We start from the raw sequence: 230,686 nt of genomic DNA, 5'->3' as shown, positions 1-230,686 counted from the left end.
GATAATAGATACTCCATCTTACGGCTGCCGGCTGTCGTCCGAGGGCTTCCAGTAAATCATGCTTGGACATGAAATATTCGTAAACCAATATCAGTACGAGTGCGCTTCCTGCCACAATGCTGTTGTGGTCCGGCATTCCGATGTTCATTTCCTTCCAACTGTAATGTACGCCGAAGGAGAGGTGGCTGATGTAGTGGAACGCTTCGGCCATAGAACTTGCCCGGAAGAATATCAGAGATACGGCAAAAAGTAGGTAGGTCCTTACGACGGATAATGTGGCATATAAGCGGCTTCCCAATTGGGCTTTCAGTCTGCGGTGAAATGCTGTGGTCTTCATCTCGTAGAAGATGATGACACCTTGAATTAGTCCGTAGACAGCGAAGTTCCATCCGGCACCATGCCAGATACCCAGTCCCGTGAAGGTCAGCGCCAGACTTAGAAATACGCCCCATTGTCCCCATCCACGCAGGCTCGAGGACAACGGGAGGTACAGATAGTCGCGTACCCAGAATGAAAGCGACATGTGCCATCGGCGCCAGAAGTCGGCAGTGGTCTGTGCAATGAACGGCCGGTTGAAGTTTGGGCTGAGCTTGAATCCCAGCATGCGCGCTCCTCCCAATGCGATGTCGGTATATCCGGAGAAGTCGGCATACAGCTCTATCGGATATAGGAGGCATGCCATCAGCAATTGCACGCCCGAGGCTGTGTATACCGACCCGAAGACACCGTCTATGTATGGGGCGATGGAGTCGGCCAGTATCAGTTTCTTTATTAGTCCCACGACAATCAATCTCATTCCGTAGACCATGGATGTATAGTCCGTAGCTTTGCAGGACTTCAGTTGGGGGAGCATGTCACTTGCTCTTTCTATGGGACCGGAAAGGAACTTCATGAAGAAGAGCATGTATATCATGAAGTCGGGCAGGCTCTTTTCCGGTTCTTCTTCTTGCCAGTAGATTTCTGTCAGGTACGAAATGGCCTGGAAAGTATAGAAAGAGATTCCCAGTGGAAAGAGAATGTGGCAGTCTGTAAGCCGGTCGGCATACCGGAATGCCAACCAGCTTACAACCAAAAAACACACACCTGAAAAATAAATTCCCTTCATGCCGCTTTCCCGCTTGGCCTGTCCTATCCATTTGCCAAAGTAGAAGGTGGCAAGCGTGAGGATGAGGGCCGTTATCAGAAAAGCGAGGTGGTAGAAGCCTATGAAGAGGCAGCTGGCTGTCAGTAAGGTCGCTTTTCTGAATCGTGAAGGAAGCGTATGGTATAGAATGAAAGTACACGCAAACAGTACGACGAAGTTCAGGGATATGAATGACATTTCTTAGTTGGTTTTGGTTAAAATGGCATGGCAGATGTCTCCCACGTTTTTGAGTTTTACAATATCTCTGAAGGTGAAGCGTACATTGAATTTCTTCTCTATCTTGTTTATCAGTTGCATGTTGGTCAGTGAATCCCATCCTTCTACATCCTGGGCGGTGGTTTCATTGTCAAGTACGATGTTCTCTCTTTTCAGTACCTCTCGAAAGATGAGGCTCATTTCATTCAAAATAGTCTGTGTATCCATTGTCAAGTTTAAATTAGTTCTTGTATTTTCTTTCTGTCTGTTTTGCTACTGGTGTTCAGCGGAAACTGTTCCAGACAATGCATATGCTTGGGAATCATGTAGTAGGGAAGCCTGCTACACAGATATTCCTCTATCTGCTGTTTGTCGAGCTGTTTCTTCTCTACGACGAGATGCAGTTCGCACTGGTTGTCGTTGTCGTATTTGGGAATGACGACTACACGGCATTCACCGTTGAAAAAGTTTTTTGCCACATGTTCAATCTCGCTCAGCTCAATGCGAAACCCTTGTATCTTTATCTGTGAGTCTTTTCGTCCGCAATAAATGATGTCGCCGTCGGCGTCCATTTGGCAGAGGTCTCCTGTCTTATAGTATACTTTTCCATTGGCGGTCTCTACGAGGCATTCCCCGTTTTTTTCGGGAGCATTCCAGTAGCCGCCCATCACTTGATTGCCGCTAATCCATAGTTCACCGGTTTCTCCGGTAGGCAGCGGACGGCCGTCTGCATCCATAATCAGGGCATCGATGCCTTCGAAAGGCTTTCCGATGGCGACCATGCCGTTGTGATGCTTGCAGGAGGTGACGGGTATCCGGTAGGCAGTGCAGTAGATGGTTCCCTCTGTCGGTCCGTATAGGTTTATGAAAGAGGCATTGGGGACACATTTTCTGAAAGCATCCAACAGCTCCGCGTCAGAAGCCTCGGCAGTAACCACTAGATATCTAAGTGCGGGGAGGTGTATCTCCGGAAAATAGGGACGTAGCAGCTGGAGCAGTGAAGGGGCCACGGCAGCGAAGGTCAGGTCGTATTTTTCCAGAGTTTCAATTACGTTGATGTATTTCACGCCTTCCGGAGAAACGGTGTATATGCAAGCACCCAGCGTCAGCGGATATAGAAAGGATACGATGGAAACGTCAAAAGTGAGTTCGAACATCTGCAGCATCCGGTCGTTCTCGTCCAGTTGCCAGCCGAGGCGGTGGTAGGAGGTATAGAAAGCATTCAGGTTACGGCGGGAGATGGGTACTCCTTTGGGTTCGCCCGTGCTTCCGGAGGTAAAGATGATGTAGGCATTTTCCTCTTCTGCCGTATGGAGGATGTCTTCTGCGGCATGGAACGTGGCGGAGTTCTCTGCCTGCTCTATTTCGGAGGTACATATCAGTTCCAGATTCCGGGTGTCGAGGTTCAAGACATGGATATTCTCGGTATGCAGCACGAGGCGAATGCCTGCCGAGTCGGCAATTCTGTCGTTCCTATGTTTGGGGTAGAAAGGATGGAGGATGACGTATGTCTTTCCGCAAATCAGTGCAGATAGTATGGATGCGTATGTTTCCAGTCTGTTTTCTGCGACGATGCCGATAATTTTGTCTTCTCTGTCCTTGAATAGGGAGGATATTTTCTGTACGCAAGTTGCCAGCTCTCCATAAGTGCAGGCCGTGTCTTCGATGACGAATGCCGGTCGGTCGGCATATTTGCCGAAGGCTTTCATGATGTCGCCAATCAAGTCATTTGGATACTTTTTCATTTAGTCCGTTATGTTATAGTTCAGTTTTTGCGGAAGCGATGTTTGTCCGTCGTTCATTAAAGACAGTGGTTTCCCGCAATCTCCCTACCGGGAAATCCTTAAGATTTCTAAAAAAGGAGGGATACTGTTCGGAATAAAAGAAACAGAGGGGGCAAATACATACTCACCACAGGATAGCACGGATTAACACTGCTAAAAGCTCTTTATTATCAGAACTCCTAAGGCAATCTGTGTTAATCCGTGTTATTCTGTGGTGAGTATGATATACTCTTCGGGCAAAATGGGTTTGCGAACAAAGTCCTTATTTTGCCCAGAACAGTTTGTGGTAGTAAGTGTCTTCGGCTGACACCTCTTTATAGTAGGGATTGTAGTTGACTTCCGTATTCGGGTATCTCCAGCGGTTCGGCACATTTGTGATGGTACCGGCCACTTCGGGGAAGGCCAGGCCGGACGGATAGCCGGTACGTCGGATATCACTCCATGCCTCACGACTGGCTAGGAAACCGAAATGCAGCCACTTTTGGGTAATGATGGCATCCATCTTGTCTGTATATTTCGTGCTGTTCCATTTGGCAGCGGCGAAAGAGGCGGTTTCTTCGGCGGTAGGGGCATCATACCGGCGTGCGTTTTCACCCGTACTTACCGAATCGTAATAGTAGTAAAGCGTGATGGACTGGCTGACAGCCTTTTTGAACTCTTCTTCCGCTTTCGCTTCATTCTTTGCCACTCCATACCCCATTTCATAGGCTTCCGCTTTCAGGAAATGGATTTCGGGTGAGGCCATTATCAGCATGTCGAATTTGTCGTTTTCCCAAAAGAAACCTTTCTGCGTGATTTGTGAGAAACCGGTGTTGCTGGTATTGACTTCGTCTTGTGCCTGCGAGTTGTAATATTCCGTCAGCTCATCTGCCACGGTAAGGTCTGTACCCAGATAACGGTGCTCGTCCAATTGACCGGTGTTTTGGTTGGTAATCTTCACGGGATTGAAGTTGAGCAGGATGCGCGGGTCGTCTTCTCCTTTCACATAAACGCCGCTCAGTGGGTCATTGCTGGTCATATCATAGTTGCCATGGCCCAGCATGCGGTCGATGATGGCGCCCGAAGCAAGTCGGTTGGTTACCCAGTCACCCAGTCCGTGGCCTGCGGTGAAGTTCAGTTGCCCAGACTTCTGGTTGACAATGAGAATGTTGTTTTCTTGTTCCTCTATCAACGGATAGGCTGACGGATTTTCCAGGATTTCCTTGATGGCGGTACGGCCTTCCGCCTGCAAGTCTCCTTGCGCGGCTACGCGCATGGCAAGGCGCAGTCGCAAGGAGTTTGCATAACGTTCCCATTTGTCCATGTCCCCGTTGTTGATAAAGTCTTGTGTATTGAAGTTCCTCGGTGTGGGGATGGAACGGAACCGTGGAGCAATTTCTTTGAGCTCATCAAGAATGGTTTTATAAATATCCTCGGCCTTGTCATAATGAGCATACGATTTACCTACATCGTTGGTAAGCGGCAGCGTACAAGCTTCCGAGAAAGGCATATCCCCGAAAACGTCCACTGTGGCGGCAAAGAAATCGTACAACTGTACTTTGGCGGCAAGATAGAATGCCTCGTCCTGGGCTTGTTCTGCCGAGCTTTCTTCCTCGTAGAGAGATTCCAGCTTACGGAACTGGGCCAGTGCCGAATACACATTGTCCCACTGTCCGTCAATAGCGGGTATATAGCCGGGGGTATACATATCCGTAGTGTTGGAGTAGCCGAAGGTTTGTGCATACTTGCCCGTAAACTGTGAATCGAATCCGAAGAACCGGTTGTATTCGTAAACATCATAGTCCTTTACTTTTTGGAAGACTCCTACCATCAGATTACTGATGGTGACTTGGGTTACTTTGGAGGGGTCTTCGTATTTGCTGTCGAAGTCATAATCCGTACAGCTTGATGTTGTCAAGAGGAATGCTCCCAATGAAACAAGAGATAATATCTTTGTCTTTTTCATACTCTTTGTTGTTTTTTGGATGGTTGTTTTGTCAGAAACTTGCACGAAGTGAAACACCGAAACTGCGGGTAGCTGTGGTAGAACTTCCCACGGTAGCCTGGTTGGCCCAGGATGTTCCGACGGACGACTCCGCATCGTAGTTTTTCAGTGCTTTGTAGAAGTAGAAGAGGTTACGTCCGAAGACCGACACACTCAGCCGGCCCAGTCCCAGTTTGGAAATCATCTTTTCGGGAAACTGGTAGCCGATGGTCAATTCACGCAGTTTGACATAAGAATTGTCGAATACCGAATGGCGGTATGTCAGCTGTTCGGCCTCCGTTCCCCAATTATAGGTGGTGTTGTAGTAATAGCCTGCCGGAATGATACGTGTGTTTCTTTCGCCAGTGGAGGCCACTACACCCGGAAGGATGATGCCGTCGTGGTAGATTATCTCTCCGTTGGGGCCGGCACCCGTGGAAGGGTCTACTTGTACCGGAATTCCGCTGGAATTGTTGTCGCCCGGATAGTAATAGGATAGTCCGCCGTGTTCCGTATCACGGTACTTCAGGGATTCGGGTGTCAGACCCACTGCGGTGGCATATTGGTTCATTTCGTTGATGACATCCCCTCCGATGCGGAAGTCGATACTGAAATCGAGGAATACATTCTTGTAGGAGAAAGAGTTGAATAGACCTCCTACGCCTGCCGGATTGATGTTGCCGACTTTCTGCAATTCGGTTTGGTTGAGGTAAAGACCTTTATCGGAAACGAGGTACTCACCGTTTTCGTTCACTTGGGGAACCTGTGCATAGATGTCACCCATTGGCTGGCCTTCCACAGCTTGTATTTTTATTCCGCTGCCTCCGGAGTTGAGTATTTCCAGATAGGGCACTCCATCGGCCAGTTTCACTACTTTGTTCTTATATACACCATAGTTGGCTGTCAGGTCCCAGCGGAAATCTCTGGTCAGTATGGGAGTGGCACTGATTGATATATCCCAGCCGTGGTTGGCTACCTCGCCCACATTCATCAACACATTCTTTACGCCTGATGTGGAAGGTTGCGGCGTGGAGAGTATCTGGTCCTTTACACGGTTGTTGTAGTAGGATATATCTATACCCAACCGGTTATTTAAAAACTTGCTTTCCAGACCTATCTCGTATTCGTATTTCTTTTCCGGACGGATATCTGCATTCCCCCATGAAGAGGGAATGGTGTTCCAGGTGAATCCGTTGTCCGAACCTTGCTCGTAGACGATATTGGCGGTATAGGTTTCAGGAGCATTTCCTACGATACCGTATGAGAGGCGCAGTTTTCCATAGTTCCACCATGACGGCATGTGGAAGGCTTGGGTGAAGAGAAAACTCAGATTAGCGGAAGGATAGAAAAAACTCTGGTCTTTTAGGGTAGACGATCGTTCCTGGCGTCCGGTCAGTTCAAGGAATAGATAGTTGTCCCATCCCAGGCTCAGTGTACCCATATATCCGGTTTTCAGTAGTTCCATACGTTGCAGGGTACTGCTTGGCGTGTAGCGGCTGGCATTGAGGTCGAACCAGTTTTCCGTGACAAGCCCGCCATTGGTGGAGACCCTCATATTGTTCATATTTTCGTAGCGTCCGGTCCAGCCTACGGTGGCGGCAATGTCGAAGCGGTTGATATTATAGTTGAAGTTCAACATAACATCTCCATAAACAATGTCGTAACGGCGGTTGATGGACTGGAAGCTGCCGTTGGGGTCGTATAGGGAATTGGGTTGTTCGCTTTCATATTTCAGTGTTTGCTTCACATCTGTGATATCAGTTGAAACCTGGGCACGCAGACTCAGCCAGTTGGTTATCTGCCAGGTGGGGCGAATCATACCGATGAGCCGGTTCTCTGTCTCGTCGCTATGGTGATGGTACATATTCCACAGCATGTTGTTCACTCCGGTGGCGTAACTGGGGTCGTAGGCCCATGATTCCTCAGGAGTCAGCGTGGCGTTTCCTCCGACAAAGGTATTACGGTATCCCAGACTGGTGACGTAGCTTTGTTTCAGATAGGGAATGTCCAGGAAGGTGGAGAACATGTTGCCGAAACCGCTGTATAGGTTGAGCGAGGTTTGCGGGCGGTCTTCTACATTCTGTACGATGTAGTTAAGGGAGTATTCCAGTTTCAGCGGTTTTGCCAGTTGATACGAACCGGTCAGCTTGAAGTTGTGTTTGGTGAAGCTTCCGGTCAGGGCATTGGGAATCTCGTCCATGAATGTGTAGGAGAAGCGGTTGCTGGTGGTTTCCGTCCCTTGTGAGATGGCGAGATTGTAAGTCTGGGTCCAGCCGGTGCGAAACAACTCTTTCCACGGGTTGTCGGTCAGTGCCTGGTAGGGGCGCATCTTCCCGTCCCAGTAAAGTACCTCGCTGCCGTCGTATTTCGGGCCGAAGGACAAGGTGGTGGAACGGAGGCTTTTGTAGCTTTGTCCGTTTAGGGTTCTCTGATAGAAGCCTCCCGTCTGTTTCTCATAATCGCTGTATGCGGTGTTGTAGGTTCCCGGCCCGTATACGGTCTGTACTTTTGGCAGATAAGCCGGTAAGTTTGCCATGACTTGGGCATTGAAGTCCACCGTCAGCTTGCCGCTTTTGGCGCGCTTGCTAGTGATGACTACCGCACCGTTTGCAGCCTCCGAGCCGTAGAGAGCTGTGGCGGAAGCTCCTTTCAGAATACTGAGGCTCTCGATGTCCTCTGGGTTGATGTCTACCAGACCATTGGAACGGATTTGTCCGTCGTTGCCAAATTCGGCGAAGTCCGTGCTTTTACCCGTGCCGCCGTTGCGGATGGGTACACCGTCCAGAATGATGAGTGGCTGGTTATTTCCAGTGATGGAAGTCAGTCCGCGTACGTTGATGGAGACAGCTCCGGCAGAACCGCCTTGTGTCTGTGTGATGCGGACTCCCGGTGCTTTACCGTACATGGCAGAGGCAAAGTTGGGTGCTCCTGCCTTTACCAATTCGTCTGCACTGATGGTACTGATGGCATAGCCGACACGTTTCGTGTCTTTTTTGATACCCATTGCCGTTACTACGACTTCTTTCAGTTGCTGGGTATCTTCGCTGAGTGTAATCTTCAGGTCGCCTTGCTTTTTTCGTTTTGCCAGGTTTATCTCCCGGGTAGCATAGCCCATGTAAGCGATAGAGAGTGTTGCATCTGCAGGAACGGTCAGTGTGAAGTTGCCGTCCACATCGGTAATGACGCCGTTGTTGGTGCCTTTCTGTATGACGCTGGCACCGATAAGCGGTTCTCCCGTTACATCTCTTACAATGCCTGTAATGGTTCGGTACTCTTGTGCAAAGGCTGTTCCGGTGAAAAGAAATGTTAATAACCAACTTGCAATAATCAAACTTTTTTGGAAGTGCGACGCTGAATGTGGAATGTCACACCGTTTTCTCATCCTGATTTTCATACTACTGAAAAATAATTGATTTATCTTATTATAAATGTTACGTCCTTTCGGCGGATATTTTAGCAAGAGGTATGCCAAACGAAAGGCAGACTATCCTTTTAAGAATGAATGATATTGATAATCAATTGCTTATTTTCTATCGGGAAAAAGGAAAGTTCGGGTGTTTGTGGTGTGGAGATGTGGAAAAAATCCACAGTAGGTATTCTACAATTTCCCTCTCTTCCTTTGAAGTCTTGTTGTCGACCCTTATTGGTAGCCTTGTTCATCGGAGGTATGCTCTATCACTACAATAAAATCTGGTGCAGTTGCAGTGGTTGCATTTTCTTTTCAGGGTGGGAGTGTTTTTGACCTTTATCCGGGAAGGATTACTCGAACGAAAGAGCTATCAGCCTGCGGTTTGTGAGATTGATATTAAGCCAGTATAAATCAGAGAATCACTTTCAAAATGTGACTACTATGGTTACTGTGGCAAATATAGTTATTCTTGATGGAAGAACTGCATGTTTGGCGTAATAAGTATCTATGTTTGGGAGAGAAAGGATAGGGAGGTACTCTTACTTTTAGGAAATTAATATCATGTTTGCACCTTATTTGTTTCGTGCAAACATGATATTAATAAATCTTAGTGGTTTATTTTACTTCCCACGTATCATTCGTCATCAATAACTCCTCGAAGTTGTGATACTTCTTCTTGGCAGACACCTCTTCGATTTGTTCATGAACAGCATCGTCGTAAGTAGGAGCTTCCACATCGCGGATAACACCGAGTGCAATCGGGAAGTCGGGACCTTCCATCAGGGCAAGCTTCAGTTGCAGGGTGTTGTCCATGCAGTGGGCATCGTGGATGAGGATATCCTTCTCTGTAATGCCGTTCTCACCGAGTTTCACGACTTTTAGACCAAAGCCTTCCTGCATCAGTCCGTATTCGTTGTTCTCGCCGAAGAGCATCGGTTCGCCGTGTTTCAAGTAGATGGCATTCTTGGCGCGGTCTTCCTTTTTGGCTACGGAGTCATGCGTACCGTTATTGAAGATAACGCAGTTTTGCAGAATCTCGCAAACGGAAGCCCCTTTGTGAGCCATGGCTGCCTTCAATATTTCCACTGTCCCCGGAGCATCGGTAGCTACCGCGCGGGCAAAGAAACGGCCGCGGGCACCGAAGCAAAGCTCTGCCGGGTGGAATGGATCTTCTACCGTACCATAGGGAGACGACTTGCTGACGAAACCACGTGGAGAGGTCGGAGAATATTGACCTTTGGTCAGACCGTAGATGCGGTTGTTCAGCAGAATCATGTTCAGGTCGATGTTACGGCGTACGGCGTGGATGAAGTGGTTACCGCCGATGGCCAGACCGTCACCGTCGCCGGAGATTTGCCATACCGTCAGGTTGGGATTGGCAACCTTGGCACCTGTAGAGATGGCGGCAGCACGTCCGTGGATGGTCTGCATCGCATACGTATTCATGTAATAGGGCAGACGGCTGGAGCAGCCGATACCTGAGATGACGGCATTCTCCCAAGGAGCTTTGCCGATTTCTGCCATTGCTTTGTGCAGTGAAGCCAGAAAGAAGTGGTCACCACAACCCGGACACCAACGGGGTTGTCCTTTTTTATAGTCTTTTGCTGTATATTCGCACATAATCTTTTTTAATTGAGTTGATAATTGATAGTTGATAATTGGTGGCTGGTCATTGATAATCCGCATATTACGCATGGTTATTATCAATTGTCAACTGTCAATTATCAATTAATTTATTGAACGCTGCGACCAGCTCGGCAACGACGAACGGTTGTCCTTTGACTTCGTTGAACTGGTACGGGGTGAAGTTGTCTATCTTCATACGTAGATAACCTGCAAATTGTCCGAGATTCTGTTCGGCAACTACCACCTTCTTGTACTTCTTCAGAACGGTTTCCGTGTTCTTAGGGAGCGGATTCAGATAAGTGAAGTGGGCGAGGGCAACCTTCTTGCCTGCCTTGTTCATCTCTTCCATGGCCGAATACAAGTGGCCGTATGTACCGCCGAAACCGACAATCAGCAAATCGGCATCATCTGCACAGCCTTGCACTTCTACATCAGGTACGGGGATTTTGGCAACCTTCTCGGCACGCAGGTGGCACATCAAGTCATGGTTTTCGGGATCGGTGGAGATGGCACCGGTATTGCTGTCTTTCTCCAGACCGCCGAGGATGTGCATATAGCCTTCTTGTCCGGGGATGGCCCAATAGCGGACACCTGTTTCGGGATTGCGTTTGTACGGAGTATAGTTGTCCTTCATTTCGGAAGTCACGTAGGGAGGGGTGATGGCGGGATAGTCTGCCAGTTTGGGCAGCTTCCAGGCGCCGGAGCCATTGGCAACAAAGCCGTCGGTCAGCAATACGACCGGGGTCATGTGCTCCAGTGCAATTTTGCTTGCCATGTAGGCTGCGTCGAAACAGCTTGTGGGTGAAGAGGCGGCGATGACGGGCATTGGGCTTTCACCGTTGCGGCCGAACAATGCCTGCAACAAGTCTGTCTGCTCTGACTTGGTGGGCAGACCGGTAGAAGGACCGCCACGTTGCACGTCGAGCACAACCAGCGGAAGTTCTGTAATGACTGCCAGGTTCATAGCTTCCGATTTCAGGCAGACACCGGGACCGGAAGTGGAGGTCACAGCCAGCGCACCTGCAAAAGCGGCGCCGATAGAAGTGGCGCAACCGGAAATCTCGTCTTCGCATTGCACGGTCATCACGCCCAGAGACTTGTGCTTGGAGAGTTCGTGCAGTACATCGGTTGCCGGAGTAATGGGATAGGAGCCGAGGAACAGCTTCAAGCCAGCCTTTTCAGCTGCGGCGATGAAACCGTAAGCAGTTGCTTTGTTCCCCGTGATATCCATGTATCTGCCGGGAACGGTAGTCTTACTTTCAATCTTATATGTATGGGCTACGGAAGCATGGGTGTTGTGTCCGTAGTCATATCCTGCATGGATGACCTTGATATTTGCCCCGGCAATTTCGGGCTTTTTGGCGAATTTCTCGCGGATGAAATCTTCGGCTATTTTCAGATCGCGGTTGAACAGCCAGCATACCAGGCCTACTGCAAACATATTGCGGCATTTCAGCATGGACTTGTTGTCCATTCCGGTGTCGGCAAGGCAGTCTTTCACCATCTTCGAGATGGGGGCGGCGATGACATCCTGCTTAATACCCATTTCCTCTATCGGATTATCGGTCTTGAAAGCGGCCTTTTCCAAGTCTGACTTCTGGAAAGCATCTGTATCGATGATGATACAAGCAGTGGATTTAGCAAACTTATATTGGGTTTTCAGTGCGGCGGCGTTCATCGCTACCAATACGTCGCATTTGTCACCTGGGGTATAGACTTTCTCTGCACCGATATGTACCTGAAAACCGGAAACACCGGTGAGTGAGCCTTGCGGGGCGCGGATATCTGCCGGATAGTCGGGGAATGTACTGATATCATTGCCCACGGTAGCCGAAACTGTTGAAAAGATGTTGCCGGCGAGCTGCATACCATCGCCGGAATCTCCGGAGAAGCGGACTACCACTTGCTCCAGTTCTTTGACCATCATGTCGTTTGCCATAACTTACGAATTACTATAGATTATTTGAGGATTACTATTCCGTTTACATAGGCAGCAAATTTCGGAAAGTTAATCGGATTAACAAAACTTTTTTCGGAAAATCGGCAGAATACATTATCTTTGCATCCGTAATCAGCTTGCGTCGTGTAAAAATAGTGTAGAAGTTCTATAAATATTCTACATATTCCGCTGATTATCAGTTGAGGCTCTGTAGTTCAACGGATAGAACAAGAATTTCCTAAATTTTAGATAGGGGTTCGATTCCCCTCGGAGCTACTTTTCAAGCCCGTCTCCATTAAGGTGGCGGGCTTTTTGTTGCTTGTTGAATTCGGCTATTATTTCTTCCTTTTTTGTTTTTCTACGAAAAAACAAGAAATCAATCGTTCTGTGTTGAGTTGAAAAATATGGGATTTAAAATTGCGTGATTCTTGTCGTTACTTTTCGGAACTGCTCTTTATAACCGGCTAGGTTATAGCAAACCGGAATGGTACTGTTGCCGACACGGTATATGCCGAATTTGAAGTAATATCCTTCTTCGTCATTGCGGCCAATCAGTATCTCCTCATTGTTTACGATATGTTCTTTCACTTCCTTTTCTGATTGACGGTAGGACATGGTTACGTCAAGAAGTCCGGGTTTAAGAATGGTTTCTTTTTCTTTTCCATATTCGGTCCAGTCTATATTTACCTGAAAAGTTATCCAGCAATCTTTGGGGAAATTCTCGAATGGCATTTTATATGCTATTGTCGAGGTTTTGAAGGTAGAGGTGACTGGATGCATGATTTCTGCCTTGTCAGGATTGGCATTACAGCGGTCGGTCTTGTCCGTCAGCCATTTGCGGTCCGAATTGGCTTTGATGTAGAAATAACCTTGTGAAAAGCCGAAGGCAAGCGGGGGATAACCGCCTTGTTCTATCAGCCAACCGTTCGGTTTCCCTGCTCTGTAGAGGGTATCTCCTTGGGCGTTGATTTTGATAATTTTATCATATGCCGTATTTTTCTTGAAAATCATTCGCCTCTCCAGTTCCAGAAACTCCTTGGTACTGAGTCTCATTACTTTGCCATCAGGGTCGGACACAAGTGTACGGCTTGGCATGCCGTGCCATTGGGCAAAGATGGTAGATACGTTTTTGTCAAGGGTATGTGGAATGTAAACAGAGAATGTGTAGCTCATGGATGAACCTTGCGGGCAACTTCCCTTGCCATAATGATAGACGGTCTTCATCTTTTGAGCATTGGGATATTCATCTGCCGGATAGTTTTTGAAATCGTCGGATACGGCATAGCAATAGCATAGTTCGGCGCGACCTTTGGTTTCTCCTTTAGAGTAGCCTTCCAGAGTGTTGTCATCTTGTTTCAGCTCAAAACGGTAAGAAGGCTGTCCTTGAAAGGGACGGGAGTAGTCCAGTTGTATGGCATGGGACTTATTGGTACCTACGGCCACCCAACAGCCGTCGACAATCTGTCGGATACGAGCAGAGTCGGCCTGTACATTCACACGTTCCTTGATGGGAGTTAATTCCGGCCATTCCATTATTTCGGGCAAACCTTTTCTTGATTTCACTCCATAGAAGTTGGATTGGGATTTGTTTTTTGCCCGGATAAGGCGTAGTTTGCATTTTGTTGATTTGTCAGGGGCCAGCGTTACGCTTTCTCCGGTTTTCAGGTCCAGTTCATAGGTCTCATTACCCAGCGGTTTGATGGAGACGGTACGTCCTGCAGATAGCTGATGGACGGCATCCCATCCGGATAACTGTATACGGCAAGGTTGTCCTTTTTCACTGGTCAGGCTGACCCATTCGGTTCTTCCGTCTTGGCGTTGAGCCGAGACGGTAAATCCTCCTTCCGCCCTGAGGGCATGGAAAGCACAATCTTTCCAATGGTCTGGCACAGCCGGGAAGATACGTATAGTCTCATCCCAGCTTTGTATAAGCAGCTCAGTAAGGGAGGCCGCAGCACTTAATGGGGTTTCTATTACCGGATTCTTGCCTTGACTTTCCACATAGAATGTATTGGGTAGCAGAATGCTGATTCCGATTGGTTTGTTGATGAAATGTGCCAAGCGTTCGTAAGCCTTGTTACCGTTACCCAAATAGGCATATAGAGAAGCTGCTCCGGTATAGGAATATCCTGCTAATCCTTTCCCATCTTCTAAAGACAACCAGTGTTCGATGGATTTCTCCAGGAGTTTACGGTTCTCTGGTACATCGGGATGTAAAAGTCGGAAAGGGTAGAAGGCCAATAGGTGCGAATAATGGCGGTGGGACTTCTCCAGCGGTTTGTTGGCGGCAATCATCAGACCGTTTTCATTGGTGGGATATGGAGCCAGTCGTGTCAGGATTTCTTTCCAGCGTGCATAGTCGGGATGAGTGCTTGAAGTTCTGTCATGACATGCTATCAATGTTTGGAGCAACCAGCTCAGTGAAGCTAATCCGTAATTGCTGTCATTGTATTTTTGGAACCCTTCATATTCGGGAGACTCAATATGGGTGAGATGCCATGTGTTTTCTTTATAACACAGTATTTTATCGAATACGGCAAATGCGTCCAGTGCTTTTGGAACTACTTGTTGTTTGATATCTTGCCAGTCAGCACCGGCATATCGCAGGTACATATAATAGTTTTGCAATGCCCAGGTGTAGTCACCTATCTTGCATGGTTCAATAGAACGGACAAGTGAAGGAAACACTTCATCCATCAGTCGCTGGAAGTTTTTGCCTTGTTCCATCCTATTGGCTGGTCCTATGGGCATATAAGTCAGTTGTATATTTAGGTTCCACCAGAAACTGGGCCATGGGCTCAGTTTGAAGAAAGTGCCCATTACGTCCATTGCCGGGCCATCCGGATGAGAACAAGTGGCAAGTTTGTACATCTGTATGAAATAAAAGTTCTCCAGTTTTTTGTCCGGAATGGAAAGGAAAGAACGTTCGTGGTAGGCGTTCCACCATTGGCGTGTCTTTTGTTTCAATAATTTAGTACCTGTAATCTGTGCTGCTTCTACGGTTTTGATGGCTTTGGCAAGAGAAAGGGATGAAGCCGGTACTTCATTGGCTGTAGATATGTACAATACGGAGCGTGATTTTCCGTCCGGCACTTCTTTCCAGTAGGTTGCATAGTCTCCTCCTGCCAACAAGGATTGTACCCAACTACCTTCTTTGTCTTTTTGGTTGACGACAGGTACGGGGTTGTCCTTGTATTTCAATTTTTCCTTCAAATGGGGAAATACTCTTATGCGGGGAGAGCATGGATTCCCGGGAATCCCCTTCCAACGGTAAGGGATTCCGGAGGAAACTTCCACGATATTCACTTCTTCGGGTTGGGGAGTATAGGCGTGGAAAGTCAAGTCACCTTTGTCAGTTTTTAGGTGTCCGGTCAGTTCGGCATTGTAAATGTCGAGATAAAAAGTGCCTGAAAGTATCTTCCCTTCAGGGAATAATAACATTTTACCGATATCAAGCCTGCAAAAATCCACCATTTTATCTGCCTCTTCCGTGCCGATGGAGGTTTTTCGGTAGGGAGCTTTCCTATGATCTGTGACATCGGGACGTCCCAGATGGAAAACTAATGCATTGAGTGTGGAATCGGCATATACCATCATGCCGACCAATCCATTACCTAAAAAAGCACCTTCATTCCATTGCATGGGTAATTGTTCCCATATCAAGGCATGTTGGCGCATATACTTTTCCATGTCCGGAGACGAAGTTCCGGACATGGAAGTACATATGAAAAACAATAAAATTACGATTTTGATTGTAGTACGCATAAATTTCTTCTTTTAGTTGGGTAGGGGTATCATTGCCCTACGGCCGTAGTTAAGTTTCAAACCTTTTTTATAAGCTTCAGGACCATGCAAGTCTTGGATATCCATTTCGCCCAAGTTCACGAGAATCCCCCGTGCCATGAGTCCGGCATCTTCGTTTTCAAGGCGTGGCAGGGTTTCTGCGGCTTCTCTCAGTTCCGGCAGGAAAGGACGGATACAGTCACGCATATCAGGATCTAAAGATAAGCATTCTAGTGAAGAGTACCCTATTTTTCTGTATTTTTCTTCTGTGGGAATAATTAGGCGGGCAACGCTTTCTTGACTTTTACCCAGATAGGCTGCGGCATAGGCGGCTTCGGAAGCGATGTAGGGATTACTGTCTTGGAGGAGTGCCAACAAGGCTTGCGGACAAGAAGATATTTGCTTTTCTCTGGCAAGTTTGGCATATCCTACTACTCCCCAGAATCTCATTTCGGATAGCGGATTGGTAATTGCTTCTTCTAACATGGGCAGAGAGGCGGTGGTTGCTGTTCCAGCTGTTTCAACAAGAGTATAAAGTTCGTTCAGAGGATATTTCTCCTTGCGCACTTTGTCGTAAAGAATATGACCGGTGCGTGAAGTGGGAAGGAAGAACCCCAAATCACCGGTGACACGAATATGGTCAGATAGTGCTTGGCGCATTTTGGACAAGATTTCTGCATATTCGGGAGTACCGGATAAGTCGTGCAGTTCATCCGGATCTTTTTCAAGGTCAAACAGCATTTCTGCCGGATGGGCTTCGAAAGTCAGTTTCCAGTTAGGGTTGGTATTATGCCCTTCCAATACTAGTTTATCCCATGCTTTGTTGGAAGGCATTCCCCATTGATAATAATTGCGCAGGGCAAACTGACGATAGGGGATATAACTACGGATATATTTGAAACGCCCATCGGTAACGGCGCGTACCGGCATGAAATGATGCAATTGATTGGCTGCTAATGCAAATTGCATCTGGCGTTTTTCTTTGTTTGCAAACTTGCCGTAAAGTGCTTTGCCCTGCATCTGTTTGGGTGGTTTTACCCCTGCAAGACTAAGTACGGTAGGCCCTAAATCCGTGAAGTTGACCAAGCTGTACTCTTTGCCTGAAGCCTGCTTGGCCAGGTGTTGCCATTTGGGCGGGAAATAGACAATCAGAGGTACTTTTAGACCGCTTTCGTACAAATATCCTTTACCACGGGGTATACAACCGCCGTGGTCACTGAAGAAAAATATAATTGTATTTTCATCCAAGCCTTTCTCTTTTAGGTCTTTCAGGAAGAATCCCAGCCAGGTATCCACGTCTTGTACTGCTTCTAAATGACCGGCATAGTCGGAACGTACTTCCGGCAAGTCGGGAACATAAGCAGGCAATGAAAGCAGTGCCGGGTATATGCCTTCCCGTGTGTAATCTCTGCGTCCGTCTGTATGGAAAGTTCGGATGCGTCCCATGTGTGAGGTTACCGTGTTGAATACAGCGAAAAAGGGTTGGTTCTTTTTTCGTTTGGGACTATTGTATGAGGCTTTGTTGCTACATTCGTCCCAACATATTTTATTGTCAGTGGTAGAGTTGTAGTGTGTCTTGCTGTTGTTTGTACAGTAATATCCGGCTTCGCGTAATTTCTGTGGAAAGAAGATGTCAGCAGGTGTATCGTAGGGCACAGGATGGATGTCCATGCCGTAAGTGCTTGAATAGCATCCGGTAATCAGTGAAGAACGGGCAGCCGAGCTCTGGGGAGCTACGGACCATGCGTTCATAAACTGTATGCCGCGGGCGGCAAGGCTGTCCGCATTGGGAGTATGTACTCCTCTGTTGCCGTAGCAACCGAATTCGTATGCACTAGTATCTTCAAAGGTGAGCCAAAGAATATTGGGCTTTTCGTTTTTTGTGTCTGCCGCCTTTGTCTGTGTGGAATACAATCCGCAGAAGGCAGTACACATTAATAAAGGTAGGTGTCTCATAAGGCATTAAGAATTAAGAACATTTGTTTCCCGCAGCTAAAGTAGTCCGTTTGTGTTTAACCGAGACTTCCTTATGTTTAAAAGTGTACCAATATTGTTTTGGCAAGTGAGTTTTCAACAATATTAGCATTGATTCAACAATATTACAAGAGGTTTAAACGCCCATTGGCATGATATTGAATAAAAAGAGAGTGAAATACTGATAACAAAGGACTAACTTTGAGCATTAAAATCTAACCATGAAAGAGATATGAAAAACATGTTGTTTATGATGGTGCTGTTTTGTGTATCATCTTTGGCAGGACAAGCACGGAATGTAAATGCGAACTCTTTTGATGATTCATTGCGTAGTGAAGCGGATAAGCTGTTGACGGAATGGATGGATGCTTTTCTGGCTTATCAGTACACTTGTTCCGATTCCGCACTTGATGGAGGAGTCTTGTGCCCTGCATGTGCCCGTATGCATGGACGTATAGGTGATGCCGTACTTCCTTTGATGTATTTGGCAGAAAAGACCGGGAACCAAAAATATTTGCTCGGAGCCAAGCGCTTGATGGCGTGGATGGAGAATGTACACCGTCCGGACGGGTCATGGATGAACGATGTACATGTATCGGATTGGAACGGTACGACGGTATTTGCAGCGATTGCTCTTTATGAAGCTTTGCATTATCACGGACATCTATTGGATGATTCAACCCATCATCATTGGAAACAGCGATTGGTAGAGGCTGGTGAGTTTATGATGAACAATCCTTTCATTTATAGCCGAAGGCGAGAAGGCATGAGAAATATGAATGTAAACTATTCTGCTTCGGCAACCTATGCACTATACGCTATCGGTGAGATGTGCAATCGGCCTGAATTTAAGAAGGAAGCCGGAGAGATAGCTCGCGGATTAAAAGAATATTTTACCGCGAATGACTGTTTCTTGTATGGCGAGGGACCTAATATCGCCTCAGAAACTCTAAACGGTTGCCGTCCGGTAGATTTGCTTTATAATGTAGAAGAATCACTGCCTAATATGGCATATTATGCAGTGATGGCAAACGACATGGAACTATTTTCGCTTGTGGAACGTTCTATGGAAACTCATCTTGAGTTTATGTTACCCGATGGCGCTTGGGACAACAGTTGGGGAACACGAAGCTTTAAATGGACTTATTGGGGCGGGCGTACCAGTGATGGCTTTATGGGAGGTTATTATCTGATGGCTGCTGCCCGTCATCCGGAATGTCTGGAAGCCATTCGCCGCAATATCCGTTTATTGAGTAAGGCTACTCATGGTGGACTTCTTTATGGAGGAATGCATTATTTTGCATCCGGTGTTTCTCCTTGTATTCATCATACATTTGGGCATGCCAAGGCGTTGGCTTCTTTTTTGGAACTGCCTCCTGTGAAAATGACTTCTTTGGAAAAGCTTCCCCGTGACTCCGTTTACGGAGTGAAGCATTTTAAGGATATTCGTACGTGGCTTTTATCCCAAGGAGATTGGCGTGCCACATTTACCGGATATGATGCCGAATATAAAGTGAAAGGGACTCATCCAATGGGAGGTGCCCTTTCGTTGTTGTGGCATGCTCAGGCAGGACCTATATTTGCTGCGACTATGAACCAGTATAAACTGATTGAAGCTCCCAATATGCAGGACAATGTCCGTAAATATCTGATGGGAGGTACCCCCCGGGTTGAATTGACTCAGGATGGAGTTGCATATAGTAATCTGGACGATTTGAATACGGACATTACTTGTTTTATAGAAAACGGGTTCTGCCGATTCAATGTAAATTCTCATTTGGTTGATATCAATCAACAGTCTCCAAAGCAGGGAGAAGTACTGGTAGAGGTGAACTATGCATTTTCAGAACAAGGAGTGAGCATAAGCGTGGAACGTTGCAATGACTCGGCTTACCTTGTGTTGCCAGTTATCGCGTCGCCCAAAGAAGAGGTGAGGATAAGTACGCGAGAAGCTTCCATAAAAAAAAATAAGGGGATATTGTACATCACTTGCGAAGCAGGATATATAGATGTAGCACCGACAGATAGTGATGGACGAATCTTTAATCCGGTTCCAGGATTCTCTTTTGTACCTTTGCGAATAATACCGGAAAGTATTGGCAAGAAAATACAGATTAATATTTACTTTTGCTAATGTATTTTATTTATTTGCCTCATAATAGATTACAAACATGAAAATACAGCAATATTTGTTAGTGCTTTTAGAAGTATTATTCCCCTACATGTTGAATGCCGATATCACTGAAGATATTCACTTTTCCCATATTGGTTTGGAGGAAGGATTGTCGCATAGTACGATTTTTGCGATTAATCAGGATAAGGGAGGGAATTTATGGTTTGCGACGTATGATGGTGTGAATAAATATGATGGTTACAACTTTACTGTATATCGCCATCAATATACCCATCCCAATAGTATTGCCAGCGATATATCCCGTTGCATCACAATGGATGATTCAGACCGGATTTGGATAGGAACTCGTGAGGGGTTGTCTCTTTACAATCATTATAAAGATGAATTTTCCAATTATTATTATAAGAGAAATGGCTTGAACGTAGCTGTGACCAGTATTATCCCGATAAAAAAAGATTGGTTGATGTTGGGTACTGCCGAAGGCATTCTGCTTTTTGATGTAAAGAAAGAGTGTTTCCTTTCGGATACATTATCCTCTTCTTTGCATGGATTGCAGCCGGCAGCTTTGGTACGTCAGGATGATTGTATCTATATAGGTACTGAGGAAGGTGTATATATTTATACTTTGTCAAACGGTATTTTGGAGAAACTGGTGGATATGCCTGCCGGCATCCGGGTTCATGCCATTCTGTGCCAGATGTTTAATAGAATATGGCTGGCTACGGAGGGAGATGGACTTTATCTGTACGACATGAAGACAAAGGAGCTGAAGAATTATCGTTATGAAGATGGGAAATCAGGATTGAACTCAAACTATGTGCGTTCTTTAGCACTGGATACAGAGAATCGCCTATGGGTGGGAACCTATGGTGGATTGAATATCTACAAGGAGGGATCAGACTGTTTCTCGTCCATTAAAAGCTCTGAGATTCAGGAAGGAAGTTTATCGCAGAATTCGGTCCGGAGTATTTTCAGAGATTCGCAGGGTGGCATGTGGCTGGGTACTTACTGGGGAGGGCTGAATTATTATCATCCTTTGTGTAACCGTTTCCAGCGTATCAAACATGTCCCGTTCTTGAACTCACTCAGTAATAATGTGGTCAGTTGCATTGTTGAGGATAACAAGCATAATTTGTGGATTGGCACGAGCGATGGCGGTTTGAATTACTATGATAATGCCTCTCAGCTATATAAGAATTATCTATTCAATTCGGGCAATCTGGATGTACCTTTCAAGGATATCAAGACGGTGTATGTAGATGAGGTACAAGATAGAATATATGTGGGGGCACATGCCGGAGGAATGATGGTTTTGCATCGTAAATCCGGTTACATAGAATATTATAATCGTCACAATAGCAATTTGCCGAGCAATAATATCTATTCTATCATTTCAGACGGGTATGGGGGGCTTTGGGTGGCATCGCTGGAATATTTATTGCATTTTGATATAGATAAACGCAACTTTACGATTGTTGATGTAGATGAGGACGGGCACAAATTGCAGCAATACAATCGCTTGTTGTTTTGTGACTCAAAGAAACGTATATGGGCTGGGGGAGAAATGGGAATTTCTGTTTTTAACCAGGTAGGTACCTCTTTGCTCCCTAATACGGATTTTCAGATAGCTTCTGTGTTGAAGCAAGCGTTTGTGAATTGTTTTTATGAAACATCTTCCGGATATCTGTGGATTGGAACACGTAACGGATTGTTTGCTTTGAAAGAGAGTGATAAGCAGTTCCTGCAATATACCACAGAAAACGGTCTGCCGAGTAATGTTATTTATGGAATTCTGGAAGATGCTTACGGGCGTTTATGGATAAGTACGAATCAAGGGTTGAGTTGCCTGAATCCGGAGAGTGGGAAGTTTCGTAATTTCACGATTATGGACGGATTACAAGGCAACCAGTTTAATGCTGGGGCTTATTGTCGAAAAGACAATGGCTACATGTTGTTTGGTGGAGTCAACGGCATTACTTCATTCCGTCCTGAAACGTTGATTGATAATCCTTATGCTCCCAAACCTGTAATCAATAAATTATTTGTTCATAATAAGGAGGTATTACCGGATGATGAAACCGGAATCTTAAAGGAAAGTATTACATACGTGAATCGTATAACTTTATCTTCATCTCAGAATTCATTCGCCATTTCTTTTGTCGTTTCCAATTATATAGCGGGTAAACATAATACATTTACCTACAAACTGGAGGGATATGATAATGTATGGTATAAGCAGAATGATATCAGCCTTGTTTCTTACTCCAATTTACCGGCAGGGGATTACACTTTTTGTATAAAAGCAGCAAACAATGATGGTAAATGGAATGAGGAACCCGCCATACTTCATATACATATATTGCCGGTTTGGTATTCTACTTGGTGGGCGCTTTCCTTGTTTGCTTTGTCGTTTGCTTTGTTGGTGTTCGGTATCGTACGCTTCTTCTGGCTACGCAAGAGTATGCAGGCTGAAATACGAATGGAACGGCTTGATAAAGAAAAGCGGGAAGAGATAAGCCAGATGAAAATCCGTTTTTATGTTAATATCTCGCACGAGTTACGGACTCCGTTGACTTTGATTGTTGCGCCCTTGCAGGAATTACTTGATCGTATCAGTGGGCATTGGGAGCATGAACGGTTGCTTTATGTGCAGCGGAATACCAACCGTCTCTTGCATTTGGTTAATCAGTTAATGGATTTCCGGCGTGCTGAGTTAGGGATATTTGAACTCAGGGCTGTGTATTCCAATGCTTATAAGCGGATATTGAACTGTTTTATGAATTATGAAAGTTTGTCTAAAAGGAAGGATATAGACTATAACTTCTATACAGAGTTGCAAGATAAAAATGTTCTTTTCGATGAGAACTATCTGGATTTAATTGCAAATAATCTGCTTTCGAATGCCTTTAAATATACCGAAGTCGGCGAAAGTATCACTGTGAAACTTTACATAGAAGGTGACAATCTTGTCTTGCAAGTGATAGATACAGGCATTGGCATCCCATTGGAGAAGCAGGAAAAGATTTTTGAACGTTTTTATCAGGTGGAAAATGGACGTGCAGGGAGTGGTATCGGGCTCTCATTGGTTCAACGTCTGGTGGAATTACATCATGGGCGGATTATTCTACAGAGTGAAGTTGGTAAAGGTTCTACTTTTACGATTTATCTGCCGCAGGATGAATCCGTATATACGCAAGAAGAGTTGCTTGGAGGAAGTGGGAATGAAGGAGAACAACGTGTATATTCCACCAATGCAAATGACATTTATATCGGTGATGACGAAAAGTTGGGGGAAGAGGATAGTACGGATGAAGTAAACGGTAAACGTGGTACTATCTTGGTCGTAGAGGACAATAGGGAACTGAGACGGTACTTGGTGAACGGTCTGTCTGCGCTGTTTGATATGTTGGAAACGGAGAATGGGCAAAAAGCGCTGGATATTCTGAAAGACAAGGATGTAGATTTGATTATAACAGATGTCATGATGCCTATAATGGATGGCGTTAGGTTATGCAAGTTAGTGAAACAGAATCTACGTACTTGCCATATTCCGGTTTATATGTTGTCTGCCAAAGTAGATATCAAGTATCAGTTGGAAGGTTTACAGGTAGGAGCCGATGATTACATTGCCAAACCGTTCTCTATGGAAGTGTTGAGAACCAAGATTCTGAATATGCTGCGTACACGTTATCGTATATTCGAGCGATATTCCAATATGACGGAAATAAAACCGGAAAAGCTTACGAACAATACGATGGATGAGGAACTGTTGCGGAAGGCTATTGCTGTTGTTGAGAAAAATATGGATAATGTGGAATTTTCTACAGAACAGTTCGCGCGTGAGATGAATATGAGCCGTTCGAATCTTCATTTGAAATTAAAGGCGATAACGGGAAAATCTGCTATTGATTTTATACATAAGATACGGTTTAACCGAGCATGTCAGTTATTGAAAGAAGGAAAGTATACCGTTTCAGAAATCAGTTTTATGGTGGGCTATAACACTCCTTCTTATTTTGCGGCACGTTTCAAGAAGTATATCGGTTGTTTGCCTACAGAATATGGAAAGAAATGATATTAGTTACTTGGTTATGAAGGCATGTGTAATTGGGGCGTTAATAATTATCTCATGTTTATCAGTTTCGTGTGGGCAAACCTCTTTATGCCAGCTATCTGTATTTAAGAACAGTAGCATCCTTAGCGGAAGGGATACTGTAGAAATGTTTACATTGGTAAATGCGAACGGAATGTCTGTTCAAGTGACGAATTATGCCGCTTCGCTGACGGACGTCTTTGTTCCTGACAGACAAGGGCGTTTTGAACACGTGGTTTTAGGATTTGACAGTCTGGAATGTTATCTGGGAAGACATCCAAAATTGGGAGCTACGGTAGGAAGATTTGCCAATAGAATTAAAAATGCGGAATTCTGTTTGAATGGGCAGACTTATCACCTGGAAAAGAATAATAATGGGCATTCTATCCATGGTGGAACAAACGGCTTTAGTCATCGGATCTTTAAAACGGATACATTTTATGTTGTAAAAGATACAGCTATTGTGGTTTTTAAATATAGCAGTATTCATCTGGAAGAAGGATTTCCCGGTAATCTGGAACTTTCAATGGCTTACAAACTGACTAATCATAATGAGATTGTTCTGGAATATACAGCTACTACGGATAAGCCTACGGTAGTTAATTTTACAAATCATAGTTATTTTAATCTAACAGGTTGCACCAGAAACGTGTTGAATCATATTTATAGGATTTATGCGGATTCCATAACTCCTACAGATTCCATGGGTATCCCTACCGGAGAGTTAATGCCTGTGGTGGGTACTGTATATGATTATACTTCTCCACAATCGGTGGAAAAAAGAGTACAGAAAATGGGAAAAGGATATGATGTGAATTATAGACTGGATAAATACCCAGGTTCGTTAGAGTTGGCAGCTATCGTAGTGGAACCTATATCCGGTAGAGTGTTGAAAGCATACACTACTGAACCGGGAATGCAATTTTATATTCCAAATTCAAATATGGATTATCTTATTGGTCATGGTGAAAAGAAATATGGCAGATATTATGGATTTTGTCTTGAAATGCAGCATTTCCCCGATGCTCCCAATAATCCTCAATTTCCTGCTACAAGTTTGTTGCCGGGAGAAATATATCGGCAGGTCACTATTTATAAATTTGAAACAATATCAGAATAATATATTTAATCAACTAAAGTTTACTAATTATGAAAAAGAAAACATGGAAAAGATGTGTATGTATGATTGGAGTAGTTCTTTTTGCGGTAACGGGTTTGAATGCCAATAATAGAGTGCCTGATAGTCCTATTAAGAAAACAAGAAGCAATACTTTTATTATAGAGAAAGAAAAAGCGTGGGAGCCGGCAGGTGAAGGTGTGGCCAGACAGATTATGGGCTATGATGGGCAAGTAATGTTGGTTAAAGTCAAATTTGAGAAAGGGGCTATAGGAACTCCTCACACGCATTACCACACGCAAACGACTTATGTGGCAAGTGGTAAATTTGAGTTTACAGTGGGTGATGAAAAGAAGATTGTAGAAGTGGGAGACGGTATTTATATTGAACCGGATATTTTGCACGGCTGCGTTTGTCTGGAACCCGGGGTTTTGATTGACTGTTTTGCTCCGATGCGAGCTGATTTTTTGAAATAAGCCTTGAAAAGATGCTTTGTACAATTTGTTTTTCGTGTAATACAAGTTGATAAAGCTACTGTTTAATCGGTTGATTTCCCTTTTGTGGTAATCTGTGAAGTTGTTTTTGCACAAAAATAGTGTGTAGTGAACAATATTAGTATGGAAAAAGTGTAAAAGTAAAAGCAACAAAAACAATACTTTTGCACTTTTTTTAGTGCTTGTCGTATGTTTGTCATCAGAAAAATTCTAAAGTTAAACCTTAGATTATTTATTATGTACAAATTAAAAGAATTGTTTTTAATGTTTATCCTCGCTTTTGTCAGTTTGGTTGCATACGCACAAAGTTTGACAGTAACCGGTAAGGTGATTGATAGTGAAGGATATGAAGTGATTGGAGGTAGTGTAACTATTAAAGGTGTTGCCGGTGTTGGAACAGTTACCGACGTAAATGGTAACTATACTCTGAAAGTGAATGATGCATCCAAAGATGTATTGGTTTTCTCGTATGTAGGTATGACTCCGCAAGAAGTGAAAGTCAATAACCGAAGTGTAATCAATGTGACTCTACAGGCTGATGCCGTATTACTGGAAGACGTTGTGGTAATTGGTTATGCAGCCGTTCCTCGTAGAGATTTGACCGGTTCGGTAACCTCTGTTAGCAGCAAAGAACTTTCTAAAGTGCCAGTAAGTGATGTTACACAAGCCTTGACCGGACGCATGGCAGGTGTGATGGTGCAGCAGAGTGAAGGTACTCCGGGTGCTTCCATTTCCGTGCGTGTGCGTGGAGGTATCTCTATCACACAAAGTAACGAACCTCTTTACATTATCGACGGCTTTCCCAGTGAAGACGGTATGTCTACCCTCGACCCCGCTGAAATTGAAACCATTGACGTGTTGAAGGATGCTTCGGCCACTGCCATCTATGGTGCTCGTGGTGCCAATGGTGTAGTTGTAATCACTACGAAGAATGGTAGTAAATCAGGTGGCAAGGCTACAGTGACTTTTGACAGTTATGTCGGTGTCAAAAAGATTGCAAACAAATTGGATGTACTTAATGCCGGTGAATTTGCCAGATTGGATTACGAACGTACATTGTGGAGAATGGGTACAGGAGATTCCGGTGCGGATGGTATGACCAAATGGGAAGAGAGATACGGTAAGTTCAGCGATCTCGCTTCCATATATAATGGTCGCAAGGGTATCGACTGGCAAGATGAAACCTTGGGTCGTAATGCTATTACTCAAAACTATCGTGTAGGTGTATCCGGAAAGACGGAGAAGATGAATTACAGTCTGGCTTACTCATACTACAACGAAGAAGGTGCTATGGTATACAGCGGTAGTAAAAAGCATAACATCTCATTCAACATGAATCATGAGATAAACAAATGGTTAACGGTAAATTCACGTATCAGTTACGACCAGATGCGTGTGGAAGGCATGGGTACATCAGAAGGTGGTGACCGCTTCAACAAGATGCAGCACATCTTGCAGTATCGTCCTACAGTAGGTATTATGGGGGTAGATGAAGATTTATTATACGGCGAAGATCCTCTGTTGGCAGATGATAATGGCAACGTTATGCAGAATCCGCTGATTTCGGCAGCAGAAGAGCTCAACGATAGGGAATGGCGTACTTTCCAGGCCAATGGTGGCGCTACCATTAAGCTGCTGAAAGGACTATCTTTCCGTAGTACGGTAGGTATGCGCTATCAGACTCGTCGTAATGATGTATTCTATGGTGATGAATCTATTACAGGTAAGCGTTCCAGTATTCAAGGTTCAATTACTAATTTGGAAAATAGCAGTTTTCAGACTTCCAATGTTTTGACCTATTCTTGGAAAAACAAAATTCATGACTTTACAGTCATTGCCGGACATGAATATGTGGAAAGATGGTCACGCAGCTTTTCTGCAAGTGCCAGTCAGTTCCCGAATGATGAAATAGGTTTGGGAGACCTCTCACTGGGTGTTCCGGGTGTTCCCACTTCCAGTGAAAACTACGATGACAAACTGCTTTCCTTCTTTGGACGTATAAACTACAACCTGATGGATAAATATCTTTTTACTGCTTCGGTCCGTGCTGACGGTTCTTCCAAGTTCGGTAAGAACAACAAGTGGGGGTATTTTCCGGCTTTCTCGGCTGCATGGCGTTTAGGCGAAGAAGAATTTATCAAGGATTTGGGAATCTTCTCCGACTTAAAATTCCGCATCGGTTATGGGCTTGCGGGTAACAATCGTATTGGCAGTTATCAAAGTCTTGCTCTTATGAATTCTGTTACTGCTGCCAATGGCAACGGTGCACAAGCTGGCTATGCTTCCCGTCAGGTGCCGAATCCCGATTTGAAATGGGAGGCAAATAAGACATTCAACATAGGAATTGATTTTGGTTTCTTGAACCAGCGTATCACATTCTCGCCGGAATTCTACATCAATCGCAGTAGCAACCTGCTGCTGAACGCCAAACTGCCTAACTCTTCCGGTTATACTAGTATGGTTATCAATGCAGGCGAAACTCAAAATTCGGGTGTGGATTTGACTATCAATACGGCAAATATCGTATCCAAAGATTTTACTTGGAACACTTCGGTTACTTTCTCCCACAACAAGAACAAGGTTAAGAAACTGACAGGTGAAGATGTACAGTTGTATCTGGCCAACTTTGGTTATAGCGGTGCGGGGGCATCCCATCAGATTGGAGTAAATCAACCGTTGGGACAATTCTACGGTTATGTGACTGACGGATTGTATCAGGTGGAAGACTTTAATTACGATGCTGCAACCAAAACTTATACATTGAAGGACGGTGTACCTTATCATGGCGACAAGAAGAATATCCAACCAGGTTACTGGAAATTTAAGAACGTGGACGGTAGTGAAGACAACCAAATTACTGAAAGCGATAAGACCATTATTGGTAATGCCTTGCCTGATTTCTATGGCGGTATCAACAATACTTTCAATTGGAAGGATTTCGACTTGAGCATCTTCTTTACTTACAGCTATGGTGCGGAAGTATTGAATGCTACCAAATTGACCAATACCAAGACTGCCCTTACTAATAAAAACGTTCTGTCGGTAGCCGATGAGGCTCATCGTTGGGTGACTATTAATGCCAATGGTGAACTGATTACGAATCCTGAAGAACTGGCAGCAGTGAACCGGGGAAAAACAATCGCTCATTTCGGTGATAACGGTTCCAACAACACCTACATTCATTCTTGGGCCATTGAAGATGCTTCTTATTTGAAATTGAGTAATATCACTTTAGGGTATACTTTCCCCAAGAAAGTGATAAATAAAATCGGCCTGACCAAATTGCGTTTGTATGCAACGGGCAATAATTTGTTTACATGGACTCCTTATACCGGTTTCGATCCGGAAGTATCTACCATGAGTAGCGCATTGACTCCCGGTGTCGATTTCGGTGCTTACCCCAGAAGCCGCTCTTTCGTATTTGGTGTGAACGTAGCATTTTAATTAGAATTAAAAAAGGGAATAATAAGATGAAAAACAAAATGATATATGCGCTTGGCGCAATGATGCTTGTAGGGGTTACTTCTTGTGACCTGACTGAAAAGCCCAGCTCATTCTACGAGAAAGATACTTATTTCGTGACAGAAGGAAAAGCCCAGATGGCTGTAGTCGGAATCTATGACTGTCTTGAAACTACAGACTATTATGGACAAAATATCATGCCGTTCTTTGGGTCGGACGATATGTTCATGGTGCGTGGAACCGGTTCGGACGGAACTCGCCGTGACATATCCCACTATCTGTACAATGCTTCTAATACTTGGATTGCCAGTGTATGGAGATGTGCTTACCAAGCTCTCGACCGTGCCAATGTGGCTATTGCCAGCATTGAGGCCATGTCGGGTTTCGCAGAAAACAGAAACCTGCAGGAAATTGACGGGCAAGCTCGATTCCTCCGTGCCTACATAGCTTTCGACCTGGTGAAATTCTTTGGTGATGTACCGTTCAGCACGGAATATACGAATGGTTTTGCTAATACATCCAAACCTCGTACCGACCGTGAGCTGATTTATGACCAAATCATCGAAGATTTGAACTATGCAAAAACATATTTGAAATCAGGTCGTGAAGTGGCTTCTTCTGAAATACCTTGTAGCGGTGCTGCCCGTACTTTACTGATGCGTGTCTATTTGCAACGCGCTGGTTATAGCCTGAACCGTTCATCGCGTCAATTGACCCGTCCGGATGATACTGCCCGAAAGGGATATTTTGAAGCGGTGATTAAAGAATGGGAAGCTCTAAAGGCTGAAGGCTATCATGATTTTTATGCAGGTGGTTATGAGCAACTGTTTAAGAACTATTCTCAGCTGATATTGGACAATCAGGAATCTCTTTGGGAAATTGCTTTCGAACCCAACCAAGGTTTGAAGGACAATGCCGGTGTGTGGGCAACTTACAACGGGCCACTTGTAGATGCTCCGGGAAGTTATCCCGGCACAAGCAGTTATATGGGACGTGCCAATGCTTTCTTTGTGGTATTACCATATTGGAAGTCTTTCTATGAGTCAAATGAGGATGGAAGCATAAAGGATATACGTCGTGACGTGAATTTCGTGGACTATGCTATCAAGTGGAATAAAAATAAAGAAACTCAGGAAAAATCGCATACTTCTGCCGATATCAACAAAAATCTGAACAGATATCCGGGCAAATGGCGCAGAGAATGGATGGCTCCGGGTTTTGTGGATCCCAACAATACAGGCGTCAATTATGCTCCGTTGCGTTATGCCGATGCTGTTCTGATGGCAGCTGAAGCTTATAACGAAATCGGCAACACAACCGAAGCATGGAAATTATTGAATGACGTCCGTGTACGTGCCGGTGCTACTCCTATAAGTACAGCCAATTATTCAAGCTTGTTGAAGGCTCCGAAATTGTATGATTTGCCATTTATTCCGGATGGTGATGATGCCGGCAGATTCCGTACAGCATTGTATTGGGAACGTGCTTTTGAACTTTGCTACGAGGGTCAACGTAAATATGATCTATTGCGCTGGGGTATTCTGGAAGCATCTTTAAAAGCTGCTCAGAACTATATGGAATCATGGATTCCGGGACCAGATGAATATATAACGGATGCTGCACGTAAAGATTGGAATCCGGTGAAATGGGCTAAGTCCAATTACGTAGCAGGCCACAATTTTACCACAGGCAAGCATGAACTTTACCCCATTCCATTGGCCGAAATCCAATCGAACGCGGCTTTGAATGGAGAAAACAATCCGGGATTTGAGTAATTTCATTTTCTGGGTATGAACTGACAATGGATGGAGAAAGTATAAACATCTTACTGTTTCTCCATCCTTGTATGTAAGGATGATAATTTGAGCAGATATAACCTATAGAATATGCATATATTTATGAAGAAATTTTTATTATTTTGTTACGCAGTTGCTACATTGCAGGGATTCTCTGGCTGTTCACCCAGTCAACCAAAGGAAGATTACGGCTGGTTGAAAAACGCGATAGACACTTCTGTGCAACAACTGGAAGAAACAGTGGCGGATGTAGGGGATTCAGTCTTGTTGCCCCGTTCCATCTGGACGGGATACGATATGGATTTTCTCTGTAGCCAGTTACAAAGAGAGCCTGTAACTTTTAAAGACTCCTTGCGGATGAAACCTGTGAAAGATGCCTTGGGAAGCCGTAGATATTGCAGTTCCATCTATGATTGGACAAGCGGTTTTTTCCCCGGAAACTTGTGGTACGCATATCAGTTGACTGGTATAGAAGACTTGAAAAAAGATGCGGTGAAATTTACGAATTACCTATATCCGTTGAAAGATTATAAAGGTACACACGATATCGGATTCATGGTGAATTGCAGTTATGGTAATGCGCACCGTCTGTCTCCTGCCGACACTATCCGTCAGATATTGGTACAGACTGCTGATAATTTGTGCGGTCGTTTCGACTCGAACATAGGCTGTATCCGTTCCTGGGATTTTGGGAAGTGGAATTTCCCTGTGATTATTGATAATATGATGAATCTGGACTTATTGTTTTACGTCAATCATCTTACGAATGATTCCAAGTATAAAGAAGTCGCATTGAGACATGCTGAGACAACAATGAAAAACCACTTTAGAAACGATCATTCGTCCTACCATGTAGTAAGCTACAATAGCGATGGCAGCGTAGAAATGAAATGTACGCATCAGGGGAAAAATGATGATTCCTCATGGGCGCGCGGACAAGCTTGGGGAGTATATGGATATACATCCTGTTATCGTGAGTCGAAAGATGCAGCCTTCTTACAGCAAGCCCAAAATATCGCGGCATTAATCATGGAACGTGTAAAGACTGACGATGCGATTCCTTTGTGGGACTACGATGCCCCGAACACACCGGAGACGCCTCGTGATGCATCTGCCGCCTCTATCACAGCTTCTGCCCTGATAGAGCTCAGTACTCTTGTAGAGGACGGACAAGTCTATTTTGATTACGCCGAGAAACTGCTCAAGTCTCTCTCTTCCGATGCTTACTTGGCAAAAGTCGGCACCAACCAGGGATTTATTCTGATGCACTCTACAGGTTCATTGCCTAATGGTTCTGAAATTGATACACCTATCAATTATGCCGATTATTATTATCTGGAGGCTTTAGTCCGATATATGCAAGTAAAAGGAATTGATTATAAATCGCTATAAACGAAATTAATATACCATGAAGATAACAAAGTATATTCTTAGCTTTATTTTTCTGTTGGTTGTATTATGTGCGGAAGCACAGCAGTTGCGGAAGGAAGCTTTCGGCTTGCTGAATCTGGATTATCCGGGATTGGAGAAAGTGAAAGCCGCATATGACCGACAACAATGGGACGAGGCAGCCAAAGCCTTATTGGACTATTATCGCCAACGTACTGGCATAGGACACCCTGATATCGATATGCAGAATATCAAGATTTCCAAGGAAGAACAGAAATGGGCGGATGATGCCTTGGAACATACGTTTTTTGTGCATAAAGGCTATCAGCCTTCTTATAATTACGGCAAAGATATCAACTGGCAATATTGGCCGGTACAGGACAATGAGTTGCGTTGGCAATTGCATCGCCACAAATGGTTCACCCCAATGGGTAAGGCATATCGAATCTCTGGAGACGAGAAATATGCCAAAGAATGGGCATACCAATATATGGATTGGATTAAAAAGAATCCTCTGACAGAGGTAGAGAAAGAAGAATACGAACTGGTCAGCGCAGGCGAGGTAAAGGGAAATGCGGAAAATGTACGTTTTGCATGGCGTCCTCTGGAGGTGAGCAACCGTTTACAGGATCAAACGCTGCAATTTCTGTTGTTCGTTTCTTCGAAGGCCTTCACGCCGGAGTTCTTGACTGAATTTCTGATTAATTATCACCGGCATGCACTGCATATTCTTGGCAATTACTCGGATCAGGGTAACCACTTGTTGTTTGAAGCTCAGCGAATGGTGTATGCAGGTGCGTTTTTCCCCGAATTTAAGGAAGCAGGCGAATGGCGAAAAAGTGGGATAAGCATTTTGAACCGCGAAATTAAAAAACAAGTCTATCCGGATGGCGGTCAATATGAATTGGACCCACATTATCATCTGGCGGCAATCAACATTTTCTGCAAGGCTTTGCGCATGGCGGATGTTAATGGCTTCCGTCAAGAATTTCCCACCGGATACGTGAATACGGTCAAGAGTATGATTGAATTTTATGCCAACATTTGTTTTCCGGATTACAGCAATCCCTGTTTCAGTGATGCCAAGTTGGGAGACCGTCCGGCAGAAATCCGTAATTATCAGGATTGGCTCAAGCTATTTCCTGATTGTGAGTGGATTCGTTATTATGCCACAGAAGGTCGTGAAGGCACTCCCTTGCCCAACCTTTCTCACGGTGCGCTGACTTCCGGTTTCTTTACTTTCAGAAACGGCTGGAAACAGGATGCTACCGTAATGGTTGTAAAGGCCGGTCCCAAAGGGGAATGGCACTGCCAGCCGGACAATGGAACTTTTGAGTTTTGGTTCAATGGCCGGAATCTCTTCCCGGATAGTGGCTCCTACGTCTATGCCGGTGATGATAAAGTAATGAAACTTCGTAATTGGTTCCGCCGGACAAGTTCTCACAACACGTTGACATTGGATGGGAAAAACCTGCAAACAACCCAGTCTGTCACCAAACTATGGAAGCCCGAAGGCAATGAGCAGATTCTGGTGACTGAGAATCCGCATTATGATGGTTTGAAACACAGACGTTCTGTTTTCTTTGTAGACCAATCTTATTTTGTAATTGTAGATGAAGCCGTGGGAAACGCCCAAGGAGTAGTGAATCTGAACTACCATTTGTGTGAAGGTACTGTAAATATAGACAGAAAGAATAATATGCTGACTACAGTTTATGACGGCCCAAGCAACGTGAAACTGCAATGCTTTGCCGAGAAGAAAATTTCAATGAAAGAAAAAGAAGGCTGGCGTTCAACTGCCTATCGTTTACGAGTACCCCGTACAACTGTATCTTTTGATATAGATAAAAAGGATTCGGACGCTGTACGTTACATAACTATTCTTTATCCGTCGAAAAATACAGCTTCCTTCCCTATATTCAAAGCTAAGTTCCTGAACAAGGCATTTGACGAAAATGGGGTGAAAATAGAAATATCTGTTGGCGGAAAGAAACGTCAATTGGAATATAAACTATAATAACCCGTTGGCGGAATTAATTCATTACCGCTGCGGAATGACTGCAATGATACTTTAATGGTTTGTTGTAATATATTGAAGGTATGAATCTGCTTTGTAATATTTTGATTATCAGTACCTATTGGATGCATTGCATTCAGTATACGATTGAACCCTATTCAGTATACGACTGAATGGCATTCAATATACGACTGAATTAGGTTCAGTATACTGCTATTTCTTGCATCTGTATTATTTGTAAGGAATGCAGATTGCTGTTCCGTACCTTATTGCAGTTCACAATCGTCCGGATTTTCTTAAATTCCGCCAACGGGTTATAAAAGATTTTTATAATGAATCGTTTATCATACATATTTCTGCCTTTGACTGCCATCGGAATGTCCGCTTGCAGTTCCGGCAAAGAGGAAGTGAAACGTCCGAATATCATCTTTATGATGACGGACGACCATACTACGCAAGCTATGTCATGTTACGGTGGACGTTTCCTTCAGACTCCCAACATGGATAGGATTGCCAATGAAGGTGTTCGTATGGACAATTGTTATGCGGTCAATGCTTTATCCGGCCCGTCAAGAGCTTGTATCCTGACGGGCAAATTCAGCCACATCAATGGATTCACAGACAATGCCAGCACTTTCGATGGTAACCAACAGACCTTCCCTAAATTGTTGCAGGCCGCCGGTTACCAGACTTCAATTGTCGGCAAATGGCATCTGATTACCGAGCCTCAGGGATTTGACTATTGGTGTATCCTGACCGGACAACATGAACAGGGGGATTATTACAATCCCGATTTCAACGAGAACGGAAAGCAGATTGTAGAGCAGGGCTATACAACTGACGTTATTACAGACAAGGCTATCGAATATCTGGAACACAGAGACAAAAGCAAGCCTTTCTGCATGATGTATCACCAGAAAGCCCCTCACCGTAACTGGATGCCCGCTCCTCGTCATTTGGGAATGTTCAACAATACCGTGTTTCCCGAACCTGCCACGCTTTTCGATACATACGAAGGCAGAGGCTCTGCTGCTATAGAACAGGATATGTCCATCGAGCATACATTGACCAATGACTGGGATCTGAAACTACTGACCCGTGAAGAAATGCTGAAAGATACGACCAATCGCCTCTATCAAGTCTACAAGCGTATGCCGGCTGATGTACAAGATAAGTGGGATTCGGTATACGCCCAGCGTATTTCAGAATACCGTAGCGGCAACTTAAGAGGGAAAGAACTGATCAGTTGGAAGTACCAGCAATATATGCGCGATTACTTGGCAACTATTGTAGCTGTGGACGAAAATATAGGAAGGTTGCTCGGCTATCTGGAGAAAAACGGTGAATTGGACAATACAATCATAATCTATACTTCGGACCAGGGTTTCTTTCTGGGCGAACATGGCTGGTTCGACAAGCGCTTTATGTATGAAGAATGCCAGCGCATGCCATTGGTTATCCGTTATCCGAAGGCCATCAAGGCGGGGAGTGTATCGAGCGCTATTGCCATGAATGTGGATTTTGCTCCTACCCTGCTGGATTTTGCCGGAGTAGATATACCAGCAGATATTCAGGGACAGTCTCTCAGGACCATTCTGGAGAATGGGGGGAAAACACCGGCTGACTGGAGAAAAGCCGCCTATTATCACTATTATGAGTATCCGGCAGAGCACTCGGTTAAAAGGCATTACGGCATTCGTACCGCTGACTTCAAGCTGATTCACTTCTATAACGATGTGGACGAATGGGAAATGTATGACTTGAAGAATGACCCGAGTGAACTGAACAGTGTGTTTGGTAAACCGGAGTATGCCGACAAACAAGCGGAACTCATTTCATTGCTGAAAAAGATTCAAAAACAGTATAAGGATGATGACCCCGATGAAAAGGTCAAAGAGTTATTCAAAGGTGACAGACGATTGATGAAAAACAGATAATCTAAATTTAAATTATGGACAGAAGAAATTTTTTAAAGCATACCGGTTGGTCTTTTATCGGGCTGGCCGCTTCCGGTAGCCTATTGTCTGCATGTCAGCAAGGAACTGCCGCAGGAAAGAAAGTCATGCCCTCTGCCAGTAATCTGAAATATTTCTGGGGAGACTTGCATAATCATTGTAACATAACCTACGGTCATGGCGACATGCGTTCTGCGTTCGAGGCCGCCAAAGAACAACTGGATTTTGTATCTGTCACTCCTCATGCCATGTGGCCGGATATTCCCGGTGCCGATGATCCCCGTCTGAAGTGGGTGATTGATTATCATACGGGTGCCTTCAAGCGTTTGCGGGAGGGAGGTTATGAGAAATATGTCACCATGACCAATGAATACAATAAGGAAGGAGAATTCCTGACTTTTGTTGGTTATGAGGCGCACAGTATGGAACATGGTGACCATGTGGCTCTGAATTATGATTTGGACGCACCGCTGGTGGAATGTACTTCCATTGAAGACTGGAAACGGAAAGCTCGCGGACATAAGGTATTCATAACTCCGCATCACATGGGATATCAGACTGGCTATCGCGGATACAACTGGAACTTCTTTACGGAAGGAGACCAGACCCCGTTTGTAGAGATGTATTCGCGCCATGGACTGGCAGAAAGCGATCAGGGAGATTACAGTTATCTGCATGACATGGGTCCTCGCCAATGGGAAGGTACTATTCAATGCGGATTGGAGCAAGGTAAAAAATTCGGTATTATGGGTTCGACCGACCAACATGCAGGTTATCCGGGAAGTTACGGTGACGGTCGCATAGGTATCCTTGCGGAATCATTGAGCCGTGATAAAATCTGGGATGCCATGAAGAACCGTCATGTATGCTGTGCCACCGGTGATAAAATCAATATAGATTTTCGTTTGAATGATGCGTTCCCGGGCGATGTCGTACGGGGAAACAGTCGCCGCATTTATCTGAATGTGGAGGGAGGTAGCTGTATTGATTATATTGACATCGTTAAGAACAGAAAGTGTATTGCTCGTTTAAGCGGTCCGTTGTTGCCCGAGATGCCGGAAGGAGATATGGTACGCTGCAAGGTAAAAGTTGATTTCGGTTGGAACCGCGAAGAGCAGTATGTGCATTGGCAAGGAAAGCTGTCCATAAATAAAGGAACTATCAATGCTGTGGAACCTTGCTTCCGTGGCGCCGCTTTCACTTCTCCGCAACCGGGAGAATCTGAGTTTGAGACAAAAGTTAACCGTATTGTGTCTGTTACAAGTAAGGATGCAGAGTTGGATATGTACAGTTCCAAAAACCCCAATACCACGACTCCTGCCACGCAAGCTGTCATTCTGGATGTGACTATGCCTAAAGATGGCGTGATTACAGCCGAATTCAATGGCAAGAAATTTGAGCATTCGTTGGGTGAACTTTTGGAAGGTTCCCGTTCACATTTCATGATAGGGTGGCTCAGTGAGGCTATTCTCTTCAACCGTGCAATGCCGGAAAGTTGCTTTACGGTTGAGCATTATATGGAGGATACCCAACCCGAAAGAGATACGGACTATTACTATGTCAGGGTTCGCCAGCGTGACCAGCAATGGGCATGGAGTTCTCCTATATGGGTAGAAAGAACATAATGTTTCCTTATTTGATATAATAAACTATGGAATATGCAATTGGCATTGATTTAGGTGGTACATCTATAAAATATGCTTTGGTGGATAAAGCGGGTAATTCTTTCTTTGAGGGAAAATTACCCTCTTTTGCTTCTGTTTCAGCTGCAAAAGTAATAGAGCAGTTGATAAAAGCTGTCATGTTGTTAAAAGATGAAGCTGCCAAACAAAACTGGACAGTATTGGGCATTGGGCTTGGTACACCCGGAATTGTAGATGAGACGAACCGTATCGTATTGGGAGGTGCAGAAAATATTATCGGTTGGGAAAACATAGATGTGGCTTCTCTTTTGGAAGAACAGATGAAACTACCGGTAGTCGTTGGAAATGACGCCAACCTGATGGGGTTGGGGGAAGCGAAATATGGTGCAGGGAGGGGGTGTACCCACGTGGTGTTTCTGACAGTGGGAACCGGCATCGGTGGAGCCGTCATCATTGATGGCAAATTATTCAACGGCTATGCCAATCGGGGTACGGAGCTGGGACACGTGCCATTGATTGCTAACGGTGAACGTTGTGCCTGCGGAGCGATCGGCTGCCTGGAGCATTATGCCTCGACTTCTGCTTTGGTAAGGCATTTCAGCACGTTGGCTAAAGAGCGGAATCTGAGTTTTGATATGGAAATAAACGGAGAACTAATAGTCCGCCTGTATCATGAAAATTTTCCGATGGCTGTTGAATGCATGAGTGAACACTTTTACTATTTGGGAAGAGGAATTGCCGGATTTGTCAATATATTCAGCCCTCAACGGATTGTATTGGGAGGAGGGGTTACAGAATCCGGTATTTTCTATTTAGAGAAAATAAGGGAAGTGGTTCGAGAGCATGTTATAGCCGATTGTGCCTTAAATACAGAAATTGTAGCCGCATCATTGGGTAATAAAGCCGGATTTATCGGAGCGGCATCATTAATCTTAAAATGAACGATATATCATGAAAAGTAACAAGAAATGGAGTATGCTGACATTAATCATGATGTTTTGGTTTACTATTTCATTCATTACGAATATTCTCGGGCCGTTAATCCCCGACATTATCCATAACTTTGAACTGAAGGATCTGGCAATGGCAGGGTTTATTCCGACCTCTTTTTTCTTGGCCTATGCCATCATGTCGATACCGGCAGGTATATTAATAGATAAATATGGAGAAAAGCCGGTGCTATTTACCGGCTTCCTAATGCCATTTATAGGTACTACCTTGTTTGCATGTTTCCCTTTTTACCTGATACTGCTTCTGTCTTCTTTCATCATTGGTTTGGGAATGGCCATGTTGCAAACTGTAATCAACCCTTTGCAACGTGTTGTCGGCGGAGAGGAGAATTATGCGTTTATAGCAGAGTTGGCACAGTTTGTATTCGGAGTAGCCTCTTTTATCAGTCCCTTGGTTTACACTTGGCTGATACATGCACTGGAACCGGAAGTTTATCAGCAGGGACAGAACTTTTTGCTGGATATTCTGGCAAAAGTTACTCCGGTTACTCTTCCCTGGGTTTCTCTGTATTGGGTATTTACAGCACTGTTGTTGGCTATGCTGCTCGTTGTGTCATTCGTTCATTTTCCGCGCATTGAATTGAAAGATGATGAACGCAGTGGTTCCTCCTCTTCCTATAAAAAATTGTTCCGTCAAAAATACGTATGGCTTTTCTTTTTGGGAATCTTCTGTTATGTCAGTACAGAACAGGGTGTCTCTATTTTTATGAGTACCTTCTTGGAACAGTATCATGGCATTGATCCAAGAACTGTCGGTGCACAAAGTATCAGTTATTTCTGGGGTTCGATGACCGTCGGTTGCCTATTTGGTATGTTCTTGCTGAAGCTGATAGACAGTAAACGTCTCCTACAAATATCAGGACTGCTTTCCATGAGTTTACTCTTGATCGCATTGTTCGGTTCTGCAAAAGTTGCGGTATGTGCATTTCCGGCAATCGGTTTCTGCATTTCAATGATGTACTCCATCGTATTCTCACTGGCTCTGAACACAGTAGCCCAGAATCACGGTTCTTTTGCCGGTATTCTTTGCTCCGGAATTGTGGGAGGCGCAGGAGGTCCGCTGTTTGTCAGTCTGCTATCCGATACCACTTCATTACGCATAGGAATGCTCCTTATCTTGGTTTTCATGGGATATATTACGTTTATCGGTTTTTGGGCACATCCACTGGTCAACAATAAGACAGTCAGCCTGAAAGAACTGGTTGGTTTCAAAAACAAAAATAAAATACTGAAATGAGAAAGATATTATTAGGCTTACCCGCCTTTTGCCTATTGATGGCATGTGGCAGTTCCGAGCAATCTGCTGTCATAACAGTTTCCGACGAGACATTGATGCACGAAGTTCGTGCAACTCCCTCTCCTGCGAATGGTGCTTGCGTTAAGATGAATCCGCCGCGCTTTATGTGGCCGGATAAATTCCCGCATTTAGGTCCGGTATTGGATGGAGTTCCGGGACAAGTGGATGAAAAACCGAAAGTAGTCTATCGGATTCGTATTTCTCAGGACAAGAACTTTCAAAAGGAAGTGTTGATTGGGGAACGCGCCTGGGCTTTTTTCAATCCTTTCCAGTGCCTGGCTCAGGGAAAATGGTACTGGCAATATGCTTACGTCACTCCTGGAGGTAAAGAAGAATGGTCACCGGTTTATCAATTCCATATAGGTAAAGATACACCGGAATTTAATCCGCCCACATTGGAGAAAGTCTTGGCAAAATATACGTCTCACCACCCACGCGTATTATTGGATGCGGATGATTGGGAGGAAATTATAACGAAGAATAAAAATAATCCGGAAGCTCAGGCCTATATGGACAAAGCTTCCCGGTGCATTTCTCATCCGTTGAAGCATCTTCAGGAAGAGATAGATACAACAAATGTAGTTACATTAACCAATGTAGTACAGCGTGAGTCAGCCCTTATCCGCGAGAGCCGTAAGATTGTGGATAGAGAAGAAGCCAATGTGGAAGCATTGGTACGCGCCTATCTGCTGACGAAAGACAAGAAGTATTATCGTGAAGGCATCAACCGGTTGAGTGAAATCCTTTCCTGGCAAACAAGCAAATACTTTGCAGGTGACTTCAATCTATCCACTTTGCTCTCTATGAGCACATCGGCGTACGACGGGTTCTACAACCTGTTGTCTCCGTCAGAAAAACAGTTATTATTAGATAATATCCGGAATATCGGGAATAAATTCTATAATGAATACGTTAATCATCTGGAGAACCGTATTGCAGACAATCATGTATGGCAAATGACTTTCCGCATTCTTACAATGGCGGCCTTTGCCACAGTTGGTGAGATTCCGGAAGCATCCGTGTGGGCAGATTATTGCTATAATGAATGGATCTCCCGTCTTCCGGGACTGAATAAGGATGGTGCTTGGCATAATGGAGATTCATATTTTCATGTAAATATACGCACACTGATAGAGGTACCGGCCTTTTTCTCCCGTATATCCGGTTTCAATTTCTTTGCCGATCCGTGGTATAACAACAATGCTTTATATGTCATTTACCAGCAACCTCCCTTTTCCAAATCCGGAGGACATGGCAATTCGCATGAGGGACAGCGCACTCCGAATGGAGGTCGCGTAGGATATGCAGATGCGCTGGCACGCGAATGTAACAATCCGTGGGCGGCAGCTTATGTACACGAAATTATGCAGGAAGACCCTGATATTCTGTCGAAAGCTTTTGAAGCCAAACCGGCGGACTTGACCTGGTATCGTTGTACGACAAAAAAGGAGAGGCCTGCTTATAGTAGCAAGCTGTTGGAGCTGCCTCAGTCCAAAGTTTTCAGCCAGACAGGCACTGCACTGATGAACACAGACATAGGACATCACACCAACAATGCCATGCTCTCTTTCCGTAGCAGCCCCTATGGTGCCACTTCCCATGCTTTAGCTAATCAAAACGCCTTCAATACTTTCTTTGGTGGAAAGGCAATTTTCTATAGCAGTGGACATCGTACCGGCTTTACAGATGACCATTGCATGTATGCTTATCGGAATACTCGCGCCCATAATTCCATATTGGTGAATGGTATGGGACAAAAGATTGGAACGGAAGGTTATGGATGGATTCCTCGCTATTATGAAGGAGAAGAAATCTCCTACGTTGTAGGTGATGCTTCTAACGCTTATGGAAAAGTGGTTTCTCCGTTGTGGCTGGAACGTGGGCGCTTGTCTGGTACTCAGTATACACCGGAGAAAGGTTGGGATGAGAATAAACTGGATTTTTTTCGAAGACATATTGTTCAGCTGGGACGTTCGGGTTTGTTCGTTGTTTATGACGAACTGGTTGGTAAAGAACCGGTAGAATGGAATTATCTGCTGCATACGGTAGAACTGCCCATGGAAGTCGCTGAAGAGAAAGACGGATTGCGCATCTTAGGAAAGAACAAGGCAGACGGAGTATCTATAGCTCATCTGTTCTCCTCACAGAAAATGACTTATGCGCAAACAGACACCTTTTTTGTGGCTGCTGTTGATTGGAAAAAACGACTTGGCAAAACTCTCTCCAATCATTATCATTTTACAGCAACGACAGCTTCTTGCAGCAAAATCTGTTTTCTCAATGTGATTGATGTACATGGAAACAACCGTGCCGATGCTGTAATTAATCGTGAAAGGAACCGCATAACAGTAGAAGAATGGGTTATCGAATGTAATCTGGAAGGTGAAGGTAATGCGTTCTTGTATATAGAGAATAAACAGAACGGTGTTTCGCTGGACTTCAATTATGACTCAAACAAAGGTGCTACGACCATCATAGATCGGGTAGACGGAAAGAAAGTAGAAAAAAGGCTGGTTGATGCCTTACCGGAACTTGAAATATGATATCACTTTAAAACAAAATTGAATTATTGAAATAATATGGTAAAAGAAAATTCAATGAAGTATTTGGCTTGTTTTTCGTTGTTATGCTCTTCTATGGCTTCTGCCATCGAACGTCCTAACATCATCTACATCTTCACCGATCAGCAAACGGCCAGCGCCATGAGCTGTGCCGGAAATCCGGATCTGCACACTCCCAACCTTGACCGTTTGGCAGCGGCCGGTATACTATTTAATAACGCTTATTGTACAGCTCCACTCAGTGGCCCCTCACGTGGAGCTATGTTTACAGGGTACTATCCGGATGCAGTAGGGCTGTCTGTCAACGGATCACCGATGCCCGACTCTCTTAAGGCACAAACACTGGGCACTTTAATAAAGAATGCCGGTTATGATTGTGCCTATGGCGGTAAATGGCATCTTCCTTTACTCGAAGTTCCAGACAAAGAATATGGCTTCGACAATATATATAAACATAGTGATGATGGGCTGGCAGAAGCTTGTGCCGAATATCTCTCGCGCAAACATAAAAAGCCGTTTTTTTTGGTGGCTTCCTATGACAACCCACATAATATCTGCGAATATGCACGTCGTCAGAACTTCCCTTATGGAAATATTGATATACCTGATATACGGGATTGTCCGGGATTGCCTGCCAATTTTGCCAAAAACCCGTATGATGCTGACGTCATTGAAAGTGAAAGAATCAATAACTACAATGTATATCCAACCGCTGGTTTTACCCCCGAAGACTGGCGTATGTACCGATATACTTATTATCGCTTGGTAGAAAAAGTAGATAGAGAAATAGGAAAGATTATTGATGCCATCGATCGGAATAATCTTTGGGAAAATACAGTGGTAATCTTTTCCAGCGATCACGGCGATGGTATAGGTGCCCATCGTTGGAACCAGAAGTCTGCTTTATATGAGGAGATTATCAATATCCCTCTTATTGTAACGCTGCCAGGCAAGAAGAATGCAGGCAAAGTGTTACCCCAGCTTATTAGTAACGGTGTAGATTTCTTTGCCTCCGTGTGTGACTGGGCAGGTGCCAAAATGCCGAAGGGAGCAGCAGGAAAGTCTTTCCGGAAAATTGCAGAGGAAGGAAATCCGCAAGCTTTACATCAAGAATATATCATCACCGAAACACGGTTTGACGGTAGCAAGACGAGGGGCTGGGTAGTACGTAGCGAACGTTATAAATATGTGCTTTACGATAAAGGAAGATATCGCGAACAGCTGTTTGATATGCAAAATGACAGAGGGGAAATGAGAAACCTGATAATGGAAAACTCATATGGCCAGAAACTGCAAGAATTACGCGATATTCTTGAGAAATGGATGAGCATCTATAACGTACGTCCAAGTCGCCCGAAACTGCATGATGTCCCTGGGAAAACACTTAAAAATGTTCATAAGTAACGTTTGTCTGATGGCTTAATCACAAGGAGGAGTCGAAATGACCAATCAGTTTTATGCCTAGCTGGCATTGTTTAGGTCTCGTGTTTCTCATTCTGATATGAAGCTTGATTAAGAGATCTTTTCAGTGAAAGGTACCGGGCCCTATCAATCTCAACTTGGCAAATGTAACCCTTCGCTTGGCCATGCTGAAGTTTACAATTATGCTTCAAGTTTTAGAATTGAATATCATCGCTTGTATTGAATAGGTGTTAAGTAACTTCTGTTTATAGAATTTTCAAAGCCACCAGGCTCGAAGGCCGTTTCGGTACACAAAAACAGTATTACTCACTATCGAAAATTAAAGTACGGAACAGGAAAACAGAAATCCTATAGAGGAAGTTGTTAGGCTTCTTCCAAACGGATAAGATTTTAGCTCAGAGAGAGAAAATACAATAAAATGGCATATGAGATGGTAGGAGCAAATCATCTGCATATGCCATCTTACTTTTTTATGACATTTACTGAATATCCCTAATTAAGGGGCTATCTATTTTCGAATAGCCCCTTAATTAGGGATATTATTATAGTAAAATCCTTTTATTCTGAAACTTCATTAAGTTCACTGCTCTTTTTGCCTTTTATCAGTATGTAAGCGATAGGAGATGCAACGAACAGAGAAGACATTGTTCCGAATACAACACCCAGAATCATAGCGAATGCGAAGCTGCGGATGGAATCACCGCCGAGGATGAAGATACACAGCAACACAATCAAGGTACTTAGTGAAGTATTGATAGTACGTGCCAAAGTTGTATTCAGTGAGTCATTGAACAATTGGAACTTGTCGCGCTTCGGATAGAGACCGAAGAATTCACGTACACGGTCGAAGATTACCACCTTGTCATTGATAGAGTAACCGATAGCTGTCAGGATGGCACCGATAAAGGTCTGGTCGATTTCCAGAGAGAACGGCATCCAGCCCCAACAGATAGAGTAGGCACCCAGGATGATGATGGTATCACAAGCCAATGCGGCTACTGAACCGATACTGTATGCAATATTGCGGAAACGAATCAATATATAGACACCGATGGCAATCAATGCAAGCACAACAGACCAGATAGCGGAGACCTTGATGTCGTCTGCGATACTCGGACCTACCTTCTGAGAACTGATGATACTGCCGCCCGTATGGTTTTCGCGGTCAATGAAGGTTTCCAACGTAATGTTTTGAGTCAATACAGGTTTCAGGGTTTCATACAGGTATGCTTCGATCTCAGAGTCGATATTGTTACCTTCTTCTTCAATGCGGTAGTTCGTGCTGATACGTACAGTCTTGCCGTCTGTACCGATAGCGATAACGCTGACATTGGCATCGCCGAACTTGCTGGAGATAAGTTCACGAATCTGTTCCGGTTCCACTTTGTTCTCAAACTGTACCTTGAAGTTACGTCCACCGGTGAAGTCGATGCTCTGGCTCAGTCCACGGGTAGCGAGGAAAGCGATGCATACAACTACGGCAGCTCCGGTGATGGTCAACCACAGCTTGTTTCTGCCCATGAAGTCGAAGTGTACGTTCGCCATTAGGTTCTTGGAAATCTTGGAAGAGAATGTCAGGTTCAGCAATTTGTCTTTGCCCATGAAATAATCATAGAACAGACGTGTCATGAACACGGCAGTAAAGAACGAAATCAAGATACCGATAATCAGTGTAGTGGCAAAACCGCGGATAGGACCTGTACCGAAGTTGAACAGGATGATACCGGTGATGATAGACGTCAAGTTGGAGTCGAAGATAGCAGAGAAGGCGTTGGAGTAACCGTCAGCCAATGCTTTCTTCACACCCTTGCCTGCACGGAGTTCTTCTTTGGTACGCTCGTAAATCAATACGTTGGCATCCACAGCCATACCCAGCGCCAACACCATACCGGCAATACCGGACATCGTCAATGCTGCCTGGAAAGAAGAAAGGATACCCAACGTGAAGAACAAGTTCAGCACCAAAGCACCATTGGCAACCATACCCGGAATGAATCCGTACATAGAGCACATGTAAACCATCAGCAGAATCAATGCTACGATGAATGACATGATACCGGCATTGATGGAAGCTTGTCCCAGTGAAGGACCTACGATATCTTCTTGTACGATGTGCGCAGGAGCTGGCATCTTACCTGATCTTAACACGTTTGCCAAGTCTTTTGCTTGTTCCGGAGTAAAGTGACCGGTAATCTGTGAGTTACCACCAGTGATTTCATTGTTTACGTTCGGTGCGGAGTAAACGTAACCGTCCAGCACGATAGCGATGCTCTTGCCGATATTCTGCTTGGTGAGCTGAGCCCAACGGCGTGCACCGTCAGTGTTCATGGACATACTTACGGCAGGTTTACCGTAATGGTCGTATTCGTCTTTGGCGCTAACCACTACATCACCTTCCAGAGGCGCCTTGCCGTTACGTTCTGTAGAACGGATGGCATAAAGTTCGAAAGTCTGAGCTTTCGGATCATATTCATAAGGAGATACTCCCCATTTCAGACGCAAGTCTTTCGGCATTTCGGCCTGAACTTCCGGCATGGAAAGGTATCTGTTGATTTCAGCTGTATCCTTGTAGTTGGCATAGGCTACAACAGGACCTTGTCCGCTGGGGTTGACTTGCAAGATTGCGAACAGCGGGTGTTCTTTCTTTATTTGTGCAAGGTCAGCGGTTTGTGTCTTGTTTTCACCCTTTAAAGCAGCGGCAAGACTGTCGGCTGTGCTGGTAGCTTGGGCTACGGCAGGAGCTTCGGTAGCTGCGCTGTCTGCCTCTTCTGCCGGAGTTTCGCTTGCAACGATGGCACGCAACTTGGTGTCGGCAGCTTGCAGATAGGGAGTAACGTCTTTTGCTGTGTATGTTTCCCAGAATTCCAGATTGGCAGAACCTTGTAATAATTTTCTTACACGTTCAGGCTCTTTGATACCCGGAAGTTCTACCATGATACGGCCCATTTTGTCTTCCAAACTCTGGATATTGGGCTGAACTACACCGAAACGGTCGATACGGGTACGAAGTACATTGTAGGAGTTGTCAACAGCTGCCTTTACTTCTTCGCGCAATACTTTCTCAACTTCCGCGTCGGTAGATTTCTGAGTTACCTTGTCTTTTAATTGTTGGGTTGCGAACAGCTGTGACAGCGGAGCACCCGGAGCAAGCTTGTGATACTCTCTGACGAATAGGGTGATCACGTCATCCTGGCTTGTGGTAGCTTGCTTGGCGGCAGTGGCCAATGCTTGGTTGAATGCTTCGTCAGTCTTGTTGTCAGCCAATACTTTGATGACATCGGGTACGGAAACTTCAAGGATGACGTTCATACCACCCTTCAAGTCCAAACCTAAACTGATTTCCATCTCACGACATTGTTTCAGCGTCCAATTGCCGAAATACACTTTCTCATTAGCCAGAGAATCGAGGTAGTCCTGCTCTACTTTCACATCGCCTTTTGCAAACTCTTTGGCCTTACTTGTGTAATGGCGAGTTACAAAAGAGAAGGAGAGATAGAACACACACACCAGTGTGAGCAATATCGCAAAAACCCTTACAAATCCTTTGTTTTGCATGTTACTTTTAGTTTATTATGATTACTTTTTAATTAAATTCTGTTGCATACAAGGCTGCAAATATAGCTTTTTTTTCACAAATCTTACTTCATACCGCGATTTTTTAACATCGGGTCTAATTGAGGCTCAGTTCCTCTGAAGTTTTTATAGAGAGTCATCGGGTCTTCGCTGTCTCCTTTCTCCAGAACATTCTGGCGGAAGAGGTCGGCTGTCTGCTTGTCGAAGATACCGTGTTCCTTGAAAGCTTCGAAGGCATCGTTGTCCAGAACATTGGCCCAGAGATAGCTGTAGTAGCCTGCAGCATAACCGCCGATGATGTGGTTGAAGTATGTGGTACGGTAGCGGGGAGCTATTTCCGGAATCAGCCCCAGTTGGTCCATCGCTTCTTTTTCGTATGCAACGACATCAAGACCTTCGGTATCAGTCAGGTTATGCAGGTTCATGTCGAGGATGGCGGCGGCCAGCAATTCGGTAGTCATGAAACCCTGGTTGAATGTTTTCTGGTTCAGTATCTTTTCAATCAGGCTGTCGGGAATGACTTCGCCGGTCTTGTAATGCTTGGCATACATTTTCAACACTTCGGGTTCGGTAGCCCAATGCTCGTTGATTTGAGAGGGGAGTTCCACGAAGTCGCGTACGACATTGGTGCCTGAAGTACCTTTATACTGGCATTGGGTCAATAATCCGTGCAGGGCATGGCCGAATTCATGGAACAAAGTTTCCACTTCGTCGATGGTCAGCAGGGAAGGAGTGTCGCCTACGGGCTTGGTGAAGCTGCATACGTTGCATACCAATGGACGTATGCTGCCTTGTTGTTCGCGGTAATTGCTCATCCAGGCACCACCGCTTTTGCCGGGACGGGGAAAGTAATCTACATAGAAGATTCCTACTTGTGAGCCGTCTGCGGCTTTCACTTCAAACACTTCTACATCGGGATGATAGACGGGGATACCTTCGAGCTTTGTCAGCGTGATGCCATAGAGCTTATTGGCAACGGCAAAGGCGCCTTCACGTACGTTTTCCAGTTTGAAGTAGGGCTTAATCTCTTCTTCTTCGAGGTTATATTTCTCTTTACGGAGTTTTTCGGTGTAGTACCACCAATCCCATGCTTCCAGTTTCTCTCCTTTGCCTTCCTTGTCCATCAGCTTTTGCAGTTCGGCTGCTTCGGCTTTTGCTTTGGGGAGTGCATAACTCCACAAGTTGTTGAGGAAGTCCATCACGGCGGTGGAATTCTTTGCCATTGTATTGTCCAATACAAAGTTGGAGTAACAGTCGAAACCCAGCAGTTGCGCCTTTTCAAGTCTCAGGCGTACGATGTCGGTAATGATTTTCTTGTTGTCGTTCTTGTCATTGTTATTGCCGCGGTTGATGTAGGCCTTGTACATCTGTTCGCGTAGCGGCCGGTTAGCAGAGTATTGAAGGAAAGGCAGGCGGCTTGCATTATGGAGGGTAAACAGCCATTTGCCTTCCTGTCCGGTGGCACGGGCTTCAGCCATGGCGCTTTCGCGGAACCATTGGGGAAGTCCGGCGAGGTCTTCCTCTTTTCCTACATAAAGCTTGAAGTCGTTGTTTTCGTTCAGGATGTTGTTGCTGAACGTGATTCCGAGTGTGGAAAGCTGCTTGTTGATCTCACGCAGACGGGCTTGTTTGTCGGCCGGAAGATTGGCGCCGGAACGGATAAATTTCTTATGGGTTTTTTCCAGCAGCCTTTGTTGTTCGCGGGTCAGGCCGAGAGCATCTTTCTGGCTGTAGACAGCATCCACTTTCTTGAAAAGCTCCTGGTTGAGGGAGATGTTGTCTTCGTGTTCGGCCAATGTCGGAGCCAGTTTCATGGAAAGGGCTGTCAGTTCATCGGTAGTTTCGGCCTCCGTCAGGTTGAAAAATACACCGCCTACACGGTCCAGGGTGGGAGAGCTGTTGTCGAGGGCAACAATGACATTTTCGAAAGTAGGGGCTTCCGTATTGTCAATGATGGCTTGGATATTGGCGTTCTGCTCTTCTATACCTTTCTGGAATGCGGGTTCATAGTGCTCCAACTTGATTTTATCGAATGGAGGCACGCCATTGGGTGTTTGAAACTCAGTAAGGAACGGATTGCTTTCCGTCTGGGTGGCACAGGAGTACATCATACAACTTGCTGCTAAAATTAGAATACATTTTTTGAACATTGTTTTCTAAGTATTAAATGTTTAAGTATTAATTTTCAATATCTCTTAGTGATATAGCACCATATCGGATAGTGGTCTGACTCTTTGATGGAGCGGTCTACTGTACAATTGTAGGCTCTCAGGTTCTTGCTTGTCAGTATGTTGTCTATCCGGAAATAGAATCTGTTCTGGTTGTAGGAGATGCCCAGCCCCCGTCCTGATTGGGTGAATGCGTCGTCCAAATCCTGGGCGATGGTGCGGTGGGTATAGGAGATGGGGGTATCGTTGAAATCGCCGCATACAATAATGTAAGGATGCGGTGAAGCGGTTATTTCATGTGCAATAGTGTCAGCTTGCGGGGCACGGATGGCCGATGCTTCTGCCAGCTTGCGTATGAGCAGGCGTGCGCCGCTTTTCACTTTTTCCTTTTCGGGAGATTTCAGCATGTCTTCGTACACGACTTTATCGGCTTTGGTCAGCTTGTTGGACTCCAGATGATTGTTGATGAGGGTAACCGTGTCTTCCCCAATCTTGATTTCATAGAGTACCGAACCGTTGTATTCGCTGGGATAATCCAATATGCGTGACGAGAGAATCGGAAATTTAGAGTAACATGCTATCTTGTTGGTATGTCCCTTTCCGCTACCCACTGTGTTGATGCGGTGGTATGGATATGCCTTGAGTTCCCGCTCTACGTCTTTTTGCGAAAGATGCTTTGAGGATTGTACTGTGGAATATTCCTGCAGACAGAGGATATCGGCGCCACTTTCCTTCAAATAGGTCAATATCGGGTTTTTGCCATCTTGTTTGGCGGCACCGTCAAATCCCATAATGTTGTAGGAGAGCAGTTTGATACTTGTTTCCGGTAAGTGGTCTGTATGGAAGTTGATGGGCAGATAGGTGCGTATCTGCGAATAGCAGAGCAACATCCCTATTAGGGGCAGCAAAGCCGACCTATAGCGCTGGATGACCAGCCAAAAAATGAGGAAGCCGGCATTTATCATCAGGAACACGGGAAATGTCAGCCCCAGGCACGATTGCACCGGATGTGTGACCGGCTGGATGTGCGGACTATAGGCGGTGAACAGTAATAGGCCCGTAAATAAGGCATTGACCGCTAAAATCAGAAGAGCGACAAAATTACCGAGATGCTTCATTATAATAGTTGAAAATTGAAAGGTGAAAACTGAAAATAAGAGTGGCGGTTATATTCTCATTTTTCATTTTCCGTTTTCCATTGGTTTAACGTTTACTCGCGTCGAACAAGCTTTTCTTTTCCTCTGTAGTAAGGCTTTCGTATCCCGATTTCTTTAATTTGTCGAGAATGCGGTCTATCTCGTCGGATTGGGCTTTTTTCCGTGCGTTGTAATCATAATCTTTTTGTTTGCCAGTACCGTAGTGTACTTTCATTTTCGGCTTTCTGGGTTTGAAGCTGACGATGGAAACTAAGGTATCCAGACATTTGTTTATCCATGAGGTCAGGTCACTACCTTTGCTGAGGCTGGCGGCAAACCATACCCCTGCCAGCGCACCTCCTAAATGTGCGATGTGTCCACCGGCATTGCTGGAGGTGATGAACAGTAAATCGGTGCCTATAACGATGAGTGCCAGGTATTTCAGCCGGATGGTTCCGAACAGCAGTAGCCGTATCGGATAGTTGGGCTCGCGATAGGCGGTGGCGGCTACAATGGCAAGTACAGAGGCAGAAGCGCCCAGCATGAAAGAATAGTCTGTCATGGGACGGAAATACGGGAAAATGTTATAGGCGGCCATATAGAGCAGACCGCCGCAAATTCCTCCCAGAATGTATACACCCCGGAGATGCTTTGCAGAGAAGAAACTCAGGAACAGTGCACCGAACCAGTAAAGCCACAGCATATTGAAAAGAATGTGCATGAATCCTGCATGCATGAACATATATGTCAGTAGTGACCATGGTTGCAGGATGAAGCGTAGGACTGATGCCGGCAGTTCCAACCATTCGAATACGCCTGCTATGCTCCGGTTGAACAACTGGAACATGACTTCGGTTAGCGTAGTAAGTATGAATACCGCTACATTGATGTAAATCAGTTGGATATAAATGTTCCCCCTACGGAAGGTTTCTTTCAAATCAGTTATAATAGTAGCCATTTCCTCTGTTCTTTTTTCTCCAGTACATAATTAGGATAAAGCCGAATACCATACCACCCAGATGTGCGAAGTGAGCCACATTGTCTCCTGCACTGTTTGCAAATCCGGCATAAAGTTCAATCAAGGCATATCCGATAACAAAATATTTGGCCTTGATGGGAACCGGTAGCGGGAAGATGAACATTTGCTGGTTGGGGAACAACATGCCGAATGCCAGCAGAATGGCGTATACTGCTCCCGAAGCTCCCACGGTAGTCATCATATTGAGATATTCCTCCATCGGGATGATGGCCATGCCGGTATTTACGCTGTCATAGGCGGAAAGTACTGTCTCATAATGAATATACTGTACCACCTCCTGGATAATTCCGGCTCCTATACCGCACACCAGATAGTAGAACAGAAATCGTTTTGGCCCCCATACCTGCTCTAAAATACGTCCGAACATCCATACGGCAAACATGTTGAAAAATATGTGCGCGAATCCAGCGTGCATGAACATATATGTTATCAATTGTGCTGCATTGAAATCTTCGGCAAGAAAAAAATGCAATCCCAGATATTGGGCGAGGTCGATGCCGTAGCTTTGGGCGACGATGGTACCCAGAAACATCAGCACATTAATGATTAAAAGGTTCTTGGTTACAGTAGGTATAGTATTCATAATCTGTTGTTTCAATTCATTTTACAGTTCAAAAACAGTTGCCTGTTTTTGCTTTCTCCGGCAAAAATACGAATAAATTCTGTTCTATAACAGAAAAAGCAGATTCTATTCCTTCTTTTTCGTTGTTTTCCAATATTTTTTTAATGTTTTTATTTGATATTCAGAAATATTGCTCTATTTTTGTGGAGGTTTGTGATGAAAAGTAAAAATATCTTTTGTGTAACATATTAATTAATTTTAAGCATTATGAATAAGGCGGAACTTATTAGCGCTATGGCAGCGGAGTCTGGTTTGTCAAAGACTGATTCAAAGAAAGCATTGGATGCATTTATCGCATCAGTCACTAAGGCAATGAAGGCCGGTGATAAAGTATCATTGGTTGGTTTTGGAACTTTCAGTGTGGTGGAAAGAGGAGCGCGTATGGGTATCAACCCCTCTACTAAAAAGCCTATCGAGATTGCTGCAAAGAAAGTTGTTAAATTCAAACCAGGTACGGAATTGACAGCTGAATAAGAACAGTATACTCAACATACAAAGAGGGGACGTTTTACAAAGAGCGTCCCCTCTTTGTATGTTGAATATCTTGTGAGGCCATAAAAACAAGCCTGCTTGTTTTGTACTGATTTCGGTTTACGCTATCTTTGCACGCAGGAAAATACATTTGAATCATGAATATAGAACAGAAACTGGTATCGTCCGTCATCGGCGGACTGAAAGCGCTTTACGGACAGGATGTTCCTGCCGCACAAGTGCAGTTGCAGAAAACCAAGAAAGAATTTGAGGGACACCTCACGCTGGTTGTATTCCCTTTCCTCCGTATGTCCAAGAAAGGACCGGAGCAGACGGCCCAGGAAATTGGTGAATACTTGCAGGCAAACGAGCCTTCGGTTGCAGCATTTAATGTCATCAAGGGCTTCCTGAACCTGACCATTGCCTCCTCTGCGTGGATAGAATTGTTGAATGGCATTCATGCGGACAAGCAGTACGGTATCGTGGCTGCTACTGACAACTCTCCATTGGTGATGATTGAGTATTCTTCTCCCAACACCAACAAACCGCTTCATTTGGGCCATGTACGCAATAATCTTTTGGGAAATGCGCTGGCTAATATAGTGGCTGCCAACGGTAATAAGGTAGTAAAGACAAATATTGTCAATGACCGTGGAATTCATATCTGCAAGTCCATGTTGGCATGGCAGAAGTACGGGAATGGTGAAACTCCCGAATCATCCGGCAAGAAGGGAGACCACTTGATTGGCGATTACTATGTTTCCTTCGACAAGCATTATAAAGCGGAAGTGAAAGAACTGATGGCCAAGTTCCAAAGCGAAGGCATGAATGAGGAAGAAGCCAAAGCCAAGGCGGAAGCTGAATCTCCTTTGATGAAGGAGGCTCGTGAAATGCTGGTAAAGTGGGAGGCCAATGACCCGGAAGTACGTGCGCTCTGGAAGAAGATGAACGACTGGGTGTATGCAGGTTTTGACGAGACTTACCGTATGATGGGTGTAACTTTTGATAAGATATATTACGAATCAAACACGTACCTCGAAGGTAAGGAGAAGGTAATGGAGGGCCTGGAGAAAGGCTTCTTCTACCGGAAAGAAGATGGCTCTGTATGGGCGGACCTCACGGGGGAGGGGCTGGACCACAAGCTGCTGCTGCGTGCGGACGGTACATCCGTCTACATGACGCAGGATATAGGTACTGCCAAACTCCGTTTTGCAGATTATCCCATCGACAAGATGATTTATGTGGTAGGCAACGAACAGAATTACCATTTCCAGGTATTGTCCATCCTGCTCGACAAACTGGGCTTCGAATGGGGTAAAGGGTTGGTGCACTTCTCTTACGGTATGGTGGAACTTCCCGAGGGCAAGATGAAGAGCCGCGAAGGTACCGTGGTTGATGCTGACGACCTGATGGCGGAGATGATTGATACAGCCAAAGAAACCAGCAATGAACTGGGTAAGCTGGATGGTCTGACAAAGGAAGAGGCAGACAATATCGCCCGTATCGTTGGTCTGGGTGCCTTAAAGTACTTCATCCTGAAAGTGGATGCCCGCAAGAACATGACATTCAATCCAAAAGAGTCCATCGACTTTAATGGTAATACGGGGCCGTTCATCCAATATACTTATGCACGTATCCAGTCTGTTCTCCGCAAGGCAAAAGAGGCAGGTATCGAAATTCCTGCCCAGTTGCCTGCCGGCATTGAACTGAGTGAGAAGGAAGAGGGGCTGATACAGATGGTTGCCGACTTTGCCGCTATTGTGAAGCAGGCAGGTGAGGACTACAGTCCGTCCATCATTGCAAACTATACGTATGACCTTGTGAAGGAATATAATCAGTTCTACCATGACTTCAGCATTTTGCGTGAGGAGAACGAAGCAGTGAAGGTATTCCGCCTTGCATTGTCCGAGAATGTAGCCAAGGTGGTACGCTTAGGTATGGGCTTATTGGGAATTGAGGTACCTGACAGAATGTAAGCACCGCACTATAATAAAGAATAAGCCCGAAGATACTTCTTCGGGCTTATTCTTTATATACTTGTGATAGAAATTTGTTTTGTGGCGTACATTGTAATTTTCTTCATTATAGTAGTCAAGATAGATAAGTGTTTATTTGATGGAAGTGACGGAAGGACCTCCTCCTCCAGTGGGGAAACCATAAATATCGTAAATTGCTACTATATCAATATAACTAAGGTTGTTTCTTTGTGCATTAAATGTCGAACCATCTTTCTTGGTCATTGTAGGCTTCGAGTAATCAATAGCAAAAGAATTATAAGAAGGATATAGCATTATAGATTTATAATCAAATAGTACATCAGGAATGTACTTAATCACGGCGTGACTTTCTTCCCATATCTTGAAATTACTTTTTTTATCAGACTGAATATTGTCCCAATTTATATTAATATATTCGTCTCTGTCGCGTCGTTGCTGCTCATGAATTAATCCAAGTGCATGTCCTATTTCGTGTAAAGCAGTACCTTTATTACTGTCATATTTGCTAATGCTAAGAATTTGTTCTCCACCTCTCATTCCGACTGATGAATAATTACCATCTCCATTGATGAACTTGATGTAATTTTTTTGAGATGTTCTTTCTGTGAATGTGATGATTTTAGAAGTTGATTGTTTCCATTCATCCATGGCTTGTTGAATATGTTCTTTAGTCGTTTTTGATATTGCAGAGTCAAATTTGTAATAAACAATCCCATTGGGCCATTTAAAGTCTGGATTATTAACGATTCCGCCTCTGGTCTGAGTAGGATTATTAAAAGAATTAAACATCTTTTCGGATATTATCATATCTCCTCCCCAAATAATTAAATCATTATACCTTTCGAATGATATTCCATTTTGCAAAGTCACAGTTTCTTTAGTCTTATTAGGAAATGCTTCTTCTAAATTAATTACATCAATAGGAATTGTATTTAAAGAAGAGGTTTCTTCTTTTAGCTCATTTGTACAAGCTAATAAAGAAAGTAAAAAAATACAGTTTGAAAAAATGATTTTCTTTTTCATGATTTTCGTTTTTTAATGAAGTATGGTATGTTAGTTTACTACTCTACTTTCATTTTTGAAATTGTATTTAATAATTTGTATTCAAATGAAGGAGCGTCTACAATGTATTCTGGCTTTTCAATTTTTGTTTTTAATAGGCTTAACTTATATTCGTATCCTTCTTGGTATGTAAATTCTTTAATTGCATTTAGAGAAAGTAATACTATTTCATTACTGTTTTCCTCTAATAATTGCATTTTTTTGTTTTCATTAAGCGTAATAGGGTCTACTGTATTTACAGTTTTTGAAAGTATAGTGGCAATAACTAAACTTTCTTGTAGCTTATCATTTTCGCATTGTACAAAAATACAATATGCTATGTATATTAATAGTGTGAGTAAGATTTTCTTCATTTCAAATTTAATTAGAGATGTAGATAATTGGGCGTTTTTGAGTTCTCGTTTATTGTTTTTTTAATTCAAACTATTTTCATGTTTGATTCTATTAGTAGATTTCAAAATAGCCGTAATATTCCTCTTTTCCGTCATTCAACTCTAAAATATAAATTCCTTCTTTTGCACCTCCTATAGAAAAAGCATAGGATTGCTGGGAAGAGAGAGAAATGAACTCTGAAGAAATGATGTTTCCTTTTTCGTCTTTGACGGTCACTTGAAGTTCCTTTATGGAGACATCGGATTGTAGATAGATGGTATTGCCTTCGTGGTTGGCCGTTGGTTCTGTGACTAAAGAACGCGTTTGGGCGTTTTTTTGCTTTCTCTCTAAATATATTTTCGTCTTAGCTGAACATAATCCTATGTAAAGAAGGCAAGAACAAATAATAATAAGCAAACGTTTCATAATTTGATGTATTTGAGTTTTAGTTTGCGAATTTATGGGATTTCAATTTGTTTCTCATTTAAGAACTGTGCGGTTTTTGTGCGGTTCTTGTTTTGACGTGCTATTTTGTGCGATTTTTGTGTGTATAACTGTACCTTTTTATATAGGCATCTATAACGACTGAATAATTTTGTCCCATTGTTCCGGTTTGCCAACTTCCCCGTGTGTCTTTTCATACAGCTTTTTGCGGGCAGAGACAATGGCTGATTTAGTTCTTCTGGTAAGCTGTGCGATACCTGTTACGTTGATTCCTATTTTGAGTAATAGGCAGATTTTCATTTCAATGTCGCTTACGGGGTAGATGGCTTGCAGGCGTGCTGTGAAATCTTTATAGCAACGATCCACTTTGATGCGTAGCATTTCCCAGTCTTGGGCATCAATAGGTTTATTGTCGTTAGCGGCATCTTTGAATTTGCAGTAAATATCGGATTGGCGAAAGGCTATTTCGGCTAAGGATTGTTCTTTTTGGTCTGCTTCTATTTTGCAGTTCATGTGAAGTATCTGCTCTTTTTGTGCCAAGAGCAGCTTTTGCATAGCATTGTTGCTCTGATTGGTTGTTTGCAAATCTTTTTCCAATAGCGCTATTTTGTGCTTATTGTCTTCAATGTATTGTGTACTTCTTTGGTACTGCTCCTCTTTTTGCCGTTTCAGCTCTTTCAAGCTATTCTCCAAACGGGCTTTCTTTTGTTTGTTTGTGTAAAAATAAATAAGGAAGACAAGCACCAGAATACTTAATGTCAAGAGTGAAGATAATATCCAGAACTGTTGGCGGGTACTTTGGTTTTTTAATCGGTTACTTTCTTTTTCATGTAGTTGATAATTGTAAAGTGACTGCATTTTACGGATACTTTCGCTGTCTGTAATGTTTTTGATGGAATCGGTCAATTCATTGTAGTGCTGGAGGTGATATAAAATGGAAGAGCAATTGGAATCTCTTTCTGAGATTTTTGCTAATCCCCAATGAGCGGCTTGTAGGGCATAGATATTATCACTCTTCAGCATGATATTATAGTAGTGCTGTGCAGAATCAAATTTCCCCATTTCGTGATATGAAGCTGCAACGGTTGCATATTGCGCTGTTTCTTGTGGTGGTGTAGAAAGTATGACCGTTTGCAATATGGCTTTGGCTGAATCGTATTGCTTTAGTTGGATATATAGATCAATGAAGCGATAGTGCATCATGGTTATTGATTCTTTATCTTTGTTCTTCTCGGCTTGTGCTAGTGCAAGTGTATAATAGTGTAAAATACTGTCTTGCTTATCGAAAGCCATCCAAGTTGTCCCTATATTGCAGAGGTTGACAATTATACTTCTTTCATCTTTGGTCAATGCACTATACCGATAAGCTTTTTTGTATGTTTTCATCGCCTCTTCATATACTCCCTGATAAAGGAACAATTCTCCCATTTGACTATAAATCACTTTCTGCAATCGGTAATCCGTACTTCCTTCCAACAGTTCTGCTGCTTTCTGATAGTAGTCTAATGCTTGTGGGGCATCTCCTAAGTCGGCATATACTCGCCCGGCATAGTAATATGCTTCGGGTAAATGCGTTTTGTCTTTTTTATCTTCATAATAATGCAGAACTTCCAGGATGAGGCTGTCAGAGGTATGTGTAATATAGGCTTTGTCTCTGGCCTTTATGTTCAGTAGTTGGTAATATATCTGTGTGGCTTTGGGTTCTGTAGTGATACTGTCACGGAGTTGTTCCAGCAATAGGCAGGCACTGTCCGGATTACTATATACCAATTTATCTGCCACTTGCATAGTATGAGGATATGGTTTGTTGTTGCAGGCATAGAGGCATAGCAGCAGGAGTGCCGATAAAAGGTTGATTTGCTTCATGGTATATTGTCTTTTTTGCATCTTGACGGTTGAGTTTTACTTATCCATCTTGCATGCACGGCGAATATATGCAATATTTAACGAAGACACAAGGCTTTTTTACAAAAACTGGCTAAAGGAGTGTTTTCCTCCATTTTATGTAGATAAATCTTTTCCCTCATTTTATGTGGGTAAAATAAGAAGTTGATAATCAGTGCAACTCCACTGCAAAACTACTGCACGCCTTTTGCAGCGCCACTGCAACACTATTGCAGTGACACTGCATAAGATATGCAGTGATGTTGCAGTGGCACTATTGGCTTTCTTTATCCGCATCATCCGTGCCTGAAGAATCGGGCATGCAGAGATGACAAATACCGTGAAAACTCTGGTTGTACAAAAAAGTATTTAGGTACTCTGAACCTTGGGCTTCTTTCGGATTGTCCGAAACTCTTCCGATATGAAAGGAAGAGTAAATCGGCTTCATCCTATTTCGTCTTGCTCGTTTTGGCAGTTGCTTTGGCGGTTGTTTTCGTAGTTTTCGTTGCTTTCACCGCCTTTGCAGTCCGCTTAGACTTGCCCGTATCCTTGTCGCTTTGCAGTTTCACAATTTCCAGACAAGCCTGAAGGTTCAGGTCTTGAGGGATGATGTCTTTAGGAATCTTGTAGTTGCTGCCTTTATAAGCGATGTAAGGGCCATAGCGTCCATTCAGGATTTCCAGTTCCGGTTCTTCCTCAAACTTCTTGATATGTTTCTGGGCTTCTGCTTCTTGTTTCTTTTGCAAAAGTTCAATAGCTTCTTCCAGCGTAACAGTCATCGGGTCCATTGTCTTGGGTAATGAGGCATACAAGCCGTTGTTCTGGATATAAGGTCCGAAACGTCCCGCACCTACGACTACATTCTTGCCTTCGTACTCTCCGAGAGTACGGGGAAGTTTGAACAGCTCCAGCGCTTCTTCCAGCGTAATGGTCTCGATGGACATTTCTTTTTTTACCTGGGCGAAACGGGGCTTTTCCTCATCTTCGGCAGTACCTATCTGTGCTACTGGGCCGAAACGTCCGATTTTTACAGACACTTGTTTTCCGCTGACGGGGTCTGTTCCTAGAATCCGTTCGCCTGCCTTGTGGGCGGTTTTCGCGGCAAGCGTGTTCTCCACCGAAGGATGGAATTTCTTATAGAATGTTTTCAGAATGGCGGTCCATTGCTTGTCACCTTCGGCTATTTCGTCGAATTGCTTTTCGACGCTCGCTGTGAAGTTGTAGTCAAGGATGTCCGGGAAGTACTCTATCAGGAAGTCATTGACCACAATACCGGTGTCTGTCGGCATCAGTTTTGACTTTTCGGCTCCGGTGATTTCTGTATGGTTGTTGTCCGTTATTTCATTACCCTGCAGGTTAAGCACATTGTAGGTGCGTTCTTCACCTGCTTTTTCTCCTTTTATCACGTATTCGCGTTGCTGGATGGTGGAAATGGTAGGAGCATAGGTAGACGGACGTCCGATACCCAGTTCCTCCAATTTGCGCACAAGGCTTGCTTCCGTGTAGCGGGGAGGGTGTTGGGTGAAACGTTCGGTAGCAGTGATACCTTCATGTTCGAGCTTCTGTCCTTTTTTCAGAGGGGGCAGTAGGCGTGCCTCATCTTCCTGGGTTTCTACGTCATCATCGTATGATTCGCGGTAGACACGGAGGAAACCGTCGAATTTCACCACTTCGCCGGTTGCAGTGAAAGTCTCCGTCTCGTTGCTGATAGCAATGGTTACGGTTGTCTTTTCCACTTCGGCATCTGCCATCTGCGAGGCGATGGTACGTTTCCAGATGAGGTCGTACAGCTTTCTTTCCTGCGGGGTACCTTCTATCTTGGCATTCTCCATATAGGTGGGGCGGATAGCTTCGTGGGCTTCTTGCGCTCCTTTGGTCTTGGTGGCGAAGTGGCGGTTGTGTACGTAACGTTCGCCCATCAGGTTGGAGATGGTTTCACGGCTGGCGTTGACGGCAAGTTCGGAAAGGTTGACGGAGTCGGTACGCATGTAGGTTATCAATCCGGATTCGTACAGACGTTGCGCCACCATCATGGTCTGTGCCACGGTGAATCCCAGTTTGCGGGCAGCCTCCTGCTGCAAGGTAGAGGTGGTGAACGGGGCGGCGGGAGTTTTCTTCAGCGGACGGGTAGTGATGTCGCTGATGGTAAACGTAGCTGCTTTACAGCTCTCCAGCAATTTCCGGGCTTCTGCCTTTGTCTTGAGCCGGTGCGCCAGTTCGGCTTTCATTTCCACTGTTTTGCCGTCAGTGTCCGGAACGAGGAATACGGCGGTAACACGGTAGGATGCTTCGGTTTGGAATGCATGTATCTCGCGTTCGCGCTCTACAATGAGACGGACGGCTACGGACTGTACACGGCCTGCAGAAAGGGCAGGTTTCACTTTCTTCCACAATACCGGTGAAAGTTCAAAACCTACGATACGGTCCAGGATACGTCGGGCTTGCTGGGCATCGACCAGGTTGATGTCAATGTCACGGGGATTTTCTATCGCTTTCAGGATGGCACCTTTGGTGATTTCATGGAAGACGATACGTCTGGTGTGTTCCGGTTTCAGTTTCAGCACTTCGTACAAGTGCCATGCGATGGCTTCCCCTTCGCGGTCCTCATCGGAAGCCAGCCATACGGTTTCTGCCTGCTCGGCTTCTTCTTTCAACTGGGTTACGAGTTTCTTTTTATCCGCCGGTATCTCGTAATGCGGTTTGAAGTCTTTGTCTACGTCAATACTGAATTCTTTTTTCTTCAAATCACGTATATGGCCGTAGCTGGAAAGGACTTTGAAATCTTTTCCAAGGAATTTCTCGATGGTTTTTGCTTTCGCCGGAGACTCGACTATGACAAGGTTTTTCTGCATAAATTTCTGTTTTTTAGTGACTCCCGCCACTGAATTCGCCCGCAAAAGTAGGAAAAAAAGATTCTTCCCACCTTATAATATAAGGAGAATTTAGCAAAAATGACCTTTTTTGTTCAAATTAGAGCTTCGGCTTGTGCTACCTCTATTAAAAGAGGAAGCTTACTCCACCTAAGAAACTGAGACCTTCTGAAGGGTATCCCCAGTAGTACTGGTAATCTTTGTTCAGCAAGTTGTTCACGCGCGCATACACGGAGATTCCTTTGAAGAGTTCGTAGCTGCCGTTTAGATAGAGATTGCTGACGGGGTCTGCCTTGTTGCCCTCCACGCCTTGGCGTGAGATGTGCTGATAGCCGATGCCGACAAGCAGTGGGGAGATGGGGCGTACCTTGAGATTGAGATTGCCTTCTACGGCCGGTTTGAAACTTACTACGACATCAGAACCGTCTGAGTCCGTTGTCCAATGGCGATAGACGGCATTGGCGGCGAGATAGAAAACATCCTTGTAGTTGTAGCTCAGGTCGGCTCCGGCATAGAGGTTCTTGGTGTCTTCTGTGAGGAAAACATTGCTTATCCCGTCGGACTTGACAGTCGGAGTGTCAATCAGGTCGTTTTTCAAATCTTGATACCCGCCGTATAGGTTGAACCACAATCCGCTGACCGGACTTGCCTTGAAGCCGATGGCTGCGTTGAGCTGTTCGTAGGTATTGTCAAGCTGCTGGTTTGTAATGCCATAAGGCGTAATGGTTTCCAGACGGCGGAAATCGTTCTGTAGCCGTCCTCCCTTACCTTGTGCGTAGAGGATGTAGCTGTCCGAGAAGATGTATTGTATTTCTACGTCGGGAGCGGCGCGGAACTTCTTGCCGAAGCCGAAAGCCAGGTCGACGTGTGCGCCGAGACGTATTTTCCAGTCGTCATTCTGAAAGAGATAGTATGGATTGAAGTCTACGTCGGTGTGATTCTCGAAACGTCCGTCGCTGTAGAATGTATTGTCCATGGCAAAAGCCATGCCGATGGTCTGCTCATCGGAGATGGAACCGGTGACATCGGCTTTGGTACGCACGATATTTTCTTTGATATTGCTCACCATGAGGTCGTGTTGGCGCTGGTAGACCAACAAACTGGTTTCGGCACGGAATTGGAGAGGCATATCGTCGCTCGTGGAACTTACCCCGAAATGTACATCACCCGAAACGAATTTCTGCTTGTTGCTGACGAAGTCGGGCAGGAAGTTGAAATTGCTTTGGTTGAACTTTCCGGCAATATTCAAATCGACTTTGCTGAAGGCATGTACATAATCCATGGCAGCATGGGTACGGTAGTAGAATGAATTCCACTTCCCGCCATTATCCGGCAAGTCCAGTTTGCCATCCATGCCATCCATTGTGAATGTCAGGTTGAGGCGGTCTTTGGGGGATAAAGAGAAGAGGTAGTTGGCGCGTACATCGAGGTTACCGTAGTTACCGTATCCCAAGCGTACATATCCGGGCAGCGCTTTCGCCTGCGTCTCTTTTCCGGTATAGGCTTGCATGATACCTGCCGGGATATGGGTTGCCGGCATCAGGGTGGCGTCATATTCCACCGCCTTTTTGCTGACGGTAGGAGGTTCCACCCTGGGAAGCACGTTCACTTTGGAGGCGTCCATGATGTCCGGATTATATTCTTGTTCCACGACTACCGTACGGTTCATGGTGGTGTCTTGGGGTTGTGTCTGGGCTTGTGCTCCCAAAGAGAGGGAGACAAGCATAGTTCCTGCGAGGATATATTGTTTCTTTTTCATAATGTGCTATATTTCTTACTTCAATTTCTCCAGTCTTTCGTTAATCATGCTTGCTATATCGTCGTCGGCCTGGTAGTTCTGCTGCAGGCTCAATAGGTATTGGCGTGCATCGAGCTTCTTGTCCATGGCTACATATACATCAGACAGAAGGATGAAACTGCGTGCCAGCCAGTAGGCATGCGGTGTGCTCTGGTCGATGAAATTAAGGATTTCCTTTTCTGCAGAGGCATAATTACCGGCATTGTACCATTGTAATGCCACCAGATATTTGGCTTCGGCTCCATAAAGGGTACGGGTGTCTTTGGCCAGCAGCTGAAGGTCATCCATTGCCTTCTTGTCGGCTTTCTGGTTGAGGTATGCCTTGGCACGGTAGTACAACGCCTCGTTCCGGAGCTCCGGAGACAGCTTGGCTTCGGCAAGCAAGGCTGTGGCGGCGTTGATGACTTCCGCATCATCATGCATCAGTGCTCCACAGCGCAGTACACCGATAGCGCCAAGCTGGCGGCGCTCTGCCGTGGTGGCTTTGGCCTGCAATTTCTTGTAGTCGGCCAATGCCAGGTCATATTGCTGGCGGTTGAACAGAATTTCTCCATGCATCAGCAAAGCCTCTTCAGAATATGGGTTATCGGGGTATTCCAGCAGTTTTCCGGCATGTTCCAATACCGCCTCGTCATCTTTCTGCTCTTTGCCTATGACGCAGAGGTAGTAGTGTGCATTCAGGCTGAAAGCGCCTCCCGGATAACTTTGCAGATAGCGGGTGAAGCTCTCTTTGGCAGGTGCGGCTTCGCCTTTCATATATACTTTTTCGGCAGCGATGTAAGTCAGCGAGTCTTGCTCACTGGGTTCGAAGCGGATTTCTCCCGGCATTTGGGCGGCAAGGGCGGCAAACTCATCCACGCGGTTGGCATCTACGTAGATGGACTTTAAGTCGCGCATGGCAAGGCGGGCTTCCTCGCTTCCGGGATATTGGGTGACTACATGTTTGTAGGCTTCTATGGCACGGTCATAGTCGTCGTTCTGGTAGTAAAGCAGGCCGATTTCTGCAGCTGCTTTACGGCTGACGGGACTCTCGGGATACTTGCCGAGCAATTCGCGGAAGGCGGTGATAGCTTGGGGGCTGTTGTTGCTCTGTACGTAGGAGCGCCCTTTTTCGTAAAGGGCATTGATGGCATAAGGCGAATTGGGATATTTGACGGCAAGGCGGTCCAGTAAAGTAACCTTTCCGGAATAGTCTTTTTGCAGGCCGGCTACAAGGGCCAGCTGATAGTAGGAGTAGTCGCCGGCAGGTGTTCCCAGGCTTTCTGCTTTTGTATAGTATTGCTTGGCTTCGTCGAAGCGGCGGACGTGCAGGTTGCAGTCACCGATACGGTTGTAGGCATCTGCCAATGCGGTCGGATTTTCACCTTTCTCCAGTTGGACAAAGTTGCGGAAACGGTTCTCTGCCGTCGAATAGTCTTTCTGGTGGAAAGCGATGTAGCCCAGGTTATAGTAGGCAAGGGCGAACATCTCCGTATCCCTCTGCCGGGTGAGTGACAGATATTCGTTGAAATTGCGGGCGGCTTCTCTCATCCGGTTCAGGCGGTAATAAGACTCGCCGAGCCAGTAGAGGGCGTCTGCCTTGGTCTGGAGGTTGTATTGCCCCAACGTGACGCTTTGGTTGAAGTAACCGATGGCTTGTTCGAACTGCGTGTTGGCAAAAGACTGGGTCCCGAGTTGGAACAGAATCTTTTGTTTGGCTTCCAGAATGGCTTTGCTGGGATGGGAGATACGGTCGATGGACTTGAGTGCGGCATCATAGCTGCGTGTATTCATGTATACTTCCACCAGGTAGTTGCTGACTTTCTCGGCATAAGGAGAGTTTGGAAATTCGTTCAGGAATTTCTCAAAGACGGTCACCGATTCGCCGAAAGCGGAATAGGAGGTCTCGTGAATGCATAAGGCGTAGTTATAGGCGGCTTGTTCCTTGATTTTCGGGTCGGCATTGGAAGCGGCAGCCTGCTCGAAGGCCATACGTGCCTTGGTCTTGTCGGCCAGTTGCAGGTAAGCCAGTCCCATGTGCAGGTAGGCATTTTGGGAGAGAGCGTCGTTCTCGGTAGTCACTTCGCCAAGGATGGCAGGAACTTGGGAATACACGCCGCATTGATAATAGGACATACCCAGCATGTAGAGGGCATCTCTTCTATGAGTGGCAGATTCGGCATTGTGCTCCAGGTATTGCTCGAAGGACTTTATGGCTTCGTGATATTTCCCGAAATGGTATTCGGCTGTACCGAGGATGCGGTTCAGCTCCGCCGTGTGCGTGTAGCTCAGACCGTCGGGGTGGGCCGACAAAGCATTTTGCGCTACAATTTCTGCCTTGTCGTACTGTTTCTTCAACAAGTAGATTTCGGCGATGTAATAGGGGACCAGGTTCTTGTACTTGGCATTGTCCTGCAGAGGCAGGAAACCGCTGAGCGCTTCGTCATACCGTCCTTGGGTATATCGGATATAAGAGATGTAGTAAGCACAGTCCGCTGAATATTTCCTGCTGGTACTGCGCAGGGTCTCGAACCAGATGGCTGCTTCCTTTACATTGCCCGTCTTCAGATAGCAGGTGGCAAGGCGGTAGGTCATGTCGTCACGCTCCTCGGTACCCAGAAGGTCGAGGCGGGCGGAGTTGAACATGGCGAGGGCATCGTCATAATTGCCTTCGAAGAAATAGGAGGAGGCGATTAATGCATAGATGCGGTTGGCATGGGGAGTATCAGGATATTCGTCCAGAAAGGCGCGGAGCAGGTCTATGCTTTTGGGGTCTCTGAGCTCGTATGCGGCGCATACGAGCATGTATTCCGCTTCTTGCCGCTCGCCGGTATCGGGCAGAGGCTTGCCGTCTGCATTCATCTGGCGTACATAGGCTTGCAACGGGGAGATGGCGGCAGCATAGGCCTTTTGCTGGAACAGCGTTTGTCCTTCCTGGTAGAGTCGCTTGGGAGAAGTACTCTTCTCGCTTGTTTGTGCTGAGGCGAGTAAAGGTGCGCAACAGAGTGCTGTGCACAATATTCGGGAGATTTTATGTTTCATCTTCTTTTGTTAGAATAGGTATTTTACAAAAATACGGGTTTTAACCCGGAAATGTTACACTTGTTTGGCTTTTTTAGGATATATACCATAATAGGAACGAATAATCATTCACTTTTGTTCTTCCGTATGTCTTCCAGGAAGATACCCACTCCTTTGCGGATGGAGCCGAGTCCGAACTCTTCCGTACGGATATCTTTTAAGGGGAGGAAGAAGAGGTCTGCCGCGTCGTCCATCGCCTCGAAGTGCAAGGTGTCCTCCACCGTACAACGGAAAAACATATCCAGCGTGTGTACGGGGAAGCCGGAATAGATGTAAATATTGGGTAGGGAGAAGAGATATTCGGCCTTTGCCACCTTCATGCCGGTTTCTTCTCTTACTTCGCGGGCAACGCCTTCCTCACCGGTCTCGGTCATGTCGATGAAGCCTCCGGGGAGGTCCAGCGTCCCTTTGGCAGGCTCTTTGGCGCGGCGGCACACCAACAGCTCGTCGCGCTCGTTCAGTATCAAGGCGACGGTGGCGGAAGAGGGGTTGAAGTAGTAGACGAAACCGCAGTCGGCGCACTGCTTCGACTTCTCGTTATGAACTTCGAAATGGGCTGAACCGCATTTCGGACAATATTTGAATTGCGAAAGTGGATGTTCCATGATATTTTAGCCTTTGTCCGGGGGACAAAGATAATGGAAACCAGGTGTAGAATGAAAGGAACAGAGTGAATTTTTCGTATCTTTGGCGACTATAAAACCATATCGGATGAAAGATTTTGCTGCCATTGATTTTGAAACGGCCAACGAACAGCGTACCAGCGTTTGTAGTGTAGGAGTGGTTATCGTACGTGATGGAGAGATTGTGGACCATTATTATAGCCTCATCCGTCCCGAACCGGAGTATTACACTTATTGGAATACCCGCGTGCATGGTCTGACGTTGGCAGATACCCAGGATGCTCCTATCTTTCCCGTTGTGTGGCAGGAAATAGCTCCACGCATTGAAGGCTTGCCATTGGTAGCGCACAACAAGGCCTTTGATGAAAGCTGCCTGAAAGCTGTTTTCCGTACTTACTGCATGGATTATCCGGATTATGAGTTTTATTGTACTTTGCAGGCATCACGTCGTGCTATAAAGGGATTGCCTAACTATCAGTTGCATACAGTGGCTGTTTGCTGTGGCTATCAGTTGGAACATCATCATCATGCGTTGGCTGATGCTGAGGCTTGTGCATGGATAGCGAAACAGGTCATATAAATAAACAGAGGAGACTTGTCATGAAGCCTCCTCTGTGGAATTGTTTGTTTCCTTGATAAAACTCTATCAGTTTATCCTAATGGATTTTCACCTTGGTCACCATCATTGCCGCCGCCTCCGCTTTCGTTTCCTCCGGGATTTTCTTCATTGTCCGGCACGATTTCAGAGCCGGTTACCAATCGTGTGATACCCGATTGTTTCATCATGTTCTTCAAACGTTGTCCCGGCACGAAAATCAGTTTCTGGCGGTAAACGACATCAGCCGTTACAGACTTTGCATCCTCCTGGCTTTTGCCGTTCAATCCCGGTCGGAGGCTTCCGAAGTCTCCCAGCCGTACGGTTGCACCGATGCTGGCATAGGTGCAGAGTGCGTCAATCATACCGTCCAATACGGCTTTTACGATACCTCTTGGCACCATCCCTTGACTGGTCACCTGGTCGCATAATCTATCAAAATCAATATTTGCTACGGAATAAGAAGCAGCTACATACTTCTCGGTTTTGGTACCAATGCCTACCATTCTCTTTTTTACTACATAACGAAATGCCATAATGTTTTTTGTTTTTAATGGTTGTTACTTGCGGTTTCGTTCACTCGTCAGTTAGCGAGACCTATTTCTTTGTGACCACGGTGCGAAGTTACAACACTTAAAAACGGCATGGTGCTTTAACGGGACTGAACGACTTTTTTTAACGTTGTATTTAGCCATTTGACGACATGGAAAGTCCTATGCTATAACCTATTGCCTATATTTAAAAAAAATGAGTGATTACATAAAATAATAATTTTGTGATTCTCCATCTGTAATCAAGTACAATCCATTGTCTGTAAACTTGATGACTTTGGGCTTGAATGTGAGTTTCTTCAATGCCTCTGCCAAATTGGATGGAATGTTTTTGTAATATACTCCGTTTTTGCAGCAAGCTATCATCCCGTAATTGGTAATATAGGCATAGTAAACCTCTTCGTATAGTTCTTCGGCTTTCAGTATGAAATTTTTGATGGTTTCATTTGAATAGCTGTAATGCTTGTCCGTGATAACTACCCATTCTCCTCTATCATTGAAGCAGGCCGAAAGAATATTGTCGTCTCTTAAATCTCCTGTACGATATTGTTCCAGTTTTTTGAGGAATGCATCCGGATAACCAAGAGTCCAATACCCTGAACCGCCTAAGATAATTACATAGTTGCCATTTTCAGTGATGTTGATGTCTGTTATTTCAGCATTGCTGCTGTTGGCTTCTTCTATACGTTTTTTAAGCTTGCTGGGAGTACTGCCGGTGTAGGCATATCCACTATTCCCATACACTCCTACTCCTGCTCCATACATAGTGATTGCTCCGGTACGGCATTTCCCCCATTTGTTGATGGCTTCTGTGATGTATGACATGTATGAGCTGGTCGGTAAATTTATATAGCGAACAGTACCGCTATAGGAAAATGGTTTTGAAACGGTTCTGGTTCTGGCTGGAAGAACCGGTTCCGCTTTTTCTTTACAGATATAAGAAGTACCGGCTATCAATTCATTTCCAATCCATTTTCCTGACTGAATGGTGTGTGCCGTAATATCAAAGTAAGCGCCGTATCCATTTCTTTCACCATCCTTCCAAGGGCCGAACCACATATTCCCATTTTCCCAGATATGAATGCCGTATCCGTGGCGTTGTCCATTATAGGTTTCTCCCCAATATTTATTCCCGTTTGTGTAGTTTGTCCGTTCAAATATTTGTCCGGGATATTCTTTGGCTTCTATTTCATAACTGTAGGGGCGGAGCAGCATATACGGTTTTCCGGTGTTTCGGTTGTATTCTACACCATTTTCAGAGCCATTTTTAACTATTATGTCATCTTCTTGAATATAGATGAATAAAGTGAATTCTGAGTTTTTAGTAAAGCCAATTTTAATATTATCTTCTTTGAATTCTACCCTGAATCCATTTATTTCATCATTTTGGGTTTGTCCTAGAGAAGCCTCCCCTCCTATTGTTTTTCCCCACTCTACCGTGCTATTGCGAACAGATTCATGCATGCTTTTCTGTTCACTTTCCGAAGGTGCAGTGTAGAATGGTTTATAGTCCGGTATCATTTTGAGGAGAGTATTCTGTCCGTTGAATCCCGCTTCTTCCAATCTTTCTATGGCAGCTTCTGCTATAGACTTCTGGAGTTCTCCAATGTCTTTGTTGAGAGCAGCCTTTTTGTACCAATATAACGCTGAATTCCCATCTTTTCTCAAGATGTTGTCTATGCCGTATTCATAAGAGATTGCAAGCGAAATCTGTCCGCTTGCATTCCCGTTTTTAGCTGCTCGTTTTGTCCATGCCATTCCGGCGGGGTAATTCTTTGTGACTCCTAACCCGTTTTTCAGTAAATAGGCTAAGCGGCTTTGTGCATAATAAGATTCCGGGCTATTATTGTGTTCGGCGGCTTTTTTATACCAGATAAAAGCCTCTTCATAGTTTTCTTTGTCTTCATATATGCGTCCAAGGTTCTTTTGTGATAGAGCCAAATCTTTTTCAGCCGCTTTTTTATACCAATAGATGGCTGTTTCTTTATTTTGGGTTAAATTTCCCCAGCCATTACTATAGGCTACACCCATATTGTTTTGTGCAGTAGGATCTCCTTGCTCAGCCGACTTTCGCCACCAATAAACGGCTTGTATGGTATCAGGTTTTATACCCCATCCCCTAAAGTAGCTCTGTCCGAGATAGAATTGTGCAATCGCGTTTCCATTTATTGCATCTGTCCTATAGTCCGCAGCATTCTTGTGGTTTTGCCCGTAAATACTGATAGTAAATACGGCAAGGAATATGCACATTAAATAATTTTTCATGTTTTTCATAAATTAAGAGTTAATCAATTGCGTCCAATAAAATGAATGCAGCCCAGTAATAGGGGGAGGCATATCTCTTTATTTTCTTTATTTTTTGAGGAGCAGGCTCTTTGCTTTTATTCATTTTTTGTCTGATTTGCGATTCCCAGCGTTTGTTTGGAGTAATTTCAATTTCCTCTTCGTAGTCACGTACATATTTCTGTGCTTTGCGTAAGGATTCGAACTTACTTTCTCCTGCTAACAGATTTTTGTAGAATTCAGTCATCAGTAAGTGCGTGGCGTTATCGTCTACTTTCCAAAGACTCATTAATAAAGTGTTGGCTCCGGCTTTCTTGAAACCCCGCTGCAAGCCAAATACACCGTCACCTGCTATATCTCCTATGCCGGTTTGGCAAGCTGAAAGAACGGCTAGTTCTAATCCTCGTAAATCTAAAGTGGAGATCTCTTGGGCTGTAAGTATTCCATCTTCAACGTCTTTTAAATTTGCACCTTTTTTAAGAGCAATATTGGCTCCGGACATCAATAATCCACTTCGTTTTAAAGAGGAACTCTCTTTAGACATTCCTTTGTTTATTGAGGTATGAGGGGATTCTGAAGACCTCTTTTGGTTCACGTAGAATCCATGCGTTGCTATATGTAATATGTCTATTTGTTTTCCTGATAATGACTTGAATGATTCTTCAGTACCTTGCAGTTCAGAATAAAGTTCCGATTGGATATTGATTTGTTGCATTGAAGCATGAATGTTTTTTATCTCTGTCAGAGTAGCTGGTAAGTAGGAGACACCTCCTCTTAAAGTAAGGGAATCAATTACAATTGTGTCCAAATTTGGAGAATAACTTCTTGTTGCATATTTCAAATGTTCTTTTATAAGTGACACAGAATCTGCATCATATTGGAGACCACCGTATAATATCGCTTTTTTTGTGTTATTTCTATTTTTATTTTGTGCCAATAATCTGGTAGACGAGAGGCGGTACAAATTATATTTTTCTTGTAGAGGGATGCTGTCTGCCATGGTGTACTCTATGCCAATGTTATGTAGTATGCCGTCAGGCGTGAAATATATATTAGGGAGATTTCCTGAATAAGTCAGTATGGGTTTCCATAATAAGTTGTAGAGAGTGGAGGTTGAATAAATATCAGTTATTTCTTCTATGCTTTTTTGTTCACACAGTGGAATAAATTGTGGCATCCCTTTGCTTTTTAGAGTGATAGCAGCATACATGATACTGTCTTTTCCTATAGGAAAACAAGTAAACTCTACGGCTAAATCTTGCGGCTTTAATTCTTTCTGAATATCTTGCCATGAGCACTCCAGGCTTTTTGTGAAATCTCCTAATATAGCAGCTCTTTGCATAATTTCAGTGTTGAATCTGTCAGCAATTTTTTTAGCTTGTTCTTTTGAAATTTTTCGGTTCCCTTCTTGAATATATGAATCTCCTCTGTCCAACTCCTGTTCAATAGATAACATTCTTTCGTATTTTTTTATCAAGAGGCTGTCTCCTTCATGTTTTATAAGGTTAATGGCACTGATTGAAGAATTCAATAGAATGTTTTTTCGGAAGAGGAGGTTATTGTAGACTTCTCCGGGCGAAATACCTTGATGGTATCTGTATAATAGGTATTCTCCTAATGTATATGGAATTTGCTTATAATCCTCCCAAATACGTTCTCTATCTGCTTCTGTGGCATTACGAAAATTTTCTTTGAGTCGGTTTGTTATAGCGTTTGTTCCTTGACGGAAATAAGCAAGTAGCCTGTCTTCTTTATTCTGTTTCATATAATTGTCGAATAGGGACTTAAATACGTTTCCGATATATTCGTTATGGATATCTGCTGAGATAGCTTTTTCCCAATATTGTTGCTCCGTGGCCAACTCTCCTTTGTCGCGATATAGTTCTGCCAGACGGCATAATGACCAGAAGTGTAAATTTCTTAACTCCCCTATTTGTGAACTCTTGGCTACATTATTTTTTAATTGTTTTATGTAGTTCTCTTCACCTTCCAGCTCGGCAATATCAGTTAGGGTTTCAATATAGCGCTCATTATTGGTATGATTTGGGGATAGTTCTCTTTTTAGTTCTTCAAGGTGTTTCTTGTGATATAGAATAGCATTTGTGGTGTCTTTCATAATGCTATAATGCATTGCAATATCAGAGTAATCATAGTATACATCGTTTTTATTATGTTCCAATATAGCCAATAACGAATCATTGAGTGCTCTGCATTTCTGTATGTCACGTTCTTCAGAGAATGCATATTGTAGAAACATTTTATTGATTTTATACGACTTTGTCCGTATATACATAGGATGCTTTTTCCCTTTGATGGAAACAATGAAGTCCATTTTTTTATCCAAACATGCAAGAGCGTCTGAACTATTCCCTAAATAGTCAAATAACTCATAGCATTTATCCCATGTATTGCATATCATATCAAATTCCACTTGAATTTGATTTGCCATGAGTTTGTCTTTACTACGTATTAGAAAATCGGACATAACTTGAACAGAATGTAAACTATGTTGTAGAGATAGCTCTGGTTCTATGGATACTTTTTTATACAGCTGACTAAAAGAATGTAATAATCCTCCATATGTATACCCATCTAATGTATCGGTTATCATTGTCATCGCTTTATTTAAGTACCGATGTGCATTTTCCGAATCATATAAGTATACGTATCTGTCACCTATTCGCCTATAGTTGTCCGATACCATGTTCTTATCGGGTATTTCTGTATGGTTCATTATAGAATCTATCTTAATTTTCAGGAAATCTATTGATTTTCGAAAATCTCGCCTAGTGTCATAGATGTTTATGATATTGTCTATATCACTTAGTTTGTCTTGAAAAAAGTAGTATGGATTTCCACCGTCATTGGTTTGGATAGCTTCTTCTCTCAATTTTAAAGATAAGTCCTCATATTTCCGGGATTGTATAGAATCATTGATTCTTTGATAGCAGTTAGATAGTAAATCTAACATTTGGGCATATGCAGAGATAGATGGCTCAACTGTTTTATCTGCCATAATATCTTTTATGCTAAGATAATCGGCTATTGCTTTATCATATTCTTGATTTAAATATTCAGTAAAGGCTTTGCTCTTTATGTATGATAAACATTGTTTGCTCTGTTTCTCTGGACAACAATTTATAAGCTGCTGATAAATAGAAATAGCTTTGTCGTATTTTCCAATGTTGTATGCTTTATAAGCCTCTGCCATACTCTCCATTAACAGATGATTCTCACAAAAGCTGAAGCTGTTTGTTTGAGTGATTTTTTTTGCAGTTTGCAGGAAGTATTCTTCGTCATTTAAGATACTGAATAAAGGATAAGAGCTGGCAAATATCTCTATCAGTTGCTTGGTTTGATATTTATTTGTGGAGAGTGAATCAATGAGTCTGGAGTTGAAGGCTTTATGTAACCAGTGTTTGGCTTTGTCAAAACTACGCTCTTCTTCCATTCTCATATAATAGTTTCCGAGTTTTAAATAAATCGTCGCTGTTTCCACAGAGTATTCCCCATAGTTCTCTAAAGCGATGTCTAATGCTCTTTGATATAGCGCTAACCCTTTTTTTCTGACTTCATAAGGTTGCGGAATAAGTATATTACCCGCATATAATGTTGCCAAAGAAGTTGCTATGATATATTCGTTTGCATTTCCCTTACGGTTAAGTCCCGAAATTTTCTTCAACGCTTCTTCACCGAATTCTATAGCACCGTTAATGTCGTTGGTATTGGTAAGCAAATTTATGCCTGCCTGAATAATGAGCCCGTAAATACTGTCATTTGCGCTACTAAAAGGAGCATTCATTGAGGGTTCGGCAAATAATGCTGCGGCATCGTTAATTTCAATGATGTCTTTGATATCATCGAAATTTATTTTGTTTCTTACAGCTAAGACGAAGGGTATGATGTTGTTGGCAATTTTCTTCCCCCATTCAGGATTTTTTAAATAGATGGGGACGATTTCTTTAATGCAGGTAGTGGCTTCTTTAATATTTTCCGTTATGCAAAATAACGGTAATAAATTAGTTAAGGTATTGCCATAGAATGGATGGTTTTCTCCTATGCATTCTTTTTCACTTTTTCCACACTCTTTTATTGCAGAAATTCCTGCTTCTAAATTGCCTTCTGACAAGAACTTCTCTCCGATGGCTGAAAGGGAATCCGATAGAACGGTCAAGCGTCTGTCTACAGGAATAATAGTGTAATATTGGTAATGTTTTTGGGCTGTTTGTATTTCTCCCAGCTTATAGTAACAACTCCCCAGCCACATTGCCGAATACTCCCTGCGGTTACTCGTCGAATCAAGTTCTGCTTTGTCTATTTTATCGCTTTCAGTAAATAGGGGAATGGCAGCTTTATAATCCTTTTGGTTATAAAGCTCCACCCCTTTGGCAAAGAGAGAATCTGATTTGAGCAGTGCCTGTTTATTTTGTGAATGACTATATATGCATATAAATAAACTTAGGGTAAAGAAAATTCGTCTCATACGCCGATTGATTATTGTATTTTGTCTTGATGGCATTTTCGCATGACGAGATAACGAAAGTTTTAGTATCTCGTTTCTGCTTCAAACCCCAACTTATCTATTACATCCTGGGTAATGATGTCTGCCGGTGCTTTCAGTGTTGTAATAACCCATTGCTTGGTCAGCTCATTCCATTGTTGGCTGGATACTACCTGCCAGCTGCGCGTCAATATGTCTTCCGAAGGTTCCATTGCTTTTCTTTGTTTCCGGTCTCTTTTCCAGTTCTTGCGATATTGTTCTGTTATGTCACAAGTCTCTTTCAATTCTATGGATAGCTTGTATTCTCCGGTACCGAAGCTGATGCGGTATTCATCGTTTTCATCGCGGAAGCCCATATAAGAACGAGGGACAATGAAGCTTTCGCCTCTGATTTTGTATTTGGGAGTTTCGTTCTCTTCCCGTACATAACGAAAGAATCCATTCTTGTCAAGTTGGCTCGAATCGACAGGTATTTCCAATGAAAACTCCCCTAATTCCTGGTCCTTTTGTAATTGTACAATCTCGTTCATCCAAGATGAGGTAAGCTTCATGGTCATAGAGAGACAGAAGTTTTTCCTTTCTTCAAATGAAAAAGGAATGTCTAAGACGGAGTTAGGCAAATTGGAACGGGTTGGACAGATAATCAGTGTGTCGAGTGCCAGCTCAAATTTGGAGTGGTTTATGATACGGCTGATTTTACTTCGGTCAATGTGGCATGAGATATAAAAAACAGTATCATTACCCTCTTTCCGCAAACATCCTATTCCGTCGAATCTCATGCCTTTGGGGTCTAACGCTCCATCGAACGAAGTTTCTTTATAGAAGTCGTTCATTTCCGATACAGTGCTGATTTGGGTGGTATATACATTTTCACTGCGGACGGTTTCCTCCCATTCCTCTTTTAGGCGCGAGTTTCGTGTCAACAAGGAGCCTATGGCATTTACTCCCAAATCAATGAAGGACGTCACGTAACCAGATGCAATACCTTTAGCCGATTCTTTGCTGGCATTGAATAAATCTCCCACATAACTGCGGGTAGAGTTTCTTTCTTCACATAAACTTTGAATTTCATCTGCTAAGTCGTCACTGCTGTAAATGAATGTTTCATACTTTACTGATTGTGCCAATGCTGTTATGGAACTTAGCAAGAATATTAAAAGAAATGATGGCTTTTTCATCTATTAAAGAGTTATGTTATTATTATTTGCGTATGCACTATCACTGTCATGTATTTTACAAATTTATAGGAATGTGACGGACTTTGCAAAAGTGTTTAGAATGTAAATGTACTATTGGCGATGTATCTGTGGTTATGCGGTTTTAAAATGGGATTAAGTGTGACAAATATTCTTCTTTAATATAGAAATATGCCTTTTTTATTTTTCACTTTACTTTTATCATTACCTTTGAAGGCTGATTTTAATTCGTTAAAGCAGGCTTGTCTTTACGTTGTATCATGGTTGCCGTTTCGTTAAACAATAGTCTAACGAAGAGACGACTCTGGTGCAACGAAGAAAAATTACTGAAAGGATAACTTATTAAAGTTGATTCAAAGATTATAATTGTCTAATCAATACATTAATGTCTTATGAGCGCTTATTATGATTTATACCAGAGTCCTCCGGACGAAAATGGTGAAGCCTCTTTGCTTCATGCACGTATCCTTCCCAAAGGGACCATCCCTGCCGACAAATTCCGTGAACTGGTTCACAAAGCTACAGGTTTCAGTCCAGCCATCCTTGACGGCACTTTACAGGCTATAACGGACGAACTGTACAGCTGGCTGGCAGATGGATGGATTGTGGAGGTGGGCGAACTGGGATTCTTCTCCTTGTCCTTGAAGTGTGACAAGACTGTGACAGATAAAAAGGATATCCGCTCTCCGTCCGTGCATTTCCGGAATGTGAATTTGCGTATCGGTAGTAAATTCCGCAAACGCTTTCAGACGATGGGGTTGGAACGGAAAGCGTCTCCTTACGTCTCCCACTCTAAATTGACTCAGGAGGAACGAAAGCAAAAACTACTGCAACATTTGGATAAGTATGGTTGTATCACCCGTGCGGATTATGAACAACAGACAGGAAGGGCGAAGCATCAGGCTGTGGCGGATTTGAATCTATTTCTTGAAGAAGGGATCATCCGTAAATATGGTAGTGGAAAGACAGTGGTATATCTCAAGCCTTGATTAATCTTAGTATATACTGCCGGAGCACTGATGATAATGAAAAAGAAACTTTTTAAATTGCCGATTTGTTCTTAACTTTGTCAAACAAAAAGCAATTAAAAAGAGAAAAGATGAATGTAAGAGGAACATCTATGTGCTTGCTATGTGCCGGAGCACTGTTTGTGGCTTGTGGTAGCAAGAGTGGAAAGACTGCGGAAGTTGCTGGACAAGCCGATACGGTACATGTCGTTGGTGGTGATAAGGATAAGCATGGTTGCATTGCATCTGCCGGATATACCTGGAGTGAGGTTCAGAAAGACTGTATCCGTCTGTGGGAAAAAGGAGTCCGTATGAACGCTGTGGATGATGCGGAGAAGATGTTGTTTCTGGTGCTCAGTCCCGATTCTACCCAAGTGGAACTGTTCTTTTCGGAAGAAGAAATGCCGAATGAGATTCTGGAGCGCCGTGGCCTTCCTGCGGGGGGATATGTTTGGAATGTGGAAGATGATGATACAAAGAATGTGCGTTTGGAAGATGGAAGATGGACGGTCAGCCAGCGCGGTCGGCTTATTTACCGGCAGGCAGAAGAGGCTGCGGGGAACTAATATGTAGAGAAATGGAGGATTTGAAGATATTGACAGAGTCTGTCTGCTGCATAGCCCGTGAAGCCGGATATTTCTTGAAAGAAGAGCGGAAAAACTTCAGCCGGGAAGCGGTACAGAAGAAACAAGCCCATGATTATGTCTCTTATGTAGACAAGGAGTCGGAGAAGCGGGTGGTGGCTGCGCTTCGGGAACTTCTTCCCGAGGCTGGATTTATAGCCGAGGAAGGTTCTGCTGTCTATCACGATGAACCCTACTGTTGGGTAGTGGACCCGTTGGATGGGACAACGAATTATATTCATGATAATGCTCCCTATTGTGTCAGCATCGCTTTGCGCGACAAGGATTCTTTGTTGCTGGGAGTTGTTTATGACCCTTGCCGGGATGAATGTTTTTATGCCTGGCAGGGAGGTGGCGCTTATGTGAATGGAGAACGGATGGAGGTCTCGTCTGTCCAGCAGGTGGAGGATGCCTTTGTAGTGACGGAACTCCCTTATAATTCCGACCGGTATGCACGTACCGGTGAGCATTTGATTCATGAACTTTACGGGCGTGTGGCAGGCATCCGCATGACCGGTTCCGCTGCGCTTGCCATCTGCTATGTGGCTGCCGGACGTTTTGATGCCTGGCTTGAGGCGTTTATCGGCAAATGGGACTTTTCTGCGGCGGCGCTGATGGTGCTGGAGGCTGGTGGAAGAATCACTGACTTTTGCGGTAGTGACGCCTTTTTGGACGGACATCATATCATTGCCACTAACGGACTGCTGCATCCGTTGTTCTTGAAGCTGGCAGGTGAGGTCTTGCCATTATAGCAAACAAGGCGATGGAGTGTATTGCTCTGTTGCCGTTTTTTTAATACTATACGATGAAAAACATAGTTAAAACCTGGTTCTTTTCTTTTGTCCATCTCTTTTTTCCGCGTCAGTGTGCCGTGTGTGGTGCTATCTTGCAAGAGGGTGAAGAGGGCATCTGCATGAAGTGCAATATGGATATGCCCCGGACAAACTATCATCTTCGTAAGGACAATCCGGTGGAACGTATGTTTTGGGGGAAGATACCTCTGGAACATGCCACATCTTGTTTCTTTTACCATAAAGGGAGTGATTTCCGCCGCATTCTCCATCAGTTGAAATATGGAGGGAGGAAAGACCTTGGCGAAGTGATGGGGCGGTTTATGGCGGCGGAGTTGTCGGCTACCGGTTTCTTCAGTGATGTGGATGTCATAGTCCCCGTTCCTCTGCATCCGCGTAAGCAGAAAATGCGTGGGTACAATCAGAGCGAATGTATAGCCCGCGGTGTTTCCGCTGTCACCGGTATTCCCGTAGATACTGCTTCCGTTGCCCGTATGAGGCATACGGAAACGCAGACCCGTAAATCCTCTTATGAACGGTGGGAGAATGTGGACGGTATCTTCTGTCTGCGTCGTGCTGACGCTTTTGCAAGGAAGCATGTACTGATTATAGATGACGTATTGACTACCGGTGCCACCACTACGGCTTGTGCCGATGCGCTCAAGGAAGTGGAGGGTGTGCGCATCAGTGTATTGACACTGGCGGTAGCGGCCTCATAAGTCAGAAACGATAACGGCCGCCTGCTACGATTGTTCCGGTATATCCTACTCCGAATTCTGTGAAGAAGGCAAACCGGCTTCCGTATTCGATGCCTAGAAAACTGAATTGATAAGCGAATTTTGTCTTGTGAAAGACTTCTCCTCCAAAACTGTTCCGGAGGAAATAGGCACCGAGCCCTGCTGAGGTATACAGAGAGAATTTGGGGCGGGTAAACCAGTGCCACCGGAAGGTGGGAAGAATATACAGATACCTTCGGTTGTCTTTGGTGTTTTCATCCAAAGCTTCGTAAAGGCTGCTGGCTGTCCCTTTGTTGCCGGTTATTCCTCCGGTTACTCCCAGGCTGATTTTGCGGTTGAATCTATAAATGTAGCTGATGCTCAGGGCACCGTAGTAGTTTGTCTTTTCGCGTGTATAAACTCCGAAACTCAGTACCGGAGCGAAGCACTCCTCGGCCATGCTGTTGGCATCGGTAATGGGCAGGAAACCATAGCTGACGGAAAATTCATGGTGCCGGAACTTTTCTTGGGGCAGAACGGGTATGTCTTGTGCTTTGCAAAATGTACATACAGTCAATCCGATGATTAAAAAGAGTAGGGCTGTTCTCATTATAGTCGTATTTTTGAATTAAATTTCATGGCTCTGCAAATAAAGACAGAAGGTCGGGATAAATTCCCTATAAATATTCCACAAATATATGTTAATTTCATGAAAGATGAAAGATTTCCGTTTGTTCGTTAAGTGCGGCTGATGGAGAAAACAAAAAAGGTTCGCCTAATTGACGAACCTTTTCGCTCTTCCTCTTGGACTTGAACCAAGGACCCTCTGATTAACAGTCAGATGCTCTAACCGACTGAGCTAAGGAAGAATATGCATTCAAGTTTTTTCGCTCTTCCTCTTGGACTTGAACCAAGGACCCTCTGATTAACAGTCAGATGCTCTAACCGACTGAGCTAAGGAAGAATATGCATTCAAGTTTTTTCGCTCTTCCTCTTGGACTTGAACCAAGGACCCTCTGATTAACAGTCAGATGCTCTAACCGACTGAGCTAAGGAAGAATATGCATTCAAGTTTTTTCGCTCTTCCTCTTGGACTTGAACCAAGGACCCTCTGATTAACAGTCAGATGCTCTAACCGACTGAGCTAAGGAAGAATGTTGTTTTTTCTCAAATGCGCTGCAAAAGTAATAGGATATTTTGAAATATGCAATATCTTTGCAAAAAAAATATCGAAGATGGATAAAATAATTGGGTTGGGCAATGCTTTGGTCGATGCGCTGGCAATCATTGAAGATGATAATATTTTGACGGAGATGCAGCTTCCGAAAGGAAGCATGACGCTGATTGATGAAGATAAGTTCTTGAAAATTAGTGAGTATTTCAGCCGGATGAAGACGCACCTGGCTAACGGAGGTTCTGCCGGAAACGCAATTCGGGCAATGGCATGCCTTGGTGCGGGTACGGGATTCATCGGAAAAGTAAGCAATGACTTTTACGGTAACTTTTTCCGGGATAGCCTGCTGGAACGTGGGACAGAGGCGAATTTATTGCTTTCCACTACCCTTCCGTCCGGTGTAGCCTCTACTTTCATTTCTCCTGATGGGGAGCGTACTTTCGGCACTTATTTGGGGGCGGCTTCTACATTGAAGGCGGAAGATCTTTCGCTGGATATGTTCAAAGGATATGCTTACCTATTTATAGAGGGGTATCTGGTGCAAGACCATGATATGATTCTCCGTGCCATTGAGCTGGCTAAAGAGGCCGGCTTACAAGTATGTTTGGACATGGCGAGCTACAATATAGTAGAAGGAGACCTTGAATTTTTCTCTCTGTTGGTCAACAAATATGTGGATATTGTTTTTGCCAATGAGGAAGAGGCAAAGGCCTTTACGGGTAAGGAACCGGAGGAAGCATTGGACATCATTGCCAAAATGTGTAGCATAGCCATTGTAAAGGTGGGTGCCCGTGGTTCTCTGATTCGCAAAGGTACAGAGATGGTGCAGGTACAAGCGGCTCCGGTAGAGAAAGTGGTGGACACTACAGGAGCTGGCGACTATTTTGCGGCAGGTTTCTTGTATGGACTGACGTGTGGCTACTCGCTGGAGAAATGTGGCAAGATAGGCTCCCTTCTCTCCAAAGATGTGATACAAGTGGTGGGTACAGAGCTTCAGGCTGCACAATGGGAAAAAATCAAGGAAGAAATTTTATTAATTAATTAATGTGCTGATGTGCCAATGTGCTAATTGGCTGCGCAATATTTGTTTCGCTATTACGCTGCAGGTTATTAGCACATTGGCACATTGGCATATTAGCACATTATCATAATTATGAGAAGAATTTTAAAGATACGCTGGATGGTTACCTTGCTGATTGTAGCGGGAGCCGTTTGTTTTTGGGGGTTTAAGAGTGGTGATAGCCGCAGTTTCCAAATAGCAAAGAATCTGGATATATTCAATTCCATTGTGAAAGAGTTGGATATGTTTTACGTGGATACGATTGATCCGAACAAGACTATCCGTGATGGCATTGATGCCATGCTCTACTCGCTGGATCCCTACACGGAGTATTATCCGGAAGATGACCAAAGCGAATTGGAGCAGATGCTGAAGAATTCCTATGGTGGTATAGGTTCTGTGATTACTTGGAATCCGAAACTGAAACGTTCCATGATATCTGAGCCATACGAGAATATGCCTGCTGCCGATGTAGGCCTGAAAGCCGGAGATATTTTGATGGAAATTGACGGAAAAGACCTTGCCGGAAAGAACAACCAGGAAGTCAGCGAGATGCTTCGCGGACAAGTGGGTACCAGCTTCAAGCTGAAAGTGCAGCGTCCCGGTACAGAGAAACCGTTGGATTTCGACATTGTGCGCCGTTCCATCCAATTGCCGTTCATACCTTATTATACGGTGCTGGATAATAATATAGGTTATATCAATCTCAGCACCTTCTCGGGGAATCCTTCCAAGGAGTTCAAGCAGGCTTTTCTGGACTTGAAGAAGCGGGGGATGACTTCGTTGGTGATTGACCTGCGGAACAATGGGGGGGGCTTGCTGGATGAGTCTATAGAGATAGCCAACTTCTTTCTGCCTCGCGGAAAAACACTTGTGACGACAAAGGGTAAGATTAAGCAAGCCAGCAATACCTACAAGACATTGCGTGAACCGTTGGATCTGGAAATTCCTTTGGCTGTTCTGGTCAATGGCGGAACGGCTTCTTCGTCAGAAATCCTTGCGGGCTCTTTGCAGGACCTTGACCGTGCGGTCATTATCGGTAACCGTACTTTCGGTAAGGGATTGGTGCAGACCACCCGTCCGTTGCCATACGGTGGTACCATGAAGCTGACGACTTCCAAATATTATATTCCCAGCGGCCGTTGTGTGCAGGCTATCGACTACAAGCACCGGAATGAGGACGGCAGTGTGGGACGTATTCCGGACAGCCTTACTACCGTGTTCCATACGGCTGCCGGACGTGAAGTGCGGGATGGTGGAGGCGTGACTCCGGACATTGCGGTGAAGCAGGAGAAGCTGCCCAACATTCTGTTCTATCTTGTCAATGACAATCTTATTTTCAATTATGCCACGGACTATTGCCTGAAACATCCTACCATCCCTTCAGCAGAGAAGTTTGAAATTACAGATGCCGATTATGCGGACTTCAAGGCGATGGTGAAAAAGGCGGACTTCAAATACGACCAGCAGACAGAGAAGATGCTGAAGAACCTGAAGGAGATGGCCGAATTTGAGGGCTATCTGACTGATGCTTCGAAAGAGTTTGAAGCGCTGGAGAAAAAATTGTCGCATAATCTGGACCGTGACCTTGACCATTTCTCCAAGGACATCAAGAGCATGATTGCGGTAGAAATCATCAAACGTTATTATTTCCAGCGTGGAAGCATTATCCAGCAGTTGAAAGATGATGATGATTTGAAAGAGGCTGTAAAGATACTCACTGCTCCGGAAAAATATAAGGAAATGTTGAGTGCTCCGGCAGTGACGTCAATGTCTCTGCAACAAAGAAAGGAGACAGCCCCGGTTTTTCTGAGTACCGCTACGAGAGCAAATGAACATGTTTATGATGAAATAGTATAAGGACACTCTTAAGAGGATTCTTTTATTTGCTCCTTAATTTATACCGGATAGTCTCTGTATAAGCCTTTTATACACGACTATCCGGTTAAGTTGTTTGTAGGGTATTAACTTGTTTTATATTTTTGCAGGTGATAATGAAAATATTGACAAGGTTATGAAACAATTGAATTCTCTGAGAGTATGGCTGTTTGTGGTATTGTTGCTTTGCTTCTCTCTTTCCGGACAAGCCCAGTTCCTGCGCACTTCCTACTTTATGGAAGGAAGTAACCAGCGTATGCAGCTCAATCCGGCCTTGATGCCGGGACGCGGTTATCTGAATATTCCCGTGATAGGTTCGTTGAATGCTACCGTCAACTCCAGTTCCCTGGGGTATAGGGATATTATGGACATTATTGAGAACAGTGATGATAGCGACTATTTCATGAGCAATGACTTTATGAACCGACTGGATGCTACCAATAACTTGAATGTGAATTTGAGTACCGACATTCTGTCTGCCGGGTGGTATAAAGGAAAGAACTTCTGGTCAGTCAATGTGGGGTTGCGTAATGATATCGGTGCCGCCATACCGAAAACCATGTTCCAGTTTATGAATAACATGAGCAGCCGGGAGTTTGGTGACAATATTTCTGACTATTTGGGTATTAACGAAACCATTAATGGACAGAAGCTTGAGATAAATTCCTATGCGGAAGTCGGCCTTGGCTTTGCAAGGAATATCACAGACCGACTGGCTGTAGGTGGTAAGGTGAAGATGCTGTTGGGTATTGGTAACTTAAAGCTGAACATCAACCAGATTCATGTGGAAACTCCTTCTGTCGGTTCTTCAGGAATGACGAGTAAAGCTTCCATTCAAGTGGATGCAACTTTGGAGAACTCGTCAAAGCTGTTGGAGCTTCCCGAGAATGAGAGTGGCGATTATATCGATGAAATCGATTTTGGCAGTTTCGGTTTTGCCGGATATGGTGGGGCTATTGATTTGGGAGTATCTTACAAGTTACTGGATAAATTGACACTTTCTGCTTCAGTTCTTGATTTGGGTTTTATCAAATGGTCTAAATCGAATACCAGTATAGCGCGAGCCAATGCAGAGCAGACTTATGATCTTCTTGACCCGGCCTCGCAGCAGGAGTTCATGAATATTGTGAACAGCGGCGAGATTCTTAACTATGACATGTTGCAGCTCAAGACGGAGGAGGCTTCTGAGAAGAGCCGTACCCGTGGATTGACTTCTACAATGGTTCTTGGCGCTGAATATGCCTTACTGAATGATTGGCTGGTAGTGGGTGCCTTGTATACCGGTCGTTTTGCCAAACCGAAAACTTTGAATGAGCTGACTTTCTCTGCCTGCATCCGTCCGACGAATGCTTTCAATGTAGCTGCCAGCTATTCCGTACTTCAAGGAGCCGGTAAAACCTTCGGTCTGGCACTGAAACTGGGTCCTTTCTTTGCGGGAACAGACTATATGTTCTTTGGCAAGAATACGAAGAATGTCAATGCTTACTTGGGGGTTTCTATTCCTTTGGGAAAACAGAAAACGGCTGAAAATTAATAAAGTGAGTTATCAGTTGTCGCGGGTTATCTTTCTATAAAAGAGGATAATCTGCGATTTTGTTTTTACGAAAACGCAAAAAGCTTTATCTTTGCTGGTAAATACCTATAAACAGTACTCATGAGAATTGCAATAACGTTTCTCTTGTTTTTGGTTTTCAGTAGTTTGCTGCAAGCTTCACCCATACCTTTTTCTCCTATAGTGAGGAACTATTCGGTGTCGGATTATAATGCCGGTATTCAGAATTGGGCCATTGCTCAAGACGAAAGAGGAGTGATGTATTTCGGTAATAACAGTGGGCTGTTGGAATTTGATGGAAGTGCTTGGCGGCTGTATGAATTACCGACAAAAGGAATTGTGCGTGCTATATATATCAGTGAAGATGGAAGAATTTATGTAGGCTCTTACGAAGAATTCGGTTATTTTGTCCGTACTCCTTATGACACTCTTGAATATCATTCATTGAAAAATAAGGTGAAAGATTTTGCGTTTCATAATGACGAAATCTGGGATATTGCTTGCGTTCAAGGAGAAATTGTATTTCAATCATTCGGTTCTCTCTTTTTTTATAATGGAAATTCGGTAGAAGGTATTCGAATGAAGAACCTTCCACTGAATTTGTTCCAGGTTGGAAATACTTTTTATTCTCAAAGAATAAACGGTGGACTTTATGTCTTTGCCGGTAGGGAAATGGAAGAACTTATTCCCAGAAAGGTATTTGGAAATAGCGATGTCTTGGCTGGGCTTCCTTATGATGATGCCGTTTTAATGCTTACCCGTAATCAGGGAGGTTTTCTCCTCTATCGAGATGGGAGGGTAGAAAAATGGGAAACCGAATGTGATGATATATTCAAGAAGCATACCATTAATCGTGCGGTGATGACCAAAGACAGTTGCTACGTTGTTGGCACAATATCCGATGGCATATATGCGTTGGATAAAAAGGGAAAGCTGATTTGGAAGGTCAATACGGATAATAAACTACAGAACAATACTGTTTTGAGATTGTATTGTGATGATGACAACAATATATGGACAGCTTTGGATGAAGGTATTGCCTATATACACAACAATTCTTTAATCTATTATTATGAACCTCCATTTCGTAAAATAGGCATGGTATATGATGTTCTGGTAAGGGAAAATGAAGCTTATATTGCTTCTAATCAGGGACTTTATTGGCTTAAGGATGGAAAGACTGAATTAGTTCCGGGTTTGGAAGAACAAGCGTGGTTCGTCGATGAATGGGGAAAACAGATTTTTTGCGGGCATAACAAAGGAACTTTCCTTATATCGGGGTTGAAGTCAAAGTTGGTATCTGATGTAAAGGGAGGGATGTGTATGGAAAAGATTGAATCGAAGGAAGAATCTTTTTTATTGGAAGGAACTTATGCGCTTTTAAATCTATATACGGAAGATACTTCGGGAGCATATGGTTTTATCCGGTCTCTGCGTGGATTCAGTCATATGGTCCGTCACATAGAGGTGGACCATCAAGGGAATATCTGGGCGAAACACTTAAGGAATGGTTTGTATCGTTTTCGGATTGATCCGGATATGAAGCAGGTAAAGGATGTACGGAAGTATGAGGGCCTGGGAGAAGTGAAAGGTGGGAGTTTTACTTTGTTCAAAATCAATGGTCGGGTAGTTTTTTCTAATGGGGAATATTTCTATACTTACGAAGATATGACTGATTCGATTGTTCCCTATGAAACAATGAATGAACAATTGATGGAATTGAAGGGAATCAAGACAGTGAGTCGTGCGAACGGAGATTACTATTGGTTTGTGGGTGATAGGATAGTGTATTTAGTGAAGTGTGCGATAAATACTTTCAATATCGAACTCCGGATTCCATATTCTTTGTTTGACGGTCTGACGGTGGAAGAACGGGGAAGCGTGGCTTATGACGTGAGGAATGGCTGTTCCTATCTTTGCCTGAACAATGCCATTGCCCGTATTGAGACGGACAGTTCCTCGTTATATAAATCTCGGGTCAGACGCTCTTTATGGATTTCGGGAATGCGGGTCATTGATGAATTCAGTGGTAAGCGGAAAACATTGGTCGTGCAGCCGGGAGCCAAGGTGGAGCCTGAGTTTAATACGGTGAATTTTACATTGTGTTATCCGGTTTATAGTAATTATACTTATAAGGTAAGGTATCGGTTGGAAGGATATTCTGACCAATGGGTACCGGGTGGACGCTATTTGCAGAAGAAGTATTCTCGGCTCTCCTATGGAAGTTATGTTTTTCAGGTGGAGATATATGATACCGATAGAGTTTTGGCATCGGTAGAGCTTCCTTTTGAGATTTTGCGTCCGTGGTATTTGTCTTATTGGGCTGTGGGAAGTTATATCTTGGCAGGATTGTGTCTGTTGGCTTTGTTGCAATATTTGGTCTACCGTTTCGTGAAGAAAAAGAAAGACCGTGTGATTGAACGGCAGCGCGTAGCCCATCAGGCAGAGCTTGAGCGGCAGGAGAAGAAGATTGTTGAGTTGGAAAAGGAGCAGCTTGAGGCCGATTTGCGTTTTAAAAGCAAGGAGTTGTCCGGTGTGGTAATGACAAATATTGCTCATCAGGAATTTCTGATTTCTTTGAAAGAAGAGATACAGCGGCAAAAGTTGTTAGGACAGTATAGCCGTAAAAACTTGGATAAGCTGCTCACTTTAGTTAATAGCAATATAGTGTCCGATGAAGAGAATTGGACTATGTTTCAGGCTAATTTTGACCGTATACACGAAAACTTCTTCCGTAATCTGAAACTTCAATATACAGATTTGACTTCAGGAGATTTGCGCTTTTGCGCATTGCTTCGCTTGAATATGCCGACAAAGGAGATAGCGAAGTTGCTCAACATTTCTACACGTGGGGTTGATGCTGCGAGATACCGGTTACGTAAGAAATTCAATTTGCTTCCGGAAGAAAGTTTGACTGATTTCCTTATAAATTTTAAATGACTGTTTTACAGTAAAATATTAATGGGGGAAGTACTAATATTGTACTTCCTCTTTTGTTTTTTAGTGATGGTTGTACTTTTGTTGTAGTACGGGATGTGGAGATTGTCGCATGCTTTTCTTTTATTTGCAGTAAAATAATATTTCTATCAATTAAAAGCATGAAAGACATGAAGCATTTACTTTTCAAGTTACAATTATTTTTAGTCTTGTTGGTGTTTACTGCCGTTAGTGCGTATGCACAGAAATCTCCGGTTGATATGGATCGTTTCATCGACGATTTAATGAAGAAGATGACCCTGGAAGAGAAAATAGGTCAGTTGAATCTGCCGGTTACCGGTGAGATTACGACCGGTCAGGCTAAAAGTAGTAATGTGGCCAAACGTATTCGTGCCGGTGAAGTGGGCGGGCTTTTCAATCTGAAAGGCGTGGAACGTATCCGCGATGTACAGAAGCAGGCGGTTGAAGAAAGTCGTTTGGGTATTCCTCTCTTATTTGGTATGGATGTTATTCATGGATATGAAACGGTGTTTCCCATTCCTTTGGGATTGTCGTGTACATGGGATATGAAGGCGGTTGAAGAATCGGCACGTATTGCAGCCATTGAGTCCAGTGCTGACGGTATTTGCTGGACATTCAGTCCGATGGTGGATATTTGCCGTGATGCCCGTTGGGGGCGTGTGTCCGAGGGCAACGGTGAAGACCCGTTTCTGGGAGCAGCCATTGCGCAGGCCATGGTACGTGGTTATCAGGGAAAGGATATGAGCCGTAATGATGAAATCATGGCTTGTGTAAAGCATTTTGCCTTGTATGGTGCCGGTGAGGCAGGACGTGACTATAATACAGTAGATATGAGTCATCAGCGCATGTTCAATGAATACATGTTGCCCTATCAAGCGGCGGTTGATGCCGGTGTGGGAAGTGCGATGGCCTCTTTCAATGAGGTCGATGGCATTCCCGCTACTGGAAACAAGTGGTTGATGACGGATGTATTGCGTAAGCAGTGGGGGTTTGACGGTTTTGTAGTGACAGATTATACCGGAATTACAGAAATGACCGACCATGGCATGGGCGATACGCAGACTGTTGCCGCGTTGGCGCTGAATGCTGGTGTCGATATGGATATGGTGAGCGATGCATTTGTAGGTACGCTCAAGAAGTCATTGACAGAAGGAAAAGTGACAGAAGAAGCTATTAATGCGGCTTGTCGCCGTATTTTGGAAGCTAAGTACAAGTTGGGCTTGTTCGATAATCCTTATAAATACTGTGATGTGAAGCGTGCCAAGAAGCAAATCTTTACCAAAGAGCATCGTGCCGTTGCGCGTAAGATTGCTTCGGAGAGCTTGGTGTTGCTGAAGAACGAGGGTAATGTACTTCCGCTGGCCAAAAAAGGCACTATTGCTGTGGTAGGTCCGTTGGCAGACAGCCGCAGTAATATGCCGGGTACTTGGAGTGTGGCTGCTGTATTGAAGAATGCAACTTCTTTGGCTGAAGGTTTGAAGGCGGTAGCAGGCGATAAAGCCGAAATATTGACTGCGAAAGGCTGTAATTTGATGAGTGATGCCGAATATGAGAAACGTGCCACTATGTTCGGACGTTCTTTACACCGTGACAATCGTTCGGACAAGGAGTTGCTGGACGAGGCTCTTGCCGTGGCTGCCAAATCGGATGTTATTGTGGCTGCGCTCGGTGAGTCTTCGGAAATGAGTGGAGAGAGCAGTTGCCGCACGAATCTTGAAATGACCGACACCCAACGCATGCTGTTACAAGAATTATTGAAAACGGGAAAACCTGTGGTACTGGTGCTGTTTACCGGTCGTCCGCTGGTACTGAACTGGGAGCAGGCAAACGTGCCGGCCATTCTGAATGTATGGTTTGCGGGCAGTGAGGCAGGTTTTGCCATCGGCGATGTACTGTTTGGTGATGTGAACCCGAGCGGAAAGCTGACTACGACTTTCCCGAAGAGCGTGGGACAGATTCCTTTGTTCTACAACCACAAGAACACGGGTCGCCCTCTTGCCGACGGTGCATGGTTCCAGAAATTCCGCAGCAACTATATAGACATAGACAATGAACCGCTTTATCCCTTCGGTTTCGGCTTGAGCTATACAACATTCTCTTATAGCGACGTGGCTTTGGACAAGACTAGCATGACGGATAAGGGCGAACTGACTGCTACCGTGACTGTGACCAATACCGGCAAGAGAGACGGTGCCGAAGTGGTCCAGCTTTATATTCGTGACCTTGTGGGAAGTGTAACCCGTCCGGTGAAAGAGTTGAAAGGCTTTGAAAAGATTTTCCTGAAAGCCGGCGAATCTAAAAAAGTATCTTTCAAGATTACCCCCGAATTGCTGAAGTTCTACAACTACAATCTTGATTTTGTATGCGAGCCGGGTGACTTTGAGGTGATGATTGGCAGAAGTTGCCGGGACGTAAAAAAAGCAGCGTTCAAGTTACTCTAACTGATTCCCAAGGCGGCAATATGCAGCATTCGAGCCACTGCGTTGAAATGGCATTGTTGCTGCATATTGTCTGCATTTTCACTGCAAACTATATGCAGTATTCTTGCAGTATTTGCTTGACTTGTGTAAGATAATATGATCTATTGAAAAACATGAAGAAAATATTTTTATTAATATTGTGTCTGTCCACCATGTACCCGGTTGTCAATGCTGGGCGGGTGGTTCAGAGTTTTAATGACGGCTGGTATTATGCCGCATGTGATGACAATCGGTTGCAGGAAGTGCAACGCCATGAAGAAGGTTGGCAGCAGGTACATCTGCCGCATACCTGGAATGCGGATGCCTATTCTACCCGTAACTACCGCAGGGCTTCTTCCTGGTATAAGAAAGAGTTCCGTACGGATGCCGCGCGGATGCGGGATAAACAGCTTTACCTGAAATTTGATGCTGTCAATTCTCTGGCAGATGTGTACCTCAACGGCGAGCTGCTCACTACCCACAAAGGAGGTTACTCTGCCTTTACCGTAGACATTACGGATAAAGTAAGGACCGATGCCCCGAATCTGCTGATGGTGCACGTCAATAATCAGAACGACCGGATACCTCCTTTGTCCGGCGACTTCACCATCTTTGGCGGCATCTACCGCAATGTGTGGCTCATCAGTGCTGCAAAGCAGCACATCAGCCTTACCGACTATGCCTCTACGGGCATTTATGTCGATTTGCCTTCCGTGAGTGAGGATAGGGCAGAAATCAGTGTGCGTGGGACTTTGGTGAACCGTGATGTGCGGCGTGCGGTGTTGAAGTTGGACGTCGAGGTGCTGGATACAGATGGGAAGACCGTAGCCCAATCTTTGCGCAGCGTCCGGATAGATGCCGACGGGGCGTTCGCCTTCGAGGAACGGTTACAGTTGGAAAAGCCACAGTTGTGGTCGCCCGATTCCCCTTATCTGTACAGCGTGAAAGTTTCTTTGAAAGATGTGCGTGGCAAGGTGTTGAAAGATGAGACACGTGTCCCTTTGGGGGTCCGCTGGTTCAGCGTGGATGCGCAGGAAGGCTTCAAGTTGAATGGGGAACCCCTGAAACTTATGGGAGCTTGCCGTCATCAGGACCAGATGCCGATGGGCATAGCGCTTTCGGATGAGATGCACCGCAGGGATATGCAGTTGCTGAAAGACATGGGTGTGAACTTTGTCCGTCTGGCACATTACCCACAGGACGATGCCGTGTTGCGTGCTTGCGACGAACTCGGCATGCTGGTATGGGAGGAGATTCCGGTAGTAGATTTGATAGCTTTGGGTGATGAGTTCCGCGCGAATGCCACAAGCGCCTTGCGCGAAATGATTCGCCAGCATTACAACCATCCGTCCGTCATTATGTGGGGGTATATGAACGAGGCTGTCATCCAGCTGCAGTATCGGGTGAAGAAACAACGGCTCAACGGTTTCTACGAGAATACCTTGGCGCTTGCCCGGCATCTGGAGGAAACTCTGAAGAGGGAAGACCCCTACCGTCTGAGTACGATGGCCTACCACGGCAATCAGATTTACAATAAAATCGGTCTCAGCAATATCACCGACATTTCCGGTTGGAACCTTTATCAGGGCTGGTATGAGAACGACTTCAAGTCTTTCGACCGCTTTGTGGACGAAGAGCATCGTAAATACCCGCACCGTCCGTTAATAATCAGTGAGTTCGGTGCCGGTTCCGACCCGCGCTTGCAGTCGCTCGATCCGCAGATATTCGATTTCTCCATGCAATGGCAGCAGTTGTACCTCGAATACTATCTGCCCGCTATCATGAAGCGACCGTTCATAGTGGGCGCCACGGAGTGGAACTTCATTGATTTCAGTTCTGCCAGTCGCCAGGAGGCTACGCCGCATATCAATAATAAAGGACTGATGTACAATGACCGCCGTCCTAAAGATGTGTTCTATTATTTCCAGGCATTCCTGCGCAAGGATATTCCGGTGCTGCACATTGCTGTGGATGACTGGAAGCATCGGACTGTGGTTTCGGACGGTGAAGCGGTGGAACATCCGGTGAAAGTGTATTCCAATCTGGATAAGGTGGAGTTGTCTGTCAACGGCACGAAGCTCTCCGTGCAAGGCATCGAGAATTGCCATGCAGTGTGGCAAGTGCCTCTCGTTGCGGGGCGAAACACGCTTGTGGCTTCAGGTATCTGCCATGGGAAGAAGGTGGAGCAGGTTTCGGACATTTTTGTGAAGATGCAGCCTCGCCATATCGCGGCAGTCGGCTCCGGACAGCTGGAACTTGCAGTGAACGTGGGCAGCAACTGTTTCTTTACGGATGACAAGAGTGATCTTTGCTGGCTTCCCGACCAAGCTTATACTCCTGGAAGTTGGGGCTACATAGGTGGAGAGATTTTCCGCCGTTCTCCGGGACGTATCGGAACCACTGCCGAGGTGAAAGACACCCGTAATGTTCCTTTGCTCCAGACCAAACGCAAGGACATCAAGGCCTATCGCTTCGACTTGCCCGACGGCGACTATGAAGTGGAACTTCTTTTTGCTGACCTGAACGCACGTTCCGAGCGGGTGACTTACGATTTGGGAGCTGTCGCTACCCTAGACAATGCCGATTTCCGCGGCAGTGTCTTCAATGTTTCTGTCAACAACCGACCTTGGCTGAGCCATTTCTCTCCGGCGATAGAAGTAGGCGGGAACCGTTGCATATCCAAGAAACTGCATGTTGCCGTAACCGGTGGAAACCTTACGGTGAACTTTGAGGCGGTGAAAGGGATGACGTTCTTGAATGGGATAAAGATATTCAGGATTCATTGATGTTCTATTCTTAATAATGTTGTATTAACCGATAAATTGAGTGAAACATGAAACACAAATTACTTACCGGGTCTCTCTCCTTCACAGTAGGGATGGGATTCAGCGCTTTGCCTGCCGTCGCGCAGCAATCTCCGGCTTCCACTGAGGTCAAGCCCAATGTAATCATTATCAACGTTGATGATTTGGGCTATGGCGACATTGGTTGTTACGGTGCCACCAAGGTCAAGACTCCCAATATAGACCGTCTGGCATCGCAGGGCCGTAGCTTTATGGACGCTCATTCATCCTCGGCTGTTTCCACGCCTTCACGTTATGGACTGATGACCGGTCAATATCCTTGCCGTGAGGATATTTGGGGGGCAATCTTCCTGAATCAGACTCTGCAAATTGATACGGCACGCACCACAATTGCGGATGTGATGAAACGTTCCGGCTATTCCACTGCCATCGTGGGGAAGTGGCATCTTGGATTCCGTACGGACGAAAAGATGGACTGGAACAAGGAACTGGCTCCCGGACCACTTGAATTGGGATTCGATTATTACTTCGGTGTGCCTATTCTCAACAGTCATCCACCTTTTGTTTATGTGGAGAACCATCATGTGGTGGGTTATGATTCCAACGACCCGTTTGTAAGAGGCAAGAGGGCAGAAACGGAGGAGTTCGATGAAAAATTCGGTATCAACTCTATTGGTGGAGCCACGGCTGCGCACCGTTTGTACAAAGACCGGGCTGTAGCCACTACTTTGAAAGACCGGGCCGTGCAGTGGATAAAGGAACATAAGGATTCACCTTTCTTCTTGTATTATGCTACCACCAACATCCATCATCCTTTTACACCGGCCGAACGCTTTGTAGGTACCAGTGAGGCAGGACCTTACGGTGATTCAATCCATGAATTGGACTGGGTGGTAGGCGAGATTATGCGTACCCTCGATGAGGAAGGGCTGGCGGGAAATACTCTGCTCATCTTCACCAGTGACAACGGGGGAATGCTGAATCATGGAGGGCAGAGAGCTTGGAAGGCAGGACACCATATCAACGGCAAGCTTCTTGGTTTCAAGTTCGGAGCTTGGGAAGGCGGGCATCGCATTCCTATGATTGTCCGCTGGCCGGGCAGGATTCCTGCGGGCAGCGTATCCAACCAGTTGATGTCCAATGTTGACATGCTTGCCACTTTGGCTGCCCTCACAGGATATGAATTGCAGGAGCAGGACGGGCCGGACAGTTTCAACATGCTTCCTGCCCTTGTCGGAAATCCCGGGAAAATGATTCGGGACCATATTATAATCTGTCCTTCCCAAAAGAGCCATCTTTCCATTCGCAAAGGGAAGTGGGTCTATATTCCGGCGCAAAACAGCGGCGGATTTACCGGAAAGAATGTCGGTGACCATGACTTGGGCGGGGCATCCGCTTTCCAGCTCACCCATCGGGTGAACAGCGATATAGAAAATGCCCGGATAAAGCCGGATGCACCCTCTGTGCAGCTTTACAATCTGGAGGAAGACCCATACCAGACCACAAATGTGTATGAACAGCATCCCAAAGTGGCACGCAGGCTGGCGCGGATACTGGAGGAGAAGATAAGGAAGTCGGATGCCACAAGAAAGTGACAACCGATAGATTGATGAAAAACATAATTTGAAAAATGAAGAATACCGTGATGAAAAAGTTTTTTGTAGGTTTATTCTCCCTTTTGATGGGAGTAGGCAGCGCTTTTGCGCAGACCAATATGTCTAGTGAAATGTATGACCTTGCCAAGATGAAGGAAGGCTTGCGCAACCGCCGTGTCAGCAGTTATGACCGTACGGGCAACAACCGTGACCACCTGAAGGCCATCAAGCCGGGCGAAACGGCTGTCTTGGCCGACATCAAGGGGGCAGGCGTAATCAACCATATCTGGATAACGATGTCTCCGGGACCGCGCCAGCTTTCCCGTAACGACATCATCCTTCGGATGTACTGGGACGGCAGCGACGAACCTTCTGTCGTGTCCCCCATCGGTCCCTTTTTCGGCCAGGGATGGAACGAACAGTATAACTATGCTTCTTTTGCACTTTCTTCCGGTCCCAACGGTGGTACGGGTTTGTGCAGCTATTTCGCCATGCCTTTTGCCAAAGGTGCGCGCATTGAGATAGAGAATCAGACGGATGTCAACATCGGCGCCTTCTACTACTACATAGACTATGTGGAGATGAAGGAACTGTCCAAGGACATGGGGCGTTTCCATGCGTGGTTCAACCGTGAGATTACCGAAGCGCTTCCCGAGGGGGAGACCGAGTGGGGTTCCGTGGGTAAGCAGACGGAGAATAAGGACGGAGCCGACAATTATGTGTTTGCCGATATCAAGGGAAAGGGCCATTTTGTGGGATTGAATTATTATGTACAGTGCCCTACCCCCATGTGGTATGGTGAAGGCGATGACATGTGGTTCATCGACGGTGAAAAACAGTCTTCCTTGATAGGAACCGGTACGGAAGATTTGTTCAACACCGCCTGGTGCCCGAAAGAGCCCTACCAGCATATCTACTTCGGCTATCCACGTGTGAATAATGATGTCGGATTCTTGGGGCGTACACATGTCTATCGGTTCTTTATTCAAGATCCCGTCTTCTTTGAGAAAGGGCTGAAAGCCACCATTGAGCATGGGCACAACAATTGCCTGACCCTCGACCTGGCCACCGTTGCCTACTGGTATCAGGACAAGGCGACGGCTGTTCCCACCATACCCGACAAGGCGGGCCGTAAGCTGAAGCCGATGGTAAACAATGTGATGATGCACAAATGGCGTCATGAGTGGAGAAAGAATAAAGGGAATAAGGCTGACCTTTGGGGAAATGAATAAATTGCTGGAGGATATGAAATGAAGACATTATTAGTTATATCTGTTTTATTAGCATTTACTCTTTTGGGGCATGCCCAAATATGGAAAGTGCCTGAAGGTCATGAAACGCGGTGGACAAGTTTTGAAAATCCTACCGGTGCCAAGGGAACGGCAGCTCAAGTCAATAAAGGTGCAAAAGGAAGTGCTTTCGGCAGAATCATGGCGGGAGACAGCTGTGTTTTGTTGTCTCAGCAAGGACCCGGGATCATTAACCGTATTTGGCTGACAGTCAGCAAACGTAACCCTAAGATGCTTCGTGCGTTGCGTATCAAGTTTTATTGGGATAATTCTGTTGTTCCGGCAGTGGATGTCCCATTGGGAGATTTTTTTGGGAATCCGCTGTCACGTACATCTCGTTTTGAGAACTGTTTCTTTTCTAATCCGGAGAAGCGTTCTTTTAACTGTTCTATTCCGATGCCTTACCGTATCGGTGCCAAAGTGGTGTTTGTGAATACCTCGGATGAGGACCTGACACACTTGTTTTATGATATCAACTTTACTAAATTGCCGGAATGGGATTCGGAGATGAGCTATTTTCATGCTGTCTGGCGTGAAGACAAATCCACCAAGTTGGGAGTGGATTATACTGTTCTTCCCCAACTATCGGGCAAGGGGCGCTTTTTGGGGGTAAGCTTGGGTATCTTTGCCAATAAGGCGTATGAAACTACTTGGTGGGGAGAAGGTGAAATCAAGTTCTACATTGACGGAGATAAGGAATTTCCCACATTGAGTGGTACGGGAGTTGAAGACTATATTGGTACGGCTTGGGGGCAGGGCGAGTATTCCCACCGTTATCAAGGTTGTCCGATTGCAAATGCGGACAGTTGTTGGTGGAGTATGTATCGTTTCCACGTGCAGGACCCGATTTATTTTCGTCATGATATAAGAGTTACATTGCAGCAGATTGGAGGTGCTCCATATCAAAAGGTACTCGAACTGTACAAGGCGAAGGTTCCTCTTGTACCGGTTACTATAGATAGAAGCGGTAAACTGAAATTCTATCGTTTATTAGATGAAGATTCAGACCTACATATCACGGATAAAGACTTTCCGCCAGGATTTGTTAATTTCTACCGCCAAGATCATGTAACTTCAACAGCATATTTCTATTTGGATAGGCCTGCAGTCTGAATAATCTTTAAATAACTTCCTAGTGTATGTTGTTGGGAATTAGTGTTTTATACAATGCTGTAGTAGTTACGTTGTAGTGCTTGAGCAGGTTGTGGTAATCTTGTGGTAGTTTGTTTTTTGACATACATCAATTGCTCCTATACTTTTGCAAAAGAATTTTAAATCAATACAAAATGAAGAAAAATTTATTAATTACATGTGTGATGTTGTTGTTTGCCGTTGTTTCGATGGCGCAGAACAAAATTACGGTTTCGGGTGTCGTTTCCGACAAGACGGGAATGACTGTTATTGGTGCTACAGTTTCGGTAAAGGGGGCTCCTCAACAAGGAGTCGTTACTGGACTTGATGGTGATTATAAGATTACCAATGTTCCCAGTAACGCTGTCTTGCTTTATAGCTATATTGGTATGAAAGACCAAGAAATAGCAGTGAATGGTCGTACTACTATTAATGTAGTAATGCAAGAAGACAATATGTTGATTGATGAAGTTGTAGTTGTAGGCTATGGTGTACAGCGTAAATCAGACTTGACCGGTGCTGTTGGTTCTATCAAGAGCGATGATTTGAAAAAGATTTCTACACCTAATGTGGCTAACGCATTGCAAGGTCGTGTGTCCGGTGTATTTATCTCTGCAAGCGGTGCTCCGGGTAGCTCTCCTGAAGTGCGCATTCGTGGTATCGGTACTACTAATAATAGCAATCCGCTCTATGTGGTTGATGGAATGTTTATGGACGATATATCATTCCTGAGTAACCATGATATTGAGTCCATGGAGGTATTGAAGGATGCTTCTGCTACTGCCATGTATGGTTCTCGCGGTGCTAACGGTGTAATCATTGTTACCACCAAGCAAGGTGCTGAAGGTAAAGCACAGGTGAACATTACTGCCAGTGAAGGATTTCAGTTCCAAAATAGCGGTAAGTTTGAGATGTGTACGGCTTCTGAATATGCTATGCTGCAAAATGAAGCTAACTTGAATATTAATCCAGATGGCGGTCTTGTTTATGATGACCCGGCTTCTTTCGGAAAAGGGACCAATTGGTTCGATGAGATTTTCCGAGTAGCGTCTGTCCGTGATTATCAAGTTGCTGTTAGTGGCGGAACAGAAAAGGTACGTTATAATTTGAGTGCCGGATATTTCCAACAGGATGGTATCATAAAGGAAAATTCTTATGACCGTTTTACTTTGCGTGCCAATAATTCATATAAAATAAACAAACATTTGACTATCGGGCATAACTTATCGGCTTCTTTTAGTCATACAAAAAATGAAAATAAGGGAGTTGTAAAATCTGCTTATAAACTGAGTCCTATCATTACTCCTTATGATGAGAATGGTAATTTCTCCGATCCTCAGGTGGCATCTACTGCTAATCCGCTTGCTACCCTCCATTATATGAATAGTGATAATTGGAAAGATAGAATTGTGGGTAGTGCATTCTTGAATTGGGAAGTTATTAAAGGGTTGAATTTTAAGACCAGCTTGGGCATTGATTATATTAATGGTAGAAGTCGTAATTTTACTCCTAAGTATTATATCTCGGAGTATCAAAAGGTAGATGAGAACAGCTTGTCTAAAACATGGACTAGAGATTTTACTTGGCTGTGGGAGAATATCTTGACTTATGATTGGCAAATCAATGATAAAAATCGTCTGAATCTTTTGGGTGGTATTACTGCTCAAAAATACACTAATGAAAAGTTAGGCGGGTCAGGACGTAGTTTCTTCTCAGAAGTGGAAGACTATTGGTATTTGGATCAGTCTTCAAGCGATACACGTGGACTTGAGAATAATGGAAAACATGAAGCCATGATGTCTTACTTGTTCCGTGCCAACTATGCTTTAATGGACAGATATTTGTTGACGGCTTCTATACGTGCCGATGGCTCTTCGAAGTTTGGACCGGATAACCGTTGGGGATATTTTCCGTCAGTAGCTGCCGGATGGAGGATTTCTGAAGAAGCTTTTATTAAAGATAATGTTGAATGGTTGAGTAACTTGAAGATTAGAGGTAGCTGGGGGCAAATTGGTAATGATAAGATTGGTAATGACAAATATTATGCATTGGCTAATGTAGCCCCTACTTATGATGCTGTATTTGGTGGTGATTATTATTCTGGTGGTACTGTAACTTCTCTTTATAATACACAAATCCATTGGGAACGTTCAGAGCAGTTGGATCTTGGTTTTGATTTAGGCTTGTTCAATAATCGCTTTTCTTTAGAGTTTGACTATTACAGAAGAGATACAAAAGAAATGTTGGTAAATGTGGATGTTCCTGCTTCTGTAGGACTTGCCTCTGTAGAAACAAACGTGGGCTCAGTACGTAACTCTGGACTTGATTTTACGGTGAAATGGGAAGACTCGTTTAAGGATTTTCGTTATGGCATCCGCTTGACTGGAACTACAATTAAGAATGAGGTGACTAATTTGGGAGGTAAACGTATCACCAGTGGGGATATAGGTTCCGGAAAAAGTGTTCATATGACAGAAGAAGGAATGCCAATCAAGTATTTTTATGGTTACAAGACTATTGGTATTTTCCAAAGTAATGAGGAGATTGAGCAGTATAATGCGATGGCTGCGGCTGCTTCCGGTGATGCGAAGAAGAAGTATCAGGCAAATGTAGCTCCGGGTGATCTGATTTATGCAGATACGGATGGCAATGGATATATAACTGCTGAAGACCGTACGGATTTAGGCTCTCCTACTCCGAAGTTTATCGGTGGTTTGGGTATAACTGCCGCTTGGAAAGGCTTTGATTTGTCAATTGATTTGCAGGGTAATTTTGGTAATAAGATTTATAATGCCAAACAAGCTGAAAGAAATGCTGGTGTTGATAACTGGGATCGTTCGTTCTTGGATAGATGGACTGAAAACAATAGGAATACTTCCATTCCGCGCATGACATTTGAGGGTAACAATTATTTTGTTTCCGACCGTTATGTTGAGAGTGGCAACTATGTGAAGTTACAGACTGTGGAATTAGGATATACATTCCCAAAAAACTTGATGCAAAAAGTGCATATCCAGAATTTGAGATTGTACTTCTCAGGTAATAACCTGCTTTATTTTACGAATTATAACGGATTTACTCCCGAAATCTTAGGGGGGCTTGACCGTGATATTTATCCGATTACCGCTACTTGTCGTTTTGGCTTGAATCTTACATTCTAATGGAAAATAAAAATAGGAAATGATTATGAAAAAGATATATTCACTTTTATTAGCTTCAGCATTGGTCTTTACCTCTTGTTCTGATTTTTTGGATACAAAGCCGCAAGGGAAATTGACGCAAGATATTTTCTTCGGGGAAGAAGAAGGTGCTTTGATGGGAATTAATGCTATATATTCTCAAATGAAAAGTTGGGACTTGATCGGGTTTTCTTGGTTTGGCATTATGGAGGTGCCGAGTGACAATTCTGATACAGGAAGTTCACCGGCAGACGGTAGTTATGCTCGCGTGAATTCATTGAATGATTTTACTTATGATGTTTATACTTCTGAATTGAACGGCTGGTGGACTGGCAATTATAAAGGAATCGGATTCTGTAACGTAGCATTGGATAATTTGGATGTGTTGAAAGATGAGCAGTTAAAGATTAGAAGCATTGCACAGGCGCGTTTTTTCCGTGGTTTCTTTTACTTTAACTTGGTGAGAACTTACGGTGGCGTACCTTTGGTTACTAAAGTTCAGAATCCCGATGAATACGATCAGCCATGCGCTTCTGAAGAAGCTATTTATCAGCAGATTATTGATGACTTGTCCTATGCGGCAATGAATTTGCCAACCCGTGATGAATGGGGGATTGCTGAGCGAGGAAGAGTTACGAAAGGAACTGCAGAAGGCTTGTTGGCTAAAGTTTATTTGTTCCGTCAAGATTATGCAAGTGTAAAACAATATGCAGGGCAGGTAATAAGTAGGGGAGAATATAACCTGCATCACAATTACCGTGATTTGTTTAGCCCGGATTCTTATTATTCTGATGAAGTGATGCTGGCCGACCAGTATTTGTGGGGATCAGACAAGACGAGAGATAAGGCTTCCGAATATGTGAAGTGGCAAGGTGTCAGAGGTTTCAAAGGTTGGGGATTCTGTTCTCCGTCAGAATCTTTGGATAAGGCTTATGAATCAGGTGATCCGAGACGGGAGGCTACTATCATTTACGATGGCGAAAATATGGAAGGAGTTGGGGTTATAAACTTCAAGGACGAACCGGGAGTACAACCGCGTGCCAATAAAAAGACAATGTGGCCTACAACTTATTGGAATGCCAATAATTTTGCTAAACAAAATTGCCACTTGTATTTTCTGCGTTATGCGGATGTACTGTTAATGTATGCTGAGGCCTGCAATGAGTTGGCAAATGGTGAAAGCGACCCATTAGTAGATGACGCCCTGGCTAAATTGGAATTGGTCAGAGACCGTGCTCGTAAGTCCGGTGATGATCCCACTGTATTACCTAAAATAACAGAGAGGGATAAGGCAAAGTTGCGTGAAATCATATGGAATGAGCGCCGCATTGAATTAGCAATGGAAGGACACCGTTTCTTTGATTTGATTCGGGCTGATAAAGTTGTTCCCGGATATGCAGAAAAGATGCTGAAGGCCCATGGAAAGACAAACTTCAATATGAGCCAGCATTCCACATTCTACATTCCACAGAAGCAGATTGATATTTCTCAAGGAATATTGAAGCAAAATAAATAAGGTGTGTGAGGAGTAGCCTAAGGCTACTCCTACTTCTTATGTGATTAAAATGTTTAAAATAGGTATTATGAAAAATATATTTCTTTTTTTCTTGTTTTTGGGGGTTTGTTCGTGCTCGGTAAATGCCATAAATCCACCATCTGGTGTGACAGAAAAGCAACTCTCCGATGATGAACTCATGACCCTTGTCCAGAAGCAAACTTTCCGTTACTTTTGGGATTTTGCCCATCCCGAATCAGGATTGGCGCATGAACGGAGCAACGGAGGTGCCGAGACAGCTACCATCGGTGGCTCGGGTTTCGGAGTGATGGCTATCATTGTCGGTATAGAGCGTGGTTTTGTCACTCGCGAACAGGGCGCTGAACGTATGTTGAAGATAGTCCGCTTTCTGAGCGACAAGAATACCGACAGCTATCACGGCATGTGGGCACATTGGATGAACGGTAAAACCGGCAAGACCATTCCTTTCAGTCGTAAGGACGATGGAGCGGATATTGTAGAATCCGCTTTCATGTTCGAAGGCTTGTTGGCTGCCCATCAGTATTTTACAAAGGATAATCCAACGGAAAACCGTATCCGCGGGATAATCAATAATCTGTGGCGTCAAGCAGAATGGAACTTTTTTACTCAGGGACAAGATGTGATGTATTGGCATTGGTCGCCAAACAACGGATGGGCGATGAATCATCAGATTAAAGGTCATAACGAGTGTCACATTGTTTACATTTTGGGCGCGTCTTCCCCTACTTATCCGATTGCCGAGAGCGTTTATCATAAAGGCTGGGCCAATGCGAATACTTTTCTGAACGGTCGGGAGTATTACGGTATCAAGCTTCCTCTTGGAAACAACCACGGAAAGGGAGGTCCTCTCTTCTTCACTCATTATTCTTACATGGGGCTTGACCCACGTGGCTTGAAAGATCGTTATGCCGATTACGAGGAACAGATGAAGGCTCATACCTTGATTAACCGTGCCTACTGCATTGACAATCCGAAGGGTTACAAGGGTTACGGCGAAAAATGTTGGGGATTGACTGCCAGTGACGGTGACAAAGGTTATTCTGCCCATAGTCCCGGTAATGACCGTGGTGTGATTACGCCTACCGCTGCTCTTTCCTCTATTCCATATGCACCTGAATATTCTTTGGAAGCCATGCGTTATTTCTATGAAGAGTTGGGTGACCGTCTTTGGGGTGAATATGGTTTCAAGGATGCGTTCAATTTGACGGAGAATTGGTTTGCACCTTCGTATCTTGCCATTGACCAAGGGCCGATTATTGTGATGATAGAGAACTATCGTACCGGTTTGATTTGGAAACTTTTCATGAGTCATCCCGATGTGCAGAAGGGTTTGAGGAGATTAGGCTTTACTTCTCCTTATTTGAACAAGGTCGATTAGGTTGTTTGATAGGATTCTTTGATTTTGATTAGGTTTTACATAGATTAAAAAGGTTTGTAACCATGAAAAACGTATTTATCAATAGTGTATTGGTTGTTTTCGCATTGCTTGTCGCCTCGTGCGGCAGGCAACCGGAAGCCAAAGTAGAGGTGATGTCGTTCAACATCCGTCTGGATCATGTGGCGGACAGTATGAACAATTGGAAATACCGCAAGGACCATGCGGCACAAATGATTGCTTATTATGCTCCGGACATTATAGGCATGCAAGAGGTGGTGAAGAACCAACTCGATGACTTGAAGGAGCGTCTTCCGCAATATACCGCTCTCGGTGTAGGTCGTGCAGATGGAAAAGAGAAAGGTGAGTATTGCTCTCTTTTCTGTAAGACAGACCGTTTCGAACTATTGAAGAGTGGAAATTTTGGGCTGAGTGAAACTCCTGATTCCATCGGAAAGAAAGGCTGGGATGCGGCTTGCGAGCGTATTGTGACTTGGGCTGTACTGAAAGACAAGGTGAGTGGTAGGGAAATAGCAGCTTTCAATACTCATTTCGATCATGTAGGTAAAGTGGCACGTCGCGAAAGTGCCGTGCTGATACTTGAGAAGATAAAACAAATGGCGGGTGACCTTCCGGTAATTGTTACCGGAGACTTTAATGGAACGGTAGATTCCGAGCCGGTCACTGTATTGACGGAAGGTGGAATGAAGAATGCTTGCGTTACGGCGAAAGTCGCTTACGGACCGACGTGGAGTTTCCATGACTTCGGGCGCATCCCGGTAGAGAAACGTAGGTTGATAGATTTTATTTTTATAAAAGGTGCTGTAGAGGTGGAGCGTTACCGAACCATTGATGATAAGCCGGACAACGGCTATCTCTCCGATCATGCTCCCGTAATGGCTATCTTAAAACTATAAAAGCATTTACTATGAAAAAGAAATTATTGATTGGAGCTGCCCTGATACTTTCTGTGGGTATGGCATGTACTTCAGGAGCCGGTGATTGGCAGAGTTACAGCGGTGACAAACGGATAGAAGAGCGTGTCGATTCTGTACTTGCCTTGATGACACTTGAAGAGAAAATAGGTCAGATGACCCAATATTCTGCCAAGAGCGATATTGTGACCGGTCCGCAAGTAAATACGGACATTGAACCTCTATTGAAGAAAGGATACATAGGCAGTCTTTTCCATGCCACTTCTTCTGCCGCCATCCGCAAGACACAAGAGACGGCACTAGCGGAATCCCGGTTGAAGATTCCAGTGCTCTTTGCTTTCGATGTGATACACGGTTTTAAAACGATATTCCCTATTCCTTTGGCCGAGTCGTGTGCCTGGGACGCCGAACTGGCAGAAAGAAGTGCGTCCATTGCCGCTGCCGAAGCTTCGGCAGTGGGTGTTAACTGGACTTTTGCCCCCATGGTGGACATTTCACGTGATGCACGTTGGGGACGGGTAATGGAAGGCTCTGGTGAGGATCCTTATCTGGGTTCATTGCTCTCTGCCGCACGTGTACGTGGTTTCCAGGGTGAGAAGCCCGAAGACTTGATGCGGCTGGACAAGATGCTGGCTTGCGCCAAACACTTCTGTGCATATGGTGCTGCTGAAGCAGGTCGTGATTATAATACGACTGATGTGTCCGAGCGCTCTTTGCGCGATATTTATTTCCCGCCTTTCAAGGCTGCCAAAGATGCGGGTGTGGCTACTTTCATGACTGCCTTCAATGAGATTTCCGGTGTGCCTTGCACTTCCAGTAAATTCCTTTATCAGGATGTGCTTTGCGATGAGTGGGGGTTCAACGGTTTTGTAGTGACGGATTATACGGCTATCAATGAGCTTGTTCCCCACGGCGTGGCACGCGACGAGGCTCATGCCGCCGAGTTGGCTGCCAATGCGGGCATCGAGATGGATATGACCGGAGGTGTGTTTCATGCACATCTGCTGCAAGCCGTGAAAGAGGGCAAGGTGAACGAAGAAACCATTGATAATGCCGTACGCCGCATTCTGGAGATGAAATTCCTTTTAGGCATTATGGACGATCCTTACCGCTATCTGAATGAGGAGCGTGAGAAGGCTACTATCATGAAACCCGAGTTCTTGGAAGCAGCGCGCGATGCTGCTCGTAAGTCGGTAGTATTGTTGAAGAATGAGAATAACTTTTTCCCGATACAACCCTCCGAACGTAAGACTGTAGCCTTGATAGGTCCTATGGTGAAAGAACGTAACAGTGTGAACGGTGGTTGGGGTGGACGGGGAGACCGTCAACGGAGTGTCACTCTTTTTGAAGGGTTGGAAAAAAAGTACGGAAACTCGAACGTACGTTTTCTTTATGCCGAAGGCTGCAATCTTCGCAAGCCTGGAACTGCAGGATTTGCACAAGCTGTGTCCGTGGCTCGTCAGGCAGATGTCATTCTGGTTGCTGCCGGTGAAGACCAGAACTGGAGTGCCGAGGCTGCTTGCCGCACGGACATCACCCTGCCTGCTTCGCAGCGCGACTTGCTGAAGGAACTTAAGAAAACGGGTAAGCCCATCGGATTGGTATTGATGAACGGTCGTCCGCTGGAACTTACTTGGGAGGACGAGAATATGGATGCTATTCTCGAAGCCTGGTATCCGGGCACGATGGGTGGTCATGCCATTGCCGATGTCATCGCAGGCGACTATAATCCTGCCGGAAAGCTGACAATGAGTTTTCCACGTTCGGTGGGGCAGCTCCCGCTTTACTATAACCACAAGAACACCGGACGACCGCTTCCTCCGGACAATCCGAAGATGGACTACAAGTCTTCTTATATTGACTGTCCCAATTCTCCGCTTTATCCTTTTGGATATGGCTTAAGTTATACTAGCTTTGAGGTGGATAACTTGAAATTGGACAAGGAGGAGCTGAAAAAGGGGGAAACACTTACCGTTACAGTGGATGTAGCCAATATCGGTAAAGTCGGTGGTGAAGAGGTGGTACAGCTTTATATTCGCGACCTTGTGGGAAGTGTGACTCGTCCGGTGAAAGAATTGAAGGGTTTTCAAAAGCTGTATCTCAAGGCTGGCGAGAAGAAGTCTCTGACATTTGTGCTGACTGAAGAAGACCTTGCCTTTTGTGGTGCTGATATGAAGATGCAGGTGGAACCGGGGGAATTCCGGCTCTGGGTAGGAACATCGTCGGCAGATGAGCGGAATGAATCTGTTTTTACGTTGATATGATAAATTGAAAAATCTTATAAATCATTGAAGATGATGAATCATAAACTATCTTTAGGACTTGCCATGCTTCCATTGGTTCCTGCTGTTCAGGCTCAGGAACAAAGCAGACAAGACGGTGAACGTCCTAACATTATTTTTATCATGAGTGATGACCATGCACAGCAGGCTATGAGTATCTATGGTCATCCTATAGGTAAAGTGGCACCTACTCCTAATATTGACCGTATCGGGCAGGAAGGAGCTGTGTTCTGGAATAATTATTGCTGCAATTCTATTTCAGGCCCCAGTCGCGCCGCGATACTTACTGGCAAGCATAGCCATAAGAACGGCTTCATGAAGAATTGGGCACTAGGTTTCGACGGCTCTCAGCAGACGTTGCCTAAACTGTTGCAACAAGGCGGCTATGAGACTGCCGTCATCGGTAAATGGCATCTTATTTCCAAGCCGACGGGATTTGACCATTGGATGATTCTCAATGACCAAGGCGAATACTGTAACCCACAGTTCATTACCGAGGGGGACACTACTATTCATAAAGGATATGTGACCGACCTCATCACTCAATATTGTGAGGAATGGATGGACAACGGTCGTGACAAGAACAAGCCGTTCTTCCTGATGATGCACCACAAAGCCATTCACCGCAATTGGGTACCTGCCGAACGGCATTATCGTTTGTATGAACACGCCAAGTTCCCGCTTCCCGATAATTATTACGATGCCTATGAGGGACGTTACGCAGCACAGATGCAGAAGATGAATATATACCGTGACATGTACGAAGGTCACGATTTGAAGATGGTTGCGGGTATCGATAGCGACAGCCTGCTCTTTGACCCTTGGCCGCACGCTTTCATGGGAACAATGACACCGGAAGAACGCCGCCGTTTCCTTGATGCTTACCGCGATCGAAATAATAAGTTCTATTCCAAGCCACGTTCATTTAAGGAAGTGGCTGAATGGAAATACCAACGTTACCTGCAAGACTACATGGCTTGTGTAGCAAGTGTGGACGAGAGTGTGGGCGAGATACTGGACTATCTCAAACGTACGGGGTTGGACAAGAATACGATTGTAGTCTATACCACCGATCAAGGCTTCTACTTGGGCGAACATGGCTGGTTTGACAAGCGTTTCATGTACGAAGAGTCTTTTGGTATGCCGATGGTGATGCGCTGGCCGGGACATATCAAACCGGGTACGCAAGTTACAGGTCTGACCCAGAACATCGACTTTGCTCCTACTTTCCTTGATATGTGCGGCATCTCCATTCCGCAGGACATGCAGGGCGTTTCGTTCAAGGAACTGGTGGAAAAAGGTAAGACACCGCGCGACTGGCGTAAGTCCTTGTACTATCACTATTATGAGTTTCCCGGCTTCCACAGCGTGCGTGCCCATTACGGTGTGAAGATGGAACGCTACAAGCTGATGCACTTCTACGTGGATGACAATTGGGAACTTTATGATCTCAAGACAGACCCTGAAGAAATGCACAATCTTTATGGGAAGAAGGGAATGGAGAAGATTACCACCGAACTGAAGGCTGAACTGGCACGCTTGCAAAAAGAATACGATGTGCCGCAGGAGTTATGCCGCTGAAAAGCTACCGGAAGACATATTGAACATTAATAACCTGATAATAAAGATAAAAGATAATGAGAAGACTGATTACTAATCTGCTGCTGGCATTATTATGCTTGGCGTCTCCCCTTTTGGCGCAGGACATGCGCATGGATACTTATTGTAATCCGCTGAATGTAGACTATACCTATATGATATACAATTCTTCGAAAGATATCTCCTACCGCTCGGGTGCCGACCCTGCCGTAGTAGAGTTTCGTGGAGAATATTATATGTTCGTTACCCGTACGCACGGCTACTGGCATTCTACGGATTTGCAAAACTGGAATTTTATCAATCCGGGGGAAAACTGGTATCCACAAGGTTGTAACGCTCCGGCGGCACATAACTACAAGGATTCAGTACTTTATGTCTGTGGCGATCCTTCGGGTGTGATGAGTGTGCTTTATACCGACAACCCCAAGTCGGGTAACTGGAAAGCCACTCCTGCAATCATCACCAACTTGCAAGACCCTGACCTTTTTCTTGATGATGACGGCAGTGCTTACATGTTCTGGGGCTCTTCCAACAAGTGGCCCATTCGCGGCATGAAGCTCAACAAGAACCATCGTTTCATACAAGAAGGCGAGAAGCTGGAACTTTTCAATCTCGACCCAGAGAAACATGGTTGGGAACGTTTTGGAGAAAATCATGCCGATACCGTGCTGGGCGGCTATATCGAAGGACCGTGGTTGACAAAGCACAACGGGAGGTATTACATGCAATATGCCGCTCCGGGCACTCAGTTCAATGTATATGCCGATGGTGTATATGTGGCCGACCATCCGATGGGACCTTATACCTATCAGAAACATAACCCCATTTCCTATAAGCCTGGCGGTTATATCAACGGTGCCGGTCATGGAAGTACGGTGCTCGGACCAGGTAGGCAATATTGGCATTTCGGTTCTATGGCTCTGCCCATTAATATGCACTGGGAACGCCGTCTCTGCATGTTCCCTACTTATTTTGACGAAGACGGCATCATGTATTGTGACACCCGTTTTGGAGATTATCCCCGTTATGCACCTACTGTGCCGGGAAAGAAAGGGGAGTTCCGCGGCTGGATGCTTCTTTCTTACAACAAGCCTGCCAGAGGTTCTTCGGCTGTAGAGGGTCATACAGCTGCCGGATTGACGGACGAGAATTGCAAGACCTATTGGCTGGCTTCTTCCAACGATGAAACGCAGTGGGTGGAGATAGACCTTCAGGCACCTGCCACTGTAAACGCTATTCAGGTGAATTACAACGATTATAAGAGTGATATGTATGGTCGTTATCCCGATTTGCGCCACCGTTACACTATCGAAGGTTCCGTAGATGGCGTCAACTGGATACGTCTTGTCAACCGTAGCAACAGTTTCAAAGACACTCCGCACGATTATGTGGAACTGGAAATCCCTGCCCGGGTACGTTATGTACGTTACAAAAACATCCATGTTCCCACACCGCACCTTTCCATTTCTGCCATCCGTATTTTCGGTCTGGGCGAAGGTAAGGCGCCTGCTCAAGTGAAGACATTTGACCCTCGCCGTCACGAAGATCGCCGTGACATCACGCTGACTTGGAAACCGGTGAAAGGTGCACAAGGATACAACATCCTTTGGGGTATTGCGCCGGACAAGCTTTACAGTTCTTGGATGGTGTATGGTGACGAGTGTAGGCATCTGATGAAATGTCTTTCTACCGACCAGAAATATTATTTTGCTATCGAATCTTTCAATGAAAACGGTGTATCTCAAATTTCTGTCGTTAAAGAAGTGAAATAATGTGTTGTAAAATGAGGGTGTGCCATCAACCGTTTTGACACACCCTTATTTGTCGTTTTATGTGTATTTTGTTTATTGTCAGCTTAATAAAACTATGGATAAAAAGTCGTATTGCATCGCTTGGTTGATGTTGTTGTTCGTCGGTTCATTACATGCACAATATCGTACTACTACCTACTGTAACCCTCTTAATCTGGACTATACTTATCCTTTTCACAATTCCCATTTGGGCAAGTCCTATCGTTCGGGTGCCGACCCTGCCGTAGTGGAGTTTCGGGGGGAGTATTATATGTTCGTTACCCGTTCCTGGGGTTATTGGCATTCCAAGGACTTGCTGAATTGGGACTTTATTACTCCCGAAAAATGGTATTTCGAAGGTTGCAATGCTCCTGCTGCCCATAATTATAAAGATTCCGTACTCTATGTTTGTGGGAATCCATCCGGAGCCATGAGCATACTGTATACCGATAATCCCAAACGGGGGGACTGGAAGGCAGTGCCATCGGTGCTCCACGACCTTCAGGATCCTGCCCTTTTCATTGATGATGATGAACGTGCTTATATGTATTGGGGGTCTTCCAACCGTTGGCCTATCCGTGGTAAGGAACTTGATATGAAGAATAAATTCCTGCCGATAGCGAAAAAGCCGGATTCACTGCTCTTTCTCCGTCCTGACATTCATGGGTGGGAACGTTTTGGCGAAAATCATACCAGTGACATCAAACCATTCATCGAGGGTGCGTGGATGACGAAACACAATGGGAAATATTATTTGCAATATGCCGCTCCGGGCACTCAGTTCAATGTGTATGGTGACGGTGTTTATGTAGGAAAATCTCCTTTGGGGCCTTTCGAGTATGCGGCTCATAATCCGTTTTGTTACAAGCCGGGAGGATTTGCTACCGGTGCCGGGCATGGAAGTACGGTTTGTGGTCCCGGAGGAATTTACTGGCATTTCGGTACGATTCATCTGTCCATTAATTATAAGTTTGAGCGTAGGCTTTGTATGTTTCCTACATTTTTTGACGAAGACGGTGCGATGTACTCCGACACTTACTTTGGCGATTATCCTCATTATTCTCCCGACCAGGTTTCGCGACAGACGACAAGCGGTGGTTTCCGGGGCTGGATGTTGCTTTCTTATGGCAAACCCGTGAAGGCTTCTTCGCAATTAGAAAGTTATCCGGTGGAAAATGTGACGGACGAGAACTTGAAAACCTTCTGGGTGGCCGAAAAAAATGACGATAAGCAATGGGTGGAGATAGACCTTGAAGAAGTGAGTGACGTGTATGCCTTGCAACTGAATTTCTTTGACTATGAGGAAACCGGATTTTGGGGACGTATGCCAAACCTCCGGCAACGCTATCTTGTAGAAGCTTCGGTGGATGGTGCCCGTTGGCGGGTATTGGTGGACTATCGCAACAGTTTCCGTGATGCCCCTCATAATTACATAGAACTGGATCAACCGATAGAAGCACGCTATATTCGTTATCGCCACCATTACGTGCCGGGCAAGAATCTGGCAATGGGGGATATTCGCGTGTTCGGTTTGGGACGTGGGAAAAAAACGGCTACGGTAAAAGGTTTTACGGTAGTGCGTGAAGCGGACGAACGTAATGCCCGCATTTCTTGGAAAGCGGTGAAGGGTGCGCAAGGCTATAATGTATTGTGGGGTGTTGCTCTTGATAAATTGTATAGTTCGTGGATGGTATATGGCGATAATTCATTAGACTTACGTGCCCTCACGGTGGGACAAAAATATTATTTTGCCATCGAATCGTTTAATGAAAATGGTATTTCGCAACGTGTCTTTCTTCGAGAGGCTCACTGATTATGTAAATTGAGTAATAATGAAACAGATAATACACTCTTTTTTGTGTGGTGGTACCGTTTGGGCAGCTTGTGCTGTATCGCAGGGAGTAAAGGCCGGTGGAACTTCTGTTTCTGCTGCAGAGGATGGCGAGGTTGTTCGTCCCAACATTGTTTGTGTGGTATGCGAAGACATCAGTCCTTGGCTACGCTGTTTTGGTGACAGTGTGGCAGTGACTCCCACTATTGACGCCCTTGCGGCAGAGGGCGTACGCTATACCAGCCTTTACGGGACAGTGGGTGTCAGTGCTCCTTCGCGTGCGGCACTCATCACGGGAATGTATCCCACACATATTAAAGCTAATTATATGCGTACGCAAGGGGGGCAGATTGCACGTCCGCCAGCAGTAACCGGTTACGATATTGTGTTGTCTGAAGGAATTAAATGCTATACTGAGCTGTTGCGTGCCGCTGGTTATTATTGTACGAACAATCCGAAGACCGACTATCAGTTTCTATCGCCTTTGACAGCTTGGGACGAATGCGGTAGGCAGGCGCATTGGCGCAATCGTCCTAAGGGAATGCCTTTTTTCGCTATATTCAATACCCTTGCTTCGCATGAGCAGAAGGTATGGGAAAGTGCAAAGGATACGCTATACGTCTCTCCCGACGATGTGGTACTGCCTCCCTATTATCCTGAGGACAGCATTGTGCGCCGCGACATAGCTGTCATGTACAGCAATATTTACCGCATGGACTGTTTTGTCCGCCAGATGATTGATGAACTGAAGGCTGCAGGCGAGTGGGATAATACTATTCTTATCTTTTATTCGGATAATGGCGGACCGCTTCCTCGGCAGAAACGTGAAATAACAGAGGTTGGTACCCATATTCCTCTCATTATCCGTTATCCGGACGGACGATTGGCCGGCAGTATTGATGATGGACTTCGCAGTGTCATTGACATTCCACCCACGATTCTTTCATTGGCGGGTATCAAGCCTCCTGCCTATATGGATGGCAAGGCATTTGCTGGGAAATATGCTTCGCCATCGCGGCGCTATGTTTTTGCCGCACGTGACCGTATGGATAAGTGCTATGACCAGCAGGGGGGCGTGCGCGATTGCCGTTATCGTTATATCTGTAATTATACTCCCAATCAGCCCGGCTATCAGCCGGTAGGATTTCGTCTGAACATGCCGATGATGCGCCGTATGCTTCAACTCCATGAAGAAGGCGCACTCGATGAGAATCAAGAAAGCTGGTTTGTCTGGCCCCGTCAGCGTGAAGAGTTCTATGATTTGGAGAAAGACCCTCATGAGATGTGCAATCTGATTAATGATTCGGCTTACCGGAAAGACATTGACCGTTTGCGGAAGGTGTATCGGCAGTGGGAAAGGAAATATTGGCAATGTCGTCCGCTGACAGAACCGGAAATAGTATAAACTATGTGGCCGGACGGTGTACAGCCGCTCGTGTCAGCTCCGCAGATTGTACAGAGGGGGGCAGGTCAAGCTGGAGTGTTCCACTCCTGGAGTCTCTTATGCCTATCAGTTGAATGGTCGGGGACGGAATGGAGAGAAACATTGGAGTCTATATGTTGAGCCGTTTGCTGTCCGTAAAGGAGACCGGGTGGCAGTGCAGGCTTTCCGGGTAGGATATAAGAAAAGTGAGATAGTAAACTTCTTGATTGAACATTAATTTTATAAAATATGAAGAATATAGTTTGTACAGCCTTGATGCTGTTGATGTCTGTGTGTATGTATGCGCAGGAGTTGTATGGAGAGTATGAAAAGAAAGTGTATGTCTCTTCGCAGGGAGATTCGTTGAAGTACCGTTTGCTGCGTCCCGAAGCAGAAAAGGCAGGGAAGAAATATCCGTTGGTGCTTTTTCTGCATGGTGCGGGCGAACGAGGAGATGATAATCAGAAGCAATTGGTGCATGGTGGGCAGATGTGGCTCAATCCGGTGAACAGAGAGGAATATCCGGCTTTTGTATTGGCTCCCCAGTGTCCTAAGGAAGATTATTGGGCTTATGTGGGTCGTCCCAAGTCGTTTGTACCTGGAGAAATGCCCGAGGTACAGGAGCCTACGCGTATATTCCGCACATTGAAGGAGTTGCTGGATACCTATTTGGCTATGCCCCAGGTGGATAAAGACCGGATTTATGTGATGGGACTTTCCATGGGCGGTATGGGGACGTTTGATTTGGCGATACGTTATCCCGAAGTTTTTGCCGCAGCCGTTCCCATCTGCGGTATTGTGAATCCGGCAAGGCTTTCTGCCGCCAAAGACGTGAAGTTCCGTATTTATCACGGAGATGCCGATAACATTGTTCCGGTAGAAGGTTCGCGTCAGGCTTACAAGGCCTTGAAGGCTGCTGGTGCCGATGTTGAGTATATCGAATTCCCCGGAGTCAATCATGGCAGCTGGACACCGGCGTTCAATGATTCTGAGTTTATGGGTTGGCTGTTTAATCAGAAGAAAAAATGATGAGGATATTGTCTGTTATCGGAGCGCTCTTTTTAGGGGGCGCTTTTTTTACTTCTTGCACCACTTCTGGTAGGGTAAGTACTTTTGTGGTCTTACCGGATACGCAGACTTATCTGGAACAATGTCCGGAGGTCTTTGATTCGCAAGTGGACTGGTTGGTTGCCAACCGTAAGAAAATAGATGCCGTGTTCCAAGTGGGAGATTTGACACAAGATAATTCTCCGGTGGAATGGGCGTATATGCAGAAAGCTTTTCATCGTATCAGCCAAGCGGGAATACCTTATTCTGTCGTGTGGGGAAATCATGATATTGGCAGTAAGCCCGGCAAGTTTTCGGACGTGCATAACACTGCAATGGCCAACAAGTATTTCCCTCTTTCTGACTATAAGCAGAAGAGTTATTGGGGAGGCAGTGCGGATGGAAAGACATTGGATAACTATTACATAAACCTTAGGTCGGGCGATACCGATTGGCTGGTCTTGAATCTGGAATTCGGGCCTTCTGATGAGGCTCTGCAATGGGCCGATTCCATAGTGGGTATTCATCCGGATAAGCTTGTCATATTGAATACACACGCCTATTTGTATTGTGACAGTACGTTGCATGACGGGAAAGACTGGTGGCGCCCTCAAGGATATGGCATCGGCAAAGAGTCTGGGCGCACAGTGAACGATGGTGCTGGAATCTGGGAGAAATTGCTTCTCAAACATCGCAATGTGATAGCTGTCTTTTGTGGGCATGTCTTGAAAAGCGGAGTCGGCACGCTGGTCTCTATAGGGAAAGAGGGAAATAAAGTGTATCAGATGCTGGCAAACTATCAGCGTGGTGTGGAAGGCAGTAGATTGGGAGGTGAGGGCTACTTACGCATTGTAACTTTTAACCGGAAGACAAGGGAGATAGATGTGAAGACCTATTCGACTTGGAATAAAGCCTACCACCCCTCCGAACATCATAACTTTAAGTTCAGAGAGGTGGACTTTGACGAATATCTGCGCTGAGACTTAAGTCCTTTCAGCGTAATCTCCGTTACTTTTTATCAGTTCTATCAGCTTTTCTACCGCCTCTTCTTCGGGAATGTTCTTTTCGATACACTCCTTCTTCTTGTAGAGGCTGATTTTGCCTCGTCCGGCGCCCACATAGCCGTAGTCGGCGTCTGCCATTTCTCCGGGGCCGTTGACAATGCATCCCATGATTCCTATCTTGAGTCCTTTCAGATGGCCGGTGGCTGCCTTGATACGGGCAATGGTACTTTCCAGGTCGTAGAGGGTGCGTCCGCAGCCGGGACAAGAGATGTATTCGGTCTTGCTGGTACGTACACGTCCGGCTTGCAGGATACCGAAAGCAGTGGCATCCACTACTTTGCCGCTTATGGTTTCTCCTTGGTTGAAGAGAAGGATACCGTCACACAGACCGTCGAAGATGAGTGCTCCCATGTCTGCCGCCGCTTTGATTTGCAGATTTTCCAATTCGCTCTCTGCGTAGTGTTCAAAGAAGACTACCGGATTCTTCAGGCCTTCCTTCATCATCTGGTGTACCAGGGCGCGTTGTTCTCCCAATCGGTTGGGATGATTGCTTTGCGAAACCAATACGACTTCCGGATGATACTTCAGGCAGGCGATGGCTTCGTCATTCAATCCCATATACGTGATGAAGAGGAATTTCAAGGAAGCGCCGCAGCTGCTTAGGAAAGGAAGCTGGTCTCCTTTAAAGGCAGGCCAGGCATTGTCCGGTTCCGTTCTGCCGTTACTGTGCTCCATCCAGACATCGGCATCGATGATGCATTGCATGCCTTCCGGAAGTTGTTCCGGGATGGAACGTCCCGTATAGATATAGTCCGGCATGAATTGCGGATTGAAGTCCATGTCCCCGTCTAAGCGTGCGGCAATGACCACGGGCAGATTGTCTCCGCCGATATTGTGTACGGCGGCAGTCTCGCGGCGGGTGGGAGAGAGATAATTGAATTCCGGCACATCTGCTCCGGGGATATAAGGATGGTCGTGGCGCTGCACGATATAGTCCACCAATTTGCGGGCTACGGGGATTTCCGCCTCCGGAGCTTCGCTCAGGGAAACCCGGATGGTGTCACCCAAGCCGTCTGCCAGCAGGGCGCCGATGCCCAAGGCCGATTTGATGCGTCCGTCTTCTCCGTCTCCGGCTTCCGTTACACCGAGATGCAGCGGGAATCGCATACCTTCCTGCTCCATGACGGCTGCCAGCAAGCGTACTGTCTTTACCATGACCACTGTATTGGATGCCTTGATGGAAATGACCACATCCGTGAAATTCTCTTGCACGCAGATGCGCAGAAACTCCATACAAGATTCCACCATGCCTTCCGGTGTATCGCCATAGCGCGACATGATGCGGTCGGATAATGAACCGTGGTTTACGCCGATGCGGATGGCAGTATGGTTCTCCTTGCAGATATTAAGGAAGGGTACAAAGCGGTCGTGTATCTTCTGCAACTCCTGGGCATACTCTTCATCGGTATACTCCAAATGTTTGAAAGTACGTGCTGCATCCACATAGTTTCCCGGATTGATGCGTACTTTTTCTACATACTGTGCCGCCACGTCCGCTACCTTCGGATTGAAGTGAATGTCGGCGACAAGCGGCACCATATATCCGTCCTGGCGTAGGCCTATGTTGATATTCATCAGGTTTTCAGCCTCTTTGATGCCTTGGGCCGTGAGGCGTACATACTCTCCTCCGGCATCGACAATACGTTTGGCTTGCGCTACACTGGCTTCTGTGTCCTGCGTAGCGGTGTTCGTCATACTTTGTATGCGGATAGGATTGGAGCCGCCCATAGGGGTGGCTCCGATGTTTACTTCTGACGTTTCCCGTCGGGAATAGTTAAATAGATCCACGATGATATTTACAGTTAAAGGATTAAAAGATTTACGATTGGATGATTTACGATGTACGATTGAAATTACTTCTTGGTATCTTCAATCGTACATCGTAAATCATCCAATCGTAAATCAATTGGTTTTGTATTCGTACTTCACATCCTTCAAGTCCTCATTTGCCTTGACTATTTTCTTTTTCAGCCCTTCTTTGTAGGTGGCAAATGTTTCGGCCAATGAGGAATCGCCCAATGCCAGCATTTGTACGGCAAGGATGGCAGCGTTCATGGCACCATTAATGGCAACGGTGGCTACCGGTATGCCCGGAGGCATCTGGATGATGGAGTAGAGGGCATCTACGCCATCGAGTACAGACCCTTTTACGGGAACCCCGATTACCGGCAGTGTGGTATTGGCAGCAATGACGCCGGGCAGGGCGGCAGCCATACCGGCAGCGGCAATAATCACTTTAATGCCGCGTTGGCGGGCATTCTTGGCAAATTCCTCCACTGCTTCCGGTGTGCGGTGAGCAGAGAGAGCGTTCATTTCGAACGGTACATGCAGGTCATTGAGCAATTGTGCGGCCTTCTCCATAACGGGGAGGTCGGAAGTGCTGCCCATGATGATGCTAACGATTGGAGACATGAATCTTTAAATTATTAAAGGGTTAATTTTATAAGGGTTAGGGATTAACGATTAGGGGTTAGGGACTGCGCTATCATTCCGTCCGGTGCTAATCGCTAACCCCTAATCCTTTCATTTCATTCGTTTATCAGCGCTTTGTAGGCTTCGGCATCCAGCAGGCTGTCGAAGTCGGCATCAGCGGCGGGTTTGATTTTGATGAGCCAGCCTTCGCCGTATGGGTCCTGGTTTACCAGTTCCGGCTGGTCGGCAAGGGCTTCGTTTTGCTCCAGAATCTCACCGGTTACGGGCAGGAAGAGGTCTGATATGGTTTTTACTACTTCGATGGTACCGAACACTTCGTCGGCAGCCAATGTTTCACCTTCGGTCGGGATGTCGACAAACACAATGTCACCCAGTTGCTCTTGTGCATAATCGGTAATACCTACATAGGCTACATCACCTTCCAGGCGGATCCATTCGTGTTCTTTGGTGTACTTTACATTAGTCGGGAAATTCATGATCATTAGTTTTTAAGGGTTGATACTATGTAAATTAAAAGTTGAAAATTAAAAATTAAACAAGGCTCTTAAAAGAGGAAGATTCGGAACAGTATGTTGCTCAGCGGGTGGAGTACCAGCAACGAGCAGATAAGCCCTACGGCAAAGCCTCCCATAACTTCGCCCAGGGTGTGGTGTCGCAGGATGATGCGGGCGGTGCCCAGCACGCCAGCCACCAGTATAAAGAGGCATAGCCACCATACGGGATTGTAGCTGAACAAGGCGCTGAAAGCTACCAGTCCACCAATTACGGCTCCGGCGCCTGCCATGTGTTCGCTCAGTTTCCATTTTAAGTTGACAATGACGCAGATTATCATCACTACCAGGGCGGAGAGTATGATACCGGTCATGTACCACGGGATATTGAGCCGGTGCATCATGAGCAGGCAGAATACATAAGAAGTGATGGTCAGAATAAAGGGAATGTATCTCCTTTTTCGTTCCACCAGTTCTTCCGGACTGAAACCGTTGATTTTGCGGAAGATGAAGATAGTCAGTGTAGGCATCAGGATGGTGAAGCAATACACCACGCCCAATACTATCAACTTGTACTGCAACGGCATGATGCGCAGGTACGAGAATATAAACAGAACCAGAAATGCCAGGAAAGGGATGGAGAACGGTGTGAATACCGCCGAAATCACTTTCGCTGTTCTGATTAAAGTTTTATCTGCTATAATATGCTCTTCCACAACCTAATTTTATTTACGATTTGACTATTTACAATTTACTATTTGAATGCACTAATCTTTAAACCTTAATCCCTAATCGCTCATCCTTTTCTCTCATCTTCTCAGTCTTGCCACGGGGATATTCATCTGTTGGCGATACTTTGCCACCGTGCGGCGGGCTATGGGATAGCCTTTCTCCTTCAGCAGCTCGGTCAGTTCGTCATCGGTCAGAGGCTTTTTCTTGTCCTCGTTGTCAATGCACTCTTTGAGTATCTTGCGTATTTCGCGTACAGACATCTCTTCGCCGTCTTCGGTTGTGTAGCCGTCGTTGAAGAAGAATTTCAGCGGGTAGATGCCGTAGTTGGTCTGTACATACTTGCTGTTGCTCACACGGGAGATGGTCGAGATGTCCAACCCGGTGCGTTCGGCAACATCTTTCAGAATCATGGGGCGGAGTAATGACTCGTCTCCTTCGAGGAAGAAAGGACGTTGCAGGTCTATGATGGCCTGCATGGTAGTCATCAGCGTATTCTGGCGTTGCTTCACGGCATCGATGAAACCTTGTGCGGCATCCATTTTTTGTTTGAGGAACATCATGGCTTCGCGGGACTCCTTAGACTGATTGGCCCGGTTCTTGGTGTGTTCTTCCACCATCTCGGTGAAGTCGCGGCTCATGCGCAATTCCGGTACGTTGCGGTTGTTCAGTGTCACGTTGATGGTACCGTCGTCATAAGTGTCTACCAGGAAGTCGGGCACAATCTGCTGCATGTTCTTGCCGATGGCTTCGCCGAGCGAGGCACCGGGACGGGGATTCAGCTTGCAGATTTCCTTAACGGCTTGTTGCAGGGTATCTTCGCTGATACCTAATTTCTGCATAATCTTGTCCCAATGCTTGCGGGTGAACTCTTCGTAGCACTGGGTAAGAATATCTTCTTCTATATAGTATTGTGGAGGCGAGGGCATGGGCCGTTGCGCTTCCTTACGTCGAATCTGGATGAGCAGGCACTCTTGCAGGGTGCGGGCGCCCAGACCGGCGGGGTCAAAGTCTTGTATAATCTTCAATACTTCTTCCAGCTCTTCGGGAGAAGCGTCGATACCGGCGTAGATGGCGAGTTCGTCGCTGATACTGTCCAGCGATTTGCGCAGCAGGCCATCGTCGTCCAGCGAGCCGATGAGATATTCGGCCAGTTCGCGCTGGTGCGGAGTCAAGTCCTGCTCGCCGAGCTGCTGGCGCAAGGTTTCATAGAAAGAGGTGGCGTCGGAGAAAGGAATTTCTTCTGCCTGCTCCCCTTTGCTGCGGTTGTTCTCCTGCAGCTTGTAGTCGGGGATATCGTCTTCGTTCAGATAATCGCTTAAAGAATCATAGCTGGTGTCTCCACCGTCTTCCGTTCCGGTTTCCGTATCAGGAGTGTCGGGGTATTCATCACCGGGAGTATCCTCCTTACCCTCTTCCAGTGCCGGATTTTCCAGAAGTTCGGCACGTACGCGGTCCTCTAGTTCCACGGCGGGAAGTTCCAGCAGCTTTACCACCAGAATTTGTTGCGGCGACAGCGTTTGTATCTGCTGTTGCGCTTGGGTCTGTACTTGTCGGGAGCCTTGTGCCATATTTTTATAAATTATTCAATGCACTCATTGTGCATCTTCTTTCAGATATTTACCGCAAAAATAGTGAATAGTTCGATAACACGAAACCTCTCTGATGATATTTAACAAGAAAAGAGAAAACAAACTTTTGCCAATAGCTTGGCAAACTTTTGCCATAGGCTTGAAAAACGTTGGCAAAATAGTCTTCTGATTATGAACTATATAGATTAATCTCCTTTTTGTATTATCTTCTTTCAAAGATTATCTATATCTTTGTCCTATAACTACTAAAACAAGGAATGTTATGTTTGCTAAAGAAACGTATGTGCAGCGCAGGGCCCAGCTGAAAAAAACGATAGGCTCCGGAGTGTTACTGTTTTTGGGTAACGATGAACAAGGTTTGAACTATGAGGACAATACTTTCCGTTACCGCCAGGATTCCACTTTTCTCTACTATTTTGGCTTGTCGTTTGCCGGGCTGTCAGCTCTCATCGACATAGATGAAGATAAAGAAATCATTTTTGGCGATGAGCTGACCATCGACCATATTGTCTGGATGGGTACCCAGCCCACCCTTCACGAAAAGGCTTCTGCTGTGGGAATTTCCGAAACCCGTCCTTTTGCCGACATCGTCGGTTATCTGCACAAGGCTGTACAGAAGGGACAGACCATCCATTATTTGCCCCCTTATCGTGCCGAGCATAAGTTGAAACTGATGGACTGGCTGGGTGTTCCTCCGGCACGTCAGGAAGGGTCTGTGCCGTTTATCCGTGCGGTGGTGGCACAGCGCAACTACAAGTCGGCAGAAGAAATAGCGGAAATAGAAAAGGCATGCGACGTGACTGCTGACATGCACATCACCGCAATGAAGGTGCTTCGTCCGGGCATGTACGAATACGAGGTTGTGGCCGAAATGAACCGTATCGCCGAGATGAACAACTGCGAGCTGTCTTTTGCCACGATTGCTACTGTCAACGGCCAGACCCTGCATAACCACTATCACGGCAACCGGGTGCAACCGGGAGACCTCTTCTTGATTGATGCCGGCGCCGAGCTGCCTTCGGGTTACTGTGGTGACATGTCGTCTACCGTGCCGGCGGACAAGACTTTTACTCCACGCCAGCGTGCCGTTTACGAAATCCAGAACGCCATGCATCTGGAGTCTGTTAAAGCGCTTCGCCCGGGCATTCCCTATATGAAGGTGTACGAGCTTTCCGCCCAAGTGATGGTGGAGGGGCTGAAAGAGCTGGGATTGATGAAGGGCAATGCCGAAGATGCCGTGCGCGAAGGGGCGCATGCCTTGTTTTATCCCCATGGACTGGGCCATATGATGGGGTTGGATGTGCACGATATGGAGAACCTGGGTGAGCTCTGGGTAGGCTATGACGGTCAGCCCAAGAGTACGCAGTTCGGCCGCAAGAGCCAGCGTCTTGCCATCCCTCTGGAACCGGGCTTTGTGCATACGGTTGAGCCGGGCATCTACTTCATCCCCGAGCTGATTGACTTATGGAAAGGAGAGAAGAAGTTCATGGACTTCATCAACTACGATAAGGTGGAAGAATACCGCAATTTCGGCGGCATCCGTAATGAGGAGGATTATCTGATTACCGAAACGGGAGCACGTCGCTTGGGCAAGAAAATTCCACTGACACCGGAAGAGGTGGAAGCGTTGCGTTGACAACCACATCCTTAATATACACAGAGAGCCGTTTGTCCCGATAATGCCGGTGGCAAGCGGCTCTCAAATTTAGGGGTCATACAGATTGTATTATGTATGGTTTATGCGTGCAGTTCCAGTACGAACCGTGCTCCCTTGTTGTAGCTGCTGTCTAGTGTCAAGCTGCCGTTCATCTTGGTGGCAATCAGTGAGCAGATGGGGAGTCCCAGGCCGTCGCCTTGCGTCAGGTCTTTCACTTCGGTGAAAGGCTTGAAGATGTTTTCGCGTTGCTCCTCGGGGATACCGCAACCGGTGTCGCTGATGATGAACTGGTGGGTGTGCGCACCACGTTTCTTGAAGTCCAGCCATATTTTTCCTCCAGCAGGGGTGTAATCGGCGGCGTTTTCCAACAAATGCAGCAAGACGCGTTCCAGTTGCTCAGGGTTGATTTTCACATTCAATTTGGGGGCATTCACGGTCAGGGTGACATCTTCTTGTGTCATTCCTTTGATTTTGTCCATGATGCCTTCACAGAAAGTGGAGATATTCTTCTCCTGCACTTCGTAGGGTTCGGACAAGGTGGTTTCCAATTCGGACAGTTCCTGGATATGGTTGGAGAATGCATGCAGGGCTTTTACGCCCGGCAGTGAGGCGTCGAGCGTGTCCAGTGTCGGTTCCATTTGGGTGGAAATGTTCTGGATAAATTTGGTTTTCAGCTCATTGTGCTCATTAGCAATGCTGATGGCCTTCTTCTGTTTACGGGTGAGGATGATGAAACGCAGCAATACGATGGCGCTGAATACCAGTGCGGCGGCAAGGATGGCGGCGAGTATGCAAAGCCCGATGATGATGTACTGCTTGGCGCTTAGGGAATCATCTTTCTCCTGGATAGTGGCCAGGCTTTCATCGTATTTCTTCTTCAGGGCGTTCAGTTCCTCTTGGGCGGTAAGCGCCTTTACGGAGTCGGTCCATAGGATGTACTTGTCGTATGTGCGTGCCACCAGTCCGGCATTGTTTGCCTTGCGGGCAATGCTGATGAGAGTCTTGTAGCATTCGTCTACTTTGGCGTAGTTCTTCTGTTCCTTATATTGCCCTATCAGGCGGTTGGTAGCCGCATCACCTTGTGTGTTCATACCGAAGGTGTAGTAATAGTTGGCCTGCGTATAAAGCAGGTCGTTGCTCAGAGAGTCGTTGTGAGAGGCTTTGGCGGTCTCTTCCAGTTTGGTCAGCTGTTCCTTGGCACGTGCGGGATTTTTCAGGTTGATGTACATCTGCAGGCGTTCCTTGTTGATGCGGAAACGTAGGTTGGGCATGGCCTTGCCCGTTTTCTGTTCGCCGGTTGCCACCACTTGCTCGGCACCGCGCAGCAGTTCAAAAGCTTCTTTATAGTAATTCTCCCGATGGTAGAGGGCGCTGGCATTGACGCCGCATTCCACTGCCTGGGCATACTTGTCTTGCGTGGCAAAGGCATTGTAGGCTTGCAGGAATAGATAGCGGGCTTTGATATATTCTTTTTTCGTAAGATTTTCTTGTGCTTGTTTCATCAATTCGTCTGCACGGTTTTGCGCATGGAGTTGAGTAAAGATGCAGAAAGTCGCTAAGAGAAGTATCGAAATAATTTTTTTCATGTGTACGTTTGTTTTATTTGCTCACAAAGTTAGAATAAAAACTTAGTATTTGAAGCTACTGCCTCCTAAAAATTCTCTCAATAAGGATGTCGGTGGAATTTCTTTGTCCTGCACGGGGGTGAAATATTTGATGAATTTCAGCAACCGGTAGGCTTCTGCGTATTCCGGACAGTTCCGTGGAACACTGGTAAGGATGGGCTCTGCGTGGCAGCGGAGCACGGCGAATTCGAACAAGAGGGCAGAGTTGAACATAACGTCGGCATTTTCCTGATAGGGGAATATCCATTTGTCCTCGCCGGCACGTACACTGGGCCAGCGTGAAATGGTCTCTTGTGCCGAGTAGCCGCGGTAGTTGAAGTCGCGGATGATGCGGCGCAGCAGGCGGTTGTCCGTGGTGGGAATCCAGTTGTGGTCGTCCAGCGAGATGGTGGTCAGGGCAGATACATAAATCTTGTATTTGCTGGCGGCGGGAATCTGTGGTGTCAGTTCAGGGTTCAGGGCATGGATTCCTTCCAGGATGAGGATGGTATGCTCGTCGATGCGCAGCTTGTCTCCCTTGTACTCTTTCTTCCCGAGGTTGAAGTTGAAGCGGGGCAGCTCCACTTCTTCGCCCCGGAGCAATGCTTGTAATTGGGTGTTGAAGAGCTCAAGGTCGAGGGCATAGAGCGATTCGTAATCGTAATTGCCGTTCTCATCGCGCGGGGTGTCTTCACGGTCTACGAAGTAGTTGTCCAGCGAGATGGGGTAAGGACGCAGGCCGTTGGTCATCAGCTGCACGCTGAGGCGTTTGCTGAAAGTGGTTTTTCCGGAAGACGAGGGGCCGGAGATGAGCACGAGCTTCACCCGGTTTCCGTTTTCGCCGCGGTGGTAGATGTCATCGGCAATCTGGGCTATCTTTTTTTCCTGCAGGGCTTCGGCCACGTTGATGAGGTCGGTGGCATGGCCTTCCTCGCAAGCCATGTTGAAGTCGCCTACGTTGCCCAGTCCCATAATGTAATTCCAGCGCAGGTGTTCCTTGAATACGTCGAGCATTTTCTCTTGTTTCACCACTTCTTCCAGGACATCGGGGTTTGCCCGGTTGGGGATGCGTAGCAGCAGGCCGTCGTAATACTTCACGATATCGAACAGCCAGATGTATCCGGTACTGGGCAACAGGTTGCCGTAGTAGTAGTCTACGGTGTCGCCCAGTGTGTAGTAATAGGTATATAGCGAGCCGGAAGTTTCCAGCAGCTTCACTTTGTCGTTCATGCCCCGTTCGTTGAAGATGCGTACAGCCTCGGTGGTGTGGCATTCTACACGGTGGTAGGGGATGTTCTCGGCAATGATTTCCTGCATCCGCTTCTTGATGGCTGCCACATCTTCCAGCTCTATGGGGCGGCCGATGCGCAGGTTGCAGAAGTAACCTTTGGATACCGGATGCTCTACGAACAGTTTTCCTTCCGGAAACAGCTCGCTGACAGCTTTGTAAAGAATGAAGCAGAGGGAACGGACATAGGTGCGCATACCTGAGGAGTCGCGTATGTCGAGAAATTCTACATCCTTATTGTTGTATACACGGAAATTCAGCCCTTCGGAACGGTTGTTGACCTTTGCACTAACTACCTGATAGGGGAAATTTAGATTAAAACCGTAATAAATATCCAAAAGTGAGCTCCCTATAGGGAATTCTTTAGAAATATTATTATTTTTGCAACAAATTTGTAACATGTGTTTCATGATGTCTCGTTTTTAGTGGGTTGACACGTTAAATATAGGACATTATAACACGTGAAGGAATGAAACACCTTAAATAATTAAAGATGGAATATTCTTTTTATGATTTTTTAAAGCTACTCGGCTCATTGGCACTGTTTCTTTACGGAATGAAGATTATGAGTGAGGGGCTTCAAAAATTTGCCGGTGACAGACTGCGGAAAATATTGACCGCAATGACAACCAACAGAGTGACCGGTGTGTTGACGGGCGTGCTGATTACAGCACTTGTACAATCTTCCTCTGCAACCACGGTGATGGTTGTAAGTTTTGTCAATGCGGGGTTGTTAACGCTTTCACAGTCCATAGGTGTCATAATGGGTGCTAATATCGGTACGACTGTTACGGCATGGATTATTTCAGCTTTAGGTTTCAAGGTGGACATTGCCGCCTTTGCTCTTCCTCTTCTTGCTTTCGGCATTCCTCTCCTCTTCTCTCAAAAAAGTAACCGCAAGTCTGTCGGTGAATTTATTTTCGGTTTCTCATTCTTGTTCATGGGGCTTTCCTATTTGAAAAACAATGCTCCTGACTTGAGCCAAAATCCTGATATGCTGTCATTTGTGCAGGACTATACCGACATGGGCTTTATCTCCATACTTCTTTTTGTGGGTATCGGTACGGTGTTGACCATGATTGTGCAGGCATCTGCGGCAACTATGGCCATTACGCTTATTATGTGCGCCAACGGCTGGATTAGTTTCGAATTGGGGGCAGCACTGGTTTTGGGAGAGAATATCGGTACAACCATCACGGCAAACCTTGCGGCGCTGACCGGTAATACGCAGGCAAGGCGGGCTGCTTTGGCCCACTTGGTGTTCAATGTGTTTGGTGTGATATGGGTGTTGTGTCTTTTCACCCCCTTTACCGAGGCTGTGTCATGGTTCGTAGAGAACGTGATGGGTACTAAAGATCCGGCTGTGGCCGTATCCTTCAAGCTTTCGGCATTCCATACTTGCTTCAATATCTGCAACGTGCTGATATTGATATGGTTCGTGAAGTTTATCGAACGTACGGTCTGTGCCATTATTCCAATGAAGGAGCAGGACGAGGAATATCGCTTGCGTTTTATCTCGGGCGGTATGCTTTCTACGGCAGAGCTGTCCATCCTGCAGGCAAGCAAGGAAATACATCTTTTTGCCGAACGTACCCGCCGTATGTTCGGAATGGTGCAGGACTTGCTGCATACGGAGAAGGATGATGATTTCAACAAAGTGTTCAGCCGTGTGGAGAAGTACGAGAATATCAGTGACAGCATGGAGCTGGAGATTGCCAATTATCTGAATCAAGTGTCCGAAGGGCGCCTGAGTTCGGAAAGTAAGTTGCAAATACGTGCCATGCTGCGTGAAGTGACGGAGATAGAGAGCATCGGCGACAGCTGCTATAACCTGGCACGTACCATCAACCGCAAGCGCCAGACCAATCAGGATTTCACCGAGAAGCAGTACGAGCATATCCATTTCATGATGAAGCTGACGGATGATGCCTTGGAGCAGATGATTGTCGTGGTGGAACATCCGGAGCATGCAGGCGCGGATGTGAACAAGTCCTTTAATTTGGAGAACGAAATCAATAATTACCGCAATCAGCTGAAGAACCAGAATATCTTGGATGTGAACAACAAAGAATATGATTACCAGATGGGTGTTTACTATATGGACATCATTGCGGAATGTGAAAAGCTGGGCGACTATGTGGTGAATGTAGTGGAAGCCAGCAGCGATATAAAAGAAAAGAAAGCGTCTTAGGACGCTTTCTCAAATTCTTCTTTGCCTACTCCACACAAGGGGCAAACCCAATCTTCGGGAAGGTCTTCGAAAGATGTTCCCGGTTCTATTCCATTTTCAGGGTCGCCCAATTCAGGGTCATAGACATAATCGCATACAGTGCAAATGTACTTTTCCATAAATTTCTTTTTTAGGTTTATTCTCCTATAATAACGTTTAAAAGCCCTTTTTGTTCTATTGTTGAACAAAAATAGTTTATTTTTGTTCTCTATTAAAACAACATTTTATGAAAATGACCGACAAGCTGTTCAGGGCGATTATGCGGAATCTGCACGCCTATGTACTGCTGATAAACCGCGACTTCACTGTATTCTACACCAATTACTACGATATTACCGGAGCTGTAAAGCCTGCCGAAACTGGACGGGTGGGAGATATTCTGCGCTGTAACAATGCCTTGTCGGCAGCAGGAGGTTGCGGCACTCACGATTTGTGTGAGCACTGCCCCGTGCGGAATGCCATAGAGAATGCCTTTGTGGTGCAAAAGAACTTCACGGATTTGGCAGCTATTCTGAATCTTAGGGATAGCGAAGGCAGAACTACGGAATGCAATGCTTATGTTTCCGGCGAGTATATGGAGATTGAGGACCGCGACTGCATGGTGATTACCGTGCATGACATTACCCGGCTGAAACAAGTGGAAGCTGAATTGAAACTGGCACGTGAGAAGGCAGAGAATGCCGACCGCTCCAAATCGGTGTTCCTGGCGAATATGAGCCATGAAATCCGTACCCCGCTGAACGCAATTGTCGGATTCTCGGAATTGCTGGCCTCTGCATCGACAGACGAAGAGAAGACACAGTTCCTGGAAATTGTGCAAAGTAACAATGAAATGCTGCAACAGCTGATTGCTGATATTCTGGACCTCTCGAAGATAGAAGCCGGAACATTGGAATTTGTGTTCTCGGATGTGGACATCAACCAGATGATGTCCGATTTGGAACAACAGTTCCGTATGCGGGTGGCTGAGCTGGGTAGTGGAGTGCAGATTGTCCGGGAGGCTTCTGAGAAGGAATATACCATGCATACAGACAGAAACCGGCTTGCACAAGTGGTATCCAATTTTATGACGAATGCCCTGAAGTTCACCCAGGAAGGCAGTATTACCCTCGGATTCAGACTCTATGAGGAAGGTCTCTATTTCTACGTAAAAGACACGGGAACCGGTATTCCCCAGGAAAAGTTGCCACATGTTTTTGAACGTTTCGTCAAGCTGAAGCAGGAAAAGAACGGTACCGGACTGGGACTCTCCATTTGCCAGACCATTGTCCGCAAATTGGGGGGCGAAATAGGCGTGGAATCGGAAGAAGGGGCAGGTTCGACTTTCTGGTTCACATTGCCGTGGGAGCCTGCAACCAGACCGAAACTGGTGAGGGAAAAAGAGAATCAATGACAGTCAATTAATCACTAATCATTATATAGGTATTGTTTTCCCGGATTATTATTGTATTTTTGCGTTCCAAAATTAAACCTAAAGACTTGCATGACTGCAATAAAGGATGATTATTATCATGTCGGACTGACCGACGAACAAGTGCGGAAGAGCCGCGACGAACATGGAGTAAATTTATTGACGCCTCCTAAACGGCCTTCCTTATGGAAATTGTATCTGGAGAAGTTTGAGGACCCCGTAGTAAGGGTATTGCTGGTTGCCGCTCTGTTTTCTTTGATTATTTCCATTGTAGAGAATGAATATGCCGAGACTATCGGCATTATAGTAGCCATTCTGCTGGCTACCGGTATCGGTTTCTTCTTTGAGTATGATGCCGGAAAGAAGTTTGACCTGCTGAATGCAGTGAACGAAGAAACTTTGGTGAAAGTAATTCGTAACGGACATGTGCAGGAGATTCCCCGTAAAGATGTAGTGGTGGGTGATATAGTGGTGCTGGAAACCGGTGAAGAGGTTCCGGCGGACGGTGAATTGCTGGAAGCCATTTCCCTGCAAGTGAACGAATCGAACCTGACCGGTGAGCCGGTAGTGGCGAAAACTACCGTGGAAGCCGACTTTGACGAAGAGGCTACGTATGCTTCCAACCGCATTTTGCGCGGTACAACGGTGGTGGACGGACATGGCACCATGCGTGTGGAGGCTGTGGGCGATGCTACGGAAATCGGTAAAGTGGCACGTCAAAGTACCGAACAGAATACGGAACCTACTCCGCTGAATATCCAGCTGACCAAATTGGCCAACCTGATTGGAAAGATTGGCTTTTCCGTGGCGGGTCTGGCTTTTCTCATTTTCTTTGTAAAGGATGTGGTACTGGTCTATGATTTTTCTTCATTCCACACCTTCCGTGATTGGCTGCCGGCCTTGCAGGCTACTTTGCAATACTTTATGATGGCAGTTACCCTGATTGTGGTGGCTGTGCCCGAAGGCTTGCCGATGAGCGTGACACTCAGTCTGGCGTTGAATATGCGCCGCATGCTCTCCACCAACAACCTGGTGCGCAAGATGCATGCATGCGAGACGATGGGAGCCATTACAGTGATTTGTACCGACAAGACCGGTACATTGACCCAAAATCTGATGCAGGTGCATGAACCCAATTTCTATGGTTTGAAGAATAACGGGCAGCTGGGGAATGATGACCTCAGCAAGCTGGTAATGGAAGGTATCAGTGCTAACTCCACTGCTTTCCTGGAAGAAGAGGTGACTGGCGAGAAGCCGAAAGGGGTGGGTAACCCCACGGAGGTGGCACTGCTGCTTTGGCTGAACAGCCAAGGATGCGACTATCTGGCGCTGCGTGAGAAAGCTACGGTTATCGACCAGCTGACTTTCTCTACGGAAAGGAAATTCATGGCTACCCTGGTGCAATCCCCCCTGATTGGGAAGAAGGTGCTGTATGTGAAGGGAGCTCCCGAGATTGTTTTGGGTAAATGCAAGGATGTCATGTTGGACGGCAAGCGTGTGGATGCGGTGGAATACCGTTCTACAGTGGAGGCTCAGTTGCTCAACTACCAGAATATGGCTATGCGTACACTTGGCTTTGCATTCAAGATTGTGGATGATGCGGAAGCGTCTGATTGTGTGTCATTGGTTGCTGAAAATGACTTGTCGTTCCTCGGTGTGGTTGCCATCAGTGACCCTATCCGTCCGGATGTGCCTGCGGCCGTTGCCAAATGCCAGTCGGCAGGTATCGGAGTGAAGATTGTGACGGGAGATACACCGGGTACGGCTACCGAGATAGCACGCCAGATTGGTCTGTGGAAACCGGAGGATACGGAAAAGAACCGCATTACGGGAGCTGCATTTGCCGAATTGACGGATGAGGAGGCATTGGACCGTGTGATGGACTTGAAGATAATGTCGCGTGCACGCCCCACAGACAAACAGCGTCTGGTGCAACTGTTGCAGCAGAAAGGTGCGGTAGTGGCTGTGACGGGTGACGGCACGAATGATGCTCCTGCGTTGAACCATGCGCAAGTGGGACTTTCGATGGGTACCGGGACTTCCGTTGCCAAGGAGGCCAGCGACATCACGTTGCTGGATGACTCCTTCAACAGTATAGGTACGGCCGTGATGTGGGGACGTTCTCTATATAAGAATATACAGCGTTTCATTGTTTTTCAACTGACTATCAATTTTGTGGCTTTGTTTATCGTTCTCCTGGGTTCACTGGTGGGTACGACGCTTCCTTTGACCGTCACGCAGATGTTGTGGGTGAACCTGATTATGGATACGTTTGCGGCCCTGGCCTTGGCGTCCATTCCACCCAGTGAGAGCGTGATGAAGGAAAAGCCGCGTAAGAGTACGGATTTCATTATAACCAAGTCCATGAGGTATTACATTTTGGGAATGGGTTTTGCCTTTCTGGTATTGCTTATGGGAATGCTCTTCTGGTTTAACAGTGAAGAGGGGGGGATGACTACCTATCGGTTGACTGTGTTCTTCACGTTCTTTGTTATGCTTCAGTTCTGGAACTTGTTCAATGCACGTGTGTTCGGCACTTCGGACTCGGCGTTCAAGGGCATTTCTAAATCTTATGGCATGGAGCTGATTATACTTGCCATTTTGGGCGGACAGATACTGATTGTACAGTTTGGTGGAGCTGTATTCCGCACAGTGCCGCTCGATTTTATGACTTGGATGACGATTGTCGTTTCTACTTCGTTTGTTTTGTGGATAGGTGAACTGGTTCGCCTTATCCGACGTTTAACACAGAAATAGTGATGAAAAGAAGAGGAATCAAGAACCTTATTATTGATTTTGGCGGAGTTCTGATTGATTTGGACCGCCAGCGCTGTTTAGAGAATTTCAGAAAGCTGGGATTGCCGGACGTGGAAGTCATGTTGGACCTCTATCACCAGCAGGATTTCTTCCAGAAATATGAAAAAGGGTTGATTACCAGTGCGGAGTTCCGGGAAGTGATTCGTGGAAAGATAGGGAAACCGGTGACTGATGCCCAGATAGATGACGCCTGGAACAGTTTCCTAGTGAGTATTCCTACTTTTAAATTGGATTTACTGTTGGAACTGCGCAAAAAATATGTGGTCTATCTGCTGAGCAACACCAATGAAATCCATTGGCAATGGTCGTGTCTGCACGCGTTTCGCTACAAGGCTTTCCGTGCGGAGGACTTTTTTGAGCATATCTATCTCTCTTATGAGATGAAGATGGCAAAACCGGATGCCGATATATTTCAGAAAGTACTGGATGAGACCGGTATTCTTCCCAACGAGACTCTTTTCATTGACGATTCTGAGGCCAATTGCCGGACAGCGGAGGCGTTGGGTATTTCTACCTATACGCCAAAGGCCCACGAGGATTGGAGACATGCAGTTGTTTTGTGAAACATCGGACATTGGTTCCCGTCCAAGTGTAGCCACTATCGGTTTCTTTGACGGAGTACATCGGGGACACCGCTACCTGATAGAGCAAGTGTGTGCGGTAGCTGCCGGGCGTGGGCTTGCTTCGTCGGTCGTGACTTTTCCGGTACATCCGCGTAAAGTGATGCAGGCCGATTATCATCCGAAGTTATTGACCACTTGTGATGAGAAAGTTTCCCTGCTTGCCAAGACTGGGGTGGATTATTGCATGATGCTTGATTTTACTCCTGAAATAGCCCGGCTTTCGGCACGGGAATTCATGTCCATACTGAAGGATCGCTATCAGATACAAGCTTTGGTAGTGGGGTACGACCATCGTTTCGGGCATAACCGCAGCGAGGGTTTTGAAGACTATGTGCACTATGGTCGCGAATTGGGTATGGAGGTGCTTCTTGCGCGCGCGTATTCTTATAGTAAGGAGACATCGGTAACGGAGGTTACTGTCAGCTCCTCGGCTATTCGCGGTCTGTTGCTGGAGGGAAACGTTTCGGAAGCTGCCGAGTATCTGGGATATGATTTCTTTTTGGACGGTACGGTTGTCGGCGGCTATCAGGTGGGGCGTAAGATAGGTTTTCCTACGGCTAATCTCCGTGTTTCCGATTCTGACAAGCTGATTCCCTGCGATGGTGTGTATGCCGTCCGTGTCTGTGTTGAAGGCAAGGAGTACGGCGGTATGCTAAGCATTGGCTACCGACCTACGTTGGAGAACGGCCCCGATCGCAGTATTGAGGTCCATATATTCCGGTTTGATGCTGACATTTATCAGCAGCCGATGCGTCTTTCCTTTGTGCGCCGCACCCGTCCTGAACTGAAATTCGACAGTATAGAAGAACTTATTGCCCAGCTTCACCGTGACGAGGTGGAGATTAAATCCATTCTTTCTTTATAAACATAAGGCGATAAGGTCATTTATCTCCTTGCAGTTCTATGTATTTTCCCGTTTGAAATGTTTGTTTTCTGTGTATTTATCGTAAAACGTGTTTTTTTTATTGTTTTTCGATAAATATTTTCTGTTTTTCTTTGTCATATCAAAAAAAGGTCTTTTATTTGCATATCGAGAAACGATAAATGATTATCGAAAAACAAAATAAAGAACTAATAAAACAATAACGGTATGAAAACTTTAGTAATGACAACAATCTTTGTAGTGACAGTAGTGATAAATGCTTTTGGTGGTAATATCCAGGAAAACTTTGCCTATAATGAAGTGATGAACGGAAATCAGGTGGAGTCCCAGATTGTATATAAAGTAGAGAACGGTAAGTTTCTGCAGAACCATTTGAAATACAATTTCATCTATGATGCCCAAGGGCGTACGATACAGAAGGAAGCGTTGAAATGGAACGAGATTGAGCAGGCGTTTGAACGCTTCTATTGCTTGAACTACAATTATACAGAAGCCGGTACGGATGTGGAATATGCCTTGTGGGACAACAAGACGCATGCCTACTCCGATGTGAAAGAAAAAGCAGTTTATCTGCAGGCGGGAGATGACATCAACTACTTGAGTTACAAATGGAGTAAGAAGGACAACGACTGGAATCTGTTGGTGGAACATGCCACTGCAGAGGAAGACGTATTGCTCCTGGCAGTGAAATAAATGAAGAACAAATATAGAAATGAGGGAGGGGCTTAGGTTATGAGAAGAGCATTTATGAGTATTACACTATTGGTATTGTCACTTTCTACAGTGATGGTGCTGCTGATGGGACTTGTTGCCACAGCTTGACGGATTGACAGAGAAAATGTGTATCTTTGCGAACTTTTAGACGAATAGAACAATGAAAACGGCAATAAAACTAGTATTGATTTACTTTTTGATGCAGCTTATAGGAGCACTGTTTGCAGGACCTTTCTGTCTGCTGTATACGTATTTCGCTTATGGAACTTTCGACATGGACAAGGCTGGTCAGATTGCTGTGGCGCCTACCATGCTGCTGGGCTTTGTTTTCATGGGACTGTACTTGTGGCGCAAGAATTACCTGACGGGAGACAAGCATCTGTATTCTCCGGTGTCAGTCCCTTATCTGGCATGGAGCTTGCTTGCCGGAATGACTTCCATATGTATAATAGGTCTTCTGATGTCCGAACTTACTTTTTTGCCCAATTTGTTGGACCAGACATTTGATATACTGCAATCCGGTTGGCTGGGTATTCTCTGTATTTCTGTTTTGGGACCCGTACTGGAAGAACTGCTTTTCCGTGGTGCCATTACCAAGGAGCTGCTTCGCAGATATAGCCCGGCAAAGGCTATCTTGTTTTCCGGGTTGATATTCGGTATCTTTCATCTGAATCCGGTTCAGATAATAGGTGCTTGCCTCATCGGTTTCTTGCTTGCCTGGCTTTATTATAAGACACGGAGTCTTATGGCATGTATTCTGATACATATCATGAATAACGGCTTGTCTGTCTATCTGAGCCTGAAACATCCTGAAATGGAGGATGTGACACATCTGCTGAGTAACCCGTATGTACTGGTTTGGGCAGTGGTTTTCATATTGTTGCTTCTACTCTCCTTGAAACAACTGAATAAATATAATATATCTGATACTAATACAACAACAACTGAATTATGAAAAGAAGATTGAACATTCTCTGCCTGGTGGTAATGCTTGTACTGAGTTACTCGGTATTGGAGCAGGGGTACTATATCTTTCTGGGAGCCAAGATGGGGGCGCAGACCGGACTGGAGCTGGGAAAGAAAGGGAGTGACATTGCTGCCTACAAGGAACTGATGAACCTGAAGGTTGTCAACCTGATACCTTCTTCCATGGAGTCGTTTGATTTCTTCAGGGATTCCGTCTACAATGAGAAAAGCAGGAGTTATGTGCCTGCAGCCTACTCTTCGTTGATGGTCAGCGTAGATTCTCATGATTCTGTCGGGAAAGTGGTGGCAAAGTATTTGCTGATATATCTGCATTTGGGCTTTTCCCTTTGGGCGGTAGTATTGTTTATCCGCTTGATAATCTCTATCAACAAGTCCGACATCTTCAACTGGCGGAATGTACGTCGGCTGCGTCGATTGGGAATGGCACTGGTTGTCAGCTTCTGCTGTACCTTTGCGTCATCATATCTTGATTTTATAGGTATCGATACCGTATTCTCGCTGCATGGTTACGAGCTGAGCCTCTCAGAATTGGTGAGCACTACCACGCTGGTACTTGGGCTTTGTTCGCTGATTGTAGGTGAAGTGTTTGCCATTGGATTGAAAATGAAGGAAGAGCAGGACTTGACGATTTAATGAAAGGAGATACAATAATGAAAAAGATTCAGATATTGGCAATATTAGTTATTGTAGCATTAGTATTTACTGGTTTGAAAGGTGGAATTGAAGGTGCGGTTGATGGCTGGAATCAAGCAGGAGACAGTCGGGAGTTTGACTTCTCTACTGTAAATGTTGCAGTGAAGGCTGATGAGACTTTGATAGCAGATTCTCTTTTTAATAGTGTGGCAAAGCGGAATATTCCGTATTGTATTGAAACCCTGGAGACACAAGTGGAAGAGTCCGTTTGGGGTGTTGTATTGAATATTCTGATGTTTCCTGTGGCATTTGCCGGCTTGTATGGTTTTTTCTGTTTGATAAAGATGGTTATGGCTGTAACCCGTCGGGAAGTGTTTATTCGTGATAATGTATTTCGTATGCGTGTTTTTATTTATACAATCATTCTTATGGGAATACTTCTTGAACTGAAACAGTATTGTCAATATTGTGATGTCGTTTCTCAGATTCATTTGGCCGGTTATGAAATAGAGTCTTATTGGCTTAAATATCCTTGGTTTTATTTTTTGATATTAGCTCTTTTCACCGAGATATTCGCCATCGGCGTGAAGATAAAGGAAGAGCAGGATTTAACGGTTTAATGTGGGGGGAGGATTATGAAAAAGATAAGTATATTGGGTATCCTGGCTATATTGGTCATTGTTGCAGAGTTTGCCTATGCAATGATAGCGGGCTGGGTGGATATGAAGAATAGTTTTCTTGAGGGTTACAATAGTGTAAATGTGCATTCGGGAACTCCACAGCCGGAGTATTCCGGTTTATTTGATAAGGTATATGTGGATGTAAGACCTTTGGAAACGACAGCAGTCGATTCCTTGACGAATCGTTTTGCCGATAAGTCAGTACCTTATCAGGTAAAGAGAATAGGCACTGTGATTGTCCCCACTGTCTGGAGTTCCATAGTGAACTTCTTTGCCATGTTTGCCATCATTCCTTTCTTTGTAGGAATCTATTGCCTGATACGTTTGCTGGTATCCATCTCAAAGCGGGAAGTGTTTACTTCGGATAATGTAGCCCGGTTGCGTTTCTTTACTTATTCGTTTGCTGCATTGTACGGCTTGATGACTTTGCACGATTGGCTGAATCATCTTGAAGCAGTGAAGCAAGTGGCTCTGCTGGGCTACGAAGTGGTTGCATCGCATGATACGGATTTCACATCCCTGGTTATTATAATTCTTTTCACCGAGATATTTGCCGCCGGGGTGAAGATAAAGGAAGAACAGGACTTAACTATTTAGGTGTGAGTGGGAAAAGAATAATTGATAAATAGAACACAATTATATGATTATAGTAAACCTTGACATAATGATGGCCCGAAGAAAGATATCTTTGGGCGAACTGGCGGAGAAGATTGATATTACGCCTGCCAATCTCTCTATTCTCAAAACCGGAAAGGCTAAGGCCATCCGTTTCTCTACACTGGAAGCAATCTGTAAGGAACTTGATTGCCAGCCGGGGGATATACTGGAGTTTAAGGAGGGATAAATAGGGAGAAGAAGGCGCAAGTAGAGGTTGAAATGCTTACCGCCTTAAGAAACTCCGTTTACGTACTACAGTAAACACCTTTACATACTACGGTAAACGCCTTTACATACTATGGTAAACGTCGTTACTTCATAATGTAAAAGCCGTTACATTCTGGAGTAACGGCTTTTACATTATAGGGTAAACATCCGGTAAATATAATCTGCTGATTATTAGTTTATATATTGTCGGTCGTAACCTTTAGATGCCTTTCGCTTTGAAGGCCAGCGCATACATTCGCATCTGCTTTACCATAGACAGCAGTCCGTTGCTACGGGTGGGCGACAAGTGTTCCTTCAGTCCTATTTTATCAATGAAATAGAGGTCGGCGTTCAGTATCTCATCCGGTGTGTGCCCGGAGAGTACTTTGATAAGCAGTGAAATGATTCCTTTCACAATCAGTGCGTCGCTTTCGGCCTGGAAAATAATTTTTCCGTCCACTTCGTCTGCCTGCAGCCATACGCGGCTCTGGCAACCTTCAATCAGGTTTTGTTCCGTCTTGTATTTTTCGTCGAGCGGTTCCTGCTCGTTTCCTAAATCAATAAGAAGTTGGTACCGGTCCATCCAATCGTCGAAATCATTGAATTCGGCAATTACTTCATCTTGTACTTCGTTGATACTTATCATGGGATTTACTATTTTACTATTTTACTATTTACGATTTACTATTTGATGGTCTATTTCTCATTGTAGATGACTTCCAGCAAGGTCTGTCCCACTGCGTTGAGAGTGCCCTTGTCGATGATGTCCATGGTGTCGTCTATCGTGTGCCAGAAGTCACCGAAGCCGGTGTCGCAGTTCGGGTCATAGTTGATGATGTCTACGCAGGGAATCTGCCGCAGGTTGTATACATACATATGGTCGTCTGTCACTTCGGTGCCTTTTTCTTTGGGGAAGAAGTTGCCGAAGCCCAGGCGGTGGGCTGTGTTCCATATCTTGTTCACGTACTTACCGGCGGTTCTTTGAGAGAACTGTTCCTTGTAGAAGGTGGCGTTCTTTCCACCCACCATGTCGAGCAGGATGCCGTAGCGGGCATTATAGCCGTCTACATGGGGTACTCGTCCCCAATATTGCGAGCCCAGGCACCAAGTGTCGTTCTTGTATGCACCTTGATAGAAGTAGGGGATGCCATAGTCTTCGGCGTCAAAGAAGATGATGTCGATGCCTATGGCTGGAGCCTGCTGCTGTAGTTGGCGGGCCACTTCGAGCAATACGCCCACACCGCTGGCTCCATCGTTCACACCCAGGATGGGGCTGTGATGCTTCGTCTTGTCGGCATCCTGGTCGGCATAAGGACGGCTGTCCCAATGGGCACAGAGCAGTACACGCCTTTTGCTTTCCGGATTATAGGCACCGATAACATTGCGCGCTTTCAGGATGGTGTTGTCGTAAGCCACCAGGTCGGCATGCTGGTTGTATACTTTGGCGCCGAATTCTTCCAGCTTCTTGGCAAGGAATTCTCCGCAGGCTTTGTGGGCGGCGGTGTTGGGCACGCGCGGACCAAAATCCGCTTGGGTCTGTATGTATTGATATGCACTGTCTGCACTGAACTGAGGCACTTGGACAGTCGCTTTGGTCGCATCGCCCTCACTGTCATTATCGGCTGCAGACTTGCTGCTGTTGTTGCTGCATGCCACTATCGCTACAATCAGCAACAGCAGCAACGGGATGAATGTATAATTCCGTTTCATTCTCTTTCTGTATTAAAACTTAGTTTCACTTCTTTCTTTCCAACTTTCAGTGTTACCGCAGCGCCGTTTATCAGCGGTACATTCATGCTGACATGTCCGACGGGAAAATCGAAACATATCGGGTAATCGTATTCCTTCACCAAATCGGCCAATGCGCCATATAGGTCTTTTCCCAGGGACTTGTTCTCCTCGTATTCGGTGAATTGTCCGATGATGAGGCCGGAAAGCTTGTCGAGGACACCTCCCAGTTTGAGATTGTACATCATGCGTTCCACCGCATGCGGGCGTTCTCCCACATCTTCGATGAAGAGGATGGTGCCTTCGGCGGGAATATCGTAAGGAGTACCACGCAGCCCGTAGAACACAGACAAATTGCCGCCGCGCAACACGCCTTTTCCCTCTCCCTTATGATTTAGTTTGTGCCCCGGGCAGACATAACTGAATGCTTCGGTTCCTCCCAATGCCTGCCCGAATAGTATATCCTTCAGTGCTTGTGTGCAGAAGTCGTCTTCCGGTTCTACTGTGAGATGGCGCGCCATGGGGGCGTGCAACGACGCGAAGCCATTCTGCTGGAACAGATTATGGAGGGCGGTGATGTCACTGAATCCGATGAGCCATTTGGGATGCTGCCTGAACTTGGTAAAATCCAGTTTGCCTATCAGATGCACGGCTCCGTAACCGCCCCGACTACAGAATATGACTTTGGCTTCTTCATCGTCCATGGCTTCCTGCAGGTCCTCGAGGCGTTGCCGGATATTTCCTGCATACGTTCCGTTGGAACTCCCCGCGTGCTTTGCGAATACGACTTCCAGCCCCCAGGACTTCAAACGTTTGTAGGCGCCTTTCAGGAAAGATTTGTCAATCTTGCTGGAAGGGGAGAGAACAATGACACGGTCACCTTCCTGCAGATACGGAGGGAAAATAAGACTACCCATATATATTATCAATCTATTTTGGGCAAAAGTACACAATTCACCACAGATATCACAGATTAACACGGATTTTTAACAGAAGAGAGGGAGGTTATATATGATATATAATCAACAGAGTAATTCAAATTCTGTTCAAATCCGTGTCAATCTGTGTAATCTGTGGTGAACATATCAAAATGATATTAAACATATAAAATTTCAACGGGGCAAATGCTGTATTTCTCGACATTTTTTTAGATATTTGCTAAAAATCTAACGTTATGGAACCGATACGGAACTTTGCCCAGTTAACAGCCCACCTGAAAACCTTGAATAAGAGGAAACGTATTGCGGTAGTCTGTGCCAATGACCCTAATACAGAATATGCCATATCCCGTGCCTTGGAGGAGGGGATTGCGGAATTTCTGATGATTGGCGATTCTGCCATATTGGAAAAATATCCCACTTTGAAGAAATATCCTCAATATGTCAGTACCTTGCATATAGAAGATTCCGATGAGGCTGCACGTGAGGCGGTGCGTATCGTACGCGAGGGTGGAGCGGACATCCTGATGAAAGGCATCATCAATACCGACAATTTGCTACGTGCCATTCTGGACAAGGAACATGGTTTGTTGCCTAAAGGAAAGATTCTGACCCATCTGGCCGTGATGCAGATACCTACTTACGATAAACTGCTCTTTTTCTCCGATGCTGCGGTCATTCCCCGCCCGACACTGCAACAGCGCATTGAAATGATTTGGTATGCCATCCATACTTGCCGCCATTTCGGGATAGAGCAGCCACGCATCGCGCTGATTCATTGCACGGAGAAGGTTAGCGCCAAATTCCCCCATTCATTGGACTATGTGAATATTGTAGAACTGGCGGAAGCCGGAGAGTTCGGCAATGTCATCATCGACGGCCCGCTGGATGTGAAGACCTCTTGTGAGAAGACGAGCGGTAACATCAAAGGCATTGTATCACCGATTGACGGGGAGGCGGATGTGTTGATATTCCCAAACATCGAATCGGGCAATGCTTTTTATAAGGCTGTATCTCTGTTTTCTCATGCCGATATGGCCGGGTTGCTGCAAGGACCCTCATGTCCGGTGGTATTACCGTCGCGTAGCGATTCCGGTTTGTCCAAATATTACAGCATTGCCATGGCTTGCCTGACCAGCGGGGTGAAAGAACCTTGATTGTAATTAGTAATTTGTAGTTCGTAATTTGTAAATCGTAATCAATGAAAATACTGGCAGTAAATCCCGGTTCCACCTCGACAAAAATTGCTGTCTATGAGGATGAAACTCCCCGTCTGGTACTCAACATCCGGCATTCGGTGGAGGAGCTTTCCCAATTTCCCCGCATCATCGACCAGTTCGAATTCCGCAAGCACTTGGTGCTGGAAGCGCTGGAGGCCAATGACATTCCCTTTAAGTTCGATGCCATCGTCGGCCGTGGGGGATTGTTGAAACCCATTCCTGGCGGTGTGTATGCCGTGAACGATGCCATGTTGGACGATATGCTCCACGCCATGCGTACCCACGCCTGCAACTTAGGTTGTCTGATAGCCCACGAACTTGCCGCCATGCTGCCCGGCTGCCCCTCTTTCATAGCCGATCCCGGCGTGGTGGACGAACTGGACGATGTGGCACGCATCACCGGTTCGCCTCTGATGCCCAGCATCACCATCTGGCACGCCTTGAACCAGCGAGCCATCGCCCGGCGCTATGCTGCCGAGCGTAGTGCCCTGCAGCCCGAAGCTCCCGTGCATTACGAAGACCTCAATCTGATTGTCTGTCACTTGGGTGGAGGCGTTTCCGTAGGAGTCCACCGCCACGGCCGTGCGGTGGACGTGCCCAATGCCCTCGACGGTTTCGGTCCTTTTTCGCCCGAACGTGCAGGTACCCTGCCCGCCGGGCAACTGATAGACCTTTGTCACTCGGGGCGTTACACTACCGAAGAACTGAAGAAACGTATTTCCGGCAAGGCGGGACTTGCCGCCCATTTGGGTACTACCGACATTCCCGCCATAGAGAGGCGCATCGCTGAGGGAGACACCCATGCCGCTTTGGTGCTTGATGCCATGATTTACCGCATTGCCAAGGAGATAGGCGGTGCTGCTGTTGTGCTTTATGGCAAGGTGGACGCCATTCTGCTTACGGGAGGTATGGCACATTCCGAGTACATCACTTCGCGGTTGCAGGAGCGCGTGTCTTTCCTTGCTCCCGTCCACGTCTATCCCGGAGAAGACGAATTGGAAGCATTGGTAATGAATGCGCTGGGAGCTTTGCGTGGAGAGCTTCCGGTGCAGGTTTACCGATAATAATCATATCGCTTTTGTTCTTCATGAAAGTGTCATAACTCACCACAGATTACACAGATTCACACAGATAAATATGTCAGATATCAATAAACTAAAAAAATCTGCGTGAATCTGTGTAATCTGTGGTGAGTTATGACATATATGGAATCCCGGTTTACTTACCGTAATCGTCGTACATCATCAACAGATGTGAGGAGCTCCAGCTGAAATGGGGAGCTTTCAGGCGTTCGCCGGTATGGGTTCCGTAGTTCTCGTGGATGGGAGCACCCTCTTTCAGCCCACTCAGGCGGTCGAAGACTTGCAGCGTATATTCATCTGCCAGCCGGTTGTAGCCGTAGTTGCGCAGTCCGCGGATGGCAAAGTAGGTTTGGTCCAGCCAGATGGGGCCACGCCAGTAGCCGCGCGGATTGTATTTGGGATTGTCGGCGGCAATGGTCGGGAAGGGGATATACGTGGAGAACTTTGCCGTATCTTGAAGCATGGGCAGCATGCTGTCCACTTGCGCTTGTGTGGCAATCCGGGTCCACAACGGAGTGTAGGCTTCGCAGCCCGGCTCTTCGATGAATGAACCGTCCTTCAGGCGGCGATCGCAGAAGAAGTTGATGTTCTTGTCAAAGAAATAGTCGGCTACCTGGCTACTGTAGTCCGGTGCGTCGAAAGGTATCTTCAGCAGGCTGGAGAATTTCTTCAGCAGTTTGCATTCCAGTGCCAGATAAGCGTTCAAGTCCACACTCTCCTGATCCATACTCCAGGCATCCTCGTAGCCTTCGTTTTTCAGCATCACGGCGCCGTCAAAACGGATGGCGTTGTCCATGCCGCTTTCCCAGGCGGCAGCTTCCAGTGTTCCGTCGGTAGCACCGTACTCGCACATGCCATTGCGGTTGTGGTCGCGCTTCTCGTACCACCATCTATAATAGGAGAGCAGTTGCGGATACATCTCGGCAACGAAGGCGGTGTCACCCGTATGGGTAAATATTTCATCGACAGCCCAGCATACCAAGGGAGGCTTGCTGTCACGGGCATTGTTCTCGGAGGGGTCGGTGTAGATACAGTCGATAATCATGCCGTCCGGTTGCTGGTAGTCGAACATGGCTCGGATGTTGTTCTTGGCCAGTTCGGGGTCGAATTTGGCGGTTCCGGCACTGAAGCGCCAGCTATCCCATGCCCAAAAGCCGACGAAATAGCCTACGGCATGGCTCGGGATGATACCTTCGTGAAGCAATCCACCGCGGTGTGTCCGCCAATTGGAGATGAGCGTGGTGACGGCTTTCACGGCGATACGGTCATATTCGGGCTTCATGTCCTTGCGCAGTATCTTGGTGAGGTAACCTTCCCAACGTTCGGCATTGGCTTGCAGGGCGGGGGCGGGATTGTTGAGCAGGCTCGGCAGGTTTTGCAGGTTGGCAGTCATCTCTTTTTCGGAAGTGAAGAAAGAGATGGCTACGTTGACAGGGTAGCGCGGAGAGCGGACGAGGGCTGTATAGTTATTGTCGGTCTTGGCCAGCTCTACATTAGGAGTGAAGGTCACGGTTACGGTTTCGCCACTGGGATGACGGGCGATGACGGAGTTCTGTTCTACGCTGACGGTGATGTCTTTGCCCCATTGGCTACCGGAGAGCAGCAGGTCTTCAGCCGTGTCGGCTTCGATGCGCAGCAAGGCGGTCGAGGCACTTGTGAAGTTGAGCCGTTGCGTGATGCTCCCGTGGGTGGAATGTGCCGACATATAGAGCTCGCCGGGGTAATAGCAAGTGGAATCCGGAACAAAAATCTCTTGTGTATCTTTGGCAAAGCTTACGACGGCGGCTGACTGTGCCATCCACTGGCGGCGGAACATATCGAGGCTGAAGGGGCCGCAGAAGCCGTTGACCCATTGTTGCCGTTCGGGCAGCGTGAAGCCCATCCACGAGCCGGCGTCGGTGAACCAACCATAGCAGCGGTGCAGGGTGTCGGGAGTGTAGGAGATGTCCAGTATGTCGGCGAAGGCATACCGTTTCTCCGTAGTGCTTTTCATGCCGGGGGTGCAGGCTGCGATGCCTGCGGCCAACAATGTGAAGCAGAGTATGCGTATAAATTTGTATTTCATATGAATGAGGTATTTAACGGTTATTTGTGCGCTTGTTCCGCTGCATCATCCTCCGGTGCGAGAGGGGCGAGCGTGAAGCTGTATTTCCATTCGTGCGGAGTGATGGTGTACTCGGGATGAACTTGTGCTCCCCAGGTATTGTCACCGCCTACGCCCATCTGCTTGTGGTCGATGTTGAGCCATATCATATCTTTCTTCTGGATGCTTCCACCGTGGCGGCGCTCCATCTGTGAGGGACGGTATTCAATGTCCTCCATCGGGAAGTTCCAGGCGCTTACGCTCAACGGTTCCTCGCCCACTACCAGCATACCTTCACCGGCAGCATTGCGCAGGGCCACCCAGCGTACGTCACAATGATTGGCCGTCTCTTGGGCACGTACATACGGATGGAATTGTTCCCACACCGTGGCGTTGTAGAGGCCTATCAATGCTCCCGTCTTGCGGTCGGCGTACGTCTCTTGCGGACCACGGCCCAACCAGGTCATCATTTCATATTCGGCAGGGAGTATCATGCGCATGCCCAGACGAGGCATCTCGCTCAATGGCTTCTTGCCGGGGGTGAAGTGCATGGTTACCTGAACCTTGCCGTCGGGAGTGATTGTGTAGAGAGTCTGCAAATCAGCATCTTGTTCTTCCATGCGGTAGGTCGCAGTGACAGTAGCCGTTTGTCCGGCTTCTGCAACTTCGATGTTCTGCAGTTTGGCATCGCGTCCGGCGTTTCTCCAGGTGCCGCAGCGTATCAGGTGCCCATTTGGAATATCATTATCGGTCAACGGGCGCCAGAAGTTGGGTTGTAGCCCTTCTTTAATCAGATTCTTTCCGGTGTAGTTCAACTCTGTCATTTCACCGTTTCGGGTAGAGAAAGCTACCTGGAAGTTGTTGCCTTTCACGGTCAGTGTTTCGTTGTTGTGGTCTACGGTCAGCGTTCCTTCCACCGGCTGAACGGTTTTGGCTGACGGGACGGAAGGCAGTTCCCATTGTTCGATGGCAACCTCGTGTCCTTTCGGTACTAATGGCGCTTCGTGCTTGGTGAATGCACGAAGTGTGAGGAAATACTCCTTGCCGTCGGCAGGCAGCGCTTTCAGTGGCAATTCTATGTTGGCAGAGTTTTTGGGAGCAATCTTGGGGAAATCCATCTCACCGTTCTGAACGGTCTTGCCGTCGCATTCCACTGCCCAGCGGAGGGTATATCCTTCCAATCCGATGAAATCGTGCCAGTTGGTGACCTTTATCTTGTTCGGGGTGAAGGCAAGCGGTTCGAAGTGGATGTATTGCAATACCTTCTTCACTTCGTAGATGTGCGGGTGCGGGGTGCGGTCGGCAGCAATCAAGCCGTTGGCACAGAAGTTGGAGTCGTTGACGACGCCTACAAATCCCATGTCGCCGCCAAAAGCCCAGATGTTACGCTGGTTCTCGTCCTTGATGGCAAACGTCTGGTCCACCCAGTCCCAAATGAAACCGCCTTGCAGCTGGTCGTACTTGTAAATCAAGTCCCAGTAGTCCTGGAAGTTACCTACACTGTTACCCATGGCATGGGCATATTCGCAGAGAATCATGGGGCGGGCATCACGCTGGTTCACGTGTTGGCGCAACCTCCAGATGCGTGCGTACATGGGGCAATAGATGTCGCTCTTGGAGTTGTAGCCACCCCCTTCATATTGTACGGGACGGGTGGGGTCTATCTTCTTGGTATAGTCATACAGAGTTTCGAAGTGCTTGCCGTAGCCCGACTCGTTGCCCATGGACCAAGTCACGATGGCAGAGTAGTTGCGGTCGCGTGCAATCATACGGCTCATCCGCTGCATGAAAGGCACCTCCCAGTCGGGATAGTTGGCAAGGGTCTCATCCTTGTGGAACATCATGCCATGGCTCTCGATGTTGGCTTCGTCTACCATATAAAGTCCGAATTCTGTGCAAAGCTCGTACCACGCATAGTTGTTCGGGTAGTGGCAGTTGCGTACACCGTTCAGGTTGAACTGCTTCATCAGCTGGATGTCGTGTATCATGGACCCCACGGTGATGGTACGTCCCTTGTGCGGGTCGTGCTCGTGACGGTTCACCCCCTTGAAGAGGACGGCCTGGCCGTTAATCATCTGCATGCCGTTCATCATTTCCACGGTACGGAAGCCAAAAAGGTGCGTAAAGGATTCCTGCGGTTTCCCTTGTGCATCAAAGGTGCTGACTACCAGCGTGTAGGTGTTCGGTGTTTCGGCATTCCAGGCTCGTGCATTCGTGAACACTTGCTGCTGGGTAAACAAAGTGTCTGTGGCAGAGGTTATGGACTTTTTCCGGTCATAGATAACCTTGTCCTTGTCCATTACCTTGACTTCCACCGTTTCTCCGGCTTTAGGCCGATGGAGGAATACGTCCAGCTTTAGTTCGCCATCCTTGTAGTTGTTTATCAGTTCCGCTGTCATCCGGAAGTCCTTGACGCGGCTCTGGGGGCGGGCGTAGAGATAAACACTCCGTTCGATGCCGCTGTATTTCCAGTAGTCCTGGCCTTCCAGGTAGGAACCGTCGCTATAACGGAATACTTTTACAGCCAGTTTATTGTTGCCCTTCTTCAGCAGGTGGGTGATGTTGAAGTGCGACGGTAGGCGGCTGTCTTCTGCATATCCTGCCAATTCGCCGTTTACCCATACATAGTAGGCAGACTCCACCCCTTCGAAATTAAGGAAGATGTCCATGCCTTCCCAGCTAGCCGGGACGGTGAACTCGCGGATATAAGCACCTACGGGATTGTAGTCGGTAGGCACGTAGGGCGGATTGGGGGGGAACGGATAACGGGTATCTGTATAGATAGGTGCATCGAAGCCTTGCAGTTCCCAGCTTCCCGGAACTTCAATTTTACTCCACTTGCGGGTACTGAATCCGGGCTTGTGAAAGTCTTTGGGGCAGAGGTCATTGTTCTTTGAAAAAAGAAATTTCCAGGTGCCGTCCAGAGTGATACGGCGTTCCGTTGCAGGATTAACGTCGAACCGTACGTCGGCGGGCAAGGCACGTTGTTTCAATGCGTTGGCTTCATTCGTAAACGGGGTGAAGTGGGCGTGCATCGGTTCTCTGTTCATTTCGTTGACTTGCGGGTTCTGCCACGGCTCGTTGTCGGCCAGGGCACCGGTGCAAAGCAGCGAAGAAAGGAGAAAGGTATAAAGTTTGGTTTTCATTATTAATAGGATTTAGTGATATAAAAATGGCTCTTGTCAGAGACCGGTGTCTGTCAAAAGAGGGTAAAAGCCCTATATCGAGCAGAACAATGTCACCAGGAACGGAACGCTGAAATCGACCACAAACCCGTGGAAGATGGAAACTACGACAAACTGCTGTCCGGCTGTCCGTGTGATGATGGGCAGTGTGGTGTCCATCGTCGTGGCTCCTCCGGCAGAGATGGGGGCAAGGTTTCCGAACCATCGTACCAGCAACGGGGCGGCCAGCAGTGTCAGAATCTCCCGGCTGATATTGGCAAGCAGGGCGATGGTGCCCAGCTCGGCTCCCTTGTATTCGGTAATGAAGATGCTGGAGAGCGAGTAATAGCCGAATCCCGAGCCTACGGCCAGACAGTCCGTTATAGAACGGTGTGTCAGAATCAGACTGACGGCTGCCGAACCTGCCAGTGTTCCCAGTATCGTCATGATGGGCAGGAATACCAGCCGCGGATTGAGTGAACGGAAGTTCTTCAGGGTCTGCGGGTCGTTGCCTACGCTCAACCCTACACTGAACATCAGCGCGCAAAGCGCGTAGTAGCTGATATTGGTTTCTGCAATATCAAAAGGCAGCAGATGGCACACACCACAAATCGTACCCAATACAAAAAAGCCCACAATGATAAGACTTCCTTTCATGCCCTGCCTCCTTTCCTTTTATACAAGGCTCTCCAGAGTGCCCAAGCAGCGATAACACTTCCCAAGGTCCCTCCCAGGGTGAGTATCACAGCTTCAAGACCTATGGTATGGAGCCCCTTGATGATTTGCTCGTTGCTTCCGACCTCGATGCCGAGGATAAACAGCAGCAGCCAGATGAGCAGGGTGATGATTTGGTGGATTTTCTTTAAGTCCCGTTTCCGTAAGAGATAGCCCAACAGCATTCCCGTGAGCATTAGTCCGATGATTGTAAACATATCTATGTCGTTTTTTAGTGGCAAAGATAGTATGGTCTATTTTTGCAGGTGCAAAGATAAAGCTTTCAAAGTAAACGAGGCGGCATTGCCGGGGCGAATGCCGCCTCGATATACTATTTGGAGAAAAGGATTATTCGTTTATTTCATTGTTGGTCTGAATCTCCATCAGAGGAATGGGCAGGAAGGAGTGGGTAGATGCACTGAATCCGGTTCTGCCGTCAGCCTTCATGGCTTCGTCCAGTTTGCCCCAACGACGGAGGTCGTAGAAGCGTGAGTTTTCCAGTGTGAATTCCACCAGACGTTCATGCTCAATTTGCGCTTTAACAGCAGCTTGGTCACTTCCGGTCATGGCAGGCAGCTTGCCGTGCACGCTACGTACTTCGTTAATCAATGGAATGGCTTTTTCTGGATGACCTTGTTCATTGTAGACTTCAGCCTTCATCAGCAATACATTGGCATAACGCATCAGTGGCATGTTGGTACCTACGTAGTTTTGTGCGTAGTCGCTCCAAGTTGAAGGCATGTATTTACGGTAATTATATCGGGTGGCGGAATTCTCATCATAGATGTCATCGTAATTGTACCCCAGGATGTGCCCGCCTTCGTAGTAATACGGATCATCAAACATCATGGAACCATAGGCACGGGCATCGTACATGTTACCTTCGGCAATGCGTCCTTCTTTCAGAAATTCGTTGTACATCATGTCGCTGACACGGATTTCGTCCCAACCGGACATGCTGCCCGGAGCCACCCAGAAGTGGAGTACGTGCTTGTGGAAAGTACCGTCGGCCGTACTGTTGGTAAACTGAAGTTCCAGAATGGACTCTTTGCAATTTTTGTTGGTTCCGTCGAACATGCTTCCGTAGTCGGACTCCAGTTCGTAGCCGGTCACTTTGTTGAAAGCGGCTTCTGCCAGCCCCAGGTATTCGGCCTTTTTGTCACTTTCTTCATAAGCACGGGTCAAGTAAGCCCATCCCAGGTAAGAGTAGGCTGCTCCTTTGGTTACACGTCCCGCTTCGGAAGAAGGGCGGTCTTGTGGCAGCATGCTGCCTGCTTTGTCCAGTTCAGTACAGATAAAGTCCCATGCTTCCGTTCTGGTAGACAATGCTTTGTGAGTCTGGGATTCTCCGGTCAGATATTCATTGCGGATAATGATTTTCTCCCAGCTCATAATCAGTTTGAAATGATAGTAGGCACGCAGGAACAGAGCTTCGCCCGTAAGATGGTTCTCGTCATCGGCACTCATCTTCTCACCGCTGGTCTGTACTTTGTCAATACCGTATAATACGTTGTTGGCGTAGTTGATGCCATTGTAATTGTTCATCCAGTATTCTTTGATGCTGGAGTTCTCATTGTTGTAGGTGAATCCGTACAATGCAGCCCATTCCGGATAGTTGTTGACGTCCTGGCCTTTTACCATCTCATCGCTACGGAAGGTTTCCACAACAAACTTGACTTCTGCAACCGTGTAAGAGCCGGTGCGGTTATCCAGCTGGCCATATACCGCTGATAGACCTGCCTCTACATCGGCTTTATCTCTCCAGTATTTGTCTGTAGAAAAGTCGGGAGACTCTGTCGTCAGGAAATCATCGCATCCTGCCAGTAAGGCGGCGCATAAGAAAGAGGCTATATATATAATTTTTTTCATTGTCTTCTTGTTTTTAATGGTGATTAGAATGTAACTTGCAGACCTACTACAAATGAGCGGGTGAACGGGTATACAAAGGAGTCTACACCGGTGTCCAGAATGCTTGAAGAGAATTCAGGGTCGATACCGGAATATTTAGTGATGGTAAAGAGATTCTCTCCACTGACATAGAGGCGGCATTTTTCAAGATACATTTTCTTAGCTAAAGCTCTGGACAAGCTGTATCCTAACTGCAACTGGCGAAGGCGGACGAAGTTACCGTTTTCGAGGAAGCGATCGGATTCACGGGTATTTTCATTCGGGTCACCCAGTACAGCTCTTGGCATACTTGTTCCTGCGTTTTGCGGTGTCCATGCATTCATGGTGCTTGTGAAGTAGTTTCTACCGGCGTCCATTCCTTCATAATACAGACGGTTTACGTTGTAGAGTTTGTGCCCCCATGCACTGCCAAACTGGAAGGAAAGGTCAAAGTTCTTATAGGAACCGCTGAATGACAAGTTGGCTTCCACCTTGGGAATACCGGAACCGGAATATACCTTGTCGCCGGAGTCGATGCTTCCATTGCCGTCTACATCCTTGAAGCGGATATCACCGGCTTTGGCACTCGGCTGGAGACGTTCGCCTGCACTGTTTACGTAAGCAGCAGCTTCTGCATCAGTCTGGAATATGCCGTCAGTCTGATACAGCCAGAAGCTGGCTACCGGATAACCTTTCAGTGTTTGGGTTACGAAGTGGCCGTCACCCTTCCAGGCAGAACCATAAAGTACCTGGTTCGGGTCTGCCTTCAACATTTCGTTGTGGATGGTAGAAAGGTTGAAACCGATATTATAGTCGAAACCGTTGATGTTGTCTCCATAGTTCAATTCAAGCTCGAAACCTTTGTTTACCATCTTTCCTACGTTGACAGTAGGATTGTAGATACCTGCAGAAGGCGGCATGACTTTTTCAATCAGTAAGTCTTCCGTTGTGTTGTAATAGTAGTTAAGGCTACCGCTCAACTTATTGTTGAAAAGACCGAAGTCGAAACCGATGTTTTTGGTATCGGTAGTTTCCCAACGCAAATCGTCGTTTACCAGATAGAGGTTGGACATGCCGGCCCAAGGATTACCACCTTGTATGTAGCTCATCCATTGGGTGTTGCTGTTACTCATTGTTGGCGCATAATAGTAGCCCAGTGCACTCTCGCTACCCAGGCGTCCCCAGCTGGCGCGGAACTTCAAGTTGCTGATAGGGGTGTTTTTGGGGAAGAAATCTTCCTCGCTGATTCTCCATCCCACTGCTACGGAAGGGAAGGTACCCCAACGGTTGTTTTTACCGAACTTGGAAGAGCCGTCGGAACGTACAGTCACTTGCAGCAAGTAACGGCTGGCGTATGAATAGTTGAAGCGTCCGAAGAAAGAAGCGCGGTTGTAATCGTAGAAAGTACCTGTGCCGGCAAATGTACCGCCGATACCTGCATCGATTGTGGGAGATGTCGGGTCGAAGAATCCGCCGGGAACCTCGCTGGAACTCAGACTGCCGCCTACTACATCATATTCGGTTTTCTTGCCTTCCACGCTGACAGAACTTTTATCCTGATGGGCGGAAATGATGGAGTTACCTACCATGGCAGTAACGGAGTGCTTGCCGAAGTCTTTCATGAAGGTCAATACATTCTCGAATGTTTGCTTACGATAGTATGAGTTGTACTCGTAGTTATAAGGATAGAGGCTCGGCTCTTGTGCATTGGCTTCGTATTTGGCACGATGATAACGGTCGTTGTAGTAGTAACCGTCGTACGTATAGCTTGTTTTGAATGTAAGCCACGGGGCGAGCTTCATGGTCAGACCGATATTGCCGGTAATGTCGTAGCCCGTATATTTTCTGTCTTTGTAATGGTCGTCTGCCATGACATTACGGTTGGTTGGGAATTCCATCTTGGTACCGTCTACCGACATGTCGGTCAGACCGTATCCGTATGTCTGGTTTTCGTCGTAAACGGGCACCAGTGGCGAAATGGAGTACATTTCTTTCAAGGAATACTGGGGCTGTTTGCTTTGTGTGACCTTGAAGTTCAAGCTCGCATCGAAATCAAAGATATATTTGTGCGCATTCAGTTTCAGGCGGGCATTATCCTGGATGTAAGAGTTACCCTTAAAGATACCCTTCTCGTCGGCATGCCCATAAGAAAGTGAATATTTGGCAACTTCAGAACCTCCGATGAGGTTTACATAATAGTTCTGTGCGATACCGGTACGGAGCATTTCATCCTGCCAGTTTGTATCGGCACCGGTAGGGTTCTGTCCATTCTTGTACGTAAGATAAGCGGGCTTGTTTGTTCCTGCATTCTCGTACATCATGTTGTGCACTTTCAAGTAGCCGTCTGCATTGAGCATGTCGAACTTCTTGGCTACCGAGTTGACCGTCATATACGTATTAAAGGAAACTTTCAGCTCTCCTTCCTTTCCGTTCTTGGTAGAAACGATGACTACACCATTGGCGGCCACAGAACCGTAAATGGCAGCGGCGGCACCATCTTTCAGGATTTCCATGGATTCGATATCCTGCGGATTGATGGTGTTGATGTCACCAGGATACCCGTCGATGATGTAAAGCGGCTCATTGTCACCCATAGTCTTGATACCACGGATTTTTACAGAAATGCTTGCACCTGCATTACCTCCCGATTTCAAAACGCTTACACCGGCAATTTTACCTTGCAGTGCTTCGGTTGCGCTGGTAGTGGCACGCTTCATCAAATCTTCCGCTTTCACCGAAGAAATGGCACCGGTCATATCACTCTTCTTCATCGTACCGTAACCTACGACTACGACTTCATCCAGCATTTCAGAATCATCTTTCAATGCTATTTTGATGTTCTTCTGCCCGTTGAGGGGAATTTCCTGGGTTACATAACCCACATAAGAGATTACCATAGTTGCTTTGGGAGAGACTGTCAACGTAAAGTTGCCGTCAACGTCGGTGATGCAACCATTACTGGTTCCTTTTTCCAGGACACTGGCACCGATAAGAGATTCTCCTTTGGTATCGGTTACGGTACCGGTTAGCTGGATGGTTTGCGCTAATGCACTTAGCGGCGCTAGACATACAAAGAGTAAGGCAAGTAGTAATACTCTTTGCATTGAGAAATACTGTTTAATTTTACCCATGTGTGATAAAGTTTTTTAAGGTTAATACTTTGTTTTTCACAAGGGCAAAGGAAGCGATATAATTAAAAGGTTGGCTATGAACTTTATCTATAAAATATCTACAAAGGGGGTTGAAAGTACTGTTATTTAATCTACAATCCGATTGCTAAATCGTTGAATAATAGTATTATATTCTAATATGATCTATCTACAAGAGAGCTTTTCTCTTTGGCTTCGTTTTTAGAAACTCTGAAGGTATTCAACCAAGTCTTCTTCTGTGGATAAGTTCAAAGATTTGCGTAAACGATACCGGTTCATATTGATTGTTTTGGGAATGGTACCGGTTATCATGGAGATTTCTTTGGTTGACAGATTGACGCGTAATAGAGTTGCTAGGTATTTTTCACCTTGCGTCAGATTAGGATGCTTTAGTGCGAGCCGGTCCAGGAATTCCTTGTTCTTTTCTTCTATATTCAGCAATAAGCTACTGTTTGTCTTATCTCCGCTTTGATATTGGCTGATGAAGGCATTCACTTTCTTCAGGTGGGGAATGAGTGTTTGGTTATCCATTTTATAACCCTCTTTAATCATTCCACGTATCTTGTCGAGTAGCTCATTGCGGCTTCTTAGGAACACGGCAAAGCTGGTAACCTCCTGGCGGCTGTCATCCAAAGCACTCTGCACGTTTTTCAGTTCCATTTCTTGCTGTTGTAGTTTCAGTTCGGATACTTCGCGTTCGGAGAGTTCCAGCTGATAGCGGGTTTCAATCAGTTGCAGGTCTTTTCTGCGTTTATACCATTTATATAAGAAGATACTGACAGCCAAACCGAGAATAAGTATGCTGCCCAAGAGCCATAGATTGCGTTTCAGCAGTTCTATTTCATAGATTTGTTCCTGCATTTCAGTGGCATGCTTCTGGTCTTGATATCTTTTATAGGAGATTTCCAGCTCAATGTTACGCAGCTTGTTACTGCTTTGTAGCTCTTTGCTCAGGTGCTGCATTTTCTCCAGGTATTTATAGGCTTGGGCATAGTCACCTATAGCTGCATATACCATGGACGAATATTCGTAATTGTCGCAAATCAGTTCGCGGGCTCCGATGTTGTGGGCATACTCGTAGGCTTTATGCAAGGCTTCCAAGGCTTTGGAGTATTGCTTGTCATAGTAATACTGTTTCCCCATGTTGTTGTAGTTTTCGCCAAGAGACCATTGGGCATCCAGATTCTTGTTGATGGTGATGGCTTCCTGGATGAAAGAAAGTTTCTCTTCCGTATTTCCCCGGTACAGACAGAGGTTGTTCAGGTTGGTTGCAATCTCTTTCAGGTTTCGTTGGGCACGGTTGATGGCCAGCGCACGCTGGAAGAAACGCTCGGCAACGGTAAATTCACTCATGAAGTGGTGCATTACTCCACGTTCGTTATAGCATCCGGCCACAGAGGTGGAATCGCCGATGGATTTGAAGATGGAGGTTGCTTTGTCGTTCAGTTCAATGGCTTTGTTGTAATCGCCTAGTTTGCTGTATACACGCCCCATCAAGGAGCAGAGTTGTGCCATTTGTTTTTTGTTGGTGGGATGGATATATTTTTGGGTGTCATAAAGATTCTTGATACTTAGGTCGAAGTTCCCCAACAATTGTTCGGCTTGACAGTAGAGAATCATAGCTTGTGCGCGGACCTCACTGGGCTCATCTTCGGGAAACAAGGCAGAAGCCTGAGCTGCATAGTAGGAAGCTTGTTTGGGGTTGTTGTACAGGTATTTCTGTGCTTGGTCAATCAATTTCTGTGCTTGCTGCATGTCTTGAGCTTGCAGTGGGGCGGCTGCTGACAGAAGACATACGAGTAGTAGACATAGGTTTTTCTTCATGGCATCGTCTTGTTTCTGCAAATTTAATTAATTCTTCTTAGAAGTCAGGTTTCCCTCCAAAAAGATTTATCTTTGTGCCTCAAAGATAGCGATATATATGTTATTACCTTATTTGAATGAAGACTTGATAGAGGCGGGATGCGATGAGGCCGGTCGCGGCTGTCTGGCCGGTGCGGTCTATGCCGCTGCCGTTATTCTGCCAACGGACTTTAAGAATGAACTTCTGAATGACTCCAAGCAGCTGACGGAAAAACAACGCTATGCCTTGCGTGAAGTGATTGAGAAAGAGGCTCTGGCATGGGCGGTGGGCGTCGTCTCTCCCGAAGAAATTGACAAAATCAATATTCTTAATGCCTCCTTTCTTGCCATGCACCGTGCTGTTGACCAACTGAATGTCCGTCCGCAACATCTGCTGATAGACGGCAACCGCTTTAAAAAATATCGGGACTTGCCGCATACTACCGTAGTGAAAGGAGACGGGAAGTACCTTTCCATCGCTGCCGCCTCCATTTTGGCAAAGACCTATCGTGATGACTACATGAACCGCCTTCACGAGGAATATCCGTATTATGACTGGAATCGTAACAAGGGGTATCCCACCAAGAAACATCGTGCCGCCATTGCTGAGCGGGGCACTACACCCTATCATCGCTTGACGTTCAATCTCTTGGGGGATGGGCAGTTGTCGCTGAACTTCGGACAATGATGCTGTTTAGAACCACTTAATCCTTCTGAACCATACGAATGTCACTGCTGATAATATTGCCGACAAAAGTATGATGAAAATAAACGCGTGCGGAAAACTCTCCAGGTGGATGTCCACATTCATGCCGTAGAAACTGGCTATCAACGTGGGAATCATCAGTGTAATGCTGAGGCTTGTCATACGTTTCATGATGGCATTCACATTGTTGGAGATGATGGAGGCGAAGGCGTCCATGGTTCCCGTCAGAATATCACTGTAGATGTTCACGGTATTGTATGCCTGCTTCAACTCGATGACCACGTCTTCCAATAATTCCAAATCCAGATAATTGGTGTCCTGAAAGATGTTTTTCAGCCGTCCTATCATCACTTCATTGCCACGGATGGAAGTGTTGAAGTAGACCAGCGTCTTCTGCAGCTTCATCAGTTGCAGGAGGTCTTCGTTGCGGATGCTTTTCTCCAGCTCTTTTTCGGCGGTGGCCACGTCGTTGTTTATCTGTTTCAGATACTTCAGGAACCAGACGGCGGAAGAGTAGATGATTCGCAGAATCAAATCCAGTTTATTGTTGACGACTATGTTCTTCCGGCGTGTGTGCTGGATGAAGTCCGGTATCAGCTCCGTGTGGTGATAGCAGACAGAAACGATGATTCCGTCATTGGTGATAATGCCGATGGGCACGGTGATGAACGGCACGCCGCGTTGGTTGCTCTGCATCGGGATGCGGAGGATGGTCAGCAGCCAGTTGTCTTCTGTTTCCGTACGCGGGCGCTCGTCCACGTCGGCTATGTCTTCCAAGAATGATTCGGGAACTTTCAGCTCTTCGGTAAGGAATTTGAAATCATCGTTGTCCGGGCATTCTACGTTGACCCAGCAGTTGGGTTGCCATTCGGCCTTTTCAGTGAAGCCGTTTTCACTGTAGAGATACTTTCTCATTGTTTGCCTCCTTTCAGGTTGGAACAGAGGCATTGCAGTCAACGTCTCCGTTCGTTTTATTGGTGAATACTATTGCACGTTCGTGGGTTTGAATCGTCCATATTTCTTGTTTTTTATTTTTTAAGCGTGGCAAAAGTACATAAATCATTTGAAACAGTACGCTTTAACAGCTGTTTTTTGTACCTTTGCAGCGCAAAAACAGGTTCCTACTATAAAGAACGTTTGTATCATACAAAAAGATTATACAATTAAATTCGATTAATATTATGAGTAAGAAAGCCCTTTTAATGATTCTTGATGGCTGGGGCATCGGCGATCAAGGTAAAGATGATGTGATTTTCAATACACCTACTCCGTATTGGGACAGTCTGTTGGCAGCTTATCCGCATTCCGAGCTTCAGGCAAGCGGTGAAAACGTTGGTTTGCCCGACGGACAGATGGGTAACTCTGAAGTAGGTCACCTCAATATCGGTGCCGGACGCATCGTTTACCAGGATTTGGTGAAGATTAACCGTGCTTGTGCCGATGGCAGCATCCTGAAGAACAAGGAAATTGTTTCTGCTTTCTCATATGCAAAGGAAAACGGCAAGAATATCCACTTTATGGGACTGACCAGCAACGGTGGCGTGCACAGCTCTTTTGACCATTTGTTCAAACTCTGCGATATTTCCAAGGAATACGGCATCGAGAATACCTTCATCCACTGCTTTATGGACGGTCGTGATACCGACCCGAAGAGCGGTAAATGCTTCATTGAGCAGCTGACTGCCCATTGTGAGAAGTCTGCCGGCAAGATTGCTTCCATCGTGGGACGTTTCTATGCCATGGACCGTGACAAACGTTGGGAGCGTGTGAAGGTTGCCTACGATTTGTTGGTAAACGGTGAAGGGAAGGTCGCTACGGATATGGTCCAGGCTATGCAGGAGTCCTACGACGAAGGCGTTACGGATGAATTCATCAAGCCGATTGTGAACGGTGGCTTCGACGGTACCATCAAGGAAGGTGATGTTGTAATCTTCTTCAACTACCGCAACGACCGTGCCAAGGAATTGACCGTTGTCCTCACCCAGCAAGATATGCCCGAACAAGGCATGCAGACCATTCCGGGCCTGCAGTTCTACTGCATGACTCCGTATGACGCCAGCTTCAAGGGTGTACATATCCTTTTTGATAAGGAGAATGTACAGAACACATTGGGCGAATATCTTGCTGCCAATGGCAAGACCCAGCTGCACATTGCCGAAACAGAGAAGTATGCACACGTGACTTTCTTCTTCAACGGTGGCCGCGAGACTCCCTACGATGCTGAAGAGCGCATCCTGGTTCCTTCTCCGAAGGTTGCCACTTACGACTTGAAGCCTGAAATGAGTGCGTACGAGGTGAAGGACAAGTTGGTTGAAGCTATCAAGACCCAGAAGTTCGATTTCATCGTGGTGAACTACGCCAATGGTGATATGGTGGGACATACCGGTATCTACGAAGCTATCGAGAAGGCAGTGAAAGCCATCGACGAATGTGTGAAAGACACCGTTGAGGCTGCCAAGGCAAACGATTATGAAGTAATCATCATCGCCGACCACGGTAATGCCGACCATGCTCTGAATGAGGATGGTACTCCGAATACTGCCCACTCTCTGAACCCCGTTCCTTTCGTTTACGTTACTGCAAACAAGGACGCCAAGGTTGAGAACGGTGTATTGGCTGACGTAGCTCCTTCTATCCTGCATATCTTGGGTATGGAGCAGCCGGCCGAAATGACTGGTAAGGATTTGATTAAGTAAGGCGTCAAAGCCGTAACAATATTTAGACGCGGATTATACGGATTCCACGGATGCTCTTAAAGTTGAGTCTGTGCAATCCGGATAATCCGCGTCTTTTTTCAATAGAACGATTATGATACAGATTGGTGATGTTGTGGTTTCTTTCGATGTTTTGCGCGAGAAGTTCTTGTGTGACTTGGATGCCTGCCAGGGGATTTGCTGCATTGAGGGCGATGCCGGTGCTCCCGTAGAGCTGGACGAGGTGGAGAAACTGGAAGAGGTGCTTCCGCTGATTTGGGACGAGCTTTCTCCCGAAGCCCGTACCGTGATAGAGGAGCAAGGTGTGGTCTATACCGATTGTGAAGGTGACCTGGTGACTTCTATTGTAAACAACAAGGATTGCGTCTTTACCTGCTATGATGATAAAGGCTGTTGCTATTGTGCCATCGAAAAGGCTTACCGTGAGGGTAGGACCAACTTCTACAAACCTATATCCTGCCATCTCTATCCGATAAGGGTGGGGAACTACGGACTCTATAAGGCAGTGAACTATCATCGTTGGGATGTCTGCAAAGCCGCTATACTGTTGGGGCAAAAGGAAAATCTGCCCGTGTACAAGTTTCTGAAAGAGCCGCTTATCCGTAAGTTTGGTGAGGACTGGTATGCAGAGCTGGAATTGGTAGTGGAAGAGATGAAAAAACAAGGAATCCTATAGTTCTTCCGTGCGGAGACGGGCCTCTTCTTTGGAGGAGAAGAGGGATAAAGGAAAAGCCCCGGTCAGCAGGATTATCCTGCCCGTCCGGGGCTTCCTCGTTGTAAGATGTGAGGTTGGTTATTTATTATTTATTAAGCGTCAATATTTGCATACGTTGCATTCTTTTCGATGAAATCGCGGCGCGGGCCCACGTCTTCACCCATCAGCATGGAGAAGATATAGTCGGCTTCGGCTGCATTTTCAAGATGCACCTGCTTCAGCATGCGGTTTTCCGGATTCATGGTGGTTTCCCACAACTGTTCCGGGTTCATTTCACCCAAACCTTTGTAGCGTTGGGTGTGTACTGCGTTTTCCGAACCGCCGCCGTAAGTGTCGATGAACTTCTGGCGCTGCTGGTCTGTCCAGCAATACTCTTTCGCCTTGCCTTTGGTGCAAAGGTAAAGGGGAGGAGTGGCGATGTACAAGCAACCCTGCTGGATAACTTGCGGGAAGTAGCGGAAGAAAAGCGTCATAATCAGCGTGTCGATGTGAGAACCATCGACGTCGGCATCGGTCATGATGATAATCTTCTTGTAGCGCAGCTTGTCAATGTTCGCTTCTTTGCTGTCTTCACCGTCCACGCCGAAACGGATGCCCAGCGCCTGGATGATATTGTTTACTTCGTCGCTCTCGAATGCCTTGTGCCACATGGCCTTTTCCACATTCAGAATCTTACCGCGAAGCGGCAGGATAGCTTGGAACGCACGGTTACGGCCTTGCTTTGCTGAACCGCCTGCCGAGTCACCCTCGACGAGGAACAATTCGCATTCTTCTGGGTCCTTGCTGGAGCAGTCGGCCAACTTACCGGGCATGCCACCGCCGGACATCGGCGATTTGCGTTGTACGGATTCGCGTGCCTTACGTGCGGCGATACGTGCCTGGGCGGCAAGAATCACCTTGTCTACAATCAGCTTGGCTTCCTTCGGGTGTTCCTCCAAGTAGTAGGTGAGGGCTTCGCCCACAGCCTGGTCTACGGCACCCATCACTTCGTTGTTACCCAGCTTTGTCTTGGTCTGTCCTTCGAACTGAGGCTCTGCCACCTTGATGGAGATAACGGCAGTTAATCCTTCGCGGAAGTCGTCGCCTGCAATCTCTACCTTGGCTTTCTCCAGCATCTTGTTGTCTTCGGCGTATTTTTTCAATGTACGGGTCAGTGCACGGCGGAAACCTGCCAAGTGGGTACCCCCTTCAATGGTATTGATGTTGTTTACGTAAGAGTGTACATTTTCGTTATAAGAAGTGTTGTACATGATGGCTACTTCCACCGGTGTGCCTTGCTTCTCGGTGTTGATGTAGATTACATCGTTCATGAAGTGTTCGCGTGAGGAGTCCACGTAGCGCACAAATTCCTTCAGGCCTTCTTCCGAGTAGAAGATTTCCTTCTTGGCATTTCCCTCTTCGTCCTTTACGCGAAGGTCGGTCAGTGAAATCTTGATGCCTGCGTTCAGGTAAGCCAACTCGCGCATGCGGGTGGCAAGAATATCATAGTTGTAGACTGTTTCCGTAAAGATGGTATCGTCCGGCCAGAACTGCTGGCGTGTACCGGTAATGTCTGTTGTGCCCACTTCCTTGACGGAGTAGAGCGGATGTCCGCAGGAATATTCCTGCTGATAGATTTTTCCGTTACGGAAAACCTGGGTAGTCATGTGTGTAGACAAGGCGTTTACGCAAGATACACCTACACCATGCAGACCTCCCGATACCTTGTAGGAACCTTTGTCGAACTTACCTCCGGCATGCAGTACGGTCATTACAACTTCCAGTGCGGATTTCTTTTCCTTTTCGTGATAGTCTACCGGGATACCACGTCCGTTGTCTTGTACGGTGATGGAGTTGTCCTCGTTAATGGTGACTTCGATGTGGTCGCAATAGCCGGCAAGTGCCTCGTCGATGGAGTTGTCCACAACCTCGTACACCAGGTGGTGAAGCCCTTTGCTGCTAATGTCGCCAATATACATCGCGGGACGCTTTCTCACTGCTTCCAAACCTTCCAGTACCTGGATGTTTTCGGCAGAATAGCTCCCGTTATTGGAGTGAATCTGTTCTTCAGTCATAATCTTTTTTCCTTATTGTAATAACAGAGCAAATATAGTGAAAATCCTCGGGATATGGTGCTAAACAAACGGATAAATTCGGGTAGTTTACAGCTTTTTAGCACAGAAAAGAAACTTGTGTGGAAGCAGGTAAATAGAGAGGTATAAATGAGAAAGGCCGGACTAAAAAGTCCAGCCTTGTAATATCTTTTGTGTAACAGTCAACTTAAACCAGCTTGTTGATATAGATAGCCAATTTTGACTTCAGGTTGTTAGCCTTGTTCTTGTGGATTACATTAGTCTTAGCCAATTTATCCAACAGTTTTGTGATACCCGGATACATCGCTGTTGCTGCAGCTTTGTCTGTAGTAGCACGAAGCTTACGAACAGCGTTTCTCATGGTCTTGCCATAATATCTGTTGTGAAGTCTTCTTGTTTCTTCTTGTCTGATTCTCTTCAGTGATGATTTATGATTTGCCATCTCGACTAATCTTTTTTAATTCGTTTATTTTTTTATTTTGTAGCCCGTGGGGGAATCGAACCCCCCTTTCAAGAATGAAAATCTTGCGTCCTAACCGATAGACGAACGGGCCATCCTTTGGTGAGCGTTTCCGCTCTTGCAAAGAGCCTTTATTTCTCGTTTGCGGATGCAAAGGTAGAAACTATTTTTGAATTACCAAAACATTCGCAAGAAAAAAATATAGCTTTTTGTTGCTTTTTGTCTTAGGGTGGAATTTTATCTGCTGAAAATCAGTGTGGTATGTGCTTTTATTTTTTTACACTCCTTACCTTATTTTTTTATTCTTCTCCTTTTGTTTCTCTTCTTTCGGGCTTTTTTTGTAGCTTTGTTATCAGATTGAAACCAGATAAAGAAATCGGGAATGTTACAGAAAACACTGGGAATTGTGCTGCATACCTTGAAATATAAGGATACATCTCTCATTGCAGACATCTATACGGAGGTGGCTGGCAGGGCTTCCTTCATGGTGTCCATACCCCGTTCGCGCAAGGCGGCGGTGAAGCCGGTACTCTTCCAGCCGCTGGCATTGGTGGAACTTGAAGCCGATTTCCGTCCTAATGCCACTATATATAAGGTGAAGGAGGCGAAGTCTCTTTATCCTTTCGCCACGCTTCCCTACGATCCCTACAAATCTGCCATCGCTTTGTTTCTTTCGGAATTCCTTTATCGCGCCGTCCGGGAGGAGGCAGAGAACCGTCCGCTGTTTGCTTATCTGTATCATTCCGTCATCTGGCTGGATGAATGCAGGGAGGGGTTTGCCAATTTCCATCTGGTCTTCCTGATGCGCCTTTCCCGTTTTCTCGGTTTGTATCCCAACCTGGAGGATTATCATGCCGGAGATTACTTCGATTTGCAGAATGCTTGTTTCACTCCCTTGCGTCCGCAGCTCCATTCCAATTACATCGCTCCCGAGGAGGCGGCCCGCCTGACACAGCTGATGCGCATGAATTATGAAACGATGCATCTTTTCACCATGAACCGGTTGGAGCGTACCCGCTGCCTGAACATTATGAATGAATATTATCGTCTGCATCTGCCGGATTTCCCGGTATTGAAATCACTTGAGGTATTGAAGGAGCTTTTTGATTGATTATCGTCGATGTAACGGCCCAATAAGTGTGCGCTGCCTTTATTATAGGAGTAGGGAGTTTTACTTACTGCTGTAAGGGTCGTTACGATAAGCTGTAACGGTCGTTACAATATAGGGTAACGACCGTTTCAATATAGGGTAACCGTCGTTACATCATTAGGTAACGGCTTTTACATCTTATGGTAAACGGTCGGTAAATATAATGCGTTGATAGATAGCGTATAATCTCTTGTGGGGGAGGATATGGATTGGTATGTAAAAAGCCGTGTTCAACAGACTTTGGACGCTGAGTCCCTCTGTTGAAGCACGGCTTATATGATAGGGGAAGTGTATTTCTTTATCCCAGCAACTCTTTTACTTTGGCTGAGATGGCGCGGCCTTCGGCAAGTCCGGCAAGTTTCTTGCTGGCTACACCCATCACCTTGCCCATGTCCTTGCCGCTGGTGGCGCCGACTTCGGCTATGATTTCCTTCAAGGCTGCCTCCAGTTCTTCGGCGCTCATCTGCTTGGGCAGATAGGTTTCAAGCACCTTTACTTGTGCCAGCTCATCGTCTGCCAAGTCCTGGCGACCTTGCTGTACATAGATTTCAGCGGCGTCTTTGCCTTGCTTGGTCAGTTTTTGGATAATCTTCAAAGCATCTGCATCGCTCAGGGTATCGTTGGCTCCGGGAGCGGTTTTGGCTTCAAGGAATACTTTCTTTACGTTTCTCAATGTTTCGAGAGCCACTTTGTCTTTGGCTTTCATGGCTGTTTTAATGTCTTCGCTGACTTTTTCAAATAAATCCATATTGTTATAGGTTTACTCCTGTTCCCCCGAAGGGGAGGAGGATGGTTTTACATATCGGGAACGGAAAAATCAGAAGGTGATGACTCCCCCTGCACCGCCTTCTGCCTCTTGCGCGGCTTCGGTGGCGAGCTGCCCTTCCTGCTCTGCCTTCATCTTGATGCTGTTCAGCGTGCTTTTGTCACGCAGATAGGTCGGAGAATTCTCTACCATGCTGATGATGTCGGCGTTGTCCATGTCTTCGGGATTGAAGAGATAGATATGGCGACGGCGGCTGCGCTGGGAACGGGCATTGGCATCCTTGCCATAGTACACTTCGCGGCGGTTGCGTCTCTGTTCCTCTTCCTCCTCCAGCTCGGCAAGGCGTTGCTGTTCTTCGGCGGTGCGCTGGGTGATGCGGTCGTCCATTTCCTTCATGTGGATGTCCTGGATACCGAAACCGGTGGCAAGCAGGGTGATTTTCACTTTCTGTTCCAGCTTGTCGTCAATGGCCATACCGAATTTGGTTTCGAAGTCGCGGCTGAAACGGTTCATGAACTCCTTCACCTCGTCCATCTCGCTCATCATCAGCTTGTATTGTGCACTGTAAGAGATGTTGAGGAGTACTTTCTTGGAGTTGAAGATGTCGTTGTTGTTCAGCAACGGCGAGTGCTGCGCGTTCTTGATGGCTTCGCTGACACGGTTGTCACCTTCGCCGTAGCCGGTACTCATGATGGCTACGCCGCCGTCCTTCAGCACTGTTTTCACGTCGTTGAAGTCGAGGTTCACCTTTCCATGCAGGGTGATGATTTCGGCAATACTCTTGGCGGCTACCGAAAGGGTGTCGTCGGCCTTGTCAAACGCGTCGTCTACGGATAGCTCGCTGTATATCTCGCTCAGCTTTTCATTGTTGATGACCAGCAGGGCATCTACGTGCTTGCTGATTTCCTCTACGCCATCCAGTGCCTGGTCTATCTTCTTGTCGCCCTCCCAGCGGAAAGGGATGGTGACGATGCCGATGGTCAGGATGTCCATTTCCTTGGCGGTTTGTGCAATGATGGGTGCGGCACCCGTACCGGTACCACCGCCCATTCCGGCAGTGATGAATACCATCTTGGTGCCGTCGTTCAGCATATTCTTGATGTCTTCGATGCTCTCTTCTGCTGCCTTGCGGGCACGGGCAGGGCGGTTTCCGGCTCCCAGGCCTTCTTTTCCAAGCTGTAACTTCACGGGCACGGGAGAGTCCTTCAACGCTTGGTTGTCTGTGTTGCACAGTACGAACGTCACGTCGTGTATACCTTCCCGGTACATATGGTTCACGGCATTGCCGCCACCTCCACCTACACCGATTACTTTAATGATTTTCGGTGAATCGGTCGGGAAATCGAATTGTACTATATCTTCCATAATAACTTAATTTTCTGGCACATTATCACATTATTACTTCATATCGTCGTCCGAGAAGATTTCGTTGGAAAGCTTGTTGAAAGTCTTTTCGAACCAGCTGGGGCCTTCTTTCTTTTTCTTCTTCTTTTCTTCCTTTTCGCGCAGCTCCCTTTCTTTGCGCTCACGCTCCTTGCGTTCTTTCTCTTCCTTCTCGCGCTGTGCCTTGGCGGCGCGTGCGGCGGCTTCCTGCTCTTTCAGCGCTTCGTCGTCAACGAATATGTCGACCGGTTTGGGAGGAACATTGGAGGCAGGCTGCTGCACCGGCTTCACCTCTTGCAGGCAGCAATTCTCGTTGCCGGCAGCCAGCAGGCCCAGCAGTGTGTTGTGCATGCCGTCCTTCTTGGGCTCGTCGCTGCGTGTGTGGACGGTGGTCTGTACGAACTTGGCGGTCTTTACCTTTTCAATCTTGCTCACTCTATGGAAGGCTTTCTCAAGATTCTTCAGATTGGCTCCTCCACCGGTGAATACAACACCGGAGAAAAGTTTGTCCTCGTAGCCGGAAAGTTGCAACTGGTTCCATACGTTGGCAAGAATTTCTTCTGCACGTGCTCCGATAATATTGTTCAGCAGGGCCAGTTCAAAGGTACGGCCGTCTTCCGACGTGCATACGGCAGGGGTCTCGGCGTCTTCTTCCTCCTCGTAGAGGGCATCACCGTATTGCAGTTTCAGCTTCTCGGCATCTTCCTCTTCCATTTGCAGGGAAGTGATGTCGTGGGTAATGTTGTTTCCACCCAGCGGCAGTACGCTGAGGTAGCGCAGGATATTGTTCTTATAGACCAGCACGGTGGTGGTGTCGGCACCGAAGTCCACCAGTGCACAGCCTGAACGCATCTCGTTTTCGGTCAGCACGGCTTTGGCCAACGCAGTGGGAGCCACGAGCAGGTCGTCGGCAATTTCCACTTTGGCTTGCTCGAAGCTGTGCTCGAGGTTCTTCTTCAGCGAGGCACGCGCCACGATGTTGAGGAACTGTCCGGTGATGTATCTTCCGGCAACTCCTACGGGCTCCACATGCAGCGTGTTGTCTATCTTGTATTCTTGCGGGGCTACATCCAGCACACTCATGTCTACCAGAGGTACATCACGGTTCTCGTCGCAAATCTCGTCTACCAGTTCTTGCGAAATGATGCTCTCTTCCTCCAGCGTACGGCTTACCGCATTCCTCACCGTGCGCAATGATTGTCCGCCGATGCCTACATATACTTTGGCGATGGAGTTGTTCAACTGGCCTTCCAGCTTGTTGATGATGGAAGTCAGCGCTTGTGCGGCCTTGTCAATGTTGTAGATGGCCCCTTTGTGTATAAACGGGGATGCATCTTCGCGTGCATAAGCCAACACCTGGATACTTCCGTCACTGCTCTTCTTTCCTGCGATACCGGAAATCTTGGAAGAACTCAACTCGATAGCGGCGATGAAATCTGTTGTTGCCATATCTATTTATTTACTATTTTACTATTTACAATTTACTATTTGCTGCGCTTTGATAAAGAAGGACTATTAGTAAATCCCTTTCTCTACTCTCTCTTTGTGCAGATGATTTGATTATCAAATTCAACGCTGATACGGGAGTATTTGTTCCAACCCACCTGGTTCAATCCTCTTTCGTAGAATGCCTTTACACGTTTCAGCTTCTTCTCGAATCCGGCAATCTTGCCTAAATAGATAAGATGGTCGCCGACACGGGGCACTAACTCGATGTTCTTGCCGGGCAATACGTGAATTTGCTCTATCTGTGCATTCCAAAAAGAATTCTTTTGCAAAAATACACCAAACTTATATAAATCCCTCATGGCAAACGACTTTTCTACATTTCCGGTTACAACGGCGAGGTGTGCAACGCACTTTGCATCGGGGGGCATCACGGTACCTTTGTTGTCCAGATAGTAGTTTTCGCCGTTGGCGCTCATCACGCGCAGGATGGGGGTGCGCTGGGTCACTTCGATGCAGAGCTTGCCGCTCGGGGTTTTGTAGCACTCCACCTGGTCGATGAGGGGATGCTTGGCAAGTTCGCGCTCCAAGGTCTTGGTACGCACGCGTTCCAGGTCTTTCCCAATGGGGCTGATGCCTTTCTTTTCCAGCAGGGTAGCTACTTCCTTCTTCGTGATGAAGCCGGCATATACCGTGTCTTTTATCACCAGTTCCACGTCTTGGCACACCTGCGAGGTGGGCTTGCGGTTGAAAGCTGTGACAGCCACTACCAGGTAAGCAATGACAAGCAACAGAACGATAGAAAGTAGAATCCTTTTAACCATGATATTTTTCTGATAATAGTTGGGTGATTTGGGGCGCATAGTTGTCCAGGTCTCCGGCTCCCAGCACTACCAATACTTCGGTGTGCTTTTGGGCGAGGAGGCTGAGGACGTCTTCTTTCCTACAGATGCATTTCTCGATGCCGGGGCGGAGGTTGTCATAAATCAGCTGACTCGTCACGCCGGGAATCGGTTGCTCGCGGGCAGGGTATATCTCTGTCAGAATCACCTCGTCGGATAGGGAAAGGCTGTCTGCAAAGTCACGATAGAAGTCGCGAGTACGGGTGTACAAGTGGGGCTGGAAGATGACGGTTATCTTCTTGTCTTGGTACAACTCGCGGACGGACTTCACGCTTTGGGCTATTTCGGCAGGGTGGTGGGCGTAATCGCTGAGGAATACAATCCGGTCGTTCTTCAGCTTGAAGTCGAAGCGGCGGTCCACTCCGCGGAAGCTTGCCATGCCTTGCTTGATTTCTTCGTCGGTGGCACCGCTGAGATGGGCGAGTGCCATGGCGGCAACACCATTCTCGATGTTGATACTGACGGGAACCCCCAACTGAATATCGTTGATGCGGGTGTCAGGCGCCACGAAGTCGATGAAGATTTCACCGTTTCCGATGCGGATATTCTCGGCATGGAAGTCGCCTTCGTTGCGCGAGTAGGTATAGGTGGTGACGCCCGGTTGTACGTCGGCTTGCATTTCCAGTCCTTTGTGCAGAATCAAGGCGCCGCCCGGCTGGATAAGCGTGGTGTAGTGGCGGAAGCTTTCGAGATAGGCTTCTTTGGTGCCGTATATATCCAGGTGGTCGGGGTCGGTGGCAGTAATGACACTCATCCAGGGCGATAGCCAGTGGAAGGAGCGGTCGAACTCATCCGCTTCGATAACGGTATAAGGGCTGGTGGCGGAAAGCAGCAGATTCGTACCGTAGTTCTTCGAAATGCCTCCGAGGAAGGCGGTGCAGCCCACGTGTGACTGGTGCAGCAGGTGGGCAGCCATGGTGCTGGTGGTAGTCTTGCCATGCGTACCTGCCACGCACAGGCCTTTACTGCTGCGGGTGATGATGCCCAATACTTGGGAGCGCTTATGTATGTTGAAGCCGTTTTCACGGAAATAGGTCAGTTCTGCATGCCCTTGCGGCACGGCGGGGGTATAGACCACGAGCGTGCTTGCCTTGTCTTTGCACTCCTCCGGAATAAGGTCGATATCCTCTTCGTAGTGTATCTGTGCTCCTTCCGTAATCAGACGTTCTGTCAGTTCGCTCGACGTACGGTCGTAGCCCGCTACTGTCTTTCCTTTAGAGAGGAAATAGCGTATCAGAGCGCTCATGCCGATGCCGCCGGCACCGACGAAATAAACGGAGCGAATGGCTTCAAGCCTCACCCCCTGCCCCTCCCCCGTAGGGAGGGGAGATGAGTTACTATTGCTTATATTTTTATTCATATTCAAATTTTTTCTTCAAACTCTTCTTCCAAAAGTATGATATTATAAAAAGAACGATAGCAGTACTATCTATTCCCCCCTCCCTACGGGGGAGGGACAAGGGGAGAGGCTCTTCAATACCTCCTTCGCAATAATTGTCGCCGAGTCCGGCAACGCTAGCTTGGCGATATTCTTGCTCAAGTCTTGCAGCTTCTCGGGGTTAGCGATTGTCTCCAACGCCACCGGCAGCAGCTTCTCTTTCGCTTCCACATCCTTCACATAGATAGCTGCATCCTTATCCACCAGCGCCAGCGCATTCTTGGTCTGATGGTCTTCGGCCACATTGGGTGAGGGAACCAGGATGACCGGCTTGTGCAGCAGGCAGAACTCGGAGATGGAACCGGCTCCGGCACGTGAAATCACCAGATCGGCAGCGGCATAGGCGTTTGCCATATCCTTAATGAAGTCCGTCACATACAGATTCGGAATGGCACTGATATGCGGGTTACGTACGGCTTCTCCCGTAGTGGCTGTAATGGCTTCTCTGACTTGGTCAATGTATATCTTGCCAGTCTGCCAGATAAACTGTACGTCGGGGTGGGTACGAATGACATCCAGTCCGGCAGTCAATGTCTGGTTGATGGTACGCGCTCCAAGACTGCCGCCCAGAATGAGGATAGTCTTCTTTTCCGGGTTCAATCCGAAGTACTTTACGGCGTCTGCGTGCAGGATGGAATGTCCGAGCAGGTTCTGGCGCACCGGATTACCTGTCATGATTATCTTTTCTGCCGGGAAGAATTTTTCCATACCTTCGTAGGCCACGCAAATCTTGCATGCCTTCTGTGCCAGCAGCTTGTTGGTGACACCGGCGTAGGAATTCTGTTCTTGTATCAGCGTGGGAATACCCATCATGCCCGCCATTTTCAGCGTAGGACCACTGGCATAGCCACCTACACCGACGGCTACTTGCGGGCGGAACTCCTTGATGATGCTCCGTGCTTTCCACTGGCTTCGTATCAGTTTCAGCAGTACGGAGAAGTTCTTCCACAGATGTTTACGGTCGAATCCGGCAACGGGTAAGCCTATAATCCGGTAACCGGCATCTGGAACACGCTGCATTTCCATTCTTCCTTCGGCACCTACGAAGAGAATCTCCGCGTCGGGACACAACTCTTTTATGGCGTTAGCGATGGAGATGGCCGGAAAGATATGTCCTCCGGTACCGCCGCCGCTGATGATAAGCCTCACCCCCTTCCCCGTAGGGAGAGGGGTAGAGTTACTTTTGGTTGTATAGTTGTTCGCCTCTTTACTCATATTCTTGTTCTTTTTTATTTTTGTATTATTGGCATGCTCTCCATTACTCAATTATTCTTTTCTCCCCTCCCTACGGGGGAGGGGTTGGGGGAGAGGCTGTTATTCAAACTCCGCATCACTGTTCAGTACCTTTGCTGTCGGCTCGGCGGCTGTCTGTGCTTCGCTATCGGCCGGTTGTTCCGGGTTCTCGGCATTTCCGGCATCTATCAGCATCGGCACTTGCGCATCATGCATCCGCTGTTCCTCCAGCTTGGCTGTATAGCGGCTGACACTCAGTATCATGCCGATGTAGGCACAGTTGATGAAAGTGGATGTACCACCCTTGCTGATGAGTGGAAGCGGTTGTCCCGTGACGGGTGCCAGACCTACGGCAACCATCATGTTGAACAGCGCCTGCGTGACGAGCAGCAAGGCTATTCCGGTAATGAGGAAAGCGGGGAAAGTGCGGTCGCATTTTTTGGCGATACGGCCCACTCGCACCAATAGGCAGACATAAAGGAACACAACGACTATTCCGCCTACCAGTCCCAGTTCCTCGATGATGATGGCATAGATGAAATCGGAGAATGCCTGGCTCAGAAAGTCACGCTGTACGGAGTTTCCCGGACCCTTGCCTACAACGTTGCTCGTAGCTACGGCAATACGGGCATGTGCCACTTGCCCGTCGCCGTCGATGTCGAATTTGGCGGCAGGAACTTCCTCCTTGTTGGTAAAGTCTGCAATACGGGATTTTACAGTGGTGAAGCGGTGCCCCATCGGTATATTTTCCAATGTCTTGTCTGGCGTGGCCAGCAGGAAGGCGACAAAGACTGTTACGAATGCCACAATCCCTCCTCCCAGTATCAGCAGTTTCCTGGCAGATACCCGCCCGATGAACATCATCAGGTAGACCGTTCCGAAGAGCAGCATTCCCGTCGAGTAGTTTTCCGGCAGGATAAGGCCACAGACAATGCAGGTAATAATCATGATGCGCTTAAAGGCTTTCGGACTTGCACCGTCTTCATCCTGCCCTTTCGAGAGGATAAAGGCGGTAACGATGACGACGGCCATCTTCGCTATTTCCGACGGCTGGAACTGAATACCCATGAAGGTCATCCAGCGGGCTGCGCCGTTTACGCGGTCGCCGGTAATGAATCCCATCAGCATCACAAAAGCCAGCAGTCCGATGGATATCGGAAGCAGGAATACCGGGAACACCTGAAACCATTTATAGGGGATGTTGTGTACCAGTACTACAATGACGGCGCCTACCATCAGGAGGATGCTGTGTTGCGTAATCGGTCCCCAATGGTCGCCACTCTTGTAGGTCAGCGTACTGGCAGCACTGAATACCTCTGTGATGGAGATGAGGCAAAGGAAAAGGAAAATAATCCAAATCACTTTATCGCCTTTGAATATGCTCTTTAATAAATCCAATGCTTCGCAAATTAAAAATTAATAATTAAAGAATTAAAAGTTGCCGTTCTTGTTACGGAATTCGTAATAGGACTGTTACGGCATCTGTATCTTATAGTGCTCTGACACATGCTTTGAACTGATCGCCGCGGTCCTCATAGCTCTTGAAGAGGTCGAAGGAGGCACAGCAAGGACTGAGCAACACGGTTTCACCTTTCTTTGCCAGCTTGAAGGCTGCTTCTACGGCATCCTGCATGCCGGTCTGCACGTCGGCTACGGGCAGTCCCAGACGGTCGAAGAAGGCGTGCAGCTTTTCGTTGTGCAATCCCAAATAGACCAGGGCAGAGCACTTTTCGCGTACGAGGTCTTCGATTTCCGTGTAATCGTTTCCTTTGTCTTTACCGCCGAGGATAAGTACGGTTTTGCCGGTCATGCTTTGTAGGGCATACCAGCAGGAATTTACGTTCGTAGCCTTGGAATCGTTGATGAAGCTCACGCCGCGTACGGTGGCTACTTTCTCCAACCGGTGTTCCACTCCCTTGAAGTCGGACAAGGCTTTGCGGATATATTCTTTCCGGATGCCGGCCAAATTGGCCGAGATGCCGGCGGCTAACGAATTGTATAGGTTGTGTGTGCCGTGCAGCGCCAGCTCCTCTTGCTCCATATTGAAGGCTATCGGTTCGTTGATTTCCACTTCACCGTCTTCCACGTATGCGATGGCCCCGTCTTCCTTCACGGCAGCGAACGGGTAGAGATGGGCGCGCAGGCCATGCTTGTCCAGCTCGCGCTTGATGATGGGGTCGTCGTTCCAGAAGATAAAAGCGTCTTCCGGTGTCTGGTTTTGGGTGATGCGGAATTTGGCGTCCACATATTTCTGCATACAGTGGTCGTAACGGTCCAAGTGGTCTGGTGTGATGTTCATCAGTACGGCAATGTTGGCACGGAAGTTATACATATTGTCCAGCTGGAAGGAACTCAGCTCAATGACGTAGTAATCATGCTGCTCCGTGGCTACCTGCAAGGCCAGGCTGTTGCCGATGTTGCCGGCGAGGCCGACGTTCAGGCCTGCACTCTTGAAGATGTGATAAATGAGCGAGGTGGTTGTAGTCTTTCCGTTCGAGCCGGTGATACAGACCATCTTTGCGTCAGTGTACCGTCCCGCAAACTCTATCTCAGAGATGATGGGCGTACCTTTTTCCTTTAATTTCATAATGAGCGGAGCGTCGTTGGGAATACCGGGGCTTTTCACTACTTCGTCAGCATTCAGAATCAGCTCTTCTGTGTGGTGTCCCTCTTCCCAGGCAATGCCGTATTTATCCAGCAGTTCCTTGTATTTGTCTTTGATGGCGGACATGTCGGAGACGAACGTGTCGAATCCTTTCACTTTGGCCAGTACGGCAGCGCCTGCGCCGCTTTCGCCAGCTCCTAATACTACAATTCTACTCATACTTTTTTAATTAAGAATGATGAATGAAGAATCGCTATGCAGCGAGATGATGTACAGCTAAATTCTTCATTCTTCATTCTTAGTTCTTCATTTGTTTGTTATCTAATTTTTAATGTTATAATCGTTATCGCTGCCAATACAATCGTCACAATCCAGAAGCGGATGGTGATTTTGGATTCGTGGAACAGCTTGTCCGGTTTGGTGAATACTACGCTGCATCCCGGCTCTATCAGGCTCATGGAAGTGCGGAAGTGGTCGTGTATCGGTGTTCTTTTGAAGAGACGTTGTTTCACGCCTTTCCGCTTGCCTGCCTTGTAGTAGAGGCGTTGCAGGATGACCGAAAGGTTCTCCACCAGGAAGATACCGCAAAGGATGGGTATCAGCAGTTCCTTGTGAATAATGATGGCGTATACTGCGATGATTCCTCCAATGGTCAGACTGCCCGTATCGCCCATGAATACCTGGGCCGGATAGGCATTGTACCACAAGAAGCCGATAAGTGCACCGATGAAGGCACAGATAAAGATTACCAGTTCTTCCGAGCCGGGAATGTACATGATATTCAGGTAGCCGGCATATTCAATGTGGCTCGATACGTAGGCGAGTATTCCCAAGGTCAGTCCGATAATGGCAGAGTTCCCTGCCGCCATTCCGTCCATTCCGTCATTCAGGTTGGCTCCGTTGCTGACGGCGGTAACTACGAAAATCGTGATAATCACAAACAGTATCCAACCTGCTGTCTGGGCATGTTCACCCATGAAGCCCACTAGGTCGGCATAGTCGAAGTTGTTGCTCTTGAAGAATGGGATGGTGGTCTGTGTTGCCTTGATTTCCTTGGCGGCATGCACCACTTCTATCTGTCCGTCCGGTTTCTCTATTTCTATGTTCTCGCGGATAACCACCTGCGGACTGAGGTAGAGAGTCAGTCCGACGATAAGTCCCAAGCCTACCTGACCGATGATTTTGAACTTACCGTGCAGGCCTTCCTTGTCCTTCTTGAATATCTTGATGTAGTCGTCGGCAAAGCCCAGCGACCCCAGCCAGATTGTGGTAATCAGCATCAATATCATATAAATATTGCTCAATTTGCCCAGTAGTAGGCAAGGAATGAGTATGGCAAAAATAATGATGACACCGCCCATGCTGGGTACTCCCACCTTGTTTACGCCGAACGGGTCGATGCTGGCATCACGTTGCGTTTCAGTAATCTGCTTGCGTTTCAGTAGATTGATGAACTTATCTCCCCAGATACTCGAAATGAGCAATGCCAGAATGATTGCCATCAACGAACGGAAGGATGTATAGCCAAACATGCCCGCACCGGGGAAGTCATATTTGTCTAACCATTGAAATAAATAGTATAACATGATGTTAATTATTTAATTGTTTAATGTGCTAATGTGCCAATATGCTAATTGATAGTCTGGTATATCTGCTGGTAAAGGAATGAATATCCTACATGACGCATGGCAATTAGCACATTGGCATATCAGCACATTATTTCATTTAATATCTCTTTGTCGTCAAAATGGTGTTTCACGCCTTTAATCTCCTGATAATTCTCATGCCCCTTGCCTGCAACGAGAATCACGTCTCCCGGCTGTGCCAGCATGCAGGCTGTCTTGATGGCTTCGCGGCGGTCGGTGATGCTGATGGTTTTCTGCATGTCGTCTTTATCCAGTCCCGCCAGCATGTCGTTGATGATGTCCTGCGGCTCTTCAAAGCGCGGGTTATCGGAGGTGATGATGACCCGGTCGCTCAAGCGGGCGGATTCTTTGGCCATGATGGGACGCTTGCCTTTGTCGCGGTTGCCGCCGGCGCCCACAACGGTAATCACTTTCCCTTTTCCTTCCAGCACTCCGTGAATGGCGTTCAATACATTGACCAGGGCGTCTGGAGTATGCGCATAGTCCACAATGGCGGTGTAGCCTTTCGGTGAACGGATGGCATCGAAGCGGCCGGTTACCGGATGCAGCGTGCTGAGGGCAACCAGTACATCCTCTTCTTTCTTGCCAAGCAATACGGCAGTACCGAATACCGCCAGCAGGTTGTAGGCATTGAACTTTCCGATGAAACGTACTGCCAGTTCGTGATTGTTGAAGTCGAGCAACATTCCCTCGAAATGAGACTCCAAGACTTTGCCTTTGAAGTCGCTAAGACTACGCAAAGAGTAGGTGTATACCTTCGAACGGGTATTCTGCGTCATCACAAGTCCGTTCTTGTCATCCAGGTTGGTCAGGCTGAAAGCTCCTTTTGGCAGTTCGTCGAAGAACTTTTTCTTGGCTTTGAGGTAGTTCTCCACCGTTTTATGATAATCCAGATGGTCGCGGGTCAGATTAGTGAAAATACCGCCGGCAAACTTCAGACCGCTGATGCGCTTCTGGGCAATGGAATGGGAACTGACTTCCATGAAGGCATACTTGCAGCCGGAATCTGCCATTTCTCCGAGCAGGCGGTTCAGGGTTATCGGGTCCGGGGTGGTGTGTTCGGTCGGTACGGGCAGGTCGTCGATGTAATTGCATACAGTGGAAACCAGTCCGACCTTGTAGCCGAAATAGCGGAAAGTATTATATAATAAGGTGGCAACGGTTGTTTTTCCGTTGGTTCCGGTCACGCCGATGAGTTCCATCTTGGATGTAGGGTCACCATAGAAAGTGGTAGCCACTTTCCCTACGGCATCTTCACTGTCTTTCACCTGAATGTAGGTGATGCCGGCCTTAAGCTCTTCCGGCAATTCTTCACACAATACTGCAACAGCCCCTTTATCGATGGCAGCCGGAATATAGGCATGCCCGTCGGTCTGCGTACCACGCATGGCCATGAACAGATGTCCGGTTCCTATCAGGCGGGAATCTATATTCACCCCCGTTATCTCCATGCTTGTACTTCCGGTAATCCGGACCGGCTGTATTGTTTGCAACAAATCACTTAATCTCATACCTTATTATATATAGTGTATATCCAAATCTTGTTTATTCTCATGTTAACGTAGTGTCAGGGCTATGGTTTGTCCTTTCACTATCCGGCTACCGCTTGCTATGGACTGGTTCCTCACCCGTCCTACGCCGTTTAGCCTTACTTTCAGTCCTTTACTCTCTAAAAGGTAGACAGCATCTTTCGCTCCCATACCTACCACGCTGGGCACGGTGCCCGAGGCCGGTTCCTGGTCTTGCAGGATGACTGCCGACGGAGCAGCTTGTGTATGTCCCCACTGTTCCTTTTTCTTTTGTCCAGAGAACTGTTTCTGAACGGGCACTTTCAAATCATTCAGTACAAGGAGTGCTTCGTTCATCTCTCCGGCTTTCACGGGAGGAATCACATTGGTGGTACTGTCTATGGCACTGCGTATGTCAAAACGCAGGTCTTTGGCATAAACTCTTTCTGCTATTTTCCCGAAGACACTACCTGCCATCAGACCGCCTGAAGCTGGTAACCCAGGCTTCTGGATGGAAACGATGCAACTGTATTTGGGTGCTTCCGAGGGGAAATATCCGCAGAAACTTACAAGGTAGTTCACCCGTCCCGACTTATATCCGGCGGCTCCTTGTGAAATCTGTGCCGTACCCGTCTTGCCCGATACAGAGAACTGCTTGCTGCCGGCGGGTTTTGCCAATCCTTGCGATACCACTTTCCGAAGGATTTCGCGGATTTGTGTCAGGGTATGGTCGGAGCATATCTTGGGATTGATTACTTCCGTAGGATATTCTTTCACTACCTCACCGTCCTTTACCGCTGCTTTCACAAATTTGGGGCGTACCATGACCCCGTTGTTGGCTATGGCATTGTAGAAGGTCAGTATGTTTATGGGAGGTACCTGGGTTTCGTAACCGATACTCATCCACGGCAAAGTCGTTTTGGCAAAATAACGCTCTTTGGGTCCTTTGATGTTGGGCTTCCCTTCACCGGGTATTTGCAGATGAAGCGGTTGGTCGATGCTCATGCGCTTCAAACCGTCCACGAACTTCTGCGGATTATCCTTGTAGTGCTTGTCGATGAGGTAGGAGACACCCACATTGGAAGAAACTTCCAGAATACGTGTCACATCTATCTTTCCGTAACCTCCCCGGTGCCAGTTGTGGTCCCTCATCTTGCTGCCGTACATATTCATAATACCGTTGCCCGTGTCTACCTCGGTATCTGGGGTTATCTTGCCATCTTCCAGTGCCACCATAATGGAGGCTGTCTTGAAGGTGGAGCCCGGTTCCAACATATCGCTGATGGCATTACTGTTCATTTCGTAGTAATTGCCGTCTCCGGCTTTCATCATGTTGACAATGGCCTTTACTTCTCCGGTAGCCACTTCCATCAGTACGGCTACCCCGACGTTGGCATTGATTTCCTTCAACTTGTCCACCAGGGCTTTTTCGCAGATGTCCTGCATGCCTACGTCGAGGGTGGATATGATGTCACAACCGTCTACCGGGGGAAGGTCTACGATATTCAGGTATTTATTCATCACCTTCTGACGGTGGGTAATACCGTTCCGTCCTTTCAGCAGGGTGTCGAAGGCCAGTTCAATGCCGTTACGGGCTCCCATGGCTGTATCGGCATAGAGACGGCCCAGGGTTTGGGCTGCCAAAGAACCGAACGGCTTTTTACGCTGGTTGTATATCTGTTCGTGGAACCCGCCTCTGTACTTGTTCATCTTGAATACGGGTAACCGCTTGGCTTCCTTATACTGAATGTAAGAGATGCGCCGGTTGCGGTTGGGAAGAATGTTGTAGTTCCGGCTCTTCATCTCCCGCCCCTTGCGCAGATGGCTTTTGAAGGTGGCGGCACTGATGTCCGGAAAAATCTGATGAAGCCCGATACAGATGGAATCGAAATTGGCTTTCCAGATAGAATCCTTGCGCTGCTGGTCCTTTTTGCGGCGCTTCTCGTCCCTTTCGCCGGACATGAAGTCCATATATATTTTATATTCCGGCAGCGAACTTGCCATCAGTTTGCCATCCGAGGACAGGATATTTCCCCGGTTGGGCTTCACCGTTACATTCTCTTTTACGAAGCGGTCGGCTACATCGTGCCAGTACTGTCGCTCGGCAAACATAATCATGGCGCCTTTCACAACAATAGCTATCCCCACCAACCCCATGAGTAGGACGACGAAGAAGTAACGGGTCATTATGTTTTTTTTATTTACAGCCAATGTTATTTACGATTTAACGATTTACGATGTACTATTGAAATTACTTTAATCCTCAATTCTCCATTATTTTAGTAAGTACGGTGGATTAGTGGAAGTCTGCAAATCGCTTTCTTTGGTGGCGATGTATTCCTCGATGCGCGATTGGCGGCTCCGCTCCATCAATTCCGAACTGCGTGTCAGGGCATCGTACTTGATGTCTATCAGCTCTTTTTTAAGATTGTCTATCTCTATCAGTTGCAGTTGGCATTCGTAACGGTTGTTGATGTAAATAATGATAAGCACCATGATAAGGAACAACAATCCGGCTTGGCGGCGGAAGAAGTCTGTGGCCAGAATGTCGCCTCCGATGATGTTCTTCAGTGAGGTGCGTTTTTTCACCTTTTCCGTATTCTTTTCTTCTTGCTTCTTTTCCATTGCTAGTCACTAATCATTCATTACTCTTTCTGCAATTCTCAGCTTGGCGCTGCGCGAACGCGGATTGCGCTCTATCTCTTCCTCGTCCGGTACAATCACTTTGTTGTTGACTAGCCGGAACGGGGTCAATACGTTCCCGAAAAAATCTTTTTCGGCCTTGCCTTCCACGTTGCCGGTTTTCATGATATTCTTCACCATACGGTCTTCCAGGGAGTGATAGGTTATCACCACCAGGCGGCCTCCCGGCTTTAGCGCTTCTGTTGCCGCATACAGCATTTCTTTCAGTGCTTCCATTTCCTGGTTTACCTCAATGCGCAATGCCTGGAATACTTTTGCCAGTTCTTTCTTCTCGCGTTCGCGGCCGAAGAGTGGTTTGACGATTTCCAGAAATTCGCCGATGGTGGCAATTCTCTGCGTAGCCCGTGCCTTAACGATGACAGATGCCAGTTTCCGGCTGTTCTTCAGCTCGCCGTACAGATAAAAAATATCGGCCAGCTTTTCTTCTTCGTAGGTATTCACGATGTCGGCAGCGGTTAGGCCGGCACGCTTGTTCATACGCATATCCAGTGCCCCGTCGAAGCGGAAGGAGAATCCCCGTTCGCTGTCATCAAAGTGATGGGAAGATACGCCGAGGTCGGCAAGTATGGCATCCACTTTTTCGATGCCGTGATAGCGTAGGAAGTTGTGCAGGTAGCGGAAGTTGCTGCGTACGAATGTAAAATGCGGGTTGTTCACAATGTTACGTTCCGCATCCTCGTCCTGGTCGAAGCTCAGCAGCCGGCCGCCGTCTTCCAGGCGGGACAGTATCTCGCGCGAATGTCCTCCTCCACCAAACGTTACGTCTACATACGTGCCGTCCGGACGGATGTTCATTGCATCTACGCTCGGCATCAGCAATACGGGGATGTGATATGTTGTTTCTTCTTTCATCATCTGTTGTTTATAGCTTATTTTCGTCACAACAAATATTTTCGTCTCCCAGCAGTTCTTCAAGAGCCTCGCTGAACTCGTCGGGGTTCATGAATGGTTGGTCGGCACGTTCCTTAGCCCAGATTTCTATTGTGTTGTCCACACCAATGAAGCGGACATCACTTTGTATACCCGCCATTTGCAGGTAACGTTTTGGGAGCAGGATGCGTCCGTTCCCGTCAGGGGTTATGACTTCCGCGTCACTTACGAACTGGCGGAAAATCATTTGTTGTTTGGCGTTCCATTTATTCAGCCGGCAGCGAAGTTGGTTTTGAGTGGCAAACCATACACTTTCCGGGTAGAGCACCAGGCAATCCTGATACACGTCCTTACGCAACACGAGTCTTTCTTCAGAAGCGGCTTGCAGCTGTTTCCGGAAGGTGGCCGGGATGAAAACTCTTCCTTTTGCATCCGCCTTAGCCTCGATATTACCTAAAAATTGTATCATTTCTCACCTTATTATAATAAGCGACGGTAAAAATACACATTTCCCCACAATTCCCCACAATCTTTTAACTAAAATCTTAGGAAGAAGTTTTCAACACCTTGTTGATAGCTTATTCATTTGATAATGAAGCTGCTTTTGAAACGCTTTGCTGGTGGGGGATTCGTGTAGTCTCTTTTGAAAAGATTCGGTTGAGGATGACGGTCTTTGGTTTGAAAGTCGCTTGTTGGTGGAATGGTGTCTTGGGTGGGAAACTTCTTTCCCAGCTTTGCGGATATCTAAACCAAGACTTGGTTTCTCTATCCCCAGGCTTGGTTTGGAAAAACCAAAGTTTGGGATAAAGCTCTTTCTTAACTCTTTCTTGTTTTAGTATTAACTTCTGAAACTTTTTTTGTTAACTTCCCGTCTATTTTGTGAACGTTACTACTTACCGGAAGATGATGGGAGGGAGGAGTGATAATATTCCCCCTGGAGTGGTTGATTATTACATTCATCCACAGAATCCAGGGGGGATAAATGTTTTTTTACTGTATGCTGTTCAGCAAGTCTAGCTTGCCCTCGTTCACCAGTTTTAGAATGAGTTCGCCAAACAATGTGTTTTGCCATGCAAACCAGGCGCGGGTGAACTTGGCGGGATTGTCTTTGTGGAAAGACTCGTGCATAAAGCCGGTTCCGGCTTCTGTATCCATCAACATCTTCACGCAAGTTTTAATCTCTTCATCGTTCTGGCTTGTGAAGGCTTTCATCATGATGCTCATCGGCCAAATCATGTCGTAGCCGATGTGCGGACCTCCAATGCCTTCGCCTGCCGTACCTTTGAAGAAGTATGGGTTATCCTCGCTCCATACGAAACGACGGGTGTTCTGGTAAATAGGATCGTTGATGTCCACATCGCCCAGATAGGGCAGTGCGATAAGGCTCGGTACATTGGCGTCGTCCATCAGAAGGTGGTTGCCGAAACCGTCTACCTCGAAGGCATAGATGGTGCCGTATTTGGGATGGTTGTAGGTAGCGTATTTTCGTAGGGCGGTTTCTACTTCTCCGGCCAGGTCGGTACATTCTTTTGCAAGCTCCGGGCGGTTATTGACTTCAGTCAGAATCTCGGCTGCCTTACGCAGCGAAGATACGGCGAAGAAGTTGGAGGGTATCAGGTATTGGAAGGTGGTGGCGTCATCGGAAGGGCGGAAAGAAGATGCAATCAGTCCGACCGGTTTCACCGGATTGCCCCAGCCGTCGTTGGTCATCGTGTCCAGTGCGCGTTCAGTTACCCGCTGGAAATGGTAGGAACCGCGTCCGTCACGGCGCTGTTGGTCGCGGAAGGTGGTCAGGATGTTTTGGATTGCTTTTATCCACTCGGCATCGAAGATGCTTGTATCACCGGTCGTTTTCCAGTAATGGTAGGCAAGGCGTAGCGGATAACACAGTGAATCGATTTCCCATTTACGCTCGTGCACCTCGTCGTTCATGTCGGTAAGGTCGGTTTTCCAGTGTCCGTCGGGGATGGGGCCGTCGTTGAAGGCGTTGGCAAACGGGTCTACATTAATCAGCTTGAATTGGCGGTTGATGACTCCTGCAAGCATCGTCTTCAGTTCCTTGTCTTCATTGGCCAGCTGTACGTAGGGCCACACCTGCGCACCTGAGTCGCGGAGCCACATGGCATGGATATCTCCGGTGTAGACAAATGTGTCGGGCTTCCCGTCTTTCTTGTCCTTGCGGAAATGGACGGTGGTGTCCAGCGTGTTGGGAAAGCAGTTAGTGAACATCCATGACAGCTTCTGATTTTTCAGCAGCTGCTGTATCCGTTGAATTTGTTCTTCTACGGCTTTGGAACAGAACAGTCGTTTTGATTCTACCGGTCGGTTGTCTTTCTTGATAGCGTCGGAGGCGCATACGTGGTTACTCATGGCCGGCTGTACGGCAAAAATGGCAGGAGTAGCCATTGTCATTGCTGCAAATGTGCAGGCTGTAATGATTGTCTGTTTCTTCATGTTGTTTATTAATTACTCGGTTTTTCTTTAAGTATCTTGGTTTGTGTCCCATGATTGCCCAAAGATAAGCATATTTACTTTTTTATCCGGCCAATTAATAAACAATTCTTAGGTTGCCGTATTCTCTTATCTGAAATCTTTCAGTTCCTGTTGCAGTTTCTGGCGGGTAAAGAAGATGCGGCTCTTTACTGTTCCAAGTGGGAGGTTCAGCTTTTCTGCGATTTCACGGTACTTGAAACCGGAGACATGCATGGAGAAAGGTATCTTGTACTCACGTGGCAAGGCATTGACAATGCGGTGCATTTCCTTCAGGTCGTAGGCGCCTTCTGTACTGTCGAGTGTGAGGTCATGCGGCGTGTTCAGATGATAGAGATTGTCTGTGGTATCTACAAATGTCTGGTCACGTACCACTTTACGGTAATTGTTGATGAAAATATTACGCATGATGGTATATATCCATCCTTTAAAGTTGGTATCAGGTGTGTACTTCTCTTCATTGTCCAGAGCTTTCAGGGATGTCTCTTGAAGCAGGTCGTTGGCCTCTTCGCGGTCGGAGGTTAATTTATATGCAAAGCGTAATAAGTCGTTTTGAACTCCGAGTAGGTCTTGGGTAAATGTTCTATTATTCATAATGGATGTTTTTTAAATTATTGTTCGTTTTATTGATGATGCAAAGCTACGGATGATTTCTCTTTTTGATAGACGGAAATCAAACTCTCTTTGGGGTAAAATCTAACAATTGGCAGTTTTCGGGTGGCTTTGGTTAGCTTTCAGTGCCTCGGATAGGTGGAAAAGTGGGATGTAGCCAGAGATTGCTATCCTGATTTTTGTAAATAATATTGTCGCAAAGCGTAACGGCTTGAATGAGTTTGTGTACGAAATACAAGGGGCGAGACCATGAAAGGCAGACGCGGGATTGTCCCGGCCTGCCTTTCTCTCTTTTGATACAACTAAAATCTGTACTCTTCTTAATTTATGGAAATCACTGGTTTTATATGCTGAGTGCTTAAACAAAATCCTTCAAGTCTTGTTGTAGTTTTTGGCGGGTGAAGTAAATGCGGCTCTTTACCGTGCCTAAGGGCAACCCTAGCTTCTCTGCAATTTCGCGGTATTTGAAGCCGGAGACATGCATGGAGAAGGGAATCTTGTACTCCCGTGGAAGGGCGTTGACAATGCGGTGCATCTCTTTCAGGTCATATGCGCTTTCTGTGCTTTCAAAAGCGGCGTCGCGCGGCAGATTCAGGTGATAGAGATTGTCCGTGGTATCCACGAAAGTCTGGTCACGCACCACTTTGCGGTAATTGTTGATGAAGATATTGCGCATGATGGTGTATATCCATCCTTTGAAATTAGTATCGGGCGTATACTTCTCTTCGTTATCCAGAGCTTTCAGGGATGTTTCCTGCAAGAGGTCGTTGGCTTCTTCACGGTCGGAAGTAAGTTTGTATGCAAAACGCAATAAATCGTCTTGAACTCCGAGCAGGTCTTTTTTAAATGTTATATTGTTCATATGTGCTATGTTTTTTTTCGTTAATCTTGATATTGCAAGTTTACGGAAGTTTTCTCTTTCAGGCAGACGGATTTCAAACACACTTTAGGGGAAAAACTATCAATTGACAGTTTTTAGGTGCTATTTGATAGATTTCGGGTGCAGTTTTCTGTCATTTTTTTGCGATTAATTAAAAAGATGAGTTAATTTTGCGCATTCATTTCATCAAAAGAAGAATGGCTGACGACTCTTTATTTTTGATTGACATAGACAAGATACTTCGGGAAAAGGCTCCGAAGCAGTCTAAGTATATCCCCAAGTTCGTGGTTTCTTATTTGAAGCATATCGTTCATCAAGAGGAATTGAATGTCTTTTTGCGGGAGTCGAAAGATAAAGTCGGTGTAGATTTCCTGAAAGCTTGTCTGGAGTTCCTTGATGCCAATATTGTGGTAAAGGGGGAGGAAAATCTGCCTAAAGAAGGGCTTTATACTTTTGTGTCCAACCATCCCCTGGGTGGGCAGGATGGAGTGGCGTTGGGTTATGTCCTGGGCTCCTTTTATGGTGGCAAGGTGAAATATATGGTCAACGACCTGCTGATGAACCTGCACGGACTGGCGCCGCTTTGCATCCCCATCAACAAGACGGGAAAGCAGGCCAAAGACTTCCCGAGAATGGTGGAGGCGGGATTTGCTTCGGACAATCAGCTCATCATGTTTCCCGCAGGGCTTTGTTCGCGTAGGCAGAATGGGGTCATCCGTGACTTGGATTGGAAAAAGACCTTTATCGTGAAGAGTGTCGAAGCCCACCGTGATGTAGTTCCCATCCACTTCGAGGGGCGGAACTCCAACTTCTTTTATAATCTTGCCAATTTTTGTAAGATGTTGGGCATCAAGTTCAATATCGCCATGCTTTACCTGGCAGATGAAATGCTGAAGAATCGCCATAAAACATTTACCATCACCATAGGGAAGCCTATCCCCTGGCAAACTTTCGACAAATCGAAAAGCCCGGCCGGATGGGCGCAATATGTGAAGGATATTGTATATAAATTGTAGAGAGACCGTATTTATATAAAAGAAGAACTACTAACAGAGAAATATGGAAGATGTAATTGCACCGATAAGCAAGGAGCTGTTGAAAGCGGAGTTGACTGAGGAAAAGCGTCTGCGCATGACCAATAGAAGTCATAATCAGATATATATCATTACTGCCCAAGACTCTCCGAATACAATGAAGGAGATCGGCCGTTTGCGCGAGATTGCATTCCGTGCTGCAGGAGGAGGAACGGGCAAGTCTATGGATATTGATGAATATGACATCATGGACAACCCGTACAAGCAGTTGATTGTCTGGAATCCGGAAGCAGAAGAAATTTTGGGTGGATACCGTTATATCTTAGGTACGGATGTGCGTTTTGATGAACATGGCGCCCCTATTCTGGCAACTGCCCACATGTTCAACTTTTCGGATAAGTTTCTGAAGGACTATCTTCCTACGACCATCGAATTGGGACGTTCGTTCGTTACGTTGGAGTATCAGTCTACGCGTGCTGACAGCAAGGGGCTGTTCGCGTTGGATAATCTGTGGGATGGTTTGGGCGCACTGACCGTAGTCATGCCCAATGTGAAGTATTTCTTCGGAAAGGTGACTATGTATCCCAGCTATCATCGTCAGAGCCGTGATAAGATTCTTTATTTCCTTCGGAAACATTTTGCGGATAAGGACAACCTGATTACTCCGATGAAACCGTTGCTTCTGGAGTCGGACGAGAATGAATTGGATGCTCTATTCTGTAAAGACTCTTTTAAGGAAGACTATAAGATTTTGAATTGTGAAATCCGTAAGGCGGGGTACAATATTCCCCCGTTGGTGAATGCCTATATGAGTCTTAGCCCTACCATGCGTATGTTCGGTACAGCCATCAATTACGGTTTCGGAGATGTGGAGGAAACGGGCATCCTGATTGCCGTGGACGAGATTCTGGCAGAAAAGCGCATCCGCCACATCGAGTCGTTCATAGCGAGCGAACCGGAGTCGTGCAAGCTTACGTCGGGAGCAAATAAGGTTGTATCATAGGACTATCCGGAAGAATGCTTGTCGTCTGTTATACCGCTGGTAAGCTATTCCCGTTTATTTTCCTGTATAAATCGAGTGCAAATACATCCGTCATTCCGGAGATGTAATCCAATACCGCCTGTATTCTTTCATAGAGTGCAGGCGCTTTTATGTTGTACTGGCCCGATACGCGATTGATGAGCAGTTGCGAATATGCCTTTTCCGGAGAACACACGGCGTCAATCATCAGTTCGAGCAGGGTACTGATGATACGGAAACCGGCAAGTTCAATGTCCAGCACGTCGCGTGAGCGGTAAATCTTCTTCAGGGAGATGTCTGCACAGTGCTTGTAGGCATTGGCAGGTACTTCGGATATATGGTTGATGAGGCTTCCTTCAAATTCTCCTTTCAGAATCTTTTCTTCATTGTCTACAAAGGCCTGCACGCACTCGCCGATAAGCAGTCCGATAACGCTGGAACGCAGATAGGCTATTTGCTCATTGGTGTCGCTTACTATCTCCATGGTTTTGAGCCGGTGTGCTTGGCGCTCTTTCGAGAAATAAGAGAGAAGTAACTCTTTGGTTTCTTGTGTAGTCAGAATTTTTAGTTTATGGGCATCCTCGATATCCATCATCTGGTAGCAGATGTCATCGGCGGCTTCCACCAGGTAGACCAGCGGGTGGCGGGCATATTTCAACGGGGCATTGTTCTGCTTCTCCATACCCAGTTCTTCTGCTATGCGGCGAAAACTTTCTTCCTCTGTAATGAAGAAACCAAATTTTGACTTCTTGCCTGCGAGACTCGATGAAAAGGGATATTTCACGATGCTTGCCAGGGTGGAGTAGGTGAGTACAAATCCTCCCTGCCGCCTTCCCTCAAACTGGTGGGTAAGCAGACGGAACGCATTTGCATTCCCTTCAAAGTGAGTAAGGTCCTCCCATTGGGCAGGTGTCAGTTGGCCCTTCAGGGACATTCCTTTTCCCTCGGAAAAAAAGGTGGAAATAGCTCGTTCTCCCGAATGTCCGAAAGGAGGATTTCCCAAGTCGTGTGCCAGGCAGGCGGCCGAAACTATGGAGCCTATTTCGGTGAGGTAGCTGCCTTGCAGTTCCGGGTGGCGGGCAATGAGAACTTTCGATACATCGTTGCCTAATGAGCGGCCTACGCATGATACTTCCAAGCTGTGTGTCAATCGGTTGTGGACGAATACACTACCGGGAAGAGGGAATACCTGGGTTTTGTTCTGCAGACGGCGGAAGGGGGCAGAGAAGACAAGGCGGTCATAGTCACGTTGGAATTCCGAGCGGTTTTCATGGCGTTCCTGGTGAAACTCTTCCAGTCCGAAGCGTTTGGCAGATATGAGCGTATTCCAATTCATCATGATGTTATTTGAGATTTGACGATTTACTATTTACGATTGAAGTTACTATTATTTAACTGCAAATGTATCACTATTTTGTATAAAAAGCCGTATTTTCGCCCAAGTTTATAGTAAAAGGAAGATGAATTGCGAAACTTGAATTACTCGAATTGTAAGAATAGAAGTAGCCCCAATCGTAAATAGTAAATCGTCAAATCGTAAATAACATCATGTTGAACGTACAAATCATCAATAAATCAAAGCATCCGCTTCCGGCTTATGCCACTGAGCTGTCTGCAGGAATGGATATCCGTGCAAACCTTAATGAACCTATTTCGCTGGCTCCGATGCAGCGGTGTCTGGTGCCTACTGGCCTTTATATCGCTCTTCCTGAAGGATTTGAGGCGCAAGTGCGTCCGCGTAGCGGATTGGCCATTAAGAAGGGGATTACCGTGCTGAACTCCCCTGGAACGATTGATGCCGATTACCGTGGTGAAGTTTGTATTATTCTCGTCAACCTTTCTGCAGAAACCTTCGTCATCGAAGATGGGGAGAGGATTGCACAAATGGTGATAGCGCGTCACGAACAAGCTCTTTGGCAGGAAGTGGAAGTGCTGGATGAGACGGAGCGCGGTGCCGGTGGCTTCGGGCATACGGGTAAAAAATGAATGGATATTGTTCCGTTTTACGGGTTAAGAATTTATAATTAAATAGATGAGAATCAGAGTAAAAATAATACTTGCGTTGTTGATAGGTACCTTCTGCTTTACTACGTACGGAGTGCAGGCTGCCAATGTTCAAGCTTCTAAGGAGAAAATGAGCGGGTACGGTCGGTCTGAAAAGGCACGGAAGGAATTGAAGAAACGGAAGAAGTCGAAGAAAGCCGACGTTTCGCCCGTAAAGGAGCTTACCCCCGAACAGCAGCGCCGTTACGACTACTTCTTTCTTGAAGCCGCCCGTCTGAAAGTCCAGAAAGACTATGATGCGGCTTTCGATGTCCTGCAACATTGCCTGACGATAAACCCGAACGCATCATCGGCTTTGTATGAGATGGCCCAGTATTATATGTACCTCAAGCAGGTGCCGTTGGGACAAGCCGCGTTGGAAAAGGCGGTGGAGAATGCTCCCCATAATTACTGGTATGCCCAGGGACTTGCCAATCTGTATATGCAGCAAAACGAAACGGAGAAAGCCGCTGCCTTGTTGGAAAATATGGCGGTACGTTTCTCGGATAAGCTGGACCCGCTATACAACTTGCTGGAGATTTACAACCGCCAGGAAGAGTATGACAAAGTTATCGGTATACTGAACAAGCTCGAGGAACGGATGGGCAAGAATGAACAGCTCAGTATGGAGAAGTTCCGCATCTATCTGCAAAAGAAGGACGACAAGAGCGCCTTTCATGAAATAGAAAGTCTGGTAGAAGAGTATCCCAACGATATGCGCTATCAGGTTGTGCTGGGGGATGTCTATATGCAGAACGGGAAAAAGCAGGAAGCTTATGAGATTTACAAGAAGGTGCTGGCCGAAGAGCCGGACAATGCAATGGCCATGTACTCATTGGCTTCTTACTACGAAGAGACCGGACAGAAGGAGCTGTATGAACAGCAATTGGACACGCTGTTGCTGAACAAGAAAGTGGCTTCGGACACCAAACTGAATGTGATGCGGCAGTTCATCGTGCAGAATGAGCAGGCAGGCAAGGACAGTACACGTGTCATTACGCTCTTCAACCGCATCATGGAGCAGGAGCCCGATGAGGCGCAATTACCTTTGCTGTATGCCCAATATCTTCTTTCCAAAGGAATGAACAAGGAGGCAGGGCCGGTTCTGCGCCAGGTTCTGGCGATAGACCCTACCAACACAGCGGCTCGTATGACATTGCTGGGGGAAGCTGTGCGCCAGGAGGATTACAAGGAAATAATGAATTTGTGCGAAGCCGGTGTGGAGTCCAATCCCGATATGTTGGAGTTCTATTTCTATCTGGCCATTGCCTACAACCAGGCGGAACGGACGGATGATGCCCTTGCCATCTGTCAAAAGGCTTTGTCGCATGTCAAGGACGACAGCAAGAAGGAGGTCGTATCAGATTTTTATGCCATTATCGGTGATGCTTATCACACCAAGAATCTGCATGTGGAAGCTTATGCGGCTTATGATTCCGCTTTGGTGTACAATCCTTCAAACATCGGTGCCTTGAATAACTACGCATATTATCTTTCCGTGGAGCGCCGCGACTTGGACAAGGCGGAAGAGATGAGCTACAAGACAGTGAAAGCCGAGCCGAACAATTCCACCTATCTCGATACATATGCATGGATATTGTTTGTTAAAGGTAATTATGCCGAGGCGCGTCTCTACATAGATGAGGCGATAAAGAATGATAAAGATAGCAGTGACGTGGTCTTGGAACATTGCGGAGATATCTATTACATGACTGGCGATGCGGAAGGTGCCTTGAAATACTGGAAGCAAGCCTGGGATAAGGGCAATCGCTCTGATACGTTGAAACAGAAAATACAAAAAAAGAAATATATATCAGATGAAACTAAACCTGCTGAATGATATGGCAAGGACGTGCCGCCTATTGTCCTTGCTGTTGTTGCTGGCTGTGGGGCTTGCCGGTTGCAAGACTTCGCGTCACTCAAGTCCTCTGTCCGGAGAATCTGCCTGCCTTTCCTCCAAAGTGCAGCTGACGGTACCCCATAAAGATGCCACCCTTACTGTGAACGGTACGATGAAGTTGAAGAAGGAAGAATGCATGCAGATTTCCTTTCTGATGCCGATACTTCGTACGGAGGTGGCACGTATGGAAGTCACCCCGGATGAGATTCTGTTGGTAGACCGTATGGGAAAACGTTATGTCCGTGCAACACGTAAGGAACTGAAGGATGTGTTGCCCAAGAAGGCGGATTTTGCCCATTTGGAGAAACTGCTTTATGCTGCTTCCAAACCCAATGGCAAGAAGGTGCTTACCGGCAAGGAACTCGGGATACCCTCTCTGGAAAAGGGAAAGATTGAACTTTCCAACTTCTCGGATAAGCCTTTTGCCCTGACTCCTACCCAGCTCTCACAGAAATATAAAGAGGTGGAGCTGGAAGAACTGCTGGAAATGCTGATGGACCTTTGATTAGTTGATAATTGTCAGATAATCCCTCATAACTTATAACTCATAACTTATGAAGCTTCTCCTTCTCTTCTTTCTCCTCCTTTTGCCGGTTTCTCCGCTCCTTGCCCAGTCCAACAAGCTGATTAAGGAACTGGAAAGCAAGCGTGGTGCCTTGCAGAAACAGATAGCAGAGTCGGAAACGCTGTTGATAACCACCAAGAAGGATGTGGGAAGCCAGTTGAACGGTCTTGCTGCACTGACCGGACAGATAGAAGAGCGCAAACGCTATATTCTGACTATCAATAATGATGTGGAATCCATAGAGCGCGAGTTGTCTTCATTAGAACGTCAGTTGACCCGCCTGCAACGTGACCTAAGGGACAAGAAGAAGAAATACGAATCGTCCGTTCAATATTTGTATAAGAACCGCTCCATTGAAGAGAAGCTGATGTTCATTTTCTCTGCCAAGAGCCTGGCACAGACCTATCGACGCATGCGCTATGTACGTGAATATGCTACTTATCAGCGCCTGCAAGGCGAGGAAGTGTTGAAAAAGCAGGAGCAGGTGAACCGTAAGAAGACTGAGCTTCAGCAAGTGAAGGTTGCCAAAGAAGGATTGTTGAAAGAACGTGAAGAGGAGAAAGTCAAGCTGGAAGCGCAGGAGAAGGAACAAAAGTTGTTGGTAGCCAATCTGAAAAAGAAACAGCGGGGATTGCAGAACGAACTGAATAAGAAACGCCGTGAAGCCAATCAGCTCAATGCACGCATTGACCGTCTGATAGCGGAAGAAATAGAGAAAGCGCGTAAGCGTGCGGCAGAAGAAGCGCGCCGTGAGGCAGCCGCACGTAAAAAGGCTGGTGAAAAAACCGAAAAAACGGCAACTGCCTCTACGCCCGCAAAGCCGAAGGCACAGCCTTTGGAAACTTACTCCATGAGTAAGGCAGACCGTGAATTATCAGGGAACTTTGCTAATAATCGCGGTAAGTTGCCGATGCCCATCACCGGCGCGTATATCATTACCAGCCATTACGGCCAGTATTCTGTGGAAGGTTTGCGCAATGTCAAGCTGGACAATAAGGGCATTGATATACAAGGGAAACCGGGTGCCCAAGCCCGTGCCATCTTCAATGGTAAAGTGGCGGCTGTCTTTAAACTGAACGGACTGTTCAATATCCTTGTCCGTCACGGGAATTATATATCAGTCTATTGCAACTTGTCATCGGCCTCGGTGAAGCAGGGCGATGATGTCACCACCAAACAGCCCCTCGGACAAATCTTCTCGGATGGGGCCGACAATGGCCGTACGGTGCTACACTTCCAATTGAGGAAAGAGAAGGAAAAACTGAATCCGGAGCCGTGGCTGAACAGATAATGATAATTTAAATTTTTACTCCTTCCAGCAACTCCAGATACATCCCTATCGCCTCCTCTATCTCCTTGACAAAGATAAATTCATCGGCAGTGTGTGAACGGGCACTTTTCCCCGGCCCCATCTTTAGAGAAGGGAACGGCATCAGTGCCTGGTCGGACAAGGTCGGTGAGCCGAAAGGAGTACGTTTCATGGCAATGGCCTTTTGCACTACCGGATGCTCCGGAGCTACGTGTGAAGAGCTTAGCCGGAAGGAGCGGGCTTTGGCTTCACACGTGATGTGTTTCTGTATTTCATCGAATAGCTCCTGATTGCTATAACACTCGTTGCTGCGAATGTCTACGACAAAAGTACAACGGTCGGGAATGACGTTATGCTGTGTACCGGCGTTTACCATGGTTACGCTCATTTTCACGGGACCCAACAGGGAAGATTCTTTTGGAAAACGGTAATCACGAAACCAGGCAATATCATCCAATACCTTATATATAGCATTATCTCCCTCGTTTCGGGCAGCATGTCCCGATTTTCCGGTAGCAGTTACGTCCAGCACCATCAATCCTTTTTCTGCAATGGCAGGTTGCATCTCTGTCGGCTCGCCTACAATGGCAAACTGTATGGGAGGGAGTTCCGGCAATACGCATTCTATTCCCCCCTTGCCTGATACTTCTTCCTCACACGAGGCAAGATATATCAGATTGTAGGCCTGAGTGGTGCGGCACAATGTCAGGAATACTTGCAGCAGGCTGACTACACTGGCTCCGGCATCGTTGCTGCCCAGCCCGTAGAGCTTTCCATTACTTTCCAGCGTTGGTTTGAAAGGATCTTTCCGCCACCCGTTGACGGGTTTTACGGTGTCGATATGGGAATTCAGCAGCAAGGTCGGTTTCTTTAGGTCGAACATCGGGCTGAGGCACCATACATTGTTGCCTTTACGTCCTGTTGCCATGCCTTGCATTTCGATATAGTTCTGCAGATAATCTGCCGCCTTCTCCTCGTCGCGGCTCAAGGAAGGAATGGCTATCAGTGATTTGAGCAATCCGATTGCTTCGGAAGTTAAAGTCGGTATATCGTAAATCATATTCGGTAAATAAATAATCTGGCCGCAAACTTACGGATAAAAAATGAAAAGGACGCCAAACCGACGTCCTTTCTGTTTTTTCAATATTGTTTAGAAGAAGCAACTGAGTGATATCATCAAGTTGCGGTTTTTGTTGCCTGAATCTTTAATGTTCTCTACCAGTCCCCAGTCATAACCGATGGAAATCTGATATTTCTGACTGAATTCGACTCCGGCTTTTAATCCGAGACCGAAATCAAAACGCTTCATGGCATCATCCCCGAATACATTGGTGGAGTTATCATCAAACTCATATTCGTCAAGAATATCTCCTTCTGCCTTGGCTTTGCCAAAAAGACCGATGGCTAAATAAGGACCGGCATTGCCGAATATGGCAAAGTTCTCATTCACTGCATATTTATAGCCAATGTGTACAGGAATTTCCAGGTAGTAGGGATTGAACTTGATAGAAGCAGCAGAGCCTCCGTCTATTTTGGCTCCTTTCAGCGTAAGTAATGCACCCATATCGAGGTAGACTCCTTCTGAAATTTGAGGCAATCCTACTTCAGCCTTTACCCCAGCATGAAAGCCTATTTTACTGTCGAAACCGGTAATGGAGAAGTTACTGGAGTTCATGCCGACTGTTGCTCCCCATCTGAGGTTGTCTTGAGCATTGATGCTTGCTAAACCTATGGTCAGCATAGCCATTAAAAGCAATACTTTTTTCATGTTCATTGAATTTGATTTAGTTTGTATATCACCACAAATATATATATATTTAATATATTTCTATTGTTTTAATGGTAAAGAAAGTATCTTTTGTGGATAATTTGCTAACGGATGGTCGGATACTTTAAAGGTAAAGTTTGAATAATTACCCGCTAATATCGAATTAGTTTCAAATGAAACCACTACCTTTGTACCGTATTTACCAATATCAAAAGTTATGACTTATCATCATTTATCTGTCCTGGTGCATCGCCAGGCAGAGAAGTATGGAGACAAAATAGCCCTGAAATACAGGGACTATGAAACTGCACAATGGATACCCATCTCTTGGAAAGAGTTCTCACAGACTGTACGCCGGACTGCCAATGCAATGGTGGCTTTGGGAATAGAGCCACAAGAGAATATCGGTATCTTCTCGCAGAATAAACCCGAATGTCTCTTTACTGATTTCGGTGCATTCGCCAACCGGGCGGTGACTATACCTTTGTATGCTACCAGCTCACCGGCCCAGGCACAGTATATCATCAACGATGCACAGATACGTTATCTGTTTGTAGGCGAGCAGTTCCAGTACGATGCCGCTTTCAGCGTGTTCGGATTTTGCCAGTCTCTGCAGCAGCTCATCATCTTCGACCGTGCTGTGGTGAAAGATCCGCGCGACATGACTTCCATCTATTTTGATGAATTTATGGCAATGGATGAAGAGTTGCAGCACAATGCCATTGTAGAAGAACGTACAGCAGCTGCCTCAGATGATGACCTCGCCAATATCCTTTATACTTCCGGTACTACCGGTGAGCCGAAAGGTGTCATGCTCCATCATTTCAATTATAGAGAGGCTTTCCGCATTCATGATATCCGATTGCCTTTCATGACAGACCGGGATGTTTCCATGAACTTCCTTCCGCTGACCCATGTATTCGAAAAGGCATGGACCTACCTTTGTATACACCGGGGGGTGCAGGTCTGCATCAATCTCCGTCCACAAGATATCCAAACTACTATTAAAGAGATACGCCCTACACTGATGTGCAGTGTACCCCGTTTTTGGGAGAAAGTCTATGCCGGTGTGCAGGAGAAGATTTCCCAGGAAACCGGTCTGCGTAAAGCGATGATGTTGGATGCCATCAAGGTGGGCAGGACGCATAACATTGATTATTTGCGCCAAGGAAAGACTCCTCCGATGATGCTTCATCTGAAATACAAGTTCTACGAAAAGACCATTTATGCTCTGCTGAAGAAGACGATAGGTATTGAGAACGGTAATTTCTTCCCTACGGCAGGTGCTGCTGTGCCCGATGAAATCTGCGAGTTTGTGCATTCTGTAGGTATAAACATGGTGGTGGGCTATGGTCTGACGGAATCTACGGCTACCGTTTCCTGCTTCCTCAACGAAGGCTATGAGATTGGTTCCGTAGGTACGGTGATGCCTGATGTGGAGGTGAAGATTGGCGAGAACAACGAGATACTTCTTCGTGGTAAGACTATCACTACCGGCTATTACAAGAAACCGGAGGCAACGGCTGCTGCCATCGACCGTAACGGTTGGTTCCACACGGGTGATGCCGGTTATTTGAAGGATAGCCATCTGTATCTGACGGAGCGTATCAAAGACTTGTTCAAGACCTCCAACGGAAAATACATTTCGCCGCAGGCATTGGAAACGAAGCTGGCTATTGACCGTTACATTGACCAGATTGCTGTCATTGCCGATGAGCGTAAGTTTGTTTCCGCTTTGATAGTTCCCGTTTATGGCTTTGTGAAGGATTATGCCAAGGAGAAAGGCATTGCATACAACAATATGGATGAGTTACTGCAACATTCCAAGATACAAGCGTTGTTCCGTGCCCGTATCGATACCTTGCAGCAACAGTTCGCCCATTACGAGCAAGTGAAGCGCTTCACGCTTCTGCCGGAACCATTCAGCATGGAGCGTGGGGAACTGACGAATACGCTGAAGCTGAAACGTTCTATTGTGGCAAAGAACTACAAGGAGCTGATTGATAAGATGTACGAAGAATAAAACTTTGTTTTTTTGTTTATAACCGTCCGACTTGGGGTGAATCTTTTTCATTCCGGGCCGGACGGTCTGTTTTTTATCTCCTTCTTCTGAACAGAAAGAAACTACCCCCTGCACTGCGAGAAACTAATCATCTGTATACTGCTGACTGGCAGTTTTTATGCTTCTTATTATTCTTACAACAGCTGTTGTAAGAAAAGAACACAGCTGTTATAAGAAAAGAATACAGCTGTTGTAAGAAACTAACATGACTGTGATAAGAATAATGAGATGCGAAAAAATAGTTAGTTTGTCGCAGTGGAGAGGTTAATTTGTCGCGGTGCCGGGGAGGAGTTCTCTTGTAGATAATGAAAGCCTCACTCTTAGGCGAGGGAGAGAAGGGTGATGCCGTAATCTGCTTAAAACCATGCAATAAAGCACCGGTTCTGCCAGCAGCTTTTATTCATTAACTTTTATTAGCAAATAAATCGTCCTTTTCCGATAGGGTTGCGGTTGTGCCCCCGGTTTTATATACGAGAGCTTGAAAGAAATCTGCAGAATAAAGACATTTGGATAAGCTTAAATATTAACCGTAACATACTAATAGCCTATGAAGCATACAAAGAAGAAGAAATGAGAGGAACAGTCAATCAGACTGGCCGATCGGGATAACAGATTTCCGAGAATCTGTTTATTAACTTAACACATATTTAATCTAATATTTATTTTCCGAAAAACAGCTTATGAAAAAAAGATTTATGCTAACCTTGGTTTGCCTGATGGCGGCCATTAGCTGGGTAGCAGCCCAAAATTCCCCCATTACCGGTATCGTTATTTCAGCTGAAGACAATGAACCGATTATCGGAGCTTCCGTATTGGTAAAAGGAAGTACTACCGGAGCCGTAACAGATTTAGACGGCAAATTCACTATTACAGATGCACCCGCAGGTGCCACGACACTGCAAGTGTCTTTCGTAGGTATGATAACACAAGAAGTTCCCATCACTCCGGGAACGATAAGGGTTACATTAAAGAATGATGCCAAGCTACTGGATGAAGTGGTGGTAACGGCATTGGGTATCGCAAAGAAAGAAAAATCACTGACTTACTCTACTCAAGTGGTGAACGGCGACGAATTGGTTCGTGCCAAGGATCCCAACATGATGAATGCGCTGGCCGGTAAGACGGCAGGTGTGCAAATCAACAAGAGTTCTTCCGGTCTGGGTGGTTCTTCCAAGGTCATCATCCGTGGTAACCGTTCTGTAAGTGGTAATAATCAGCCTCTTTACGTGATAGACGGGGTGCCGTTTGGTTCCTCCACCAACGAAAATACTTCAACTACCATTGGTGGTGATAATGACAGTGGTAACTACGACCGTGGCGACGGTATCTCCAATTTGAATCCCGATGATATTGAGAGTATGAATATCTTGAAAGGTCCTGCGGCAGCCGCTTTGTATGGTAGCTCGGCTGCCAACGGTGTGGTAATCATCAATACCAAAAGAGGTAAAGAAGGTCGTGCCAGCATTTCTTTCAATACCAATACCACTTTTGATATGGCTGCCTATGGTATTCCCGAATTCCAGAATCATTATACCGGCCAAACGACCAGCTGGGGTGGCAAGATAAAAGGCAGTCCCGACTATACTGACGATTTCTTCAAGACGGGTGTTACCACTATTAACTCTCTTTCTTTAAGTATGGGTTCAAAGGCTATGCAGACTTATTTCTCCTATGCCAATACTTACGGCAAGGGCGTGGTAGAAGGCAACCGTTTGGTGAAACATAACTTTAATTTCCGCGAAACAGCGAATTTTTTCAATAATAAGTTGACGGTCGATGCCAACGTCAATGCCATGTATCAGAAAGGAAACAACCGTACCACTTCAGGAGGTTATTATATGAATCCTTTGGTCGGGTTGTACCACTTCCCGCGTGGTGGTGTAGAGGGTGGTAAAGATTTTAACTACTACAAGGATAACTATCAAGTGTTGAATACCGGACGTAATATTATGGATCAAAACTGGTACAAGACTTCCGGAACCGATATGGAGCAAAATCCTTATTGGCTTATCAACAAAGTGCCTAATGAAGATACGAGGTACCGTACTTTGATAAACCTGAGTGTGAAATACCAGATTAACGATTATTTCAGTATCCAGGCTCGTGGTAGCGCCGACTATATAGTGGATAAAGACAATACCCGTATGTATGCAGGTACCAGCCCTATCCTCTGCGGTATGAATGCTGCCGGAACCGGAACCAATGGCCGTTACAGCTATAATGAGCAAAGTGAACTTTCTACTTATGGAGATGTCCTCTTTACGTATCAACAACAGTTCGAGAACTTCAGCTTTAATGCATCAGTCGGTGGCAGTATCAATGATTATAATGGCAATGGAACCGGTTTCGATTCCTATCCGGGTACACTCTCCATTCCCAATGTATTTACGATGCAGAATGTGACTCTCAATGCAGGCTCTTTGAGTGATTGGAGAAAACATACACAAAGCCAGAGCGTGTTCTTTACCGGTCAGATTGGTTTAAAAGACCAGCTTTTCCTTGACGTGACGGCACGTAATGACTGGACTTCTACCTTGGCCTATACCAAGTATAAGAACAAGGGCTTTTTCTATCCGTCAGTAGGTCTTACCTGGTTGCTCAACGAAACTTTGAAGTTGCCTTCCTGGATTAGTCTTGGGAAAATCCGTGGGGCATGGTCACAAGTAGGTAACGGTTTGGATACCTATCTCTCCAATCCACTTAATACGATTACAAAGAACGGCAGTATCAGTTTTAATACAACTTCTCCTTTTGATGAGTTGAAACCTGAAAAAACGACTTCTCTGGAATTTGGTACCGAATGGCGCTTCTTTGACAGCCGCTTGGAGTTTGATTTTACTTACTACAAGACGAATACAAAGAACCAGCTCTTCACCTTGCCCGCTCCTTCCGGTTCAGAGTATAATACCTATTATGTAAATGCAGGTGACATTCAGAACAGTGGTATAGAAATTATGATGAACGCCACTCCGGTGATGACCAATAGTTTCCGTTGGAAAACCGGCGTCAACTTTGCCACCAACAAGAACGAAGCCAAAGCATTGGCCGGTGAAGCATTGGGATATTTCCAATTTAGTGGCGGTGAGAGTAATAATGTATGGAGCCGTCTGGAAGTAGGTGGTTCGTTCGGCGACTTTTACGGAACAACTTTTGAACGTGACGATAACGGTAAAATCAAGTTTGGCGATGACGGTCTGCCATTGGTGAACAAATCCGATCCTAAAAAGCTGGGTAACTCAAATCCTGATTTCAATTTAGGATGGAGCAATACGCTTACCTGGAAAGACTTCTCGTTGTATTTCCTTATTGACGGACGCTTTGGTGGTAAAGTGATGTCACTGACAGAAGCCGACCTTGACCAGCAAGGTGTGAGCAAGGCTACCGGTGATGCACGTGACCGTGGATATGTGATGCTCGAAGGGCATAAGATATCCGGAGAGCAGGTTATACAAGATTTTTATAATCTGGTGGGCGGACGTGCCGGTGTGACAGAGTACTATACTTACAGTGCCACTAATATTCGTTTGCGCGAACTTTCCATAGGATACAATCTGCCCCAGGCATGGCTGACTAAGATTGGTGTTATCAAGAGTGCACAAATTTCGCTGGTGGGCCGTAACTTGTTCTTCTTCAAGAACAATGCTCCTTATGATCCCGATGGTATGCTGTCTACCAGCAACCGTTTGCAGGGTGTCGATGTGTTTGGTATGCCTACCAACCGTTCGATAGGTTTCAACTTGAAGGTTAACTTTTAAATAGACTTATAATTATGAAGAATATATTGAAATATACGGCAACTGCGTTGCTGGCAGCTTCCATGTTTACCGCATGTACCGGTGCATTCGATGACTTGAATACCAACCCGAAAGGAGTAAGTGACGAAGAATTGAAGCAGGACAACAACTATATAGGCATGCATTTTATTCCGATGATGCAGTCCATCTATTATAATAATGGCGGTGGTACTAATCCGTGGGAATATCAGCTGATACAGAATCTGAATGCGGATATGTGGTCGGGCTATGTAAGTACGGCTACTGCCTTTGCAGGTAATGTAAATAACATTACTTATGCGATGAATGCCGGATGGAATGATAACTGCTGGGATTATGCTTATAATCACGTGATGTCCCAGAGTCTTAAAATTACGCGCAAATGTGAGAAAGACATGGAGACATATTCCCATTTCGCAGCCATCAATACCATTTGTCGTGTGATAGCCATGTCTCGTTTGACCGATCAATACGGGTGTATTATCTATACTCATTATGGTGAATCGGCTACAGGTGGTACTTATGATTCCGGGCAGGATGTTTACAAGAAGTTCTTTGAAGAACTGAGGGAGGCTGCTGATGAACTGCGTGCAGTGAAGGACAAAGATGTGGCTTCGTTCGCTCCGTTTGACTATGCTTATGGGGGTGACCTCAATAAATGGGCCAAATTGTGTAATACTATCCGTTTGCGTCTGGCCATGCGTATCGTGAAATACGACGCTGCATGGGCAAAGAGCGAGGCTGAGGCTGCCATGAATGATAGTAATGGGCTGATTGAAACCAATGATGCGAATTTTGGTATTGCTGGAAACGGTTATGTGAACCCGCTTTACGGCCTGGCCTTCAGCTATGGCGACTGTGTGCTCAATGCCAATATTCCCTCTCTGCTGGGAGGGATGAATGATGCCCGTTTGGAAAAGTATGCCACAACAAATGCTGACGGTGATTTCTTCGGTATCCGTAATGGTGTGAAAGGTTTGGAAGAGGGCAAGAACTCGGATAATTACAAGGCGATTGTGAGCAAACCTAATCTGGTTGCAACGTCTCCGGCTATTTTGGCTACTGCCGGTGAAACGATTCTTCTGGAAGCTGAAGCTGCCCTGCGTGGTTGGAATGTGAATGGTAAAGGTACTGCTAAGGATTTGTACGAGAAGGGAGTGAAGGCTTCATTTGAACAATGGGGAGCTGCTGTAGGCGATTATTTGAGTGGCACTACTGCTGCTGTTGCTTATGTGGATCCTATTATTCCGGCAGCCAGTATCGAAGGTCAAAGCAAGGTGACCGCTCAATGGGATGAGTCTTTGAGCAACGAGGAGAAATTTGCCAAGATTGCTACACAGCGCTGGATTGCTGTCTATCCCGAAGGTATGAACGGTTGGGCCGAGTTGCGTCGTACCGGTTATCCTAAACTGTTCCCAGTGATGGTAAATTACAGCCAGGGTGAAATTGATACTGACCTTGGACCACGTCGTTTGCCTTTCACCATTAATGAAAAGGACAATAATCCTACCGGTTATGCCAAAGCTGTCGAAATGCTTGGTGGTCCTGATAATGCAGCAACCCGTGTATTCTGGGATGTGAACAAATCGAATTTCTGATATCCTTAATGAGTAAAAGGTATGCCGGAGGCAACTTCGGCATACCTCCTTAATTTCTTGAAAGGGAATCATTTTATTTTGATAGATTTCAAATATCTTCAGATAGAGTTTAAACCTCTGTCTGACTATTCTTGTTTAATATTGTAGCTTGATTTATGTTAGCTGAAAAGAACAAGTTTTGTGCGAAAAATTGAATTAAACTTATTTACTGTATATGAAGAATATCATTAAACCTCTCTGCTTGTTGACCGGTCTGCTTTGTACCCCGGCTGTTTGGCTTCATGCCCAAGTAGATGAAAAGTTGAAAGCCGACATCGTCAGTACGGGTTACGTGCACAGTCCGTTGCCGCTCGACGAGACAAAGGCTTTCGAGACATTCGGCTTGAAAAAGAAAGTGTTGGAAACTATGATGCTGTGTGATATGGAGGATTTCTCCAAATGGTCGCACAAGGGTATCGGTAAGATTGGTTTGACTGACGAACGGAGCAAGTCTGGCAAGCATAGCCTGCGTCTGGAAGCTCCTGTCCATCCGGAGGAGATTCTCGGCTGGGGGTTGGGACGTGGCACTTGCATGGCCTCTTATGATATAGGAGGTGTGAACTGGGAAGGTTACAACCGTCTGAAGTTCTATATCTATCCCACGTGCGAAGGGGCACGCAGCATTTACCTGAACCTCTATGTGGAAAATGACGGAGAAATAAAAGTACCCGACATTTACGGTCGGGAAGGATACCACGAAATCAACTTGAAAAACAACCAATGGAACGAATGTTTCGTCGAGATGTCCGGGCTGGCGCGCGACAAGGTGACCAAGATTTCATTTGCTATCGAAGTGTTCGGCAAGGAACGCACTATGGGAGATTCCCTCCGTTTCGATGTGGATGCCGTGGAATTGCAGAAAGTGGAGAATCCGGAAACCGTGAAAGGCTGGATGTCCGCACAAAACCGCATCATCTTCTCTACTACCGGTTATGGCATAGAGAGTCCCAAGAGCGCCATTGTCAATGTGGAAAAGCACGGCGGACAGTTCCAGTTGAAGGATGCCGCGACGCAGGCCATTGTCTATACCGGCCCCATCCGTAAGGAAAAGACCGGTCTGGGAGAGTTCGAGACGATAGACTTTTCCGACTTCAAGACGCAGGGACGTTACGTCATTCAGGTAGGGGATGTCACCACCTTGCCTTTCTATATCCATAAGGATGTGTGGGAGGATTCTGCCTGGCGGATGGTCAACTTCCTGTTTTGCGAACGTTGCGGTTATCCCGTTCCCGGAAAGCACGGGGCTTGTCATAATGACCTGCATGCCACTTACAACGGACATATCATTCCTATAAACGGAGGATGGCACGATGCCGCCGATATGTCCCAACAGACCTTACAGACGGGAGAGATAGCCTATTCCTTGCTCTTGATGGCCGAACGTGCCAAAGAAAAAGGCAATGTAGACTTGTACAACCGCCTGATGGAAGAGGCTTTGTGGGGAATGGACTATGTGATGAAGACCCGTCTGGGCGATGGCTACCGTGCACAGACATGGGGCACCAACCTATGGACCGACGGTAAGGTGGGCACCGACGATGATGCCGGTCGCCGCGAACTGCTTGTCCATAACGGAGCTTTGGAGAATTTCCTGCTTGCAGGAATTGAAGCGTATGCCTCCATGATGGTTGAGAAGGATGAAGCCCTCAGGAGCAATCTGAAAAAGATTGCAAAGGAAGACTTCGGTTATGCCATGAAACGCTTTAATGAGTTGGGCTTTGCCGAACTGATAAAGAAGGGTGGGGGACATGCCGCCATGGCATCCGAAAGCCAGTATCACGCCAATATTTCATGGGCAGCCAGCATGCTCTACAAGCTGACCGGCGAACAGCAGTATGCCGATGAGGCCGTGAAGGCTATCCGCTACACCTTGCAGTGCCAGCGCACCGAACCGCTGAAAGACAAAGACAAGACCTGCGGCTTCTTCTACCGTGATTTGGCCAGGAAGTCCATTGTACACTATACCCACCAGTCCCGCGACTATGCCTATATGGAAGCCCTTGCCGCCCTTTGCGAGACACAGTCCGGCCATGCCGAGTATGAGCAGTGGATTCGTGCCATGAAACTCTATGGCGGTTATCTGAAGAATATCATGAAGTATGTATATCCTTATGGAATGGTGCCCAGTGGCATCTATCACAAAGATGAAGTGAAGGATTCCGCCAACTTCTACGCCGTTCAGGTAGGGATTCGCAGCGGTGCCGATAAGGATTTCGAGGAACAGCTCGAAAACGGTATCCGTCTGGATAAAGAGCATTATTTGCGCATATTCCCCGTCTGGTTCTCGTTTAAGGGAAATATTGCCGTACATTTGTCTACCGGTAAAGCTGCCGCTATCTGTGCCAGGGTACTGAAGGACAAGGAACTGAAAGACATTGCAGAACAGCAGCTCTTCTGGGTTGTAGGCCGGAATCCTTTCGGGCAGTCCATGATTTATGGGGAAGGCAGCAACTATCCGCAGCTCTACACGGCATTGCCCGGAGAAACGGTGGGAGAGATACCCGTAGGCATGCAGTCCTATTTCAATGAGGACGCGCCCTATTGGCCACAGTTCAATACGGCTACTTATAAAGAGGTGTGGGGCTCTTCGGCAGCCAGATGGCTGATGTTGGTTTCTGAATTCTAAAGCAAGATGATATGAGTGACAAGACTGTTTATTCACGGCGCAACCTGGCCATCGACATGCTGAGGGCATTGACCATGTTCATCATGATTTTCGTCAATGACTTCTGGAAAGTGCATGACGTACCCCATTGGCTGGAACATGCCGTCTATGGTGAGGATTTTATGGGACTGGCGGATATTGTATTCCCCTGCTTTTTGTTTGCAGTGGGAATGTCCATACCTTACGCCATTGAGCGCAGATATGCCAAGGGCTTCTCGGCAGAGTCCACCTTGGGGCATATCCTTTCCCGCACCTTTGCCTTGCTGATGATGGGGGCGTTTATAACGAACTCGGAGTTCCGGCTTTCACCGGAAGCTCCCTATCCGATAGGAGTATACTGGTTCCTGATGGCCATAGGCTTTATCGGTGTGTGGAACCAATATCCGAAACCGGCTTCCGGCACTCAGAAGAACCTTTTCCGTGCTTTTAAAATAATCGGAGTATTGGTTCTCCTTTACCTTGCCTTCACGTTCCGCAATCCGCAGGGAGGTGTATTCGGTGCCTATTGGGGAATATTGGGCTCCATCGGCTGGACCTATCTGGTATGTGCCGTAATCTATATCTTCAGCCGTGACCGGTTGCAGTATCTGCTGCCTGCCTGGGGTGCCTTTATCCTGATATGCCTGCTGGGTACGCCTTTGCGCGAGGGCTTTGGCGGTGAGGCTATCCTTGCCTTTCCCGAACGCAACTTCTATCAGGGCATGTTGTCCATCCTGCATATCGGCAACGGGGCTTTGCCCGCATTTACAATGGGAGGTGTCATCCTTTCCATTCTCAGCGCCCGCTATGCCGGCAAGGGTGACGGCTGGAAACTCCGCAATGGGCTGACGGTTGCCGTTCTGCTTCTGCTGGTCGGAATTGGGACACACCATTTCTGGATTGTGGCCAAGATGGTTGGCACTCCTCCCTGGGTGTTCTATGTGACTGCCATTTCCGTGGGGCTCTACACACTGCTCGGCTATCTGGTCAGCCATCAGGTCACAGGTTGGTTCAACCTGATACGCCCTGCCGGAACGGCTACGCTGACCACTTATCTGGTGCCTTATGTCTTCTATGGCTTTGCTGATGTGACCGGTGTTGTCCTGCCGGACTGGTTCACACATGGATTCATGGGGCTGGTCAACTGCCTTTGTTTTGCCTTTGTGGTAATCGGCGTTACGTGGGTGATGGAAAAACTGCATGTTAAACTTAAAATTTAGATAGAATGAAAAAGAGCTTTTTACCTGCATTCTTGCTGCTGTTCCTTGCGCTGGGCATGTTCTCGTGCCAGCAGGGAGCTAAGGAAACAACCAAGGAATATCCCATGTTCTGGACGTGGCTGGACTATCGTCCCGGCATGAACTTCGACTCCATCTGCCAAGTGATGAACGACATCGGCATGGATGGAATTATGCTGAATGCGCCGACTCCCGACGATTACCGGGCTGCCATACCGGTTGCCCATAAACACGGAATCGAAGTGTATGCCTGGTTATGGACCATGAATCTGGAACACGACCGTGACAAGATATTGAAGGAGCATCCCGAATGGTTCAGCGTGAATCGTAACGGCAAGAGCCTGGCAGACACTACCGCCTATGTAGGCTATTACAAGTTTCTCTGCCCGGCATTGCCCGAAGTCCGCGAGTTCATCAAGGAAAAAATCAAGGCCTACTGCGAAGTGGAAGGCTTGAATGGCATTGCCATCGACTATCATCGTTTTGTGGATGTGGTGCTTCCCACCACCTTGTGGCCCCATTATGGCATTGTGCAGGACCGTGAATACGCTGCGTGGGATTACGGTTACCATCCGGAAATGCTCAGGTTGTTCAAGGAGCAGTACGGTTATGACCCCCGCGAGCAGGAAGACCCTTCCCTCGATGTGAAGTGGCGCCAGTTCCGTTGCGACCAGATAACCGAAGTGGCCAATATGATTGCCGAAGTGGTGCACTCCTACGGCAAGACAATGGCTGCCTCCCCGTTCCCCACCCCGAAGATGGCTTCACGCATGGTGCGCCAGGACTGGGGCAAATGGAATCTCGACATCGTGTTCCCGATGGTTTACCATACCTTCTATACGGGCGATGCCAGCTTCATTTCCGACTGTACGGTTGAGAATGTACGCGACAAGAACGATATGACTACACTGTACTGCGGCATGACCGCCACCGACGGCCCGATGATGTTCGAATGCATGGATGCCGCTCTCAACAACGGCGCCCAGGGAATTGCCGTATTTACCATTCATGGACTGCGTTCTCCGGAGGTGAAGAGGCAGTTCAAGGCTTATACGGACAGTGTCAGAGTCGTGCGTGCCGCCAATGGCGGGGTGATAAAGGCTACCCATCCCGAAGTGGCGGATCCCGACCCCTTCAAGCATGAAGGCATTATGAAGCTGATGCAGGAACGCATGCAGCAAATCATAGCCAAGGCTGCCGGCAAGGAAGAGCCGGCTCCGCTGGCATTGGGCGAGTACAAGGAGGTGGATTCCTATGACGCGACACGCTGCTACCAAGTGGTGGATGAGAATAGCAAGACTACTTTTGACGTGACATTCTATCTTTACGGCGACGTTGTTTCCGGTTGGGATGTAGCAGTAGCAGACAAGGCTTCTACTAATAAGAAATGAAAGGACGTTTTATGATAGTGAGAGATTACGGGAGCAAACTCCTTCTGCTCTTGGTGTTTTCAATGGTAGGCATGGTTTGTTGCAATGCCCAGAGTGGAAAGAGCTTGTCCGTAAAGAAAGTAATGTGTACGGCTTCACCGGAAGGTGAGGCTGTGCCGTCCTTGCTGGACGAGAACGGGATAGAGTTTCAGCCCCTTGATGTGGTCAACTGGAAAGATTATCCCTACAAGCCGGAAGTGAGTTTCCGCATAGCCCATACGGGGCGCGAAATCCTGCTCCACTACAAAGTGAAGGAAGCCAGTGTGCGTGCAGTGGCCTCCGGAGACAATGGCCGGGTATGGGAAGATGCTTGTGTGGAATTCTTCGTATCTCCCGAAGGTGACGACCGCTATTACAATTTCGAATGTAACTGCGCCGGCAGGCTGCTGATTCAGGGAGGTGCAGTCAATGAGCGCCGTCCTACGGCGAGTCAGGAGGTGCTGGGCATGGTGAAACGTTGGAGCTCGTTGGCCGGCGAACCTTTCGAGGAACGTTTGGGCGAGTGCAGCTGGGAACTGGCCATGGTTATTCCCGTTTCCGCTTTCTTCCAGCATTCCGTCGGTTCTCTGGACGGAAAAACAATGAAAGGGAATTTCTACAAGTGTGGTGACAAACTCCAGACTCCCCACTTCCTTTCTTGGAGTCCTATCGGGCTGGAACGCCCCATGTTCCACTGTCCGGCCTTTTTCGGCACCTTGTCTTTTGAATAAATCTTTAGGGTGTTCTGGTGGAATCATTTGCCGTTAGCATTACTTATTGGATTGACAATTGCGGAATTATGTGTTTTTTTATACCTTTGCACTTCCTAAATTGTAAATGCATATATGATTACCGCAGAACAACTGAAAGATATCAAAGAACGTACCGAGGCGTTGAACCGCTATCTGGACATTGAAGGAAAGAAGATACAGGTGGAAGAAGAGCAGCTCCGCACCCAGGCTCCCGGTTTCTGGGACGACCAGAAGGCTGCCGAGGCTCAGATGAAGAAAGTGAAAGGCTTGCAGCAATGGATTTCCGGCTACAATGAGGTAAAGACCTTGACTGACGAGGTACAACTGGCTTTCGACTTTTACAAAGACGAACTGGTGACTGAAGAGGAAGTGGACGATGCCTATGCCAAGGCAATCACTGCTGTCGAGGCCCTCGAACTCAAGAATATGCTTCGCGAGGAAGCCGATCAGATGGACTGTGTGCTGAAAATTAACTCTGGTGCCGGTGGTACGGAGAGCCAGGACTGGGCAAGCATGCTGATGCGTATGTATCTGCGCTATGCCGAGACTCACGGCTATAAGGCCACCATCGCCAACCTGCAGGAAGGAGACGAGGCAGGTATCAAGACTTGTACCATCGAGATTTCCGGCGATTATGCCTACGGCTACCTGAAAGGTGAGAACGGTGTACACCGCTTGGTGCGTGTTTCGCCCTACAATGCCCAGGGCAAGCGTATGACTTCTTTTGCATCCGTGTTTGTCACTCCCTTGGTAGATGATACCATCGAGGTGAACATCGAACCTGCCCGCATGTCATGGGATACCTTCCGAAGTGGTGGCGCCGGTGGACAGAACGTCAATAAGGTAGAGTCCGGTGTCCGTCTGCGCTATCAGTATAAGGATCCATATACGGGCGAAGAGGAAGAAATCCTGATTGAAAATACCGAGACACGAGACCAGCCCAAGAACCGCGAGAACGCTCTCCGCCTTCTCCGTTCCATGCTTTACGACAAGGAACTTCAACACCGCATGGCCGAGCAGGCAAAGGTGGAAGCCGGTAAGAAGAAAATCGAATGGGGTAGCCAGATTCGTAGCTACGTCTTCGACGACCGCCGCGTGAAGGACCACCGTACCAACTTCCAGACCAGTGATGTGAATGGTGTGATGGATGGAAAGATAGACGGCTTTATCAAAGCTTACCTGATGGAGTTTGCAGGAAGTGGCGAATAAATTTTCTCCCTTTCATTTGCATTCTTCCCGAATTTCTTCTTACTTTGTTCATCGTTGAACTTTAAACTATAAAACACACCATGGGAAAAAGTAAAAAGAAAGCAATGCACAGCCAGAAGGAAGAGCAACAAGCCAAGAAAGTGATGATGACGATGGGAGTAATAGCCATTGTATTGGTCATCGCCATGTTTGTGGCTTACTCTTACTGGGGCTGATAAAATCACTGGAAACGACATGCCGCAGGAGATAGAACGGAAATTCCTCGTGACGGGAGAATACAAGCCACAAGCGTATGCACACAGCCGTATCGTACAAGGATACATCAGCAGTGTACGTGGACGGACAGTACGGGTGCGCATCCGCGATGAACGGGGATTTCTCACCATCAAGGGTGCATCCAATGAATCGGGAACCAGCCGCTACGAGTGGGAAAAGGAAATTCCGCTGTGCGAAGCGCGGGAATTGCTGAAGCTGTGCGAACCGGGTATCATCGACAAGACCCGTTACCTGGTGCGCAGCGGACAGCACGTCTTTGAGGTGGATGAATTCTATGGCGAGAACGAGGGACTGACTGTGGCCGAGGTGGAACTCTCCTCGGAAGACGAGCCTTTCGTGAAACCTGCATTCATCGGACGGGAGGTGACGGGAGATGTCCGCTACTATAACTCGCAACTGATGAAACACCCTTTCACCACGTGGTAGCAAACCAATTGTATGCCGTACTTGTTTAATCGTCATGGAGAAACTTTACGACTACCTGCCAAGAGAACTGGTCACCTTCCTTTTGGTCACTGTATTCTCTTTACTCATCGGGCTTTCACAGCGTAAAATCAGCTTGAAGCGCGAAGGGGAAACTACGCTTTTCGGTACCGACCGCACCTTCACTTTTATAGGCATTCTGGGCTATCTGCTCTATATCCTCGACCCTACGGGCTATCGTCTGTTCATGGGAGGAGGAGCCATTCTGGGACTGCTGCTCGGACTGAACTATTATGTGAAGCAGTCACAGTACCATGTGTTCGGAGTAACCACCATCATTATTGCACTCATCACCTACTGCATTGCTCCCATTGTGGCCACGCAGCCGTCGTGGTTCTACGTCATGGTCATAGTGACCGTCCTGCTCTTCACCGAGCTGAAACACACCTTCACGGAACTGGCCCAGCGCATGAAGAACGACGAGATGATTACGCTTGCCAAGTTCCTTGCCATCAGCGGCATTATCCTGCCGATGCTGCCCAATGAGAATCTTATTCCCGGCATCAACCTGACGCCATACAGTATTTGGCTGGCCACGGTGGTTGTATCGGGCATTTCCTACCTTTCTTATCTGTTGAAGCGTTACGTTTTCCATGAGTCGGGCATTCTGGTTTCGGGCATCGTGGGAGGCTTGTACAGCAGCACGGCTACCATTTCCGTACTGGCGCGAAAGAGCCGTAAGGCTTCTGTGCAGGATGCTCCCGAATATGTGGCGGCCATGTTGTTGGCGGTCAGTATGATGTTCCTCCGTTTCTTGATATTGATAGGTATTTTCAGCCGGGAGACGCTACTGGCCATTTATCCCTACCTGCTGATAATGTCGGTGGTGACGGCAGCCGTGGCATGGTATCTGCATTCCAAGCGGAAACGGGTGGACGACGGCACGCAGACCACGGAGGACGAGGACAGCAGTAATCCGTTGGAGTTTAAAGTGGCGCTGATTTTTGCCATGCTGTTTGTCGTGTTCACTATCTTGACACACTATACGCTGGTGTATGCCGGTACGGGTGGGCTGAACCTGCTCTCTTTCATTTCGGGCTTCAGTGACATCACTCCTTTCATCCTGAACCTGCTTCAAGGGACGGGCAGCGTGGCGGTGCTGGTAATTACGGCTTGCAGCATGCAGGCTATTGTCAGCAATATAGCGGTAAACATGTGCTACGCGTTATTCTTTGCCGGTGGAAAAAGCCCTTTGCGGCCGTGGATATTGGGGGGATTCGGCTCTGTTATTGCCGCAAATATCTGTCTGTTACTTTTCTTCTATTTTCTCTAAATTGCTTTCTTTTTGCTTTTTTAACTCCGAAAGTCTCGTAAATGCATGAAAAAGGGGCTATTTTTGCCGAATTCATTGTGACAAAACTCGAACGGGAAACGTCTAATACCAAGACAATAAACATGAATAGTCACTAAATATAAAAACGCAATGAGAACAAAATGGACTGTGCTGCTATGGATGCTGATGATTTCGGGACTGCTTGCAGCGCAAAACACGGCAAACACTTCTTTCCAGGTTAAAGGAATTTTGCTCGACTCACTCACCCAGGAGGGTGAACCTTATGCTACCATTAAAATCGTGAAGAAAGAGGCCCCTGCAAAGGCGCTGAAAATGCTGGTAACGGATATGAAAGGCCAGTTTCAGGAAAAAGTTCCCGGTACGGGCAACTTCGTAATGACCATCACTTCCGTGGGGCGTACCCCTATCGTGAAGGATTTCTCTGTGAAGGCTGGAGAGAACCTGGTGGACTTCGGCACACTCTACATCGTGGATGCTTCCAATGAGCTGGGACAAGTGGAAATTGTAGCTCAAAAGCCTTTGGTAAAGGCGGACATCGACAAGATAGAATATAATGTGCAGGATGACCCTGATGCCCAGTCGAACTCTGTGCTGGAGATGCTCCGCAAGGTACCGTTGGTGACGGTGGACGGCGAGGACAATATTCAGGTGAACGGGAGCAGCAGCTTCAAGGTGTACGTCAACGGAAAGCCCAACAACATGATGAGCAATAACCCGACCGAGGTACTGAAGAGTATGCCTGCCAACAGCATTAAGCATATCGAGGTGATTACCAATCCCGGCCCCAAGTATGATGCTGAAGGTGTGGGCGGTATTCTGAACATTGTCACCGTGGGTAGCGGACTCGAAGGCTATACGGCTACGTTCAGTGCCAACGTCAGCAACCGCGGTGCAGGCGGTGGAGCATTCGGTACGATAAAGAGCGGCAAGCTGACTGTCAGCGCCCGCTACAACTACAATTATAATGACCAGCCCCGCAACTACAGCAGCGGCAGCCAGCACGTGACACCGGAAGCTGTTACGGAGAATTCTTCCAACCTGGACTATGACGGCAGTAACAAGGGCCACGGTTCCTTCCAGTCGGGCAGTATGGAGGCCAGCTACGAAATAGATACACTGCGCTTGGTCACTATGTCTTTCGGACTTTGGGGTGGCGGAAACAAGAGCAACGGCTCTACGGACTACATCGCCACCTTTCCGCAGGACATAAACGCCGCTCCCATTTATAGCTATTCGGCTTTCAACCGCAGCAAGTCTTCCTGGTATTCCATCGACGGAGGTGTCGACTACCAGCGTCTGTTCAAGGTGAAGGACCGCATGCTGACATTCTCCTACAAGATAAACACCCGTCCGCAAACGTCGGATTCCTACACGGAATATGAAATAGACAAAGGCTATAATCCCGATTGGGCTGATTATCTGAAACGTCTGAGAAATTTGCATAACGACGGCGAGCAGAACACCACCGAGCATACTTTCCAGGCCGACTATACCACGCCTATCGGCAAGCTGCATACGCTGGAGGCTGGTGCCAAGTACATCCTGCGCAACAACTCTTCGGAGGACGACCGTTTTGATGCAGACGATACCGGAAAGTATGAATACAACAAGGAGCAGAGCTCGCACTACAAGCATCTGAATGATATTATTGCCGCCTATCTGGGATATGGGCTGAAAGTGAAAAGGCTGTCCGGCCGTTTGGGAGTGCGCTACGAGCATACCATCCAGGATGTGAAGTATCTGGTGGGGCGTGGCGAGGACTTCACAAAGAACTTTGACGACGTAGTGCCTTCCGCCTCCATCGGCTACAAGCTGACGGATATGTCCAATCTGCGCTTGGGCTACAACATGCGTATCTATCGTCCGGGAATCTGGTACCTGAATCCGTATCTGAATGATACCGACCCCTCCTACATCAGTCAGGGTAATTCGGAACTGGACAGTGAGAAGAGCCATGCATTCAATTTGAGTTATAGTAATTTCACGCAGAAGTTCAATATTAACCTTTCAGCACGCTATTCATTCACCAACAACAGTATTGAGAATGTAACGAAGCTCATGCCCGATACGGAGATTGAGGGATTGAAGAACCCCACGGGAAAGGATGTGCTCTATTCTACCTACGCCAACATCGGTAAGACCCGCCGTGCCAGTGTGAGTGCTTACGTCAACTGGAACGCTACTCCCCGTACACGTATCTACATGAACATGAGCGGTGATTATTCTTACATGGAGGGCAGTGAGGGCATGCGTAACGACGGCTGGAGCCTCTTTGCCTACGGTGGTGCACAGCAGACGCTGCCCCACGATTGGCGCATCAGTCTGAATGTCTTCGGACAGACGCCGTGGATTATGCTGCAAGGTAAGGGTAGCAGCTTCTTCGATTATGGCTTGAGTGTCAACAAGTCATTCCTAAACAAGCGTCTCACTTTGTCCGCTTTTGCCAGCAACTTCTTCAAGAAGTATATGGACCAGAGCTCTACTACCGAAGGTGCCGGCTTTATACGCGAAAGCAGCTATAAGTATAGCCGCCAACGTTTCGGCATAAGCGTCAGCTACCGCATCGGCGAGCTGAAGGCAAGCGTGAAGAAGGCTGCACGCACCATCAGCAATGACGATGTGAAGAGTGGCGGTAGCGGTTCCGGTGGCGGCGGTGAATAGACTACTACGAATTCATTTACGGATATATCAGGCAGGTGACTGTTCCGTCCATTGTCATGACGATGAGACGGTGGTCACCTGCCTTCTTCAGTGAGGTGACCGCCGAATGGGATACTTTATGGCTCCAGGCTATCCCGCTTCCGTCTGTCCGCACGGCATGGACCACTCCGAATTCGGTAGGGATGAACACATACTCTTCCGTGGTTTCCATGCGGGTGGGGATGAAATTACCTTCATACGGCATCAATGTATTCCAAAGTGGAGTGTAGTTTCCTTTTGAGACATCTGCTGCCGTAATGTTGTTCTTGATTCCTTTTATGTACATGGTCTTTCCATCCGGAGAGAAACCGATTGATTCGCGTCCTTTCGCTTCATCCGATGCCCAGAGGATTTTTCCGTCTTCCGGGTTGAAGGCGCGTACAAAGTAGTCGGAACTGAGCACTATGACCTGTTCTGATGCTTTTCCATTCTTCCGGTAGGGCAGCACTGTGGGCCAGCAGGCTCCCGGAGAGAAGTATCTTCCGCGTTCGGTGTCGAATTCCCATACTTTTTTCCCGGTTTTCCGGTCGATGGCATAGAACATGGCTCCCCAGGTTCCGATATAGATGCGTTCGTGGTCTATAGCCGGGCGGGACTCGATGTAGCCGTTCAGTCCGTCGGTAACCCAATTGAGCGTGCCGTTTGCCAGGCGGATGGAGTAGAATTTTCCGTTGCTGCTGCCTGTATAGACATTGCCGTTTGCTACTGTAGGGCAGGCTACAATGGGGTAATCCGTGTTGAATTTCCAACGGGCGGAACCTTGTTTTTTGTCCAGTGCATGAATAAACCCGTCGCAGGAAGTGACAACCACCAGTTGGGAAGTGATGAAGGGAGCCGAGAAAATCTTATTTCCTGTGGCATAAGTCCATACCGTTTCTCCGTTGCGGGCATTCAGGGCATGAACCATTCCTGCCGTATTGGTATAGATATACAGTTCTCCGTCAATGCTTCCTTGTGAGGCAACGTCGGTTACGTCTTTCTGCTTCCACACCTCACGAACGGCAGGATAGGTGCTGTTGATGCTGAAATCAGGGCGGTAGTAGACGGTATCTTTCTTTTCACCCGGAATGTTCGATGAAGCAATAGCTGTTGCATTCAGGCGGACAACGTTCCATGCGGGACGGGTTTCCGTTTGGATGATGCGTTCGCAGAAGGTGATGGAATCTTCGTTGACTGTGACGAGATTATAGCCACCTATCGGGTCTTCCCTCCGCAGGGAGGAGCGCCCGATGACTGCCGGAATGCCTTCGGCATCATAAGCGCGGTTGGTGTGCAGGTGTCCGGCAAGAGTCACCAGTACATTGCGTGTTTTGAGAATATCCGTCACTTCGTACCAGTTACTTAAATCCCGGTTCAGTGGGAAATGGTTGACGAAAATGACCGGCAGTTCTTTAGGGGTGGCCCGTACAATGGAGTCCAACCAGAGTATTTCCTCACGTGGAATGTGGGGAGGCCCCATGCGCAGGCTTGGTCCGGCACCACAACCGATGAAGCGTACTCCTTGCCAATCGTAGCAGAAGTGGGATGCTTGGAAAATCTTGTTGAACATGGTGCAGCCGTTTTCGCTCCAGTTCACGTCGTGGTTTCCCGGCAGCAGCAGATAAGGTTTCCTGAAGCCTTCCAGTATTTCCTGCAGCAGCAGGAACTCTTTTGTATCACCGAATTCGGTGACATCTCCACTGAGAATCGTGAAGTCCACGGCAGGATTGGCATTGATGTCTTCAATGGATTGCCGCAGGTCGTCTTCGGCATAAGCGAAGGAATTGAGGTGTACGTCACTGAGCCAGGCGAAAGTGAACGAGACGCGGTTACTTTGTCCGTAAGATAGTGCGGACATTGCCATCATGCAGATGGCCAATAAGATACGTTTCATGATGATGATTGGTTTGAATTTGCCCAAAGATAGTGATAATTCTTTTATTAATAAATAATATGTATTGGTTCTCAGGGGAATATTGTATTTTTGTTGATAAGGAATGAACGGAAAATATAGTAACCGGCATTGTAACATTTTCAAGTTCTTTGTATCTAAAGAGTGAATTAAAAAGTGTACAGTGATGGAAAAGTTATTTCTGACTTTAGTATTGTTTTGGTTTTCTGTCTGTTCTTTTGCAGAAGATTACTCTTTTTCGGTGATAAAATCGGGTATAGGAAAGAAGTCTGTCATTTTTATTCCCGGCTTTGCGAGTTCGGGAGACGTCTGGAAGGAGGCAGTGGCGGAATTGGGAACACATTATACCTGCTACGTGTTGACTATGGCTGGTTTTGCCGGTGTACCGCCGGAAAAAAATCCATCCTTCGAGGGCTGGAAAAACGAGATTGCGACATTCATTAAGGAAGAAAGGATTGACAGCCCCATACTCGTAGGGCACAGTATGGGAGGCGGACTGGCACTTGCTGTTGCAGCAGACTTTCCCACACTCGTTGGAAAGATTGTCATAGTGGATGCTTTGCCTTGTTTGATGGCTTTGACCCACCCAGACTTTAACCCCGTAGCGGATAAAGACTGTTCTGATATGATTACCCGGATAACTGCCATGAACCACGAGCAGTTTGTCCGGATGCAGCGAATGAGTGTGGCTAGTTTGACAACGGACTCTTTGAAGTTTGACGAAATCGTGGAATGGGGTGCAGCCTCTGACAGAAAGACGTATGCCGCGATGTATTGTGACTTTGCGAACACGGATTTGAGGGAGCGAATCAGAAGTATTGCCGTTCCGGTCCTGGTCTTGCTGGAACCGCATTTCAAGAATATAGCATCTATTGTAAATGAACAGTATAGGAATCTGCACGGAGTGCGGTTAAGGTATGCCGAGCAGGGACTGCATTTCATGATGTTTGATGATAAGGAGTGGTTTATGAATGAGCTAACCGGTTTTATAAAAGAGTGACGAGTGGAGTTTGAGGCTATATATAGGGAATATTGGAGTAAGGTGTTCCGTCTGTGTATGGGATATGTGAATGATTATGGTCTGGCCCAGGATATGGCTCAGGAGACATTTGTTGCCGTTTGGCAGAAACTGTCGTCATTCAGAAATGAGGCAGCAGTCGGTACTTGGATTTTTCGTATTGCCACCAATCGCTGTCTTCGTCAGTTGGAACGGCAGAGCCGCATGGTTCCGGTTACTCTCTCGACCGACCTGCCCGAAGAAGAAAGGACGGGTATCGGTCTGCGGCTTCGTCTGTTGTACAAACTCATTGCCGAACTTCCGGAGATGGACCGCATCCTCATTTCACTCGAATTGGAAGATGTCAGGCAGGCAGAGATTGCCCGAATCACTGGTCTGTCTGAAGGTAATGTCCGGGTGAGGATTCATCGAATCAAAGCATTGTTGACAAAGAAAATAAGAGCGTATGAAGAGTGACATAGATATAAAAGAATTGTGGCGGAAACAGGCTGTCCCATTTGCCGACTGTTCCGGATTATTCAAGGAGGTAAATCACTTCAAGAGAAAGAAGGTTCTTGAACTGATAGTGCTTAATGCGGTTTTATGGATGACCATCTGCTTTGTTGCGTTTGTCTGGATATACTTTAAGCCGCAATTGTTGGTTACGAAGATAGGGATTCTTTTGACAATCGTGGCTATGGGCACTGTTGCTGTGTTCACTCATAAGATGATTCCCTTGTATAGAATTGTGGATGAGGAGCAATCCAACCGGGAGTATCTGAATGAGTTACTTGCCGTGAGGCGTAAGGAGAACTTTATGCAAACCAAGCTGATGAACTTTTATTTCATCTCGTTGTCTGTAGGAATAGGACTTTATATGTACGAGCATATTCAGGAGAGTTCACTACAGTTCAGGGTCGTTGCCTATTCGGTTTTCCTTCTGTGGGTTGGTTTGAACTGGTTTGTTTTTCGTCCCCGAATTATCCGGAGGAACAGACAGAGACTTGATAGTTTGATTGTCCGGGTGGAGAGGATCAAGACGCAAATAGATGAACTTTAGGGTATTGAATTGCCCAAAAATCCCTTTTTGAAGCTTGCACTCTCTGCTGAATAGAGAAGTGCGGGTTTCGGGAGAGTGGAAATGGGCAATATTTTTCAGACAGAAGAACAAAAGAACATATTTATTTCCTCTCTTTTGTCTTTTTGTTCTTCTGTCTGAAAAATAAATCTGCATCATCTGCGTCTGAAAAATGGTGTATAGTCTGTTCCAATACACCCGTTTTTAGCATAAGATGTCATTTGGGAATCGTTGAGAATCCCAGTTTCTCCAGTCCTTTCTGCACATCCGGATGACTCATGAAGAGCTTCCACAGCAGCCCCGACCGGTAATTCTCAATCATCACGGCTATCGGGCCCTGGTCGATGGCGAGGTAGCGTCGGGGATACCAGTTGTCCGTCTGGCTGAAGGCATCATAGAAGCCATAGGGTCCGAAGACTTTATCGCCCATCTCGTAGAGATGCCGCATCACCTGCAGCGACTGTTCCGGGGTATAGACGATGGATGACAAGGCGGCAGTTGGAGAGATGACTCCCTGGTCGTCGCGTTCGTTGGGAGCGTGGGCGGCATATCCGTTGACGGAGTAGCTGGCTGTCAGTCCCCAGCAGTCGGGCCCGAAACCTTTGTAGTGCTTGGGGTTGCGGACACAGTAGGCACGGTTCACAAGCGTCAGGTTACGCATCTCGTCGAAGTAGTTGGCGCAGTATTCATCCTTCAGCCCGATGGGGTCGAGGCCGAGGAACGAGTATTGTGCCCAGAAGAGCGGTCCGGCTTCTGTGCCTTGATAGCGCAGATGCAACTCGATATTCTCCACTTTATGAGGGTCTACAATGGCCCCGTTCTGCGCCCAGCCCTCGTGATAGACTGCTGCAGGCACGCCGTGGGTAGGCGAGGCGGCGGCAAGGATATACATGATGAGGCATTCGTTGTAACCGTGTACGGGAAAGTTCATTTCCCAACCGTATTCCGGACTCCAGTGCCAATAGAGCACGTTCTGGCCGTTCTGGCGGTAGAAGTTCCAGTCCACTTCGCGCCACAGCTTGTCGATGCGGGCGGCGAGGGCTTGCTCGGCGGGCGAACCGTCGATGTAGTACTGGTGGACGGAGAGCAGCGCCTGCATGATGAAGGCTGTTTCTACCAGGTCGCCGCCATTGTCTTTCTGCCCGAAGGGTTTCACCTTGCCCGTATCGCCATACCACCAGTGTGGGTAGGCACCGTGGAAACGGTCAGCGGTTTCGAGGAAGGAGACGATTTTCTCCATTCGTTCCAGCCCTTCCTGGCGGGTGACATAGCCGCGGTCTATACCGGCAAGTATAGCCATGATGCCGAAGCCGCTTCCACCGGACGTGATTACGTTCTGGTCGTTCTCCGGATAGACACCGTCCATGTGGATGCGTTCGCGTGCCAGTCCGCTGTTGGGCTCGGCACCTTCCCAGAAGTAGTTGAAGGTACGGCGCTGTACGGTGTCCATCAGGGCATCGTCGCTCAGCCGGTCTTCTTTGGCGGCGGGGCTTTTGCATTGCGTGAAACCGAGCAACAGCAGGAACAATAATAAACTGTATTGTATTTTCATTGTACCAATGCTTACTTGTTTTTTTATCATTTACTTATCTATATTCATTGCACGGTCAATTCAACAAGTATAGGACAGTGGTCGGAAAGGTAGCTGTTCTCCGGTTTGTCTTGGATAACGCGGTAGCGGTCTATCTTTGCGCTTTTAGTCACGAAGACATAGTCCAGCAGTACGCGTTCCTCCACCGGCAGACGGCCGAAGTCATGGAAAGACCAGGACGGACCGTAGGTGACGGCAGCTGTCTTTGCGGCATTTTCCATTCCTCCCTTTTCCAGCGTTTGCAGAGGTTCTTCACCGGGCGTACAGTTAAAGTCACCAGTGATGATGGCGGGCATGTCCGGTGCTATCTCCTTGATTTTGTCGAGAATGAGTTGCACGCCCTCTTTGCGGGCTGTCTTTCCGTCGTTGTCCAGATGGGTGTTGAAATATACAAACTTTTGTCCGTTGTTCTTTTCCTGCAGTATCGCCCAGGTGGTGACACGGTTGTAGGAAGCGTCCCAGCCCTTGATGCCGATAGTTTCGGGTTGCTCGCTGAGGGAGAAATTACCGTATTCCACCAGTGTAAATCGGTCGGTCCGGAAGAATATCGGGCAGTATTCGCCTGCTTCCTTGCCGTCGTCGCGCCCCACACCGAGTGCTGTGTATTGCGGCAGCCCGCGTTTTAGGTCTTCCATTTGGTTGTGAAGCACTTCCTGCATGCCCAGCAAGTCGGGGCTGTAGTAGGCTATCATACGGCAGGCGTCACCCTTGCGGTAATTCCAGTTGTTTACACTGTCCGAAGGAATATCCAGGCGGACATTGAACGTCATCACTTCCAGCGGCTGTCCGTTCTGTGCGGAGGGCTGGCTCTTGCAGCTGCCAAGGAGCAGAATGCTGCAAAAACAAAGGAGTAAAGTAGTATATCTCATGTTTTCTTGTTTTTAGAGTGCAATATTAAATATTTTATTTTATTTCAGTGTCAGTCGGGCTGTCTTTTCTGCCTGGCTGCTGCCACCTATCATCACATCGAAATCTCCCGGCTCGGCCACGTGGTTGAGGTCGTAGTCGTAGAAGCGGAGCAGCTCAGGGGTAATCTTGAAGGATACGGTCTTGCTTTCGCCCGCTTTCAGGAACACCTTTTCAAAGCCTTTCAGCTCGCGTACGGGGCGGGTAATGCTGCCTACGAGGTCGCGGATATAGAGCTGCACGACTTCTGCGCCGTCACGCTTACCGGTATTGGTCACGGTGACTACGGCAGTGGTGGAGCCATTTTGTCCCATGACCGGGGTACTGAGGGCGATGTCGCTGTACTGGAAAGTGGTGTATGAGAGTCCGTATCCGAAGGGATACAGCGGTTCATTGTCCACATCCAGATAGTTGCTGCGGAACTTCTCGAACCAATTGCCGGCAGCCAGCGGGCGACCGGTATTCTTGTGGTTATAGAATAAAGGTATCTGCCCCACGTTCTTCGGGAAAGTCATGGTCAGCTTACCGCTTGGGTTCACGTCGCCGAACAGTACGTCGCCGATGGCGTATGCCGCTTCACTGCCACCGAACCATACGTTCAAGATAGCGGGCACATGTTCCTGCTCCCAGGTGAGCGTCAGCGGCCGGCCGGTGAAGAGGGTTAGTACAACGGGCTTTCCGGTCTTCAGCAAGGCTTCCAGCAGGGTGCGTTGCACGTCGGGGATATCGAGGTCGGTACGGCTGGAGCTTTCACCGCTCATTTCGGAAGACTCGCCCAGGGCGGCTACAATCACGTCGGCACCGGAGGCCACCTTCAAAGCTTCGTCCAGCAGTTCCTTATCCGTACGGTTGTCCCGGCCCAGCGATCGGCCGAATAGGGTGGCGCGTTCCTCGTAGGCTACATCACCGATGAGGTTGCTGCCTTTGGCGTAGGTGATGTTCACCCGGCCGGCTGTCATTTCTTTCAATCCTTCGTACAGAGAGGGATAGTCGTCCAGGCGTGCGGCAACACTCCAGGTACCGGGCATGTTGCTGCGGGTATTGCCCAGGGGGCCGATGACGGCGACGGTGCCTTGCTTCTCCAAAGGAAGGACGGGACGAGAAGACTTCTTGCCTTGTCCCTCAAAAGGTTCGTTTTTCAGCAGCACAAAGCTTTCGGCGGCAATCCGGCGTGCGGCGTCGCGGTGCTCGCGCGTGAAGATGTCGCGTGCGGGACGGCTGAGGTCGCAGTATTTGTAAGGGTCATCGAACAGCCCTAACTTGTATTTCGCTTCAAGGGTGCGGCGGCAGGCTGCATCCAGCGTCTTCATGGTTATTTTGCCTTCGGTGAGCGACTTTTTCAACGTGCCCACGAAACCTTCGCTCACCATATCCATGTCCACACCGGCGTTGAGCGCACGAGCGGAAACGGTCTGCAGGTTGCCGATTCCGTGTTCCACCATTTCGGAGATACCGGTAAAGTCGGTCACCACAAAACCGTTGAAGCCCCATTGTTTGCGCAGCACGTTTGTCATCAGCCAGTGGTTGGCGGTGGCGGGCACGCCGTCCACTTCGTTGAAGGAGGCCATCACACTACCCACTCCGGCGCGGACGGCTGCTTCATAGGGGTACATGTATTCGTTGAACATGCGGTTGCGGCTCATGTCTACGGTGTTGTAGTCGCGTCCGGCTTCTCCGGCACCGTACAGTGCGAAGTGCTTGACGCATGCCATGATTTCGTCGTTCCGTGTCAGTTGGTCGTTCAGGTCTTTTCCCTGATACCCCAACACCATGGCGCGGGCGATGGCGCCTCCGAGGAACGGGTCTTCGCCCGAACCTTCGGATACACGTCCCCAGCGCGGGTCACGGCTGATGTCCACCATCGGGCTGAAGGTCCATGAGATGCCGTCGGCACTGGCTTCGATGGCGGCGATGCGGGCAGACTGCCCGATGGCTGCCATGTCCCACGTGCAGGAGAGGCCGAGGGGGATGGGGAAGATGGTCTCATAGCCATGTATCACATCCATGCCGAACAGCAGGGGGATGCCCAGGCGGGAGTTCTCTACGGCCAGTTTCTGTACGTCGCGTATCTTGGCCACTCCTTTCAGATTGAAAAGCCCTCCCACGAGCCCCTGCTCAATCTTCTTGGCCACGTCGCTGCTCTTTGCCTGACCGGTGGTGATTTCTCCGGTCACGGGCAGGTTGAGCTGGCCGATTTTCTCTTCCACAGTCATCCGGCGCATCAGTGCGTCGATGAAGCGGTCCATGTCCTGCGGAGACTTCTGCGCCTGCACGGTGACGCCTATTAAAGCGGTCGCGAGCAGCAGACTTGTTCTCTTGAAAATTTTCTTCATATTCATATTGAATTAATTGTTTGTAAGTATGTTCCCTTCATTGTTTTTAGATTGCCGTCACTCTATTGCAGTGGCGCTATGATTTCTTTGCAACGGTGCTGCAATTTCTCTGCAGTGATACTGCAAACGATTTGCAGCGCTACTGCAACTGCTTTGCAGCGACACTGCAACTGTTGTGCAGTGCTACTGCAACACTTTTGCAGTGCCACTGCAAAAAGTTTGCAGCTCTTTGCAGTAGCAATGCTTTGATTGAAAGCAAGTTATGAAATAGACCTTTTGCCATTGATTGGGTCGGCTGTTTCCTTTGGCCGGGTATCAATAGTCGGGGTTCTGTACCAGTACTCCGTTCGATTTGTCTATCTCTGTCTGGGGCAGAGGCAGTAGTGCATTCTTGTCCTGGTAATTCTTTCCGGCAGCTTGCAGCACTTCTTTGGCAATGCCCCAGCGCACGAGGTCGTAGAAGCGGTCGGGTTCCAGTGCCAGCTCTACGCGGCGTTCGTGGCGAATGGCGTCACGCAGCACAGACTGGCTGGCAGATTCTACCTTCGGAAGCACGTCTGCCAGTGTGCCGCGGGCATGGGCGCGTACTTGTTCCAGATACCCGGCGGCTTCGCCCGTCAGCCCTTTCTCGTTGGCGGCTTCGGCAGCCATCAGCAGCACGTCCGGATAGCGGATGAGGCGGATGTTTACCCAGAAACCCATACGGCTGTACTTGCGGCGCAGTGTCGGGTCCGTGTAGGCCTTCTTGTTGAAGTAGGCACCCATGGCGGTGGATACGGGTGACTCGCCATAAGGCTGGTTGGTATTCTCCGGTGTGATGGGCTCGTCCGTGCTGCGGCGGAAGTAGAGCAATGTGGCGTTCCGGCGCGGGTCGCCCGGCTCAAAGGCCTTGCCCATCAGTGAGGTGGCCATGTGCCAGCCCCATCCCAGGTCCCACTCGCCGGCTCCGCGCACCCCTTGCACCTGGCAGAACTGGCTGCCGATGCTGGCATCCTCTTTCATGGCATCGGTGGCTTCGCATTGCAGTTCGAAGATGCTCTCGCCGCAATTCTCCCCTTCTACGGTGAAGACTTTGTCGACCGGTGTATTCAGGTTGTAGATGCCCGATTTTATCACTTCGGTGGAGGCTGTGTACATATTGTCCCAATCGTTTCGCATCATATAGGTGCGTGCGTGCAGGGAGCGTGCGGCGCCCCAGGTCAGCCGTCCCGTGTAGTCGCTGTCCCACCGCAGGGGCAGGCATTCTTCGGCTTCGGTCAGGTCTTTGTCAATCTGTTCGTATATCTTTTCCGCCGTGGTCTTGGGCACGTTGGCATCGGAGGCTTCCACTACCTTGATGGTGACCAGCGGCACTTCGCCAAAGGCGCGTACCAGGTTGAAGTAGCACCAGGCACGGAAGAAGAGCGCTTCGCCGCGGTTGCGGATGGCTTCGGTGTCGTCCTTGTGTCCGCTCTTCTCAATGTCGTCCAGGATTTCGTTGCACTGGTAGATGATTTTGTAGTTCTGTCCCCAATAGGCGCTGAGCGGCCCGTTGGAGGCAGTGTATTCGAAGTCGTCCCACATGGCGGCCTCGTTGCTGCCGTCGCCGGCGTCACTGCCTTTCTCGGAGTCCTCGCTGCGCACCATGTGCACCATAAAAGCAGGAATACCGGCAGTGATGTCGTACGAGCGCATCAGGTAGTAGACGTTGAATATCTTCCCGCCTACAAGGGCGTTGGGAGAGTCATCTTCCGTGAACTGCCCCAGCGGATCGCGGTCCAGGAAGTCGTTGCAGGATGTCAGTGAGAGGGCTGTTGCACCCACCAGCAATGTAAATATGTATTTTATCAGTTTCATAAATTTATATTTTTCATTCCCCGTTCCCTTTGAAGGAGTCGGGGGAGGTTTGAAGTTACTCTTTTTTAGGGGAGAGGCTTTTAGAACGTCAGATTAAATCCGAACGTATAAATCGCCGGCATCGGATAACTGCCGTCGTCCACCCCGAAGGCGATGGCGCTTCCGCCCAGTTCCGGGGTATATCCGGTGTTGTGCTTCCACGTCTTCAGGTTCTGTATGTTCACGTAGAGCTTCAGCGCCTGCATGCCTATCTTCGAAATCAGCGCCTTGTCGAAGTTGTATGCCAGCGACACGTTACGGATGCGGAAGAACGAGCCGTCCTCTATGTAATACTCGGAGTTCAGGTTGTTGATGGTATGCTTGGTGTTCAGCAGCGGCTGGGTGTTGCTGGTCCCTTCACCGTGCCAGCGGTCCATGCGTTGCTCCATAAAGTTGAACTGGCTCCAGTTGTAGTTGTCCCAGGTACGGTAAATCTGATTGCCGCCTTGTCCCATCATGTCTACTGCCAGCTCCCAGTTCTTGTAGCCCAGGCCGAGCGTGAAGCCGTAGGTGACATCGGGTGTAGGATTACCAATCATCGTACGGTCTGCCGTGGTGATTTCACCGTCACCGTTCACGTCGCGGAATTTCAGGTCGCCCGGGGTGACGGTTGCCAGTGTGTTCTTGGGAGAGTGCTCAATCTCCTCCTGGGTCTGGTAGACGCCTTCCACCTTGTAGCCGTAGAAGTAGCCGATGGGGTATCCTGCCATTGTGTAGCTCTGCTGCTTGTCTCCGGCTATGATGGAATAGCCTTCCTGCACGAGGCTCAGTACCTTGTTCTTGATGGTGGCAAGGTTCATCCCCACGTTGTAGTTCCAGTCGCCTATCCGGTCGCGCCAGCTTAGGGCCAGCTCTACGCCCGAATTCTCGATGGAGCCGAGGTTTCCGATACCCGGTACGGTGCCCGAGATGCCCGGCACTTCGGCCAGCAGGTCTTTGGTTTTCTTCTTGTAGTACACCCCTTCAAAGTGCAGGCGGTTGCGGAGGAAGTTGGCTTCTGCACCGGCTTCCCAGGCTTCCACCTTCTCCCAGCGCAGTTTGGGGTTGGGCAGGTAGGCAAGCTGGTAGCCCGGATAGATGGCAGACGGGGTGCCGAACACGGCGGAGTAGGCATTCGTCAGCAACGGTTCGGCGGGATAGGCGCGGTCCAGGTTCTGGTTGCCCAGTGTGCCCCATGAGCCTTTCAGTTTCAGCATATCCAGCCAGGTGATGTCCTTCATCCATGCTTCCTCGCTCATCAGCCAGCCCAGGCCGACGGAGTAGAAGTTCTGCCACTGGTTGCCGGTGTAGGAGAAGGCGGAAGAACCGTCGCGGCGGTAGGAGCCGTTGAACAGGTACTTGCCCTTGTAGTTGTAGAGCACGCGTGCCAGCACGGACACGGTGGAGCGCTCCCACTGCGTACTGCCGTTGGTGGCGGTGGCTGCGTCGCCGATACTTACGTACCATTTGTCGGGATTGTCCGGAATGACCAGGCCTACCCCTTGGGTACGGGCGCCGTTCAGATTCTCGAGCTTGTTGTAGTAGGTGGTGAAACCGGCTGTGGCCGTCACGCTGTGGTCTCCCCAGGAGTTGGTGTAGGTCAGCAGATAGTCGCTCTGTACCTTCATTTCCGTTTCTTTGGCTTGGGACACTCCGGTCTTGCCGTTGCCCAGCGTGGCTATGTCTCCCTCGACGCTTGCGTCATATACCTGGATAACCGGGGTGTATGTCCGTGTGCTGTTCGAGGCATAGTCCAGGGAGAACATGGCCTTGAACTGGAAGTGTTTCAGGAAATCCCATTGCCCGTACACGTTGCCCGAGCCACGGTAGTTCTCGGCTTTCGTGGTATTCGCCTTCAGGTCTACGTCCACCATCGGGTTGTTCATCTGTGCCTTCTGGAATCCGGGCAGTGAGGTGTAGAGGCCGTACTCGGAGTTGAATACATGCGCCACCGGAGCTGCGCGCAGGGCTGTAGCCACACTCTTCGTGTCGGCGGGCAGCATGCGTGCCCCGTTGAATTGGAAACCTACCTTGAGGTTGTCCGTCACTTTATAGTCGTTGCTGATGTTCAGCGTGATTTTGCTGTACTTCTCGTGCTTGATGTTGCCTTGCTCGTAAGCATAGCCCGCACCGAGATAGAAGCTGTTCTTGTCCGAGGCACCCGTGATGCTGATGTTGTTGTTGGTGATGAACCCAGTCTGGAAGATTTCATCCTGCCAGTTGGTGTTTCCCGTCCAGTCCGAGAAGTTGTATTCCGGGTTGCCTTCATTCCTCAACTGTTCGTTGTACAGCAGTTTGAAGCCTTCGGCATCCGTCAGTGCAATTTTGTCGGTGACGGACTTGAAACCGAACGAGCCGTTGATATTGACGCGTGTCTGTCCCTCTTTCGCCTTCTTGGTGGTGATGATAATCACGCCGTTGGCACCGCGCACACCGAAGATGGCGAGCGACGACGGGTCTTTCAGTATCTCCATGGATTCGATGTCCTGCGGATTCAGGAAGTTGATGTTGTCGTTGAACAGTCCGTCCACCACATAGAGTGGCTTGTAGCCGTTGATGGAGTTTGTTCCGCGTACACGGATTTCCGGGTCGGAGCCTGCCTTGCCGGAGTTTATCACCTGCACGCCGGCAATCTTTCCTTGCAGTGCGGATACGGGGTTGACCACCGGCTTGTTGGCGATTTCGTCGCCTTTAATGTTGGTGATGGAGCCCGTAAGGTCTCGCTTCTTGGCGCTGCCATAACCGATGACAACGGTTTCGGCCAGCATCTGCGAGTCGTCTTTCATCTGGACGTTGATTACCGACTGGCTGCCTACCTTGACAGCTTGCTTCACCATGCCTACATAGGAAAAATCCAATGTGTTCTCCGGGGTGGCCTGGATGGAGTACCGGCCGTCTATGTCGGTAATCACGCCATTGGAGGTTCCCTGCACCAATACGGTGGCACCAATCAGCGGGTCACCCAGGGCATCGGTCACGGTACCGGTTACTGTTTTCTCCTGCGCCGATGCGGCGACACTTGCCAGCAGGCACACCGTCAGAAATAGGTTTCTCAGTCTTCCGGTTTTCTTCTTGGGAAGGTTTAGGTTCTTCTTCATTACATTGATTTTTTAGTGGATAAATCATTCAGTTTCTCCTCTGAACAATCAAAATGCAAAAAAGATTTGGTGACGGTGTTAAAAAAGGGCAGCCCGGTTTTCGCGGACTGCCCTCTTACCTAAAAGCAAAACTATACCTATTTCAACTCAAAACTCGTAGTCTTTACATCGCGGCTGTTGGGTCCAATCATTACATGGAACTCGCCGGGTTCGTATACATACTGTATGTCGTAGTTGTAGAACTTCAGCAATTCGGGGGTAATGGTGAAGGTCACCTGCTTGCTTTCGCCTTTTTTCAGGTGGATGCGCTCGAAGCCTTTCAGCTCTTTCACGGGGCGGGTAATGCTGCCCACCAAGTCGCGGATATAGAGCTGTACGATTTCATCTGCATCGTAGTTACCCGTATTGGTTACGGTTACGGAAGCGGTCAGCTTGCCGTCCGCATTCAGTTGCTTGGAGCTGAGCGTGATGTCACTGTACTGGAAGGTGGTGTAGCTCAAGCCATAGCCGAAAGGATACAGCGGGTCGTTGCTCACATCCAGGTAGTTGCTGCGGAACTTCTCGAACCATTTGCCTTCTTTCAGAGGACGGCCGGTATTCTTGTGGTTGTATGCCATAGGCAACTGGCCCACATTCTGCGGGAAAGTGGTGGTCAGCTTACCGCTGGGGCAAACGTCTCCGAACACTACATCGGCAATGGCATCGGCAGCTTCGCTACCTCCGAACCATACATTCAGGATGGCGGGGACATGCTTATCCTCCCAAGTCAGCACTACGGGACGTCCGGAGAACAATACCAATACTACGGGTTTGCCCGTTTTCAGCAATGCTTCCAGCAGGTGGCGCTGTGCGTCCGGCATTTCCAGTTCGGAACGGCTACTGCTCTCACCACTCATCTCGGAGGACTCGCCGAGGGCGGCTACAATGACATCGGCTTGTGCGGCTACTTTCAGGGCTTCGTCCAGCAGTTCTTGGTCATTGCCACGGGGCAGTTCACGGCCGAACATCGTGGCGCGTGTCTGGTAGTCGGCATCGTACATCAGGTTGCTACCTTGTGCATAGAGAATGTTGGCCTTGGAGCCGACAGAATTCTTGAAACCTTCCAGCAGGGTGCTGTATTTGTCTGCTGTGGCTGCCACACTCCAAGTGCCCGGCATGTTGGCACGGGTGTTGGCAAGCGGGCCAATCAAGGCGATGTTGCCTTTGCGTTGCAAGGGCAGTAGGTTGTCCTGGTTCTTCAGCAGCACGAATGTCTCTGTGGCAATCTGGCGGGCGATGGAACGGTGTTCGGGAGTGAACACTTCTTTTTCGGCACGCTTCACGTCGCAGTATTTATACGGATTGGCAAACAGTCCCAGCTTGTATTTGGCTTCTAGGATGCGTCGGCAGGCTTTGTCAATGTCGGCCTCAGTCACTTTGCCTTCTTTCAGGGATTTTTCCAGTGTGCCGATAAATCCGTCGGCTACCATGTCCATGTCTGTTCCGGCGGTCAAGGCACGTGCGGATACTTCCTGCAGGTCGCCGATTCCGTGGTCTATCATTTCGGAGATGGCTGTATAGTCTGTCACCACGAAGCCGTCGAAGCCCCATTGGTTGCGCAGTACGTCGGTCAGCAGCCAGTGGTTGGCAGTGGCGGGTACGCCGTCAATTTCATTGAAGGAGGTCATTGCGCTACCCACACCGGCTTCTACGGCAGCCTTGTAGGGAGGGAAGTATTCGTTGAACATACGGTTGCGGCTCATATCCACCGTGTTGTAGTCGCGGCCGGCTTCTCCGGCGCCATACAGTGCGAAGTGCTTTACGCAAGCCATTATCTCGTTGTTGGCACTCATATCCTTGCCCTGATAACCGCGAATCATGGCTTGTGCAATGGCTGAACCCAGGAAGGGGTCTTCACCGTTGCCTTCTGATACACGTCCCCAACGGGCATCGCGGCAGATGTCCACCATCGGGCTGAACGTCCAGCAGATACCGTCTGCACTCGACTCAATGGCGGCGATACGGGCCGATTTCTCTATAGCCTCCATGTCCCAACTGCACGAGAGTGCCAAGGGGATGGGGAATACCGTTTCGTAACCGTGAATCACGTCCATACCGAACAGCAAGGGGATGCCCAGGCGGCTGTTCTCTACGGCAAGTTTCTGCACTTCGCGGATGTTCTTCACGCCTTTCAGGTTGAACAGACCTCCGACTTCACCGTTGCGGATTTTACCGGCAACGTCGCTGCTCTTGGCTTGTCCGGTGACGATGTTTCCCGTTACCGGCAGGTTGAGCTGACCGATTTTCTCGTGCAGCGTCATTTTGCCCATCAGCTCCGTAATGAATTTATCCATCTCCTGCGGATTGCCTTGGGATGTGTTTTCTTTGGGCGTTGCCGTCACGGTGAGGGCAGAGAAAGCCAAGGCTGCTAATAATGTGTATTTCTTCATATGATATAATTTTGATTATCCCCTCCGGCCCCCTGAAGGGGGAGGGGAATAGTGATATAGAAATTCAACTTAAGCTTAGCTGCTCCATCATGTCGCATACTAACTTCAATCGTAAATCGTCAAATCGTAAATCCCTAAGCCTTAAATCCCAGCTTCTGCAATCCTTCTTGAACCTCGGGACAGCTCATGAAGAGTTTCCACAACAAGCCGGAACGATAGTTCTCAATCATCGGGGCAATGGTGCATTGGTCGATGGCAAGATAGCGAGGCACCGTCCAGTCACTTCCCTCGGAGAAGGCATCGTAGAATCCGTACTTGCCCCAAATCCAGTCGCCTTTGGAATAGAAATACTTCAGTGCACGCATGGATTCCTCCGGTGTGTAGGGAAAACTGGACAAGGCTGCTGTCGGTGTGATGACACCATGGTCGTTGTCGCCCGGGCAGTGGGCTGCATAGCCTTTGGTAGAGTAGCTGGCGGTCAGTCCCCAGCAGTCCTCGCCGTAACCTTTGTATTGTTTGGGATTCTCCACGCAGTAGCGGTAGTTGGAGAGGGCATGGTTGCGCACCACGTTCCAGTAGTTGGCATAGCGGTCGCTCAGGTTGCGCGGGTCCAGACCGATGTGCGAGTATTGTGCCCAGAACAAGGGACCGCCCAGTTTCTCGGCTCCGTTGTGTTTCAATTCCAAAGGCAGGCCGTAGGGGGCAGAGTCGGACTTGATGCCGCCGCCGCGTGCCCAGCCGTTGTGGTAGGCTGAAGCCGGAACGGGATAAGTGGGGGAGGAGGCTGCGAGCACATACACAATCAATGCTTCGTTGTAGCCTTCCAGCGGGAAGTTCATTTCCCAGTTGTATTCGGGAGACCAGTGCCAGTAGATGACATCCTTGCCATTCTGATACCAGCTGAACTCCATCTCTTTCCACAATTGGTCAATCTTCTCTACCAGCGCCTTTTCCTGCTCGTTGCCGTCGCGGAAGTATTGGCGTACGCAAAGCAAGCTTTGCATCAGGAAGCAGCTTTCCACCAAGTCTCCGCCGTTATCTTTTTGTCCGAAAGGTTTCACCTTACCGGTAGGGCCGTACAACCAATGGGGCCATACGCCGTGGAAGCGGTCGGCGCGTTTCAGGTAATCGGCAATATTGGTCAGGCGCTTCACGCCTTCTTCCCTGGGGATGAAGCCGCGTTCGATGCCTACCAGCAGTCCGGCTATACCAAATCCGCTGCCGCCGGTGGTGACAACATTCTGGTCCTTTTCGGGATAATCCCCATCCAGGTGGATGCGTTCGCGTGCCAGTCCGGAGGTCGGTTCCGCACCGTCCCACATGTAGTTCAAATGTACCTTCTGGATGTAATCAAGCATTTCGTCATCCGAAGCGAATGATTCGGGACGTACTTCCTCTGTGTCGGGCTTTTCCTCTTTTCCGTTCTCTTTCCCGTTTTCCTTCAAGTCGGAAGAGCAGGATGCACAGCCCGCCAATGTGGAAATCAGGAACAAAGCCAGCACATGTATCATTATTGGTTTTTTCATATCTTTATTTCTTGTGTTTAATTTTTTGTCGTCTTGCACAATGGCGAGCGGCCGTTTTCGTTCAGCGCCTCGATAGTGAAGTAATAGTCCGTGTCCGCATCCAGTCCGCGGAAGTCATATTCCGTCTGTCCCAGTACCGTGATGGCATTGTACATCTTGCCTTCGGCGGTGCCGTAGTAGATGTTGTAGCCATAGGCGCTTGCTTCGGGTTGCCAGGAGATAAGGGCATTCCGGCGGTCTTTCCTGTCACGTTTCACAGTCAGTCCTTTCACGGCTTGCGGGACATCGCCGTCACCGTTCCCGAAGACGCGGAAGCCGGACAAGGCGACATTTCCCGTAGGCATGTGCACATTCTCGTATTTCAGATAACGGGCACGCAACGGCTCGTTGAGCTCGATGTAGTCGTGCGGACAATCCTTGTCACTGTCGCTCTTGTCTATGACCAATGTCCATTCTTTTCCGTCTTCGGAAGCAAAAATACGGTATTGGTGATAAATATCCATGGCACGGTTGTATTGAACCGCTTTATGGTCGTAGAAGTTCAACTGCACGGCACGTACATTCTTTGTACTG

Annotated in this window: 158 protein-coding genes, 6 tRNA genes and 1 pseudogene (2 of these 165 only partly in view); 82 read left to right on the top strand and 83 right to left on the bottom strand. The window is 46.9% G+C overall.

All coding sequences use genetic code 11. The features are described 5' to 3' along the window. The 7 genes from DWZ03_RS01875 to DWZ03_RS01845 form a co-directional block, all read right to left on the bottom strand. A protein-coding gene (locus tag DWZ03_RS01875; protein WP_120128598.1) for an MBOAT family O-acyltransferase crosses the window boundary here: on the bottom strand, window positions 1-1,321 show its 5' portion. Its footprint begins 68 nt before the window's first position; only the first 1,321 of its 1,389 coding nucleotides appear in the window; the start codon lies at window positions 1,319-1,321; the stop codon falls past the left edge of the window. 3 nt (window positions 1,322-1,324) lie between these two features. Beyond that, complete coding sequence (locus tag DWZ03_RS01870) at window positions 1,325-1,567, bottom strand: acyl carrier protein (RefSeq protein WP_005830717.1); 243 nt, start codon at window positions 1,565-1,567, stop codon at window positions 1,325-1,327. Window positions 1,568-1,575: 8 nt separating this feature from the next. Beyond that, a complete protein-coding gene (locus DWZ03_RS01865) occupies window positions 1,576-3,084 on the bottom strand; it encodes an amino acid adenylation domain-containing protein (RefSeq protein ID WP_120128595.1) in 1,509 nt (502 codons plus the stop codon). Window positions 3,085-3,385: 301 nt separating this feature from the next. Further along, on the bottom strand, window positions 3,386-5,068 hold the full coding sequence (locus tag DWZ03_RS01860; protein WP_044467467.1) for a SusD/RagB family nutrient-binding outer membrane lipoprotein: 1,683 nt from the start codon (window positions 5,066-5,068) through the stop codon (window positions 3,386-3,388). Between the two features lie 31 nt (window positions 5,069-5,099). Beyond that, complete coding sequence (locus DWZ03_RS01855; RefSeq protein ID WP_394811522.1) at window positions 5,100-8,480, bottom strand: SusC/RagA family TonB-linked outer membrane protein; 3,381 nt, start codon at window positions 8,478-8,480, stop codon at window positions 5,100-5,102. 630 nt (window positions 8,481-9,110) lie between these two features. After that, a complete protein-coding gene (locus DWZ03_RS01850) occupies window positions 9,111-10,115 on the bottom strand; it encodes a 2-oxoacid:ferredoxin oxidoreductase subunit beta (protein ID WP_005834397.1) in 1,005 nt (334 codons plus the stop codon). 97 nt (window positions 10,116-10,212) lie between these two features. Beyond that, window positions 10,213-12,060 (bottom strand): 2-oxoacid:acceptor oxidoreductase subunit alpha, encoded by a 1,848-nt coding sequence (locus tag DWZ03_RS01845; protein ID WP_005830698.1) that lies wholly within the window; start codon window positions 12,058-12,060, stop codon window positions 10,213-10,215. 204 nt (window positions 12,061-12,264) lie between these two features. Between DWZ03_RS01845 and DWZ03_RS01840 the strand changes: the two genes are divergently transcribed. Beyond that, window positions 12,265-12,336: transfer RNA gene (locus DWZ03_RS01840), tRNA-Arg, on the top strand. A gap of 135 nt (window positions 12,337-12,471) precedes the next feature. On the opposite strand, the gene DWZ03_RS01835 is transcribed toward DWZ03_RS01840, so the two are convergent. The 3 genes and pseudogenes from DWZ03_RS01835 to DWZ03_RS01830 all read right to left on the bottom strand — a co-directional run bounded on the left by DWZ03_RS01835 (window position 12,472) and on the right by DWZ03_RS01830 (window position 17,799). Beyond that, the gene (locus DWZ03_RS01835) at window positions 12,472-13,593 is read right to left on the bottom strand and encodes a heparin lyase I family protein (protein ID WP_117589189.1); all 1,122 of its coding nucleotides are present in this window, start codon (window positions 13,591-13,593) and stop codon (window positions 12,472-12,474) included. Between the two features lie 120 nt (window positions 13,594-13,713). Next, window positions 13,714-14,757 (bottom strand): annotated as a pseudogene (locus tag DWZ03_RS20430) (glycoside hydrolase family 95-like protein); the annotation flags it as partial. A gap of 1,080 nt (window positions 14,758-15,837) precedes the next feature. Further along, entirely contained in the window at window positions 15,838-17,799 is a 1,962-nt protein-coding gene (locus DWZ03_RS01830; RefSeq protein ID WP_057088695.1) for a sulfatase, read from the bottom strand. A gap of 250 nt (window positions 17,800-18,049) precedes the next feature. Here DWZ03_RS01830 and DWZ03_RS01825 point away from each other — a divergent pair, with 250 nt between their 5' ends. The 14 genes from DWZ03_RS01825 to DWZ03_RS01760 all read left to right on the top strand — a co-directional run bounded on the left by DWZ03_RS01825 (window position 18,050) and on the right by DWZ03_RS01760 (window position 44,189). After that, window positions 18,050-19,951, top strand: a complete 1,902-nt coding sequence (locus DWZ03_RS01825) for a hypothetical protein (protein WP_120128592.1) — start codon at window positions 18,050-18,052, stop codon at window positions 19,949-19,951. 37 nt (window positions 19,952-19,988) lie between these two features. Further along, on the top strand, window positions 19,989-24,026 hold the full coding sequence (locus DWZ03_RS01820) for a two-component regulator propeller domain-containing protein (RefSeq protein ID WP_117749457.1): 4,038 nt from the start codon (window positions 19,989-19,991) through the stop codon (window positions 24,024-24,026). A gap of 16 nt (window positions 24,027-24,042) precedes the next feature. Next, the gene (locus DWZ03_RS01815; RefSeq protein WP_057088875.1) at window positions 24,043-25,164 is read left to right on the top strand and encodes an aldose epimerase family protein; all 1,122 of its coding nucleotides are present in this window, start codon (window positions 24,043-24,045) and stop codon (window positions 25,162-25,164) included. A gap of 29 nt (window positions 25,165-25,193) precedes the next feature. Beyond that, window positions 25,194-25,637 (top strand): cupin domain-containing protein, encoded by a 444-nt coding sequence (locus DWZ03_RS01810; protein WP_229081847.1) that lies wholly within the window; start codon window positions 25,194-25,196, stop codon window positions 25,635-25,637. A gap of 255 nt (window positions 25,638-25,892) precedes the next feature. Continuing rightward, window positions 25,893-29,099 carry a SusC/RagA family TonB-linked outer membrane protein gene (locus DWZ03_RS01805; RefSeq protein WP_120128589.1) on the top strand — a complete coding sequence of 1,069 codons (3,207 nt, stop codon included), beginning with the start codon at window positions 25,893-25,895 and terminating at the stop codon, window positions 29,097-29,099. Between the two features lie 26 nt (window positions 29,100-29,125). Next, the gene (locus tag DWZ03_RS01800) at window positions 29,126-30,892 is read left to right on the top strand and encodes a RagB/SusD family nutrient uptake outer membrane protein (RefSeq protein ID WP_120128587.1); all 1,767 of its coding nucleotides are present in this window, start codon (window positions 29,126-29,128) and stop codon (window positions 30,890-30,892) included. Between the two features lie 123 nt (window positions 30,893-31,015). Further along, complete coding sequence (locus DWZ03_RS01795) at window positions 31,016-32,305, top strand: DUF4995 domain-containing protein (protein WP_035447737.1); 1,290 nt, start codon at window positions 31,016-31,018, stop codon at window positions 32,303-32,305. A 16-nt stretch (window positions 32,306-32,321) separates the two neighbouring features. Next, complete coding sequence (hepC, locus tag DWZ03_RS01790) at window positions 32,322-34,319, top strand: heparin-sulfate lyase HepC (RefSeq protein WP_117749459.1); 1,998 nt, start codon at window positions 32,322-32,324, stop codon at window positions 34,317-34,319. Window positions 34,320-34,651: 332 nt separating this feature from the next. Beyond that, window positions 34,652-36,256 carry a sulfatase gene (locus DWZ03_RS01785; protein ID WP_057088683.1) on the top strand — a complete coding sequence of 535 codons (1,605 nt, stop codon included), beginning with the start codon at window positions 34,652-34,654 and terminating at the stop codon, window positions 36,254-36,256. Window positions 36,257-36,270: 14 nt separating this feature from the next. Further along, the gene (locus DWZ03_RS01780; protein ID WP_165859843.1) at window positions 36,271-37,899 is read left to right on the top strand and encodes a Tat pathway signal sequence; all 1,629 of its coding nucleotides are present in this window, start codon (window positions 36,271-36,273) and stop codon (window positions 37,897-37,899) included. A gap of 26 nt (window positions 37,900-37,925) precedes the next feature. Continuing rightward, complete coding sequence (locus DWZ03_RS01775; protein ID WP_016272388.1) at window positions 37,926-38,858, top strand: ROK family protein; 933 nt, start codon at window positions 37,926-37,928, stop codon at window positions 38,856-38,858. A 10-nt stretch (window positions 38,859-38,868) separates the two neighbouring features. Further along, window positions 38,869-40,164 carry a sugar MFS transporter gene (locus DWZ03_RS01770; RefSeq protein ID WP_057088681.1) on the top strand — a complete coding sequence of 432 codons (1,296 nt, stop codon included), beginning with the start codon at window positions 38,869-38,871 and terminating at the stop codon, window positions 40,162-40,164. Then, entirely contained in the window at window positions 40,161-42,767 is a 2,607-nt protein-coding gene (locus DWZ03_RS01765; RefSeq protein ID WP_016272390.1) for a DUF4962 domain-containing protein, read from the top strand. Before DWZ03_RS01770 ends, DWZ03_RS01765 begins: the two co-directional genes overlap by 4 nt. A 54-nt stretch (window positions 42,768-42,821) precedes the next feature. Further along, window positions 42,822-44,189, top strand: a complete 1,368-nt coding sequence (locus DWZ03_RS01760; RefSeq protein WP_238615503.1) for a sulfatase — start codon at window positions 42,822-42,824, stop codon at window positions 44,187-44,189. A 576-nt stretch (window positions 44,190-44,765) separates the two neighbouring features. Here DWZ03_RS01760 and secDF read toward each other — a convergent pair. From secDF to DWZ03_RS01735, 5 genes are all read right to left on the bottom strand, one after another. Continuing rightward, the gene (gene secDF, locus DWZ03_RS01755; protein WP_120128584.1) at window positions 44,766-47,762 is read right to left on the bottom strand and encodes a protein translocase subunit SecDF; all 2,997 of its coding nucleotides are present in this window, start codon (window positions 47,760-47,762) and stop codon (window positions 44,766-44,768) included. Window positions 47,763-47,845: 83 nt separating this feature from the next. Next, window positions 47,846-49,930: a M3 family metallopeptidase gene (locus tag DWZ03_RS01750; protein WP_055288279.1), complete on the bottom strand. Its 2,085-nt coding sequence runs from the start codon at window positions 49,928-49,930 to the stop codon at window positions 47,846-47,848. A gap of 35 nt (window positions 49,931-49,965) precedes the next feature. Further along, on the bottom strand, window positions 49,966-51,066 hold the full coding sequence (locus DWZ03_RS01745) for an endonuclease/exonuclease/phosphatase family protein (protein ID WP_008662580.1): 1,101 nt from the start codon (window positions 51,064-51,066) through the stop codon (window positions 49,966-49,968). An 85-nt stretch (window positions 51,067-51,151) separates the two neighbouring features. Continuing rightward, complete coding sequence (locus DWZ03_RS01740) at window positions 51,152-52,042, bottom strand: rhomboid family intramembrane serine protease (RefSeq protein ID WP_005834433.1); 891 nt, start codon at window positions 52,040-52,042, stop codon at window positions 51,152-51,154. Next, window positions 52,023-52,706, bottom strand: coding sequence for a rhomboid family intramembrane serine protease (locus DWZ03_RS01735; protein WP_005830648.1), 684 nt, complete (start codon window positions 52,704-52,706; stop codon window positions 52,023-52,025). Before DWZ03_RS01735 ends, DWZ03_RS01740 begins: the two co-directional genes overlap by 20 nt. 246 nt (window positions 52,707-52,952) lie before the next feature. Between DWZ03_RS01735 and DWZ03_RS01730 the strand changes: the two genes are divergently transcribed. After that, entirely contained in the window at window positions 52,953-53,219 is a 267-nt protein-coding gene (locus DWZ03_RS01730) for an HU family DNA-binding protein (protein WP_005830643.1), read from the top strand. 155 nt (window positions 53,220-53,374) lie between these two features. After that, window positions 53,375-55,192, top strand: a complete 1,818-nt coding sequence (gene argS, locus DWZ03_RS01725; protein ID WP_055288277.1) for an arginine--tRNA ligase — start codon at window positions 53,375-53,377, stop codon at window positions 55,190-55,192. Between the two features lie 132 nt (window positions 55,193-55,324). On the opposite strand, the gene DWZ03_RS01720 is transcribed toward argS, so the two are convergent. From DWZ03_RS01720 to DWZ03_RS01685, 8 genes are all read right to left on the bottom strand, one after another. Then, complete coding sequence (locus DWZ03_RS01720) at window positions 55,325-56,236, bottom strand: M12 family metallopeptidase (RefSeq protein WP_055288275.1); 912 nt, start codon at window positions 56,234-56,236, stop codon at window positions 55,325-55,327. Window positions 56,237-56,274: 38 nt separating this feature from the next. Next, a complete protein-coding gene (locus DWZ03_RS01715; RefSeq protein ID WP_055288274.1) occupies window positions 56,275-56,628 on the bottom strand; it encodes a DUF4377 domain-containing protein in 354 nt (117 codons plus the stop codon). 91 nt (window positions 56,629-56,719) lie between these two features. Continuing rightward, on the bottom strand, window positions 56,720-57,073 hold the full coding sequence (locus DWZ03_RS01710) for a DUF3244 domain-containing protein (protein ID WP_055288272.1): 354 nt from the start codon (window positions 57,071-57,073) through the stop codon (window positions 56,720-56,722). Between the two features lie 150 nt (window positions 57,074-57,223). After that, entirely contained in the window at window positions 57,224-58,873 is a 1,650-nt protein-coding gene (locus DWZ03_RS01705) for a tetratricopeptide repeat protein (protein WP_165859842.1), read from the bottom strand. A gap of 551 nt (window positions 58,874-59,424) precedes the next feature. After that, window positions 59,425-61,827, bottom strand: a complete 2,403-nt coding sequence (gene topA / locus DWZ03_RS01700; protein ID WP_005834437.1) for a type I DNA topoisomerase — start codon at window positions 61,825-61,827, stop codon at window positions 59,425-59,427. Window positions 61,828-61,972: 145 nt separating this feature from the next. Further along, window positions 61,973-63,604 (bottom strand): TonB-dependent receptor, encoded by a 1,632-nt coding sequence (locus DWZ03_RS01695; protein ID WP_120128582.1) that lies wholly within the window; start codon window positions 63,602-63,604, stop codon window positions 61,973-61,975. 15 nt (window positions 63,605-63,619) lie between these two features. Next, on the bottom strand, window positions 63,620-66,664 hold the full coding sequence (locus tag DWZ03_RS01690; RefSeq protein ID WP_120128579.1) for a tetratricopeptide repeat protein: 3,045 nt from the start codon (window positions 66,662-66,664) through the stop codon (window positions 63,620-63,622). A gap of 104 nt (window positions 66,665-66,768) precedes the next feature. Continuing rightward, complete coding sequence (locus DWZ03_RS01685) at window positions 66,769-67,308, bottom strand: NUDIX domain-containing protein (protein WP_005834443.1); 540 nt, start codon at window positions 67,306-67,308, stop codon at window positions 66,769-66,771. 106 nt (window positions 67,309-67,414) lie between these two features. On the opposite strand from DWZ03_RS01685, the gene DWZ03_RS01680 reads away from it, so the two are divergent. Then, window positions 67,415-67,906, top strand: coding sequence for a 3'-5' exonuclease (locus DWZ03_RS01680; protein WP_005830635.1), 492 nt, complete (start codon window positions 67,415-67,417; stop codon window positions 67,904-67,906). Between the two features lie 71 nt (window positions 67,907-67,977). Here DWZ03_RS01680 and DWZ03_RS01675 read toward each other — a convergent pair whose 3' ends face one another. The 4 genes from DWZ03_RS01675 to DWZ03_RS01660 all read right to left on the bottom strand — a co-directional run bounded on the left by DWZ03_RS01675 (window position 67,978) and on the right by DWZ03_RS01660 (window position 76,383). Then, entirely contained in the window at window positions 67,978-68,457 is a 480-nt protein-coding gene (locus DWZ03_RS01675; RefSeq protein WP_005830632.1) for a DsbA family protein, read from the bottom strand. A 219-nt stretch (window positions 68,458-68,676) separates the two neighbouring features. Next, window positions 68,677-70,746 (bottom strand): tetratricopeptide repeat protein, encoded by a 2,070-nt coding sequence (locus DWZ03_RS01670; protein ID WP_120128576.1) that lies wholly within the window; start codon window positions 70,744-70,746, stop codon window positions 68,677-68,679. A gap of 10 nt (window positions 70,747-70,756) precedes the next feature. Beyond that, complete coding sequence (locus tag DWZ03_RS20125; protein ID WP_229094623.1) at window positions 70,757-75,238, bottom strand: CHAT domain-containing protein; 4,482 nt, start codon at window positions 75,236-75,238, stop codon at window positions 70,757-70,759. 62 nt (window positions 75,239-75,300) lie between these two features. Beyond that, window positions 75,301-76,383, bottom strand: coding sequence for a hypothetical protein (locus DWZ03_RS01660; protein WP_057258853.1), 1,083 nt, complete (start codon window positions 76,381-76,383; stop codon window positions 75,301-75,303). A 461-nt stretch (window positions 76,384-76,844) separates the two neighbouring features. On the opposite strand from DWZ03_RS01660, the gene DWZ03_RS01655 reads away from it, so the two are divergent. The 4 genes from DWZ03_RS01655 (at window position 76,845) to DWZ03_RS01640 (ending at window position 79,592) form a co-directional block, all read left to right on the top strand. Then, entirely contained in the window at window positions 76,845-77,441 is a 597-nt protein-coding gene (locus tag DWZ03_RS01655) for a DsbA family protein (protein ID WP_057258851.1), read from the top strand. 110 nt (window positions 77,442-77,551) lie between these two features. After that, window positions 77,552-78,025: a hypothetical protein gene (locus DWZ03_RS01650; protein WP_057258849.1), complete on the top strand. Its 474-nt coding sequence runs from the start codon at window positions 77,552-77,554 to the stop codon at window positions 78,023-78,025. An 11-nt stretch (window positions 78,026-78,036) separates the two neighbouring features. After that, window positions 78,037-78,834 carry an inositol monophosphatase family protein gene (locus tag DWZ03_RS01645; RefSeq protein WP_009037656.1) on the top strand — a complete coding sequence of 266 codons (798 nt, stop codon included), beginning with the start codon at window positions 78,037-78,039 and terminating at the stop codon, window positions 78,832-78,834. A gap of 53 nt (window positions 78,835-78,887) precedes the next feature. Beyond that, window positions 78,888-79,592: a ComF family protein gene (locus DWZ03_RS01640; RefSeq protein WP_118931203.1), complete on the top strand. Its 705-nt coding sequence runs from the start codon at window positions 78,888-78,890 to the stop codon at window positions 79,590-79,592. 1 nt (window position 79,593) lies between these two features. Here DWZ03_RS01640 and DWZ03_RS01635 read toward each other — a convergent pair whose 3' ends face one another. The 5 genes from DWZ03_RS01635 to DWZ03_RS01615 form a co-directional block, all read right to left on the bottom strand. Beyond that, window positions 79,594-80,199 carry an outer membrane beta-barrel protein gene (locus DWZ03_RS01635; RefSeq protein ID WP_009037658.1) on the bottom strand — a complete coding sequence of 202 codons (606 nt, stop codon included), beginning with the start codon at window positions 80,197-80,199 and terminating at the stop codon, window positions 79,594-79,596. Between the two features lie 185 nt (window positions 80,200-80,384). After that, window positions 80,385-80,458 (bottom strand) — tRNA-Asn (locus DWZ03_RS01630). A 21-nt stretch (window positions 80,459-80,479) separates the two neighbouring features. Then, window positions 80,480-80,553 (bottom strand) — tRNA-Asn (locus tag DWZ03_RS01625). Between the two features lie 21 nt (window positions 80,554-80,574). Beyond that, a tRNA-Asn gene (locus DWZ03_RS01620) sits at window positions 80,575-80,648 on the bottom strand. Between the two features lie 21 nt (window positions 80,649-80,669). Then, window positions 80,670-80,743 (bottom strand) — tRNA-Asn (locus DWZ03_RS01615). Window positions 80,744-80,824: 81 nt separating this feature from the next. Here DWZ03_RS01615 and DWZ03_RS01610 point away from each other — a divergent pair. From DWZ03_RS01610 to DWZ03_RS01515, 21 genes are all read left to right on the top strand, one after another. After that, window positions 80,825-81,808: an adenosine kinase gene (locus tag DWZ03_RS01610; RefSeq protein WP_022402172.1), complete on the top strand. Its 984-nt coding sequence runs from the start codon at window positions 80,825-80,827 to the stop codon at window positions 81,806-81,808. 108 nt (window positions 81,809-81,916) lie between these two features. Then, on the top strand, window positions 81,917-83,683 hold the full coding sequence (locus tag DWZ03_RS01605; protein ID WP_120128573.1) for a S41 family peptidase: 1,767 nt from the start codon (window positions 81,917-81,919) through the stop codon (window positions 83,681-83,683). A gap of 154 nt (window positions 83,684-83,837) precedes the next feature. Then, window positions 83,838-85,235, top strand: a complete 1,398-nt coding sequence (locus tag DWZ03_RS01600; RefSeq protein ID WP_195657358.1) for a DUF5723 family protein — start codon at window positions 83,838-83,840, stop codon at window positions 85,233-85,235. Window positions 85,236-85,355: 120 nt separating this feature from the next. Further along, entirely contained in the window at window positions 85,356-88,193 is a 2,838-nt protein-coding gene (locus DWZ03_RS01595; protein ID WP_120128567.1) for a triple tyrosine motif-containing protein, read from the top strand. A gap of 167 nt (window positions 88,194-88,360) precedes the next feature. After that, window positions 88,361-90,652 carry a beta-glucosidase BglX gene (bglX, locus tag DWZ03_RS01590; RefSeq protein WP_120128704.1) on the top strand — a complete coding sequence of 764 codons (2,292 nt, stop codon included), beginning with the start codon at window positions 88,361-88,363 and terminating at the stop codon, window positions 90,650-90,652. Window positions 90,653-90,804: 152 nt separating this feature from the next. Then, on the top strand, window positions 90,805-93,456 hold the full coding sequence (locus DWZ03_RS01585) for a glycoside hydrolase family 2 TIM barrel-domain containing protein (protein WP_120128564.1): 2,652 nt from the start codon (window positions 90,805-90,807) through the stop codon (window positions 93,454-93,456). Window positions 93,457-93,503: 47 nt separating this feature from the next. Next, complete coding sequence (locus tag DWZ03_RS01580; protein ID WP_120128561.1) at window positions 93,504-95,069, top strand: sulfatase family protein; 1,566 nt, start codon at window positions 93,504-93,506, stop codon at window positions 95,067-95,069. Window positions 95,070-95,104: 35 nt separating this feature from the next. Further along, window positions 95,105-96,301: a glycoside hydrolase family 172 protein gene (locus DWZ03_RS01575; RefSeq protein ID WP_120128558.1), complete on the top strand. Its 1,197-nt coding sequence runs from the start codon at window positions 95,105-95,107 to the stop codon at window positions 96,299-96,301. Window positions 96,302-96,319: 18 nt separating this feature from the next. Then, a complete protein-coding gene (locus DWZ03_RS01570; protein WP_243634936.1) occupies window positions 96,320-97,471 on the top strand; it encodes a glycoside hydrolase family 172 protein in 1,152 nt (383 codons plus the stop codon). Between the two features lie 173 nt (window positions 97,472-97,644). Continuing rightward, window positions 97,645-100,650 carry a SusC/RagA family TonB-linked outer membrane protein gene (locus DWZ03_RS01565; protein WP_120128556.1) on the top strand — a complete coding sequence of 1,002 codons (3,006 nt, stop codon included), beginning with the start codon at window positions 97,645-97,647 and terminating at the stop codon, window positions 100,648-100,650. 25 nt (window positions 100,651-100,675) lie between these two features. Then, entirely contained in the window at window positions 100,676-102,184 is a 1,509-nt protein-coding gene (locus DWZ03_RS01560; RefSeq protein ID WP_227239046.1) for a RagB/SusD family nutrient uptake outer membrane protein, read from the top strand. 67 nt (window positions 102,185-102,251) lie between these two features. Continuing rightward, window positions 102,252-103,583 carry a glucoamylase family protein gene (locus DWZ03_RS01555; RefSeq protein ID WP_034525916.1) on the top strand — a complete coding sequence of 444 codons (1,332 nt, stop codon included), beginning with the start codon at window positions 102,252-102,254 and terminating at the stop codon, window positions 103,581-103,583. Window positions 103,584-103,645: 62 nt separating this feature from the next. After that, a complete protein-coding gene (locus DWZ03_RS01550) occupies window positions 103,646-104,497 on the top strand; it encodes an endonuclease/exonuclease/phosphatase family protein (protein WP_120128553.1) in 852 nt (283 codons plus the stop codon). Window positions 104,498-104,508: 11 nt separating this feature from the next. Continuing rightward, window positions 104,509-106,779 (top strand): glycoside hydrolase family 3 N-terminal domain-containing protein, encoded by a 2,271-nt coding sequence (locus DWZ03_RS01545; protein ID WP_120128550.1) that lies wholly within the window; start codon window positions 104,509-104,511, stop codon window positions 106,777-106,779. Window positions 106,780-106,812: 33 nt separating this feature from the next. Then, window positions 106,813-108,378 (top strand): sulfatase, encoded by a 1,566-nt coding sequence (locus tag DWZ03_RS01540; protein WP_120128702.1) that lies wholly within the window; start codon window positions 106,813-106,815, stop codon window positions 108,376-108,378. Between the two features lie 56 nt (window positions 108,379-108,434). After that, window positions 108,435-110,168 carry a family 43 glycosylhydrolase gene (locus DWZ03_RS01535; protein ID WP_118274612.1) on the top strand — a complete coding sequence of 578 codons (1,734 nt, stop codon included), beginning with the start codon at window positions 108,435-108,437 and terminating at the stop codon, window positions 110,166-110,168. 94 nt (window positions 110,169-110,262) lie between these two features. After that, the gene (locus tag DWZ03_RS01530) at window positions 110,263-111,999 is read left to right on the top strand and encodes a family 43 glycosylhydrolase (protein ID WP_120128547.1); all 1,737 of its coding nucleotides are present in this window, start codon (window positions 110,263-110,265) and stop codon (window positions 111,997-111,999) included. Between the two features lie 19 nt (window positions 112,000-112,018). Next, a complete protein-coding gene (locus tag DWZ03_RS01525; RefSeq protein WP_243634935.1) occupies window positions 112,019-113,422 on the top strand; it encodes a sulfatase in 1,404 nt (467 codons plus the stop codon). Window positions 113,423-113,438: 16 nt separating this feature from the next. Further along, entirely contained in the window at window positions 113,439-113,678 is a 240-nt protein-coding gene (locus DWZ03_RS20120) for a hypothetical protein (protein ID WP_229095737.1), read from the top strand. 47 nt (window positions 113,679-113,725) lie between these two features. Next, window positions 113,726-114,469: a prolyl oligopeptidase family serine peptidase gene (locus DWZ03_RS01520; protein ID WP_369738710.1), complete on the top strand. Its 744-nt coding sequence runs from the start codon at window positions 113,726-113,728 to the stop codon at window positions 114,467-114,469. Further along, complete coding sequence (locus tag DWZ03_RS01515) at window positions 114,466-115,467, top strand: metallophosphoesterase (RefSeq protein ID WP_057256697.1); 1,002 nt, start codon at window positions 114,466-114,468, stop codon at window positions 115,465-115,467. The genes DWZ03_RS01520 and DWZ03_RS01515 overlap by 4 nt, the downstream gene beginning before the upstream one ends. Before the next feature lie 3 nt (window positions 115,468-115,470). On the opposite strand, the gene DWZ03_RS01510 is transcribed toward DWZ03_RS01515, so the two are convergent. The 5 genes from DWZ03_RS01510 to rpoN form a co-directional block, all read right to left on the bottom strand. Further along, window positions 115,471-117,339 carry a 4-hydroxy-3-methylbut-2-en-1-yl diphosphate synthase gene (locus DWZ03_RS01510; RefSeq protein ID WP_120128545.1) on the bottom strand — a complete coding sequence of 623 codons (1,869 nt, stop codon included), beginning with the start codon at window positions 117,337-117,339 and terminating at the stop codon, window positions 115,471-115,473. Between the two features lie 114 nt (window positions 117,340-117,453). Further along, entirely contained in the window at window positions 117,454-117,963 is a 510-nt protein-coding gene (purE, locus tag DWZ03_RS01505; protein WP_009037672.1) for a 5-(carboxyamino)imidazole ribonucleotide mutase, read from the bottom strand. A gap of 116 nt (window positions 117,964-118,079) precedes the next feature. Further along, complete coding sequence (gcvH, locus tag DWZ03_RS01500; protein ID WP_005834498.1) at window positions 118,080-118,460, bottom strand: glycine cleavage system protein GcvH; 381 nt, start codon at window positions 118,458-118,460, stop codon at window positions 118,080-118,082. A 68-nt stretch (window positions 118,461-118,528) separates the two neighbouring features. Further along, window positions 118,529-119,191 (bottom strand): membrane protein, encoded by a 663-nt coding sequence (locus DWZ03_RS01495; RefSeq protein WP_005830565.1) that lies wholly within the window; start codon window positions 119,189-119,191, stop codon window positions 118,529-118,531. Between the two features lie 93 nt (window positions 119,192-119,284). Further along, window positions 119,285-120,775, bottom strand: coding sequence for an RNA polymerase factor sigma-54 (gene rpoN / locus DWZ03_RS01490; protein ID WP_008662635.1), 1,491 nt, complete (start codon window positions 120,773-120,775; stop codon window positions 119,285-119,287). Window positions 120,776-121,058: 283 nt separating this feature from the next. On the opposite strand from rpoN, the gene DWZ03_RS01485 reads away from it, so the two are divergent. Continuing rightward, window positions 121,059-122,432 (top strand): aminopeptidase P family protein, encoded by a 1,374-nt coding sequence (locus DWZ03_RS01485; RefSeq protein ID WP_005830557.1) that lies wholly within the window; start codon window positions 121,059-121,061, stop codon window positions 122,430-122,432. A 101-nt stretch (window positions 122,433-122,533) separates the two neighbouring features. Here the strand turns inward: DWZ03_RS01485 and DWZ03_RS01480 are convergent, their stop codons facing one another. Together DWZ03_RS01480 and DWZ03_RS01475 are read right to left on the bottom strand one after the other, a co-directional pair. After that, window positions 122,534-124,039 (bottom strand): sensor histidine kinase, encoded by a 1,506-nt coding sequence (locus DWZ03_RS01480; RefSeq protein ID WP_117964684.1) that lies wholly within the window; start codon window positions 124,037-124,039, stop codon window positions 122,534-122,536. Window positions 124,040-124,081: 42 nt separating this feature from the next. Continuing rightward, the gene (locus DWZ03_RS01475; RefSeq protein ID WP_005830553.1) at window positions 124,082-125,755 is read right to left on the bottom strand and encodes a nucleoside kinase; all 1,674 of its coding nucleotides are present in this window, start codon (window positions 125,753-125,755) and stop codon (window positions 124,082-124,084) included. A gap of 83 nt (window positions 125,756-125,838) precedes the next feature. Here DWZ03_RS01475 and DWZ03_RS01470 point away from each other — a divergent pair, with 83 nt between their 5' ends. Then, a complete protein-coding gene (locus DWZ03_RS01470; RefSeq protein ID WP_005834507.1) occupies window positions 125,839-127,536 on the top strand; it encodes a Na/Pi cotransporter family protein in 1,698 nt (565 codons plus the stop codon). On the opposite strand, the gene rd is transcribed toward DWZ03_RS01470, so the two are convergent. Then, window positions 127,533-127,694 (bottom strand): rubredoxin, encoded by a 162-nt coding sequence (rd, locus tag DWZ03_RS01465; protein WP_005830549.1) that lies wholly within the window; start codon window positions 127,692-127,694, stop codon window positions 127,533-127,535. The two genes, DWZ03_RS01470 and rd, sit on opposite strands and share 4 nt — an antisense overlap. 107 nt (window positions 127,695-127,801) lie before the next feature. Between rd and DWZ03_RS01460 the strand changes: the two genes are divergently transcribed. The 10 genes from DWZ03_RS01460 to DWZ03_RS01415 all read left to right on the top strand — a co-directional run bounded on the left by DWZ03_RS01460 (window position 127,802) and on the right by DWZ03_RS01415 (window position 137,167). Then, window positions 127,802-128,968 (top strand): sensor histidine kinase, encoded by a 1,167-nt coding sequence (locus DWZ03_RS01460; protein ID WP_120128542.1) that lies wholly within the window; start codon window positions 127,802-127,804, stop codon window positions 128,966-128,968. A gap of 90 nt (window positions 128,969-129,058) precedes the next feature. Beyond that, window positions 129,059-131,743 (top strand): calcium-translocating P-type ATPase, PMCA-type, encoded by a 2,685-nt coding sequence (locus DWZ03_RS01455; protein WP_120128539.1) that lies wholly within the window; start codon window positions 129,059-129,061, stop codon window positions 131,741-131,743. Between the two features lie 2 nt (window positions 131,744-131,745). Further along, a complete protein-coding gene (locus DWZ03_RS01450) occupies window positions 131,746-132,366 on the top strand; it encodes an HAD family hydrolase (protein ID WP_005830542.1) in 621 nt (206 codons plus the stop codon). Next, the gene (locus DWZ03_RS01445) at window positions 132,350-133,291 is read left to right on the top strand and encodes a bifunctional riboflavin kinase/FAD synthetase (protein ID WP_117600186.1); all 942 of its coding nucleotides are present in this window, start codon (window positions 132,350-132,352) and stop codon (window positions 133,289-133,291) included. The genes DWZ03_RS01450 and DWZ03_RS01445 overlap by 17 nt, the downstream gene beginning before the upstream one ends. A 225-nt stretch (window positions 133,292-133,516) precedes the next feature. Beyond that, on the top strand, window positions 133,517-134,002 hold the full coding sequence (locus DWZ03_RS01440) for a DUF3836 domain-containing protein (protein WP_016272428.1): 486 nt from the start codon (window positions 133,517-133,519) through the stop codon (window positions 134,000-134,002). A 181-nt stretch (window positions 134,003-134,183) separates the two neighbouring features. After that, a complete protein-coding gene (locus DWZ03_RS01435) occupies window positions 134,184-134,978 on the top strand; it encodes a CPBP family intramembrane glutamic endopeptidase (RefSeq protein WP_016272429.1) in 795 nt (264 codons plus the stop codon). Beyond that, window positions 134,975-135,643, top strand: coding sequence for a DUF2975 domain-containing protein (locus DWZ03_RS01430; RefSeq protein ID WP_005830532.1), 669 nt, complete (start codon window positions 134,975-134,977; stop codon window positions 135,641-135,643). The genes DWZ03_RS01435 and DWZ03_RS01430 overlap by 4 nt, the downstream gene beginning before the upstream one ends. A gap of 17 nt (window positions 135,644-135,660) precedes the next feature. Then, window positions 135,661-136,263, top strand: coding sequence for a DUF2975 domain-containing protein (locus DWZ03_RS01425; RefSeq protein WP_034529397.1), 603 nt, complete (start codon window positions 135,661-135,663; stop codon window positions 136,261-136,263). A 15-nt stretch (window positions 136,264-136,278) separates the two neighbouring features. Then, window positions 136,279-136,920 carry a DUF2975 domain-containing protein gene (locus DWZ03_RS01420; protein WP_117881111.1) on the top strand — a complete coding sequence of 214 codons (642 nt, stop codon included), beginning with the start codon at window positions 136,279-136,281 and terminating at the stop codon, window positions 136,918-136,920. Between the two features lie 43 nt (window positions 136,921-136,963). Further along, complete coding sequence (locus tag DWZ03_RS01415) at window positions 136,964-137,167, top strand: helix-turn-helix domain-containing protein (protein WP_005830522.1); 204 nt, start codon at window positions 136,964-136,966, stop codon at window positions 137,165-137,167. A gap of 240 nt (window positions 137,168-137,407) precedes the next feature. On the opposite strand, the gene DWZ03_RS01410 is transcribed toward DWZ03_RS01415, so the two are convergent. From DWZ03_RS01410 to DWZ03_RS01400, 3 genes are read right to left on the bottom strand one after another with little or no spacing between them, the layout of a single operon-like run. Further along, complete coding sequence (locus DWZ03_RS01410) at window positions 137,408-137,830, bottom strand: SufE family protein (RefSeq protein ID WP_034523308.1); 423 nt, start codon at window positions 137,828-137,830, stop codon at window positions 137,408-137,410. Between the two features lie 53 nt (window positions 137,831-137,883). Beyond that, on the bottom strand, window positions 137,884-138,897 hold the full coding sequence (locus DWZ03_RS01405) for a M20 family metallopeptidase (protein WP_005830510.1): 1,014 nt from the start codon (window positions 138,895-138,897) through the stop codon (window positions 137,884-137,886). Beyond that, window positions 138,894-139,832, bottom strand: coding sequence for an LD-carboxypeptidase (locus DWZ03_RS01400; RefSeq protein WP_005830507.1), 939 nt, complete (start codon window positions 139,830-139,832; stop codon window positions 138,894-138,896). The genes DWZ03_RS01405 and DWZ03_RS01400 overlap by 4 nt, the downstream gene beginning before the upstream one ends. Window positions 139,833-140,089: 257 nt before the next feature. Here DWZ03_RS01400 and DWZ03_RS01395 point away from each other — a divergent pair, with 257 nt between their 5' ends. Further along, window positions 140,090-141,010 carry a phosphate acyltransferase gene (locus DWZ03_RS01395; protein WP_005834523.1) on the top strand — a complete coding sequence of 307 codons (921 nt, stop codon included), beginning with the start codon at window positions 140,090-140,092 and terminating at the stop codon, window positions 141,008-141,010. A 44-nt stretch (window positions 141,011-141,054) separates the two neighbouring features. Continuing rightward, entirely contained in the window at window positions 141,055-142,137 is a 1,083-nt protein-coding gene (gene buk / locus DWZ03_RS01390; protein WP_005830498.1) for a butyrate kinase, read from the top strand. A 154-nt stretch (window positions 142,138-142,291) separates the two neighbouring features. On the opposite strand, the gene DWZ03_RS01385 is transcribed toward buk, so the two are convergent. The 7 genes from DWZ03_RS01385 to DWZ03_RS01355 form a co-directional block, all read right to left on the bottom strand. Continuing rightward, on the bottom strand, window positions 142,292-144,220 hold the full coding sequence (locus DWZ03_RS01385) for an MGH1-like glycoside hydrolase domain-containing protein (RefSeq protein ID WP_008662663.1): 1,929 nt from the start codon (window positions 144,218-144,220) through the stop codon (window positions 142,292-142,294). A gap of 20 nt (window positions 144,221-144,240) precedes the next feature. Next, window positions 144,241-147,384 carry a glycoside hydrolase family 2 TIM barrel-domain containing protein gene (locus DWZ03_RS01380; protein ID WP_120128536.1) on the bottom strand — a complete coding sequence of 1,048 codons (3,144 nt, stop codon included), beginning with the start codon at window positions 147,382-147,384 and terminating at the stop codon, window positions 144,241-144,243. A gap of 72 nt (window positions 147,385-147,456) precedes the next feature. After that, window positions 147,457-148,059, bottom strand: a complete 603-nt coding sequence (locus DWZ03_RS01375; RefSeq protein WP_005830487.1) for a lysine exporter LysO family protein — start codon at window positions 148,057-148,059, stop codon at window positions 147,457-147,459. After that, the gene (locus tag DWZ03_RS01370; RefSeq protein ID WP_057097774.1) at window positions 148,056-148,334 is read right to left on the bottom strand and encodes a LysO family transporter; all 279 of its coding nucleotides are present in this window, start codon (window positions 148,332-148,334) and stop codon (window positions 148,056-148,058) included. The genes DWZ03_RS01375 and DWZ03_RS01370 overlap by 4 nt, the downstream gene beginning before the upstream one ends. A gap of 130 nt (window positions 148,335-148,464) precedes the next feature. Continuing rightward, window positions 148,465-149,985, bottom strand: a complete 1,521-nt coding sequence (locus DWZ03_RS01365; protein WP_057097764.1) for a RagB/SusD family nutrient uptake outer membrane protein — start codon at window positions 149,983-149,985, stop codon at window positions 148,465-148,467. Window positions 149,986-150,008: 23 nt separating this feature from the next. Beyond that, window positions 150,009-153,134, bottom strand: a complete 3,126-nt coding sequence (locus DWZ03_RS01360; RefSeq protein WP_098031811.1) for a SusC/RagA family TonB-linked outer membrane protein — start codon at window positions 153,132-153,134, stop codon at window positions 150,009-150,011. A gap of 219 nt (window positions 153,135-153,353) precedes the next feature. Further along, on the bottom strand, window positions 153,354-154,976 hold the full coding sequence (locus DWZ03_RS01355; RefSeq protein ID WP_057097772.1) for a tetratricopeptide repeat protein: 1,623 nt from the start codon (window positions 154,974-154,976) through the stop codon (window positions 153,354-153,356). 97 nt (window positions 154,977-155,073) lie between these two features. Between DWZ03_RS01355 and DWZ03_RS01350 the strand changes: the two genes are divergently transcribed. Next, complete coding sequence (locus DWZ03_RS01350) at window positions 155,074-155,682, top strand: ribonuclease HII (RefSeq protein WP_044468435.1); 609 nt, start codon at window positions 155,074-155,076, stop codon at window positions 155,680-155,682. A 6-nt stretch (window positions 155,683-155,688) separates the two neighbouring features. Here the strand turns inward: DWZ03_RS01350 and DWZ03_RS01345 are convergent, their stop codons facing one another. Continuing rightward, window positions 155,689-156,615, bottom strand: a complete 927-nt coding sequence (locus DWZ03_RS01345) for a magnesium transporter CorA family protein (protein WP_005834540.1) — start codon at window positions 156,613-156,615, stop codon at window positions 155,689-155,691. 266 nt (window positions 156,616-156,881) lie between these two features. Here DWZ03_RS01345 and gpmI point away from each other — a divergent pair, with 266 nt between their 5' ends. Together gpmI and DWZ03_RS01335 are read left to right on the top strand one after the other, a co-directional pair. Then, window positions 156,882-158,396, top strand: coding sequence for a 2,3-bisphosphoglycerate-independent phosphoglycerate mutase (gpmI, locus tag DWZ03_RS01340; protein ID WP_117680932.1), 1,515 nt, complete (start codon window positions 156,882-156,884; stop codon window positions 158,394-158,396). Window positions 158,397-158,508: 112 nt separating this feature from the next. Then, complete coding sequence (locus DWZ03_RS01335) at window positions 158,509-159,090, top strand: DUF3109 family protein (protein ID WP_119958052.1); 582 nt, start codon at window positions 158,509-158,511, stop codon at window positions 159,088-159,090. Between the two features lie 131 nt (window positions 159,091-159,221). On the opposite strand, the gene gyrB is transcribed toward DWZ03_RS01335, so the two are convergent. The 3 genes from gyrB to DWZ03_RS01320 all read right to left on the bottom strand — a co-directional run bounded on the left by gyrB (window position 159,222) and on the right by DWZ03_RS01320 (window position 161,755). Next, window positions 159,222-161,183: a DNA topoisomerase (ATP-hydrolyzing) subunit B gene (gene gyrB, locus DWZ03_RS01330; protein WP_005830422.1), complete on the bottom strand. Its 1,962-nt coding sequence runs from the start codon at window positions 161,181-161,183 to the stop codon at window positions 159,222-159,224. Window positions 161,184-161,388: 205 nt separating this feature from the next. Beyond that, window positions 161,389-161,643 (bottom strand): 30S ribosomal protein S20, encoded by a 255-nt coding sequence (gene rpsT / locus DWZ03_RS01325; RefSeq protein WP_016272441.1) that lies wholly within the window; start codon window positions 161,641-161,643, stop codon window positions 161,389-161,391. Between the two features lie 40 nt (window positions 161,644-161,683). Next, a tRNA-Glu gene (locus DWZ03_RS01320) sits at window positions 161,684-161,755 on the bottom strand. Window positions 161,756-162,043: 288 nt separating this feature from the next. Here DWZ03_RS01320 and recO point away from each other — a divergent pair. Continuing rightward, entirely contained in the window at window positions 162,044-162,772 is a 729-nt protein-coding gene (gene recO / locus DWZ03_RS01315) for a DNA repair protein RecO (protein ID WP_005834546.1), read from the top strand. Window positions 162,773-163,109: 337 nt separating this feature from the next. Here the strand turns inward: recO and DWZ03_RS01310 are convergent, their stop codons facing one another. From DWZ03_RS01310 to DWZ03_RS01225, 17 genes are all read right to left on the bottom strand, one after another. Beyond that, the gene (locus tag DWZ03_RS01310) at window positions 163,110-163,559 is read right to left on the bottom strand and encodes a GatB/YqeY domain-containing protein (protein ID WP_005830410.1); all 450 of its coding nucleotides are present in this window, start codon (window positions 163,557-163,559) and stop codon (window positions 163,110-163,112) included. A gap of 69 nt (window positions 163,560-163,628) precedes the next feature. After that, window positions 163,629-164,942: a cell division protein FtsZ gene (ftsZ, locus tag DWZ03_RS01305; protein ID WP_005830408.1), complete on the bottom strand. Its 1,314-nt coding sequence runs from the start codon at window positions 164,940-164,942 to the stop codon at window positions 163,629-163,631. Between the two features lie 33 nt (window positions 164,943-164,975). Further along, the gene (ftsA, locus tag DWZ03_RS01300; protein WP_008662688.1) at window positions 164,976-166,409 is read right to left on the bottom strand and encodes a cell division protein FtsA; all 1,434 of its coding nucleotides are present in this window, start codon (window positions 166,407-166,409) and stop codon (window positions 164,976-164,978) included. A gap of 83 nt (window positions 166,410-166,492) precedes the next feature. Next, entirely contained in the window at window positions 166,493-167,230 is a 738-nt protein-coding gene (locus DWZ03_RS01295) for a cell division protein FtsQ/DivIB (RefSeq protein ID WP_005830403.1), read from the bottom strand. Further along, window positions 167,223-168,668 carry a UDP-N-acetylmuramate--L-alanine ligase gene (gene murC / locus DWZ03_RS01290; protein WP_229122345.1) on the bottom strand — a complete coding sequence of 482 codons (1,446 nt, stop codon included), beginning with the start codon at window positions 168,666-168,668 and terminating at the stop codon, window positions 167,223-167,225. The genes DWZ03_RS01295 and murC overlap by 8 nt, the downstream gene beginning before the upstream one ends. Before the next feature lie 69 nt (window positions 168,669-168,737). Further along, on the bottom strand, window positions 168,738-169,961 hold the full coding sequence (gene murG / locus DWZ03_RS01285) for an undecaprenyldiphospho-muramoylpentapeptide beta-N-acetylglucosaminyltransferase (RefSeq protein ID WP_005834552.1): 1,224 nt from the start codon (window positions 169,959-169,961) through the stop codon (window positions 168,738-168,740). 99 nt (window positions 169,962-170,060) lie between these two features. Beyond that, complete coding sequence (locus tag DWZ03_RS01280) at window positions 170,061-171,377, bottom strand: FtsW/RodA/SpoVE family cell cycle protein (protein WP_005834555.1); 1,317 nt, start codon at window positions 171,375-171,377, stop codon at window positions 170,061-170,063. A 91-nt stretch (window positions 171,378-171,468) separates the two neighbouring features. Then, the gene (gene murD, locus DWZ03_RS01275; protein ID WP_057097762.1) at window positions 171,469-172,803 is read right to left on the bottom strand and encodes a UDP-N-acetylmuramoyl-L-alanine--D-glutamate ligase; all 1,335 of its coding nucleotides are present in this window, start codon (window positions 172,801-172,803) and stop codon (window positions 171,469-171,471) included. 98 nt (window positions 172,804-172,901) lie between these two features. Continuing rightward, complete coding sequence (gene mraY, locus DWZ03_RS01270) at window positions 172,902-174,170, bottom strand: phospho-N-acetylmuramoyl-pentapeptide-transferase (RefSeq protein ID WP_005830392.1); 1,269 nt, start codon at window positions 174,168-174,170, stop codon at window positions 172,902-172,904. Between the two features lie 122 nt (window positions 174,171-174,292). Then, window positions 174,293-175,741, bottom strand: a complete 1,449-nt coding sequence (locus tag DWZ03_RS01265; RefSeq protein ID WP_009037699.1) for a UDP-N-acetylmuramoyl-L-alanyl-D-glutamate--2,6-diaminopimelate ligase — start codon at window positions 175,739-175,741, stop codon at window positions 174,293-174,295. A 45-nt stretch (window positions 175,742-175,786) separates the two neighbouring features. Further along, window positions 175,787-177,925, bottom strand: a complete 2,139-nt coding sequence (locus tag DWZ03_RS01260) for a penicillin-binding protein (RefSeq protein WP_061411071.1) — start codon at window positions 177,923-177,925, stop codon at window positions 175,787-175,789. Between the two features lie 87 nt (window positions 177,926-178,012). Then, window positions 178,013-178,363: an FtsL-like putative cell division protein gene (locus tag DWZ03_RS01255; RefSeq protein ID WP_005830386.1), complete on the bottom strand. Its 351-nt coding sequence runs from the start codon at window positions 178,361-178,363 to the stop codon at window positions 178,013-178,015. Between the two features lie 9 nt (window positions 178,364-178,372). After that, window positions 178,373-179,293 carry a 16S rRNA (cytosine(1402)-N(4))-methyltransferase RsmH gene (rsmH, locus tag DWZ03_RS01250; RefSeq protein ID WP_008662693.1) on the bottom strand — a complete coding sequence of 307 codons (921 nt, stop codon included), beginning with the start codon at window positions 179,291-179,293 and terminating at the stop codon, window positions 178,373-178,375. 10 nt (window positions 179,294-179,303) lie between these two features. Continuing rightward, window positions 179,304-179,780: a division/cell wall cluster transcriptional repressor MraZ gene (gene mraZ / locus DWZ03_RS01245; RefSeq protein ID WP_120128534.1), complete on the bottom strand. Its 477-nt coding sequence runs from the start codon at window positions 179,778-179,780 to the stop codon at window positions 179,304-179,306. Between the two features lie 521 nt (window positions 179,781-180,301). Continuing rightward, window positions 180,302-181,723 (bottom strand): glycoside hydrolase family 125 protein, encoded by a 1,422-nt coding sequence (locus tag DWZ03_RS01235; protein WP_243634938.1) that lies wholly within the window; start codon window positions 181,721-181,723, stop codon window positions 180,302-180,304. Window positions 181,724-181,891: 168 nt separating this feature from the next. Next, the gene (locus tag DWZ03_RS01230) at window positions 181,892-182,395 is read right to left on the bottom strand and encodes an RNA polymerase sigma factor (protein ID WP_005830374.1); all 504 of its coding nucleotides are present in this window, start codon (window positions 182,393-182,395) and stop codon (window positions 181,892-181,894) included. 376 nt (window positions 182,396-182,771) lie between these two features. Then, complete coding sequence (locus DWZ03_RS01225; RefSeq protein ID WP_008662699.1) at window positions 182,772-183,275, bottom strand: RNA polymerase sigma factor; 504 nt, start codon at window positions 183,273-183,275, stop codon at window positions 182,772-182,774. 215 nt (window positions 183,276-183,490) lie between these two features. On the opposite strand from DWZ03_RS01225, the gene DWZ03_RS01220 reads away from it, so the two are divergent. Continuing rightward, the gene (locus DWZ03_RS01220) at window positions 183,491-184,309 is read left to right on the top strand and encodes a 1-acyl-sn-glycerol-3-phosphate acyltransferase (protein ID WP_005830371.1); all 819 of its coding nucleotides are present in this window, start codon (window positions 183,491-183,493) and stop codon (window positions 184,307-184,309) included. 43 nt (window positions 184,310-184,352) lie between these two features. Then, the gene (locus DWZ03_RS01215; RefSeq protein ID WP_008662703.1) at window positions 184,353-185,330 is read left to right on the top strand and encodes a GNAT family N-acetyltransferase; all 978 of its coding nucleotides are present in this window, start codon (window positions 184,353-184,355) and stop codon (window positions 185,328-185,330) included. Window positions 185,331-185,358: 28 nt separating this feature from the next. Here the strand turns inward: DWZ03_RS01215 and DWZ03_RS01210 are convergent, their stop codons facing one another. Beyond that, window positions 185,359-186,687, bottom strand: a complete 1,329-nt coding sequence (locus tag DWZ03_RS01210) for a deoxyguanosinetriphosphate triphosphohydrolase (protein WP_044468530.1) — start codon at window positions 186,685-186,687, stop codon at window positions 185,359-185,361. 212 nt (window positions 186,688-186,899) lie between these two features. On the opposite strand from DWZ03_RS01210, the gene dut reads away from it, so the two are divergent. The 4 genes from dut to DWZ03_RS01190 are packed head-to-tail and all read left to right on the top strand — an operon-like array spanning window position 186,900 to window position 191,147. After that, the gene (dut, locus tag DWZ03_RS01205; RefSeq protein ID WP_025831605.1) at window positions 186,900-187,334 is read left to right on the top strand and encodes a dUTP diphosphatase; all 435 of its coding nucleotides are present in this window, start codon (window positions 186,900-186,902) and stop codon (window positions 187,332-187,334) included. A 46-nt stretch (window positions 187,335-187,380) separates the two neighbouring features. After that, window positions 187,381-189,231 carry a tetratricopeptide repeat protein gene (locus tag DWZ03_RS01200; protein ID WP_117600214.1) on the top strand — a complete coding sequence of 617 codons (1,851 nt, stop codon included), beginning with the start codon at window positions 187,381-187,383 and terminating at the stop codon, window positions 189,229-189,231. Beyond that, the gene (locus DWZ03_RS01195; protein ID WP_057086959.1) at window positions 189,209-189,796 is read left to right on the top strand and encodes a DUF4292 domain-containing protein; all 588 of its coding nucleotides are present in this window, start codon (window positions 189,209-189,211) and stop codon (window positions 189,794-189,796) included. Before DWZ03_RS01200 ends, DWZ03_RS01195 begins: the two co-directional genes overlap by 23 nt. A gap of 49 nt (window positions 189,797-189,845) precedes the next feature. Further along, the gene (locus tag DWZ03_RS01190) at window positions 189,846-191,147 is read left to right on the top strand and encodes a murein hydrolase activator EnvC family protein (RefSeq protein ID WP_044468528.1); all 1,302 of its coding nucleotides are present in this window, start codon (window positions 189,846-189,848) and stop codon (window positions 191,145-191,147) included. Window positions 191,148-191,154: 7 nt separating this feature from the next. Here the strand turns inward: DWZ03_RS01190 and DWZ03_RS01185 are convergent, their stop codons facing one another. Together DWZ03_RS01185 and DWZ03_RS01180 are read right to left on the bottom strand one after the other, a co-directional pair. Then, window positions 191,155-192,225 carry a M20 family metallo-hydrolase gene (locus tag DWZ03_RS01185; protein ID WP_005830364.1) on the bottom strand — a complete coding sequence of 357 codons (1,071 nt, stop codon included), beginning with the start codon at window positions 192,223-192,225 and terminating at the stop codon, window positions 191,155-191,157. A gap of 90 nt (window positions 192,226-192,315) precedes the next feature. Continuing rightward, complete coding sequence (locus DWZ03_RS01180; RefSeq protein WP_005834577.1) at window positions 192,316-192,933, bottom strand: porin family protein; 618 nt, start codon at window positions 192,931-192,933, stop codon at window positions 192,316-192,318. A 217-nt stretch (window positions 192,934-193,150) separates the two neighbouring features. Here DWZ03_RS01180 and DWZ03_RS01175 point away from each other — a divergent pair, with 217 nt between their 5' ends. The 12 genes from DWZ03_RS01175 (at window position 193,151) to DWZ03_RS01125 (ending at window position 212,371) form a co-directional block, all read left to right on the top strand. After that, on the top strand, window positions 193,151-194,956 hold the full coding sequence (locus tag DWZ03_RS01175; RefSeq protein ID WP_120128528.1) for an AMP-dependent synthetase/ligase: 1,806 nt from the start codon (window positions 193,151-193,153) through the stop codon (window positions 194,954-194,956). A 719-nt stretch (window positions 194,957-195,675) separates the two neighbouring features. Next, a complete protein-coding gene (locus DWZ03_RS01170) occupies window positions 195,676-198,750 on the top strand; it encodes a SusC/RagA family TonB-linked outer membrane protein (protein WP_120128526.1) in 3,075 nt (1,024 codons plus the stop codon). A gap of 14 nt (window positions 198,751-198,764) precedes the next feature. Continuing rightward, a complete protein-coding gene (locus tag DWZ03_RS01165; RefSeq protein ID WP_195657369.1) occupies window positions 198,765-200,366 on the top strand; it encodes a SusD/RagB family nutrient-binding outer membrane lipoprotein in 1,602 nt (533 codons plus the stop codon). Between the two features lie 214 nt (window positions 200,367-200,580). Beyond that, the gene (locus tag DWZ03_RS01160) at window positions 200,581-203,031 is read left to right on the top strand and encodes a glycoside hydrolase family 9 protein (protein ID WP_120128521.1); all 2,451 of its coding nucleotides are present in this window, start codon (window positions 200,581-200,583) and stop codon (window positions 203,029-203,031) included. A gap of 11 nt (window positions 203,032-203,042) precedes the next feature. Then, entirely contained in the window at window positions 203,043-204,269 is a 1,227-nt protein-coding gene (locus DWZ03_RS01155; protein WP_120128519.1) for a DUF5009 domain-containing protein, read from the top strand. A gap of 5 nt (window positions 204,270-204,274) precedes the next feature. Next, on the top strand, window positions 204,275-205,678 hold the full coding sequence (locus DWZ03_RS01150; protein WP_120128516.1) for a family 10 glycosylhydrolase: 1,404 nt from the start codon (window positions 204,275-204,277) through the stop codon (window positions 205,676-205,678). Further along, window positions 205,675-206,427: a carbohydrate-binding family 9-like protein gene (locus tag DWZ03_RS01145; protein ID WP_009037711.1), complete on the top strand. Its 753-nt coding sequence runs from the start codon at window positions 205,675-205,677 to the stop codon at window positions 206,425-206,427. The genes DWZ03_RS01150 and DWZ03_RS01145 overlap by 4 nt, the downstream gene beginning before the upstream one ends. Before the next feature lie 114 nt (window positions 206,428-206,541). After that, window positions 206,542-207,657 carry a peptide chain release factor 2 gene (prfB, locus tag DWZ03_RS01140; protein ID WP_005830350.1) on the top strand — a complete coding sequence of 372 codons (1,116 nt, stop codon included), beginning with the start codon at window positions 206,542-206,544 and terminating at the stop codon, window positions 207,655-207,657. 80 nt (window positions 207,658-207,737) lie between these two features. Next, window positions 207,738-207,872 (top strand): hypothetical protein, encoded by a 135-nt coding sequence (locus DWZ03_RS20345; protein ID WP_005830349.1) that lies wholly within the window; start codon window positions 207,738-207,740, stop codon window positions 207,870-207,872. A gap of 19 nt (window positions 207,873-207,891) precedes the next feature. Beyond that, window positions 207,892-208,359, top strand: a complete 468-nt coding sequence (locus DWZ03_RS01135; protein ID WP_005834595.1) for a CYTH domain-containing protein — start codon at window positions 207,892-207,894, stop codon at window positions 208,357-208,359. A 34-nt stretch (window positions 208,360-208,393) separates the two neighbouring features. After that, the gene (locus tag DWZ03_RS01130; protein WP_005830344.1) at window positions 208,394-209,689 is read left to right on the top strand and encodes an MgtC/SapB family protein; all 1,296 of its coding nucleotides are present in this window, start codon (window positions 208,394-208,396) and stop codon (window positions 209,687-209,689) included. Window positions 209,690-209,839: 150 nt separating this feature from the next. Beyond that, window positions 209,840-212,371 carry a TonB-dependent receptor domain-containing protein gene (locus DWZ03_RS01125; RefSeq protein ID WP_120128513.1) on the top strand — a complete coding sequence of 844 codons (2,532 nt, stop codon included), beginning with the start codon at window positions 209,840-209,842 and terminating at the stop codon, window positions 212,369-212,371. 16 nt (window positions 212,372-212,387) lie between these two features. Here the strand turns inward: DWZ03_RS01125 and DWZ03_RS01120 are convergent, their stop codons facing one another. Then, window positions 212,388-214,283: a PQQ-binding-like beta-propeller repeat protein gene (locus DWZ03_RS01120; protein WP_171029007.1), complete on the bottom strand. Its 1,896-nt coding sequence runs from the start codon at window positions 214,281-214,283 to the stop codon at window positions 212,388-212,390. 184 nt (window positions 214,284-214,467) lie between these two features. On the opposite strand from DWZ03_RS01120, the gene DWZ03_RS01115 reads away from it, so the two are divergent. Genes DWZ03_RS01115 through DWZ03_RS01105 form a run of 3 tightly spaced genes read left to right on the top strand, consistent with a single transcriptional unit; the run spans window position 214,468 to window position 216,358 of the window. Next, complete coding sequence (locus DWZ03_RS01115) at window positions 214,468-215,301, top strand: alpha/beta fold hydrolase (RefSeq protein WP_016272457.1); 834 nt, start codon at window positions 214,468-214,470, stop codon at window positions 215,299-215,301. A 3-nt stretch (window positions 215,302-215,304) separates the two neighbouring features. Beyond that, window positions 215,305-215,775 (top strand): RNA polymerase sigma factor, encoded by a 471-nt coding sequence (locus DWZ03_RS01110; protein WP_009037716.1) that lies wholly within the window; start codon window positions 215,305-215,307, stop codon window positions 215,773-215,775. Next, the gene (locus tag DWZ03_RS01105; protein ID WP_009037717.1) at window positions 215,765-216,358 is read left to right on the top strand and encodes a hypothetical protein; all 594 of its coding nucleotides are present in this window, start codon (window positions 215,765-215,767) and stop codon (window positions 216,356-216,358) included. Before DWZ03_RS01110 ends, DWZ03_RS01105 begins: the two co-directional genes overlap by 11 nt. A gap of 235 nt (window positions 216,359-216,593) precedes the next feature. Here the strand turns inward: DWZ03_RS01105 and DWZ03_RS01100 are convergent, their stop codons facing one another. The 8 genes from DWZ03_RS01100 to DWZ03_RS01060 all read right to left on the bottom strand — a co-directional run. After that, window positions 216,594-217,928, bottom strand: coding sequence for a glucoamylase family protein (locus DWZ03_RS01100; RefSeq protein ID WP_034529401.1), 1,335 nt, complete (start codon window positions 217,926-217,928; stop codon window positions 216,594-216,596). Between the two features lie 44 nt (window positions 217,929-217,972). Continuing rightward, window positions 217,973-218,836, bottom strand: a complete 864-nt coding sequence (locus DWZ03_RS01095) for an endonuclease/exonuclease/phosphatase family protein (RefSeq protein WP_016272459.1) — start codon at window positions 218,834-218,836, stop codon at window positions 217,973-217,975. A 39-nt stretch (window positions 218,837-218,875) separates the two neighbouring features. Then, window positions 218,876-221,206 carry a beta-glucosidase BglX gene (gene bglX, locus DWZ03_RS01090; RefSeq protein ID WP_120128699.1) on the bottom strand — a complete coding sequence of 777 codons (2,331 nt, stop codon included), beginning with the start codon at window positions 221,204-221,206 and terminating at the stop codon, window positions 218,876-218,878. Window positions 221,207-221,521: 315 nt separating this feature from the next. Then, window positions 221,522-223,042: a RagB/SusD family nutrient uptake outer membrane protein gene (locus DWZ03_RS01080; protein ID WP_120128511.1), complete on the bottom strand. Its 1,521-nt coding sequence runs from the start codon at window positions 223,040-223,042 to the stop codon at window positions 221,522-221,524. A gap of 80 nt (window positions 223,043-223,122) precedes the next feature. After that, window positions 223,123-226,158: a SusC/RagA family TonB-linked outer membrane protein gene (locus DWZ03_RS01075; RefSeq protein ID WP_117588740.1), complete on the bottom strand. Its 3,036-nt coding sequence runs from the start codon at window positions 226,156-226,158 to the stop codon at window positions 223,123-223,125. Window positions 226,159-226,295: 137 nt separating this feature from the next. Continuing rightward, a complete protein-coding gene (gene bglX / locus DWZ03_RS01070) occupies window positions 226,296-228,587 on the bottom strand; it encodes a beta-glucosidase BglX (RefSeq protein WP_120128508.1) in 2,292 nt (763 codons plus the stop codon). A gap of 134 nt (window positions 228,588-228,721) precedes the next feature. Beyond that, on the bottom strand, window positions 228,722-230,113 hold the full coding sequence (locus DWZ03_RS01065; protein ID WP_057256304.1) for a glucoamylase family protein: 1,392 nt from the start codon (window positions 230,111-230,113) through the stop codon (window positions 228,722-228,724). Window positions 230,114-230,130: 17 nt separating this feature from the next. Beyond that, on the bottom strand, window positions 230,131-230,686 hold the 3' end of the coding sequence (locus DWZ03_RS01060) for a family 43 glycosylhydrolase (protein ID WP_120128506.1). It continues 1,544 nt past the right edge of the window; the window shows 556 of its 2,100 coding nt (coding positions 1,545-2,100); its start codon lies beyond the right edge, outside the window; its stop codon occupies window positions 230,131-230,133.

Source organism: Bacteroides sp. AF29-11 (assembly GCF_003602895.1).
Taxonomy (GTDB): domain Bacteria; phylum Bacteroidota; class Bacteroidia; order Bacteroidales; family Bacteroidaceae; genus Bacteroides; species Bacteroides uniformis.
Note: the sequence above shows the minus strand (reverse complement) of the source record. Positions and strands in the feature narration are given on the sequence as shown.

What these genes read in the sequence shown, in the direction of transcription:
- DWZ03_RS01870 (WP_005830717.1), bottom strand. Translation starts at nt 1,567, where the DNA reads ATGGATACACAGACTATTTTGAATGAAATGAGCCTCATCTTTCGAGAG.
- DWZ03_RS01865 (WP_120128595.1), bottom strand. Translation starts at nt 3,084, where the DNA reads ATGAAAAAGTATCCAAATGACTTGATTGGCGACATCATGAAAGCCTTC.
- DWZ03_RS01860 (WP_044467467.1), bottom strand. Translation starts at nt 5,068, where the DNA reads ATGAAAAAGACAAAGATATTATCTCTTGTTTCATTGGGAGCATTCCTC.
- DWZ03_RS01855 (WP_394811522.1), bottom strand. Translation starts at nt 8,480, where the DNA reads ATGAAAATCAGGATGAGAAAACGGTGTGACATTCCACATTCAGCGTCG.
- DWZ03_RS01850 (WP_005834397.1), bottom strand. Translation starts at nt 10,115, where the DNA reads ATGTGCGAATATACAGCAAAAGACTATAAAAAAGGACAACCCCGTTGG.
- DWZ03_RS01845 (WP_005830698.1), bottom strand. Translation starts at nt 12,060, where the DNA reads ATGGCAAACGACATGATGGTCAAAGAACTGGAGCAAGTGGTAGTCCGC.
- DWZ03_RS01835 (WP_117589189.1), bottom strand. Translation starts at nt 13,593, where the DNA reads ATGGAATGGCCGGAATTAACTCCCATCAAGGAACGTGTGAATGTACAG.
- DWZ03_RS01830 (WP_057088695.1), bottom strand. Translation starts at nt 17,799, where the DNA reads ATGAGACACCTACCTTTATTAATGTGTACTGCCTTCTGCGGATTGTAT.
- DWZ03_RS01825 (WP_120128592.1), top strand. Translation starts at nt 18,050, where the DNA reads ATGAAAAACATGTTGTTTATGATGGTGCTGTTTTGTGTATCATCTTTG.
- DWZ03_RS01820 (WP_117749457.1), top strand. Translation starts at nt 19,989, where the DNA reads ATGAAAATACAGCAATATTTGTTAGTGCTTTTAGAAGTATTATTCCCC.
- DWZ03_RS01815 (WP_057088875.1), top strand. Translation starts at nt 24,043, where the DNA reads ATGAAGGCATGTGTAATTGGGGCGTTAATAATTATCTCATGTTTATCA.
- DWZ03_RS01810 (WP_229081847.1), top strand. Translation starts at nt 25,194, where the DNA reads ATGAAAAAGAAAACATGGAAAAGATGTGTATGTATGATTGGAGTAGTT.
- DWZ03_RS01805 (WP_120128589.1), top strand. Translation starts at nt 25,893, where the DNA reads ATGTACAAATTAAAAGAATTGTTTTTAATGTTTATCCTCGCTTTTGTC.
- DWZ03_RS01800 (WP_120128587.1), top strand. Translation starts at nt 29,126, where the DNA reads ATGAAAAACAAAATGATATATGCGCTTGGCGCAATGATGCTTGTAGGG.
- DWZ03_RS01795 (WP_035447737.1), top strand. Translation starts at nt 31,016, where the DNA reads ATGAAGAAATTTTTATTATTTTGTTACGCAGTTGCTACATTGCAGGGA.
- hepC (WP_117749459.1), top strand. Translation starts at nt 32,322, where the DNA reads ATGAAGATAACAAAGTATATTCTTAGCTTTATTTTTCTGTTGGTTGTA.
- DWZ03_RS01785 (WP_057088683.1), top strand. Translation starts at nt 34,652, where the DNA reads ATGAATCGTTTATCATACATATTTCTGCCTTTGACTGCCATCGGAATG.
- DWZ03_RS01780 (WP_165859843.1), top strand. Translation starts at nt 36,271, where the DNA reads ATGGACAGAAGAAATTTTTTAAAGCATACCGGTTGGTCTTTTATCGGG.
- DWZ03_RS01775 (WP_016272388.1), top strand. Translation starts at nt 37,926, where the DNA reads ATGGAATATGCAATTGGCATTGATTTAGGTGGTACATCTATAAAATAT.
- DWZ03_RS01770 (WP_057088681.1), top strand. Translation starts at nt 38,869, where the DNA reads ATGAAAAGTAACAAGAAATGGAGTATGCTGACATTAATCATGATGTTT.
- DWZ03_RS01765 (WP_016272390.1), top strand. Translation starts at nt 40,161, where the DNA reads ATGAGAAAGATATTATTAGGCTTACCCGCCTTTTGCCTATTGATGGCA.
- DWZ03_RS01760 (WP_238615503.1), top strand. Translation starts at nt 42,822, where the DNA reads ATGAAGTATTTGGCTTGTTTTTCGTTGTTATGCTCTTCTATGGCTTCT.
- secDF (WP_120128584.1), bottom strand. Translation starts at nt 47,762, where the DNA reads ATGCAAAACAAAGGATTTGTAAGGGTTTTTGCGATATTGCTCACACTG.
- DWZ03_RS01750 (WP_055288279.1), bottom strand. Translation starts at nt 49,930, where the DNA reads ATGTTCAAAAAATGTATTCTAATTTTAGCAGCAAGTTGTATGATGTAC.
- DWZ03_RS01745 (WP_008662580.1), bottom strand. Translation starts at nt 51,066, where the DNA reads ATGAAGCATCTCGGTAATTTTGTCGCTCTTCTGATTTTAGCGGTCAAT.
- DWZ03_RS01740 (WP_005834433.1), bottom strand. Translation starts at nt 52,042, where the DNA reads ATGGCTACTATTATAACTGATTTGAAAGAAACCTTCCGTAGGGGGAAC.
- DWZ03_RS01735 (WP_005830648.1), bottom strand. Translation starts at nt 52,706, where the DNA reads ATGAATACTATACCTACTGTAACCAAGAACCTTTTAATCATTAATGTG.
- DWZ03_RS01730 (WP_005830643.1), top strand. Translation starts at nt 52,953, where the DNA reads ATGAATAAGGCGGAACTTATTAGCGCTATGGCAGCGGAGTCTGGTTTG.
- argS (WP_055288277.1), top strand. Translation starts at nt 53,375, where the DNA reads ATGAATATAGAACAGAAACTGGTATCGTCCGTCATCGGCGGACTGAAA.
- DWZ03_RS01720 (WP_055288275.1), bottom strand. Translation starts at nt 56,236, where the DNA reads ATGAAAAAGAAAATCATTTTTTCAAACTGTATTTTTTTACTTTCTTTA.
- DWZ03_RS01715 (WP_055288274.1), bottom strand. Translation starts at nt 56,628, where the DNA reads ATGAAGAAAATCTTACTCACACTATTAATATACATAGCATATTGTATT.
- DWZ03_RS01710 (WP_055288272.1), bottom strand. Translation starts at nt 57,073, where the DNA reads ATGAAACGTTTGCTTATTATTATTTGTTCTTGCCTTCTTTACATAGGA.
- topA (WP_005834437.1), bottom strand. Translation starts at nt 61,827, where the DNA reads ATGCAGAAAAACCTTGTCATAGTCGAGTCTCCGGCGAAAGCAAAAACC.
- DWZ03_RS01695 (WP_120128582.1), bottom strand. Translation starts at nt 63,604, where the DNA reads ATGAAAAAGAAACAATATATCCTCGCAGGAACTATGCTTGTCTCCCTC.
- DWZ03_RS01690 (WP_120128579.1), bottom strand. Translation starts at nt 66,664, where the DNA reads ATGAAACATAAAATCTCCCGAATATTGTGCACAGCACTCTGTTGCGCA.
- DWZ03_RS01685 (WP_005834443.1), bottom strand. Translation starts at nt 67,308, where the DNA reads ATGGAACATCCACTTTCGCAATTCAAATATTGTCCGAAATGCGGTTCA.
- DWZ03_RS01680 (WP_005830635.1), top strand. Translation starts at nt 67,415, where the DNA reads ATGAAAGATTTTGCTGCCATTGATTTTGAAACGGCCAACGAACAGCGT.
- DWZ03_RS01675 (WP_005830632.1), bottom strand. Translation starts at nt 68,457, where the DNA reads ATGGCATTTCGTTATGTAGTAAAAAAGAGAATGGTAGGCATTGGTACC.
- DWZ03_RS01670 (WP_120128576.1), bottom strand. Translation starts at nt 70,746, where the DNA reads ATGAAAAACATGAAAAATTATTTAATGTGCATATTCCTTGCCGTATTT.
- DWZ03_RS20125 (WP_229094623.1), bottom strand. Translation starts at nt 75,238, where the DNA reads ATGAGACGAATTTTCTTTACCCTAAGTTTATTTATATGCATATATAGT.
- DWZ03_RS01655 (WP_057258851.1), top strand. Translation starts at nt 76,845, where the DNA reads ATGAGCGCTTATTATGATTTATACCAGAGTCCTCCGGACGAAAATGGT.
- DWZ03_RS01650 (WP_057258849.1), top strand. Translation starts at nt 77,552, where the DNA reads ATGAATGTAAGAGGAACATCTATGTGCTTGCTATGTGCCGGAGCACTG.
- DWZ03_RS01645 (WP_009037656.1), top strand. Translation starts at nt 78,037, where the DNA reads ATGGAGGATTTGAAGATATTGACAGAGTCTGTCTGCTGCATAGCCCGT.
- DWZ03_RS01640 (WP_118931203.1), top strand. Translation starts at nt 78,888, where the DNA reads ATGAAAAACATAGTTAAAACCTGGTTCTTTTCTTTTGTCCATCTCTTT.
- DWZ03_RS01635 (WP_009037658.1), bottom strand. Translation starts at nt 80,199, where the DNA reads ATGAGAACAGCCCTACTCTTTTTAATCATCGGATTGACTGTATGTACA.
- DWZ03_RS01610 (WP_022402172.1), top strand. Translation starts at nt 80,825, where the DNA reads ATGGATAAAATAATTGGGTTGGGCAATGCTTTGGTCGATGCGCTGGCA.
- DWZ03_RS01605 (WP_120128573.1), top strand. Translation starts at nt 81,917, where the DNA reads ATGAGAAGAATTTTAAAGATACGCTGGATGGTTACCTTGCTGATTGTA.
- DWZ03_RS01600 (WP_195657358.1), top strand. Translation starts at nt 83,838, where the DNA reads ATGAAACAATTGAATTCTCTGAGAGTATGGCTGTTTGTGGTATTGTTG.
- DWZ03_RS01595 (WP_120128567.1), top strand. Translation starts at nt 85,356, where the DNA reads ATGAGAATTGCAATAACGTTTCTCTTGTTTTTGGTTTTCAGTAGTTTG.
- bglX (WP_120128704.1), top strand. Translation starts at nt 88,361, where the DNA reads ATGAAGCATTTACTTTTCAAGTTACAATTATTTTTAGTCTTGTTGGTG.
- DWZ03_RS01585 (WP_120128564.1), top strand. Translation starts at nt 90,805, where the DNA reads ATGAAGAAAATATTTTTATTAATATTGTGTCTGTCCACCATGTACCCG.
- DWZ03_RS01580 (WP_120128561.1), top strand. Translation starts at nt 93,504, where the DNA reads ATGAAACACAAATTACTTACCGGGTCTCTCTCCTTCACAGTAGGGATG.
- DWZ03_RS01575 (WP_120128558.1), top strand. Translation starts at nt 95,105, where the DNA reads ATGAAGAATACCGTGATGAAAAAGTTTTTTGTAGGTTTATTCTCCCTT.
- DWZ03_RS01570 (WP_243634936.1), top strand. Translation starts at nt 96,320, where the DNA reads ATGAAGACATTATTAGTTATATCTGTTTTATTAGCATTTACTCTTTTG.
- DWZ03_RS01565 (WP_120128556.1), top strand. Translation starts at nt 97,645, where the DNA reads ATGAAGAAAAATTTATTAATTACATGTGTGATGTTGTTGTTTGCCGTT.
- DWZ03_RS01560 (WP_227239046.1), top strand. Translation starts at nt 100,676, where the DNA reads ATGAAAAAGATATATTCACTTTTATTAGCTTCAGCATTGGTCTTTACC.
- DWZ03_RS01555 (WP_034525916.1), top strand. Translation starts at nt 102,252, where the DNA reads ATGAAAAATATATTTCTTTTTTTCTTGTTTTTGGGGGTTTGTTCGTGC.
- DWZ03_RS01550 (WP_120128553.1), top strand. Translation starts at nt 103,646, where the DNA reads ATGAAAAACGTATTTATCAATAGTGTATTGGTTGTTTTCGCATTGCTT.
- DWZ03_RS01545 (WP_120128550.1), top strand. Translation starts at nt 104,509, where the DNA reads ATGAAAAAGAAATTATTGATTGGAGCTGCCCTGATACTTTCTGTGGGT.
- DWZ03_RS01540 (WP_120128702.1), top strand. Translation starts at nt 106,813, where the DNA reads ATGAATCATAAACTATCTTTAGGACTTGCCATGCTTCCATTGGTTCCT.
- DWZ03_RS01535 (WP_118274612.1), top strand. Translation starts at nt 108,435, where the DNA reads ATGAGAAGACTGATTACTAATCTGCTGCTGGCATTATTATGCTTGGCG.
- DWZ03_RS01530 (WP_120128547.1), top strand. Translation starts at nt 110,263, where the DNA reads ATGGATAAAAAGTCGTATTGCATCGCTTGGTTGATGTTGTTGTTCGTC.
- DWZ03_RS01525 (WP_243634935.1), top strand. Translation starts at nt 112,019, where the DNA reads ATGAAACAGATAATACACTCTTTTTTGTGTGGTGGTACCGTTTGGGCA.
- DWZ03_RS01520 (WP_369738710.1), top strand. Translation starts at nt 113,726, where the DNA reads ATGTCTGTGTGTATGTATGCGCAGGAGTTGTATGGAGAGTATGAAAAG.
- DWZ03_RS01515 (WP_057256697.1), top strand. Translation starts at nt 114,466, where the DNA reads ATGATGAGGATATTGTCTGTTATCGGAGCGCTCTTTTTAGGGGGCGCT.
- purE (WP_009037672.1), bottom strand. Translation starts at nt 117,963, where the DNA reads ATGTCTCCAATCGTTAGCATCATCATGGGCAGCACTTCCGACCTCCCC.
- gcvH (WP_005834498.1), bottom strand. Translation starts at nt 118,460, where the DNA reads ATGAATTTCCCGACTAATGTAAAGTACACCAAAGAACACGAATGGATC.
- rpoN (WP_008662635.1), bottom strand. Translation starts at nt 120,775, where the DNA reads ATGGCACAAGGCTCCCGACAAGTACAGACCCAAGCGCAACAGCAGATA.
- DWZ03_RS01485 (WP_005830557.1), top strand. Translation starts at nt 121,059, where the DNA reads ATGTTTGCTAAAGAAACGTATGTGCAGCGCAGGGCCCAGCTGAAAAAA.
- DWZ03_RS01480 (WP_117964684.1), bottom strand. Translation starts at nt 124,039, where the DNA reads ATGAAAAAAATTATTTCGATACTTCTCTTAGCGACTTTCTGCATCTTT.
- DWZ03_RS01475 (WP_005830553.1), bottom strand. Translation starts at nt 125,755, where the DNA reads ATGAAACACATGTTACAAATTTGTTGCAAAAATAATAATATTTCTAAA.
- DWZ03_RS01470 (WP_005834507.1), top strand. Translation starts at nt 125,839, where the DNA reads ATGGAATATTCTTTTTATGATTTTTTAAAGCTACTCGGCTCATTGGCA.
- rd (WP_005830549.1), bottom strand. Translation starts at nt 127,694, where the DNA reads ATGGAAAAGTACATTTGCACTGTATGCGATTATGTCTATGACCCTGAA.
- DWZ03_RS01460 (WP_120128542.1), top strand. Translation starts at nt 127,802, where the DNA reads ATGAAAATGACCGACAAGCTGTTCAGGGCGATTATGCGGAATCTGCAC.
- DWZ03_RS01455 (WP_120128539.1), top strand. Translation starts at nt 129,059, where the DNA reads ATGACTGCAATAAAGGATGATTATTATCATGTCGGACTGACCGACGAA.
- DWZ03_RS01450 (WP_005830542.1), top strand. Translation starts at nt 131,746, where the DNA reads ATGAAAAGAAGAGGAATCAAGAACCTTATTATTGATTTTGGCGGAGTT.
- DWZ03_RS01445 (WP_117600186.1), top strand. Translation starts at nt 132,350, where the DNA reads ATGCAGTTGTTTTGTGAAACATCGGACATTGGTTCCCGTCCAAGTGTA.
- DWZ03_RS01440 (WP_016272428.1), top strand. Translation starts at nt 133,517, where the DNA reads ATGAAAACTTTAGTAATGACAACAATCTTTGTAGTGACAGTAGTGATA.
- DWZ03_RS01435 (WP_016272429.1), top strand. Translation starts at nt 134,184, where the DNA reads ATGAAAACGGCAATAAAACTAGTATTGATTTACTTTTTGATGCAGCTT.
- DWZ03_RS01430 (WP_005830532.1), top strand. Translation starts at nt 134,975, where the DNA reads ATGAAAAGAAGATTGAACATTCTCTGCCTGGTGGTAATGCTTGTACTG.
- DWZ03_RS01425 (WP_034529397.1), top strand. Translation starts at nt 135,661, where the DNA reads ATGAAAAAGATTCAGATATTGGCAATATTAGTTATTGTAGCATTAGTA.
- DWZ03_RS01420 (WP_117881111.1), top strand. Translation starts at nt 136,279, where the DNA reads ATGAAAAAGATAAGTATATTGGGTATCCTGGCTATATTGGTCATTGTT.
- DWZ03_RS01415 (WP_005830522.1), top strand. Translation starts at nt 136,964, where the DNA reads ATGATTATAGTAAACCTTGACATAATGATGGCCCGAAGAAAGATATCT.
- DWZ03_RS01405 (WP_005830510.1), bottom strand. Translation starts at nt 138,897, where the DNA reads ATGAAACGGAATTATACATTCATCCCGTTGCTGCTGTTGCTGATTGTA.
- DWZ03_RS01400 (WP_005830507.1), bottom strand. Translation starts at nt 139,832, where the DNA reads ATGGGTAGTCTTATTTTCCCTCCGTATCTGCAGGAAGGTGACCGTGTC.
- DWZ03_RS01395 (WP_005834523.1), top strand. Translation starts at nt 140,090, where the DNA reads ATGGAACCGATACGGAACTTTGCCCAGTTAACAGCCCACCTGAAAACC.
- buk (WP_005830498.1), top strand. Translation starts at nt 141,055, where the DNA reads ATGAAAATACTGGCAGTAAATCCCGGTTCCACCTCGACAAAAATTGCT.
- DWZ03_RS01385 (WP_008662663.1), bottom strand. Translation starts at nt 144,220, where the DNA reads ATGAAATACAAATTTATACGCATACTCTGCTTCACATTGTTGGCCGCA.
- DWZ03_RS01380 (WP_120128536.1), bottom strand. Translation starts at nt 147,384, where the DNA reads ATGAAAACCAAACTTTATACCTTTCTCCTTTCTTCGCTGCTTTGCACC.
- DWZ03_RS01375 (WP_005830487.1), bottom strand. Translation starts at nt 148,059, where the DNA reads ATGAAAGGAAGTCTTATCATTGTGGGCTTTTTTGTATTGGGTACGATT.
- DWZ03_RS01370 (WP_057097774.1), bottom strand. Translation starts at nt 148,334, where the DNA reads ATGTTTACAATCATCGGACTAATGCTCACGGGAATGCTGTTGGGCTAT.
- DWZ03_RS01365 (WP_057097764.1), bottom strand. Translation starts at nt 149,985, where the DNA reads ATGAAAAAAATTATATATATAGCCTCTTTCTTATGCGCCGCCTTACTG.
- DWZ03_RS01360 (WP_098031811.1), bottom strand. Translation starts at nt 153,134, where the DNA reads ATGGGTAAAATTAAACAGTATTTCTCAATGCAAAGAGTATTACTACTT.
- DWZ03_RS01355 (WP_057097772.1), bottom strand. Translation starts at nt 154,976, where the DNA reads ATGAAGAAAAACCTATGTCTACTACTCGTATGTCTTCTGTCAGCAGCC.
- DWZ03_RS01350 (WP_044468435.1), top strand. Translation starts at nt 155,074, where the DNA reads ATGTTATTACCTTATTTGAATGAAGACTTGATAGAGGCGGGATGCGAT.
- DWZ03_RS01345 (WP_005834540.1), bottom strand. Translation starts at nt 156,615, where the DNA reads ATGAGAAAGTATCTCTACAGTGAAAACGGCTTCACTGAAAAGGCCGAA.
- gpmI (WP_117680932.1), top strand. Translation starts at nt 156,882, where the DNA reads ATGAGTAAGAAAGCCCTTTTAATGATTCTTGATGGCTGGGGCATCGGC.
- DWZ03_RS01335 (WP_119958052.1), top strand. Translation starts at nt 158,509, where the DNA reads ATGATACAGATTGGTGATGTTGTGGTTTCTTTCGATGTTTTGCGCGAG.
- gyrB (WP_005830422.1), bottom strand. Translation starts at nt 161,183, where the DNA reads ATGACTGAAGAACAGATTCACTCCAATAACGGGAGCTATTCTGCCGAA.
- rpsT (WP_016272441.1), bottom strand. Translation starts at nt 161,643, where the DNA reads ATGGCAAATCATAAATCATCACTGAAGAGAATCAGACAAGAAGAAACA.
- recO (WP_005834546.1), top strand. Translation starts at nt 162,044, where the DNA reads ATGTTACAGAAAACACTGGGAATTGTGCTGCATACCTTGAAATATAAG.
- DWZ03_RS01310 (WP_005830410.1), bottom strand. Translation starts at nt 163,559, where the DNA reads ATGGATTTATTTGAAAAAGTCAGCGAAGACATTAAAACAGCCATGAAA.
- ftsZ (WP_005830408.1), bottom strand. Translation starts at nt 164,942, where the DNA reads ATGGAAGATATAGTACAATTCGATTTCCCGACCGATTCACCGAAAATC.
- ftsA (WP_008662688.1), bottom strand. Translation starts at nt 166,409, where the DNA reads ATGGCAACAACAGATTTCATCGCCGCTATCGAGTTGAGTTCTTCCAAG.
- DWZ03_RS01295 (WP_005830403.1), bottom strand. Translation starts at nt 167,230, where the DNA reads ATGGTTAAAAGGATTCTACTTTCTATCGTTCTGTTGCTTGTCATTGCT.
- murC (WP_229122345.1), bottom strand. Translation starts at nt 168,668, where the DNA reads ATGAATAAAAATATAAGCAATAGTAACTCATCTCCCCTCCCTACGGGG.
- murG (WP_005834552.1), bottom strand. Translation starts at nt 169,961, where the DNA reads ATGAGTAAAGAGGCGAACAACTATACAACCAAAAGTAACTCTACCCCT.
- murD (WP_057097762.1), bottom strand. Translation starts at nt 172,803, where the DNA reads ATGAGTAGAATTGTAGTATTAGGAGCTGGCGAAAGCGGCGCAGGCGCT.
- mraY (WP_005830392.1), bottom strand. Translation starts at nt 174,170, where the DNA reads ATGTTATACTATTTATTTCAATGGTTAGACAAATATGACTTCCCCGGT.
- DWZ03_RS01265 (WP_009037699.1), bottom strand. Translation starts at nt 175,741, where the DNA reads ATGAGATTAAGTGATTTGTTGCAAACAATACAGCCGGTCCGGATTACC.
- DWZ03_RS01260 (WP_061411071.1), bottom strand. Translation starts at nt 177,925, where the DNA reads ATGACCCGTTACTTCTTCGTCGTCCTACTCATGGGGTTGGTGGGGATA.
- DWZ03_RS01255 (WP_005830386.1), bottom strand. Translation starts at nt 178,363, where the DNA reads ATGGAAAAGAAGCAAGAAGAAAAGAATACGGAAAAGGTGAAAAAACGC.
- rsmH (WP_008662693.1), bottom strand. Translation starts at nt 179,293, where the DNA reads ATGAAAGAAGAAACAACATATCACATCCCCGTATTGCTGATGCCGAGC.
- mraZ (WP_120128534.1), bottom strand. Translation starts at nt 179,780, where the DNA reads ATGATACAATTTTTAGGTAATATCGAGGCTAAGGCGGATGCAAAAGGA.
- DWZ03_RS01235 (WP_243634938.1), bottom strand. Translation starts at nt 181,723, where the DNA reads ATGACAATGGCTACTCCTGCCATTTTTGCCGTACAGCCGGCCATGAGT.
- DWZ03_RS01230 (WP_005830374.1), bottom strand. Translation starts at nt 182,395, where the DNA reads ATGAATAATAGAACATTTACCCAAGACCTACTCGGAGTTCAAAACGAC.
- DWZ03_RS01225 (WP_008662699.1), bottom strand. Translation starts at nt 183,275, where the DNA reads ATGAACAATATAACATTTAAAAAAGACCTGCTCGGAGTTCAAGACGAT.
- DWZ03_RS01220 (WP_005830371.1), top strand. Translation starts at nt 183,491, where the DNA reads ATGGCTGACGACTCTTTATTTTTGATTGACATAGACAAGATACTTCGG.
- DWZ03_RS01215 (WP_008662703.1), top strand. Translation starts at nt 184,353, where the DNA reads ATGGAAGATGTAATTGCACCGATAAGCAAGGAGCTGTTGAAAGCGGAG.
- DWZ03_RS01210 (WP_044468530.1), bottom strand. Translation starts at nt 186,687, where the DNA reads ATGATGAATTGGAATACGCTCATATCTGCCAAACGCTTCGGACTGGAA.
- DWZ03_RS01200 (WP_117600214.1), top strand. Translation starts at nt 187,381, where the DNA reads ATGAGAATCAGAGTAAAAATAATACTTGCGTTGTTGATAGGTACCTTC.
- DWZ03_RS01195 (WP_057086959.1), top strand. Translation starts at nt 189,209, where the DNA reads ATGAAACTAAACCTGCTGAATGATATGGCAAGGACGTGCCGCCTATTG.
- DWZ03_RS01190 (WP_044468528.1), top strand. Translation starts at nt 189,846, where the DNA reads ATGAAGCTTCTCCTTCTCTTCTTTCTCCTCCTTTTGCCGGTTTCTCCG.
- DWZ03_RS01185 (WP_005830364.1), bottom strand. Translation starts at nt 192,225, where the DNA reads ATGATTTACGATATACCGACTTTAACTTCCGAAGCAATCGGATTGCTC.
- DWZ03_RS01180 (WP_005834577.1), bottom strand. Translation starts at nt 192,933, where the DNA reads ATGAAAAAAGTATTGCTTTTAATGGCTATGCTGACCATAGGTTTAGCA.
- DWZ03_RS01175 (WP_120128528.1), top strand. Translation starts at nt 193,151, where the DNA reads ATGACTTATCATCATTTATCTGTCCTGGTGCATCGCCAGGCAGAGAAG.
- DWZ03_RS01170 (WP_120128526.1), top strand. Translation starts at nt 195,676, where the DNA reads ATGAAAAAAAGATTTATGCTAACCTTGGTTTGCCTGATGGCGGCCATT.
- DWZ03_RS01165 (WP_195657369.1), top strand. Translation starts at nt 198,765, where the DNA reads ATGAAGAATATATTGAAATATACGGCAACTGCGTTGCTGGCAGCTTCC.
- DWZ03_RS01160 (WP_120128521.1), top strand. Translation starts at nt 200,581, where the DNA reads ATGAAGAATATCATTAAACCTCTCTGCTTGTTGACCGGTCTGCTTTGT.
- DWZ03_RS01155 (WP_120128519.1), top strand. Translation starts at nt 203,043, where the DNA reads ATGAGTGACAAGACTGTTTATTCACGGCGCAACCTGGCCATCGACATG.
- DWZ03_RS01150 (WP_120128516.1), top strand. Translation starts at nt 204,275, where the DNA reads ATGAAAAAGAGCTTTTTACCTGCATTCTTGCTGCTGTTCCTTGCGCTG.
- DWZ03_RS01145 (WP_009037711.1), top strand. Translation starts at nt 205,675, where the DNA reads ATGAAAGGACGTTTTATGATAGTGAGAGATTACGGGAGCAAACTCCTT.
- prfB (WP_005830350.1), top strand. Translation starts at nt 206,542, where the DNA reads ATGATTACCGCAGAACAACTGAAAGATATCAAAGAACGTACCGAGGCG.
- DWZ03_RS20345 (WP_005830349.1), top strand. Translation starts at nt 207,738, where the DNA reads ATGGGAAAAAGTAAAAAGAAAGCAATGCACAGCCAGAAGGAAGAGCAA.
- DWZ03_RS01135 (WP_005834595.1), top strand. Translation starts at nt 207,892, where the DNA reads ATGCCGCAGGAGATAGAACGGAAATTCCTCGTGACGGGAGAATACAAG.
- DWZ03_RS01130 (WP_005830344.1), top strand. Translation starts at nt 208,394, where the DNA reads ATGGAGAAACTTTACGACTACCTGCCAAGAGAACTGGTCACCTTCCTT.
- DWZ03_RS01125 (WP_120128513.1), top strand. Translation starts at nt 209,840, where the DNA reads ATGAGAACAAAATGGACTGTGCTGCTATGGATGCTGATGATTTCGGGA.
- DWZ03_RS01120 (WP_171029007.1), bottom strand. Translation starts at nt 214,283, where the DNA reads ATGAAACGTATCTTATTGGCCATCTGCATGATGGCAATGTCCGCACTA.
- DWZ03_RS01115 (WP_016272457.1), top strand. Translation starts at nt 214,468, where the DNA reads ATGGAAAAGTTATTTCTGACTTTAGTATTGTTTTGGTTTTCTGTCTGT.
- DWZ03_RS01105 (WP_009037717.1), top strand. Translation starts at nt 215,765, where the DNA reads ATGAAGAGTGACATAGATATAAAAGAATTGTGGCGGAAACAGGCTGTC.
- DWZ03_RS01100 (WP_034529401.1), bottom strand. Translation starts at nt 217,928, where the DNA reads ATGAAAATACAATACAGTTTATTATTGTTCCTGCTGTTGCTCGGTTTC.
- DWZ03_RS01095 (WP_016272459.1), bottom strand. Translation starts at nt 218,836, where the DNA reads ATGAGATATACTACTTTACTCCTTTGTTTTTGCAGCATTCTGCTCCTT.
- bglX (WP_120128699.1), bottom strand. Translation starts at nt 221,206, where the DNA reads ATGAAGAAAATTTTCAAGAGAACAAGTCTGCTGCTCGCGACCGCTTTA.
- DWZ03_RS01080 (WP_120128511.1), bottom strand. Translation starts at nt 223,042, where the DNA reads ATGAAACTGATAAAATACATATTTACATTGCTGGTGGGTGCAACAGCC.
- DWZ03_RS01075 (WP_117588740.1), bottom strand. Translation starts at nt 226,158, where the DNA reads ATGAAGAAGAACCTAAACCTTCCCAAGAAGAAAACCGGAAGACTGAGA.
- bglX (WP_120128508.1), bottom strand. Translation starts at nt 228,587, where the DNA reads ATGAAGAAATACACATTATTAGCAGCCTTGGCTTTCTCTGCCCTCACC.
- DWZ03_RS01065 (WP_057256304.1), bottom strand. Translation starts at nt 230,113, where the DNA reads ATGAAAAAACCAATAATGATACATGTGCTGGCTTTGTTCCTGATTTCC.